199 protein-coding genes and 3 pseudogenes (1 of these 202 running past the window's edge) are annotated in these 230,686 nt (G+C 66.6%); 100 read left to right on the forward strand and 102 right to left on the reverse strand.

Translation table 11 applies throughout. The features are described 5' to 3' along the window. On the reverse strand, positions 1–1,258 hold the 5' portion of the coding sequence (locus tag CFB34_RS11990) for a PLP-dependent aminotransferase family protein (RefSeq protein ID WP_089442298.1). It extends 215 nt beyond the left edge of the window; the window shows 1,258 of its 1,473 coding nt (coding positions 1–1,258); it begins with the start codon at positions 1,256–1,258; its stop codon lies beyond the left edge, outside the window. 217 nt (positions 1,259–1,475) lie between these two features. On the opposite strand from CFB34_RS11990, the gene CFB34_RS11995 reads away from it, so the two are divergent. Further along, positions 1,476–2,678, forward strand: a complete 1,203-nt coding sequence (locus tag CFB34_RS11995; RefSeq protein WP_089442297.1) for a GNAT family N-acetyltransferase — start codon at positions 1,476–1,478, stop codon at positions 2,676–2,678. A 24-nt stretch (positions 2,679–2,702) separates the two neighbouring features. Here CFB34_RS11995 and CFB34_RS12000 read toward each other — a convergent pair whose 3' ends face one another. After that, the gene (locus tag CFB34_RS12000; protein ID WP_089442296.1) at positions 2,703–3,182 is read right to left on the reverse strand and encodes a DUF3331 domain-containing protein; all 480 of its coding nucleotides are present in this window, start codon (positions 3,180–3,182) and stop codon (positions 2,703–2,705) included. A gap of 38 nt (positions 3,183–3,220) precedes the next feature. Continuing rightward, positions 3,221–4,432 carry an MFS transporter gene (locus CFB34_RS12005; RefSeq protein ID WP_089442295.1) on the reverse strand — a complete coding sequence of 404 codons (1,212 nt, stop codon included), beginning with the start codon at positions 4,430–4,432 and terminating at the stop codon, positions 3,221–3,223. A gap of 475 nt (positions 4,433–4,907) precedes the next feature. Between CFB34_RS12005 and CFB34_RS12010 the strand changes: the two genes are divergently transcribed. The 4 genes from CFB34_RS12010 to CFB34_RS12025 all read left to right on the forward strand — a co-directional run bounded on the left by CFB34_RS12010 (position 4,908) and on the right by CFB34_RS12025 (position 10,104). Next, positions 4,908–5,972 carry a 2,3-butanediol dehydrogenase gene (locus CFB34_RS12010; protein WP_069251765.1) on the forward strand — a complete coding sequence of 355 codons (1,065 nt, stop codon included), beginning with the start codon at positions 4,908–4,910 and terminating at the stop codon, positions 5,970–5,972. 445 nt (positions 5,973–6,417) lie between these two features. Beyond that, the gene (locus tag CFB34_RS12015) at positions 6,418–8,355 is read left to right on the forward strand and encodes a HAMP domain-containing sensor histidine kinase (RefSeq protein WP_089442294.1); all 1,938 of its coding nucleotides are present in this window, start codon (positions 6,418–6,420) and stop codon (positions 8,353–8,355) included. Positions 8,356–8,506: 151 nt separating this feature from the next. Beyond that, positions 8,507–9,163, forward strand: a complete 657-nt coding sequence (locus CFB34_RS12020) for a VC0807 family protein (RefSeq protein ID WP_089442451.1) — start codon at positions 8,507–8,509, stop codon at positions 9,161–9,163. A gap of 74 nt (positions 9,164–9,237) precedes the next feature. After that, positions 9,238–10,104, forward strand: a complete 867-nt coding sequence (locus CFB34_RS12025) for a CPBP family intramembrane glutamic endopeptidase (protein WP_089442293.1) — start codon at positions 9,238–9,240, stop codon at positions 10,102–10,104. A gap of 20 nt (positions 10,105–10,124) precedes the next feature. Here the strand turns inward: CFB34_RS12025 and CFB34_RS12030 are convergent, their stop codons facing one another. The 5 genes from CFB34_RS12030 to CFB34_RS12050 form a co-directional block, all read right to left on the reverse strand. Then, entirely contained in the window at positions 10,125–11,105 is a 981-nt protein-coding gene (locus tag CFB34_RS12030; protein WP_089442292.1) for an aldo/keto reductase, read from the reverse strand. Positions 11,106–11,291: 186 nt separating this feature from the next. Next, complete coding sequence (locus CFB34_RS12035; protein ID WP_069251769.1) at positions 11,292–11,963, reverse strand: MarC family protein; 672 nt, start codon at positions 11,961–11,963, stop codon at positions 11,292–11,294. Between the two features lie 160 nt (positions 11,964–12,123). Further along, a complete protein-coding gene (locus CFB34_RS12040; RefSeq protein ID WP_089442291.1) occupies positions 12,124–12,924 on the reverse strand; it encodes an enoyl-CoA hydratase-related protein in 801 nt (266 codons plus the stop codon). Between the two features lie 38 nt (positions 12,925–12,962). Next, a complete protein-coding gene (gene paaK, locus CFB34_RS12045; RefSeq protein ID WP_089442290.1) occupies positions 12,963–14,285 on the reverse strand; it encodes a phenylacetate--CoA ligase PaaK in 1,323 nt (440 codons plus the stop codon). 58 nt (positions 14,286–14,343) lie between these two features. Beyond that, positions 14,344–15,900 carry a 3-hydroxyacyl-CoA dehydrogenase gene (locus CFB34_RS12050; RefSeq protein ID WP_089442289.1) on the reverse strand — a complete coding sequence of 519 codons (1,557 nt, stop codon included), beginning with the start codon at positions 15,898–15,900 and terminating at the stop codon, positions 14,344–14,346. Between the two features lie 550 nt (positions 15,901–16,450). Between CFB34_RS12050 and CFB34_RS12055 the strand changes: the two genes are divergently transcribed. Further along, a complete protein-coding gene (locus CFB34_RS12055) occupies positions 16,451–17,539 on the forward strand; it encodes an ionic transporter y4hA (RefSeq protein WP_089442288.1) in 1,089 nt (362 codons plus the stop codon). Positions 17,540–17,633: 94 nt separating this feature from the next. Here CFB34_RS12055 and CFB34_RS12060 read toward each other — a convergent pair whose 3' ends face one another. The 8 genes from CFB34_RS12060 to CFB34_RS12095 form a co-directional block, all read right to left on the reverse strand. Beyond that, positions 17,634–18,767 (reverse strand): transporter substrate-binding domain-containing protein, encoded by a 1,134-nt coding sequence (locus CFB34_RS12060; RefSeq protein ID WP_089442287.1) that lies wholly within the window; start codon positions 18,765–18,767, stop codon positions 17,634–17,636. 20 nt (positions 18,768–18,787) lie between these two features. Continuing rightward, complete coding sequence (locus CFB34_RS12065) at positions 18,788–19,561, reverse strand: hypothetical protein (protein WP_046548017.1); 774 nt, start codon at positions 19,559–19,561, stop codon at positions 18,788–18,790. Positions 19,562–20,228: 667 nt separating this feature from the next. Next, complete coding sequence (locus CFB34_RS12070; RefSeq protein WP_089442286.1) at positions 20,229–21,053, reverse strand: amidohydrolase family protein; 825 nt, start codon at positions 21,051–21,053, stop codon at positions 20,229–20,231. Next, positions 21,050–22,072, reverse strand: a complete 1,023-nt coding sequence (locus CFB34_RS12075; RefSeq protein ID WP_089442285.1) for a hydroxyacid dehydrogenase — start codon at positions 22,070–22,072, stop codon at positions 21,050–21,052. The genes CFB34_RS12070 and CFB34_RS12075 overlap by 4 nt, the downstream gene beginning before the upstream one ends. Further along, entirely contained in the window at positions 22,069–23,139 is a 1,071-nt protein-coding gene (locus CFB34_RS12080; RefSeq protein ID WP_089442284.1) for a LacI family DNA-binding transcriptional regulator, read from the reverse strand. The genes CFB34_RS12075 and CFB34_RS12080 overlap by 4 nt, the downstream gene beginning before the upstream one ends. A 22-nt stretch (positions 23,140–23,161) precedes the next feature. After that, a complete protein-coding gene (locus CFB34_RS12085; RefSeq protein ID WP_089442283.1) occupies positions 23,162–25,048 on the reverse strand; it encodes a TRAP transporter large permease subunit in 1,887 nt (628 codons plus the stop codon). A gap of 3 nt (positions 25,049–25,051) precedes the next feature. Continuing rightward, a complete protein-coding gene (locus CFB34_RS12090; protein WP_089442282.1) occupies positions 25,052–26,080 on the reverse strand; it encodes a TRAP transporter substrate-binding protein in 1,029 nt (342 codons plus the stop codon). Between the two features lie 285 nt (positions 26,081–26,365). Next, a complete protein-coding gene (locus CFB34_RS12095; protein WP_089442281.1) occupies positions 26,366–27,274 on the reverse strand; it encodes a LysR substrate-binding domain-containing protein in 909 nt (302 codons plus the stop codon). A gap of 118 nt (positions 27,275–27,392) precedes the next feature. Between CFB34_RS12095 and CFB34_RS12100 the strand changes: the two genes are divergently transcribed. After that, a complete protein-coding gene (locus tag CFB34_RS12100) occupies positions 27,393–28,331 on the forward strand; it encodes a 2-hydroxyacid dehydrogenase (protein WP_089442280.1) in 939 nt (312 codons plus the stop codon). Between the two features lie 73 nt (positions 28,332–28,404). Next, a complete protein-coding gene (locus tag CFB34_RS12105; protein WP_089442279.1) occupies positions 28,405–29,769 on the forward strand; it encodes an MFS transporter in 1,365 nt (454 codons plus the stop codon). Positions 29,770–29,818: 49 nt separating this feature from the next. On the opposite strand, the gene CFB34_RS12110 is transcribed toward CFB34_RS12105, so the two are convergent. Then, positions 29,819–30,787, reverse strand: coding sequence for a LysR family transcriptional regulator (locus CFB34_RS12110; protein WP_089427284.1), 969 nt, complete (start codon positions 30,785–30,787; stop codon positions 29,819–29,821). Between the two features lie 362 nt (positions 30,788–31,149). Between CFB34_RS12110 and CFB34_RS12115 the strand changes: the two genes are divergently transcribed. The 4 genes from CFB34_RS12115 (at position 31,150) to CFB34_RS12130 (ending at position 35,498) form a co-directional block, all read left to right on the forward strand. Then, positions 31,150–32,325, forward strand: a complete 1,176-nt coding sequence (locus CFB34_RS12115; protein ID WP_089442278.1) for an HPP family protein — start codon at positions 31,150–31,152, stop codon at positions 32,323–32,325. Between the two features lie 131 nt (positions 32,326–32,456). Then, complete coding sequence (locus tag CFB34_RS12120; RefSeq protein WP_089442277.1) at positions 32,457–32,870, forward strand: helix-turn-helix domain-containing protein; 414 nt, start codon at positions 32,457–32,459, stop codon at positions 32,868–32,870. A gap of 20 nt (positions 32,871–32,890) precedes the next feature. Beyond that, positions 32,891–34,678, forward strand: a complete 1,788-nt coding sequence (locus CFB34_RS12125) for a chloride channel protein (protein ID WP_089442276.1) — start codon at positions 32,891–32,893, stop codon at positions 34,676–34,678. Positions 34,679–35,162: 484 nt separating this feature from the next. Next, a complete protein-coding gene (locus CFB34_RS12130) occupies positions 35,163–35,498 on the forward strand; it encodes a hypothetical protein (RefSeq protein ID WP_046196524.1) in 336 nt (111 codons plus the stop codon). 90 nt (positions 35,499–35,588) lie between these two features. Here the strand turns inward: CFB34_RS12130 and CFB34_RS12135 are convergent, their stop codons facing one another. Further along, complete coding sequence (locus tag CFB34_RS12135; protein WP_006478890.1) at positions 35,589–35,909, reverse strand: pyrimidine/purine nucleoside phosphorylase; 321 nt, start codon at positions 35,907–35,909, stop codon at positions 35,589–35,591. Positions 35,910–36,118: 209 nt separating this feature from the next. Then, positions 36,119–37,021, reverse strand: a complete 903-nt coding sequence (locus tag CFB34_RS12140) for a LysR substrate-binding domain-containing protein (RefSeq protein WP_089442275.1) — start codon at positions 37,019–37,021, stop codon at positions 36,119–36,121. Positions 37,022–37,203: 182 nt separating this feature from the next. Here CFB34_RS12140 and CFB34_RS12145 point away from each other — a divergent pair, with 182 nt between their 5' ends. The 3 genes from CFB34_RS12145 to CFB34_RS12155 all read left to right on the forward strand — a co-directional run bounded on the left by CFB34_RS12145 (position 37,204) and on the right by CFB34_RS12155 (position 40,524). Beyond that, positions 37,204–38,388 (forward strand): M20 aminoacylase family protein, encoded by a 1,185-nt coding sequence (locus CFB34_RS12145; protein ID WP_089442274.1) that lies wholly within the window; start codon positions 37,204–37,206, stop codon positions 38,386–38,388. A 44-nt stretch (positions 38,389–38,432) separates the two neighbouring features. Then, the gene (locus CFB34_RS12150; RefSeq protein ID WP_089442273.1) at positions 38,433–39,752 is read left to right on the forward strand and encodes an MFS transporter; all 1,320 of its coding nucleotides are present in this window, start codon (positions 38,433–38,435) and stop codon (positions 39,750–39,752) included. A gap of 229 nt (positions 39,753–39,981) precedes the next feature. Continuing rightward, complete coding sequence (locus tag CFB34_RS12155; protein ID WP_089442272.1) at positions 39,982–40,524, forward strand: cysteine hydrolase family protein; 543 nt, start codon at positions 39,982–39,984, stop codon at positions 40,522–40,524. 84 nt (positions 40,525–40,608) lie between these two features. Here the strand turns inward: CFB34_RS12155 and CFB34_RS12160 are convergent, their stop codons facing one another. The 5 genes from CFB34_RS12160 to CFB34_RS12180 all read right to left on the reverse strand — a co-directional run bounded on the left by CFB34_RS12160 (position 40,609) and on the right by CFB34_RS12180 (position 45,789). Continuing rightward, on the reverse strand, positions 40,609–41,715 hold the full coding sequence (locus tag CFB34_RS12160; RefSeq protein ID WP_089442271.1) for a porin: 1,107 nt from the start codon (positions 41,713–41,715) through the stop codon (positions 40,609–40,611). 63 nt (positions 41,716–41,778) lie between these two features. Further along, entirely contained in the window at positions 41,779–42,198 is a 420-nt protein-coding gene (locus tag CFB34_RS12165) for a DoxX family protein (RefSeq protein ID WP_089442270.1), read from the reverse strand. A 185-nt stretch (positions 42,199–42,383) separates the two neighbouring features. Next, complete coding sequence (locus CFB34_RS12170; RefSeq protein WP_089442269.1) at positions 42,384–43,661, reverse strand: cytochrome c; 1,278 nt, start codon at positions 43,659–43,661, stop codon at positions 42,384–42,386. Positions 43,662–43,663: 2 nt separating this feature from the next. After that, positions 43,664–45,283, reverse strand: coding sequence for a GMC family oxidoreductase (locus tag CFB34_RS12175; protein ID WP_089442268.1), 1,620 nt, complete (start codon positions 45,281–45,283; stop codon positions 43,664–43,666). Continuing rightward, positions 45,283–45,789 carry a sugar dehydrogenase complex small subunit gene (locus CFB34_RS12180; protein WP_089442267.1) on the reverse strand — a complete coding sequence of 169 codons (507 nt, stop codon included), beginning with the start codon at positions 45,787–45,789 and terminating at the stop codon, positions 45,283–45,285. The genes CFB34_RS12175 and CFB34_RS12180 overlap by 1 nt, the downstream gene beginning before the upstream one ends. A 304-nt stretch (positions 45,790–46,093) precedes the next feature. Between CFB34_RS12180 and CFB34_RS12185 the strand changes: the two genes are divergently transcribed. Continuing rightward, positions 46,094–52,147 carry an MG2 domain-containing protein gene (locus CFB34_RS12185; RefSeq protein WP_089442266.1) on the forward strand — a complete coding sequence of 2,018 codons (6,054 nt, stop codon included), beginning with the start codon at positions 46,094–46,096 and terminating at the stop codon, positions 52,145–52,147. Positions 52,148–52,157: 10 nt separating this feature from the next. Then, positions 52,158–54,404, forward strand: coding sequence for a penicillin-binding protein 1C (pbpC, locus tag CFB34_RS12190; protein ID WP_089442265.1), 2,247 nt, complete (start codon positions 52,158–52,160; stop codon positions 54,402–54,404). A 31-nt stretch (positions 54,405–54,435) separates the two neighbouring features. On the opposite strand, the gene CFB34_RS12195 is transcribed toward pbpC, so the two are convergent. Both CFB34_RS12195 and CFB34_RS12200 read right to left on the reverse strand, forming a co-directional pair. Beyond that, complete coding sequence (locus CFB34_RS12195; RefSeq protein ID WP_089442264.1) at positions 54,436–55,068, reverse strand: LemA family protein; 633 nt, start codon at positions 55,066–55,068, stop codon at positions 54,436–54,438. A 79-nt stretch (positions 55,069–55,147) separates the two neighbouring features. Next, positions 55,148–56,518, reverse strand: coding sequence for a TPM domain-containing protein (locus CFB34_RS12200; RefSeq protein WP_179243740.1), 1,371 nt, complete (start codon positions 56,516–56,518; stop codon positions 55,148–55,150). A 211-nt stretch (positions 56,519–56,729) separates the two neighbouring features. Here CFB34_RS12200 and CFB34_RS12205 point away from each other — a divergent pair, with 211 nt between their 5' ends. Continuing rightward, entirely contained in the window at positions 56,730–57,422 is a 693-nt protein-coding gene (locus CFB34_RS12205; RefSeq protein WP_089442262.1) for a hypothetical protein, read from the forward strand. Between the two features lie 46 nt (positions 57,423–57,468). On the opposite strand, the gene CFB34_RS12210 is transcribed toward CFB34_RS12205, so the two are convergent. After that, entirely contained in the window at positions 57,469–58,011 is a 543-nt protein-coding gene (locus CFB34_RS12210; RefSeq protein WP_089442261.1) for a GNAT family N-acetyltransferase, read from the reverse strand. Beyond that, on the reverse strand, positions 58,012–59,265 hold the full coding sequence (locus tag CFB34_RS12215) for a multidrug effflux MFS transporter (protein ID WP_089442260.1): 1,254 nt from the start codon (positions 59,263–59,265) through the stop codon (positions 58,012–58,014). A gap of 290 nt (positions 59,266–59,555) precedes the next feature. On the opposite strand from CFB34_RS12215, the gene CFB34_RS12220 reads away from it, so the two are divergent. Beyond that, the gene (locus tag CFB34_RS12220) at positions 59,556–60,095 is read left to right on the forward strand and encodes a hypothetical protein (RefSeq protein WP_089442259.1); all 540 of its coding nucleotides are present in this window, start codon (positions 59,556–59,558) and stop codon (positions 60,093–60,095) included. A gap of 75 nt (positions 60,096–60,170) precedes the next feature. Here CFB34_RS12220 and CFB34_RS12225 read toward each other — a convergent pair whose 3' ends face one another. Beyond that, entirely contained in the window at positions 60,171–61,067 is an 897-nt protein-coding gene (locus CFB34_RS12225) for a glutamate/aspartate ABC transporter substrate-binding protein (protein ID WP_089442258.1), read from the reverse strand. A gap of 422 nt (positions 61,068–61,489) precedes the next feature. Between CFB34_RS12225 and CFB34_RS12230 the strand changes: the two genes are divergently transcribed. The 3 genes from CFB34_RS12230 to CFB34_RS12240 all read left to right on the forward strand — a co-directional run bounded on the left by CFB34_RS12230 (position 61,490) and on the right by CFB34_RS12240 (position 67,445). After that, positions 61,490–63,136: a S8 family peptidase gene (locus CFB34_RS12230; protein WP_089442257.1), complete on the forward strand. Its 1,647-nt coding sequence runs from the start codon at positions 61,490–61,492 to the stop codon at positions 63,134–63,136. Between the two features lie 719 nt (positions 63,137–63,855). Further along, positions 63,856–66,621 (forward strand): magnesium-translocating P-type ATPase, encoded by a 2,766-nt coding sequence (gene mgtA, locus CFB34_RS12235; protein ID WP_089442254.1) that lies wholly within the window; start codon positions 63,856–63,858, stop codon positions 66,619–66,621. Positions 66,622–66,701: 80 nt separating this feature from the next. Beyond that, the gene (locus CFB34_RS12240; protein WP_089442253.1) at positions 66,702–67,445 is read left to right on the forward strand and encodes a transporter; all 744 of its coding nucleotides are present in this window, start codon (positions 66,702–66,704) and stop codon (positions 67,443–67,445) included. 58 nt (positions 67,446–67,503) lie between these two features. On the opposite strand, the gene CFB34_RS12245 is transcribed toward CFB34_RS12240, so the two are convergent. Both CFB34_RS12245 and CFB34_RS12250 read right to left on the reverse strand, forming a co-directional pair. Further along, on the reverse strand, positions 67,504–67,788 hold the full coding sequence (locus CFB34_RS12245; RefSeq protein ID WP_069251804.1) for a transcriptional regulator: 285 nt from the start codon (positions 67,786–67,788) through the stop codon (positions 67,504–67,506). Positions 67,789–67,867: 79 nt separating this feature from the next. Beyond that, positions 67,868–68,743, reverse strand: a complete 876-nt coding sequence (locus CFB34_RS12250) for a LysR substrate-binding domain-containing protein (protein ID WP_089442252.1) — start codon at positions 68,741–68,743, stop codon at positions 67,868–67,870. Between the two features lie 51 nt (positions 68,744–68,794). Here CFB34_RS12250 and CFB34_RS12255 point away from each other — a divergent pair, with 51 nt between their 5' ends. The 6 genes from CFB34_RS12255 to CFB34_RS12280 all read left to right on the forward strand — a co-directional run bounded on the left by CFB34_RS12255 (position 68,795) and on the right by CFB34_RS12280 (position 73,338). Then, positions 68,795–69,112, forward strand: a complete 318-nt coding sequence (locus CFB34_RS12255) for a hypothetical protein (protein WP_089442251.1) — start codon at positions 68,795–68,797, stop codon at positions 69,110–69,112. Between the two features lie 242 nt (positions 69,113–69,354). Continuing rightward, positions 69,355–70,449: a serine hydrolase gene (locus tag CFB34_RS12260; RefSeq protein WP_089442250.1), complete on the forward strand. Its 1,095-nt coding sequence runs from the start codon at positions 69,355–69,357 to the stop codon at positions 70,447–70,449. A 44-nt stretch (positions 70,450–70,493) separates the two neighbouring features. After that, positions 70,494–70,727, forward strand: coding sequence for a hypothetical protein (locus tag CFB34_RS12265; RefSeq protein WP_089442249.1), 234 nt, complete (start codon positions 70,494–70,496; stop codon positions 70,725–70,727). A 73-nt stretch (positions 70,728–70,800) separates the two neighbouring features. Continuing rightward, positions 70,801–71,256 carry a MarR family transcriptional regulator gene (locus CFB34_RS12270; protein WP_089442248.1) on the forward strand — a complete coding sequence of 152 codons (456 nt, stop codon included), beginning with the start codon at positions 70,801–70,803 and terminating at the stop codon, positions 71,254–71,256. Positions 71,257–71,323: 67 nt separating this feature from the next. Further along, entirely contained in the window at positions 71,324–71,887 is a 564-nt protein-coding gene (locus CFB34_RS12275; RefSeq protein ID WP_089442247.1) for an isochorismatase family protein, read from the forward strand. Then, on the forward strand, positions 71,884–73,338 hold the full coding sequence (locus tag CFB34_RS12280; RefSeq protein ID WP_089442246.1) for a DHA2 family efflux MFS transporter permease subunit: 1,455 nt from the start codon (positions 71,884–71,886) through the stop codon (positions 73,336–73,338). Before CFB34_RS12275 ends, CFB34_RS12280 begins: the two co-directional genes overlap by 4 nt. 128 nt (positions 73,339–73,466) lie before the next feature. On the opposite strand, the gene CFB34_RS12285 is transcribed toward CFB34_RS12280, so the two are convergent. After that, the gene (locus CFB34_RS12285; protein ID WP_089442245.1) at positions 73,467–75,185 is read right to left on the reverse strand and encodes a SulP family inorganic anion transporter; all 1,719 of its coding nucleotides are present in this window, start codon (positions 75,183–75,185) and stop codon (positions 73,467–73,469) included. Positions 75,186–75,679: 494 nt separating this feature from the next. On the opposite strand from CFB34_RS12285, the gene CFB34_RS12290 reads away from it, so the two are divergent. Beyond that, positions 75,680–76,930 carry a mechanosensitive ion channel family protein gene (locus CFB34_RS12290; protein WP_089427251.1) on the forward strand — a complete coding sequence of 417 codons (1,251 nt, stop codon included), beginning with the start codon at positions 75,680–75,682 and terminating at the stop codon, positions 76,928–76,930. Positions 76,931–76,984: 54 nt separating this feature from the next. Here the strand turns inward: CFB34_RS12290 and CFB34_RS12295 are convergent, their stop codons facing one another. After that, positions 76,985–78,406, reverse strand: coding sequence for a PLP-dependent aminotransferase family protein (locus CFB34_RS12295; protein ID WP_089442243.1), 1,422 nt, complete (start codon positions 78,404–78,406; stop codon positions 76,985–76,987). 155 nt (positions 78,407–78,561) lie between these two features. Here CFB34_RS12295 and CFB34_RS12300 point away from each other — a divergent pair, with 155 nt between their 5' ends. Beyond that, complete coding sequence (locus CFB34_RS12300) at positions 78,562–80,886, forward strand: FdhF/YdeP family oxidoreductase (RefSeq protein ID WP_089442241.1); 2,325 nt, start codon at positions 78,562–78,564, stop codon at positions 80,884–80,886. Positions 80,887–80,898: 12 nt separating this feature from the next. Further along, complete coding sequence (locus CFB34_RS12305; protein WP_089442240.1) at positions 80,899–81,819, forward strand: bestrophin family ion channel; 921 nt, start codon at positions 80,899–80,901, stop codon at positions 81,817–81,819. A gap of 611 nt (positions 81,820–82,430) precedes the next feature. On the opposite strand, the pseudogene CFB34_RS12310 reads toward CFB34_RS12305, so the two are convergent. Continuing rightward, positions 82,431–82,840: pseudogene (locus tag CFB34_RS12310) on the reverse strand (DMT family transporter); the annotation flags it as partial. 71 nt (positions 82,841–82,911) lie between these two features. Next, positions 82,912–83,346, reverse strand: a complete 435-nt coding sequence (gene merR / locus CFB34_RS12315; protein ID WP_027813560.1) for an Hg(II)-responsive transcriptional regulator — start codon at positions 83,344–83,346, stop codon at positions 82,912–82,914. A 70-nt stretch (positions 83,347–83,416) separates the two neighbouring features. On the opposite strand from merR, the gene merT reads away from it, so the two are divergent. From merT to CFB34_RS12360, 9 genes and pseudogenes are all read left to right on the forward strand, one after another. Next, positions 83,417–83,767, forward strand: a complete 351-nt coding sequence (gene merT / locus CFB34_RS12320; protein WP_027813559.1) for a mercuric ion transporter MerT — start codon at positions 83,417–83,419, stop codon at positions 83,765–83,767. Positions 83,768–83,781: 14 nt separating this feature from the next. Further along, entirely contained in the window at positions 83,782–84,057 is a 276-nt protein-coding gene (merP, locus tag CFB34_RS12325) for a mercury resistance system periplasmic binding protein MerP (RefSeq protein WP_027813558.1), read from the forward strand. Between the two features lie 18 nt (positions 84,058–84,075). Further along, positions 84,076–84,509: pseudogene (gene merC, locus CFB34_RS12330) on the forward strand (organomercurial transporter MerC). Between the two features lie 45 nt (positions 84,510–84,554). Then, on the forward strand, positions 84,555–86,234 hold the full coding sequence (merA, locus tag CFB34_RS12335; protein WP_089460186.1) for a mercury(II) reductase: 1,680 nt from the start codon (positions 84,555–84,557) through the stop codon (positions 86,232–86,234). A gap of 17 nt (positions 86,235–86,251) precedes the next feature. After that, complete coding sequence (merB, locus tag CFB34_RS12340) at positions 86,252–86,833, forward strand: organomercurial lyase MerB (protein WP_080324417.1); 582 nt, start codon at positions 86,252–86,254, stop codon at positions 86,831–86,833. Positions 86,834–86,907: 74 nt separating this feature from the next. Then, entirely contained in the window at positions 86,908–88,590 is a 1,683-nt protein-coding gene (locus tag CFB34_RS12345) for a DDE-type integrase/transposase/recombinase (RefSeq protein ID WP_011875634.1), read from the forward strand. Between the two features lie 2 nt (positions 88,591–88,592). Then, positions 88,593–89,501: a TniB family NTP-binding protein gene (locus CFB34_RS12350; RefSeq protein ID WP_009687862.1), complete on the forward strand. Its 909-nt coding sequence runs from the start codon at positions 88,593–88,595 to the stop codon at positions 89,499–89,501. After that, entirely contained in the window at positions 89,498–90,715 is a 1,218-nt protein-coding gene (locus CFB34_RS12355; protein ID WP_038442277.1) for a TniQ family protein, read from the forward strand. Before CFB34_RS12350 ends, CFB34_RS12355 begins: the two co-directional genes overlap by 4 nt. A 61-nt stretch (positions 90,716–90,776) precedes the next feature. Then, positions 90,777–91,400 carry a recombinase family protein gene (locus CFB34_RS12360; protein WP_003155741.1) on the forward strand — a complete coding sequence of 208 codons (624 nt, stop codon included), beginning with the start codon at positions 90,777–90,779 and terminating at the stop codon, positions 91,398–91,400. 173 nt (positions 91,401–91,573) lie between these two features. Here CFB34_RS12360 and CFB34_RS12365 read toward each other — a convergent pair whose 3' ends face one another. Genes CFB34_RS12365 through phnC form a run of 5 tightly spaced genes read right to left on the reverse strand, consistent with a single transcriptional unit; the run spans position 91,574 to position 95,981 of the window. Next, complete coding sequence (locus CFB34_RS12365; RefSeq protein WP_080324167.1) at positions 91,574–92,458, reverse strand: LysR family transcriptional regulator; 885 nt, start codon at positions 92,456–92,458, stop codon at positions 91,574–91,576. Beyond that, positions 92,455–93,465 (reverse strand): phosphonate dehydrogenase, encoded by a 1,011-nt coding sequence (locus CFB34_RS12370; RefSeq protein ID WP_009238667.1) that lies wholly within the window; start codon positions 93,463–93,465, stop codon positions 92,455–92,457. Before CFB34_RS12370 ends, CFB34_RS12365 begins: the two co-directional genes overlap by 4 nt. Positions 93,466–93,489: 24 nt before the next feature. Continuing rightward, a complete protein-coding gene (gene phnE / locus CFB34_RS12375) occupies positions 93,490–94,287 on the reverse strand; it encodes a phosphonate ABC transporter, permease protein PhnE (RefSeq protein ID WP_024569577.1) in 798 nt (265 codons plus the stop codon). 12 nt (positions 94,288–94,299) lie between these two features. Beyond that, positions 94,300–95,160: a phosphate/phosphite/phosphonate ABC transporter substrate-binding protein gene (phnD, locus tag CFB34_RS12380; protein ID WP_038442281.1), complete on the reverse strand. Its 861-nt coding sequence runs from the start codon at positions 95,158–95,160 to the stop codon at positions 94,300–94,302. A gap of 2 nt (positions 95,161–95,162) precedes the next feature. Continuing rightward, positions 95,163–95,981, reverse strand: a complete 819-nt coding sequence (phnC, locus tag CFB34_RS12385) for a phosphonate ABC transporter ATP-binding protein (protein ID WP_020200553.1) — start codon at positions 95,979–95,981, stop codon at positions 95,163–95,165. 517 nt (positions 95,982–96,498) lie between these two features. On the opposite strand from phnC, the gene merE reads away from it, so the two are divergent. Then, a complete protein-coding gene (gene merE / locus CFB34_RS12390) occupies positions 96,499–96,735 on the forward strand; it encodes a broad-spectrum mercury transporter MerE (protein WP_027813555.1) in 237 nt (78 codons plus the stop codon). Positions 96,736–97,227: 492 nt separating this feature from the next. Here the strand turns inward: merE and CFB34_RS12395 are convergent, their stop codons facing one another. From CFB34_RS12395 to CFB34_RS12405, 3 genes are read right to left on the reverse strand one after another with little or no spacing between them, the layout of a single operon-like run. Then, positions 97,228–97,452: a DUF1289 domain-containing protein gene (locus CFB34_RS12395; RefSeq protein WP_027813965.1), complete on the reverse strand. Its 225-nt coding sequence runs from the start codon at positions 97,450–97,452 to the stop codon at positions 97,228–97,230. Between the two features lie 3 nt (positions 97,453–97,455). Next, on the reverse strand, positions 97,456–98,763 hold the full coding sequence (dmeF, locus tag CFB34_RS12400) for a CDF family Co(II)/Ni(II) efflux transporter DmeF (RefSeq protein ID WP_027813554.1): 1,308 nt from the start codon (positions 98,761–98,763) through the stop codon (positions 97,456–97,458). A 9-nt stretch (positions 98,764–98,772) separates the two neighbouring features. Beyond that, positions 98,773–99,045 (reverse strand): metal/formaldehyde-sensitive transcriptional repressor, encoded by a 273-nt coding sequence (locus tag CFB34_RS12405; protein WP_027813553.1) that lies wholly within the window; start codon positions 99,043–99,045, stop codon positions 98,773–98,775. Positions 99,046–99,753: 708 nt separating this feature from the next. Between CFB34_RS12405 and CFB34_RS12410 the strand changes: the two genes are divergently transcribed. The 3 genes from CFB34_RS12410 to CFB34_RS12420 all read left to right on the forward strand — a co-directional run bounded on the left by CFB34_RS12410 (position 99,754) and on the right by CFB34_RS12420 (position 102,086). Beyond that, a complete protein-coding gene (locus tag CFB34_RS12410; protein ID WP_164531308.1) occupies positions 99,754–99,894 on the forward strand; it encodes a hypothetical protein in 141 nt (46 codons plus the stop codon). A gap of 113 nt (positions 99,895–100,007) precedes the next feature. Then, positions 100,008–101,666: an NRAMP family divalent metal transporter gene (locus CFB34_RS12415; protein WP_027813552.1), complete on the forward strand. Its 1,659-nt coding sequence runs from the start codon at positions 100,008–100,010 to the stop codon at positions 101,664–101,666. A 198-nt stretch (positions 101,667–101,864) separates the two neighbouring features. Beyond that, on the forward strand, positions 101,865–102,086 hold the full coding sequence (locus tag CFB34_RS12420; RefSeq protein WP_027813551.1) for a hypothetical protein: 222 nt from the start codon (positions 101,865–101,867) through the stop codon (positions 102,084–102,086). A gap of 566 nt (positions 102,087–102,652) precedes the next feature. Here the strand turns inward: CFB34_RS12420 and CFB34_RS12425 are convergent. The 9 genes from CFB34_RS12425 to CFB34_RS12465 all read right to left on the reverse strand — a co-directional run bounded on the left by CFB34_RS12425 (position 102,653) and on the right by CFB34_RS12465 (position 113,356). Continuing rightward, positions 102,653–103,255, reverse strand: coding sequence for an undecaprenyl-diphosphatase (locus CFB34_RS12425; protein ID WP_027813550.1), 603 nt, complete (start codon positions 103,253–103,255; stop codon positions 102,653–102,655). A 31-nt stretch (positions 103,256–103,286) separates the two neighbouring features. Continuing rightward, positions 103,287–104,492, reverse strand: coding sequence for an MFS transporter (locus CFB34_RS12430; protein ID WP_046196988.1), 1,206 nt, complete (start codon positions 104,490–104,492; stop codon positions 103,287–103,289). A 108-nt stretch (positions 104,493–104,600) separates the two neighbouring features. Next, entirely contained in the window at positions 104,601–105,101 is a 501-nt protein-coding gene (locus CFB34_RS12435) for a DUF2127 domain-containing protein (protein ID WP_034176083.1), read from the reverse strand. 63 nt (positions 105,102–105,164) lie between these two features. Further along, entirely contained in the window at positions 105,165–108,302 is a 3,138-nt protein-coding gene (locus CFB34_RS12440; RefSeq protein ID WP_027813547.1) for an efflux RND transporter permease subunit, read from the reverse strand. Positions 108,303–108,367: 65 nt separating this feature from the next. Beyond that, positions 108,368–109,435 carry a metal transporter gene (locus tag CFB34_RS12445; protein WP_027813546.1) on the reverse strand — a complete coding sequence of 356 codons (1,068 nt, stop codon included), beginning with the start codon at positions 109,433–109,435 and terminating at the stop codon, positions 108,368–108,370. Continuing rightward, the gene (locus CFB34_RS12450) at positions 109,435–110,829 is read right to left on the reverse strand and encodes a TolC family protein (RefSeq protein WP_027813545.1); all 1,395 of its coding nucleotides are present in this window, start codon (positions 110,827–110,829) and stop codon (positions 109,435–109,437) included. Before CFB34_RS12450 ends, CFB34_RS12445 begins: the two co-directional genes overlap by 1 nt. Before the next feature lie 161 nt (positions 110,830–110,990). Then, the gene (locus tag CFB34_RS12455) at positions 110,991–111,272 is read right to left on the reverse strand and encodes a DUF4148 domain-containing protein (protein ID WP_046543880.1); all 282 of its coding nucleotides are present in this window, start codon (positions 111,270–111,272) and stop codon (positions 110,991–110,993) included. A 124-nt stretch (positions 111,273–111,396) separates the two neighbouring features. Continuing rightward, complete coding sequence (locus tag CFB34_RS12460) at positions 111,397–112,677, reverse strand: HAMP domain-containing sensor histidine kinase (RefSeq protein WP_027813544.1); 1,281 nt, start codon at positions 112,675–112,677, stop codon at positions 111,397–111,399. Continuing rightward, entirely contained in the window at positions 112,667–113,356 is a 690-nt protein-coding gene (locus CFB34_RS12465) for a response regulator transcription factor (protein ID WP_027813543.1), read from the reverse strand. The genes CFB34_RS12460 and CFB34_RS12465 overlap by 11 nt, the downstream gene beginning before the upstream one ends. Before the next feature lie 253 nt (positions 113,357–113,609). On the opposite strand from CFB34_RS12465, the gene CFB34_RS12470 reads away from it, so the two are divergent. From CFB34_RS12470 to CFB34_RS12505, 8 genes and pseudogenes are all read left to right on the forward strand, one after another. Beyond that, a complete protein-coding gene (locus CFB34_RS12470; protein WP_027813542.1) occupies positions 113,610–114,590 on the forward strand; it encodes a chromate resistance protein ChrB domain-containing protein in 981 nt (326 codons plus the stop codon). Continuing rightward, positions 114,587–115,771, forward strand: a complete 1,185-nt coding sequence (locus CFB34_RS12475) for a chromate transporter (protein WP_027813541.1) — start codon at positions 114,587–114,589, stop codon at positions 115,769–115,771. The genes CFB34_RS12470 and CFB34_RS12475 overlap by 4 nt, the downstream gene beginning before the upstream one ends. A 34-nt stretch (positions 115,772–115,805) precedes the next feature. After that, on the forward strand, positions 115,806–116,270 hold the full coding sequence (locus CFB34_RS12480) for a hypothetical protein (protein WP_269150517.1): 465 nt from the start codon (positions 115,806–115,808) through the stop codon (positions 116,268–116,270). A 203-nt stretch (positions 116,271–116,473) separates the two neighbouring features. After that, on the forward strand, positions 116,474–118,030 hold the full coding sequence (gene istA, locus CFB34_RS12485) for an IS21-like element IS408 family transposase (protein ID WP_011875599.1): 1,557 nt from the start codon (positions 116,474–116,476) through the stop codon (positions 118,028–118,030). Positions 118,031–118,046: 16 nt separating this feature from the next. Beyond that, positions 118,047–118,796, forward strand: coding sequence for an IS21-like element IS408 family helper ATPase IstB (gene istB, locus CFB34_RS12490; protein WP_006397350.1), 750 nt, complete (start codon positions 118,047–118,049; stop codon positions 118,794–118,796). A 73-nt stretch (positions 118,797–118,869) separates the two neighbouring features. Next, the gene (locus CFB34_RS12495; RefSeq protein WP_226233923.1) at positions 118,870–119,232 is read left to right on the forward strand and encodes a Fe-Mn family superoxide dismutase; all 363 of its coding nucleotides are present in this window, start codon (positions 118,870–118,872) and stop codon (positions 119,230–119,232) included. Between the two features lie 49 nt (positions 119,233–119,281). Continuing rightward, positions 119,282–120,523: an MFS transporter gene (locus tag CFB34_RS12500; RefSeq protein WP_046196987.1), complete on the forward strand. Its 1,242-nt coding sequence runs from the start codon at positions 119,282–119,284 to the stop codon at positions 120,521–120,523. Between the two features lie 44 nt (positions 120,524–120,567). Then, positions 120,568–121,562: pseudogene (locus CFB34_RS12505) on the forward strand (YncE family protein). A gap of 161 nt (positions 121,563–121,723) precedes the next feature. Here the strand turns inward: CFB34_RS12505 and CFB34_RS12510 are convergent. The 7 genes from CFB34_RS12510 to CFB34_RS12540 all read right to left on the reverse strand — a co-directional run bounded on the left by CFB34_RS12510 (position 121,724) and on the right by CFB34_RS12540 (position 131,171). Continuing rightward, the gene (locus tag CFB34_RS12510) at positions 121,724–122,833 is read right to left on the reverse strand and encodes a hypothetical protein (RefSeq protein ID WP_242808601.1); all 1,110 of its coding nucleotides are present in this window, start codon (positions 122,831–122,833) and stop codon (positions 121,724–121,726) included. Between the two features lie 143 nt (positions 122,834–122,976). After that, positions 122,977–123,408: a TniQ family protein gene (locus CFB34_RS12515; protein WP_242808602.1), complete on the reverse strand. Its 432-nt coding sequence runs from the start codon at positions 123,406–123,408 to the stop codon at positions 122,977–122,979. Between the two features lie 5 nt (positions 123,409–123,413). Then, on the reverse strand, positions 123,414–124,904 hold the full coding sequence (locus CFB34_RS12520) for an ATP-binding protein (RefSeq protein WP_046196986.1): 1,491 nt from the start codon (positions 124,902–124,904) through the stop codon (positions 123,414–123,416). After that, on the reverse strand, positions 124,901–127,105 hold the full coding sequence (locus tag CFB34_RS12525) for a Mu transposase C-terminal domain-containing protein (protein WP_027813535.1): 2,205 nt from the start codon (positions 127,103–127,105) through the stop codon (positions 124,901–124,903). The genes CFB34_RS12520 and CFB34_RS12525 overlap by 4 nt, the downstream gene beginning before the upstream one ends. A 1-nt stretch (position 127,106) precedes the next feature. Beyond that, complete coding sequence (locus CFB34_RS12530) at positions 127,107–127,910, reverse strand: TnsA endonuclease N-terminal domain-containing protein (protein WP_226124231.1); 804 nt, start codon at positions 127,908–127,910, stop codon at positions 127,107–127,109. Between the two features lie 153 nt (positions 127,911–128,063). Then, entirely contained in the window at positions 128,064–128,828 is a 765-nt protein-coding gene (locus CFB34_RS12535) for a hypothetical protein (protein ID WP_089442216.1), read from the reverse strand. A gap of 312 nt (positions 128,829–129,140) precedes the next feature. After that, positions 129,141–131,171, reverse strand: coding sequence for an FUSC family protein (locus CFB34_RS12540; RefSeq protein WP_089442215.1), 2,031 nt, complete (start codon positions 131,169–131,171; stop codon positions 129,141–129,143). Between the two features lie 145 nt (positions 131,172–131,316). Between CFB34_RS12540 and CFB34_RS12545 the strand changes: the two genes are divergently transcribed. From CFB34_RS12545 to CFB34_RS12570, 6 genes are all read left to right on the forward strand, one after another. After that, positions 131,317–132,219, forward strand: a complete 903-nt coding sequence (locus CFB34_RS12545; protein WP_089427243.1) for a LysR family transcriptional regulator — start codon at positions 131,317–131,319, stop codon at positions 132,217–132,219. 412 nt (positions 132,220–132,631) lie between these two features. Next, a complete protein-coding gene (locus CFB34_RS12550; RefSeq protein ID WP_089442214.1) occupies positions 132,632–134,191 on the forward strand; it encodes a DHA2 family efflux MFS transporter permease subunit in 1,560 nt (519 codons plus the stop codon). Between the two features lie 174 nt (positions 134,192–134,365). Then, entirely contained in the window at positions 134,366–134,695 is a 330-nt protein-coding gene (locus tag CFB34_RS12555; protein WP_089442213.1) for a hypothetical protein, read from the forward strand. Between the two features lie 257 nt (positions 134,696–134,952). Further along, positions 134,953–135,294: a sugar ABC transporter ATPase gene (locus CFB34_RS12560; protein ID WP_089442212.1), complete on the forward strand. Its 342-nt coding sequence runs from the start codon at positions 134,953–134,955 to the stop codon at positions 135,292–135,294. A gap of 136 nt (positions 135,295–135,430) precedes the next feature. Beyond that, positions 135,431–137,020, forward strand: a complete 1,590-nt coding sequence (locus CFB34_RS12565; RefSeq protein WP_089442211.1) for an ABC transporter substrate-binding protein — start codon at positions 135,431–135,433, stop codon at positions 137,018–137,020. Positions 137,021–137,288: 268 nt separating this feature from the next. Further along, a complete protein-coding gene (locus CFB34_RS12570) occupies positions 137,289–138,542 on the forward strand; it encodes a hypothetical protein (protein ID WP_089442210.1) in 1,254 nt (417 codons plus the stop codon). A gap of 19 nt (positions 138,543–138,561) precedes the next feature. Here CFB34_RS12570 and CFB34_RS12575 read toward each other — a convergent pair whose 3' ends face one another. From CFB34_RS12575 to CFB34_RS12590, 4 genes are all read right to left on the reverse strand, one after another. Further along, a complete protein-coding gene (locus CFB34_RS12575; protein WP_089442209.1) occupies positions 138,562–139,869 on the reverse strand; it encodes an Nramp family divalent metal transporter in 1,308 nt (435 codons plus the stop codon). A gap of 84 nt (positions 139,870–139,953) precedes the next feature. Continuing rightward, positions 139,954–141,210, reverse strand: a complete 1,257-nt coding sequence (locus CFB34_RS12580; protein ID WP_089442208.1) for an oxalate decarboxylase family bicupin — start codon at positions 141,208–141,210, stop codon at positions 139,954–139,956. A 414-nt stretch (positions 141,211–141,624) separates the two neighbouring features. Next, on the reverse strand, positions 141,625–142,959 hold the full coding sequence (locus CFB34_RS12585) for a type II toxin-antitoxin system HipA family toxin (RefSeq protein WP_089442207.1): 1,335 nt from the start codon (positions 142,957–142,959) through the stop codon (positions 141,625–141,627). A 3-nt stretch (positions 142,960–142,962) separates the two neighbouring features. After that, positions 142,963–143,211: a helix-turn-helix transcriptional regulator gene (locus tag CFB34_RS12590; protein WP_089442206.1), complete on the reverse strand. Its 249-nt coding sequence runs from the start codon at positions 143,209–143,211 to the stop codon at positions 142,963–142,965. A 238-nt stretch (positions 143,212–143,449) separates the two neighbouring features. On the opposite strand from CFB34_RS12590, the gene CFB34_RS12595 reads away from it, so the two are divergent. The 9 genes from CFB34_RS12595 (at position 143,450) to CFB34_RS12635 (ending at position 151,416) form a co-directional block, all read left to right on the forward strand. Further along, positions 143,450–144,331, forward strand: a complete 882-nt coding sequence (locus CFB34_RS12595) for a MurR/RpiR family transcriptional regulator (RefSeq protein ID WP_089442205.1) — start codon at positions 143,450–143,452, stop codon at positions 144,329–144,331. Between the two features lie 24 nt (positions 144,332–144,355). Beyond that, positions 144,356–144,919 (forward strand): D-alanyl-D-alanine dipeptidase, encoded by a 564-nt coding sequence (ddpX, locus tag CFB34_RS12600; protein WP_089442239.1) that lies wholly within the window; start codon positions 144,356–144,358, stop codon positions 144,917–144,919. 46 nt (positions 144,920–144,965) lie between these two features. After that, entirely contained in the window at positions 144,966–146,567 is a 1,602-nt protein-coding gene (locus CFB34_RS12605) for an ABC transporter substrate-binding protein (RefSeq protein ID WP_089442204.1), read from the forward strand. 10 nt (positions 146,568–146,577) lie between these two features. Further along, positions 146,578–147,648 (forward strand): ABC transporter permease, encoded by a 1,071-nt coding sequence (locus tag CFB34_RS12610; RefSeq protein WP_089432870.1) that lies wholly within the window; start codon positions 146,578–146,580, stop codon positions 147,646–147,648. 66 nt (positions 147,649–147,714) lie between these two features. Beyond that, positions 147,715–148,629 (forward strand): nickel transporter permease, encoded by a 915-nt coding sequence (nikC, locus tag CFB34_RS12615; RefSeq protein WP_089442203.1) that lies wholly within the window; start codon positions 147,715–147,717, stop codon positions 148,627–148,629. 1 nt (position 148,630) lies between these two features. Continuing rightward, entirely contained in the window at positions 148,631–149,545 is a 915-nt protein-coding gene (locus CFB34_RS12620) for an ABC transporter ATP-binding protein (RefSeq protein WP_089442202.1), read from the forward strand. Further along, entirely contained in the window at positions 149,542–150,318 is a 777-nt protein-coding gene (locus tag CFB34_RS12625; RefSeq protein ID WP_089442201.1) for an ABC transporter ATP-binding protein, read from the forward strand. Before CFB34_RS12620 ends, CFB34_RS12625 begins: the two co-directional genes overlap by 4 nt. A gap of 128 nt (positions 150,319–150,446) precedes the next feature. Beyond that, positions 150,447–150,701 carry a GlsB/YeaQ/YmgE family stress response membrane protein gene (locus CFB34_RS12630; RefSeq protein WP_089442200.1) on the forward strand — a complete coding sequence of 85 codons (255 nt, stop codon included), beginning with the start codon at positions 150,447–150,449 and terminating at the stop codon, positions 150,699–150,701. 379 nt (positions 150,702–151,080) lie between these two features. Further along, a complete protein-coding gene (locus CFB34_RS12635) occupies positions 151,081–151,416 on the forward strand; it encodes a type 1 fimbrial protein (RefSeq protein WP_089442199.1) in 336 nt (111 codons plus the stop codon). Between the two features lie 67 nt (positions 151,417–151,483). Here CFB34_RS12635 and CFB34_RS12640 read toward each other — a convergent pair whose 3' ends face one another. From CFB34_RS12640 to CFB34_RS12650, 3 genes are all read right to left on the reverse strand, one after another. Continuing rightward, entirely contained in the window at positions 151,484–152,356 is an 873-nt protein-coding gene (locus CFB34_RS12640) for a LysR substrate-binding domain-containing protein (RefSeq protein WP_089442238.1), read from the reverse strand. Between the two features lie 106 nt (positions 152,357–152,462). Beyond that, a complete protein-coding gene (gene bla / locus CFB34_RS12645; protein WP_089442198.1) occupies positions 152,463–153,362 on the reverse strand; it encodes a class A beta-lactamase in 900 nt (299 codons plus the stop codon). A gap of 210 nt (positions 153,363–153,572) precedes the next feature. Beyond that, complete coding sequence (locus tag CFB34_RS12650; protein ID WP_089442197.1) at positions 153,573–154,433, reverse strand: peptidoglycan DD-metalloendopeptidase family protein; 861 nt, start codon at positions 154,431–154,433, stop codon at positions 153,573–153,575. A 511-nt stretch (positions 154,434–154,944) separates the two neighbouring features. Here CFB34_RS12650 and CFB34_RS12655 point away from each other — a divergent pair. From CFB34_RS12655 to CFB34_RS12665, 3 genes are all read left to right on the forward strand, one after another. Continuing rightward, positions 154,945–155,841, forward strand: a complete 897-nt coding sequence (locus CFB34_RS12655; protein WP_089442196.1) for a LysR substrate-binding domain-containing protein — start codon at positions 154,945–154,947, stop codon at positions 155,839–155,841. A 46-nt stretch (positions 155,842–155,887) separates the two neighbouring features. Further along, positions 155,888–156,274: an ester cyclase gene (locus CFB34_RS12660; protein WP_089442195.1), complete on the forward strand. Its 387-nt coding sequence runs from the start codon at positions 155,888–155,890 to the stop codon at positions 156,272–156,274. Between the two features lie 496 nt (positions 156,275–156,770). After that, a complete protein-coding gene (locus CFB34_RS12665; protein WP_089442194.1) occupies positions 156,771–158,945 on the forward strand; it encodes a hypothetical protein in 2,175 nt (724 codons plus the stop codon). 112 nt (positions 158,946–159,057) lie between these two features. Here CFB34_RS12665 and CFB34_RS12670 read toward each other — a convergent pair whose 3' ends face one another. Continuing rightward, on the reverse strand, positions 159,058–159,798 hold the full coding sequence (locus tag CFB34_RS12670; RefSeq protein WP_179243741.1) for a sulfite exporter TauE/SafE family protein: 741 nt from the start codon (positions 159,796–159,798) through the stop codon (positions 159,058–159,060). A 207-nt stretch (positions 159,799–160,005) separates the two neighbouring features. Beyond that, positions 160,006–161,022: an aldo/keto reductase gene (locus tag CFB34_RS12675; RefSeq protein ID WP_089442192.1), complete on the reverse strand. Its 1,017-nt coding sequence runs from the start codon at positions 161,020–161,022 to the stop codon at positions 160,006–160,008. A gap of 138 nt (positions 161,023–161,160) precedes the next feature. On the opposite strand from CFB34_RS12675, the gene CFB34_RS12680 reads away from it, so the two are divergent. Next, a complete protein-coding gene (locus CFB34_RS12680) occupies positions 161,161–162,072 on the forward strand; it encodes a LysR family transcriptional regulator (protein ID WP_089442191.1) in 912 nt (303 codons plus the stop codon). 49 nt (positions 162,073–162,121) lie between these two features. Here CFB34_RS12680 and CFB34_RS12685 read toward each other — a convergent pair whose 3' ends face one another. Continuing rightward, entirely contained in the window at positions 162,122–163,276 is a 1,155-nt protein-coding gene (locus CFB34_RS12685) for a porin (protein ID WP_089442190.1), read from the reverse strand. Between the two features lie 382 nt (positions 163,277–163,658). Between CFB34_RS12685 and CFB34_RS12690 the strand changes: the two genes are divergently transcribed. Together CFB34_RS12690 and CFB34_RS12695 are read left to right on the forward strand one after the other, a co-directional pair. Beyond that, positions 163,659–164,756, forward strand: coding sequence for an OpgC domain-containing protein (locus CFB34_RS12690; protein WP_046548090.1), 1,098 nt, complete (start codon positions 163,659–163,661; stop codon positions 164,754–164,756). A 61-nt stretch (positions 164,757–164,817) separates the two neighbouring features. Continuing rightward, the gene (locus CFB34_RS12695; RefSeq protein WP_089442189.1) at positions 164,818–165,750 is read left to right on the forward strand and encodes an alpha/beta hydrolase-fold protein; all 933 of its coding nucleotides are present in this window, start codon (positions 164,818–164,820) and stop codon (positions 165,748–165,750) included. Between the two features lie 167 nt (positions 165,751–165,917). Here CFB34_RS12695 and CFB34_RS12700 read toward each other — a convergent pair whose 3' ends face one another. Continuing rightward, a complete protein-coding gene (locus CFB34_RS12700) occupies positions 165,918–167,132 on the reverse strand; it encodes an FAD-dependent monooxygenase (RefSeq protein WP_089442237.1) in 1,215 nt (404 codons plus the stop codon). A gap of 166 nt (positions 167,133–167,298) precedes the next feature. On the opposite strand from CFB34_RS12700, the gene CFB34_RS12705 reads away from it, so the two are divergent. The 3 genes from CFB34_RS12705 to CFB34_RS39035 all read left to right on the forward strand — a co-directional run bounded on the left by CFB34_RS12705 (position 167,299) and on the right by CFB34_RS39035 (position 169,408). Next, a complete protein-coding gene (locus CFB34_RS12705; protein WP_089442188.1) occupies positions 167,299–168,243 on the forward strand; it encodes a LysR family transcriptional regulator in 945 nt (314 codons plus the stop codon). 140 nt (positions 168,244–168,383) lie between these two features. Continuing rightward, entirely contained in the window at positions 168,384–169,142 is a 759-nt protein-coding gene (locus CFB34_RS12710; protein ID WP_089442187.1) for an SDR family oxidoreductase, read from the forward strand. Positions 169,143–169,282: 140 nt separating this feature from the next. After that, complete coding sequence (locus CFB34_RS39035; RefSeq protein WP_256979877.1) at positions 169,283–169,408, forward strand: hypothetical protein; 126 nt, start codon at positions 169,283–169,285, stop codon at positions 169,406–169,408. A 14-nt stretch (positions 169,409–169,422) separates the two neighbouring features. On the opposite strand, the gene CFB34_RS12715 is transcribed toward CFB34_RS39035, so the two are convergent. Then, positions 169,423–169,758 carry an H-NS histone family protein gene (locus tag CFB34_RS12715; RefSeq protein ID WP_089442185.1) on the reverse strand — a complete coding sequence of 112 codons (336 nt, stop codon included), beginning with the start codon at positions 169,756–169,758 and terminating at the stop codon, positions 169,423–169,425. A 332-nt stretch (positions 169,759–170,090) separates the two neighbouring features. On the opposite strand from CFB34_RS12715, the gene CFB34_RS12720 reads away from it, so the two are divergent. Then, positions 170,091–170,717 carry a TetR/AcrR family transcriptional regulator gene (locus CFB34_RS12720; protein ID WP_089442184.1) on the forward strand — a complete coding sequence of 209 codons (627 nt, stop codon included), beginning with the start codon at positions 170,091–170,093 and terminating at the stop codon, positions 170,715–170,717. A gap of 328 nt (positions 170,718–171,045) precedes the next feature. On the opposite strand, the gene CFB34_RS12725 is transcribed toward CFB34_RS12720, so the two are convergent. Beyond that, positions 171,046–172,140 (reverse strand): potassium channel protein, encoded by a 1,095-nt coding sequence (locus CFB34_RS12725; RefSeq protein ID WP_089442183.1) that lies wholly within the window; start codon positions 172,138–172,140, stop codon positions 171,046–171,048. 90 nt (positions 172,141–172,230) lie between these two features. After that, complete coding sequence (locus tag CFB34_RS12730; protein WP_089442182.1) at positions 172,231–173,565, reverse strand: FAD-binding oxidoreductase; 1,335 nt, start codon at positions 173,563–173,565, stop codon at positions 172,231–172,233. A 224-nt stretch (positions 173,566–173,789) separates the two neighbouring features. Here CFB34_RS12730 and CFB34_RS12735 point away from each other — a divergent pair, with 224 nt between their 5' ends. Beyond that, entirely contained in the window at positions 173,790–174,644 is an 855-nt protein-coding gene (locus CFB34_RS12735) for a helix-turn-helix domain-containing protein (protein WP_006485970.1), read from the forward strand. 126 nt (positions 174,645–174,770) lie between these two features. Continuing rightward, positions 174,771–176,438, forward strand: a complete 1,668-nt coding sequence (locus CFB34_RS12740) for an ATP-dependent helicase (RefSeq protein ID WP_089442181.1) — start codon at positions 174,771–174,773, stop codon at positions 176,436–176,438. Between the two features lie 55 nt (positions 176,439–176,493). Here CFB34_RS12740 and CFB34_RS12745 read toward each other — a convergent pair whose 3' ends face one another. After that, positions 176,494–178,053 (reverse strand): methyl-accepting chemotaxis protein, encoded by a 1,560-nt coding sequence (locus CFB34_RS12745; protein ID WP_089427209.1) that lies wholly within the window; start codon positions 178,051–178,053, stop codon positions 176,494–176,496. A 230-nt stretch (positions 178,054–178,283) separates the two neighbouring features. On the opposite strand from CFB34_RS12745, the gene CFB34_RS12750 reads away from it, so the two are divergent. Then, positions 178,284–179,798, forward strand: coding sequence for an MDR family MFS transporter (locus CFB34_RS12750; RefSeq protein WP_089442180.1), 1,515 nt, complete (start codon positions 178,284–178,286; stop codon positions 179,796–179,798). A gap of 58 nt (positions 179,799–179,856) precedes the next feature. Here the strand turns inward: CFB34_RS12750 and CFB34_RS12755 are convergent, their stop codons facing one another. Next, entirely contained in the window at positions 179,857–180,855 is a 999-nt protein-coding gene (locus tag CFB34_RS12755; RefSeq protein ID WP_089442179.1) for a quinone oxidoreductase, read from the reverse strand. Between the two features lie 131 nt (positions 180,856–180,986). On the opposite strand from CFB34_RS12755, the gene CFB34_RS12760 reads away from it, so the two are divergent. The 6 genes from CFB34_RS12760 to CFB34_RS12785 all read left to right on the forward strand — a co-directional run bounded on the left by CFB34_RS12760 (position 180,987) and on the right by CFB34_RS12785 (position 185,574). Continuing rightward, positions 180,987–181,859, forward strand: a complete 873-nt coding sequence (locus CFB34_RS12760) for a LysR family transcriptional regulator (protein WP_089442236.1) — start codon at positions 180,987–180,989, stop codon at positions 181,857–181,859. A 79-nt stretch (positions 181,860–181,938) separates the two neighbouring features. After that, positions 181,939–182,499: a GNAT family N-acetyltransferase gene (locus tag CFB34_RS12765; RefSeq protein ID WP_089442178.1), complete on the forward strand. Its 561-nt coding sequence runs from the start codon at positions 181,939–181,941 to the stop codon at positions 182,497–182,499. 9 nt (positions 182,500–182,508) lie between these two features. Beyond that, positions 182,509–183,348, forward strand: a complete 840-nt coding sequence (locus tag CFB34_RS12770; RefSeq protein WP_089442177.1) for a MerR family transcriptional regulator — start codon at positions 182,509–182,511, stop codon at positions 183,346–183,348. A gap of 123 nt (positions 183,349–183,471) precedes the next feature. Next, on the forward strand, positions 183,472–184,455 hold the full coding sequence (locus CFB34_RS12775; RefSeq protein ID WP_089442176.1) for a sulfonate ABC transporter substrate-binding protein: 984 nt from the start codon (positions 183,472–183,474) through the stop codon (positions 184,453–184,455). 415 nt (positions 184,456–184,870) lie between these two features. Next, positions 184,871–185,074: a cold-shock protein gene (locus CFB34_RS12780; protein ID WP_006485974.1), complete on the forward strand. Its 204-nt coding sequence runs from the start codon at positions 184,871–184,873 to the stop codon at positions 185,072–185,074. 275 nt (positions 185,075–185,349) lie between these two features. After that, a complete protein-coding gene (locus CFB34_RS12785; protein WP_089427204.1) occupies positions 185,350–185,574 on the forward strand; it encodes a hypothetical protein in 225 nt (74 codons plus the stop codon). 313 nt (positions 185,575–185,887) lie between these two features. Here the strand turns inward: CFB34_RS12785 and CFB34_RS12790 are convergent, their stop codons facing one another. Continuing rightward, complete coding sequence (locus CFB34_RS12790) at positions 185,888–187,321, reverse strand: CoA transferase (protein ID WP_089442175.1); 1,434 nt, start codon at positions 187,319–187,321, stop codon at positions 185,888–185,890. 102 nt (positions 187,322–187,423) lie between these two features. On the opposite strand from CFB34_RS12790, the gene CFB34_RS12795 reads away from it, so the two are divergent. Continuing rightward, positions 187,424–188,719, forward strand: coding sequence for a citrate synthase family protein (locus tag CFB34_RS12795; protein ID WP_089442174.1), 1,296 nt, complete (start codon positions 187,424–187,426; stop codon positions 188,717–188,719). 227 nt (positions 188,720–188,946) lie between these two features. Here the strand turns inward: CFB34_RS12795 and speB are convergent, their stop codons facing one another. Continuing rightward, positions 188,947–189,915, reverse strand: a complete 969-nt coding sequence (gene speB, locus CFB34_RS12800) for an agmatinase (protein ID WP_089442173.1) — start codon at positions 189,913–189,915, stop codon at positions 188,947–188,949. A gap of 436 nt (positions 189,916–190,351) precedes the next feature. Here speB and CFB34_RS12805 point away from each other — a divergent pair, with 436 nt between their 5' ends. From CFB34_RS12805 to CFB34_RS12825, 5 genes are all read left to right on the forward strand, one after another. Further along, the gene (locus CFB34_RS12805; protein WP_089442235.1) at positions 190,352–191,023 is read left to right on the forward strand and encodes a lysoplasmalogenase; all 672 of its coding nucleotides are present in this window, start codon (positions 190,352–190,354) and stop codon (positions 191,021–191,023) included. Positions 191,024–191,269: 246 nt separating this feature from the next. Then, the gene (locus tag CFB34_RS12810; protein ID WP_089442171.1) at positions 191,270–192,859 is read left to right on the forward strand and encodes an NAD(P)/FAD-dependent oxidoreductase; all 1,590 of its coding nucleotides are present in this window, start codon (positions 191,270–191,272) and stop codon (positions 192,857–192,859) included. 21 nt (positions 192,860–192,880) lie between these two features. After that, positions 192,881–193,813, forward strand: a complete 933-nt coding sequence (locus CFB34_RS12815; protein ID WP_089442170.1) for an SDR family oxidoreductase — start codon at positions 192,881–192,883, stop codon at positions 193,811–193,813. Continuing rightward, positions 193,810–194,715: a metal-dependent hydrolase gene (locus tag CFB34_RS12820; protein ID WP_039344147.1), complete on the forward strand. Its 906-nt coding sequence runs from the start codon at positions 193,810–193,812 to the stop codon at positions 194,713–194,715. The genes CFB34_RS12815 and CFB34_RS12820 overlap by 4 nt, the downstream gene beginning before the upstream one ends. Before the next feature lie 4 nt (positions 194,716–194,719). Further along, positions 194,720–195,643: an alpha/beta fold hydrolase gene (locus CFB34_RS12825; RefSeq protein WP_089442169.1), complete on the forward strand. Its 924-nt coding sequence runs from the start codon at positions 194,720–194,722 to the stop codon at positions 195,641–195,643. Here CFB34_RS12825 and CFB34_RS12830 read toward each other — a convergent pair. After that, positions 195,592–196,158, reverse strand: coding sequence for a putative glycolipid-binding domain-containing protein (locus tag CFB34_RS12830; RefSeq protein WP_089442168.1), 567 nt, complete (start codon positions 196,156–196,158; stop codon positions 195,592–195,594). The genes CFB34_RS12825 and CFB34_RS12830 overlap by 52 nt on opposite strands. Before the next feature lie 255 nt (positions 196,159–196,413). Here CFB34_RS12830 and CFB34_RS12835 point away from each other — a divergent pair, with 255 nt between their 5' ends. From CFB34_RS12835 to CFB34_RS12850, 4 genes are all read left to right on the forward strand, one after another. Continuing rightward, positions 196,414–197,307 carry an urea transporter gene (locus tag CFB34_RS12835; protein WP_089442167.1) on the forward strand — a complete coding sequence of 298 codons (894 nt, stop codon included), beginning with the start codon at positions 196,414–196,416 and terminating at the stop codon, positions 197,305–197,307. After that, positions 197,282–198,058: a class II aldolase/adducin family protein gene (locus CFB34_RS12840; protein ID WP_089442166.1), complete on the forward strand. Its 777-nt coding sequence runs from the start codon at positions 197,282–197,284 to the stop codon at positions 198,056–198,058. Before CFB34_RS12835 ends, CFB34_RS12840 begins: the two co-directional genes overlap by 26 nt. Positions 198,059–198,110: 52 nt before the next feature. Further along, the gene (locus tag CFB34_RS12845) at positions 198,111–198,299 is read left to right on the forward strand and encodes a 4-oxalocrotonate tautomerase (protein WP_039344138.1); all 189 of its coding nucleotides are present in this window, start codon (positions 198,111–198,113) and stop codon (positions 198,297–198,299) included. Positions 198,300–198,491: 192 nt separating this feature from the next. Beyond that, complete coding sequence (locus CFB34_RS12850) at positions 198,492–203,333, forward strand: NAD-glutamate dehydrogenase (protein WP_089442165.1); 4,842 nt, start codon at positions 198,492–198,494, stop codon at positions 203,331–203,333. 31 nt (positions 203,334–203,364) lie between these two features. Here CFB34_RS12850 and CFB34_RS12855 read toward each other — a convergent pair whose 3' ends face one another. The 6 genes from CFB34_RS12855 to CFB34_RS12880 form a co-directional block, all read right to left on the reverse strand. Further along, entirely contained in the window at positions 203,365–204,225 is an 861-nt protein-coding gene (locus tag CFB34_RS12855) for a class I SAM-dependent methyltransferase (protein ID WP_089442164.1), read from the reverse strand. 7 nt (positions 204,226–204,232) lie between these two features. Further along, positions 204,233–204,583, reverse strand: coding sequence for a glyoxalase (locus CFB34_RS12860; protein ID WP_089442163.1), 351 nt, complete (start codon positions 204,581–204,583; stop codon positions 204,233–204,235). A gap of 1 nt (position 204,584) precedes the next feature. After that, on the reverse strand, positions 204,585–204,761 hold the full coding sequence (locus tag CFB34_RS12865) for a ribbon-helix-helix domain-containing protein (protein WP_089442162.1): 177 nt from the start codon (positions 204,759–204,761) through the stop codon (positions 204,585–204,587). Positions 204,762–204,851: 90 nt separating this feature from the next. Then, entirely contained in the window at positions 204,852–205,682 is an 831-nt protein-coding gene (locus CFB34_RS12870; RefSeq protein WP_089442161.1) for an arylamine N-acetyltransferase, read from the reverse strand. A gap of 130 nt (positions 205,683–205,812) precedes the next feature. Then, complete coding sequence (locus tag CFB34_RS12875; RefSeq protein ID WP_089442160.1) at positions 205,813–206,499, reverse strand: hypothetical protein; 687 nt, start codon at positions 206,497–206,499, stop codon at positions 205,813–205,815. 322 nt (positions 206,500–206,821) lie between these two features. Then, positions 206,822–208,306, reverse strand: a complete 1,485-nt coding sequence (locus CFB34_RS12880; protein ID WP_089442159.1) for an amidase — start codon at positions 208,304–208,306, stop codon at positions 206,822–206,824. A gap of 368 nt (positions 208,307–208,674) precedes the next feature. On the opposite strand from CFB34_RS12880, the gene CFB34_RS12885 reads away from it, so the two are divergent. Both CFB34_RS12885 and CFB34_RS12890 read left to right on the forward strand, forming a co-directional pair. Further along, on the forward strand, positions 208,675–209,109 hold the full coding sequence (locus CFB34_RS12885; protein ID WP_089442158.1) for a universal stress protein: 435 nt from the start codon (positions 208,675–208,677) through the stop codon (positions 209,107–209,109). Between the two features lie 628 nt (positions 209,110–209,737). After that, positions 209,738–209,986 (forward strand): hypothetical protein, encoded by a 249-nt coding sequence (locus CFB34_RS12890; protein ID WP_039344123.1) that lies wholly within the window; start codon positions 209,738–209,740, stop codon positions 209,984–209,986. Between the two features lie 68 nt (positions 209,987–210,054). Here CFB34_RS12890 and CFB34_RS12895 read toward each other — a convergent pair whose 3' ends face one another. After that, entirely contained in the window at positions 210,055–211,437 is a 1,383-nt protein-coding gene (locus CFB34_RS12895) for a lysozyme inhibitor LprI family protein (RefSeq protein WP_089442157.1), read from the reverse strand. 224 nt (positions 211,438–211,661) lie between these two features. Between CFB34_RS12895 and CFB34_RS12900 the strand changes: the two genes are divergently transcribed. Together CFB34_RS12900 and acnB are read left to right on the forward strand one after the other, a co-directional pair. After that, a complete protein-coding gene (locus CFB34_RS12900; RefSeq protein WP_089442156.1) occupies positions 211,662–212,135 on the forward strand; it encodes a nuclear transport factor 2 family protein in 474 nt (157 codons plus the stop codon). Positions 212,136–212,683: 548 nt separating this feature from the next. Next, entirely contained in the window at positions 212,684–215,269 is a 2,586-nt protein-coding gene (gene acnB, locus CFB34_RS12905) for a bifunctional aconitate hydratase 2/2-methylisocitrate dehydratase (protein ID WP_089442155.1), read from the forward strand. A gap of 117 nt (positions 215,270–215,386) precedes the next feature. On the opposite strand, the gene CFB34_RS12910 is transcribed toward acnB, so the two are convergent. The 17 genes from CFB34_RS12910 to CFB34_RS12990 all read right to left on the reverse strand — a co-directional run bounded on the left by CFB34_RS12910 (position 215,387) and on the right by CFB34_RS12990 (position 230,526). Continuing rightward, the gene (locus CFB34_RS12910; protein WP_089442154.1) at positions 215,387–215,896 is read right to left on the reverse strand and encodes a DUF4274 domain-containing protein; all 510 of its coding nucleotides are present in this window, start codon (positions 215,894–215,896) and stop codon (positions 215,387–215,389) included. 76 nt (positions 215,897–215,972) lie between these two features. Beyond that, the gene (locus tag CFB34_RS12915; RefSeq protein ID WP_089442153.1) at positions 215,973–216,386 is read right to left on the reverse strand and encodes a PPC domain-containing DNA-binding protein; all 414 of its coding nucleotides are present in this window, start codon (positions 216,384–216,386) and stop codon (positions 215,973–215,975) included. Positions 216,387–216,452: 66 nt separating this feature from the next. Beyond that, on the reverse strand, positions 216,453–217,004 hold the full coding sequence (locus CFB34_RS12920; protein WP_089442152.1) for a GNAT family N-acetyltransferase: 552 nt from the start codon (positions 217,002–217,004) through the stop codon (positions 216,453–216,455). Positions 217,005–217,174: 170 nt separating this feature from the next. After that, entirely contained in the window at positions 217,175–218,575 is a 1,401-nt protein-coding gene (locus tag CFB34_RS12925) for an MFS transporter (RefSeq protein WP_089442151.1), read from the reverse strand. 29 nt (positions 218,576–218,604) lie between these two features. Next, positions 218,605–219,849 (reverse strand): FAD-dependent oxidoreductase, encoded by a 1,245-nt coding sequence (locus CFB34_RS12930; RefSeq protein ID WP_089442150.1) that lies wholly within the window; start codon positions 219,847–219,849, stop codon positions 218,605–218,607. Continuing rightward, on the reverse strand, positions 219,846–220,808 hold the full coding sequence (locus CFB34_RS12935) for a VOC family protein (protein ID WP_089442149.1): 963 nt from the start codon (positions 220,806–220,808) through the stop codon (positions 219,846–219,848). Before CFB34_RS12935 ends, CFB34_RS12930 begins: the two co-directional genes overlap by 4 nt. Positions 220,809–220,826: 18 nt before the next feature. Further along, positions 220,827–222,317: an aldehyde dehydrogenase gene (locus tag CFB34_RS12940; RefSeq protein ID WP_089442148.1), complete on the reverse strand. Its 1,491-nt coding sequence runs from the start codon at positions 222,315–222,317 to the stop codon at positions 220,827–220,829. Between the two features lie 72 nt (positions 222,318–222,389). Then, positions 222,390–223,217: an aspartate dehydrogenase gene (locus CFB34_RS12945; protein WP_089442147.1), complete on the reverse strand. Its 828-nt coding sequence runs from the start codon at positions 223,215–223,217 to the stop codon at positions 222,390–222,392. Further along, on the reverse strand, positions 223,210–224,877 hold the full coding sequence (locus CFB34_RS12950) for a thiamine pyrophosphate-binding protein (RefSeq protein WP_089442146.1): 1,668 nt from the start codon (positions 224,875–224,877) through the stop codon (positions 223,210–223,212). Before CFB34_RS12950 ends, CFB34_RS12945 begins: the two co-directional genes overlap by 8 nt. After that, the gene (locus CFB34_RS12955) at positions 224,870–225,667 is read right to left on the reverse strand and encodes an SDR family oxidoreductase (RefSeq protein WP_089442145.1); all 798 of its coding nucleotides are present in this window, start codon (positions 225,665–225,667) and stop codon (positions 224,870–224,872) included. The genes CFB34_RS12950 and CFB34_RS12955 overlap by 8 nt, the downstream gene beginning before the upstream one ends. Further along, positions 225,664–226,521, reverse strand: coding sequence for an IclR family transcriptional regulator (locus CFB34_RS12960; RefSeq protein WP_089442144.1), 858 nt, complete (start codon positions 226,519–226,521; stop codon positions 225,664–225,666). Before CFB34_RS12960 ends, CFB34_RS12955 begins: the two co-directional genes overlap by 4 nt. Then, positions 226,518–227,414, reverse strand: a complete 897-nt coding sequence (locus CFB34_RS12965; RefSeq protein ID WP_089442143.1) for an alpha/beta fold hydrolase — start codon at positions 227,412–227,414, stop codon at positions 226,518–226,520. The genes CFB34_RS12960 and CFB34_RS12965 overlap by 4 nt, the downstream gene beginning before the upstream one ends. An 18-nt stretch (positions 227,415–227,432) precedes the next feature. After that, on the reverse strand, positions 227,433–227,960 hold the full coding sequence (locus CFB34_RS12970) for a cupin domain-containing protein (protein ID WP_039344094.1): 528 nt from the start codon (positions 227,958–227,960) through the stop codon (positions 227,433–227,435). 37 nt (positions 227,961–227,997) lie between these two features. Further along, the gene (locus CFB34_RS12975) at positions 227,998–228,768 is read right to left on the reverse strand and encodes an SDR family oxidoreductase (RefSeq protein ID WP_089442142.1); all 771 of its coding nucleotides are present in this window, start codon (positions 228,766–228,768) and stop codon (positions 227,998–228,000) included. After that, positions 228,761–229,843: an aromatic ring-hydroxylating dioxygenase subunit alpha gene (locus tag CFB34_RS12980; protein ID WP_089442141.1), complete on the reverse strand. Its 1,083-nt coding sequence runs from the start codon at positions 229,841–229,843 to the stop codon at positions 228,761–228,763. The genes CFB34_RS12975 and CFB34_RS12980 overlap by 8 nt, the downstream gene beginning before the upstream one ends. A gap of 52 nt (positions 229,844–229,895) precedes the next feature. Further along, positions 229,896–230,207 (reverse strand): recombinase-like helix-turn-helix domain-containing protein, encoded by a 312-nt coding sequence (locus CFB34_RS12985; protein WP_089427169.1) that lies wholly within the window; start codon positions 230,205–230,207, stop codon positions 229,896–229,898. A gap of 1 nt (position 230,208) precedes the next feature. Beyond that, positions 230,209–230,526: a non-heme iron oxygenase ferredoxin subunit gene (locus CFB34_RS12990; protein WP_011354710.1), complete on the reverse strand. Its 318-nt coding sequence runs from the start codon at positions 230,524–230,526 to the stop codon at positions 230,209–230,211. Between the last annotated feature and the right edge of the window lie 160 nt (positions 230,527–230,686).

Genomic DNA, 230,686 nt, shown 5'->3' on the forward strand with positions numbered 1-230,686 from the left:
GATGCAGCCCGCACGGCCCGCCCTCGATCTGATGCGGCACGCTCAGGTTGCCGTCCAGCGCGGCCAGCAGCAAGCGCCGCCGGTCGCGATACAGCCGGCGCATGCGGCCGAGATGGCGGCCGTACTCGCCCGTCTCGATGAAATCGGCCAGCGCGAGCTGCACGTGGCGTGTCCCGCCGCGCAGCATCTCAGGCAGCACCGGCCGCACCGCGGCCAGCAGCGCGTCGGGCAGCACGAGAAACCCGATCCGCAACGCCGGAAACATCGTCTTGCTGAACGAGCCGAGATAGACGACGGGCGAATCGGGCGCGAGCCCGTGCATCGCGCCGATCGGCTCGCCGGTGTGGCGGAATTCGCTGTCGTAGTCGTCCTCGATGATCCACGCGCGATGCCGGCGCGCGGCGTCGATCAGCGCGAGCCGGCGCGAGATCGACAGCACGGCACCGGTCGGAAACTGGTTCGACGGCGTCGTATAGACGAGCCGCGGCGTCCGCTCGCGCCAGTCGTCCTCGTCGGCACGCAGCCCTTCCGCGTCGACCGGCATCGGCACGACGTCGAGGTCGGCGGCCTGCATCGCGGTGCGCGCGCCGCGATAGCCGGGCTCCTCGACCCACACCGTATCGCCCGGGTTCGTCAGCAGCTGCGCGCACAGCGCGATCGCGCCCTGTGCGCCTTCCGTGATCACGATCTGCTCGGGATCGCAGCGCACGCCGCGCGTCACGGCCAGGTGGCGCGCGATCGATTCGCGCAACGCGGGCTCGCCGAGCGGGTCGCCATAGCCGAGCAGGTCACGGCCGGCGCGGCGCAGCGCGCGGTCGATCGCGTGGCGCCATGCGTCCGCCGGGAAATGCGTCAGCGCGGGCACGCCCGGCCGGAAGCCCTCCGATTCACCGGTGCCGATGCGGCTCGGGCGAATCCGGCCGAGCCGCTGCGCGACGGCCGGCGGCGCGGCACGCCGGCGCGGCGGCGCCGGCCGTGACAGCCCGACCACGCGCGTACCGCGGCGGTCCGACTGCAGGAAGCCTTCGGCGACGAGCTGCTCGTAGACGGCCGCCGTCGTGTTGCGCGACACGCCGAGCGTCTCGGCCAGCGCGCGCGTGCCGGGCAGCCGCGTGCCGGCCGGCATCGCGCCGCCGAGGATCGCGTCGCGCACGCGGCGCAGCAACTGGCGCTGCAGCGAAGGCGCGCCCGGCGTGCGCGTCAGCGGCGCGTCGAGCGGCAGCAACGGCGCATCGCCGGAAGGAAGGACAGTCGTCATCGGAACATCGCAACGTGAAAATGTCGGAACGTGGCGCACGGCTAGTGGCGCACGGCGCGAGGCACACGGCAGGTGAACGACGGCTCGCCGGTTCAGCCCCTGAAATCCGTGGCACCATAAATTTGCCGATCGCTGGCGCTTCTCATGGTACCTCGTCGCGACTACGATCGTCTGCATGCCGGCATGTCGCCGGCCGCCAACCGAAGCGAGATCGACCTTGTCCACGCTCACCAACGCTTTCCAGCAACCCATCGGCCACCCCGTTCCCGACTGGTCCGCGCGCCCGCGCCCGGAGCGCATCGTGCTCGAGGGCCGCTACTGCCGGCTCGAACCGCTCGACGCCGAGCGCCACGCGGCCGACCTGCACGCCGCGTACTCGCAGGCGCCGGACGGCAGCGACTGGACCTATCTCGCACACGGCCCGTACGCCGACGAAGCGAGCTACCGCGAGTACGCGCGTACCACGCAGGCGAGCCCGGATCCCCTGCACTACACGGTGATCGACCGCGCCACCGGCCGCGCGGTCGGCACGCTCGCGCTGATGCGCATCGATCCGGCCAACGGTGTAATCGAGGTCGGCTCCGTCACGTTCTCGCCGCTGCTCAAGCGCACGCCCGTTTCGACCGAAGCGCAGTTCCTGCTGATGAAGTACGCATTCGACACGCTCGGCTACCGGCGTTACGAATGGAAGTGCGACGACCTGAACCTCCCGTCGCGCAAGGCCGCCGCACGGCTCGGCTTCCGCTACGAAGGCACGTTCCGGCAGGCAATCATCTACCGCGGCCGCAATCGCGACACCGCGTGGTTCTCGATCATCGACGGCGAATGGCCGGATGTGCGCGCCGCGTTCGACGCGTGGCTCGCGCCGGAGAACTTCGACGCTCAGGGCGAGCAGCGCCGGTCGCTCACCGCGATCCGCCACGCGCAGGCCAGCGCGCGCGATGCGGCCAGCCGCGCGAACGATGCCACCCGCGTCACGGTGCGCCCGCTCGTCGCCGCCGACGAAGCCGCGTGGCGCCCGCTGTGGCAGGGTTATCAGAAGTTCTACGACACCGCGCTGAGCGAGGCGGTGTTCGCGACGACGTGGGCCCGCCTGATGGATCCCGCCGAGCCGATGTTCGTGCTCGGCGCATTCGACGCATCGGGGGCGCTGGTCGGGATCGTGCATGCGATCTACCACCGCTCGTGCTGGACCGAAGGGCCGTACTGCTATCTGCAGGACCTGTACACCGCACCCGACGCACGCGGGCAAGGCGCAGGCGGCGCGCTGATCGAGGCCGTGTATGAACATGCGCGTGAAGCCGGTGCGAGCCGTGTGTACTGGCTCACGCACGAAACCAACACGACGGCACGCGCGCTGTACGACAAGCTCGCGAACAACGCCGGGTTCATCCAGTACCGGCGCGACGTGAAGAAGTAACGCGGCATCGCAGCCGGCCGGCGTTCAACCGGAAACGTCGGCCGGCTCGCGCGCGTCGTCGCCCTCCGGGGCGGCGTCACGTGCCAGGCCGGCCGCCCCCGGCACCGCCGCCGGGCAGATCATCTCGTCGCCGTTGGCCGGCACGGGCCGCCGCACCGGCCGGAACACCGGCTCGCCCGGCTCGATCGGCTGCCCCGAGATCGCGCAGCGGCCCGGCTGCAACGCGACGCGCAAGCGCCAGCGCTGCTCGCCGTAATGGCACCGGCCGCTCTCGACCCAGCGGATCAGCAACGCATGGTCGTCGGCCTCCAGCACCGTGACGAACAGTTGCGGGCGCAACGGCGAGACGGCCGCCGCCGCGTGCTCGGGAACCGGCGCCCGGCCGATCGTCCCAAGCGGATGCGCGACGCCGCCACGTGGCGGCATCGCATCGTCTTCGACCCATGCCGGCGCATCGCACGGCGGGTCTGCTTCGCAAATCAGGCTTTCCATGGTGTTGAGCATGCTTGACGGATTTCCGTGCAGGTTGAACGGCGCCGCGCTCAGCGCCGGCCCATCGGTTCGCGCAGCAGCGACAGGCCGATCGCCGCACCGGTGACGGCAGCCGCGAGCATCAGCCCGATGCCGCCCGACCAGCCGAAGGCGCCGACGATCGAGCCGATCGCCAGCGGCCCGATCACCTGCCCGAGATAGTTGCCTTGCACGACCCAGCCGATGCTGAGCGGCGCGAGAGACGGCGTCGGTGCGGAGCCCGGTGCGCACGCGAGGATCGTCGCGGGCAGCATCCCGGCGATCGCCGAGAACGCAAAACCCAGCGCGACCGCGAGCGGCGCTGGCGTGGCCGTGCTGAAGAGCCCCGCGCCGGCCGCGCCGATCGCGACCGACGTCGCGGCCATCACGATCCCGGGCCGCGCGCCGCGCGACAGCAGCCAGCCGGCCGTCAGGTTGCCGATCACGCATGCGGCGACGATCGCCGCGCTGATCAACCCTGCGGCGCCGACCGCGACACCGAGGCGCTGCATCAGGAACACCGGCAGGAACGTCATCGCCGCGAAGAACTGCACGTTGTAGGTGGCGAACCCCAGCGCCAGCAGCGTGGTCGAGCGCGACGCGAGCACGTCGCGCAGCGCGGGCCCGTTGCGCGGCGCGCCGGCCTGCCGCGACGGCGCATCGGCCGACGTCGTGACGGGCACCGCGGCCGCCGCGACGAGCGTCAGCGCCGCGGCCGCGAGCCAGCCGTTGCGCCAGCCGCCGAGCAGCGGCCCGACCAGCATCGACAACGCCATGCCGGCCGGCATGAACGTGCTCCACAGCCCGAATACGAAATTGCGCCGCTCGGGTGGCGTCACGCGATTCAGCACGGCCGGCGCGGCAACCACCACGATCACGAAACCGAGCCCTTCGACGAAACGCGTCGCCAGCAACAGCGCGAAGCTGCCGGCCCATGCGCCGGCGACACTCGACAGGCCGAGGACGACGAGGCCCGCGATCAGCAGCAACCGGTCGCCCCAGCGTCGCACCAGCAGGCCGGCTGCCATGCCGCCGAACACGCCGACGAACGGAAACACCGACATGATCCCGCTCAGCGACGCGAGCGAGCCGCCGAACTCGTGCTGGAGCGACGGCAACGCGATCGTCGCCTTGCCGACGTGCAGCGCCGACACGATGCTCGCCAGCACGACGTTCGCGACGGCGGCCCGATAGCTGCGCGACGGCAGCGTGGCGGCATCGGCCGCGACAGGCGATTCGGTCATCTCCCCCTCCGTTGAAACCGCCGCGTGCAACGGGATGCGTCACGCGTCCGCGATCGGACTGGCGCACATGATACAAATTGAAGTTAACTTCAAGTAAAGGGGTAATGTACGCAACGATCCGTTCCACCGATCGCGGCAATGGATCGGCGTGGCAGCGCGCGTCTCGCGATTCGTCTCATTGCGCTGAGACGAACGTCCCAGCGTCTCACCCCGCCGGAGCTTTTGCTTTCGCAGCAAATCTCACCGCTCTCCTCCGTCAAATCGTTTCCCGTCAACGAGCCGGCAAATGGTGCATCGCATCGCACCCATCCCGTCCGATCGCCGTCCGGCGCCCCCACTCGAGCTGGCCCCGTTCCTGCATACCGGTCGTTCGCGCACTCGCGCGACGGGCGCACCGGCAGCCACGCCTCGTGCCCGACGACAACCTGATGGAGACAGCAACGTGAGTACACCGGCAACGACCTCAGCTCCCAGCATGAAAGCCGCCGTCTGGCACGGCCGCCACGACATCCGCGTCGAACAGGTTCCCGTTCCCGAGCGCCCGCCGGCAGGCTGGGTGACGATTCGCGTGCATTGGTGCGGGATCTGCGGCTCCGACCTGCACGAATACGTCGCAGGCCCCGTCTTCATCCCGGTCGACGCGCCGCATCCGCTGACGGGCCTGAAGGGCCAGTGCATCCTCGGCCATGAGTTCAGCGGCGAGATCGCCGAACTCGGCGCGGGCGTGACGGGCTACGCGGTCGGCGATCGCGTGACGGCCGACGCCTGCCAGCATTGCGGCACCTGCTGGTATTGCAAGCACGGGCTGTACAACATCTGCGAGAACCTTGCGTTCACCGGGCTGATGAACAACGGCGCATTCGCCGAATACGTGAACGTGCCGGCCGAGTTGCTGTACAAGCTGCCCGACGACTTCCCGACCGAGGCCGGCGCGCTGATCGAACCGCTCGCGGTCGGGCTGCATGCGGTGAAGAAGGCCGGCAACATCGTCGGGCAGACCGTCGTCGTGGTCGGCGCGGGCACGATCGGCCTGTGCACGATCATGTGCGCGAAGGCCGCGGGCGCCGGGCGCGTGATCGCGCTGGAAATGTCGGCCGCGCGCAAGCAGAAGGCGCTGGAGGTCGGCGCGAGCGTGGTCATCGATCCGAAGACGTCCGACGCGATCGCGGAAGTCAAGGCGCTGACCGGCGGCTACGGCGCCGACGTGTCGTTCGAGTGCATCGGCCACACCACCACCGCGAAGCTCGCGATCGACGTGATCCGCAAGGCCGGCAAGTCGGTGATGGTCGGGATCTTCGAGGAGCCGGCGCCGTTCAACTTCTTCGACATCGTGTCGACCGAGAAGGAAGTGATCGGCTCGCTCGCGTACAACGGCGAATTCGCGGACGTGATCCGCTTCATCGCGGACGGCCGCATCGACGTGCAGCCGCTCATCACCGGGCGCATCGCGCTCGGCGACATCGTCTCACACGGCTTCGAGGAACTCGTCAACCACAAGGACCGGAACGTGAAGATCATCGTCCAGCCCGCCATCGCCTGACCGCACGCGCGTGCCGCGGCAGCGATTCGCGCCGCGGCACGCGAGCTGCAAGCGTCACCCTGGCGCGTCGCCCGTGCACGGGCGGTGCGCCTGCCTGTCGCCCCCCTTCCAGCACGCCCTCCTTGCCGCCTTCGTCCGTCGCGACCGTCGTGCCGCGCACCGATCGGACACGACGACCAGAAACATTCGCAATCCAAACCATCCGTCGTAACGCGCCACCGGTCCGATGCACGCTCAGGGTTTCTCCCGATCAATCGCGACTCGTCCGATGTCGACAGGACACTGACGCAAGGTGATCCTGTGCAAGGCACGATCCGGCCTCCCTGCGAGGATCGTTACCGCCCCCTAGAAGGCGGCCCCGCCCCCCACAAAACCTTACGGTGTCGCGGCGCCGACAGGCCGAGAATACGGGCCCACCCGGGATAGCTTGCAAACATGGTGTGTCATGAATCGTTCATTCTCGTTTAGCCGGGAACGCGCATATAACATTCGATCGCTGACGATCCAGCAGAAGACCCATATCGGCTTCGCACTCGTCACCACGCTGCTGGCCTTGCTGTGCGGCACGATCATCTGGGGGAGTGTCCGGCAATACCGGCAGGAGAACGCCGACCTGCAGAGTTTCGAATTCGTCCGCGGCGCGATAAGCGCCGCCAACGTGATCTCGGCCGAACGCGGCCCGACGAACGACCTGCTGGTGCGCCCGCAGGACGACGGCGCCGCCGAGGCCCGCAACCTGCTCGCCGCGCGCGTGCGTTCCGACCAGGCGCTCGAGCGTTTTCGCGGCGGCATTGCGCAGGCGACCGTGCTCGACGATCGCGAACGCAGCACCCTGCTGCATGCCCTCGACTCGGTCCGGATCACGCTCGCCGATGCGCGTACGGAAGTCGACGCACTCGGCAGGCGGCCGCTCGCGACACGCAGCGTTCACGATATCCAGCACGCGCAGGCGCGCCTGTTCCGGATCGTCGACACGCTGTCGCTGCTGATCGACGGCGCCATGACCGACACCGCGATGGGCGACCCGCGCACATCGGGGGCGATCCTGCTCGCGCGGCTCCTCGGCGAACTCCGCGAATACGCGGGCCGCACGGGCTCGCTGCTGATCGCGCCGATGTTCGCGCGGCAGGCGCTCGACCGCACGCAGTTCGCGGACATCATGCGGATGCGCGGCCGCATCGAGCAATTGCGCGCGCTGATCGACGGCTCGATCGGCGCGCAGCTCGACGACCCTGACGTGGCGCGCGAATACGCGCAGCTCAACGACGCCTTCGACGCGCATATCCTGCCGCTCGTCGACGCGGCCGTCGCCGGCGGCAAGAGCGGTGCCTATGCAATGAGTGCGGCCGACTTTTCCCGCGCGATCGTGCCGCATTTCCGGCCGAGCGAGCGGCTGCGCGACCACGTGATCGACCTGGCCCGGCGTCGCGCGATCGGCGACCGGAACACCGCCCGGCTCAAGGTCGCGTTGTCGGCGTTCGCCACGACACTGTGCATCGTGATCCTGGCCTCGCTCGCGCGCGGCGTGCAGCGACTGCTGTCGAAGCCGCTCGATGCGCTCGGCCGCCGGATCGTTGCGCTCAGCGATGGCGATACGTCGCACGTCGCGATGCCGCGCGGCATCGGGCCCGAGATCACGCAGATCCACCACGCGCTGGAAACCTTGCGCCACGCGACCGTCCGCCGCGACATGCTCGAGCGCCAGCGCAACGACATGTTGACGCTGTTCTCGCACGACATGCGCGCCCCGCTGACCTCGCTGATCATCCTGATCGACACGCAGGCGCGACGGGCGGGCGACGGGCAGATGAAGCAGCAGTTCGAGAGAATCGGCAAGCTGGCGCGGCACACGCTGGCGCTGGCCGACGGCTTCGCGCAGCTCTCGCGTGCGGAGGCCAGCGACTACGAACGCGTGCCGGTCAACCTCGCCGACCTGATGAACGAGGCACGCGACGCGGTGTGGCCGCTCGCGCACCGGAAATCCATGTCGATCGACGACGTGCCGCGGCGCGACGACACGATCGTGCAAGGCGACCCGGCGCTGCTGTCGCGCGCACTGATCAACCTGCTCGACAACGCCATCAAGTACAGCGCATCGCTGACGAGCGTCGAATGCAGGGTCGAGCCGGGCGCCGACGGCAAGACCGTGCGCTGCACGATCCGCGACAGCGGGTGCGGGATCAGCAGCGCGGACCAGACTCGGCTGTTCGAGCGCTACCGGCGCTTTCGCACCGCCGGCCAGCCGGAAACCAGCGGCGTCGGGCTCGGCATGGCGTTCGTCAAGGCCGTCGTCGAACGGCACGAAGGCACGATCCACGTGCACAGCGTCATGCTGCAGGGCACCACGGTCACGATCACGCTGCCGGCCGCGGCGCTTCCATGACGATGGCACCGGCGCCGCCGGCGGCAAGCGGCCGACACGGCACCGCAGCACCGCCCGATTCTTCGATATACTCAATCGAACCCTTTTCGGGGCAACCGCGGGCCACCACGCCCTTCGCAGGTTCGCCCCCACCTGCGTGGAATTGCTCACCGTGAAACCGCGAGCCGGACTGATCCTCGAACTCTTCGTCAACCTCGTGCTGCCCTGGGTTGCCTACCGGGCCGCGCAGCCGTCTTTCGGCGAAACCGGCGCGCTGTACGCGTCCGCGGTGCCGCCGATCATCTGGTCGATCGTCGAATTCATCCGCTCGCGCCGCGTCGATGCGGTGGCGGCCATCGTGCTGCTCGGCATCGCGCTGTCGATCCTCGGGATGGCGCTCGGCGGCAGCGCGCGCACGCTGCTGATGCGCGAATCGCTCGCGTCGGGCACGATCGGCGTCGTGTTCCTGCTGTCGCTGTTCCGCGAACGCCCGCTGATCTTCTATCTCGCCCGCGCCACGGTGGCCCGCGAGATGGATGGCGGCGCCGCGCATTTCGAAGCCGTCTGGGAAGCGCAACCGGGGCTGCGGCAGATGCTCCGGCGGATGACCTTCGTGTGGGGCGCGTTCATGACGCTGGAAATGCTGCTGCGCCTCTGGATGGTCGTGACCTGGCCGGTCGAACGCGTGCTGGTCGTGTCGCCGGTCATGGGCTATACCGTGTTCGGCTGTCTGCTGCTGTGGACGTTCTGGTACCGGCGGCGGATGCGCGAGCGCAACAGCGTCCACGTTCCGGGCCGCGACCGCGCCACCGAAACCGCCGGCCGCTGACCGCTCCCCACCGGCATCGCAAGACGGCTGCTGTATGATGCGCGGCGTCTGGTCCGACGAATGCCGCTCCTGTCATGTCCCTTTCGCTCCTCCCTTCCGCCACGATCTGGCTCGCGCTGTTCGCGGCCGCCGCGTTCGCGTGGCATCGCCCGCAGCACGGCCTGAGCGTCGGCCTCGCCGCGCTCGGCTATGCGTGCGCGCTGGCGTTCGGCAAGCTCGGGCCGCTCGCGCTGGCCCCGCTCGCATTGCTGGCCGCGGCCGCGTGGGGGGTGATGCCCGAGCGCCCGCGCGCGGTGCGCATCGCCGCGCACGTCGTCTTTGCCGCCGTCGCGATCGCGCTCAGCCTGCACCTGATTCCCGGCTTCCACAATCCGCGCGTGATCGGCCCGACGCGCTTCACGCCGGATGCCGCGCCGTTCACGATGTACCTGAATCTCGACAAGCCGCTCGTCGGCTTGTGGCTGGTGTGGGTGCTGCCGTGGGTCGCCCCCGACATCCCGCTGTCGCGCGCGCTGCGCACCGGCGCGGTGGCGGCCGTCGCAACGGCGGCCGCGTGCCTGGCCGGCGCGCTCGCGATCGGGATGGTCGGCTGGGCGCCCAAGTGGCCGCCGTCGGGCTGGCTGTGGCTCGCGAACAACCTGCTGCTCGTGACGCTCGCCGAGGAAGCGCTGTTCCGTGGCTACGTGCAGGGCGGTCTGACGCGCGCGCTGCGCGCGTTCGCATGGGGGCCGTGGGCCGCGCTTGCGATCGGCGCGGTGCTGTTCGGCGCCGCGCATGCGGCCGGCGGCTGGCAATGGATCGTGCTCGGCACGGTGGCCGGCATCGGCTACGGCCTCGCGTGGCGGCGCGGCGGGCTGCTCGCGTCCGCGCTCGCGCATGCCGGGCTGAACGTCGTCCACTTCGGCCTGTTCACCTACCCGATGCTCGACGCCGCGCGCTGACGGCCGCGCGGCGCCGCCGCTCAGTTGATCCCGGCGACCGCGTGCGGCACGTACGGGCGTTCGAGCGCGGCGATCTCGTCGTCGGTCAGTTTCAGTTCGAGCGCGGCCAGTGCGTCGTCCAGCTGCTGCGGCTTCGAAATGCCGACGATCGGCGCGGTGACCCCGCGCTTCTGCGCGACCCACGCGAGTGCGACCTGCGCACGCGGCACGTTGCGTGCCGCCGCGATCGTCGCCACGGCATCGACGACCGCCTTGTCCGCCTCCGCCGTCGCATCGTAAAGCCGCTGGGCGACCGCGTCGCTCTGCTGCCGCTCGGTCGACTCGTCCCAGTTGCGCGTGAGGCGGCCGCGCGCGAGCGGGCTCCACGGAATCACCGCGATCCCTTCGTCTTCGCACAGCGGCAGCATTTCCCGCTCCTCTTCCCGATACAGCAGGTTCAGGTGGTTCTGCATGCTGACGAAGCGGGTCCAGCCGTGCTGCTTCGACGTGTGCAGCGCCTTCGCGAACTGCCACGCGAACATCGACGACGCGCCGATATAGCGCGCCTTGCCGGCCTTCACGACGTCGTGCAGCGCCTCGAGCGTCTCCTCGAGCGGCGTGCCGTTGTCCCAGCGGTGAATCTGGTAGAGATCGACATAGTCGGTGCCGAGCCGCTTCAGGCTCTGGTCGATGTCGGTCATGATCGCCTTGCGCGACAGCCCGGCGCCGTTCGGCCCAGGGCGCATCCGGTAGAACACCTTGGTCGCGATCACGATGTCGTCGCGTTTCGCGAAATCGCGCAGCGCGCGGCCGACGATCTCCTCCGACGTGCCGTCGGAATACATGTTCGCGGTATCGAAGAAGTTGATGCCGGCTTCGACCGCCCGCTGGATGATCGGACGGCTCTCCGCTTCCGGCAGCGTCCACGGATGCGAGCCGCGTAACGGTTCGCCGAACGTCATGCAACCCAGCACCAGCTTCGACACCTCCAGCCCTGTCGATCCGAATTTCACGTATTCCATTGCACGCCTCGCCATTGAAGTTGAGCTGACGGCCGGATGCGCGCCGCGCATCCGCCGGACCGTCGCATGGTATCCCGGGCGGCAAAAATGCGTGCGGCGCCGCCGCAAGGTGCGAAGGAAGTGCGCGCGAGCGCGAGAGCGCGCACGGCGCCGGCTGCGCGGGGCGTGCGCAGCGGCGCCGGCCGCTTACTTGACCTGGTCGGCGATCGGCTGCAGGAACGCGGAAAAACCGGTCAGCATGATCTGCACGCCGATGCACAGCAGCAGGAATGCCGACACGCGCTTCGCGACCTTGGTGCCTTCGCTGCCGAGGTAGCGCGACAGCAGCGCGGAGCGGCTGTAGACCTGCCAGATCACGATCGCCACCAGTACCGAGACGGCGATCGACACGATGCTCGACAGTGCAAACTCCGACAGCTTGTGCGTGCGGTTCGCGTTCAGCGCGATCGCAGTCGCGATCGAGCCGGGGCCGACCGTCAGCGGCATGGTCAGCGGGAAGAATGCGCGCGTCATGATCGCGTTCGCGTCGATCGGCTTGACCGGCGTGTCGCCGCCGCCGGGGCCGTCGGGCTCGTTCAGCATCTGCCAGCCGGCCACCGCAACCGCGAAGCCGCCGCCGATCCGCAGCGCTTCCATCGAGATCCCGAAGAAATGCAGCACCGGCGTGCCGGCGAAGAACGCGACCATCAGCACGACGAACGCGTTGAACGCGACCTTCCTCGCAAGCAGATCGCGTTCTTGCTCGGTGAGCGCCTCGGTCCGTTCGAGAAACAGGAACGCGATGCCGATCGGGTTGATGATGCCGATCAGGCCGGTGAAGCCGAACAGGATCTCGGAGATAAGGCGGTTGACGATCATCGGATGAAGAATCGGTCGGGGCTGGGCCGGCAGCGCGCCGGAGGTCACGCATTGTAGAGCAAGCGCCCGCGCCCGAGCCGCAAAATTCGGCCGGGCCTGCCGCACCGCCGAGCGCCGCCGTTTCGCCCTGGTTTCCCCTCGGTTTCCCCTCGGTTTCCCGTTACTCGGCGCCCGCCTCCCAGGCCGGCGGCCGCTTCGCGAAGAACGCGGCGAAGCCTTCCTTCGCTTCCGGCGTCGCCCGCACGCGGGAGATCGTCTGCGCGGTGAACGCCGCGCGCGCGTCCGACGGCGGATACTCGCCGATCGCGTCGAAGAAGCGCTTGATCTCCATCAGCGCGTTCGGACCGTTGCGGCCGAGTTCGGCGAGCGTTCTGTCGAGCGCTTCATCGAGCGCATCGAGCGGCACGGCCTCGTGGATCAGGCCGATCGCGACCGCTTCGCCCGCGGCGAGCTGGGTCGCCGTCAGCGCGAGGCGGCGCGCCTGGCGCTGGCCGGCCACCTCGACCAGATACGGGCCGATCACGGCCGGCAGGATCCCGAAGCGCGCCTCGCTGACCGAGAAGCGCGCGTGATCGCTCGCGATCACGATGTCGCACGCCGCGCACAGGCCGACGCCACCACCGAACGCATGGCCCTGCACGCGCGCCACCGTCGGCTTCGGGCATTGCCGGATCGCGCGCATCATCGCGGCGAACCGCTCCGCGTCGCGCAGGTTCGCGGCCGCGTCGTTCGCGCTCGCGCGCTGCATCCACTGCAGGTCGGCGCCCGCGCAGAACGCGCGGCCCTCCGAACGCAGCACGATCGCGCGCACGTCCTCACGCTGGCCGAGCGCCGTGAACGCGTCGGTCAGTTCGGCGATCATCGTCTCGTCGAATGCGTTGAGCACGTCGCCACGCTGCAGCGCGACGGTTGCGATGCCGCGCGCATCGACCGTGACGGCCAGGGTCTTCAATCCATCCATCGAACAGGTTTCCTCGGGTTGAACGGCAAACAGGAGAATCAGGCGGCCTGGCGGCGGTCGATCACGCGCCGGGCCTTGCCGGTCGCGGTGGCGGGAATGTCGCCCGCCGCCAGCACCGTCACGCCGGACGACACGCCGACCATCGTCTTGATCCGGTGCTGCAGCTCACGCGCAAGCGCCGCGCGATCGCTTTCGCTGACGGACGCGGCCGCTTCGGAGCGCAGTTCGACCGCGAGGTCGAGGCGGTCCATGTGCCCGTCGCGCGACAGCGTGATCTGGAACTGGCCCGACAGCTGCGGCAGCGCGACGACGATCTCCTCGATCTGGCTCGGAAACACGTTCACGCCGCGCACGATCAGCATGTCGTCGGAGCGGCCCGTGATCTTCGCGAGCCGGCGCATTGCGCGCGCGGTCGGCGGCAGCAGCGCGGTGAGGTCGCGCGTGCGGTAGCGGATCACCGGCATCGCCTCCTTCGTCAGCGACGTGAACACCAGCTCGCCCTGGCTGCCGTCGGGCAGCACGTCGCCCGTGACCGGGTCGATGATCTCCGGGTAGAAGTGGTCTTCCCAGATCACCGGGCCGTCCTTCGTCTCGACGCATTCGCACGCGACGCCCGGGCCCATCACCTCCGACAGCCCGTAGATGTCGAGCGCGTCGATGCCCACGCGCGTCTCGACTTCCTCACGCAGTGCCTGCGTCCACGGCTCGGCGCCGAAGATGCCGATCTTCAGCGACGATTCGGCCGGGTCCATCCCCTGCCGCACCATTTCGTCGATCAGGTTCAGCATGTACGACGGCGTGACGAGGATGATCTTCGGCTCGAAATCGCGGATCAGTTGCACCTGCTTCTCGGTCTGCCCGCCCGACATCGGCACGACCATGCAGCCGAGCCGTTCCGCGCCGTAGTGAATCCCGAGGCCGCCGGTGAAGAGCCCGTAGCCGAACGCATTGTGCAGCGTGTCGCCCGGACGGCCGCCGGCCGCGCGGATCGAGCGCGCGGTCACGTTCGCCCACGTGTCGATGTCGCGCGCGGTGTAGCCGACCACCGTCGGCTTGCCCGTCGTGCCGCTCGACGCGTGCACGCGCACGACCTGCTCGCGCGGCACCGCGAACAGCCCGAACGGGTAGTTGTCGCGCAAGTCGCTCTTGGTCGAGAACGGGAATTTCGCAAGATCGGCGAGCGACTTCAGGTCGTCCGGATGGACGCCCGCCGCATCGAACGTGCGCCGATAGTGCGGGACGTTGTCGTACGCGTGGCGCAGCGACCACTTGAGACGCTCGAGCTGCAGCGCCTGCAGTTCGTCGCGGCTGGCGGTCTCGATCGGCTCGAGGGCGGCGGCGGGATGCGTCGGGTGAGTCATCGGGGTGCTCCTCCAATGGAGTGATGTCGTTATCGTGTTCGAGGTGACGGGGCGACGGCTACGACCGGAACGTGCGGCCGGCCGCATGCAGCGCGGCGATGCGGGGCGACACGCGATAGCGGTCCTCGCCGTAGCTCGCCGCCAGGTTCGACAGCACGCGATGCACGCGGCCGATGCCGATCGCATCGGCCCACGCGAGCGGGCCGCACGGGTAGTTCACGCCCTTCTCCATCGCGAGATCGAGATCGGCGGGCGAGCACACGCCCTGGTTCACCGTGTCGGCCGCCTCGTTCGCGAGCATCGCGACGGTGCGCATCGCGACCATGCCCGGCACGTCCGCGACGCCGACGACGCGAAAACCCGCCTGCTGGAACAGGCCGACCGCGTCCGCATAGGCCGCGTCGCTGCACTGGAGCGCGCGCGTCAGCGCGACGAGCCCGGCCTGCGCGTAATCGCGCGCAAGGTCGACCAGCACGAGATCGGCCGCGCCCGTCTGCGCGGCGCGCTCGGTCGCGGTACGGCCGTCGGTCAACGCGATCGATGCGCGGCCGGCCGTCGCGAGCAGGTCGTCGGCATGCGCGCCGGCCTGCCGGGCGCCCGGAAGGCGTTCGGCAAAGCGCGCGTGCAGCGCGGCGGCCGGGCCGTCCTGCGCAAACAATGCAACGTCGGCGGGCGCATCGCGCGGGGCTTCGAGATCGGGTGCAGGCGGCGTCGCGCCGTCCGCATACGAATAGAAGCCGCGGCCCGACTTGCGCCCGAGGAAGCCCGCGTTCACGAGTTCCTGCTGGATCAGCGACGGCGTGTAGCGCGGATCGTTGAAATACGCGCGGAATACCGATTCGGTCACCGCGAAGTTCACGTCGTGGCCGATCAGGTCCATCAGCTCGAACGGCCCCATCCGGAAGCCGCCGGCCTCGCGCATCACCGCGTCGATCGATGCCGGCGCGCCGCCCTGCTCGTTCAGCACGCGCAGCGCCTCCGCGTAATACGGCCGCGCGACGCGGTTCACGATGAAGCCCGGCGTCGATTTCGCCATCACGGGCCGCTTGCCCCACGCGGCGGCGGTTGCATATAGCACCTGCACGACCGCGGGCGCGGTCGCGAGCCCGCTGACCACCTCGACGAGCGCCATCAGCGGCGCCGGGTTGAAGAAATGCAGGCCGGCGACACGCTGCGGCACGCGCAGCCCGGCCGCGATCGATGTGATCGAGATCGATGACGTATTGGTGGCCAGCAGGCACGCGTCGTCGACATGGCGCTCGAGCGTCGCGAAGATCTCGCGCTTCACGTCGAGCCGCTCGGCCGCCGCCTCTACGATCAGCGCGGCGCCCGCGAAATCGGCCAGCTCACGCACCGCGCGAATCCGGGCGCCGGCCGCGTCGGCCTGCGCCGGTTCGAGGCGGCCTTTCTCCGCGAGCCGCGCGAACTGCGCGCGGATGCCGGCCAGCGCCTTGTCGCAGGCGGCTTCGTTCAGGTCGTACAGCAGCACCGCATGGCCGGCCGCCGCCGCGACCTGCGCGATGCCCGCGCCCATCGCGCCGGCGCCGATCACGCCGACGACGGCCGACGGCGCCAGCGCGCCCGAGTTCACCGAATGTGCAGAAGAAACAGCCATCGCTTGCGATCCGTCATGAAGTGGAGGTGCGAGCGATTATAAACCGACCGGTCGGTAGATTTATGTCAGGGCGAGCCCGAATGTGTCGTGCAAGAGACCGTTACGGAAACGGCAAAGACAAAAAAATCGACAGGTCGGGGCACTTTTTGTAAACCGAAAGGTCTATGAAAGCATTCGAATATGAGATAGTGACCCCCGAACGCCTGATAAAATTCGACAAACCACCGGATTTCAGGGGGAAACCGCGTGTCATGTCGCCACCGCCGTCCAATGCCGGCCGCCCTTTCAGGGTCGGAACCGAGCCCCCGGCCCGTGCGTCGTCACACGTGCTCGCCTCGTCGTTCGCGGCCGGCCGCATCGAATCGTTTCATCCCGCGACGGGCTCCGGCCCGCCCGCGCCCCTCGCTGCCTCATGGCGGCGAACCCCGGGCAGCACCGTTGCGTGCCGCCCCCTTCGGTTTCATCATCCTCGTTCGGCGGATAGTACGGCCGGGCTTCGTCAACCCGTGACGGCGCGTCGCGCGCCGCCGCTCGCATAAGGAAACCCTCCATGCCGCTCTCGTCCAACCAGCTCCCGCGCTGGACCCTCGTGGCCCCGCTTGCCGCCTGGCTGGTCCTCGCGCTGTCGCGCGTCGTACCGGCCGAAGGCCTCGTCATCGCGGTGTTCGCCGCCGCCCTCGCCAGCGCCGTGTTCGCCGCCGTCCACCATGCCGAAGTCGTCGCGCACCGCGTCGGCGAACCGTTCGGCACGCTCGTGCTCGCGGTCGCCGTGACCGTCATCGAAGTCGCGCTGATCGTGTCGGTGATGCTCGGCGCGGGCCCCGAGAAATCGGGCCTCGCGCGCGACACCGTGTTCGCCGCCGTGATGATCATCTGCAACGGCATCGTCGGTATCTGCCTGCTGGTCGGCGCGTGGAAGCACGGCGAACAGGACTTCCAGGGGCGTGGCGCCAGCAAGGCGCTCGCGGTGCTGGCGTCGCTGTCGGTACTGTCGCTCGTGATGCCGAACTACCTGAACGCCGCGCCGGGCCCGTTCTTCTCGAAATCGCAGCTCGCGTTTGCCGGCGTGTCGTCGCTCGTGCTGTACGGCGCGTTCGTGTTCGTGCAGACCGTGCGCCACCGCGACTACTTCCTCGCCGAGCACGACAGCGCGAACGAGGCCGTCCACGCGGCAGCGCCGAGCAACCGCACCGCCGTGATCAGCATGCTGCTGCTGTTCGCGAGCCTCGTCGCGGTCGTGCTGCTCGCGAAGCTGCTGTCGCCGGCCGTCGAGCACGCGGTGATGAAGCTCGGCGCGCCCGAAGCCGCGGTCGGTATCGTGATCGCCGCGCTCGTGCTGCTGCCGGAAGGGCTCGCAGCCGTCACCGCCGCGCGCGCGAACCGCCTGCAGACCAGCATGAATCTCGCGCTCGGTTCGGCGCTCGCGAGTATCGGGTTGACGATCCCGACCGTCGCGGCCGTGTTCATCTGGGTCGGCCAGCCGCTCACGCTCGGCATCGGCCCGATGGAAACCGTGCTGCTGGCGCTCACGCTGCTGGTCAGCACGCTGACGCTCAGCCAGGGGCGTACGACGGTGCTGCACGGCGTCGTGCACCTGTCGCTGTTCGCCGCTTACCTGTTCCTGTCGATCACGCATTGACGCAGAAAAGCGCGCGGCCCGGCGGATTACCTCCGCCGGGCCGCGCGCCGTCTTTCACGTCCCTTCAGCTTCCTTCGTTCACGTCACGCCGCCGTCACCGCACCGGAATCACCAGATGCTGGCCCGCCAGGATCAGGTTCGGGTTGGCGAGGTTGTTGCGGCGTTGAATCTCGCGATAGCGCTGGCCGCTGCCGAGCTTGCTCGCGGCGATCATGTTCAGCGTGTCCCCCGCCTTCACCACGTACGTATGCTCGCCCGACGCGGCCGCGGTCGTCACCGCCTGGTCGCTGACGAAGTACTTGCGCAGCAGGTCGAGATACTGCGGCGACTGCTTGAGCTTCGCGATCGCGGCGTTCAGGTAGATCAGCAGATCCTGATCGTCGGCGCGCACGCCGATCTTGTACGCGATGTTCGAGCCGTCGAGCTTGGTCACCGCGAACTTCAGGTCGGTGTCCTTGATCGAGCTGACCGCGAACGGATAGTCGTAGATGAACGCGTCGACCGTATGGCCGTCGATGCTCTTCGCGATGAAGGCCGGATCGGAATCGTCGACTTCGACGAACTTCACGTTCGGGTACTGGCGCGTGACGAACGCACGCACGTCCGGGTCGCCCTTCAGGATGCCGACCGTCTTGCCCGCGAGATCGTCGGTCGAGCGGATCGCGGAGCCCTGCCGCACGATCAGCGAATAGCCGAAATCGTCGACGTACGGCACCGAATAGACGACGCCCGACGGCGTGTTGTCCGGGAACGTCAGCCCGTCCATCGCCACGTCGACCACGTGGTTCCCCTTCGCATCCGTATCGAGCAGCTGCTTCGGCACACCCGGGTACGTGTCGACCTCGCGTCGCGTATCGACGACGACCGGCTTGCCGCCGTGCGAGAACGACGGGTCCGCGAACAGCAGCCGCGCGAATTCGACGTTGAAGCCGTGCGGTGTGCCCTTGTCCTCGCCGAAGAACGGTTCGCTCGGGTTCTGCACGGAGATCCGCACGATGCCGTTTTCGGCAATCGATTTCAGCGTGCTGGCGTGCGGCGTGAAGCCGGCCGGCAGCACGTTGGACGACGGCGACGTCTGCGTGGACGGGCCGCTGTCACCGCCTTGCGCGGACGTCGAGGCCGGGGCCGCGTCATGCGCGGGAATCAGCGTCGACAGGCCGCCCTGATGCACGATCCATACGCCGACGAGCACGACCAGAAATGCGATGGCGCCAAGAAGTTTTTTCATGGTTGCGAGCCTGCAGGAAGTTATTGTTGTTTCGACGGCAGTTGCGCGGGGGTCGTCGCGTCGAGCCCGGGCGCGTGCGGCGCGTTCATCACCGCCTGCTGCTGTGCCTGCTTGACCTCGGGGTTATCCATCAGCGACGTCTCCATTTCGGAAAACGCCTTGTTGACCGAGCGCATCACCGAATCGACGGCCACGTCGGTCTTGATCTGCTCGAACGTGTCGGACGCCTGCCGGCCCGCGAGCTTGTTCATCTGCTGCGCGGCCTGCGACATGTCCCACATCGCCTTCGCGCGGTCGATCGCCGACGCGAAATTCTTCAGTTCGGCCTGCACCTGCTTGTAACGCCCCTCGCGAAACGAGAGCAGCTGCTTCATCGTGTCGAGCTGCTGCCGGAAGCGTGGCGCGTCGTCCGGATACTGCTTCTCGAACAGCTCCGTCTTGTTCTCGAAATTCTTCACCTCGGTGCGGAACGCGGTGATGCTGTCCGCGAACTTCTGGGCCGCCTGGCGCTTCTCCGCGAGCTGGTTGATCAGCGTCTCGATCGGATTCGCCTGCGCCTCCTGGACGATCATCTTCACCTTCTGGTTCGCGAACTTCATCGCAACGACCGGCGCGAAATAGATCGCGCCGAGGCCGATCACGCCCGCCGTGACCAGCGCGATCACCCCCTTCAGGATGAACAACGCCGCCGGTGCCGCGATCGCGACGCCGGCGATGATGATCGCCCACTTGATCAGCTTGACCTTGCCACTCCCCGAACTGCCGTTTGCTTCTTCATTCGAAAGCTGCGACATGAGTTTTTCTCCTTGAACCTCGAACCGAACTGCTTGCGTTTGCTTTTTCAAGCTCAATCGAAATGCTTCGGACTCCGGTGCCGCCGGGCAGTCAGGCAGGCCGGCGGCGCAATACAAGGACGGGCGCGACGGACGTCACGAGACGCCGGTGTAGGCGCCGTTCAGGATGCGATGGTGAGGAGCGGCAGACGACGCTGCGATGCGGCGCGCCCAACGGGCGCCGTTCATCGTCGCGGCTCGCGCGCGGACGGGAAAGTGTACCGATGCACGGTACGAAACGGGATGACGGATACGTGACGCGACGGGCGTCGGGAGAAGCATGGTTCCGGCGGGCCGACAAACGCGGGGCCGGTATTCCGGTACGAGTGCGTAAAGGCTCATCGTTGTTCTTTTGCGTATCGCGGGTGCAGGAACCGCGCGGCCGGCGCGTCCCGCTCCACATGCACGGACGTATCCTGCGCCGACCGGCATGCAGCGTCAAGCAGTTGTCGCAGTGCAGCGAAGCTGCCGCGTTCCTCCGCTGGAACACCGGCAGCGAGATAGCTTTCAGCACGGTAAGGATCGACAGGACTGCGACCTGTCGGGCTCGGTCAGGATTGCTTGGCATCGCTTGCGCAAGCTTCCGGATTGAAAGCTTGTGACGCTCGGCCTCGTCCTGGCGGACGACTCAGAATCCGTAAAGGACGGTCGGGTTGTCGACCAGAATCGCGCGACTGACCGCGTCGTCCGCGGTGCAGTCGTCCAGCCAGCCGAGCAGGCGCAGGTCGTCGGGGACCGGCGACGCGTTCGGGTGCGGCCAGTTGCTGCCCCATACGCATCGCGCCGAATGGTGGCGCGCCAGCACGGCGGCGAGACGCGCGACATCGTCATAGCCGGGCGCGCCCGAGCGCGACGTCTCGTACGGCGCGGACAGCTTCACCCAGGCGTGGCCGCGGTCGAGCAGGCGCCGCAGCGCGAGAAACGCAGGCGCGTCCGGTGCGACGGGCGTCAGGAACTTGCCCGTGTGATCGACCACGACCCGGGCCGGTAGCGAGGTCAGCAACGGCACGACCTCGGGCAGCGTCCGGCCGTCGAGCTGCAGGTCGACGTGCCAGCCAAGCGGCGCGATCCGCGCGGCTACGCTCTCCAATTCGTCCCATCGCGCCAGGCCGCCCGCCAACGTCATGAACCGGACGCCGCGCACGCCTGCCGCGTGCAATCGCGTCAGTTCGGCATCCGGCACGTCGGCCGGCAACGTCGCAACGCCGCGCGCCTGCGGGCCGAATGCGGCCAGCGCGTTGAGCAGGCAACGGTTGTCGACACCATAGCCGGTCGGCTGCACGATCACGACGCGGGCCAGGCCGAGCGTCTGCTGCACCCGGCGATATGCCTCCACCGGCGCGTGCGGCGGACGGAAGGTCGCCGTCGGCGCGAGCGGATACGCGTCGTCATAGATGTGGATGTGGCAATCGCATGCGTCGGCCGGCCGCCCGGTGGGTGTGTCGGGTCTCATCGCGCGCCCGCCCCGGTATCGGCCCCTGCCGTGCGCCAGCGCGCCAGCCGCGACGCGTGCGCCGCGTTGACGGCACCGCGCGGCACGTTTCCGGCGAGCAGCGCGGCAAGCTGATCGACCGTCTCCAGCGCCTGGTGCTCGACCGCGGGCAGCGTCAGGCCGCCGACATGCGGCGTCGCGATCACGCGTGGATGCGCGGCGAGCGCGGGCGTCGGCATCTGGTCCGGCGCGCGCCCGACGTCGATTGCACAGCCCGCGAGCCGGCCGGTGTCGAGCGCATCGAACAGCGCCTGCTCGTCGACGAGTTCGCCGCGCGACGCATTGATGAAATACGCGCCCGGCTTCATGGCCGCGAACGCGCCCGCATCGATCAGGTTCGCGGTGGCCGGCGTCGCCGGCGCGAGGCACACGACGAAATCGGCCGCCTGCAACAGCGCCGCGAAGTCGACCTGTTCAAGCGTCGGCGCATCGACGCGCACGTACGGATCGCTGACGAGCACGCGCATCCCGAGCGCCGTCGCGATCGGCGCCAGGTGGCGCGCGATCTGTCCGTAACCGATCAGGCCGAGCGTGCTGCCGCGCAATTCGCGCCCCATCTGCGGCACGGGCGGCGTCCGTTGGTGGTAGGCCGACGCATAACGGCCGATACCGCGCGCGAGATCGATCATCGTGCCGATCACCCACTCGGCGACCGCCGGCGCGAAGCCGGGGCTCGCCTGCGTGACCAGCACGCCGAACGCGCTCGCCGCGTCGACGTCGACGGTGCGGATATCGACCGCGCAGCGCAGGAACGCCGCCAGCGCGGGCAGCCCGGCGAACAGCGCACGCGGCGCGGGCGTCTGCCGGTACGCGATCATCGCATCGCAACCCTGCGCGGCCGCGATCAGTTCGTCCGTGCCCAGCTCGTGGTCGAGCGGGTTGCACGTGACGTCCGCGATCGCCTGCAGCGCGCGCATGGCCTTCGCGCCGAAATAGCGGTCGAGCATCCCCGACGGATGCGTGACGAAGACGCGCGTCATGCTGCGCCTCCGTGCGAATGGTCCGCTTGCGGCGGCGGCGCGACCGAGGCGCGCTCGATGAGCGTCACGCCGGAGAATACGTGCGGCTCGCGCGCCAGCGGCATGTCGCCGTCCGCCCGCATCACGCGCCGCACCATGTCCTCGGCCATCGCGGTGACGGGCAATTGCACCGTGGTCAGCGCCGGATTGGAAATCGCCGACAGGAAATGACCGTCCATCCCGACGACCGACACGTCGTCCGGCACGCGCAGGCCGCCATCGCGCAACCCGGCCATCAGGCCGAGCGCGAACAGGTCGTTGACCGCGACGATGCCGGTCGGCCGCGCCGGATCGGCGGCAAGCGCGACACCCAGCGCGCGCCCCACGTCGACGATCACGGCGTCGCCGTACTCGTTCGCCGGACCGCCGTCGAGCACCCGCGCGTGTACGTCGACGCCCGCCTCGCGTGCCGTCTCGAGAAAGCCGCGGATCTTGTCGCTGCGGCTCACCGTCATGCCGGCGACCGTCGCGAACGCGAGCCGCCGGTGTCCCGCATCGACCAGGCAACGCGTCGCGAGCCGCGCGGCGGCCTCGTTGTCGGCCGTGACGTGTTCGACCTTCGACCGTTCGCCGGGCGTCGCGCGCCGGTCGTAGCTCACTACCGTCATCCCGCGCTCGGCCGCGCGCTCGAGGTGGCTTTCGTCGGCCAGCGACGAAATCACGATCACGCGCCGCACGCCATGCGCGAACAGGTCGTCGAAGAACGATGCTTCCTTCTTCGCATCGCGATACGTATTGCCGATCAGCACGCGATGGCCGTACCGCTCCTGCGCGCAGGCCTCGACCTCGCGCGCGATATAGCCGTACATCGGGTTCGCCATCGACGGCACCAGCAGCCCGACGAGCGGCGTCTGCCCGGTCTTGAGCTGGCGCGCGAGCGTGCTGGGCCGGTACTGCAGCGCTTCCATCGCGGCCTTCACGCGTTCGAGCGTTTCCTGCTTCATCTGGTCGGTGCGGCCGTTGAGCACGTTCGAAACCGTGCTGACCGAAACGGCTGCATGACGGGCCACGTCCTGAATCGTACTCATGTCGTCTTGCTGTAAAAGGCGGCTACAGGCCGAAATGGGCCGGCAGCCACAACGAAAACGCCGGCACGAGAATCAGCGCCACGAGGGCGGCGACCAGCACCAGCAGATATTTCACCATCGGCCGCGCGACGTGCCGGACCTCGGTGCCCGTGATCGCGCAGGTCGTGAACAGACCGAGTCCGACCGGCGGCGCGAACAGGCCGAGCCCCATCGCCACCACCACGACCGTGCCGAAATGCAGCGGGTTGATGCCGAGCTGCAGCGCGATCGGCGCAAGCAGCGGCCCGAAGATGATCAGCGCCGGCGCCCCCTCGAGCACCGCGCCGAACACGATCATGACCAGCGCCGCGAGCAGCAGGAACATCGTCGCGCCGTACTGATGGGCGAACGCGGTCATTGTGCCCGAGACCAGCGCCGGAATTTGCTCGATCGACAGCGCGAACGACACGCTCGACGCCGCGGCGACGATGAACAGGATGCCGCCGGCCATCGACGCCGCACGCACGAACACGCGCCCGACCGACCGCCAGGTCAGCTCGCGAAACGCGAGCCAGCCCGCCACGAGCGCGTAGACCACCGCGAACGCGGATACCTCGGTCGACGTCGCGATCCCCGACGTCACGCCCTTGCCGATCATCGCGACCATCACCAGCGCGACCAGCGCGCCGCCCGCGAGCGGCAGCCACGCGCGGCGTTCCGTGAACACCGACGCGACGTCGATCCTGCGCCCGGTGATCACCGTGACCACCGCGAGCGATGCGGCCAGCACCGCGGCCGGCACGATGCCCGCGACGAACAGCCCGGCAATCGAGATGTTCGCGACGAAGCCCATGATGATCATGTTCACGCACGGCGGGATGGTCTCGGCCATCACCGCGCTGCACGCGAGCAGCGCGGCCGTTTCGTCGGGATCCTGGCGCGCACGGCGCACCGCCGGCATCACGACGCCGCCGACGGCCGCGATGTCGGCGAGCTTGGAGCCCGACACGCCGGAAAAGCAGGCCGTCGCGAGAATCACGATCAGGCCGAGCCCGCCGCGCACGCGCCCGAAGATCCGCAGCAGCAGCTCGACGAGCCGCGCGGACATGCCGTTCGATTCCATCAGCAGCCCGGCCAGCACGAAGAACGGCACGGCGAGCAGCACGAAGTGATCGGCACCGGCCATGACCTGCTGCGAATAGACGAGCAGCGGCAGGGTCGGGTCGGCGAGGAAATACAGCAGCGCCGAGAACGCGAGCACGAAGCCGATCGGCACGCCCAGCACGAGCCCGCCGACGAAACCGGCCGCCAGCAGCAGGCCCGGCGCGATCGCGTGCGCCGGCACCAGCGCATTCCATCCGTACAGCGCGGCCGCGATTCCTGCGCAGCATGCGAGCGTGCCGATTACCCGGCGGCGCGGCGCGTTAAGCGCGTTCGCCAGCGCGAACACGGTCATGAACAGCGCGCCGAACATCATCGGGTACACGTTGATCCAGCCCGGCAGCCCGCCCGGCGTCAACTGGTCGTACGAATCGGCCAGCAACTGACACGACGACACCAGCAGGTTCAGCGAGACGGCCGCGACGATCCAGTGGCCGATCTGCACGAGCGCGCCCTGCCAGCGCGCGGGGAACGCGCCGCGAAACAGGTCGATGCCGACATGCTGGCTGCGCCCGAGCACCGTCGCCGCACCGAAGAACACCAGCACGATCATCAGCGCACTCGCGACTTCTTCGGTCCAGTCGAGCGGGTCGTGCAGGAAATAACGACACACGACCGACACGAACACGACCAGCACATCGACGGCCAGCACGGCCGCGGACACGTATTCGATCGCGCGCAGCATCGCGTCCAGCACCCGCGCGCCGCGGCGTGCCGGGCGGCCGGCGCCGGGCGCCGCCGCGGCGCCCGAAACGGAACAGGTCTCCATCGTTCAGCCCCGCCCGGCGGCGATCGCCGGAAACAGCGGCGCGGTCGCCGGATACTGCGTGGCGAATGCCGTATAGAGCCGGTCGTGCATCGTCTGCCGCAACGCCGCGCGTTCGGCCGGCGCCATCGGATGGAAGCGCATGCCGTGCTGCTTCAGCGCCTGCTCGGCCTGGTCGGCCTTCTGCGCGGCAATCGCGCGCTGCTGCGCGGTGGCGTCGGCTACCGCGCGATCGAACGCGGGACGCAGGTTCGCCGGAATCCGGTCGAGCGCACGCCGCCCCATCACGACGGTCATCGCCGCAAACACGTGCTGCGATTGCCAGCACGACTTCACCACTTCGTCGAACTTGCTCGCGAGCACCGTGGCCGGATCGTGCTCGAGCCCGTCGACGACACCCGTCTGCACGGCCATGTACAGCTCGCCGAACGGAATCGGTGTCGGCACCGCCCCCACCGCCTTGAAGGTGTCCATGAATGCGGGCGTCGGCAGCACGCGAAGCTTCGTGCCTTTCAGCCCCTGCAGCGCCAGCACGGGCTGCTTCGTGAACACGCAGCGCCCGCCGAAATGCGAGCCCCAGGTCAGCACCGAGCAGCCCGCGCGCTTTTGCAGCAGCGCGTTCAGGCTGGCACCGACCGGGCCGTCGAGCACTTTCGCGACATGCGCATAGCTGTCGAACAGATAGCCGAGATCGAGCATGCCGAGCTCCGGCGCCACCGTCGCCCAGATCGACGAACCCGCGATCATCATGTCGATCGCGCCGATCTTGACCTGCTGCACGACATCGCTCTCCTTGCCGAGCTGGCTGTTCGGAAAGTAGTCGACCCGGATCGCGTCGCCGACACTCGCCTTCAGGTTCGCGGCAAGACGCTCGTACCACACGTAGTGCGCAGCGTTCTGGTCGGCCGGCATCGACGACGAGCAACGCAGCGTCACGACCGGCTGCGCGCGCACGGCTTCCGGCAAGCCGCCTGCGGCCGCGAGCGTCGCGGCGGACACCGTCTGCAGAAAGCGCCGCCGGGTGTAGGTATTCATGGGCCGTCTCCTTTGCGATGGCGTCTCACGACGCACTGTATCGATTTAGTGTATCGATACAGTAATACGACGACCGACGAGATAAAAATGAGGGTTTTCCCGTGACGAGGGTGGAAATCAGGGATATTCGGCGTCTATTTCCGGTCGATTTCTTTGCAAATCAATGGAATTCACGCTGATTCCGAAATGACCCGGAAATGATTCGAGCGGGCACCTCAAATCGTCAGACGACAGACTTTAAACCCGGCAGACAGGCGAGACGCTCGCGCGAGTCGCCCCTCGCCTCTATGCGCCCGCTTCGTCGGCGCTCTCCGTCAGGAACCGCTCGACCATCGCGTTGAACACCGGCAGCGCCGGGTTGTCGTTGTCCGCGCGCCACGCGAGATACAGCTCGGCCGCCACGTCGGCGCCCGCCAGCGGCCGGAACACCACGCCGTCAACATGCAGTTCGCGCGCCGATGCCGGCACGAGCGCGGCACCGAGCCCCGCGCGCACGAGGCCGAGGATCGTATGCGTCTGCCCGACGTAATGCAGGTAGTTCGGCAGCCGCCCCGCGTTCGCGAACAGGCCCGAGATCAGGTCGTGGAAGTATTTCCCCTCGTTCGGCGAATACGCGATGAACGGCTGCCGGTCGAGCTCGTCGGGGCCGATGCGCTCGCACGCGACGAGCGGCGCGCCCTCCGCGACCGCGACCAGCATCGGCTCGCGCTGCACGAGCCGGTATTCGAGCGGCTGGCGCGCGGCGCGCTGACGCACGAAGCCCGCATCGAGCATCCGCGACGCCAGCGCATCGATCTGTACGGTCGACACCATCTCGCGCAATTCGATGTCGACGTCCGGCAGCGCGTGCGCGGCGTGCGCCAGCAGCATCGGGATCATCCGGTACGCGCTGACCGCCGTGAAGCCGAGCGTGACGCGGCCCGCGCCGCCATGTGCGACGCGCTGCGCGGCCTGCTCGGCCCGTGCGGAGAATTCGAGGATGTGCCGCGCGTCGCGCAGAAAGCGCTCGCCGGCCGCGGTCAGGCTGACCTGCCGGCTGCTGCGTTCGAGCAGCGCGATGCCGAGCGCATGCTCGAGCAACTGGATCTGCCGGCTGAGCGGCGGCTGGGTCATGAAGAGCCGCCGCGCAGCGCGACCGAAATGCAGCTCCTCGGCGACCGCGACGAAACAGCGAAGCTGGTGCAGTTCAATCATCCAATTCTTGAATCAATCGATAGTCTTTTGATGTTAGACGCATATCGATGCGATTTCTATACTCGGTTGCACCTGATGCGCGGCACGGCCCGCACCGCGCACGACGACCGAGACCTTCATGACCATCGACATCCTCCTCACCCAGCCGCTCCCCGACGCCATCGACGCCGAACTGTCCGCCCGTTACGCCGTGCACCGGCTGTATGCGGCCGAGCAGCCGGACGCGTTGCTCGACCGCGTCGCCGCACGCATTCGCGGTGTCGTGACCGGCGGCGCGAACGGCCTCGCCGCCGCGCTGATGGACCGGCTGCCCGCGCTCGAGATCGTCGCGATCAGCGGCATCGGCACCGACGCCGTCGATCTCGACCGCGCGCGGGCACGCGGCATCCACGTGACGACGACGCCCGACGTGCTGACCGACGACGTCGCCGACATGGCGATGGGGCTGATCCTGATGACGCTGCGCGACCTCGGCGCCGGCGAGCGCATCGTGCGCGCCGGCCGCTGGGGCAAGACGGCCCAGCCGCTCGCGACGCAGGTGACCGGCAAGCGGCTCGGCATCGTCGGGCTCGGCCGCGTCGGCCGCGCGATCGCACAGCGCGCGCAGGCGTTCCGGATGCCTGTGAGCTACTTCAGCCCGCGCGAGCATCGCGACAGCGGCTATCGCTTCGTGCCCGACCTCGCCGCGCTCGCGCGCGACAGCGACGTGCTCGTGATCGCGGCATCGGCCGATCACGGCAACGTGCTCGTGACCGCCGACGTGCTGGCCGCGCTCGGCCCCAAAGGATTCCTGATCAATGTCGCACGCGGCAAGCTGGTCGACGAAGCCGCGCTGATTCGCGCACTCGCCGACGGCACGATCGGCGGCGCCGGCCTCGACGTATTCACGAACGAGCCGCACGTGCCGGCCGAATTGCTCGAGCTCGACCGTGTCGTCGTGCAGCCGCACCGGGCGAGCGCGACCCGCGAAACCCGCGAAGAGATGGGCCGGATCGTGCTGGCCAACCTCGCCGCGTGCTTCGCGGGCCAGCGCCCGCCGACCAGCGTCACACGTTGATCGCAGCCCACCGCACGGCTGCCCCTCGTTACAACACCGGATGCCTCCGCATGACGGAGGCCAGGAGACACGCATGCCCAATCGATCCAGCGGCGCCGCCCTCGCCGCGTCACCCGCCGCCTCGCGCACGATCGGCCGCGTCCGCTATGCGGTCCTCGCGCTGATTTTCGCGGTCACCGTCATCAACTATGCGGATCGCGCGACGATGTCGATCGCCGGCACCGGCGTCGCGCACGACCTCGGGCTGACGCCCGTGCAGCTCGGCATCGTCTTTTCCGCGTTCGCGTGGGCCTATGCGATCGGGCAGATTCCCGGCGGCTGGCTGCTCGACCGCTTCGGCGCACGACGCGTGTACGGCCTGAGCCTGCTGCTGTGGTCGGTGTTCACGATGCTGCAGGGCACGGTCGGCTGGCTCGCCGTGCAAGGCGCGTCCGCCACGCTCGCGCTGTTCGTCATGCGCTTCATGCTCGGCCTCGTCGAATCGCCGGCGTTCCCGGCCAATTCGAGAATCGTCGCGTGCTGGTTCCCGACCGCAGAACGCGGCACGGCGTCGGCCCTGTTCAATTCCGCGCAGTACATGGCCGTCGTGCTGTTCACGCCCGCGATGGCATGGCTCACGCATGCGCTCGGCTGGGAGCACGTGTTCCTGTGGATGGGGATGCTCGGCATCGCGCTCGCCGCGCTGTGGTTCGCGTGGTATCGCGAACCGCACGGCCACCCGCGCGTGAGCGACGCGGAGCGCGACTACCTGCGCGCGCACGGCGCGCTCGTCGATCTCGAAGCGAACCGCGTGCGCCATCGGCCGCGTGTGTCGTGGCACGACGTGTCGCAACTGTTCCGCCACCGGAACCTGTGGGCGATCTACATCGGCCAGTACTGCATCACGGCACTCACCTACTTCTTCATCACGTGGTTCCCGATCTACCTGATCAAGGGGCGCGGGATGACGATCATGGAGGCCGGCTGGGTCGCCGCGCTGCCGGCGATCTGCGGCTTCACGGGCGGCGTGCTCGGCGGCGTGCTGTCGGACTGGCTGATCCGGCGCGGCATGCACCCGTCGAAGGCGCGCAAGACGCCGTTCGTCGTGGGGATGGCGATGGCGACGCTGCTCGTGCTGGCGAACGGCGCATCGTCGAATGCGGTCGTGATCGCGCTGATGACGATCGCGTTCTTCGGCAAGGGGCTCGCGGCGGTCGGCTGGGCCGTGCTCGCCGATACCGCGCCGGAAGGCATGGTCGGGCTGAGCGGCGGCGTGTTCAATGGCCTCGGCAACATCGCCGGGATCGTCACGCCGCTCGTGATCGGCTATTTCGTCGCCAGCACCGGCTCGTTCGCCGGCGCCTTGTGGTTCGTCGCCGCGCACGGGCTGCTCGGCATTGCCGCCTACGCGTGGCTCGCGGGACGCTTCGAGCGGATTCGCATCGCGCCGCGCGCATGAACTTAACCGCGGCCCGTGCAGTTCGCGCGGCGCACGCCCGCGCGGATCGTCATGCGCGCTTGCGGCCGCCCGGCGTCAGTTCGGTCGTCAGCCGGTCGAGTTCGCGCAGGTCGTTCTCCAGCGCGGGCGTGAGCGTCGTGCGCAGGTGGTCGAGGAACGTGCGGATCTTCGCGTCGAGATAGCGGCGCGTCGCGTAGACGGCATACACGCTCACCGTCTGCAGCCGGTACTCCGGCAGCACGCGGATCAGCCGCCCTTCGCGGATGTCGTCGAGCACCGTATACAGCGCGACGCACGCGATCCCGCGCCCGGCGCGCACCGCGACGCACAGCGCGTCCGGCACGTTGACCTGGAACGGCGCGGGCTGCAGCTCGTAGACGGCCTCCTCGCCGTCGCTGCGCTCGAGCCGCCATTCGCCGGCCGGCGACGCAGGCGTGTCGAGCCGCAGGCACACGTGGTTCGGCAATTCGTCGGGCGACTGCGGCGTGCCGTGGCGCGCCAGGTATTCGCGCGACGCGACGAGCACGCTGCAGCTCGTGCCGCAGGTTTGCGCGACATAGCCCGAATCGGGCAGTTGCGACGCCGTCACGATCGATACGTCATAGCCCTCCTCGACGAGATTCGGCATCCGCTGCGCGAGCGTCAGTTCGACCGACACGTCGGGGTTGTCCTCCTGGTAGCGGACGATCGACGACACGACATGACTCTGCCCGAGCCCCGTCATCGCATGGATGCGCATCTTGCCGCTCGGCCGCAGCAGTGCATTGCGCGCCTCCGCGTTCGCGTAGTCGATCTCCGCGAGGATCGATTTCGCGCGCTCGAAATAGCGTTCGCCGCTTTCGGTGAGGCCGAGGTGGCGCGTCGTGCGATGCAGCAGCCGCGTCTGTACGTGCGCTTCGAGGTTCGATACCGCGCGCGACACCTGCGCGGTGGTCGCGTCGATTTCCTTCGCGACCGCAGTAAAACTGCCGGATTCGACAACGCGCACGAACAGGCGCATGTTTTCGAGCATGTCCATTGAATTGGCTTGGGGGAGTCAGTGGGGAGGCGTCGGCAGCCCTCGCGTCAGGTGGGGAACGGAACGCAGCCGCGAACCACGTCGAATCGATCACCGTGCCGGGAGAAAGGCGGGAGAGCGGGCATCGCGTACGGGGTTCTGGCATGACGGGGGATTCAGTGGCCCGAATTGTACGCCGCTGCAGACAAATTTGCGCGGATCTGCGGCCCGCAAACTCTCATCCGATGAAAGGTTCTTGCAAGCAACGCGCGTCGCGCACGTGCAACGGCCTGATGCAGCGCGACAATTTGTATCACAACACGATATAATTCGCCGCTTGTCGCTGCGCGCCTCCGCGCCGTCACTCTTACCGCTTACCGTCCATGTCGTCAGGCTCCCCTTCGTCGCGCCGCACGTTGCGGCAATGGCTGCACAGCTTCATTCCCCATCCGATGTCGCTGGGCTGGCGCGAGCGCCTGCGTTCGTGCACGGGCGCGCTCGTCGGCATCGCGACGGTCGGCGTGACGATGCGGCTGCTGCCCGGCGTGCCGGGGCTCGTGCCGTTGCTCGTCGCGCCGATGGGCGCGTCGGCCGTGCTGCTGTTCGCGGTGCCGGCGAGCCCGCTCGCGCAACCGTGGTCGATCATCGGCGGCAATCTCGTCGCGGCGACGGTCGGTGTCGCGTGCGCCCAATGGATCGCCGATCCGATCACGGCCGCCGCGGTCGCGATCGCGTGCGCGATCGGCGGCATGTTCGTGCTGCGCTGCGTGCACCCGCCGTCGGGCGCGGTCGCGCTCACGGCCGTGGTCGGCGGCCCCGCGATCCATTCGCTCGGGTTCAGTTTCGTGCTCGAGCCGATCGCGCTGCAATCGGCCATCCTGCTGTCGGCCGCGCTCGCCTATCACGCGCTGACCGGGCACCGCTACCCGCACGGCGGCGTGCGCCCCGACGCGAAACCGCAGGCAGGCGGCGCCGCACCCGCGCGCGGCGGCTTCACGCGCGGCGACCTCGATGCCGTGCTGAAGCGCCGCGGGGAATGGCTCGACGTCGATCCGGACGACCTCGAAGCGCTGCTGCGCGAAACCGAGATGCAGGCTTATACGCGCACCTTCGGCCAACTCTCGTGCGCCGACCTGATGACGAAGCATGCGATCGAAGTCGCGCCGTCGACGTCGGTGACGGCCGCGCTCACGCTGCTCGACCGCCACCGCGTGAAGGCGCTGCCGGTCGTCGACGGCGAAGGCCGCCTGACCGGCATCGTCACGCGCGCCGACCTCACGCGCCAGCTGCGCCGTCCGACCCCGCTGTGGCAGCGCCTGTCGGCACGCCTGCCGCAATCGTTCGGCGGCCAGCCGCCAAGCGTCGCCACCGTGATGACGCGCGACGTCGCGTGCGTGCCGGAAACGATGCCGATCACCGCGCTTGTCCCGCTGTTTACGCATTCGGGCCACCACCACATTCCGGTCGTCGATGCATCGCGGCGGCTCGTCGGGATCATTACGCAGACGGATCTCGTCACGGGCCTCTATCGGCAGACGCAAATGCTCGAGGCCGCGTAGCGCATGCAGCGCACGTAGCACCACTTAACGGCCGACACAACGCGGAGTGCATTTTATTCGCCGCCATTCGACCATTTATATCATGTTGTGATATATTCATCGCTACCGAAACCGACTGACCGACCGCCCCGATGAACGATACCCGACGCGCGCTGACGAAAGGCGATTTCCAGCAACTGTCCGAGTTCCGCTACCAGATGCGCCGCTTCGAGCGCTTCTCCGAACGCGCCGCGCAAAGCGAAGGCGTGACGCCGCTGCAATACCTGCTGCTGCTGCACATCAAGGGCTATCCGCATCGCGAATGGGCGACCATCGGCGAACTCGCGGAACGCCTGCAGGCGCAGCATCACGGCGTCGTCGCGCTGGTCACGCGCTGCGAAGCGCTCGGCCTCGTGAAGCGCAAGACGAGCGAAGCGGATCGCCGCCAGGTCGAGGTCCACCTCGAGCCAGCCGGCGAAACGCTGCTCGCGCGTCTCGCGGCCATGCATCGCGCCGAGCTGAAGTCGCTCAAGGACGCGTTCCAGGTTCCCCAGATCGATTACTGACCCCTGCTCTTTCCACTCCGATGAACGCACCCCACAAACGCGATTTCGCGACCAACGACCGCCTGCCCAGGATCGCGTTGCTCGCCGCCGGGATCGGCCTGCTCAGCACGCTGGCCGCATTCGTGCTGTTGAGCCTGATCCACCTGTTCACGAACCTGTTCTTCTTCCAGCAGTTCTCGTTCGCCGATCGCTCGCCGGCGAACCACGCGCTGGGCGCGTGGGTGATCGTCGTGCCGGTGATCGGCGGGTTGATCGTGGGGTTGATGGCGCGCTTCGGTTCGGAAAAGATCCGCGGCCACGGCATTCCGGAAGCGATCGAGGCGATCCTGTTCGGCAAGAGCCGCATGTCGCCGAAGGTCGCGATCCTCAAGCCGCTGTCGTCGGGCGTCGTGATCGGCAGCGGCGGCCCGTTCGGCGCCGAAGGCCCGATCATCATGACGGGCGGCGCACTCGGCTCGCTGATCGCGCAGTGCGTGCACGTCACCGCCGCCGAGCGCAAGACGCTGCTCGTCGCCGGTGCGGCCGCCGGCATGACGGCCGTGTTCGGCACGCCGGTCGCCGCCGTGCTGCTCGCGGTCGAACTGCTGCTGTTCGAATGGCGCCCGCGCAGTTTCCTGCCGGTCGCGCTCGCCTGCGCGGTGGCCGGTTTCGCCCGCGCCGTGTTCTTCGGCGTCGATCCGCTGTTTCCGTTGACCACGGCCGCACCGACGCCCGTCGCGCTGCTGTCGTGCATCGTGGCGGGCCTGCTGTCGGGCATGCTTGCATGCGGCCTGTCGGCGGCGCTGTATCGCGTCGAGGACACCTTCGCGAAGCTGCCGGTGCACTGGATGTGGTGGCCCGCGCTCGGCGCGATCGTGATCGGCATCGGCGGCTGGCTCGAGCCGCGCGCGCTCGGTGTCGGCTACGACGTGATCGGCGACCTGCTGCATCAGCACATCGCATTGAAGATCGCGCTCGCGCTGCTGATCGTGAAGGCCGCGATGTGGGTGATCGCGCTCGGCTCGGGCACGTCGGGCGGCGTGCTCGCCCCGCTGCTGATGCTCGGCGCCGGCCTCGGCACCGTGCTGTCGCCGATGCTGCCGGGCGGCGACCCGGCGCTGTGGCCGCTGGTGTGCATGGCCGCGACGCTTGGCGCCACGCTCGGTGCCCCGCTGACCGCGATCGTGTTCGCGTTCGGCCTCACGCATGACGCGAATGCATTGCTGCCGCTGCTCGCGGCGACGCTCGTCGCGCACGGCTTCGCGACCGTCGTGATGAAGCGCTCGATCATGACGGAAAAGATCGCACGTCGCGGCTATCACATCTATCGCGAATACGGCGTCGATCCGCTCGAGCGGCACGACATCGGCGAAGTGATGACGTCGGCCGACCGGCTCGTCGCGATCGACGGCGCAGCAACGCTCGAGGCCGTCGAGTCGCAGTACTTCGGCGCGAAGCAGACGCACCGTGCGTACCCGGTCGTACAGAACGGCCGCCTGCTCGGTCTCGTCGATCGCGCGACGCTCGACGCGCAGCGCGCCCAGGCCGCGGCCGACACGCCGATCGCGGGCGCATTCGCCGACCGCGCGCCGGCGGTCGCGCAGGCACACGAAACATGCCGCGTCGTCGCGTCGCGACTCGCGATGCTCGGCCTCGAACGCCTGCCGGTCGTCGACGACGAGCAATCGATGCGCATCACGGGCATCGTGTCGCGCAGCGACCTGATCAAGCCCGCCCTCCAGCACTTCGACGACGAACAGAAGCGCGAACGCTTCCGCCCGATCGTCCCGGCCAACCTGCGCGACATCGGCACGCGCAAGGCCGGCTGACTCACTGCACTGCGCGGCACCCTCGCCGCGCACGCCCTGCTCGCGTCACCGCTTCCGCTCGATGCGGCACGCCCCGCGCGTGCCGCATCGCATTCCGCCGCTTCCCGTGTTTAAAGTTGGTTAACAATTCGACGGGCGAAAGTTTGTCATCATGGTGTTCATGCGACGGGGCCATCCAACTAGCCATTCCACTTCGCGATCCAATAAAGAGTCGCGGCACGGCATGCAGACACATGCCGTTCGCCGCGACCGTCACGTCACCACACGACCGGGCAGCGCGCCGACCATGCAGCGCATGACGTCGTGCCGCACACGATGTATGCCGCGCCGCAGCAACGTGCAGAGCATCGGAGCCGCCATTTGGCAAGCGCGTTAACAACTTGTTTCGGAATAGCCGGAACCGTGCTCCGCCGATGCAATCTCACTTGTACGCAGTCCTGTGCTGCGCATTCCACTCAATCAATCACGACTCGAGGGAGATAACGTGAACGCGAAATACTTACCGCTCATCGCATTGACCGTGGCATTTTCTGCTCATGCAGCCGATTCTGCCCTGCAGAACGTGGGACAAAGCCAGAAACCCGCCGACGAGGTCGCGCAGTGCATCGCGAAGACCTGGGCCGACAAGTCGCAGCAGCAAGTGACGTCGCAGTATGAACTCGCGAACGGCCTCGCCATGGCCGTGTATGCGCCGGGCCAGCAGCCGCCGAATGGCGCTGCCGCCGTCGTGCGCCCGGCCAACGCCGCGAATGCGAAAACCTGGGTGGGTTTCCGCGGCGGCGATGCATCGTCGGCCGGCGACATCAACGCCTGCCTGTAACGAGAACAGGCGCTTCGGATGGCCTGGGCGCCATCCGCTTGCGACACGCCCCGCTTCGGCGGGGCTTTTCTTTTGCAGCGCGGCTGCGTGTTACAGGTAGCTGCAGACGTAATCGAGCGTCTCGAGCACTTCGATGTCGAAGCGGCTCTTGCCCGGCACCGAGAACGATTCGCCCGCGCCGTAGGTCTGCCATTCGCTGCTGCCGTCGAGCTTCACGCGGCACTTGCCGGCCTGCACTTCCATCAATTCGGGGGCGTCCGTGCCGAAGTTGAGCGCGCACGGCAGGATCACGCCGAGCGTCTTGCGCGTGCCGTCCGGGAAGAGCACGGTATGCGACACGCACTTGCCGTCGAAATAGACGTTCGCGCGCTTGACGACCGATACGTTGTCGAATTGGGTTGCACTGGTCATGAAATGCCTCTGATTGCTGGATGCCGGATGGCGATGTGGTTGGAGGCCGGCCGGAGCGGCGGGCCGGCCGCTATGATACCGGCTCGCGCGGCATGCGCCGGAATGGCGTGCCCACTGCGCAAGCCGCATGTCCGTCAAACGACGGCAACGCCGCACGGATAATCGTCAGGATGACGATGCATTGAAGAGCGCCACCCGCGGGCGCCGGCTCACCGCAGCCCCTTGCGCCGCGCGGAATCACGCAGGCAGTCGAGCAGCATCGCCGCTGCCGGCGTCAGCGGGCTGTCGCGACGCGTGATGACCTGCACCGAGACGCCCGGCAGGCGCTCGCGGATCGGCAGCACCGCGAGCTGGTCGCGCGCCCATTCGGCCTGCAACAATTGCTCGGGCATCGACGCGATCAGGTCGCATTCCATCATCAAACTGCGCGCGAGCCCGAAGCTCGGGCACTCGACGACGCGCGCCGGTACCGGCAGCCCGTAGGCGACGAACGAATTGAACAGTACCTGCGTCGAGCTTTCCGGCGACGGGTTCATCAACCAGTCGGCTTCGACGAGATCGGCGAGCGACGTGGCCGACGCGAGCGGATGCCCCTTGCGGGCGACGATCAGCGACCGGCTCGCATAGAGTTCCGCGTGATCGAATTCGGCCGCCAGCAGTTCGGGCACGACGACGGCCACCGCGAAATCGAGCGACCCGTCGTGCAGGCGCGGCAGCGCGACGCCCGGAAACCCTTCGATCAGGTTGACGCGCGCCACCGGGAAGCGGCGCCGGAATGCGCGAAACGCGTCGGGCAGGATCGTCACCGCGGCGGCCGGCGTGATCGCCGCCGCGACGGAGCCCGTCGTCGCGCCCTGCGCCTGCTCGATGTCGTCGCGGGCGCGCTGCATTTCGGCGACGATCAGCCGCGCGCGCACCTGCAACTGCTGGCCGAACGCGGTGAGCTGCACGCCGCGCGCGGTGCGCACGACGAGCGATACGCCGAGCGCGATCTCCAGTTCCTTGACCGCCTTCGTCAACGCCGCCGGCGACACGTTCAGGCGCCGCGCGGCCGCGCGAATGCTCCCCTCTTCCGCGACGGTGACGAACGCTTTCAGCTGATGGTATTTCATGGCGGCGACGCGTGATCCGTGGAAACCCTGTGCTGCGCGGCACACGCCCGCTCAGGGTATTCCCGAGCGGCAACCGGTGGTGAGCACCAAAGCAATTTATCAGCTTCTGGTACACAAAAGAAATTTATATGCTTGCTCGTCATCGGTGCGTCAACCGCCCCACGTGCCCCACAGGAGACACCATGCTGCAAGCCGTGAACCCCGTCATCCCCGGTATCGCCGCGATCGCACCCGAGCTGGTCGAAGTGCGCCGTCGCATTCACGCTCACCCGGAGCTCGCGTTCGAGGAGACGCTCACGAGCGATCTCGTCGCCGAGTTGCTCGCCGGCTGGGGGTATGAAGTGCATCGCGGCATCGGCAAGACGGGGGTGGTCGGCGTGCTGCGCGAAGGGCAAGGCACGCGCACGGTCGGGCTGCGCGCCGACATGGATGCCCTGCCGCTCGCGGAAACCACGGGCCTGCCGTACGCGAGCCGCCACGCGAACAAGATGCATGCGTGCGGCCACGACGGTCACACGGCGATGCTGCTGTGCGCGGCGCGCCACCTCGCGGCCACGCGCCAGTTCTCCGGCACGCTGAACCTGATCTTCCAGCCGGCCGAGGAAAACTTCGGCGGCGCGAAGGCGATGATGGACGACGGCCTGTTCGACCGCTTCCCGTGCGACGCGATCTTCGCGATCCACAACATGCCGGGCCGCGCGGCCGGCGACATGGCCTTCCGCACCGGCGCCGCGATGGCGTCCGCCGATCGCGTGACGATCACGCTGCGCGGTGTCGGCGGCCACGGCGCGATGCCGCATTTCGCGCGCGATCCGATGTCGGCCGCGGGCAGCATCATGGTCGCGCTGCAGACGATCGTCGCACGCGAGGTCGATGCGCAACATGCGGCCGTGATCACGGTCGGCAGCGTGCAGGCCGGCGAGACGTTCAACATCATTCCCGAAACCGTCACGATGAAGCTGTCGGTGCGCGCGCTGAACGCCGACGTGCGCGCGCTGCTCGCACGCCGCATTGAAGCACTCGCGAAAGGCCAGGCGGAAAGCTTCGGCGTCGCGGCGGAAGTCGACTACGACTACGGCTACCCGGTGCTCGTCAATCACGCGGAGCCGACCGCGTTCGCGGCCGACATCGCGCGCCAGATGCTCGGCGCCGAACGCGTCGAAACCGACACCGCGCCGCTGATGGGCAGCGAGGATTTCGCGTTCATGCTCGAAGCGCGCCCCGGCTGCTACGCGTTCATCGGCAACGGGATCGGCAGCAAGGGCGGCTGCATGGTGCACAACCCCGGCTACGACTTCAACGACGACATCCTCGCGATCGGCGCGAGCTACTGGGTTCGCATCGCCGAAGCCTGGCTCGCGGCCTGACGGCCCTTCACCCCATCGTTTCGCGCCCAACCGGGGAGCCCCACATGGAAACGTCCGCCCTTTCGTTCGCCGGCACGCCGGTCGATGCACGCGCCGCCGCGAAGAAACGCCGGCTGATCGCGGCCGCCGCCGTCGGCAACGCGCTCGAGTTCTACGACTTCACGGTCTACAGCTTCTTCGCGATCCTGATCGGCAAGCTGTTCTTTCCCGTGCATTCGCCGTTCGGGCAACTGATGCTCGCGGTCGCGAGCTTCGGCGTCGGCTTCGTCACGCGTCCGCTCGGCGGGCTCGTGATCGGCATGTATGCCGACCGCGCCGGCCGCAAGAAGGCGATGATCCTCACGCTGCTGCTGATGGCGCTCGGCACCGCGACGATCGCGGTCGCGCCGACCTTCGCGCAGATCGGGCTCGCCGCACCGCTGCTGCTCGTGCTCGCGCGCCTGCTGCAGGGGTTCGCGTCGGGCGGCGAAGTCGGCGCGTCGACGACGCTGCTGCTCGAACAGGCGCCGCAGCATCGTCGCGGCTTCTACGCGTCGTTCCAGTTCTCGAGCCAGGGGCTCGCCGCGCTCGCCGGCGCGCTGACCGGCGTCGCGCTGACGTCGACGCTGAATGCCGCGCAGCTCGAAAGCTGGGGCTGGCGCGTGCCGTTCATCATCGGCACGCTGTTCGTGCCGCTCGGCTACTGGCTGCGCCGCACCGTCGAGGAAGTGCCGGCCACCACGCCTGCCGCCGCACACGACGAGCCGGTTGCATCGCTGCCGCTCGCCGACGTGCTGCGCCATCACGGCAAGGCCGTGTTCGCAGGCCTCGGCGTGACGATCGGCGGCACGTCGATCCACTACATCATCGTGTTCTACATGGCGATCTACGGCGTGCAGGTGCTGCACCTGCCGACGTGGCTGTCGATGACGGCCGGCTGCGTCGCGGGCGCGATCCTGATGCTCGTGACGCCGATCGGCGGCTACCTGTCCGACGTCTACGGGCGCAACCGGATCGTCTGGTGGACGCGTATCGTGCTGATGGCCGCGATCTACCCGGCGTTCATCGCGTTGAACCGCTGGCCCGGCGCCGCATCGCTGCTGTCGATCATCGCCGCGCTGTCGATCGTGCATGCGATCAACATCGGCGCGACGGGCGCGATGCTCGGCGAACTGTTCCCGCGTGCGGTGCGCGCCACTGGCGGCGCGCTCGTGTACAGCGTCGGCGTCGCGATCTTCGGCGGCTTCGCGCAATTCTTCGTCACGTGGCTGATCGCGGCGACCGGGAATCCGAATGCACCCGCGTGGTATGCGATCGGCTGTGGCGCGATGACGCTGCTTGCCGTGCGGTGCATGGATGAAAAGGCCGGGAAGGCACTCGACTGACCGGTGGCCGATGCGCGGTGCGCGATTGACGTGGCGCGCGCGTATCGGGCATGATCGCTTCATGCGCCACATCACGACCACCCTCTCGACCACGACGCGCACGACCGCCTTCGGCGGGCTCGTGCGGCGAGTGCGCGCCAGGTCGTAGCGCCATCCCTCACAGGCCCCGCCGGTTCCGGACGGGGTCTTGTCGTTTCTCCGTTCGTATCGGTCACTCAGGAGAAACGCAATGCCAGAAGTCTGTTCCCCGAAACGCGCACTGCTCGTCATCGACATGCAGGTTGGCCTGTTTCACGGCCCCGAGCATCCGTACGACGGCGAACGCGTGCTCGCGAACATCAACCGGTTGATCGGTCGCGCGCATGAAGCCGGTGCGCCGGTGTTCGCCGTGCGCCACACCGGGCCCGCCGGTTCGCCGATTGCACCCGGTTCCCCGCTGACCGCGCTGGTGCCGGAGCTCGCAATCGATATGAAGCGTGACATCGTGTTCGACAAGGCGCAGTCGAGCAGCTTCGCCGGTACACGGCTCGCCGAATGGCTGCGCGAGGCCGGCATCGGCGAGATCGTCATCGCGGGAATGAAGACGCAGTACTGCGTCGACACGGCCTGCCGTGCGGCCGTTGATCACGGCTTTCGCGCGGTGCTCGTGACAGACGCGCACACCTGCATGGACACGCCGGAGCTGCCGGCCGAGCGGATCGTCGCGCATCACAACGCGACGCTTGGGGGGCCGTTTGCGACGCTCGTCACGACCGATGCGTGCGCGTTCTGATCGACACCGTTCACGCACCGTCAACACAACAACGCACGGGCAGCCATCGCCCGTGCGTTGCGTACCGGTCGCGTAACTGCCCGCTCAGAACGTATGCATCATCCCCACATACGCCCCCGTCTGCGACTCGCCCGTCATCGGGCTCGTCCCCGACGTCGCATCGCGCGGCGTCGCGAGCAGCGAGAAATTCGAATTCCCGCCGTTGCGCACATACGCGACCGTGCCATACAGGAACGTGCGCTTCGACAGGTTGTACGTCGTGCCGAGCACATACATCATCGCGTGCCCCGACGGATCGTGTGACGCGTCGCCGCCGCCGTCGCCCACCTTCACGTAATACCCGCCACCGGTCACGGCCCATTGCGGCGTCGCCGAATAGGTCGCGCCGAGCCAGTAGTGATCGGCGCGATCGGCCACGCCGGCCGGACTATCCGGCGCCTGGTAGTGCGTATACGCGCCCTGGATCTTGAACTTCGACACCTTCACGTTCGCGCCGACGAAATACTCGCGCGACGCGGTGAAGATGTTGCTGAACTTGCCGTTGTTGTCGCGCAGTTCGTCGTAGATGCCGCGCACGTCGAGCAACGGCGAGTGGTACGAGATCATGATCCCGTCCGAGCGGCCAAAATCGTCGGCCGCACCGTAGTTGAAGCCGCGCGACTGGTTGCCGAACGCGTATTGCGCCTGCACGTCGAAGCCGCCGATCACCGGGCTGTGATATTCGATGTTGTTGCTGGTCTGCTGCCAGTTGCGGCCGCGCACGAGCGAGGCCGACGAAAACGCCTGCTGCACGAACGGGTCGAATTCCCACACGCCGTCGCTGTCGATGAACAGGTTGCGGCCGGCCTGCAGTTGGCCCCACGTGTCGCTCTTCAGCCCGACGTACGCGCGCCGCGACCACATGCGGCCGCCGCCCGTCTGGCCGTTCATCACCTGGAACGCGGTTTCCAGGTTGAAGACCGTCGACAGCCCGCCGCCGAGATCCTCGATGCCCTTCAGCCCGAACATGCTGGTGCCCCAGTCGCCGCTTTCGGCGCTCCAGCGCGTCCCGCTGCCGCCGTTCGGCTTCGCGATGTGGTTCAGGTATTCAATGCCGCCGTCGACGCGGCCGTACAGCGTAACGCTCGTCTGTGCAAAAGCGGCCGCCGGTGTGGCAGCCGCGATCAGCCATGCGAAATGTTTGAGTCGCAAAATGATGCCCCCTCGGAGTCTCGACCTTCCAGCGCGTGCCCCATGCGCGCGCCCCGGGTCCGTTTATCCGCGATCGATCGAAAAACGACCGGGGCCCGCCGCGCAAAGCGCGAGCAGGCCGCCGGCGATCGCGATGTTCTTGTAGAAATGAATCATGTTGTTGATCTGCTCGCCGCCCGTCATCGTCCAGTAGTGGTGGCCGATGATGCCGGCGCCGATCGTATAGAGCGCCAGCAGCAGCGCGAGCGCCCGCGTCTGGAAACCGACCAGGATCGCGATCCCGACGAACAGCTCCATCACGACGGAAATCGCGGCGGAGATGATCGGCGCGGGCGCGCCTTCGGAACCCATGAACGCGATGGTCCCGGGGAAGTCGACGATCTTCTTCCAGCCGAACATGACGAACAGGATCACGAGCAGGATCCGGGCAAGCAGCAGCAGCACATCGCGCTGGGACGCGAGAAACGGTTGATTCGGTGTCATGGTGTCGATCAACGAAAGCGATGCGCATGGCGAAAACACGCCCGGCGCACCGGATTGCGAATGAACCAGGACGGGCGGCCGCCTGCGCCGCCCGCCCCGCTCTGCAACAACCGGCATCGGGCAACGACCCGATGTGCTGTGCTCCTCCTCTTGTCAGTTATCGCCCTGCTTCGTCGCGCGCCGCATCAACGCAGCTTCGCGACGTCCTGCTCGGTCACCTTCGCGGCCGGATTGCCGAACTGCCCGGTCAGGTAGTTCGTCAGCGCGGCGATCTGCGCATCCGACAGCTCGTGGCGGAACGCCGGCATCCCGACGTCCTCGCTGCCGGCCTTGCGCTGCACGCCGTTCAGGATCACCTGCACGAGGTTGGTCGGATTCGATGCGCCGACCGTCGAGTTGTGGAACAGCGGCGGGTAATAGCCGTCCGGCGTGCCCTTGCCCTGCATCTGGTGGCAGGTTGCGCAGTTGCCGAGATAGAGCCGGGCCGGATCGATGCCCGACGACGCGATCGCGACGCCGCGCAGCGTCAGGCCGTCCTCGGCCGGCTTGCCCCACGACGCGCGCGACTGCTTCGCATCGCCGCTGGCGACGGCCGGCACCGTGCGAATGTACGTCGCGATCGCGCCGATGTCGGCTTCCGTCATCTTCGAGAAGCTGTGCTCGATCGCCTCGGCCATCGGGCCGGCCGCCTGCGCGAGACCCGGCACGCTGCCGGTGCGCAGGTACTGGACGAGCTGCTGCTGGGTCCAGCCGCCGATCCCCGCATTGGCGTCGGACGTGATGTTGTAGCCGTCCCAGCCCGCGAGCACCGAGCCCGACAGGAAGCTGCCGCCCGTCTCGTCGAGCGACTTCTCCTGCATCGCGATGCCGCGCGGCGTGTGGCACGTGCTGCAGTGCGCCAGCCCCTGGACCAGGTACGCGCCGCGGTTCCACTCGGCGCTCTGCGCCGGCTTCGGTGCGTACGCACCCTCCTTCAGGAACAGCCAGTTCCAGATCTTCAGCGGCCAGCGCATGCTCAGCAACGCGGGGATCTCGTTCTTCGGCGGCGCCTGCTTGACCGGCTCGACGCCGTGCATGAAGTACGCGTACAGCGCCTGCACGTCGTCGTCGTTGATCTTCGCGTACGACACGTACGGCATCGCCGGATACAGGTTGTCGCCGTTCTTCGACACCCCGTGGCGCACCGCGCGCTCGAAGTCCTCGGCCGACCAGTTGCCGATGCCCGTGTCGGGATCGGGCGTGATGTTGCTCGTGTAGATCTTGCCGAGCATCGGGACCGGCATGCCGAGACCGCCCGCGAACGGCTTGCCGCCCTTCGCGGTGTGGCACGCCATGCAGTCGCCCGCGACCGCGAGATATTCGCCGCGCTTGACCAGCGCCGGATCGGCCGCATCGGCCGCGCGTACGAGACCCGGCAGCGCGAGGCAGCCGGCGAGGAGGAAGGTGAGAGTAGATTTCCGCACGGTCAGACTTCCTTCTTCAGCGTGTCCGACATCCGCAGCGCCAGCGCCGCGATCGTCAGCGTCACGTTCACCGTACCGACGGTCGGCATCGTCGAGCTGCTCGAGATGAACAGGTTCGGATGGTCGAACGTGCGGCAGTCCTTGTCGACGACCGAGTCGCGTGCATCCGCGCCCATGATCGTCGCGCCCGTGATGTGGTTGTTCGGCGCGAACTCGTCGTTGAAGACGACTTCGGTGCCGCCCAGCACCTTCGCGGCGGTCGCATAGACCTCGCGCGTGTGCACGGCGCCGCGCTTCACGTAGTCGTCGATCGCATACGTGATCTCGGGACGCGGGATGCCGACCGCGTCAGTGGCCGTCTTGCTCGGCACGATGCGGTTCTCGGGTTGCGGCAGGATTTCGTGGAAGCAGTCGAACTGCACGTAGCGCGCGGAACGGTCGCGGATCTGCGCGTCGAGCTCCTCGGGCTTCATCAGCTTGCCGGCCTTGAAGATCTTCTGCGTTTCCTGGTTGATGCGCGACATGTTCGACAGGTGGATCTTCTTCGCGGCTTCGGTCGCGCGGAACGGGCCGTCGCGGAAACCGATCAGCGACGTCATCTCCTGCGGGCCGCGGCCCGGCCACAGCTTCTCGCTCGCGTAGAACGACACGCCGGTGCCCGGGTGGTCCATCAGGTTGCGACCGACCATGTCCGAGCTGTTCGCGACACCGTTCGGGAAATCGCGGTTCGCGGACATCAGCAGGATCTTCGGCGTCTCGATGCCGTTCGCGGCGATCACGAAGTACTTGCCTTCGACGCGATGGTCGGCGCCCGTCTTGTCCTTGTAGACCGCGGCGGTGATGCGCTTGTCCGGCCCGGTCTCGAGCTTGTAGACGACCGCGCTGTCGATCAGCTTCGCGCCGGCCTGCTCGGCCTTCTCGACGTGCACGATGCCGTTGTACATCGCGCCGATCGGGCAGATCGGCATGCAGTTGTTGTTCCCGCAACAGGTCGGCCGGCCGTCGTACGGGCGGCTGTTGCGCGCGACCGGCTCGGTCACCACGTGGAACTTCGGGTCGTAGCCGTTGAGCGCGCTCTTGATCGTCTGCTCGTTGAACGACAACGGCAGCGGCGGCATCGGGTACGGCTCCTTGCGCGGCGAGTACAGGTCTTCCTCGGGGCCGGGGCCCCACACGCCGAGTTCCTCTTCGGCGCGCTGGTAGTAATGCTCGAGGTCGTCGTACTGGATCGGCCAGTCGCGGCCGACGCCGTACACGGTCTTCATCTTGAAGTCGTTCGGGATGAAGCGCCACGCCGACGCGGCCCAGTGCCACGTCGTGCCGCCCACCGCGCGGATGTACTGCGAGTTGAACTTGTGCTCGCCCTTCAGGATCAGGTAGTCGTTCGGCGGGCCGTATTCCGGATGCGGCGCCCACGCGCTCGACGGGTACGGCGCCATGAAATCGGTCTTGTCGACCTGGTTGCGGAAGCGCTCGACGATTTCCCAGCGCGGCATGCGCGGGCCGGCTTCCAGCAGGATCACGGACTTGCCCGCCATCGCGAGCTGGTGCGCAACGATCGCGCCTGCGACACCCGAGCCGACGACGACGACGTCGGCCTTTTGCGTATCGGTATCGGCCATCAGGCTTGCCTCTCGATCGGTTTTTCGGCCCAGAAGCCGGGTTTGTTGGGGCAATACGACGGGATCACGAGCGTATCGGATACGACGCTGAACATTAATGCTTCTTCGTAGGTAATCACGACGTTGTCGACGATGCCGAGATACCACGCTTCAAGAATCTTCAGCGCGAGTGCTTCCTGGTCGGGATTCAGCGAACCGGACGCGAGTGCGCCGGCGAGTTGCGACAGGCTGTCGGCCGTCTTGAACGAACCCTTCTGCAATGCCTGCAGGAAGCGCTGGCCGAGCACGCGGCTCAACCCCTTCTTGCCTGTCACTGCTTCGGAGAGCGTCATGAACGTATCGAGCGGCGCGGTGCCGGGATCGTCGGCCAGGGCCCGCAACGCCAGCGAGCCCGTGAGGCCCGCCGCCGTCAGCGCCAGTGCGCCCTGCAGCCATTGACGCCGTGTGATGCCTGTTACGGCTGCGTCGCCCGAGCGACGCGAGTGGGGAGTGTTGTCGTTGTGCATGTTTCCTTCTCTCGAACACCGGATTCGGGAAAACCACGCTTGATATTTCTCAAACATTGGCGCGGACCTGAAATGTACGCGCACAAATCGGATCGAACAATCTTTTTATAGTCCATTAAATGTTCCGCAATCCGAGACAATCGACATTTCGCTGCATTTTTGTGTCGTTGACGCGACAAATCTGCGGCACGCACCCCAGTGTCGCACGCCGACGACACACTGTGCAGTGCGATGCGCGCGCAGGTCGGTCGGTTAGAATCGCGTGCAATCAAACAGAAAGCTTCCCTCCGAGGGCAATCGAGCGATGAAGCAGCACGACAAACAGAACAAAGCAAAACGAACCGACCACACCACCCGGCTGCTCTGGCGCATCGGCGCCGTCGCGGCGCTCGGCGGCGCCACGGCGCTGTCGCTGCATGCGGGCGCGGCGCGCACGGTGAGCGTGTCGCCGCAAGGCACCGTCACCGAAGTCCGGCAGACGGTCGTCAAGTTCGACGAACCGATGGTCGCGTTCGGCTCGGCCTCCGCGCCGAATCCGGCACGCGTCACCTGCAACGATTCCACCGCGGCGCGCGGCCAGGGACACTGGCTCGACGACAAGACCTGGGTTTACGATTTCGAAAACGACCTGCCGCCCGGTGTGCGCTGCTCGGTCGCGCTCAACGACACGTTGCGCTCGGTCGCCGGCAACGCGGCCAGCGGCCCGCGCCGCTTCACGTTCCAGACGGGCGGCCCGTTCCCGGTGAACGTGCGCCCCGGCTCGCGCGAGATCGAGGAACGGCAGATGTTCGTGCTGAAGCTGAACGGCCCGGCCGAACCGCGTTCGGCGCTCGCGAACATCTGGTGCGAAGCCGCCGGCATCGGCAACCGCATTCCCGTCACGGCCGCCGACGACGATGCGCGCAACGCACTGCTCGATCATTTTGGGCTGAAGAAGGATGCCGCGCGCGTGCTGACGCTGTCGTGCGCGCAGGCGCTGCCGGCGAGCGCGAAGATGCAGCTCGTGTACGGCAAGGGCGTCACGAGCCCGAGCGGGATCCCGAACGAAACGGAGCGCCGCTTCGACTTCACCGTGCGGGCCCCGTTCGCCGCGAGCTTCTCGTGCGAACGCGAGAATGCGAAGGCGCCCTGCACGCCGCTGCGCCCGCTCACGCTGTCGTTCAACGCGCCGATCTCGCGCAAGAACGCCGAGGCGATCAAGCTGCGCGGCCCTGACGGAACGCTCGCGCCAACCTTCGCGGCAGACGACAAGAGCGAGGAAGTCACCACCGTCACGTTCAACCCGCCGCTGCCCGAACAGGCCGCCCTCACGATCGAACTGCCGTCGGGCCTGCGCGACGTGACCGACCGGCCGCTGTCGAACGCCGACCTGTTCCCGCTCGCGACGCGCACCGCGCCGATGCCGCCGCTCGCGAAATTCTCGTCGGGCACCTTCGGGATCGTCGAGCGCTTCGCCGAACCCGATTCGCCCGCGCTCGTGCCCGTCACGCTGCGCAACGTCGAGGCCGACCTGCATATCGACGGCCTCAACACCCAGGGCGCGCAGTTCTCGAACCTGAAGGTCGACGACGACACCGCGATTCGCCAGTGGATGCGCACGGTCGACCGCTTCGACAACTGGTCGATGACGGCCGGCGCGATCGACCGCCAGATTCCCGGCCTGCTCGAACGCAAGGGCCAGCATCCCGTGTACGTGCCGCGCGAAGCCGGCGAAAAGGCGCCCGCGCCGAAGGATCGCCGCATCGACGTGCGCTCGCTGACGCTGCTCAAGGGCCAGCCCGGCGTGCAGGCGCTGACGCTGCCGAAGGCGGACCCGAAGGCGCTGCGCCCGTTCGAAGTCGTCGGCGTGCCGATCGACAAGCACGGCTTCTACGTGCTCGAACTCGCGTCGCCCGCGCTCGGCCGCTCGCTGCTCGCGAAGCCGTCGAGCATGTACGTGCGCACCACGGTGCTCGTCACCAACCTCGGCGTGCACCTGAAACAGGGCCGCGAAAACAATCTCGTGTGGGTCACGACGCTCGACAAGGGCAAGCCCGTGCCGAACGCGCAGATCCGCGTGTCGGACTGCAACGGCGACGAGATCGCGTCCGGCAAGACCGATGCGCAGGGCCTGCTGAAGATCGACGGCGCGTTCGAATCGAAGCGCGCCTGCAGCTCGTCCGACTCGGAGCAACGCTTCGACGACTACTTCGTGTCGGCCCGCGTGAACGATCCGAAGACGGGCCCCGACATGGCGTTCGTCAGCTCGGGCTGGAACCGCGGGATCGAATCGTGGCGCTTCAACGTGCCGACCGACACGGACAGCGCACGCACCGTGCGCGCGCATACGGTCTTCGACCGCACGCTGCTGCGCGCCGGCGAAACCGTGTCGATGAAGCATTTCATCCGCGCCGAGACGCTGCAGAGCCTCGCTTTCCCGTCGCAATACCCGACGCGCGTGACGATCCGCCATCTCGGCACGGGCCAGACCTACAAGCTGCCGCTCACGTGGGCCGCCGATCACAGCGCGGACACGCAGTTCACGCTGCCGGCCGCCGCGAAGCTCGGCGAATACAGCGTCGAGCTCGAAGGCGGCCCGGAAGACGCACCGACCGCCACCTATTACAGCGGCAGCTTCCGAGTCGAGGCGTTCCGCCTGCCGGTGCTGAAGGGCTCGATCGGCGCGCGCGACGCGCAGAAGAGCCCGCTCGTCGCCGTCAAGGAAGCGCCGCTCGCGGTGCAGATCGACTACGTGTCGGGCGGCGGCGCATCGAACCTGCCGGTGCAGGTGTCGGCGCTGATGAAGTGGGCGTCGCCGCCGTTCGCGGATCGCTTCGAGGATTTCAGCTTCACGCCGTATCGCCCCGAAGCGAGCGACGGCAACGCCGACGACGATTCGCAGGACGGCGACAACGCATCGACGTCGAACAACGATCCCGACGCGACCAAGCTGATCGCCGACAAGCTGCCCCTGACGCTCGACCGCAACGGTGCGGGCTCGGTCACGCTCAAGGGTCTGCCCGACGTCGACGCGCCGAAGCGCATCGCGCTGGAAGCGACGTTCGCCGACCCGAACGGAGAAGTGCAGACGATTCGCGGCGACACGATCCTGTGGCCGGCCGCGGTGGTAGCCGGCATCAAGGCAGGCCGCTGGGTATCGGTCGGCCAGCGCGTGCCCGTGCAAGCCCTGGCGGTCGACCTGCAAGGCAAGCCGCGTGCGTCCGTGCCGATCGAGATCAAGGGCATCGCGCGCATCACGACGTCGTCGCGCAAGCGGATGGTCGGCGGCTTCTATGCGTACGACAACAAGAGCGACACGCGCGACCTCGGCGTGCTGTGCTCGGGCAAGACCGACGACAAGGGCCGCATGGCCTGCGACGCGACGCTCGAACAGGCCGGCAACGTGCAGCTGATCGCGATCGCCAAGGACGGCGACGGCCGCACGTCGAACGCGTCGACGTCGGTGTGGGTCACGCGCGAGGACGAACTCTGGTTCGGCGGCGACAACACCGACCGGATCGACGTGATTCCCGAGAAAACCGCGTACGAACCGGGCGAAACCGCCCGCTTCCAGGTACGCATGCCGTTCCGCTACGCGACCGCGCTGGTCGCGGTCGAACGCGGCGGCGTGATGGAAACGCACATCGTCGACCTGAACGGCAAGAACCCGACGGTCGACCTGAAGGTCGGCGAATCGTGGGGGCCGAACGTCTACGTGTCGGTGCTCGCGCTGCGCGGCCGGATTCGCGAGGTGCCGTGGTACTCGTTCTTCACGTGGGGCTGGAAGGCGCCGGTCGAATGGGCGCGCGCGTTCTGGCGCGAGGGCCGTCACTATGAAGCGCCGACCGCGTTCGTCGACCTGTCGAAACCGGCGTTCCGCTACGGTCTCGGCGAAATCAAGGTCGGCACGGGAGTGCACCGTCTCGGCGTGACCGTGACGACCGACGCGACGCGCTACACGGTGCGCAGCAAGGCGCAGGCGCACGTGAAGGTCACGCTGCCGAACGGCCAGCCCGCGCCGGCCGGCACGCAGATCGCGGTCGCGGCCGTCGATGAAGCGCTGCTCGAACTGATGCCGAACAACAGCTGGGACCTGCTCGATGCGATGCTGCGGCGACGCGCGTACGGCGTCGAGACATCGACGGCACAGATGGAAATCGTGGGCCGCCGCCACTTCGGCCGCAAGGCCGTGCCCGCGGGCGGTGGTGGCGGCAGCGCGCCGACGCGCGAGCTGTTCGACACGCTGCTGCTGTGGAATCCGCGCGTGACGCTGGATGCCAATGGCAGCGCGACCGTCGAAGTGCCGCTGAACGACGCGCTTACGCGCTTCCGGATCGTCGCGATCGCGGCGGTCGGCCCCGACCGCTTCGGCACCGGCAGCACGTCGATCCGCAGCACGCAGGATCTGCAGCTGATCTCCGGCCTGCCGCCGCTCGTGCGCGAAGGCGATGCGTTCCGCGCGCAGGTCACGCTGCGCAACACGACCGACCGCGCGATGCAGGTCGTCGTGACGCCGCGCGTGACGGGCCTCGACGTCGCGCCGCAAACCGTCTCGCTCGCGGGCAACACGGCCGCCGAGGTCGCGTGGACGATCACCGTGCCCGAGCAGGCGCTCGACGCGGCCGGTGCGCTGAACTGGCGCATCGAAGCAGCCGAGCAAGGCGGCAAGCGCGCGTCCGACGCGCTGGCGGTCGCGCAGAAGGTCGTGCCCGCGCTGCCGGTCACGGTCCAGCAGGCGACGCTCGCGCAAGTCGACGGCACGCTGACCGTGCCGATCGCCTCCCCGGCCGGCGCTGCGAACAACGCGCAAGGCCTGCCGCGCGGCGGCATCGCCGTGTCGCTGCAGTCGAAGCTCGCCGACGGGCTGCCCGGCGTGAAACGCTGGTTCGAGCGCTATCCGTACCGCTGCCTCGAACAGCAGACGTCGCGCGCGATCGGCCTGCGCGACCCCGCGCAATGGCAGGCGCTGATCGCACGCATGCCCGTCTATCTCGACAGCGACGGGCTCGCGAGCTACTTCCCGCCGTCGTCCGACGACTCGCATGCCGGCAGCGCGACGCTGTCGTCGTACCTGCTCGTGGTCTCCGACGAGGCGAGCCGTCTCGACCCGCGCTTCGCGCTGCCGGAAGACCTGCGCACGCAGCTCGAGGCCGGGCTCGCGCGCTTCGTCGACGGCCGCCTCGAGCGCAACTCGTGGGCGCCGCGCCAGGATCGCGACCTGCGCAAGCTCGCCGCGATCGAAGCGCTGTCGCGCTACGGCGCCGCGCAGGGCCGCATGCTCGGTTCGATCGAGATCGCGCCGAACCAGTGGCCGACTTCCGCGGTGATCGACTATCACGCGATCCTGACGCGCGTGAAGGATATCCCGCAACGCGACGAGAAACGCGCGCAGGTCGAACAGATCCTGCGGGCACGCCTGACGTACCAGGGCACGCAGCTCGTGTTCTCGACCGCCCGCGACGACGACCTGTGGTGGCTGATGACCAGCAACGAGACCAACGCGGCACGGCTCGCGCTGGAATTCGCCGGCGACCCGGCGTGGAAGGACGAGATGCCGCGCGTGACGGCCGGCCTGCTCGCACTGCAGCGCCAGGGCGCATGGCAGACCACGACGTCGAACGCGCTCGGCCTGCTCGCGGTCGAGCGCTTCTCGCGCACCTACGAGAGCACGCCGGTGGCCGGCGCGACCAAGGTCGCGCTCGGCGGCGACGCGCGCACGATCTCGTGGTCGCAGGCGTCGGCCCCCGCGTCCACGCCCGCCGACACGCCGGCGTCGGCCACCCCGGCCACCCGCGCCGCCGCGGCCCGCAGCGTGATGCTGCCGTGGCCGCGTGCGTCGCAAGCGCCGGCCACGCTGTCCGTCACGCAGGACGGCACGGGCCGCCCGTGGGCCACGATCGAAAGCCTCGCGGCGGTGCCGCTGCGTGCGCCGTTCGCGGCCGGCTACCGGATCACGAAGACGGTCACGCCCGTGTCGCCCGCCGTCAAGGGCGTGCTGACGCGCGGCGACGTCGTGCGCGTGCATCTCGACATCGATGCGCAGAGCGACATGACGTGGGTCGTCGTCAACGATCCGGTGCCGGCCGGTTCGACGATCCTCGGTTCGGGCCTCGGCCGCGACTCCGAAGCCGCGACCCAGGGCGAGAAGACGCCGGACGGCGCGTGGCCGGCGTTCATCGAGCGCGACTTCGACGGCTACCGCGCGTACTACGACTATCTGCCGAAGGGCAAATTCTCGGTCGAGTACACGGTGCGGCTGAACAACGTCGGCACGTTCGGGCTGCCGCCGACGCGTGTCGAGGCGCTGTACGCGCCGTCCGTGTACGGCCTGTGGCCGAACCCGCCGATGACCGTGAAAGCGGCCGAAGCGGGCAAGTAACGAGCAAGCGATGATCGATCAGGGTTTGCCGCGGCCGGCGCGTTTCGCCGGCCGCGTATTCGTTGCCATCGTGCTGGCCGCCCCGCTCGTCGCGCATGCGCTGCCGAGCTACGACGACGTGCGCCGCAACTGGCGCAGCTCCGACTGGGTGCTGCTCGCGCGCGACGGCACGCCGCTGCAGCGCACGCGCGTCGACCTCACCGAACGGCGCGGCGACTGGGTGTCGCTCGCCGACGTGTCGCCCGCGTTTCGCGAAGCGATCGTCGTGTCCGAAGACAAGCGCTTTTATGAACACAGTGGCGTCGACTGGCGCGGCATCGCCGGCGCCGCGTGGGGCAACCTGTGGAACGAGCGCACGCGCGGCGCGTCGACCGTCACGATGCAGCTCGCCGGGCTGCTCAGCGATTCGCCGCGCCGCTCGGGCCAGCGCTCGCTGCCGCAGAAAGCGTCGCAGGCGGTCAACGCGCTGCTGCTCGAACGCGGCTGGCGCAAGGACCAGGTGCTCGAGGCATACCTGAACCTCGTGCCGTTCCGCGGCGAGACGATCGGCCTTGCCGCGCTGTCGCAGGTGCTGTTCGGCAAGGCGCCGTCGGGCCTCGACGCACGCGAAGCCGCGATCGCCGCCGCGCTCGTGCGCGCCCCCAATGCAACCTCCGCGAAAGTCGCCGAGCGCGCGTGCCGGATCCTGCGCGACATGCATGCCGAGCAGGCCTGCGCGTCGCTCGACGGCTACGTGCAGCTCGTCATCGCGCGCCCGGCCAGCGCCGCGCGCGACGACGGCGCCGCCCTCGCTCCGCACTTCGCGCGACGCATCGCGGCCGAGGTCCGGCCAACGGCCGGCGCGCAGATACGCACGACCCTCGATGCGCCGCTGCAGCGCTTCGCGCGCGACACGCTGGTGCGCGCGCTGACCGAACTCAACGCGCCCGCGCACCGGCGCAACGTGCAGGACGGCGCGGTCGTCGTGATCGACAACGCGACCGGCGAGATTCGCGCGTGGGTCGGCTCGTCGGGCGCACTGTCGGGCGCACGCGACGTCGATGCCGTGCTCGCGCCGCGCCAGGCCGGCTCGACGCTCAAGCCGTTCCTGTATGCGCAGGCAATCGACGAGAAACGGCTGACGGCCGCGTCGCTGCTCGACGATGCGCCGATCAACCTCGCCGCCGGGGGCGGCCTGTACATTCCGCAGAACTACGACAAGGATTTCAAGGGCTGGGTGAGCGTGCGCAGCGCGCTCGGCGGCTCGCTGAACGTGCCGGCCGTGCGCACGCTCGTGCTCGTCACGCCGCACCGCTTCGCGCGCACGCTGACCGCGCTCGGCCTGCCGCTCGCACAGGAAGGCGATTACTACGGCTTCAGTCTCGCGCTCGGCAGCGCGGACGTCACGCTGCTGTCGCTGACCAACGCGTATCGCGCGCTCGCGAACGGCGGCGTCGCGCGCAAGGTCATCGACGTGCCGGCGCCGGCATCCGGCGCAGCCGGCGCATCGGCCGCGTCACCCGCCCGCGCAGCCGACGGCACGCGCGTGTTCAGCGACGCGGCCAGCTTCGTCGTGACCGACATCCTCTCCGACAACAACGCGCGCGTGCGCACGTTCGGCTTCGACAATCCGCTCGCGACGCGCTTCTTCTCGGCGGTCAAAACCGGCACCAGCAAGGACATGCGCGACAACTGGACCGTCGGCTTCACGTCGCGCTATACGGTCGGCGTGTGGGTCGGCAATGCGGACGGCTCGCCGATGTGGGACGTGTCGGGCGTCACGGGTGCGTCGCCGGTGTGGTCGGCCGTCGTCGGCTACCTGCACCGCGACCAGCCGAGCCGTGCGCCGCGCGCGCCGGCCGGCGTCGAGACGCGCCGCATCACGTTCGAACGCGATATCGAACCGTCGCGCAACGAGTGGTTCGTCGCGGGAACGGCGGTCGACACGATCCGGCTCGCCGCCCCCGTCACGCCGGGCAAGGACGGTGCACGCGCGCCGCTGACGATCGGCACGCCGACCGACGGCACGATCTTCGCGATCGATCCGGACATTCCGCCGAAGAACCAGCGAATCTGGTTCGAGCGCTCGGCCGGACGCGCGACGAAGTTCGCGTGGCGGCTCGACGACAAGGTGATCGGGCATGCCGATCGCGTCGCGTGGATGCCGTGGCCGGGCCGGCACCGGCTCGAGCTCGTCGATGCGCGCGGCAACGTGGCCGATACGATCAGCTTCGAGGTGCGCGGCGCATTCGCGAAGGCGGCTGCGCGCAAGCCCTGAACACGTGAATACGTGAATGCGTGAGCCGGCCTTACTCGCCGGCCACCTTCGCCTTCGGCGACTGCGGCTGCGGCTGCGCGGAGAAATCGAGCGCCGGTGCGGTCGAGATCGCCGCTTCGTTCGCGACGCCGAAATTCGGGCGCGGCTGGTAGCCGAAGATCTTCGCGATCACGACGCCCGGGAACTGACGGATCTGCACGTTGTAATGCTGCACGGTCTTGATGTAGCGGCCGCGCGCGACCGCGATGCGGTTTTCCGTACCTTCGAGCTGCGTCTGCAGATCACGAAACGCTTCGTTCGCCTTCAGTTCCGGGTAGCGTTCGGACACCACCATCAACCGGCTCAGCGCCCCCGACAGCTCGCCCTGTCGCTGGTCGAACGCCGCGAGCGCGGCCGGATCCTTCGCCATCTCCGGCGTCATCTGCATGCTACCCACGCGCGCACGGGCCGACGCCACCTCGGTCAGCACGCGCTCCTCGTGCGACGCGTAGCCCTTCACCGACGCGGCGAGGTTCGGCACGAGATCGGCCCGTCGCTGGTACTGGTTCAGCACTTCGGACCACGCGGCATTGATGTCCTCGTCAGACGACTGGATCGCGTTGTAGCCGCACCCCGCGAGCGGAGCCAGCACGCAGCACACGAGCAGGATTCGAAACCATTTCATCGTCGGTTGTTTCCGGTTGAACGCTCCGGACGGAGCGAAGGGTAAAGAGAATCATTCGCGCGGGTGGGTCGCGTGGCACCTACCAGCGGCCCGATGCGCCACCGCCACCACTCGAACCGCCGCCGCCGCGGAACGAATCGGAGCTCGAGCCCGAGCGCGAGTTCGACGACGGCCACTTGAAGCCTGACGACGAAGACGAGGAAGACGAGCCGCTCCAGCCGAACAGCTTGTCCAGGATGATGCCGATCACCATCAGCACGCAGAAAACCGTCAGCAGTACTTCACCGGGCGAATAGCCCATCGCATGCCCGATCGCGATCAATACCGCCAACGTCCCGCCGATGATCGCCGTGTATTTGCGGATGCGCGCGGAACGAACGACGCCGATGCCGAGCAGGCACGCCCCTGCGCCGATGCTCGTCGGAACGAGCATCAACGCCCCAAGGATCGCTTCCAGGCTGCCCTCGAAGATCGCCCCTACGGGCAGCATCACGATCGGCACGATCGTCGCAACGAGATAGCTGACCGGGACCGTCACCTGCCAGCGCAGCTTGCGCCACTCGGCCGCGACGCCCAGCGCGAGGTTGGCGAGCGCGAGCAGGAGCCAGAACGTGAAGCTGCCGTGATCGATCGGCTCCTTCTCCGGCAGCCCGTTCGACTGCCGCCTTTCCGCACCGCTCGCGTCGAGGTTACCGGCCACGTCATTCTGCTGCGCGGGCGTCTCCGGCGGCGTCATCTCGCGCACCAGTGCGTCGAGCGCATCGCTGACGCCGGCCTCGATGCGGTTCTCGCGGAAAGCCGGCACGATGCGCTCGCGGATAATCCGCCCAGCCACGATGTCCGGCACCGCGCCTTCCAGGCCGTAGCCGACCTCGATCCGCACGGTGCGGTCGTTCAGCGCGGCGACGAGCAGCATGCCGTTGTCGATCTTGCTCTCGCCGAGACGCCATTTGTCGAACACGTCGGTCGCGAACTGCTCGATCGTCGACTGGCCGGTCGAGCCGACCAGCAGGACCGCCATCTGCACGCCGAGGCGGCGCTCGAGATCGGCGAGGCGGTCGGTCAGTTCCGCGGCGCATGCGGCGCTCAGCGCGCCGGCCGTGTCCGTCACGCGCCCTTGTAGCCGCGGTGGTGATTCGGGTTTGGCTGCAATGGGATAGGTCGTTGCGGCGGCCACGTGCGCACATGCCGACGATACTTCGGCGAACGGCACGCTGGCCGTCGATGCATTGGCGGCATCGTCGCCGGTCGGCGCCGCGAAAGCCGCGCCGTGGACGAGCGCGATGCCCGCCAGCACGGCCGCCGCCGCGGATTTCGCGTTGCCGCCAAGGCCGGCCGTACTGCGTGCACGCGCGGGCGGTGCATCGTTTCGGGTCGTGCCAGCCGACGATCCCGGATCGCCCTCGCCATCCGGCGGGCACGGCCGGCCCGTCTGTCGTTTCAGGTTCATGTCGGAAACGGCGCACCGGCTCCATCGGGAACGGCGCGTTCTCTCGTCGTTTTCAATCGTCCCGCAGCATAACCAATTACGAAAGGAACTGAAAGGTTTCCGGAAGGGCCGGCAAACCCGCAAGCAACCCGCAAATCCGGAATCTAGAATGTGAAAAGCGCTGCCTTCCGGGCGCGCACCGGCTGCTCCTTTCTCCTGGACACCCGCCACCATGGACATTCACCCCGGCCGTTTCATCCGCCCCGCGCTGGGCACGCTCTGCGTCGCCACCCTCGCGACGCTCCAGGCATGCAACGGCGACGCCTGCTTCGGCGTCGATGCCTGCTTCAACAACAACAACACGCAGACGGTCGCGCTTTCCGGCACGGCCGCGACGGGCGGCGCGCTCGCCAGCGCGCAGGTAACGGTCAGTTGCGCGGCAGGGTCGGCAACAACGCTGACGGATGGCGGCGGCAACTACAACGTGACGGTCAATGCGGCGCTGCCGTGCGTGATCACGGTGACGTCGGGCGGCACGAGCCTGCATTCGCTCGCATACGCGGGCGGCACGTTCAACACGACACCCGAGACCGAGCTGATGCTGGTCTATCTCGCGGCCCAGCTCGGCACGAACACGGCCACGTTGATCGGCAATTTCCAGGGGAATTCGCGCTACCAGCAGGCGATGAACAGCGCAAACACCGTTCAGGCCGCGCAATCGGCCGTGGTGACGAACCTGCAGCAGCGCTATTCGGTGGCGCTCACCGCGCCGGCGTTCCTGACGACATCGTTCACGGTCGGGCAACCGGGTGTCGACAGCGATCTCGCCGCACTCGCGAAAGCCGGTGCAATCGACTCGAACGGGATGCCGGACGCGGCGGCCGTTTCGCTGCTGACGCAGGCCGGCGCGGCGCATCCGCTATAAGCGGCTGGTGGCGGGAAGACGATCGCCCGGTATTGGATGTCGACCGTCAGGTGCGCGCTTCGGGCTCGCCGTCGGCCAGCAGCGCCCACCGTTCGTGGTCGCGCCATTCGCCGTCGATGCGCAGATAACGCGGCGAAAACCCCTCTTTCGTGAAACCGAGCCGCCGAACCAGCTCAATTGACGCGTGGTTCCCGGGCTGGATGTTCGCTTCGAGCCGATGCAGTCCGAGTTCGCCGAACGCGACACCGATCGCCGCGCGCAGGGCTTCGGTCATCAGCCCCGTACGGCTGAACGCCGCCATCCCGTAGTACCCGAGATACGCGCTCTGGAACACGCCGCCGACGATCTCGTTGAGGTTCACCACACCGACCACCGCCCCGGACGTGCGTTCGCGCGCGACGAGGCCGACGTTCGGCCCCGTCAGGCAGCGGCCGAACCACTGGTCGAAACCCGCCTGGTCGGTGAACGAATCGACCCACGGCAGATGGTGGCTCCGGCTCGCGCGATTGGCGGCGATCAGGTCGGCGGCGTCGGTTCGGGCGACGCGATTCAGCAGGATCGGGCTCGCGGCCCGGTCGACAGGCGGCACTTACGCGGCCTCCCCACGCCCGCACACGACGGGCGCGGCCTGGGCCTGCTGCTGCGACAGGTACCGCAACAGCTTGGTGACCATCCACACGACGATGCACGACAGCACGACGAAGAACACCGCGAGCGGCGTCAGCACGTGAATCGACACGAAGCCGGCCAGCCCCATCATCGCGGACGACACCAGCAGCAGCGCGCATCCGAGGATCGCGCTCGTCAGGCCGGCGATATGCGGAAACAGCGAATTGCCCTTGGCCATCAGCGTCGGATACATCGCGCCCGCGCAGAAGCCCATCACGAGCACGGGCGTCGCGAGCGTCCAGACGCGCAGCCCGACGGTCAGCGCCAGCACCAGCATCGCGACCGACGCGCCGGCCATCACGCGCGCGCCGATGCGCAGCCGTTGCTCGGCGCTCGGCAATCCGTGCCCGTGAATCCGGTTCGACAGGCCGCCGAGGAAATACATCAGCCCGATCCCGAGCGCGAGATAGCCGAAGAAGGTCGGCGGCTTGTGCAGCGTGGTCTGCACCATGAACGGCCCGACGATGTTGAACACGAGCAGGATGCTGTAGCACAGCCCCTGTGCGAGGAAGCAGCTCTGGAACACCGGGCTCGCCAGCACCTTGCCCGCGTTCGCCATCAGCGTGCGCGGCTCGAGATGCACGGGCTTCGGCAAGGTTTCGCGGTAACGCCACAGCAGCGCCCACATCACCAGCGAGTACACGAGCAGGAACACGAGGCACGCGCGCCAGCCGAACCATTCCTGCAGGTGCGCGCCGATCACCGGTGCGACGATCGGCGCGAGCCCCCACGCGATCGACATGTACGTGAACGCGTGCATCAGCGCCTGGCCGGAGAACGAATCGGTGATGATCGCCTTCGCGAGCAGGTTGGTGGTCGCGATCCCGAAGCCCTGCAGGCAGCGCGCGAGCACGAACGTCTCCAGGTTCTGCGCGCCGAGCGACAGGAGGCAGCCGATCGTGTAGATCACGAGCCCGAACGCGAGCACGCGCTTGCGCCCGTAGGCATCGGCCACCGGCCCGAAAATCAGCTGGCCGAGCGCGTAGGCCGCCATATAGCCGGACACGCTCGACTGGATCGCCTGCGGCGTGGTGGCGAACGAACGTGCCATGTCGGGCAGCGCGGGCACGTAGATGTCGATTGCGAGCTGGCCGGCGGACGCGAACAGGCAGATCAGGAACAGCAGGAAACGCGGCGAGTTCGACTCGCGCGCCGGAGTGAGCGTGGCGTTCATGACGACGGGGAAGGAGGTCGGGCAGCAGCGGCGCAGCCGTGCGATGTTCGAATGGCGAACACGCGTGCGCCGTGGCGAATCCCGTATTGTGCCCGTTGTCGCGCCACGCAGCCGGATTCCCCTGGCGAGGACGAGGTTGAATACCGATTGCGCAGCGTCCCGACATGCGCTGACCGGGCGGGCCGTTTTAATGTTGATTTAAGCCGACGGCTGCATTGTCCCGGATGGCTCACGCCGTGAGCCGCACGTCATTGTTGATTCGATCAGCCTCGTTTGATGGAGATACGAAGATGCGATTCCGTTCGTATATGGCGGCGGGCGCGCTGGCGCTGGCGCCCGTGTTCGCCCTGGCCGGGCAGGCCGGCGCGGCGGCCGCCCAACCGATGTTCGTCAACGTCGACGGGCAGGCCGTGCCCGTGAAAGCCGAAACGCGCGTCGTACAAACGGCCGTCGGCCCGATGAAGGTCAGCACGTGGAGCTGGCACAGCCCGCAAGGCGGCGCGAGCTTCGAGATGCAGACGTCGTCGTCGGACGGCCTGCCGCCCGCGGCAGCGTTGCGGCACATGCAGGCCATGCAGTACCGGATGCAGGCGGCCCAGGCGCAGATGGTCGCGATGCAGCAGCAGATGATGGCGCTCCAGCACATCGCGCTCGCCAATGCGTTCGCGATGCCGATGCCGCAGCCCGTCGGCTTCGCGATGGCGCCGTGGGCCATGCCCGAGCCGGTGCTCGTCATCGTGCCGGTGCAGCCGTCGGTGCGTTCGACGGCCCCGGCAACGCCGGCCGCCCCTGCCGCCCCCGCCGCGCGCGGCCCGGAAATCAAGGCCTGACGCGCTTCGCGCCGCTCGTCGCGGCGCGCTCGAACCGCCGGCATACGCCGGCGGTTTTTCATTGCGACGGCCGAATCAATACTGCGCCTGATCCGTCGGATTCCTGAACAGCTGCTTCATCTCCGCCGACAGCGGATAGTTGAGGCTCACGCCCTTGGGCGGAATCGGCTGCGTGAACCACTGGTTGTAGAGCTTCTCGGCCGCGCCCGACGTCTGCATCTTCGCGATCACGCCGTCGACCACGTGCTTGAACGCCGGATCGTCCCTGCGCATCATGCACGCGTAGTTCTCGTGGACGAGCGGCGTGCCCGTCACCGTGTACGCGCCCGGGTTGCGGTCTTTCGCGATCTCGCCGTACAGCAGCGGCTCGTCCATCACGAACGCCACCGCGCGCCCGGTCGTGACGTTCATGAACGCTTCGGCATGATCCTTCGCGCTGATGATCGTCATGTTCATCGCCTTCTCTTCGTTGAGCTTGCGCAGCAGGCGCTCGTCCGACGTGCCGGCCGTCGTCGCGACCGTCTTGCCGGCCAGGTCCGCGAAGTCCTTCACACCGGAATCCTTGCGCGTGCTGAAGCGAATACCGTACAAAAAGATGCTGTTCGAGAACGCGGCCTGCTTCTGCCGTTCGAGCGTGTTCGTCGTCGATCCGCATTCGAAATCGATCGTCCCGTTCTGCAACAGCGGAATCCGGTTCTGCGACGTGATCGGGATTTCCTTCACGACGAGGTTCGGCGCGTTCAGTTCCGTCTTCAACTGGTCGATGATGCGCGATGCGATGTCCCGCGAATAGCCGATGTTCTTCTGCTGGTTGTCCGAATACGAGAACGGCACCGACGATTCGCGAATGCCCAGCGACACCACGCCCGTGTCCTTGATCTTCTTCAGCGTGCCGGTGAGGGCCTGCGCGTGCGCGGCGCCCGCCAGCGCACAGGACAGCGTAACGGCCAGCCAGCGTAAGCGGCGATCCATGCCTTTCTCCTGACGAAACGTTGATCGAATCGCGATCGTACGCCCGACAAAATTCGCGTCGCATCAGGGAAAGCGTAATCAACCTTCCAGCGCGGCCGCGCCGTGAAAGATGTTTTCCGTACCGCGCAAACGAGCCCGCGCCGGATGTGTCGCCCGACCGGCCGCGCACGGACTCGCGCCACCTTCTGTGCCACGCGTTCCAAACACGCGTTCATGCTGCAACGCAGCAACGTAATCGTTTGCGCCCGCTTCGGTTTTTCTCGTGAAACGCACTCAAGAAGCCGCCGCGCTGGCCGTTACCCAGTGCATGGCGCGTCGCAGCAACCTGGCTGCAACCGTCAGACAAAACAAGACAAGGTCCGGGTCAGCCGGACCAGCGCCACCGCCGGCACGACGGTTATCTACGAGGATCGAGTTTCAACATGAGAACCAAGCGTTTCAATCTTGCGCTGGCGCGCTCCGCACATGCGCGCATGCTCGCCGGCATGCTGTCCGCCGCCGCCCTCCTGCCCCTCGCCGGTTGCGGCGGTGGAGGCGGCGGCGACGGCAGCAACCCGTCTTCTTCCAACGCAGCGCCTGCCCCCGCACCGTCGCCCGCGCCCTCCAATCCCACGGCCCCGCCTGCGTCTTCCGGCAGCAATGCGTGCACGACGCAGCAGGCCGCCGTGCAGATGGCCGCGCAAACCGCGCCGACCGAACCGCCGATCGACCACCTGATCGTCAAGCTGAAGACGCTGACGGCCACGCGCGCGATGGCGGCCATCGACAACGGGACGCGGCTCGACGCGGTGATCCAGCGCTCGCTGACGCGCTGGACGGCACCGGTCGCCGGCAGCGCACGTGCGTATGCGAGCACGGTCGGGCAATCGCCGGTGAACGTGCAGGTCGAACGGACGATCTCGAACGGCGCGAGCGTGCTGTCGCTCGGCCAGCGCATGGCCGCCACCGACGCCGCCGCGCTCGCGCAGGCATTCGCAGCCGATTCGGACGTCGACTACGCAGAACCGGATCATCCGATGCAGATCCGCGACACGCCGAGCGACCCGCTCTACAGCCAGCAGTGGTACCTGTCCGACCCGACCGCCGGGATCAACCTGCCGCCCGCGTGGAGCGTGACCAAGGGTTCGCCGACCGTCGTCACGGCCGTGCTCGACACGGGCTACCGGCCGCACGCCGACCTCGTCGGCAACCTGCTGTCGGGCTATAGCTTCATCAGCAACGTCAACACGAGCAACAACGGCCTGACCCGCAGCTCTGACGCAACCGACCCGGGTGACTGGGTCACGCAGCAGGAGCTCGACAACGTCAACGGTCCGTACTATCACTGCGCGAGCCAGCCGAGCGACAGCAGCTGGCACGGCACCCGCGTGATGGGCGTGATCGGCGCGACCGCCAACAACGGCACCGGCATCGCCGGCGTGTCGTGGCTCGGCCAGATCCTGCCGGTGCGCGTGCTCGGCAAGTGCGGCGGCACGACGAGCGACATCGCCGACGGGATGCGCTGGGCCGCCGGCATCGCGGTGAACGGCGTGCCGAACAACCCGCGCCCCGCGAAGGTCATCAACCTGAGCCTCGGTGGTATCGGCGCGTGCAGCACGACGTTCCAGCAGGCCATCGACGACGTGACCGCGAAGGGCGTGACCGTCGTCGTCGCCGCCGGCAACGACGGCCTGTCGACCGGGCTCGACCAGCCCGCGAACTGCCGCGGCGTGATCAGCGTCGGCGCCACCGACGCGACCGGCCGCCGCGCGTCGTTCAGCAACTTCGGCCCCGATGTCTCGCTGAGCGCACCGGGCGTCAACATCCTGTCGACGTCGAATACCGGCACGACGACCCCGGGCTCGGACACCTACGGCCTCGCGAACGGCACCAGCCTCGCCACGCCGCAAGTGACGGGGGTTGCCGCGCTGATGTTGTCGGTGAACGGCAACCTCACGCCCGCGCAGATCCAGCAGAAGCTGCAGGGCGGCACGCGCACGGCCAAGCTCGCGGCCGGCACGTCGTGCACCGCGATGCCGGCGGGCTCGGGCATCCTCGATGCAGGGGCCGCGGTCGCATCGGCCCACTGATACGCCCCCTTTGCCTCGCTCCGGCCGCGCGCATGCCGATCGTGCATGCGCGCGGCCGTTTCATTGGCGTCGATCGACCGCGCGCCGCGCACCCATCGCCCCGATTACATTTCTCGAAATAACGACTGACAAAAGGGTTGACGCTTCGCACAGCGACCCATTACCATCGCTCCCGTCTAATTACATGGAGTGTTCTGTGAACACCGATGCGAGTTGTAGTTGGTCCTCGACCAACTTGACTGCTGCCTGAGGAAAACGCGCAGAGCCTCGTCTTCTGCCGCATCCCGGGAAGCAGGATGCGGCGTCCTTCCGGCCTGACTTGACTGGCCAGATCTCCCGCCGAATTTTCATGGTTGTCGAATGCACGCGATGCGCCGTCGCGCGCGTGCGTTCGTGTTGCGCGCAGCGTCAGCCGCGTGCGTCTTCCATTCGCGTGCCGTCCGGCCGCGCGCCTTCGCGCGTGCGTCGCCGTCGATCGCCCGTGCCGACTATCCGCAACCGACAGGAGTGCTGATGAACTCAGACGACAGTAGTCGATTACCGCTCGCCGGTGCGACGCTGCACACTGCCCCTCCGGCCGCACCGCCCGCGCCGGCGAGCGTTCCCGCCTTCACCGATCCACAGCCGATCGCGCCTGACGCGACGCGGCGGGGAGCGCTCGTGCGTCGATAACGTCACGGTCGCTCCCCGCCCGCCGCCTCGTGCGCAAGGAGCGACTCATGACGACACGACACAACACATCGCACAAGAAACAGCGCGGCTTCATCAAGGCCGGCGGCGCCCAGCAAAACGATCCGCGCATCATGCGCGCCGCGCAGGAAGCGGCCCGCCCACTCGAAGACACGCTGAAGTCGCTGAACACCAGCACGCGCGGCCTCACCTACGACCAAGCCGCCGATCGCCTGCAGCACTACGGCCCGAACGAAATCGCGCACGACAAGCCGCCGCACTGGACCCGCCAGTTGCTGCTCTCGTTCCACAACCCGTTCGTCTACGTGCTGCTGGTACTCGCCGCCATCAGCTTCTTCACCGACGTCTACTTCGCGGCGCCCGACGATCGCGACTACGTCGGCATGACGATCCTGCTGACGATGGTCACGATCAGCGCGCTGCTGCGCTTCGTGCAGGAATTCCGTTCGCTGCGCGCGGCCGAGAAGCTGAAGGCGATGGTCCGCACGACGGCCACCGTGCAGCGTGCCATGACCGACACGTCCGAGCCGACACGCCGCGAGGTGCCGATGCGCGAAGTCGTGGCCGGCGACATCGTGCACCTGTCGGCCGGCGACATGATCCCGGCGGACGTGCGCCTGCTCGCGTCGCGCGACCTGTTCATCAGCCAGGCCGTGCTGACCGGCGAGGCGCTGCCCGTCGAGAAGTACGACACGCTCGGCGCGGTCGCCGGCAAATCCGCCAGCACGCGCGCGGCCGACTCCGCGACCGATACGTCGGCATCGCTGCTCGATCTCGAGAACGTCTGCTTCATGGGCACCAACGTCGTCAGCGGCACGGCGACGGCCGTCGTCGTCGCGACCGGCGAGGACACCTACTTCGGCTCGCTCGCGCGCAACGTCGTGAGCCACAAGCGCATCGAGACGAGCTTCGACCGCGGCGTCGCGAGCGTGAGCTGGCTGCTGATCAAGTTCATGTTCGTGATGGTGCCGATCGTGTTCATGATCAACGGGCTGACCAAGGGCGACTGGCTGAGCGCGCTCACGTTCGCCCTCGCGGTGGCCGTGGGCCTCACGCCCGAGATGCTGCCGATGATCGTCAGCGCGAACCTCGCGCGCGGCGCGGTTGCGATGGCGCGCCGCAAGGTCGTCGTCAAGCGGCTGAACTCGGTGCAGAACTTCGGCGCGATGGACGTGCTGTGCACCGACAAGACCGGCACGCTCACGCAGGACAAGATCATCCTCGAACATCACCTCGACCTGTCGGGCTACAAGGACGAGGAAATCCTGCGGCTCGGCTGGCTGAACAGCTTCCACCAGAGCGGCCAGAAGAACCTGATCGACATCGCGGTCGTCGCGCGTGCCGACGAGATCGGCGAGCGCGTGAAGCCGCAGGGCTACAAGAAGATCGACGAACTGCCGTTCGACTTCGTGCGGCGCCGCCTGTCGGTCGTCGTCGAGGACACGCGCGGCACGCACCTGCTGATCTGCAAGGGCGCGGTCGAGGAAATGCTGGCCGTCTCCACGCACGTGCAGGATGAGGACGGCGTGCGCCCGCTCGACTTCGTCGCGCGCAAGCGGCTGCTCGAACAGGCCAGCGCCTACAACGAGGACGGCTTCCGCGTGCTCGTGCTCGCCACGCGTGCGATCCCGCGCGGCGACGAGCGCCAGCAGTACCGCACCGCCGACGAACGCGACCTCGTCGTGCGCGGCTTCCTGACCTTCCTCGATCCGCCGAAGGAATCGGCCGCGCCGGCGCTCGCCGCGCTGCGCGAAAACGGCGTCGCGGTGAAGGTGCTGACGGGCGACAACCCGATCGTCACGATGAAGGTGTGCCGCCAGGTCGGCCTCGAACCCGGCAAGCCGATGCTCGGCACGGAAATCGAAGCGCTCGACGATGCGACGCTCGCGGAAGTCGTCGAACGCACGACCGTGTTCGCGAAGCTCACGCCGCTGCAGAAGGCGCGCATCGTCAAGGCGCTGCAGGCGAACGGCCACACGGTCGGCTTCCTCGGCGACGGCATCAACGATGCGCCCGCGCTGCGCGATGCCGACGTCGGCATCTCGGTCGACAGCGGCGCCGACATCGCGAAGGAAACCGCCGACATCATCCTGCTCGAAAAGAGCCTGATGGTGCTCGAGGAAGGCGTGATCAAGGGCCGCGAGACGTTCGGCAACATCCTGAAGTACCTGAACATGACCGCCAGCTCGAACTTCGGCAACGTGTTCTCGGTGCTCGTCGCCAGCGCGTTCCTGCCGTGGGAGCCGATGCTCGCGACGCAGCTGCTCGTGCTGAACCTGATCTACGACACGTCGCAGATGCTGCTGCCGTGGGACAAGATGGATCCCGAGTTCCTGAAGAAGCCGCGCAAATGGGAAGCCGGCAACATCAGCCGCTTCATGCTGTGGGTCGGGCCGACGTCGTCGGTGTTCGACATCACGACGTACATCCTGATGTGGACCGTGTTCGGCGCGGGTGCGATGTATCACCTGAACGGCGGCACCGGCGGCCAGATCGTGATGAACTCGGGCTGGTTCATCGAGAGCCTGGTCTCGCAGACGCTCGTCGTGCACCTGCTGCGCACGCAGAAGATCCCGTTCCTGCAGAGCACGGCCGCGCTGCCGGTGCTGCTGTCGACGTTCACCGCGATCGCGATCGGTTGCTGGCTGCCGTTCTCGCCGTTCGCCGAATCGCTCGGCTTCATGCACCTGCCGGGCACCTTCTGGCTGTGGCTCGCCGCGACGATGGTCGGCTACATCCTGCTCGCGCAGATCGTCAAGACGATCTACGTGCGCCGCTACAAGCAGTGGTTCTGAGCGTCCCCGCTTGAAGGCGTCGTGCCGGCCCGCGCCATCCGCGCGGGCCGGCAGGCACGCCACGCACGACAGGTGATCCCATGAAAAGAATGCTTCCGCTCGCAGCCGCGAGCGCCTTCCTCGCGCCGTTCGACGCGTTCGCCACCCACCCGCTCGTCAGCGACGATACGGGCACGCAGGGCAACGCGAACTGGCAGTTCGAGTTCAACGCCGAGGAAACCTCGAAACAGGAAGAAAACGGCCGCCACCAGCTGTGGAACGCGACGCTCACGCGCGGGTTCGGCGAGCACGTCGATCTCTACGTGAACGCGCCTTACACGCATCTGCAAACGCGCACCGATGAAAACGGCGCCGGCGTCGGCGATGTCGAGATCGGCATGAAATGGCGGTTCGTCGAGCGCGGCCCGCTGTCGATCGCGCTGAAGCCGAAACTGACCACGCCGACCGGCAACGACCGGCGCGGGCTCGGCACCGGCCGCGTGGGCGCCGGCGCAACGCTGCTCGCGCAGCTCGACGTCGCGCGGTTTTCGTTCCTCGCGAATGCGGGCATGACGTATCAGCCGAATCGCCAGGGCGACCTGACGTCGATCTGGGCCGTGTCGGGCGCGGCGATCTACAAGGCGACCGACAAGTTGCAGATCGTGGCCGACATCGGCACGTCGCGCCACACGGAAAGCAGCGCAAGCGCGAATCCCGCCTTCGTGATCGCGGGCGCGATCTATTCACCGAAGCCGTGGCTCGATCTCGACCTCGGCTACCGGCGCGGGCTGAACGACCAGACCTACGATCATTCGGTGATGGGCGGCGTGACGGTGCGGTGGTAGCGCATCGACGCCGCGGGTCGAACCGCAAGACGACGGGCCGCTTCCAGCGGCCCGTTTTTCATTGCGCGTCGTTCGCGCCGAACAGTTGCGCGCACACCGCGCGCCCTTCGTCGGTCAGCGCGGCGCTGCCGGTGCCGTCCTCGTTCAAGGTCGTCGCGCTCAGGCCCGCGGCGTCGAGCTGCGTCAGCACGCGGCGCAGCGTGCTCATCGGCAGTTGCGCGCGTTTCGCGATCTTCGGCAGCGACCAGGTCTTGCCGGCCGGATCGCTCGCGGCGTCGTTCAGCGTCGCAAGCGTCGCGACGAGTGCGGGATCGAGCGGGGCGTCGTCGGATTCTGAAGTCATGGATGGCGGTTGATAAGCGAGACTGGGGCTGGCGATCGGGGAACCGCCGCCGGTTGAGGACACTATACCGCTTCGTCCGTCATGCATTCTTGATCGCGGCACGCATGAACGACACGAAGCGTGTGGTGACGGGATCGTCGCGATCCGACAGCCACGCGAGCCCGACACGCCACTTCGCGTCCCGGCCGTCGAGCGGCAATACCGTCGCGTCGCGCAGCAGATATTGCGCACGCGAGGGAATGAACGCGACGCCCGCGCCGGCCGCAACCGACGCGAGCACCGACTGCACGTCCTCGGCCTGCTGCGTCACGTGCGGCACGAAACGGCGCTCGACGCACCACCGGTCGACCTGCGCGGCCAACCCTTGCCCGCGTGCGCGCTGCAACGCGATGAAGCCAATCTCGTTGAGCGTACCGAGATCGGCCGGCACGCGCTTCAGGCCGAGATGCGGCGGCACCGCCAGCGCCAGCGCCTCGTCGATCACCTTGAACGACGACAACCCTTCGTCCGACGGCAGACGCAGAAATCCCGCATCGAGCTTGCCCGCGCGCAACCGGCGCGTCTGCTCCGCGGACGACAGGTCGCTCAACGTCACGGCAATGCCGGGATTCCGGCTGCGAAACTCCGCGACGAGCTTCGGGACGAGCGTCAGCACCGACAGGCAGATGCCCAGCCGCAAATGACCGCGCTGCCCGCTCGACAGTTCGCGCGCGCGGGTGAGAATCTCGTCCGCATCGCGCACCAGCGCCTGCGCATCGGGCAGGAAGCGCTCGCCGAACGCAGTGAGTTCCGCGCCGTGCCGGCCGCGCTCGAACAGCTTGCCGCCGAGGCTCGCCTCGAGCGCGCCGATCTGCTTGCTCAGTGCGGGCTGGCTCATGTGCAGCGCATCGGCCGCGCGGCTGAAATGGCTCAGCTCGGTGACCGTCAGGAAGGTTCGCAGCAGCTTCAATTCCATTCTTAAAAGGAATCGTAACGATCGAAACATTCATTTTACCGATCGAATGCGATGACGTTCAATACGGACATGCCCTTTCAGGAATCGACCGTCATGTCTGTAGATCTCGTCTGTGATTGTCCGCCCGACGACACGTCATGCGCACCGGCCGCCTTCGATGAGCGCGCCGCAACGGCCGATCCGCGCGCGCCGAAGCGTCGTGCCGAACGCGTCGCGCGTACCGAACGCGCCGACGGCCGCGGCCGCCGCTTTCGTTTCGGCGATGCGGTGGATGCGATGAGCGCGACGAACGACGCACCGCCGCGCCCCGTGACCGGCTCGATCGCGATCAGCTTCGCGGTGGTGTCGCGGCGCAACTGGCCGCGTTGAGCATCGTCGCTGTCGACCCACGATCGCGCCGCGTATCGGGTCATACATCGAGCGACCGCAAGCGCGCAGGCCGCTGCCCCCTCCTTGAATCACCGATCAGCGTTTGCCAATTTCACCGAATCGCGCATCTTTTCCCGCCTTCAATCGTCATCGCCCCGCGATCGACCGTATAATTTTCCGCATCCCGCTGACCGCCCACGCATTTCACGCAGCTTCGCCGCGCGTGACAAGGAGACTTTCGCTTGACCGGCCTCATCGCGCGCCTGCCTCTCGCCCGGACCATCCTGCTCGTCGCCCTGTCGATGCTGATGTTCGCCTTCTCGACGAACGCGTCGTCCACGCCACGCAACCCGCCGCCGCGCACCGCGCACGCTCATGCGCCGGCGAAGGCCGTCAAGAAAGCCGTCAAGAAGAAGCCGGCCCAGCGCAACAAGAAGGCCGTCAAGCACCGTCGCCCGCGCGTGAAGCACCAGGCGGTCAAGCGTCACGCGGCACCGGCCCCGCAGCAACGCCGCGCGAAACGTTCGAGTGCGGTACGCCCGCGCCCGGCTGCCAAGCCGCGCCTGATGGCGAGCTGCGGCTACAGCCCGCGCGCGGTCAATGCGCTGCATTCACGCGCCGCCTACGTGCTCGACGTCGACTCCGGCACGCCGCTGCTGGCCCGCAACGCACGCACGGTGCGGCCGATCGCGTCGATCTCGAAGCTGATGACGGCCGTCGTCGCGCGCGACGCGGATCGCCCGCTGAACGGCGTGCTGCGCGTCACCGCGCACGACCGCGACACGATCAAGTTCACCGGGTCGCGCCTGCAGGTCGGCTCGGAACTGTCGCGCCGCGAGATGTTCCATATCGCGCTGATGTCGTCGGAAAACCGCGCGGCCGCCGCGCTGAGCCGCGACTATCCGGGCGGGCGCGCCGCGTTCGTCAAGGCAATGAACCGCGAAGCGCGCCGCCTCGGCATGCGCCACACGCACTTCCGCGAGCCCACCGGCCTGTCGCCGCACAACGTATCGACGGCCGAGGATCTCGCGAAGCTCGTCGGCGCGGCAGCACAGGATCCGCTGATCCGTTATTTCTCGACGGATACGTCGACCACCGTGCGCCCGGGCGACGGCGAACTGCTGTACGTGAATTCCGACCCGCTCGTCCGCTATCGCCGCCTGCCGATCCGGCTGCAGAAGACCGGCTTCATCAACGAGTCGGGGCACGGCGTCGTGATGCGCATGCGTGTGAAGGGCCGCCGCGAAACGGTCGTGCTGCTCGGTGCGCCGACGCGCGCGGGTGTCTCGAGCGATGCGATCAAGATCCACCGCTGGCTGTCCTGCTCGATCCAGTAAGCGCGCACGGGCGGCCGGCGCGTTCACCGTCACGGAGCAATGCCATGCAGGACGAATACCGCTTCAACGCATTTGGCCGGTTACTCGCGGTCGTACGCAAGGACGACCGCTGGATCGTGTTTGCTCTCGGCGCCGAAGGCAAGCGGCGCCCCGCTGACCTGCACATTCCGTCCGAGCTTGCCGCCGACGAACTGGCGCAATACCTCGGCGACCTGCTGCACGAAAGCGCGACCCCGCGATACAGCGAAGTCGTACCGGTCCCGCTCCCCGACGCGTAACCACCCGCCCTGCCGCACCGCGATCCGGCGATCAATTCGACAGTTAAACTTGCAAGTTTAACTGTCGTGTCCTATGATCCGCCGCATGAACCCGCCACGCAAATCCGGCGTTTCCGCCGATATCGTCGCCGCCGATCTGACCCTCGCGGTCGGCCAGTTGATCCGCCGGCTCCGCTCCGAGATCGAATCCGGCGGGCTCGGCATGTCCCAGACGAGCGCGCTCGCGCGGCTCCAGCGACACGGGCCGATGACGACCGCCGACCTCGCGCGCGCCGAAGCGATGAAGCCGCAGTCGATGAAGGCGACGCTTGCCAGCCTCGAGGAAGACGGTCTCGTCGAACGCGAACCGCATCCGACCGACGGCCGCCAGATCCTGTTCCGGCTGACCGCGGCCGGCCTCGACGCACGGCTCAAGCGCAACGCCGCGAAACACAAGTGGCTCGGCGCCGCGATCGCGCAGCTCGATCCCGAAGACATCGCCACCCTCGCCGCCGCGATCCCGCTGATCCGCCGCATCGGCGAGCAATGAATCCGGCCGGCGCGCCCGGCGGCATTCGCGCGCACGGCTTTCTTCGCCCCTTTCACGGAGTCCCATCATGAGCGCAACCCGTCTCGATACGCACACGGCACTCGTCGTCATCGACCTGCAGAAAGGCATCGTCGCCCTCCCCACCGCGCACCCGGTCGAACCGGTGATCGCACACACCCGCACGCTGCTCGACGCATTCCGCAGCCGCGGCCTGCCGGTCGTGCTCGTCAACGTCGCGGGCGGCGCACCGGGGCGCACCGAGCAACCGCCGCGCACGGCACAGCTCCCGGCCGACTGGGCCGAGCTCGTGCCCGAACTGAACCGGCAGCCGGGCGACCACCTCGTCACGAAAAAGACCTGGGGTGCCTTCACCGGCACCGACCTCGACGCGCACCTGAAGGCCGCCGGCGTCACGCAGATCGTGCTGACCGGCGTCGCGACGAGCATCGGCGTCGAATCGACTGCACGGCAGGCGCATGAACTCGGCTACAACGTCACGCTCGCCGTCGACGCGATGACCGACCTCAACGCGGATGCGCATGTGAACAGCATCGAGCGTCTGTTCCCGCGCCTCGGCGAGACGGGCACGACGCAGGACATCGTCGCGCTGCTCGACCGGCGCGGCGCGTGAGCGACCCGCACGCTCGGCCGGCGCGGGACCACGCGGCCGGCCGGCTCGATCCGTCGATCTGGAAGGTCAGCGCGGTCGCGGTGCTGGGCTCGTTGCTGTCGCAACTCGACGCGACGATCGTCAACGTCTCGCTGTCGAGTCTCGCGACCGACTTGCACGCGAACCTCGCGACGATTCAGTGGGTGACGAGCGGCTACCTGCTCGCGCTCACGCTGGTGCTGCCGCTGAACGGCTGGCTCGTCGACCGGATCGGCGCGAAGGCGCTGTACCTGTGGTGCTTCTCGGCGTTCACGCTCACGTCGGCGCTGTGCGGGCTCGCGTGGTCCGCGCCCTCGCTGATCGCCTTCCGCGTGCTGCAAGGCATGAGCGGCGGGCTGCTCGCGCCGATGGCGCAGATGATGATCGCGCGTGTCGCCGGCCAGCAGATGGCGCGCGTGATCGGCTACGCGGCCGTGCCCGTGCTGATCGCGCCGATCCTCGGCCCGGTCGTCGCCGGCGCGATCCTGCAGCACGCGTCGTGGCGCTGGCTGTTTCTCGTGAACCTGCCCGTCGGCGTGCTGGCCCTCGCGCTGGCCGTGCGGTTCCTGCCCGGCGACCGCGACGACACGCAGCCGCGCGAGCTCGACTGGGTCGGCCTCGCGCTGCTGTCGCCGGGGCTCGTGCTGTTCCTGTACGGCATCGAGCGGATCAACGAAGCGCTCGGCATCGCGGCGATCGTCGCGGCCGCGCTGGTGCTCGCGGCGTTCCTGCGGATCGAAGCGCGCAAGGGCGACCGCGCGTTGATCGACCTGGCGCTGTTTCGCCGGAAGGTGTTCGGCGCGGCCGCGTCGACGCAGTTCCTGTCGAATGGCGCGCTGTTCGCGGGCCAGATGCTGATCCCGGTGTTTCTGATCCAGGCGTGCGGCCGCACACCCGGCGAAATGGGCTGGCTGCTCGCGCCGATGGGGCTCGGCATGCTGGTCACCTACCCGTCGATGGGCGCGCTCACGAGCCGGTTCGGCGTGCGCCGGCTGGCCGCCGCAGGCGCCCTGCTCGCGCTGTTCGCGACGCTGCCGTTCGTGTTGCTCGCGCTGACCGGCTACGATCCGATCCTGCTCGTGCCCGCGCTGTTCCTGCGCGGCATGGGCCAGAGCGCGATCGGCGCGCCGTCGATTTCCGCCGCGTATGCGTCGGTCGAGCGCCGCAACCTGCCGATGGCGACGACCTCGCTCAATATCGTGCAGCGTCTCGGTGGGCCGACGTTCACGACGATCTGCTCGCTGTTCCTCGCGTGGCGGCTGCAGGCCGAATCGGTAGCGAGCGGCGGCACGCAGGCAAACGCGTATGCGTGGGCGTTCGGCCTGCTTTGCGTGCTGCACGCGGCGAGCTTCGTCACGACGCTGCGGCTGCCGTTGTGGTCGGCCGGTGCGGGCGGGAAACCTGCCGGCACCGCGCGCGCCGGTTCGCGCTGACTGCGGGTGCGGCGTCACGCTGCGCCGCCCCCCGCGCGGCGTCGCGACGGCAGCCACATCGGCACGATCGACGCTACCCGCACAACGGCTTCGCGCGCGTGCGGGCGGCCGCCTGGCGCTCTATCCCGCTACACGATGCCCGGTTCCTGCGGCACCGGCGTCGTGCCTGCAGCCTCCAGTGCCTGGTGCAGTGTCGGGAAGATGCACGACGCGCCGACGATCTCCGTGATCCGGTGACGATCCATGTCCGCGCGCAGGTAACGGTTGACGCGCCCGAACAGCACGCCGATCCCGCGGGCCTGCAGCATCTTGACGAGATCGGTCAGCGTCCGCGCGGCCGAGTAGTCGATATCGGTGATCGCGCCCGCATCGACGACGAACCAGCGCGTCGGCACCGGCGCCGCATCGACGAGTTCGGTCACTTCGGCGGTGAACAGATGATCGTTCGCGAAGAACAGGTCGGAGCCGAACCGGTAGACGATCAGCCCCGGCGCCGTCATCGCGCCTGGCCGCGTGGGCACCGGCTGCCACCGCCCGTTGCCTTCGACCGGTTCGAGCACCATCGTGTGCGGCTGGTAGCTGTGGCGCACGTGCCGCATCAGCGACAGCGCGACGGCGAGCAGGATGCCGTGCTCGACGCCGACCGTCACGACGGCCAGTGCCGTCACCAGCGCGAGCGTGAACTCGCCGGGGCTTTCCTTGCGGATCGCGGCGAGACTGCGCACGTTGATCAGCCCGAGCGCGATCGTGAACACGATGCCGGCCAGCACCGCGTGCGGCAGGTACTGCAGAGTGGTGCTGAAGAACAGCAGGACCACGGCCACCACGGCCGCGAACGCGAGGTGCCCGATCTGGCTGCGCACGCCCGCGCCGTCGGCCATCGCCGTCTGCGTCGGGCTGCCGTTGACGACGAACGCGCCGCCCACCGCCGCCGCCGCATTCGCGGCCGCGAGGCCGAGGATGTCGGCGTTGGTGTCGACCTCCTCGTCGTACTGCTGCGCGAACACACGTGCGGCGGCCGCGCTCTGCGCGATGATCATCACGAAGCAGGAAGCGGCGACCGGCACGAGATCGAGGCACTGCTGCCACGTGACGGACGGCCAGCGCAACGGCGGCAGCCCGCCGGCGACCGGCCCGAGCACCGCGATGCCGTGCGCGGCGAACCCGAACGCGTAACTTGCGGCGATGCTGCCCACGACCACGATCATCGGCATCGGCACGCGCGGCAGAAACCGCTTGCACGCGAGAATCGCGACGACGACGAGCGCCGCGAGCGCGAACGTCGGCCGGTTCGCGTGGACGAGATGCGTGACGACGTAGTCGAGCTGCGCCAGGCTGCGCGACGCCGGGTACGGCACGGCCAGCCCGAGCATGTCGCCGAGCATCGCGATCGACACCTGCACGCCGACGCCGGCGAGAAAGCCGACCAGCACCGTGCGCGACAGGAAATCGGCGAGAAAGCCGAGCTTGAAGAGGCGCGCGAGCAGCAGCATCGCGGCGGTCAGCAGCGCAACCATGCCGGCCAGCGCCACGTACTCGGCGCTGCCGGCTGCCGCCATCGACGACAGCCGGCTCGCGAAGATCGTCGCGGTCGCGGAATCGGCGGCCACCACCAGATGCCGCGACGCGCCGAAGCATGCGAACGCGACGAGCGGCAGGAACACCGTGTAGAGGCCCGTGACGGCCGGCATGCCGGCGATGCGCGCATAGCCGAGCACCTGCGGGATGTCCATCGACGCGAGCGACAGGCCCGCGAACACGTCGCGGATGGCCCCGCCACGGCGGATCGGGAGGATGCCTTTCAGCAGCCGCACGCCTGACGGGCGGCTTTCGTTGGAATCTTGCATGCGTGGAATGCGTGAATACGGGGTGACGGGGTTCGCGAAGTCGTTCGCGCATCGTGCCCCGGGCAGGCATCGCATGGCAAGTGCGCGAAGGTGGTACGTGTCGCTCACCGTCGGTGATGTGCCGCACGCGAAGGCGAGCGTTACGTGCGCCGACATGGGCGATGCCCGCATGATTGCATGGATCGCCGGTCGCGCGCATCGAAGCGCGAAGGCCCGCTGCAGCGGGCTGCAGCCGATCCCCGGCCCGTGCGCAACGCATCCGGCGACATGCGCGGGCGGCCGCTCGCGGTGATGCGCTCTCGCCATCCACCCTCACCCGATTACAGAGGAAACCTACGCAATGGTGAGGAGATTCGGGAGCCGCGCACCATGCACCCGCAGTAACGTGCCCGGAACCCGATGGCACAATCACGGTCCCTTTCATGTGCCCTTCACCGGGCGCGCGCCGCGCCGCGGCGCCGATTCAACGCACAAGAAGGCCCCTGTTTGCCCCTATGACCCTGAACGAATCCTGGTTTGCGCCGCTCGTCGGCACCCTCATCCTGCTCGCTGCCGCCGGTGCGATCACCGCCGTCGTCCATTTCCTGTTGTTCCGCGTGGTCGCGCGACTCGCGCGGCTGTCCGCCACGCGCGTCGACGACGCGCTGTTCGAGTTCGGCGCATTCAAATGGCTGAACCGCATCGTCCCGTTCGTCGTGATCAAGTTCGGGCTCGGCGCGGTGCCCGGCATCCCCGAGACGGCCGCGGAGGTCGCCGACAAGGTGCTGTTCGCGCTGATCGTGTTCCTCGTGACGATGACCGTCAGCGCGACGCTGTCGGCGCTCGAACACACGCATCGCACGTACCAGCGCGATCAGCGCGGCCAGCCGCACCTGTCGCTGAAAGGCGCGATGCAGCTCGTCAAGCTCGTGATGTTCATCACGGCCGCGCTAGTCGTGATCGGCGACGCGACCGGCAAGCAGATCGGCCTGCTGCTGTCGGGCATCGGCGCGATGTCCGCGGTGCTGATGCTGATCTTCAAGGACACGCTGCTCGGCCTCGTCGCGGGCGTGCAGCTGTCGTCGAACGACATGCTGCGGATCGGCGACTGGATCACGATGCCGTCGGCCGGCGCGGACGGCACCGTGATCGACATCACGCTGAACACCGTCAAGGTCGCGAACTTCGATCACACGATCATCACCGTGCCGACGTGGAAGCTGATCACCGAGAGCTACCAGAACTGGCGCGGAATGACCGAAGCGGGTGGGCGCCGCATCAAGCGCGCGCTGTTCGTCGACGCGACGAGCGTGCGTTTTCTCTCCCACGACGAGATCGAACGGCTCGAACGCCTGACGCTGCTGAAGGACTATCTCGAGGACAAGGTCGACGCGATCGAGCAATGGAACGGCACGCTCGGCGCGGCCGGCGACTGCCCGGCGAACCGCCGCCAGCTGACGAACCTCGGCACGTTCCGCGCGTATGTCGCGAACTACCTGAAGGGCCATCCGCGCATCCGCCGCGACATGACCTGCATGGCGCGGCAACTGCCGCTCACGGCCGAAGGCATTCCGCTCGAATTGTACTGCTTCACCGACACGACGACATGGGTCGACTACGAGGCCATCCAGTCCGACCTGTTCGATCACCTGATCGCGGTGCTGCCGGAGTTCGGGCTGCGTGTGTACCAGCACCCGTCGGGCTTCGACATGCGGCAGATGGTCGGCGCCGCGCAAGCCGGGCTGCAGGCGCCGCACGCGGGGTGAGGCATGCGGCGGCGGCCGATCGTCGCCCGCCGCCTGCCGCGTGGCCCCCTGCACTCAGCGCGCCGCGCACTCCGACGCGAGCCGCCCGAGCACCTTCAACGCATCCTCGATCTGCCGCGACCACGGATAGCTGTAGTTGAGCCGGATGAAATGCCGGTAATCGGTGCTCGCCGAGAACATGTGTCCGGGGCCGACCGTGATCCCTTGCGCGAGCGCGGCCGCATACAGCTTCATCGCATCGACCTGCCGCGGCAGCTCGACCCACAGCACGTACCCGCCCTGCGGCTGCGACAGCCGCGTGCCTTCCGGAAAGAAACGCCGCACCATCGCGCTCATCAGGCTCGCCTGCTGCGCGTACTGCTTGCGCATGCGCCGCAGGTGGAAATCGTAGCCGTCGTATTTCAGGTACTCGGCAATCGCGAGCTGCTCGATCGCGGGCGTGGCCAGCGTGTTCAGGAATTTCAGCTTCTCGACCTGATCGCGGTAGCGGCCCGGCATCGCCCAGCCGATCCGGTAGCGCGGCGACAGGCTCTTCGTGAACGACGCGCAATGCAGCACGAGCCCGTCGCGGTCGAACGACTTCAGCGCGCTCGGCGTCGCGTCGCCGAAGTGCAGCTCGTGATAGACGTCGCTCTCGATCGCCGGCACGCCATGCTTCGCCAGCAATTCGACGAGCGCACGCTTGCGCGTGTCGGGCATCTGGAAACCGAGCGGATTCTGGAAGTTCGGCATCACCATGCACGCGGCGATGCGTTCGCGTTCGAGGACGCGTTCGAGCGCGTCGAGATCGATGCCGTCGACCGGGTGCGTCGCGACTTCCAGCGCGCGCATGCCCATCCGCTCGATCGCGTGCAGCATCGCGTAGAAGGTCGGCGACTCGACGGCGATCGTGTCGCCCGGCTTCGCGACCGCCTGCAGGCACAGGTTGATCGCCTCGGTCGCGCCGATCGTCACCACGATCTCGCCGGGTTCGACCACGATCCCGCGCTCCGCATAGCGCCGCGCGATCTGCCGGATCAGCTCCTGGTTGCCGGGCGGCAGATCGTCGATCACGCCCCAGCGCGTGCGGCGGCGGCCGATCGTCTGCGCATAGCGCGCGAGACGCTGCACCGGAAACTGCGACGCATCGGGATACGGCGAGCCGAGCGGCACCGCGTCGTCGCGCGCGATCGAGCGCAGCGTCGACAGCACGAGCCGGCTCACGTCCACGGCCGACGGCTCGGCGGCCGGCGCCGACATGTGCAGCTCGGCCTCGGCCGGCGCCGACGCGCGCGCACGGACGAAATAGCCCGACTGCGGCCGGCTCTCGATCAGGCCGCGGCTTTCCAGCACGAGGTACGCGCGCAGCACGGTCGTGACGCTGAGCTGCTGCTGCCGGCTCGCCTGCCGCACCGACGGAATCCGCTCGCCGGGCCGGTACACGCCACGCTCGATCTGCGCCTGGAGATCGTCGGCCAGTTGTTCGTAACGCTTCACGCGCCTCCCTTTCAACTTCCCTTCAACAATACAGTTGCGATCCGCACTGTCTGAATGGCCGCAACTGTACTCTTTTTTGAAGTGAACAGGTGTACACACAGCCGGACGGGGGCCGCGCGTACTCTGCACCCATCGACCCCGACACCCGCTGCATCATGAAAAAGAAATCCGCCACCGCGCGCATCGAACCGTACACCCACCCGGCCGCCGGCTGGGGCGCGCTGAAAGCCGTCACGATCAACCTGATCAAGGAAAAGGTCGCCGGCGGCAACTACCGCACGCTGCTGCGCCAGAACCAGCCGGACGGCTTCGACTGCCCGGGCTGCGCGTGGCCCGATCGCCAGCACGCATCGACGTTCGAATTCTGCGAAAACGGCGTGAAAGCGGTGGCCGCGGAAGCGACGAGCAAGCGCGTGACGCCCGACTTCTTCGCCGCGCACACGGTTACCGAGCTGCTCGAACAGTCGGATTTCGAACTCGAGCAGCACGGCCGCCTCACCGACCCGATGGTGTACGACGCGCAGACCGACCGCTACGTGCCGATCGCATGGGACGACGCCTTCGCGCTGATCGCACGCCACCTGCGGGCACTGCCCGACCCGAACCAGGCCGCGTTCTACACGTCCGGCCGCGCCAGCAACGAAGCGGCGTTCCTGTACCAGCTGCTCGTGCGCCTGTACGGCACCAACAACTTCCCCGACTGCTCGAACATGTGCCACGAGGCGACGAGCCGAGGGCTGCCGGCGTCGGTCGGCGTCGGCAAGGGCACCGTCACGCTCGACGATTTCGAACACGCGGACACGCTGCTGATCTTCGGCCAGAACCCGGCCACCAACCACCCGCGGATGATGGGCGAGCTGCGCGAGTGCGCGAAGCGCGGCGCGACGATCGTGTCGATCAACCCGCTGAAGGAGCGCGGCCTCGAACGCTTCGCCGATCCGCAAAGCCCGATCGAGATGCTGACGATGTCGGGCACGAAGATCGCATCGACGTTCATCCAGCCGACGATCGGCGGCGATTTCGCGCTGATCAAGGGGATGGCGAAGCGCGTGCTCGAACTCGACGACGCCGCGCGCGCCGCCGGTGCGCCGCGCGTGCTCGACACCGCATTCATCGGCGAGCACACGACCGGTTTCGACGCATTCGCCGACGACCTGCGCAACGAAAGCTGGTCGGCGCTGACGGCCGAAAGCGGCGTGCCGTACGAACAGATCGACAGCCTCTCGCGGCTCTATGCGCGCAGCGAGCGCGTGATCGCGACGTGGGGCATGGGCATCACGCAACACAAGCATTCGGTCGCGACCGTGCAGATGCTGACGAACCTGATGCTGATGCGCGGCAACATCGGCCGCCCCGGCGCGGGCCTGTGCCCGGTGCGCGGCCACTCGAACGTGCAGGGCAACCGCACGGTCGGCATCGAGGAAAAACCGTCGCAGGCATTCCTCGACCGGCTCGGCCACGTGTTCGACTTCGAACCGCCACGCCACCATGGCTACGACGTCGTCGAGACGATCGAAGGGATGCTCGAGGGCCACGTGAAGGTGCTGATCGGCCTCGGCGGCAACTTCGCGATGGCGACGCCCGACACGCCTCGCACGTGGGAAGGCATGCGCCGCTGCGACCTCTCCGTGCACATCACGACGAAGCTGAACCGCAGCCACCTGATCCACGGCCGCGACGCGCTGATCCTGCCGACGCTCGGCCGCACCGAGATCGACCTGCAGGACAACGTCGCGCAAGGCGTGACGGTCGAGGATTCGATGAGCATGGTCCACGTGTCGTACGGAATGAACAAGCCGGCGTCGCCGAACCTGATGTCGGAGCCCGCGATCGTCGCGCACATCGGCCATGCGCTGTTCGGCAGCGGCAAGATCGACTGGCTCGCGTACAAGGACGACTACGCGAAGATCCGCGACGCGATCGAGGCGACGCTCGACGGCTTCTACGACTACAACACGCGCATCGCGCGGCCGGGCGGCTTCCACCTGCGCGTGGCGTCGCGCGACCGCGAATGGCTCACGCCGACGGGCAAGGCGAACTTCATCGCGCACGCGCTGCCGGCCGACACGCCGATCCAGCGTGCCCGCGCGCTGCACGGCGAGCGCCTGATGACGCTGATGACGACGCGCTCGCACGACCAGTACAACACGACCGTCTACGGGCTCGACGACCGCTATCGCGGCGTGTTCGGCCAGCGCCGCGTGGTGTTCGCCAACCGCGACGATCTCGCGATGCTCGGCCTGAAGGCCGGCGACTGGGTCGACATGGAAACCGTGTGGCACGACGGCATCGAGCGGCGCGCGGCGGGCTTCCTGCTCGTCGAGTACGACATCCCGCGCGGCTGCATCGGCGCGTACTACCCGGAAACCAACCCGCTGGTGCCGCTCGACAGCGTCGGCGACGTGTGCAACACGCCGACGTCGAAGTCGATTCCGGTGCTGCTGCATCGCGCGGCCGCGCCGGCCTCGATTGCCGCCTGACGGAGCGCGGCGATGATCGTTCGTCCGCGCGAGCACTGGCTGCGGATGCTGCTCGTCTGGAACGGCTCGGTGCTGCCGACCATCCTGCCGCAGCTCGTGCTGACGCTCGCGATCAGCCTCGTCGCGGTCTGGGGCGGCGGCCGCGTGCTTGGCGAGAAGGTGCCGCTGAACCCGACGCCGTTCACGCTGATCGGCCTCACGCTCGCGATCTTCGCGGGATTTCGCAACAACGCGAGCTACGAACGCTATCGCGAAGGCCGGCAACTGTGGGGCGGCGTGCTGACCGCCTCGCGCACGCTGGTGTCGCAGGCGCTCTGCTACGGTGCGATCGACCGTGACGACGCATCGCGGCGCGCGTTCGTGCGGACGGTCGTCGCGTACGTTCATGCGCTCAAGCATCAACTGCGCGGCACCGATCCTGCCGCCGACCTGCGCGGGCTGCTCGACGGCGCCGCTTACGATCGCGTTGCCGCTGCGCGCTTTCGCCCGGTCGTCATCGTGCACGCGCTGCGCGAAGCGTTCGCCGCACGCGCCGATGCGGGCCATCTCTCCGACACGCGGCTGTGGATGCTCGATGCGCGCCTCGACGATCTCGTCGCGATGGTGAGCGGCTGCGAGCGGATTGCGTCCACGCCGATCCCGTTTTCATACGACGTGCTGCTGCACCGGACCATCTACGCGTACTGCGTGCTGCTGCCGTTCGGTCTCGTCGATTCGATCGGCGCGGCGACGCCGTTCGTCAGTGTGTTCGTCGCCTATACGCTGATCGCGCTCGACGCAATCGCGCATGCGATCGCCGAGCCGTTCGGCGACGGGCCGAACCATCTCGCACTCGATGCGATGACGCGCCAGATCGAGCGCACGCTGCTCGAGCTGAACCGCGAGCCGCTGCCGGCGGAAGTGACGCCCGGCAAGGCCTATCGGCTCAGTTGATCCGGCCGACTCGACCCGATAGTGGCGCCCGTGACGGCTTCGACACCAACTGACTGACGGCCACAAGTCCTGCATAGCGCACGCGGATGATGCGGCAGTACCCGCGTCAGGCCGGACAAGACTACAGAGAAAAATCTACGCTAAAGCCCACGCCGCCGAATTGACGGAGGCACCTTTCCCTCTCCATGCTTGCAAGGAGTCGGTGTGCCTTCGATCAATGGATCAGAGCCGCTCGAGAAATTCGAGGAAGAGCAATACAACGATGAGGGCGCCAAGCCATCTCACCGTAACATTGAGGTTGGCAAGCTTGAGGCCCAGCTGTGAACGAACAATAGAGTTTGACACAGCGCGCACAATAAAATCAGATGCTTAGCGATCTACTGGGTTAGGCACCGATGAAATAGAGCTTGACACTAACGCAATCCAACACAATTCGCAGAAGCATTTTGCGACAAAAGAGTTTGACACAAGTTGTAATGCCCCAAGGGTACACCGGCGCCGACTGCCGAAGCTTCTAGCCTCTGATCAGAGCGGGAACGGCACCTCGTAATCTTCGTCTTGCCCGTGGCATATCGCCTGCTCGCCGTTCTGCACGCGCTCAGTTCGCGCACCTAATGCTTGTGCCGGTGATGCACATCCGGGAAGTGTGCATGCGAATGGGTGATGGGCAGGTGCACATGCGGATGGGTATGGGGTTCATCGCTATCGAATGGGAAATCGTGCTCGTGCTGGTGATGTTCGTCGTGGCGATGGCGATGCGTGTGTTCGAGAGGCTCGTGCGTATGCTCATGCTCATGTCGTTCACGCACGTGCAGCCAAATGCCCAGCGCCATCATGGCGGTGGCGATCCAGAAAGACACGGACGGCCACTCGGGCCAGATAAGCAACGATAGCGCCACGCCGAAAAGCGGCGCAACCGAGAAGTAGGCGCCGGCCCGGGCTGACCGAGGTGCCGGAGCGCGATCACAAAGAACACCAGACTCACGCCGTAGCCGGCAAGCCCGGTCAGCATCGCAGCAGCGACCGTGATCGCGCCCGGTAACGGGTGCCCTCAAGAAACGGACTTTTGCGTACGTTAATGGCGAATGGCACTTACGCGGCGCCGACGTCACGTGGTTCTTCGCCTCGCTGCAATGAGGCAATCAGCGGACACGACACGTTGCCCTTGCGCGAATGGCACGCGCACACGAGCTGGGTGAGCACGGCTTCCATGCGTTCGAGATCGGCGAGTTTGTCCTGAATGTCGCGGAGCTTGTGCTCCGCGAGGCTGCTCGCCTCGTCGCAATGCGTCCCATCCTCCAGTTTCAACAGGTCCGCTATTTCGTCGAGGCTGAAGCCCAGCCGCTGGGCCGACTTGACGAACCGAACCCTCGTCACATCGCCTTCGCCATAGCGGCGAATGCTGCCATACGGCTTATCCGGTTCCAGCAGCAATCCCTTGCGCTGATAGAACCGGATCGTCTCCACATTGACGCCGGCGGCCTTCGCGAAGGCGCCGATGGTCAGGCTTTCGCTACCGTTATCCATACCGCTTGACTCCGTACATAGGTACGGAAGTAAGGTTACGCTACTCAGTGGATATTCGGAAGGGCAGCGTATGGCGGAACAGCAGAATGGGCGCGGCGCACTTGCCGCCGGCGGACTGGCCGCTATCCTCGCGTCGACCTGCTGCCTCGGGCCACTGGTGCTCGTCGCGCTGGGTGTGAGCGGCGCCTGGATCGGCAATCTGACTTTGCTCGAACCCTGGCGGCCGGCTTTCATCGGCGTGGCACTGGTGGCGTTGTTCTTCGCCGGCCGACGCATCTTTCGGCCCGTTGCGGTGTGCAGGCCCGGCGAGGTGTGCGCGATTCCACAGGTGCGCGCCGCGTACAAGCTCATCTTCTGGATCGTTGTCGCGTTGGTACTGATCGCGGTTGGTTTCCCCTACGTACTGCCCCTGTTCTATTGAACCTGGAGTTCATCATGAAAAAGCTGCTTGCAGCACTCGCGCTCGCCGTTGTTGCCGTCCCGGTCTGGGCCGCGACGCAGACGGTTACGCTGTCTGTGCCCGGCATGACGTGTGCCGCCTGCCCCATTACGGTCAAACACGCGCTGTCCCAAGTTACGGGCGTCGAAAAAACGGATGTCCGTTTCGAGCAGCGCGAAGCCGTCGTGACGTTCGACGATGGCAAGACGAGCGTCCAGGCACTGACCAAGGCTACGGCGGACGCGGGCTATCCGTCGTCGGTCAAGCCCTGAAACTACAGAGGTACTGCAATGTCATTCGTCACGCGCGCGGCCGATAAGGCCGGTTTGCTTGGCAGCATCGTGTCGGCGATGGGCTGTGCGAGCTGCTTCCCGCGATCGCCAGTCTGGGCGCCACCATTGGTCTGGGCTTCCTGAGCCAGTACGAAGGGTTGTTCATCCGCATCCTGCTACCGGCCTTCGCCGGCGTCGCGCTGTTCGCCAATGCGGTCGGCTGGCTCAAGCATCGGCAGTGGCGCCGTACCGTGCCCGGCCTGATCGGGCCGCTGCTGGTGCTGGCAGCCGTGTTTGTGATGCGCGCCTATGGCGAGCGCAGCGGCTGGCTGCTCTATCCCGGTCTCGCCATTATGGTGGCGACATCGCTCTGGGACCTGTTCTCCCCGGCCCAACGCGTCTGTGCCACCGATACGTGTGATTCGTGCACGGGCAGCGTGCGCAAGGGTTGAGTAGTGGCGCATCTAACTAAATCCATGAAAGAACGGAGCAAGGCGATGATGACCTTGAAGATTGACGGGATGACCTGCGCTTCCTGCGCCGAGCATGTCAGGCAGGCGCTGGAAAAGGTGCCCGGCGTGCGCTCGGCAGCGGTCTCCTATTCCAAAGCCCTAGCCGATCTGACGGTCGATGAAGGGGTTAGTCACGACACGCTGACTGCCGCGGTGACGACAGCCGGCTATCACGCCAGGGTGGCTGACGTGCCACCCCACTCAGCAGGCCTGCCCGGCAAGACGCCCGGCTCGGCGGAAACTGGTGGGAAGCGTAGCGGCGGTGATAGCGCGCTGCGGATCGCCGTGATCGGCAGTGGTGGCGCTGCCATGGCGGCTGCGCTAAAGGCTGCCGAAAACGGCGCGCAGGTGACGCTGATCGAGCGCGGCACCATCGGCGGCACCTGCGTGAACGTCGGCTGCGTGCCCTCCAAAATCATGATCCGTGCCGCCCATATCGCGTATCTGCGGCAGACGAGTCCCTTCGACGCGGGCATTACCGCGACGGCACCGGCCATTGACCGGCCGCGCATGCTCGCCCAGCAGCAGGCGCGCGTGGACGAGCTGCGCCACGCCAAATATGAAAACATTCTCGACACGAGCCCGAACATCAACGTCCTGCACGGCGAGGCGCGGTTCACGGGAAGCCATTCGCTCACGATCACGCTGACCGCCGGCGGCGAACGTACGGTGTCGTTCGATCGCTGCCTGATTGCCACAGGTGCAACTGCCGCAGTGCCGCCGATTCCGGGCCTGAAGGACACGCCGTACTGGACCTCGACCGAAGCGCTGGTGAACGACGCGATTCCCGAGCGACTGGCTGTGATCGGCTCGTCGGTAGTCGCACTGGAACTGGCCCAGGCATTTGCACGGCTGGGCAGCCATGTTACGGTCCTGGCCCGTCACACGCTGCTCTACCAGGAGGACCCGGCGATCGGCGAAGCCGTGACGGCCGCCTTTCGCGCCGAGGGCATCGAGGTGCTGGAACAGACCCAGGCAACCCACGTGTCGCACGCCGATGGCAAGTTCGTCGTCACCACGAACCACGGCGAGCTGCGGGCCGACCAGTTGCTGGTGGCAACAGGTCGTGCTCCCAACACCGGTAGTCTGAATGTGGCGGGCGCCGGCGTGCAGCTCGACGAGCGCGGCGCCATCGTGATCGACGGCGGCATGCGCACGAGCGCACCGGATATCTATGCGGCGGGCGACTGCACCAACCAGCCGCAGTTCGTCTATGTCGCGGCGGCTGCCGGTACACGCGCGGCGATCAACATGACCGGAGGTGATGTACGTCTCAATCTCGATACGATGCCGACGGTCGTCTTCACTGAGCCACAGGTTGCGACGGTTGGCTACAGCGAGGCGCAGGCGCACCGGGCGGGCATCGAGACCGACAATCGCACCCTAACGCTCGACAATGTCCCACGTGCGCTGGTGAACTTCGACACGCACGGCTTCATCAAGCTGGTGGCGGAAGCCGGCACCGGCCGGCTCATCGGCGTGCAGGCGGTGGCGCCCGAGGCGGGCGAACTCATCCAGACGGCCGCGATCGCGATCCGCGCAAGGATGACCGTGCAGGACCTCGCCGACCAGCTGTTCCCGTACCTGACAATGGTCGAGGGGCTCAAGCTCGCTGCGCAGACCTTCTCGAAGGATGTGAAGCAGCTCTCATGCTGCGCGGGATAACCTGTGGGGGGACGACGATGAACCTTGCGCGCCATACGGCCGAACTGGTCGAGCGCCTGGCGATGGCCAACCAGTTGGAAGGCTTTGCAGATCTCTTTGTCGTGCTGCTGCGTGAACTCAGCAAGGGGGCGCCGGTTTCTCCGGCCGCATTGGCCCTGGCCTTGGACTGGCCCATCGAGCGGGTGAGCGTGGCACTCGAACAGGCGGTAAGCACGGAGTGGGACGACTATGGCAACGTCGTCGGCTACGGCTTGACGTTGCGTGAGACCCCGCACACTTTCGAGGTCGACGGCCGGCGCCTGTACACGTGGTGTGCCTTCGATACGCTGTTCTTCCCGGCGCTGATCGACCGGACGGCCCACGTGGTCTCGCGATGTGCCGCCACCGGCACACCGGTCTCGCTCACGGTCACGCCCACCGCGATAGAGGACATCGAGCCGACGGGCGCGGCCGTGTCGCTGATCCTCCCGCAGAACACGCCTGACATCCGCGCTGCGTTCTGCTGTCATGTGCATTTCTTTGCCTCTGCCGCTGTCATTTCCAGAAGACGACTGCACCATTCAGCGCGGTTTGAAGCCTCTTGTGCATACGGCTCCTGACAGCCAGATATCAGGACTCCTCTGCACGAAACTCGTCTATGCTCAATACTCGTGTGCACCAAAGCGAGATGAGCATGGCGACCGATACCGCACCGATTACCGAGCACGGCGTGGCCACCCTGCCAGAACAGGCATGGGAGCGTGCGCGTCGTCGCGCGGAGATCATTGGGCCGTTGGCGCAGTCGGAGACGGTTGGGCATGAAGCGGCCGACGCGGCAGCCCAGGCATTGGGGCTGTCCCGGCGGCAGGTCTACGTCCTGATCCGCCGTGCCCGGCTAGGATCGGGGCTGGTCACTGACTTGGCTCTTGGGCAGTCGAGCGGTGGCAAAGGTAAAGGCCGCTTGCCGGAGTCGGTCGAACGAATCATCCGCGAGTTACTGCAAAAGCGCTTCCTGACCAAGCAGAAGCGTAGCTTGGCGGCGTTCCACCGCGAAGTTGTGCGGGCGTGCAAGCTGCAAAAGCTGCGGGTGCCGGCGCGCAACACGGTGGCTCTGCGGATCGCCGGCCTCGATCCGCGCGAGGTCACTCACCGCCGGGAAGGACAAGATGCCGCCCGCGACCTGCAAGGTGTTGGTGGTGTTCCGCCACCCGTCTCCGCGCCGCTGGAGCAGGTGCAGATCGACCACACAGTCATCGACCTGATCGTGGTGGACGAGCGCGACCGGCAACCGATTGGCCGTCCATACCTGACCCTCGCCATCGACGTATTCACCCGCTGCGTGGTTGGCATGGTCGTTACGCTGGAAGCCCCGTCCGCCGTCTCGGTCGGCTTGTGCTTGGTGCATGCCGCCTGCGACAAGCGCCCTTGGTTGGAAGGGTTGAACGTAGAGATGGATTGGCCGATGAGCGGCAAGCCCAGACTGCTCTACTTGGACAACGCGGCTGAGTTCAAGAGCGAGGCGCTGCGCCGTGGCTGCGAGCAGCATGGCATCCGGTTGGACTATCGCCCGCTCGGGCAGCCGCACTACGGCGGTATCGTGGAACGGATCATCGGCACGGCGATGCAGATGATCCACGACGAATTGCCGGGGACGACCTTCTCCAATCCTGACCAGCGCGGGGAATACGCCTCCGAGAAGATGGCCGCCCTGACACTGCGCGAGCTGGAGCGCTGGCTCACATTGGCGGTCGGCACCTATCACGGCTCCGTGCACAACGGCCTGCTCCAACCGCCGGCCGCGCGCTGGGCCGAAGCTATCACGCGGACCGGCGTGCCAACCGTCATCACTCGCGCTACGGCTTTTCTGGTCGATTTTCTGCCCATCATCCGCCGCACGCTGACCCGCACCGGCTTCGTCATCGACCACATCCACTACTACGCCGATGCGCTCAAGCCGTGGATAGCTCGGCGGGACCGCTTGCCTGCGTTCCTGATCCGGCGCGACCCGCGCGACATCAGCCGCATATGGGTGCTGGAACCAGAGGGGCAGCACTACCTGGAAATTCCCTACCGTACCTTGTCGCACCCGGCTGTCACCCTCTGGGAACAACGACAGGCGCTGGCGAAATTGCGGCAGCAAGGGCGCGAACAGGTGGATGAGTCGGCGTTGTTCCGCATGATCGGCCAGATGCGCGAAATCGTTACCACCGCGCAGAAGGCTACGCGCAAGGCGCGGCGCGACGCGGATCGACGCCAGCATCTCAAGGCAACGGCAACGCCTGTCAAAACCACGCCACCACCGGGCGCTGACATGGATGGGCAGCAGGCAGACAACCAGCCGCCGGCCAAACCGTTCGACCAGATTGAGGAGTGGTAGCCGTGGAAGAATATCCCATCATCGACTTGTCCCACCTGCTGCCGGCGGCCCAGGGCTTGGCCCGTCTCCCGGCGGACGAACGCATCCATCGCCTTCGCGCCGACCGCTGGATCGGCTATCCGCGAGCAGTCGAGGCGCTGAACCGGCTGGAAATCCTGTATACGTGGCCAAACAAGCAACGCATGCCCAACCTGCTGCTGGTCGGCCCGACCAACAACGGCAAGTCGATGATCGTCGAGAAGTTCCGGCGCACGCATCCGGCCAGAGCCGATGCCGACCAGGAGCACATTCCGGTACTGGTCGTGCAGATGCCATCCGAACCGTCGGTAATCCGCTTCTACGTCGCGCTGCTCGCGGCGATGGGTGCGCCATTGCGACCGCGCCCACGGCTGCCAGAAATGGAACAACTGGCGCTGGCACTGCTGCGCAAGGTCGGCGTGCGCATGCTGGTGATCGACGAGTTGCACAACGTCCTGGCCGGTAACAGCGTCAATCGCCGGGAATTCCTCAATCTCCTGCGCTTCCTCGGCAATGAACTGCGCATCCCACTGGTCGGGGTCGGCACGCGCGACGCCTACCTGGCCATCCGCTCCGATGACCAGTTGGAAAATCGCTTCGAGCCGATGATGCTGCCGGTATGGGAGGCCAATCACGATTGCTGCTCACTGCTGGCCAGTTTCGCCGCTTCGCTTCCACTGCGGCGACCCTCGTCGATTGCCACGCTGGACATGGCCCGCTACCTGCTCACACGCAGCGAGGGCACCATCGGCGAACTGGCGCACTTGCTGATGGCGGCGGCCATCGTCGCAGTGGAGAGCGGCGAGGAAGCGATCAACCATCGCACGCTGAGCATGGCCGATTACACCGGTCCCAGCGAGCGGCGGCGGCAATTCGAGCGGGAACTGATGTGAAGCCAGCGCCACGCTGGCCACTGCATCCGGCCCCCAGAGAAGGCGAAGCCTTGTCTTCGTGGCTCAACCGCGTGGCCCTTTGCTATCACATGGAGGTGTCCGAGCTGCTGGAGCACGATCTTGGTCACGCTCAGGTTGATGACCTGGATACCGCGCCACCACTGGCGCTGTTGGCGATGCTCTCCCAGCGGAGCGGCATCGAGCCGGACCGGCTGCGTTGCATGAGTTTCGCCGGCTGGGTGCCTTGGCTACTGGACAGCCTTGATGATCAGATTCCAGACGCATTGGAAACCTATGCGTTCCAGCTCTCGGTGCTGCTGCCGAAACTCCGCCGTAGGACGCGATCCATCACGAGCTGGCGTGCCTGGCTGCCCAGCCAGCCGATACATCGCGCCTGTCCTCTCTGTCTGAACGACCCGGCAAACCAAGCCGAACTGCTTGCATGGAAGCTGCCCCTGATGCTGAGCTGCCCGCTGCATGGCTGCTGGCTGGAATCCTATTGGGGCGTGCCTGGGCGGTTTCTCGGCTGGGAGAACGCCGACACTGCGTCGCGCACCGCCAGCGACGCGATTGCAGTGATGGACCGGCGTACCTGGCAGGCACTGACGACCGGCCATGTGGAACTGCCGTGCCGACGCATCCACGCTGGATTGTGGTTTCGACTGCTACGCACGCTGCTCGATGAGCTGAACACCCCGCTTTCGGCGTGCGGAACCTACGCGGGGTATCTCCGCCAAGTCTGGCAAGGCTGCGGGCATCCGCTGCGTGCTGGGCAAAGTCTGTGGCGACCGTATGAAACCCTGAACCCGGCAATACGGTTGCAGATGCTGGAGGCGGCGGCAACGGCAATCAGCTTGATCGAGTTGAGGGATATCAGCCCGCCAGGCGAGCATGCAAAGCTGTTCTCGTCCGAGCCCCAAACCGGGTTCACCAGTGGTCTGCCGGCGAAACCGCCGAAGCCCGAACCCGTCAATCACTGGCAACGGGCGGTCCAAGCTATCAGTGAGGCGATCATTGAAGCCCGGCACGACCCCGAGACGGCACGCTCGCTGTTCGCGTTGGCTTCCTATGGTCGGCGCGATCCCGCTTCCCTGGAACAGTTGCGCGCCACCTTTGCAAAGGAAGGCATTCCCCCGGAATTTCTGTCACATTACGAGGCTGATGGACCCTTTGCATGTCTTAGACAGAATGACGGGTTAAGTGACAAATTTTGACGACCAGAACTTTCCGGTGCACACTGTCACATAATCGAACGTATACGTGACGGGTGAAAAGGTGCTGATCGGCTACATGCGGGTATCGAAGGCGGACGGATCCCAGTCCACCAATTTGCAACGCGATGCGCTCATCGCCGCTGGTGTGAGCCTTGCGCACCTTTACGAGGATCTGGCCTCGGGCAGGCGCGATGATCGCCCAGGGTTGGCTGCTTGCCTGAAGGCGCTTCGTGAAGGGGACACGCTGATCGTGTGGAAGCTCGATCGGCTTGGCCGTGATCTGCGCCACCTGATCAACACCGTGCACGACCTAACTGCGCGTAGCGTGGGCCTGAAGGTCCTGACCGGTCACGGTGCGGCGGTCGACACGACGACTGCCGCCGGCAAGCTTGTGTTCGGTATTTTTGCCGCGCTGGCCGAGTTCGAGCGTGAGTTGATTTCCGAGCGAACAGTCGCTGGACTTATCTCGGCGCGCGCTCGCGGCAGGAAAGGGGGGCGCCCCTTCAAGATGACCGCCGCCAAGCTACGCCTGGCGATGGCCAGCATGGGGCAACCGGAAACCAAGGTGGGCGATCTCTGCGAAGAACTCGGGATTACCCGGCAGACGCTCTACCGGCACGTGTCGCCCAAGGGCGAACTGCGGCCAGACGGCGTAAAGCTGCTCTCCCTCGGTTCAGCCGCATAAATGGAGGCGACCTGGAACGGGGCGCTGTTCAGTGCGGCAACGATCCGATTACCGGTGTCGACCCTCAAGAGCCGCTCAGAATTTCTGGCCCAGCGCCGGCAGTGCAGCGGTTGCGGTCAGTGAGATGCGCGCAGAGAAGGTCAGCTCTCGGCCAGAAGCAGACATTCGTTTTGCTATTTATATTCTATTGAGCCTAAATCCGGAGAATGGAGAATCAAATCTGCAAGGCTTGCCACCGGACCGCTTAACGAAGTTTCTGAGCGATGTACGAGATAAAGATCTTTGTAAACATCTTCTTCAATCGGAATTGCATGTAACCATCCGCTTGCCTGTTCATGCTTGACCGCGCTTTCCATCACAAGCGAGATTCCTAGCCCTGCGTGGACCGCGTGTTTGACCGCCTCGGTGCTACCTAACTGCATACCCACTGTGAACTCTGCCGAGTCGGCACCGGCATATTGTTGTAGTAGGCGCCCAGTTCCGGTAGCCGCTTCGCCTCCAAGCAAGATCTGGGATTTTAACCACTTAAGTGGAATGGTCGACTCGGCAGCCCAAGGATGGCCGGGGCGAACAATGACAACCATCCTCTCGCGCCGCCATACTGTTGAGACGAACCCAGGACGTGAGTCCCACCACTCCATTACCGCTACATCCACTTCAAGCGTTTCCAGCAAAGCGGCAATCTCGATATTTTTGCCGATCCTCACATCGATCTTGTTTGCTAATTTATCTTGGAGCGCCTTGATATAGGGTTGTAAAAGATAAATGCCGATATTGGAGCTTGCACCAACGACCAGGCTTTTATTGTGGAGGGCTGCCGTAGCCTTATGGCTAGTACGGAGCAATTGTTCCGCATAGGGGAAAAAAATCTTTCCCTCCAATGTCAGGCTTTGCGGCATTGTTGCGCGGTCAATCAGCCGGGCCTGCAAAGACTGCTCCAGCCGCTTGATATGCTGCGTTACTGTTGGCTGGGACAATCCAGTTTGCTTCGCCGCTTCGCGAAAGCCCCCGCATTTGACGACGGCAATGAACGTCGCCACACGCTCCAGATCTATCACGCCGCCTTTACTCCCGGATACGGCTGATTAATCGCGCCCATCGGTTTTTCACCAGCGAGTGCCTGGATGATGTTCATCGCTGCCTGCCGCTCGATTTCAAGCCGAACTTCCTTGACCGCCGATCCCAAATGCGGCGTAAAAAACGTTTGTGCCGTATTGTCGAGCAGCGCCTTGGGGATAGCCTGCGGGCGATCAGCGCGTATCCATTCTTCCATCTCGAAGACATCGGCTGCATATCCAGCTAGTTTTCCAGACGCCAGTGCTGCTATCACCGCATTCTCATCCACGACCGAGCCGCGACATGCATTGATCAGGTAGCTACCGGTTTTCATCTTGGCCAACGCGGTGGCATCGATCAGATGCAGTGTCTCTGCGGCCATCGGAACCATCGGCACGACATAATCACATTTTTCGAGCAGTTCATCGAGCGTGACGCGCTGTACGTGCCAAGCCTTTTCTTGTTCGGCATTGAGCGGAATCGGATCGCAATACAAGAGATTCATTTCAAAGCCAGCCAAGCGCTGGGCGATTGCACGGCCGACCGCCCCCATACCAATGATGCCAAGCGTTTTTCCTGTCAAACCAGAGCCATATAGTGTCGGCCGCCAGCCTTGGAAGTGTCCGCTACGGATTTGCCTATCGCCTTCCAGCATATGCCTTGTCAAACCGAGAAGAAGGCCGATAGTCAGTTCAGCGGTCGGGATCGTAAGCAAATCCGGCACAATCGTAAGCCATACACCGTGGCGTGTGCAGGCGTTGACATCGAAGTTATCATAGCCTTTAAGCGCGGCGCCGATGACACGCAGCTTTGGACATTCCTCGAGAAACGCGCTGTCGATGCTGTCCGGCATGAAAGCCATGAGTGCATCCGCATCTTTGGCTCGCGCAATTACCTCAGAACGCGGCAAGGTTTCCCGTGTGGTGTTGGGGATAACATCGGCGCTAGCGGACAACAATTCGATGATTTCCGGGTGCACCCAGTGGGTGAGGACGACTTTGGGCTTCATAAAAACCTTTGTAAGCTTTGGGAGTTATTTGAACTTGCGACGCAGGAAGGAGCTGAAGGCGTCGACGAGGGTAACCATGCCTAAAATAACCAGCAAAATAGCCGAGACATCCTGGTATTGCATGATGCGCAGAGAGCCCATCAGCTCGAACCCGATTCCACCGGCGCCGACCATGCCCATCACGGTCGAAGCACGGAAGTTGTATTCCCATCGATAGATCGCGGTATCGGCCATTTGCGGAAGCACTTGGGGAAAGATCCCATGAAAAATCACCTGCAATGGCGTGCAGCCCGCTGCATGCGCGGCTTCTACCGGTGCCGGATCGGCATGTTCGATCGATTCCGAAAAAAATTTGGCGATCATGCCAACCGAATGTAAGCCTAGGGCTAAAACACCCGGCAATGCGCCGAAGCCAACGGCTGCCACGAACAGGATGCCCATGATCAGTTCGGGTATCGATCGCAAAGCGTTTAACATGCCGCGTGTGGCTTGATACACGAGTGGATGAGGGCTAGTATTCCGCGCGGCGAGCACTCCTAAGGGAATGGATAGCAATACCGCGATTGCCGTGCCGGCGATACTCATGGCCAAGGTATCCAGTACCGGTTTGACCCAGGTGCCAGCCTGCGAGAAGTTCGGTGGGAACATCTCGCCGGCAATTTTTACCAGGCTTGGCATGCCATCCTTCAATCGCTCGGCATCAAATAGGCCGACGTAATACCAGCAACCGATCACAATCGCCAGCACAACGGCAAACTGCAGTATCGTGCGGTTCCATACGCGCTGGCGCTCGGCCAGAATCAAACCAAAATCAGCTTGCATGCTGTCGCTCACTTAGAACTTCGACAGATCGAGCTTGAGCAGTGTGCCAAGGCTGCGCACCACGTCATAGTCTTTGTCGCTGATCGGGCCGAAACCATCGGCTTTGAAAGGTTTCAGGACTTCCGGATCTTTGAGATTCAAGAAGGCTGCACGGATCTTTTCCTTCAGTTCCGGCTTCAGATTGCTGCGCATGGTCCACGGGTATTGCGGATATGGCTTCGATTCGGCAAGAACTTTTACTTTGTTGGGATCGACCAGTCCGCGCTGAACCAGGGATTCAAAAATCGGCTTACTCAAGCCGCCAGCCTGCGCGTGACCGTTTTGCACGGCCATGGCCACCGCGTCATGCGCACCGACAAAGTGTTCGCGATAGTTTTCGCCGGCTTTCAAACCGTTTTCCGCCAATATCGACTTCGGAATCAAATGGCTGGAGGTGGATGCCACATCACCGTAAGCGACATTCTTGTTGACGATATCACTGATTTTGGCGATGCCGGCGCCAGTATTGGCGATCAATACGGACTGGTAGGTAGTGCTACCCTTTTGCTTCATCGCTGCGAATGGCTCGATGTCGCTCTTTTGCTTAGCCAGCACATACGACAAGGGGCCAAAATATGCCATGTCGATACGGCCGTGACGCATGGCTTCGATCATTGACGAGTAATCAGTGGTAACCACCAGCTCAATTTTCTTTCCCAGCTCTTTTTCCAGATAGATTTCGAGCGGCTTGTTGTTTTTAATTACGGTCGATGCGTTTTCGTCCGGCAGTAGCGCAACTTTGAGCGTTTCTGGATCGGGATTGGATGATGCATGGCCAATGCTGCAGACGGCGGCAAGCAAGACAGACATTAATGCGGATGCGAGTTTTTTCATAATCAATCCTTTACGGTAGCAAGTTGCATGGGAAATGAAGTATCGATAAGCCGTTCCTCTCGAGCGTCTTGTGGAACGCTCAAAGAAGAACGGGGTACTTGTTCATACAGCGTGTCGTAACTGGCTTGATCCAAAGTCTGCGGTGCGGCATCAAAAATGACTCGGCCATGGGACAGGCCAATAATACGGTCGGCATAACGTTGAGCGAGGTCTACCTGATGCAGGCTGACGACCGCCGAAATCCCGTCCTCTTTACAAATGCGGTGCAGCAGACTTAGCACTCGCTCTGCAGTAGCAGGATCGAGGCTGGCTACCGGTTCATCAGCCAACACCAGTTTAGGTTGCTGAGCCAGAGCCCGGGCAATACCGATGCGTTGCTGCTGGCCGCCGCTCAATGCGTCGACACGGCTTAAGGCTTTGTGCAATAAGCCGACTCGGTCCAGACTTTGCAGGCATATGGATTGATCCTTCGCCGGGAGGGGGAATAGACTGCGTAATGCCGTGTGGTAGCCCATTCGGCCCATCGAAACGTTTTGCAAAGCCGTCAGTCGGCCAATCAATTGATGCTGTTGAAACACCATGCCAGTCTGTCGGCGATGCATGCGCAATGCACGCGAGTTCGCCAAATTTCCTAAGCCGGCGACAATGGTGGTGCCGCGCTGCGACGCATGCAGCGAATTAATACAGCGAAGTAGCGTGGATTTTCCAGCGCCGGAAGATCCGAGCAATACGGTGAACTGTCCCTGATGGAGTTTGAGAGTGGTGGGATACAGTGCAATCGCATCACCATAACTGACTGAGACATTCTGTAGTTCGATCATGACACCTCCGGCAGATTTGAATTCGTAATCAAAAATGATGACCTGATTACGAATCTGAATTGCAGCGATGGTAATGTCGTGATATGACACCATGATGACTCGTTGATGTCATTTTTGAGACATGGTCGCGGGTGCCTGTGAGGGAAATAAGTTGTGCTATCTATGCCAAATATAGACGCCTGCTATCGGTCGATAGCCGCCGATCCAAGCGCGCAGCACGAGGGGCAGCTCTCAGCCTCAAACTGCCGCTCGGGTTCTCACATCAGTTGGTCGCTCTTGGCCGGCAGCAGCCCGTCGTTGCCTGATGGATCCAACCCCTCCGCTGCTATAGTGCAGTCGGCTTCTGACGTTCAGTGCAGCCGTCTTCTGAAAACGACAGCCGCCGCGGGTCAGCAGTGGGCCGCGACACGCCCCGGCATCGAGGTTGTGAGCGTCCGGGACGCCTTCGCCGTGGGCCGCGAGTGTGCCGAGCGGCTGTTGGGGGCCACCTGCCTGCGAAACGCGGGGAGCACAAACCGTGCGTGATCCAACTGCACCCGGATTAACTCGTAGCGCCCGCTGGCGCGCCTGGCTCTGGGGTGCGCTCGCGGCGCTCACGTGCCCATGCCATTTGCCGATCGTGCTGCTGGCACTGTCCGGCACGGCGGCCGGAGCACTCGTCAGCCAGCATCAGGGCATCGCCGTGGTCGTGCTGCTGGCGTTTTTTGCCTTGTCGCTCACATGGGCGCTGCGCGCGTTCCGGGCGCCCCGGTGATCTGCGCATCGGTGCGCTCAGTCACGCGTCGGGTGTCAGGCTGAGGCATGCTTCAACCTGACGTCAGGCCTGCGACCAAAGCGCGTCACGTTAGGGTTGACTTCCTCATTGGTGGACACACGTTTCTCCGTGTCGAAGACCCTAACCTGACGATCTCGCCGCTAAACGTACGAAAAAGTCCGAATCTTGACGGCACCCCTATGCGGGCGCCGCTTTTTGCGCCGTGACCATCGCGCTGGTTTGGCTCCAGCGGCGGCCTCAGAGAACATAAGGCACGTCAAGCCTGCTGCCGCGGCAGCAACGGCCTGAATTCGCGCAAGCCAGTCCTGGCGCTGCGGAAGCCGCCGGGAGTCGCCGGTCAGGTTGATATGCTCCGGGTCTGACGCCATCTGCTATAGCAACGGGGCGTCGCCGGTAGTGTTAGTGTGGCCGTACAAGGCGGCTGCGGCGCCCTTCAGGCAAGTGTGTTTCACGGCGCTACACCGCACTTCGTCATTCCGGAGTTCCAGAGCCCGTGGCGCCCCGGCCATCGCCGTGCGCCGGCCCTCGTACAAGTTTTGCCTGCTGTCGCGCGCGATCGTTGATGACCTGATGCCGCCGATGGTCCGTCATTGTCTTCCAGTTGCGGATTTCATCGCGTGTGCGCAGGCAGCCGGTGCAGAACCCTGTCCGACCATCCATGACGCACACGTCGATGCACGGTGACCTGACGGCCATCGCTCAGGCTGCGACACGCGTCGGGTTGACTTCCACCGTCACGTGCGACAAGCCCCGGAAGCGTTTGAGTGCTGCGTGATAGAAGCCAGGGCTGCGTTGCGGCTCGGTAGTCGCAACCGACACCACCGCGCCCATGTGACCGGGTCCCAGGCGCCATACGTGCAGGTCGATTACCCGGTCGCCATGGCCCTCGATCGTGCGACGGACATTGTCAGACAGTTTGCGGTCCAGATTCATGTCGAGCAAAATCCCGCCCGTGTCGCGCATCAAACCCCACGACCAGTTCGCGATCACCAGTGCGCCAATCACGCCGGCAAGCGGGTCCATCCACATCCAGCCGAACGTACGCGCCAGCACCAGCCCAATGATGGCCAGCACGGAGACGGCTGCATCCGCGATCACGTGGACGTACGCCGAACGGATATTGTGATCCCGGTTCGCAGCGGTGACTGCGTCGTCATGGTCGTGCTCATGCTCCTCGAAGGCGAGTTCGTGCAAGCCGTCGCTCAACCGGACGACGGCCTTGAACTCGTGCGGCTCCGGAATCTGGTCGGTTGACTCCAGGTAGCCGCCCCGGTCAACGAACGTGAACGCTTGACGTGCGCCGTCCGGGCGTACCGTCGTGACCGAAACCCCGTCTGCGGCCAGGCGCGAATCCTCCGTCGCCGGCGTTATGCGGAAGACGGGCGGCACGCCGTCCTCGAAAACCGAAACCTCGAACACGCCAGACGGAGTGAATATGCGCCGGACCTCATCGTCATGAGCATGGTCGCCGTGATCTTCGTCGCCATGGCCGTGACCGTGACCGTGCCCATGTCCATGCGCATGCCCGTGGCCATGACCGTGATGGTCACCGCTCAGCAGCCAGACGCTCGCCAGGTTGACCAGCAGTCCGACCACCGCGATGGGAATCGCTTCCCCGAAATGGATTGGCACCGGCGAAAAGAAACGGGATACCGCCTCATAGGCGATCAGCAGCGCAATCATCGCCAGCACGATGGCGCTGGTGAACCCCGCCAGATCGCCAAGCTTGCCGGTTCCAAACACGAAGCGCGGATCCGACGCGTGCCGGCGCGCGTAAGTGTAAGCAAGCGCCGCGATCAGCATGGCACCCGCGTGCGTTGACATGTGCAGACCGTCGGCGACCAGCGCCAGTGAGCCGAACAGACTGCCGCCAAGAATCTCGGCCACCATCATCGCACTGCAAAGCGCAATGACTGCCCAGGTCCGCCGCTCGTTCTGCGCGTGTGCCGCGCCGAGATAGATGTGATCGTGTCCGGCGCCAAAGGCTGCGCTCTGGAAATCGCTCATGTTGCCCTCTTACCTGAAATAGCTGTGGATCACTTCGATCAGCTCCTCTGTGCCGCTGACATGCCCGTGCGACGGATCGGCATCGACCAGATGAGTTCGGACATGGTCCTCCAGCACCACTGCCAGAAGACCATTCATCGCGCCACGGCAGCTCGTAATCTGCTGCAGCACCTCGGAGCAACCGCGCTCTTCCTCGAGCGAGCGCTCCACCGCTTCGAGCTGCCCCTTGATGCGGCGCACCCGGTTGAGCAGCTTCTGTTTCTCGCGAATTGTGTGGCTCATGAAAGGCATCTCCGTGAAGACTGGACGGGACTGTAGCACATTTACAAAGATATAGGGGGTATAGGTATATTATTTGGCCGGAAATTCTCCGGCATCATGCCCGTTCGTTGATCGAGTTGGACCCGTGGCGATGACCGCGTCACCCACAAAACCGCCTGAATTGGCGATTCATGGGGCCAGGATCGGCACGCAACACGAATTTTTTGCCCCCAGCTTAGATCCGGTTGACTCAGGATACCCCCACCCCCTACAATCCAACAATCTTCACGGACGGGGCAATTGCCTTGGACACCTGCAGTAGTCGACCTTTGATCCGTTTCGCTGCCTGACTGGCAGGACGTCCCCGCGCTCACCTATCAGCCGCCGTCCTGCCGTCAGGCAGACGGTGCGCGCCGCAGTAACGCAGCCCCGTGCACCCCAGAAAGCGCCATCGACCCGCGTGCTTGCGCGAAGTCAATGGCATCGTGACGCGAGTCCCACTCGCGTGCGCATCTGCTCCCTGTGAGCAGCGCGTGAACCTGTACGGGCGCATCTGGCGCCAGAAAGGAGCCGAAATGCCGGACTGTGACAGTTACCCCATATGCCGCTCATCCCTGCTTTTCATCAGGGCAAACGGGTAGCACGCACCTCACGGCGCCCATGATGCGCCGGTCTCCGTGTCTGCCCGCGCCCCACGTTTCGCGTCCTGCCAGACGCACGGAGAACATCATGAACTTTGGCCTTCTCGTGTCGCAAAACCCGCACATCGACGACTCGCGTGCCTGCTACGACACCATGCTGTCGCTGCAGCCCCGCACACCGAACCGCTTCGCTGCATTCTGGCGCTGCGTCAGCCGACTCATCTCGTAACAGGCCGTAAGCCATTTCGGCATGCGCGACGGACGCGTTTTTCCAGCGACCGGTCCGCTCGCGCATGCTTGACCGCCACAGAGTTGTTCCAGCGCAATCCGGGAACCATAAAAATGTCTACGCCAACTGATCTCTCACCACCCACGCTCGGGCGGGAACGCACCGCAGTCCTCGATTCGGCCCATCTGGGCGACATCAAGGGAGCGCTCGGCACCATTGCCCACCACGACACCGCCCCGCGCACGACATGGTGGGCGCGCTTTCGAACGTTGCTGGCTATTCTGGGCCCGGGCCTGATCGTCATGGTCGGCGACAACGACGCGGGCGCCTTCAGCACCTATACACAGGCTGGCCAGAACTACGGCACGACGCTGCTGTGGACGCTTCTGCTGCTCGTGCCCGTCCTCTTCGTCAACCAGGAAATGGTCCTGCGGCTCGGTGCGGTCACCGGCGTCGGGCATGCGCGGTTGATCTTCGAGCGCTTTGGCAAGTTCTGGGGGGCGTTCAGCGTGATCGATCTCTTCCTGCTCAACGCGCTCACGATCGTCACCGAATTCATTGGCATCACGTTTGTGCTCGACTTCTTCGGCCTCTCCCGTATCGCGGGCGTCTGCATCGCCGCAGCGCTGACGATGGCCGCTGTCAGTACGGGGAATTTCCGGCGCTTCGAGCGCTTCGCCGTCGTGCTGTGTGCGCTGAGCCTGCTCCTTGTTCCCGTGCTGGTGTCGATACATCCGCCGGTTGGCCAGATGACGCGCGACTTCTTCATCCCGAACTGGCCTGCGCACTCGAAGCTTTCGGATGTGATGCTGCTCGTCATTGGTATCGTTGGTACGACGATCGCACCCTGGCAGCTGTTCTTCCAGCAGAGCTATGTGATCGACAAGCGCATTACGCCGCGCTTCATGAAGTACGAGAAAGCCGACCTGTGGATCGGCATCGCACTGGTGCTGATCGGCGCAGTGGCCATGATGGCGTTCAGTGCCGCGCTGTTCTCGGGAAAGCCCGAATTTGGCAATTTTACGGATGCGGGCGGCGTCATCACCGGCCTTGAAAAATACGCCGGCCGTACCTCGGCCGTGCTGTTTGCGATTGCGCTCTTCGATGCGGCGATCATCGGCGCAGCGGCAGTCTCGCTGTCGACCGCCTATGCGATTGGCGACGTGTTCAAGATCCGTCACTCGCTGCATCGGGGCGTGACGGACGCGAAAGGCTTTTACCTTGTGTACTTCGGCATTGTCGCGCTGGCTGCCGTAATCGTACTGATTCCCGGTAGCCCCCTCGGACTGCTGACCGAAGCGGTCCAGACGCTCGCCGGCGTGTTGCTGCCGAGTGCTACGGTGTTCCTGCTGCTCCTGTGCAACGACAAGGCCGTGCTCGGACCATGGGTCAACTCCAGAAAGCTCAACCTGTTCACAGGGGCGGTGATCTGGGTGCTGGTGATGCTGTCGATCATCCTGACCGCGTCGGTGATGTACCCGGATATCAGCGGTGAGACGATTCTCGTAGTACTCGCGGGCGGAACCGTGCTGGCCATCGCTGGCTATGCCGTGACGGCTGCGCTGCGCAGAGGTAGCAGGGACCCCGTGGGCTCAACCCAGGCATGGCCAGAGGGCGCACGCGACACGTGGCGCATGCCGCCGCTGAACGATCTGCCGGCGCCGAACCTGACGCTGGCCAAGCGTGTCTGGATGGGAGTCCTGCGCGGCTACCTGCTGCTGGCCGTGGGGCTCGTCGTGCTCAAGGTCGTGCAGATGACCCTGTTGAAATAGCGCGCTGCATCAGTCGTTTCACGCGTGCAGCTGCACGCAGCTCAGTTCAGGGCGCGTTTGTTGTGACCCGCACCTCAATCCCGCCGGAGCATACAGCGGGACGCCCGGTGGACGCCAGATGCCGGCCGGATGGCCGTTGAGCGGGGCGCGACAGGAAATGGTAACCGCAGTGGCCGATCTTGCTGAGGAGGAATTGTCGTGAAGTACCTGAAAAACCGGGATGCAGCGTGGATCGCGATGCTTCTGGCCGGGTTTGTGGTCCTGGCTTTCATGTTCGCAGCCAGAAACACCGGCGATATCACATTGGGAGACACCTCGAGCGCGGGTGCGAGAGCGCCTGCACCGCATCAGGTTACGACCCACTGCCTGATTTACGGGAAGTACTGCCTCGGCGAGTCGTTACGTGCAAGCCAGGGCTGAGCAGTGGCGAGCCGGGTATGCCCCGGCCTCGCACCTGAACGCAGGGTGCGCGACGCGCCTACGCCTAATTTCCCGGTGCGGGTAATCGTTAATATCTGAAGCTTCGGGTATTAACGAATCACGGCCAACCCTCTAGTTCGGCCCGGCTGATGCCGTGATGAGGATCGGCCGGGATTCGTAAATTTTCGCCAGAAGCGGTTTAACGCATTGGTGAGTAAAAGAAATTCGTTGTCGTCGAAGGAGCGTGGTATCTCGCAATACTGAATTCTGGAGACTGTGCCCCCTTCGGCAAAGACATGCCCGCTCGCTCCAGGGGTTTGAGGAACCTGGCCCCCCAATGAGTTCAGGCATGGCTAACAGTACCAACGGCAACTTGGCGTCCGCGCCCACAGAAATAGCGATCGCGAGAGACGGAGCATCTGATCGCCGAAGTCGATGGCGTCCAAGAAAAGTGAGTTGAGTGATAGGGCAGCGCTGGCCCACCCGCAAAAACCGCTCGCAAGTTCGTCATAGGACTGCTTCAACCAAGGGATGTCGCGGACCTGTTTGCTGCATGTACGGCTCCGTTAAGGTCGCAGCCATCGTCGGCCAATCGGCATAGCCAATACCTTCCTGTACAAGGCAATCGAAGCCCCGGTTACCACCCTGCCCCCGACTCGCCAGAACGGGCTGCCAAGCATGTAGGCGATCCAGGCGACAATTGCCGCCCCGATCATGTCAAACGGAAAGTGCACGCCAACAAACAAGCGGGCCCACGCAACGGCGATATCGACGATCAGTGCAAGCAGTCCAAGTCGTCTTTTTCCTGCGTAGAAGAGTGTGAAAGAGATCGCAGAAAGCAATGTGGCGTGATCGCTCGGAAATGACGAGTCAGGAGCATGCGCGAGGAATGCATGCCCTATTCCGATTGCGAATGGCCGGGGGTGGTACCACACCATTCCGATCAACTGGTTAATGCCGAGTGCCAGGAAGCCAACAAAACATGCACGCAGGGCCATTTCCCGCCTCTCGTCGCCGCCCGCCAACCACAGGCAGACAAGTATGACAGGAGCCGCCCAGATAGCATAGTTGGCGATGATCACTCCCATTCCGATGAGCCAATGCGGCGTCGCTGGCGTGGCGTTGAGCACGAGAAAAATGGTTTGATTGAGCGCTTCGAGCGTTTCCATAAGAGGCTTTTGTCGTGAAGATCAGGATCGGTCAGCGGTTGCGCTTCTCCAGGCGTGGCGCGAAACGGCACATCACCAGTGGGACGACAGCCAGACCGGCTCCGGCAAAGAACGTCGCCGACGCGCCATGGCGATCCCACAGCCAACCGGCGATGACGCTCGCGACCAGCATGCAGACGCCGCTCGCGAGATTGAAAAGGCCGAACGAACTTCCGCGAAGTGTCTGCGGCGCTGTTTCTGCGACCATCGCCGCGAGAATGCCTTGTGTGAAACCCATGTGCAGGCCCCAGAGCGCAACGCCGAGGAGGACGGTGATGATCGACGCGCTCGTGCCCAGCACAAGATCTGCCGCGATCAGGAGCACGAGCCCCCAGGCGAGTAGAAACCGGCGATCGATGCGATCCGAAAGTGCTCCCGCGGGGTAGGCGGAGAGCGAATAGGCGAGACTCATGACCACCATCACGCCGGGAATCCACGCGATATTCAACCCGGTCTGCTGCGCGCGCAAGACAAGGAAGGCCTCGCTGAAGCGCGAAAGCGTGAAGGTGGCACCGATCGCGACCACGAACCAGTAGCGCTCCGGAAATTCACGCCATGCCCGCCAGTGCAGCGGGGACCGGAAGCGACGAGGCGCACCTTCACCGACCGGCTCCTCAATGCCAAACAGGATCAGGCCGACCGCGATGAACGCGGGTACGACCGCGAACCACAGGACAGTGCGAATGTGATCGGAAAACCCGAGCATCAATACGATTGCGGCAAGGGGTCCTGCAAATGCTCCGATCGTGTCCATCGACTGCCTCAGTCCAAAGCAGGCGCCACGAATCTCCGGGGGCGAGACGTCTGCGACGAGGGCGTCACGCGGCGCACCGCGAATCCCTTTGCCCGCGCGATCGACAAGTCGTGCGGCCGCGACAATCCCGGGTGTGCCGGCCAGCGGGAAAAGCGGCTTGGAAAGCGCGGCCAGCCCGTAGCCGAGCAACAACAGCGCCTTGCGTTTGCCAAGCCAATCACTTACGGGCCCCGAAAAGATCTTGACGATCATTGCGGTCGCTTCGGCTGCCCCTTCGAGCACACCCAGCGCGCTCACGCTCATGCCCATCGTGGTGACGAGAAAGATGGGCAGCAACGCATGAACCAGTTCGGACGAAAAGTCCATGAAGAGGCTGACAAACCCCAGCATCCGGACTGCACGGGGAATCGGAATGCGGTCGATGGTAGATGTATCAGGTAGCATCGTTCGTTGTCTGGAATCGGGAGAAAGCTGTTTTCTACCGGGCATCAGGCCGGTGCGGCGCCGCGGACTGTATCAGCTCCGCCCGACACGGGATCCCAGCCAGGCGCTCTACATTACCGCCTTCTGCCCGTTTCGGAGATATCGGTATTCGTGCCAGGTGAGGGCGATAACGACGATGTCCAAGGCCGTGACGAGCAACAACCAGACTGAGTGCGTGAATGTAAATCGATAGACCTGGTAGCCAATGAACAGGCCGAAAACAATCATGGAAATGGGAAAGTACCAAAGTCTCTCGCACAGCAAACCGATGATCAGCCACAGCTTGATCACGCCGTGTCCGAGCAGATAAATCGCCGCGAATTTCTGGGTGTCGACAGAAAGGTGCTGTACGGTATGAAGGAGAAAGTTGGCGACGAGATCATGGGGATCTTCCGCAAACTCATCCTGCGTGACCAAACGCACAAAAGTCAGAAAAAGCCGCTGCGGAACGAAGTATGTGACAACGCCGGCAGCGATTTCTGAAAGCGCGAAAATCGCCTTGAACCACAGGCTCAATTCAAACACCAGATGGAGCTTCTTCCCGTCAAGCAGCTTGTTCAGACCAATCACGGGGATCTCTCCAATGGTTCGCAATGCGGGTCGCGTTCGCTTCGTCTTTACCGTGACACCTCGTCACTGGCCATCGCCCGTTTCTCCTGATACCGCTGCTTGTCCGGGTTCGACCAGTTCCTCGCGCGCGAAACGCCCGTAACGCAGTGCCAAGGTGGGCAGTACGATCAGGTTCAGTGCGGTCGAGGTGAGCAGGCCGCCAAGAATGACAATCGCCATCGGCCCCTCGATTTCGTTACCCGGCGCGCCGCTCGTCACGGCGAGCGGCAGCAGGGCGAGCGCAGTCACCAGTGCAGTCATCAGGATCGGCACCAGCCGTTCCGACGCACCGCGCACCGCCGTATTTATGTCCCAGGCCAGCCGGTCGACGTGCACCAGATGCTCGTAGTGGCTGATCAGCATGATTGAATTGCGCAGCGAGATGCCGAGCAGCGTGACGAATCCCACCATGCTGCCCAGCGACAGGTTCGCGCCGGTCAGCACGACGCTCAGAACCCCGCCCACGAGCGCGAAGGGCAGGTTAATCATGACCAGCAGCACGCCGCGACGGCTCTTCATTGCGAGGAACAGCAGCAGCGCGATGCCCACCAGCGCAATCCCGCCGTATGCGAGCAGGTCGCGTTGCGACTGCGCGCGCGCTTCGCTCTCACCGCTGAAGACGGCATACGTGCCCGGCGGCATCCTGATCGCGTGATTCACACGCGCCTGTGCTTCCTTTACGAAGTCGCTGACGGGCCGGCTGCCGAGATTGACCGATACCGTCTGCACGCGCTGGCCACCGTCATGTGTGATCTGGTAGCGTCCCGCGACCTGACGGATCGTCGCGAGCGAGCCCAGCGGCACGGCAAGGCCGTCGCCATTGCGCACCATGAGCTTGCCAATGTCGCCGACGGTCTGACGCTGGGCCGGGTCGAGCACAACGGCGAGGTCATAGCTGCGGCTACCCTCGTAGATCTGGGATACGGTCACGCCCGCGTAGGCAGCCTGGAGAGCATCGAGCACCTCGACGGGCCGGAAGCCCCAGCGGCTCAGGGCGTCGGGATTCAGCCGCACGTCCAGTTCCGGAATCCCGGGCGGCGAATCCACCCGCACGCTGGCGACGCCGTGGATCGTGCCGATCAGCTGGGCGATCTGCTGCGCCGTGCGATCGATGACGTCGAGATTGTTGCCGAACACATTCACGACCACCGGGGCCGTGGTGCCCGAAATGGTTTCGTCGATCCGTTCCTCGAGAAACGTGTTGACCGAGGTGGAGAGACCCGGAAAGCGCGCCAGCGCCTGGCGAATCCGGTAGAGCGCCCAGCTCTGGCCCGATGCCCCCATCGGCTTGAGGTCGACTTCGAACTCGGAGAGCTGCACGCCGGTGGGGTCGACCACGCCATTCGCGCGGCCCGCACGCTGTGCCACGAGACGCACGCCCGGCACCTGCATCAGCGCGTTCGAGACCTGCGTGCCGATGCGCAGCGATTCGGCGAGCGAGGTGCCCGGTGCGAGCCCCATGTGAACCGTGTAGTGGCCTTCGCGCAGTTGCGGAATAAAACTCCCGCTCATGAATGGCAGTGACGCGAGCGCCGCGGCGCACATCACCGCGACGATCACCATGACCGCCTTCACATGCTGTTCGACTTTCGTCAGCAGCGCGATGTAACGCGTCTTGAGGCGCCCGATCAGGCGCGGCTCCCGCTCGGGCAAGGGTCCCTTCGCCAGCAGTGCGAGTGCCATCGCCGGCGTGAGCGTCAGGGCGACGCCGAGCGACGCGAGCACGGCGAGAATGTAGGCGATACCCAGCGGCGCAAAGAGCCGTCCACCGATACCCGTGAGCGTGAGCACGGGCAGGAAGATCAGCGTTACGATGAAGGTGGCGAACACCACGGCGCTGCGAACTTCGAGCGAAGCACGCAGCACGACCCGGAAAGCGGGCAGCGGCTGGGGCAGCGTGCGGTTCTCGCGCAGGCGCCGGTAGATGTTCTCGACGTCGATGATGGCATCGTCGACCACCTCGCCGAGCGCGATGGCGAGCCCACCCAGGGTCATCGTGTTCAGGCTGACGCCGAACGACGTCAATACGATGATCGCGACCAGCAGCGACAGCGGAATCGCCACCGCGGAAATCACGGCGGTGCGCACGTTGAGCAGGAACAGGAACAGCACCGCGATGACCAGCACGGCGCCGACGATGAGCGCGGTGCGCAGGTGGCCGACGGCGGCCTCGATGAAGTTGGCGGGCCGGAAGACGTTGGTGTTTACGTCCACACCTTGCCGGGCGAGCGCGGGTCCGAGTCCCGCGAGCGTCCTTTCGATGTCGCGCGTCACGGCCATCGTGTTGGTCCCGTACTGGCTTTCCATCACCACCATCACGCCGGGCTTGCCCATGATCGATGCTGCGCCAACAGCAGGTGCACTGCCCCAGGTCACGTTGGCGACGTCACCCACACGAACCGCCGCGCCGTTGCTGGAACGCAGCACGACACTGGCCAGTTTTTGCGGTGTCGCGATCTGGCCATCGGCGTTGACGGCGATGCGCTGGTTGCTGTTCTCGATGAACCCGGCGCCGCGCACGCCGGTGGCCTGGCGCGCCGCGGCAATCACGTCCGGGATCGACAGGCCGTGGCGCATCAGCTTCGCGGGGTCGACCTGGATCTGCAGCTGGCGCGTCTCACCGCCGAACACAATCACGTCGGCCACGCCGGGAGTGCCGAGCAGCTGCGGTTTGACCGTCCACTGGGCGATGTCGTAGAGGTCCGCGAGCGAGCGCGTCGTCGACGTCAGGCCAATGGTGCGCACGACGCTCGTTGTCGTGGTGAGCGGCAGGAGTTGGGGTGCGGTGACGCCCACTGGTAGCGAGCCCGCAAGCCCGCCGATGCGCTCGGTGACGAGCTGCCTGACCTGCATCACGTTGGCGTGGTCATCGAACACAAGCGTGACCGAGGAGAGGCCCTGCATGGACCGCGAGCGAATCGACTTCAGGCCCGTCATGCCGCCGAGGGCATTTTCAACCGGCTGGGTGACGAGGCTCTCCACCTGTTCGCTGGTCATGCCCGGAGCGGCCGTCTGCACGATGCTCATCGGCGGCGCAAATTCGGGAAAAACGTCGAGCTTGGCGCGCGTCAGCGTAAAGAGCCCGTAGCCGGCCGCCATCACGGCCAGCGAGAAGATGACGCCGCGAAAGCGCAGCGAAAAGCGGATGATCGCGTCAAGCATGGGGCGTGGAATGGGACGTGGAGTCGCGTTGTTCTGGGCAGGTCATGCACGGTACGGTCGCAGGATCAGTCATCACATTCGGGCGGATCCTTGCACGCGGTGGCGATGCCCTGAGGCTTGAGCTCTTCGGAGAGCAGCAGTTGCGCACCCTGCGTCACGATCTGGTCGCCGGCGTGAAAGCCCGACGTGACCATGAAGCCGCGGTCGTCCTCGTTGCCGGCCGGCACGTAGCGTCGCGTAAAGCGCTCGGGGGCCGTGCGCACCCAGGCCCACGTCTGGCCGCCGTACCACACCACCGCCTGCGCCGGGATCAGCAGCCCCGATACGGCCTCGCTTGACGTCGGCACGCGTGCACTCGTGCGCAGATTGGCGGGCAGCGTGGCGTCGGCGACGTAGAGCCAGGGGCTCCCCTGCACGGCCGGATCAACGAGTGGCGAGGCGGAAAGCCGTTGGGCCGGCACCACGCGGCCGTCAGCCGTATCGACGGCGATGCGCTCGGGTGGCGCCATACCAAAACTTGTGGGCAACGTGACGCGCAGCACGACAGCCTGGCCCGACTGAAGGAGCTGGAACAGCCTCGAGGCCGGTGCGGCCGCGGCATTCGCGAGCACGTCGCCGAACTGCTGCCGCATCGCGCCGTCCAGCCCGTTCAGCGTGACCCGGGCAGACTGCAGTTTCGCTTCGTCGCCCTGCATCGTCGACTGTGCAGCCTGCAGGCTCTTCTGCGAAACATTGCGGTCGTCGGCAAACAGTGTGCGGCTGCCCTGGTACTGCGTCCTCGAACTGGCCGCCTGCGCGGTGAAGGTGTCAACGTCCGCGCGCGCGCTCGCGAGCCGGTTGCGCAGATCGAAGAGCGGCTGCAGATCGATGACCATCGCGTCGGCGCTGATGCCGGACTGGCTCATGACGGCGGCAAGCGGCGCCACCTCGATGTGGCTGGCCCGTTGGGCCTCGGGGCTCACGACCACGACCGTTTCACCGTTGACCGTCTGTACGGCGGGCGTCGGAGCCGACCGGGCTGCCGTGGCGGTCGATGCACTGGCGTCGTCAAACGCCTGGTTCAGGATGTACCAGCCTGCACCGGCAGCGAGGGCCAGCGAAATGACGGAAAGTAGGATCAGCCGGAGTTTCATTATGGTGTCTCTTCACTGAGGGTATCGCTCACCGCCTCATGACCCAGGGGTTGCTGCATCGCATCTTCGAGCGCGCCAGCGGCCTGCTGGACCGCGACTACGGCGTCGAGGTGGGCGCTCTTGCTGGTCTGGTAGTCAGCTTTCGCCTGCGTGAAGGTCAGCCGGTCCGCATTGCCGCTGGCGAAAGCCGCCGCCTGGCTTTCGAGTTGCCGGCGGGCACTTGCCAGATGGGCGTCGGACAGCTGCAGCGCTTCGAGGCTCGCCCGGTAGCGTGCCAGCGCGTGCGCAAGATCGCCGAGAATCCTGTCCTGCAACGCGCCGGTACGCGTGGCAGCTTCCTTGCGCTTCGCCTCGGCTTCCCTGATGCCGCCCTGGTTCTGATCGAAGATCGGCAACGTAATGCCGGCGAGCCCGAAGCCAATCTTGTTGGTGCCCGTGTCGTACGTGTAGCCGGAGCCGAGGTGGATGTCCGGATACTGTTTCGCGACCTCGAGCTGAAGCGCCGATTCGGCCGCGGCGTAATCGGCCAGCGAGGCGCGCAGATCGGCGCGATGGAAGATCGCCGCGCGCTGCGCATCCGTTGCGGGCGGCGCAGGCGGAACCGTATCGAAGGCGCTCAGGTCGAGCGTGACGCGGTCGAGCACGGTGACCGGCACGCCGATGGCGGCAGCCAGTTGTGCGAGCGCGTCCTGTTCGGCGCTTCGCGCGGCGGCCAGCTCGCTCTGGGCCTGGGTGTCGGCAAGGACGGCAGCGTCGACGTCGGGCTGCGAGTACTGGCCGACAGCGAGGCGGTGGCGGCTCATCACGGTGATCTGCCGCTCGGCGTCGGCCTTGGCGGACAGGAAGGCCATGCGTTCGCGGGCGGCGTAGAGGGCGAGCATGGCATCCCGGACCTGAGCGCGAACGCTCCACGCTGCGTTGACGATGTTCAGCCGGGCCGCTTCCGAGAGGTGGTTCGCCTGATCGACGCGATAGCCGCGCTTGTGCGCGGTCTCGATCGGAATATCGAGCGACGGCCCCCAGGTGAAGGGCGCTCCCGGCCCCGGGTTAGGCGTGTTGTACTGGAACGGCAACTGCAGGACCGGGTTGGGAATCGCGTTGGCGACGTCGATACCGGCGTTGGCCGTGCTCCATTGCGCACGGGCAAGGTCGAGGGCGGGGCTGTAGTAGAAGGCCGCCAGGGTGAGCATCTCACGATTCCAGACTGCAGGCGGCCAGGGCGTGACGTCGTGACCGGTCTCGCGCGCCACGTAGGCCTGCAGCGCCTCGCTCGCCAGCGTGCGCTCCTCGAATTGCCGGGCAAGCTGGGCGGGGGCGATCGGCTCGGGATGGTAGGTCGTGCAACCGGCCATCCCGGCGAAGGCGATAAAGACAAACGATAATGTGCGGCGCATTCTTGCATCCCATCGGATGGTGTGCCGCCCACCCGGGCAGCGTCCGGGGCGGATGCTACGCCACCGGTTGTGAAGTTTTCGTCAAGAAGGAACGGCCAGGACGCCGCCGGGGCGGGCATGCGGTATTGACGCCAGCTCTGTCAACGCCACATGTGCCGCTCTCAGTGGTGCCTGAACAGGGTCGGGTTCGATTGCTGCCACGTTGGCGCGCCCGCCTGGGCGTTCCCGTTCATGGATGCCCCGGAACCGGAGGTGTCGCAGTTCATTTCGGACATCTTGTCGGGGTAGCTATTTCTGGGTAGACGCATCAATCCTGACTGCTCCGCACACGCCAACTGGGCACGGACCGCGGCGCGCGTCGGGCCGGGGGTTGGCTGGGCAAATGCAAGTAAGGGGGCAATCGCAGAGGATGCGACGAAGAGTGCAGCGATTAGCGATTTCATGAGCGACTCCTTCACAATCTGGTCAATATCTGTTCCGGTAACTTACGGAACAGCCCATAAGCCCATGCTACGCAGGGGTTTGTGAAGTTTTCGTCAAGAACGCATCAGCAAGCGTGCAGTCGACTCAGGTCCGGCTCGTCGCCGGCAGGCGCAGCGAGACGCAGGTGCCAACGCCTGGCTCGCTGTCGATCCGGATCGACCATCCATAGCGATCGCAGACCTTTTTGACGATCGACAGGCCGATTCCGACGCCAGGCGTCGCAGTGCGCGGCGACCCGGCCTGGTAGAACCGGTCAAAGACATGGGGGAGTGCGTGTGCCGGAATGCCTGGCCCGGTGTCTTCGATGTGCAACCAGCCGTCTGCGTAGCGAAACTGAAGGCGTCCGTGTTCGGTATGCCGGACGGCGTTGTCGATGAGGTTGGACAGCACGATCGCGAGCGCCGACCGGTTTGCCAGCACACAAACACCGCGTTCCACAGCATTGACGACCGCCAGGTCCTTTCGGGCAAAACGGTCGGCGAAACGCGTCAGCGACGTTTCAATCAGGTTCGCGAGCGCCATCGGCTCGACCTCGCGTGCCGAATCCTCTCTCGCGAGCGTCAGCAGCGCGTTGCCGAGTTCGCGCATGTTGTCGGCCGCACGCTCGATCTGCTGCAGACGTGTGCGCGACTTGCCGCTGATCGCCGGATCCTGTTCAAGCAGTTCACAGCTCGTCTTGATTGCCGTAAGCGGCGTTCGCAGTTCGTGGCTCACATTCCCCGTGAACTCCTTCTCGCGAGCAATCATGTCGGCAATGCGCCGGTGGTAGTCGTTGAAAGCCTCCACGAGCCCGACGAGTTCCGTCTCATCGTACCTGCCGGGCTGGATCGGTACCGCCCCGCCGAGCCGCAGTTCCTTGACCTGCCGCGCGAGACCGGCAACCTGCCGCACCAACAGACCCGACAGGCCGAAGGACAGCCAGATCGTGAGCAATGCAAAGACACCTGTGCCTGCCATCAGGGCATTGATGACTTCCTTGAAATGCTTTTCGTAAATACTGAAGTTGTAAACGCGGTACAGCCGCGCCGCGCCGAGCGGCTCGATCGCGACGTGGATCTCCCGTCCGTCAATGATGATTTCGTGCGTGCCGGCAGGCAGACTCCCGATCGTCACCGGCAGCGTAATGGTCCGGCTGTCCGCGCCCGAAACATAGCCATTCATTCGGACATCGAAGGGCGGCAGCAGGGACGGGTTGGCTTCGTAACTCTTGAGCACATTCGTCATGTCGTCATGGATGAGTGCCGTGATCAGCCGCTCTTCCTGTGCCTCGGCCAGTGTCCTCACGCCGAGCGCCTGGGCGACCAGCAACGCGATGGTCAGCACCGAGAAGAAAAGCGCGACCTTGAAGCGCAGGCTATTTCGCATCTTGATCAGGTGCAACGAGCCGGTAGCCGACGCCATGGATGGTCTCGACAAGGTCGGCCTCGCCCTGCTCGCTGAGCGCCCTGCGCAGGGTGTAGATGTGCGTGCGCAGTGTGTCGCTGTCGGGCAGCTCCTCACCCCAGACTTCAGATTCAAGCTCGGCGCGAGTGAACATGCGCGCAGGCGACTGCAGCAGGATGCGCAGCAACTGAAGACATTTTGGGGGAAGCTTGACCGGATGCCCGGCCCGTTCGACGGTCATCGTCGACAGATCCAGTCTTACGTCGGCGAATAGAAGATCCATGGTGGCGACCTGCCCGCGATAGCGCTTGATCAGGGCCCCAAGACGTGCACCGACCTCCTTCAGCGAGAACGGCTTGACCAGATAGTCATCGGCACCGTGCACGAAGCCCTCCAGCTTGTCGTCCAGTGCGTCCCTGGCCGTGAGCATCAGCACCGGTGTGTCCCGCCGCGCCTCTTCGCGCAACCTGCGGCAGAGCGTGAGTCCGTCCATGCCGGGCAGCGCCAGATCGAGCAGGATGGCGTCCCACGAGTCGGCGATCGCCATCCGCAGTCCTGCCTTGCCATTGGAAGCAATGTCGACCTCATAGCCGTTACCTTCGAGATAGTCGTAGAGGTTCGCTGCGATCGCGGAATCGTCTTCGACAATAAGAACCTTCATGGACTTGCGTTCGTCACGTCTCGGCTGGAAGAGAGCTTGATGCTACCGCAGACTGCGTGTACTGGAGTCGGGAAAGCCGGATAGACGATGGGCACATCCCTATTGTGGCAGCGCTGGGGCATCCGTGGCCTGTGGTTCATCAGTGTAACGAGCGGACTGGCGCGGCCGGATGACATCGCATCTGGTCAGTCTTCTGCATCACGCCCACAAAGTTAACTTGTAGATATCGCTACATAAACGTAGCATTGTCTACATGAATACGTTGATGACCTGGTCCGTCCTTGTCCTGACGCTACCCACCGGGAATGCGACAGCCCGCATGCGCTTCTGGCGCGCCCTGAAGGGGAAAGGCTGCGCGGTGTTGCGCGACGGCATCTATCTGCTTCCTTACAGTCCTGAAGGGGAAAACATGCTGCGCGAGCTGGTCGCGGCGATCGGCGAGAGCGGTGGCGCAGCGCACCTTCTGCGCGCCCCCAGTCTCGATGCTTCGCAGGACGCGGAATTCCGCGGACTCTTCGACCTGGCCGATGAGTACGATGGCTTCATCCGGACACTGGCCGAAGCGCGCAAGACCGTGTCCGGGCAGTCCGCCACCGAACTGACGAAACTGCAGCGACGCCTGCGCAAGGACTACGAGACCATTGTCGCGATCGACTTCTTCCCTGGGGAAGCGACTACGCGCGCGGAGGTGGCGTGGCAGGATTTCGTGGCCCACGTCGATACGGTGCTCTCGCCTGGCGAGCCCCACTCGGCGGACCGCGCAATCCGCCTGCTGTCCGTCCTGGACTACCAGGGGCGCACGTGGGCAACCCGCCGACGGCTGTGGGTGGATCGCGTGGCAAGCGCCTGGCTGATCCGCCGGTTTATCGACGTGCAGGCCCGCTTCGTCTGGCTGCCCTCGCCGGACGATTGCCCGAAGGACGCGCTCGGCTTCGATTTCGACGGCGCGGTCTTCACGCATGTGGGAGAACGTGTGACGTTCGAAGTGCTGCTGGCGAGCTTCGGACTCGAAGGTGATCCGGCGCTCATGCGGCTTAGCTCAATGGTGCATGCGCTCGACGTGGGCGGCACGCCGGTGCCGGAGGCCATCGGCTTCGAAGCGATCATTGCGGGCACGCGCGAGCGTGCAGCTGACGACGACCAGTTGCTCAGTGACATGAGTCCCGTCCTCGACTCGATGTACACACACTTCGCCGCGGTCGAAAAAGCGCGCGACACGGGAAAACGTTCATGAGCACAACCACCGCACACGCGCCCGGATACAGCCTGGGCCAGATGGCGCTCTACATGCTCAAACTCGGCACGATCGGATTCGGTGGCCCGGTCGCGCTGGTCGGCTACATGCGCCGCGATCTGGTCGAACAGCGTGGCTGGATTACCGAGGGAGACTATCGCGAAGGGCTGGCCCTCGCGCAGATGATGCCGGGCCCGCTTGCGGCGCAACTCGGCATCTATCTCGGCTTCGTGCACTACCGGCTGCTGGGCGCGACCATCGCCGGTCTCGCCTTCGTGCTGCCGTCGTTCCTGATGGTGGTGGTGCTGGGCTGGGCCTACGCGCATTTCGGCGGACTGTCGTGGATGCAGGCCGTTTTCTACGGCGTCGGCGCGGCGGTCGTCGGCATCATTGCGATGAGCGCATACAAGCTCACGACGAAGACGCTCGGAAAGGACCGGCTGCTCTGGGCGGTCTTCCTGATCCTCGCGGCAGTGACCGTCGTGACCGAGTCTGAAATCGCCTGGCTTTTTATCGCCGGTGGCATCGTCAACTGGCTACGCCGCGCGCCGCCTCAATGGCTGGGCAAAGGCGGGATCAACGCGCTGGCCGCGACACAGGCACCGGCCCTTGCCGGGCCGCTGAGCGGTCTGGACCTTCCGCTGCTCGGTCAGATTGCGCTTTTCTTCACGAAGGCGGGCGCGTTCGTGTTCGGCTCAGGCCTCGCGATCGTGCCTTTCCTCTACGGCGGTGTCGTGACGGAACACCACTGGCTGAACGAGAAACAGTTTGTCGATGCGGTGGCCGTTGCGATGATCACGCCGGGGCCGGTCGTCATTACCGTGGGCTTCATTGGGTATCTCGTCGCCGGGCTGGCTGGCGCCTGCATCGCTGCCCTAGGGACGTTCATCCCGTGCTACCTGTTCACGGTGCTGCCTGCGCCGTACTTCAAGAAATATGGGCGGCTCCCCGCCGTCAAGGCGTTTGTCGACGGCATTACCGCCGCAGCCGTGGGGGCGATTACCGGCTCGGTCATTGTGATCGCAAAGCGCTCGGTCATCGACTGGCCGACCGCGCTCATCGCGCTCGCGACCGCGTTGCTGCTCTGGCGTGTGAAGAAGCTTCCGGAACCCGCAATCGTGGTTGCCGCGGCCCTGACGGGTCTCGCCCTCTATCCGCTTGTCCATCTGCACGCCCATTAATCGGGTGCGTTCACGAAAACTGTGAGGATTGCAAATGAAGACACGTCGCACGTTTCTGCATGATTCCGCCACAGTGGGGGCAGGCATGATGCTGGCCCAGGCGCAGCTGGTTCACGCGGCTAGTGCGTCGGGCTTTACCGACAGACTGGTCAACGCGGACGGCAACTACGCGGCGGCACCGCTGCCGTTTGCGTACGATGCGCTCGAACCGGTAATCGACGCCCACACGGTGGAACTCCACTACAACTTCCATCACAAGCCCGCCGCCGCTGCGGCGAACAAGGCGGAAGAAGGCTTGGCCCGGGCACGGGAAACCGGCGACTTTGCGCTGGTGAAATTCCACGAGAAAGAACTGGCGTTCCAGCTTTCCAGCCATATCCTGCATACGATCTACTGGACGAGCATTTCTGGCAAGGTTGGTGAGCCGGGAGGCGAGCTTGCGTATTCCGGCGAACGTGATCACGCATTTCGGCGGATCGTGATCATGGATTCCGAATGATCGTGATCACCCGTTTCGGTTGATCGTGATCGCTGATCACAGGTTTCCGAAACGCGTGATCACGATGCCGGAATGAGCGATCACGGGACCGAAACGGGTGATCACGTAACCGGAACGTAATCCGGGTTTGAGTCTGGCGGTGGCGTTGCGCATGTATTCACCGACGGCGTTAGCCTGCTCCCTTTTTTGCGGGAGAAGTGCCGATGCCGACACCTCGGATGAGCATGCGCAAATTGAAGGAAGTCCTGCGACTAAAGTGGGCGTGTGGCCTGACGCATCGGCAGATCAGCCGGGCTATCGGCATCAGCGTCGGTGCCGTCTCGAAGTTCGCGGCCCAAGCCAGCCAGGCGGGACTCGATTGGGCGGCAGCCGAAGCAATGTCCGACGACGAACTGGACGCGCGCCTGAGGCCTGCGGCAACCAATGCCGCGGCGACGACGACGCGACGCATCGAGCCCGACTACACGGCATTGCATCGCGAGCTGCGCCGCAAGGGCGTGACGCTGCAACTGCTGTGGGAAGAATACGCTGAAGCGAACCCCGGCCAGCGGACGTACCGCTACACGCAGTTCTGCCAGAAGTACAAGGACTGGGCGAAGTCGATCAAGCGCTCGATGCGTCAGCAGCACCGCGCCGGCGAGAAGCTGTTCGCGGACTTCGCGGGTCCCACCGTGCCGGTCCTGGCGAGCGATGGCGGCGTCGAGTTCGAGGCGCACGTGTTCGTTGCCGTGCTCGGCGCATCCAACTACACGTTCGCGTGCGCGACGCGCACCGAGACGATGGCGGACTGGATCGGCAGCCTGTGCGATGCGCTAGAGTTCATTGGCGGCGTGCCCGAGCTGCTCGTGCCCGACAACCCGAAGGCGCTGATCGCGCGACCCGACCGTTACGAACCCGGACTCGGCACGACCACGCAGGACTTCGTGAACCACTACGGCACCGCGATGCTGCCGGCGCGTCCGCGCAAACCGCAGGACAAGGCCAAGGTCGAAGTCGGCGTGCAGATCGTCGAGCGCTGGGTGCTGGCCCGACTGCGCCACTATCGCTTCTACAGTCTGGCTGAACTCAACAAGGCGATTGCAGAACTGATCGCCGACCTAAACCAGCGCCCGTTCAAGCGGCTCGAAGGCAACCGGCGTGAATGGTTCGAACGGCTGGACCAACCCGTCCTGCGCCCGTTGCCCGTGCGTCGCTACGAGATCGCCACCTTCCAGAAGTGCCGTGTGAACATCGATTACCACGTCGATGTCGGCGGCCACTATTACAGCGTCCCGCATAGCCTCGCACGGCAGGAGGTCTGGGCGCGTATCACACGCCACGGCGTAGAGATCCTGCATGGCGGCAAGCGTGTCGCTGCGCACGCTCGCTCGCGCCTCAAAGGCAAACACACGACCATCGCCGAACACATGCCGGCTGCGCATCGCGCGCACATGGAATGGACGCCTGGGCGCCTGCTCAACTGGGGCGCATCCGTCGGCCCCGGCGCCGAGGCTGTCGTGCGGCATCTGCTGACCAACAAACCTCACCCCGAGATGGGCTATCGCGCCTGTCTCGGTCTTCTCTCGCTCGCGCGCAAGTACGGCAAACACCGCCTCGAGGCCGCATGCCAGCGTGCATTGAAGATCGGCTCGCCCACGCGTCGCTCCGTGCTGTCAATCCTGGAAGCGGGACTTGACCTGCAGCCCTCGCTCCCGACCACGCCCGCCGAATGGCGCTCGCCCGAGCACGAGAACGTGCGCGGCCCCGACTACTACCACTGACCCGAAGGAGGTCACGATGTTGATGCAGCACACCCTTACCCAGCTAAAGGCGCTCAAACTGGACGGCATGGCTCGCGCGTTCGAGGAGCAGTCAACGCTCACGGCAAGCACCAGCCTGTCATTCGAGGAACGCGTGGGCATGCTCGTAGATCGCGAGCTGGCCTGGCGTGATACGCGACGACTCGAACGTTTGCTGCGCGCCGCGAAGCTCAAGAACCCACAGGCCTGCGTCGAAGACATTGAATACCGGCAAACCCGTGGGCTGGACCAGCGCATCGTCGCCACGCTCGCCGGCTGCGACTGGGTGCGCAATGCTCAGAACCTGATCCTGACCGGCCCCACCGGCGCGGGCAAGACGTGGCTCGCTTGCGCGTTCGGCCAGCAGGCGTGCCGGCAGGGCTTCTCCGTGTTCTATGTGCGCGTCGCGCGGCTGTTCGAAGAGCTGAAAATCGCGCACGGCGACGGCAGCTTCACACGTCGGCTTGCGCAACTCGCGAAGATTGATGTGCTGATCCTCGACGATTGGGGCTTGCAGGATCTCGACCAGGCGGCGCGCAATGATCTGCTTGAGGTACTTGATGATCGTGTCGGTACGCGCTCGACTGTGATCACCAGCCAGTTGCCGCTCGAACACTGGCACGCGTGGCTGCAGGACCCCACGCTCGCCGATGCGATTCTCGATCGGCTCGTGCATCAGGCCCACAAGCTTCCGGTCAAGGGCGATTCGATGAGAAAGAAAACGAAATCCGAGTCCGCTGACGCCTGATCGTGATCACCGTCGCTATAATCCATTGACCGCGCAACACCACCTTCCAGACTGATCACGTTCGCCGAAACGATTGATCACCATCGCCGAAATCCGCAGCGAGCTCGCCAGAACGATCGACCGCCATTTCGGCTCGTATGCGAAATTCAAGGCGCAACTCGTCGCTGCGACCATTGCCACCGAGGCCTCGGGCTGGGGTGTCGTCGGCTATCTGCCGGCGACCGGCAAGCTCATGATCCTGCAGTGCGAGAACCACCAGAAACTCACCGCGTGGGGCATCCAGCCGATTCTGGTGCTCGACGTGTTCGAGCATGCCTACTACCTGAAGTACCAGAACCGCCGCAACGAATACGTCAACCAGCTGTTCAGCATCCTCAACTGGGACAACGCAGCGTTGAGACTGCAGGCCGCAATGCAGTCGCACGCCCTGGCCTGACAAGGGGGGCGGTACAAGGCCGCATGCAGGCCCGAATGTGGAGACATTGATGCCCCCTGTCCGTGCACCCCTGTCGGACCTGCTGTGGCCGCCGGGCATCGATCGCAGCGCGCGGCTGTTGCTCGCGGCGCGAGGTTTGCGCGGAGTCTGTGATGGTTTCGTTGCGGTACTGCTGCCCGCGTATCTTCTCGCCCTCGGCTTCGAGCAACTCACGGTCGGCCTGATTGGCACGGCCACATTGCTGGGATCAGCTCTCGCCACGATCCTGGTCGGCGTGACCAGCGTCCGCTACCCGCACCGCCCGCTGCTGCTGTTCGCCGCGGCCTTGATGGGCGCGACAGGGCTTGCGTTCGGCTGCCTCTCAACCCTGTGGCCGTTGCTCGTGGTGGCCTTTATCGGCACCCTCAATCCCAGTTCAGGGGACGTCAGTCTTTTTCTGCCGCTGGAACACGCACGCCTCGCCGAAGCGTCGCACCCCGATTCCCGGACAGCGCTGTTCGCGCGTTACAGCCTCGTGGGCGGGCTGTCGGCGGCGCTCGGCTCGCTGCTCGCAGCTTTGCCGCAATGGTTCGCGGTGCGCTCCGGCATGTCCGGACTGTTCGCCATGCGCGCGATGTTCGTCGTCTACGCGCTGACGGGCAGCGTGGTCTTCCTGCTGTATCTGGGTTTGCCAAAGGAGACAGTGCACGCCGCGAAGGCGCACGTGCCACTGGGTCCATCGCGCGCGATTGTGACGCGTCTGGCGCTCCTGTTCAGCGTCGATGCGTTCGCCGGCGGCCTGCTTGTCAACTCGCTGCTGACGCTGTGGCTGATCCAGCGCTTCGGACTTTCGCTGGCTGCGGCCGGGCAGTTTTTCTTCTGGTCGGGGCTGCTCAGTGCCGGCTCGCTGCTTGCCGCGGCGCCGATCGCGCGCAGGATCGGGTTACTCAACACGATGGTGTTCACCCACATCCCGTCGAGCGTGTGCCTGATTGCCGCGGCATTGACGGCATCCCTGCCGCTGACCCTGACGTTGCTGCTCCTGCGCAGTGCACTTTCCCGGCTGGATGTGCCGACGCGTAGCGCCTACGTGATGGCCGTCGTGACGCCCGCTGAGCGGCCTGCTGCCGCGAGCTTCACGGCTGTGCCGCGCAGCCTTGCCGCGGCCGTGGCGCCGTCGATTGCCGCAGCGATGCTCGCAGCCGGATGGCTTGCTGCGCCGCTGATCGCGTGCGGGACGCTCAAGATTGCCTACGATCTCGCCGTGCTTGCCGCCTTCCGCCATATCCGGCCGGATGGAGGCGCGCCATGATTCGCGGCAGTTCATTGTGTGGGCAACTTGCGGCGAGGGTCGCCATGGTCGTCTGGTTCGCGGTGATCGCCGGGGGCGGCACAGGGTGCGTCGCGCACGGTTCGGATGACCCGGCCATCGATACCCTGCCACTGAAGCTGATCGGCGATGTGCCACTACCCGGCTGCGCGTCGCGGTTCGACTACGAGAGCTACGACCCGCAGCGGCACCTGCTGTTCATCGCTCATCTGGGCGACGGCGAAGTCGTCGTTTTCGACACGCTCGCTTCGCGCGTTGTCGCGCGCATTCCGGGTGTGTCCGCCGTACATGGTGTGCTGGCTGTTCCGGCGCTGTCCCGTGTCTACGCCTCGGCCACCGGCACGAACAAGATCGTCGCGATCGACGCGGACACGCTGAAGATTGTCGCGAGGACGCCCGGTGGCGTCTATCCCGATGGGATGGCCTGGGTGCCTGACGTTCAGAAGCTTTACGTATCGGACGAAACCGGCGAGACAGAGACCGTGATCGACGGCTCGACGAACCGGCGCGTCGCGACCGTGTCCCTCGGCGGTGAAGTGGGGAACACGCAGTACGATCCAGTATCGCGGCACGTTTTCGTCAATGTGCAGTCGCGACGCCAACTGGTGGAGATCGATCCCCGCACCGACACCGTGGTCGCCCGCACTGAGCTGCCTGGCGCGCGGGCAATCACGGTCTGCTGATCGTGCCGGAATTCCGTCTGGCATTGATTGCCTGCGAGGACAACGATCGTCTGCTAGTGCTCGACATGCGCACAATGAAGGAGATCGCGGCGTTCGATGTCGGCGGCACGCCGGACGTGCTGGCGTACGATCCGGCGCTGCGCACGGTCTATGTCGCGGGCGAGGCGGGCGTGGTGTCCATGTTCCACGTGGACACTTCGCACGTGGTGAAAATCGGGGATGGCCGTGTGGGACCGGATGCCCACGTCGTCAGTGTCGACGCAGCATCACACGATGCCTGGTTTGCGCTCAAGGACGTCGATGGACATCCCGTGTTACGGATCATGGCGCCGCGATGAGGGACAGGCGCGGAGCGCAGTTTAGATTGCCGCATGAGGCGCATCGCGATCGAGTTTTGCCTGGCGCAGGAACCTTTCGTTGAGGATCTGGGTGGCGACGGTAGCCGCCCCCGCCAGCCAAGGATCACCAGACGCCGAGCTTGATTTTCTCTCGAATCGCCTTACGGCCGACGTTGATAGGCACGCCCTCCAATGGCTCGGCCTTGCCACGCGGGCGGCCCCTCCCATTTCGGCGTAATTCCCGCTTCAGACAGCTTCGCCAGCGCATCAAACTTCGCAGCAAGTGGCAACACAGGTTCCCATCCGCAATGTTCAATGATTGCCTGGGCCGCGTAATGGCCAACGCCAGACAAGATCACGGCTTCTCTCGCCGGCGCGGCGTCGCCCCGTGCGCTCATCAGTGCGTATGCCCACCACAGTCGCCGCGCCCTGAAGTGCCACGTGGATTCCCGGTTATCCGTGACCCGCGTTAGCGTGTCGGGATATCGCTCGCGTTGCCGGGGCGTGTCGGCAATGCGCACCGGAAGAACCGCGAGTAATCGCTCCTTTGTCACCTGTTGCGGCTTTCCCGGCCTAGCGAGCATCGCAACGGCGGCCTCGTCGACGAGTGCGGCGAAGCGCTCGTCGTCCGGAGATACGGTTTTCGCTGCGGACTGACCACCGCCCACTCTATCTGCTGCCGAAATCGAGAGGGTCTCCTGTATCCACTCCCGGTCATGCTCGTAGAGCCACGAGGTGACACGATATACCTTGCGCCACAGATCCTGGATGGTCGTTTGCGGGTTTCTTCTCAGCTCGTCCCGTATTCGACGCCGGTGCGCTATACGCGGCATCGACACCGCCGCCCCCTCAAGTGTCGGGCCTTCCTCAACTGTCCTGGTGCGTCTAATCGCAGTCTCTTCCTGGGACACACGCTGCAGGCTCAATGCAAGTTCGTCCCGCGTACCAAACAGATACATCGCGAGCAACAGGTGCCGCGTAATCGGCATATCGCATACCGTGCTGTTGCCCGGTGCAAAGCGTATCCAGAAGCTCATCCGCTTCGCGGCGAACGCCGGATCCACTGCAGAGAGGAACGTTTCGCCCAGTTCTTCAATCAGGTGTTCCTGGAACGCTTTCGCCTGTAGCCTTGCCCCCCATTTGAAGCCTAGCTCTCGAATGCGGTTCTGGTACGCCACGCGCAGGCGAAAGGGGTCCACCCGGCCCAGGGGACGGTTAAGCAGATCGCGAGCAAAGCGCGCGTATTGCAGCGGGATCGGTGAGCCTGCCATGCCATCATCTTCCGCCGCAGTCACCTGCCAGCCACAGCGGCAAGCTAGCCACGGTTGGCGTAGTAGTCGCTGGCGAAACTGGAAAGGCCGGTGGCACTGCGGGCAACTCGAAAGCAGGCGCGCGCCATGCCGCCAACACATGCTCACGCCCGGGACGTGGTGCGCCCGGTGCCAGTACCCATCCCGAACGCATGAATGTCCTCTTCAACGCAGGCCGGGCAGAGATGCGCTTCGCCGTAGAGGCCGACAACACGACGTGGTAACCGGCTCATCATCGCTCCAACGTCAGCCGTCAGCGGCTGCAACACGCCGTCCAGAAACGGCTCGAAAAGCGGCCACAGGGTGTTGCCTGCCAGAAGCGTTTGCAGGGCTGCCTGCGAGCCGTCGTTCACACGATCCGCAAGCCGCATGAGGGATGGCGGTACGATTTGCTCGAGCGAAAACGGCGCACTGTCGAACAGGTCAAGAAAGGTGTCGCTCTCCACCCGGTTGCCCGACAGCACATGATGTCGGGCAACGCGCGACTGGATGGTCTCGTCAGGTAAAGACGGGACAAAGAACAGCAGATTCCGCATCGGCACTAGCAATCGGCATATGCCGTGGAGAATTCCAGCGCGTCTGCCTGCAGCCATCCGGCATCGCGCAGGGCGACAAACGGTGCATCGCATTCAACGAGGCGCCGGGCTTCGGAAGGAACCGGAACTCCCGATTGCTTTACACCGGTCGATGGAATTCCGCTCGTTACCGCGATGGGGGACAAGGATGCCTCAGCGTTTCCGGCGGGAGGACGCCGCATGTCCTGAAGCATCGCCAGGCGCGACGAAACGCGCGCATCCCCATCGATCGCTCCCATCATCGCGGCAATCTGGCTGTCGGGTGGAAGCAGATCCTCGAACTTCGACATGCGCTTCGTGTCACCGCTTCGCAACGCGTCGAGCGCCGGCTTAAGCAACTGCATCCTGGTGTCGGCAATCGTACGCAACAGCTTGAGCGTCAGCCGCTCTTCACCCGTGTGAATCGCGTGTCGCTGGGCGAGCACGAGCAGTTTGATCAGAAAGTCCGTCACCCCTTGAGTTAGATCGTACAGCACCTTCCGAAGCTCGTCCGTCAGGGGTTCGACATGACGAACCCACTGGTATTGCCACGCGGCATCGACTAGCAGTGCCCACGCCGGATCATCGCGCTTCGGTTGCCGGAAGTCGCTCAGCCCCAGACCTGTGGCGCGTCGCGCATTACGCATCACGTCGGAGAATAGTTCGATCATGGAATTGGTCCCCACAAACACGACCGGAATGCCGATGCTGTTGATGAGGTTGACGAAGAAATTAAGCATGTTCTCCTTGCCGCCCGTCTTTGCAACCCGCAGATGCTGCAATTCGTCGATGATCAACACGCCGACGAAATGGGTACTCGCGATCTGCTCGATCTGATGGACGAGTTGGACAATGCCCCGGATCGAACGATAGCGTCTGGCATACCGTTCCTCTCCGATGGCCCGGTCGAGAGCGCGAAAGAACGCGTGGCATAACCCGGTAAGCGAACCGTCGAATGGACATTCGATCTTCAGCCACGGGATCTGGACCTGAACCAGTTCCTGCCTCCGGTATTGCCGGTGGCGAATCGCCTGCGGGTAGAGTCGCAGGATGGACTCCAGTGCCGTCGATTTGCCGATCCCGCTCAAGCCCACGACACTCAGCGTGGAAGCCGTCGAACGGAAGCCGCTTTCTTTTGCCTGACCGAGGGCAAGCGAATACACGTGCCGCCACGTCGACTGCGACAGGGGATTGCGGCCGACATAGCCGCTGCGTATCAAAGCGGACAACGCCGACTCAAGTTCCAGATGAATCGGGAGTGGCTGAACCAGGTGCAGCAACCGGTCGATACAGTGCAGGCGGACTTCCTTCGACAGCCCGGTTTCGCCGCCGGGCTCATCGGGAAACAGCGCCATGCAAGCCGCGGCGTCCGCTTCCGAGCGGATCGGCGGCAATGCCTCAATGAGGGGATTGCCCTGATATTGCGCAATGGGCGAATCGGCATATTCGGCGGCAACGAGTATTCCGGCAGGCGTCATGACCTCGTCCCCTTGTCGCGTAGTCGTCCAAGCAGGCTTAACACTTCGCCGCCGCGCTCGCCAGCATAAGCCTCGGCCACACTCGACGAAGCCGGCGTGGTTACGGGCACATCCACCGCATGCTGATCGGGGCCCGGCAACGTCACCGGGCGTTGCCGCTCGGCTGCCTTTTCGAACGCCCGATGCCTTTTGATGTCCGCTGCCTGGTTGCTGACCGGCACTGGCGCGACCGGCTGCGCCGCTCGCTTGTCCATCTGGGCCTGTCCAACTACCGCACCAATATGCGCGTCCAGGCGGATCCTGTCGTTGAGCGCCGCATATGTGCTTTCGCCTGTCGGCGATCCAGTCATTTTGAGCATGTCCAGCACTTCCTCCAGCCGGCGTTGTGCGACCCGCTCCTCCGAAGCGAGCAGGTCACAGCGCACAAAGTTGCGCTTGCTGTCCTGGAGCCACACGTGCGTCGTATCATTCGGGTCGTACCAGACGGTTACGGTGCGGCGCCCGTCTCTGCGCGCCCTCGCAAACCAGTTTTGCTCAATCGCGTAGGCGCACGTGTAGTACATGCCCTTGAAGCAGATCCCACCGCGCTGGATCGAGGCGCTTTCGCGTGGCAGCAGATGCAGATACACGAGGTCATGAGGTTGCGTATTGGGAGTTGCCAGCCCATTTTCCATCCCCCAACGCCACAGATTGATGGGCGATGGTTCGAGTTCCTCGTGAATCATGTCCGTTGTGAGCCGGTCCGGTCGGCGGCTGTGGTGGTTGTAATGCAGCACGCTGCTGATCATGATGTTGGTGAACTCCGCCAGATCGAGGACGGCATCCAGGCGGTAATCGCGCTGGCCGCGCTCGGCAATCCGCTCCCTGACTGCGCCCGGGATCCAGTGGATCTGCGACGTCTTGTTCAGCAGGCGAAACCGGCTCTCCACGATCGCCTTCCAGTCGGGCCGGAACGGTGGCGCGATCGCTATATCAATGCCCAGCCCAGCCACAAGGCCCTCGGCCGCCTGCCCGAGCATTTCGCCCCGGTCGGCCATCAGTTCGTGCGGAAGATGGTGCGAGGGCCACGCGGACGACTCAATCTCGATGCCGTACGTGCGGCAAAACGCGACCTTGTCGGTGAACGCGTTAAACAGCGCGTGACGGGCGCCGTTCCAGCCCGGTCCTTCCAGGCCAACAAAGATACCGACGATCATGGTCGAAAACACGTCGACGACGACGTAAATCACAGGACGACCGATCACCCAGTTCCGGTTGTACCGGCTCACGAGATAAATGTCGGCGATCGTCGCATCGATTTCGAAGCGGTGACAGGGGCCATACACCCCGTCGCCAGCGCGTCCCGTCAGCCCGCGATGATCTTTCTGCCAGCGCCGCTCGCCCGCACGCGAGCGCTGGACGGTCAGATCGTCAAACGCCTTTTTCCCCCAGTAGCTGAACTGCCGCAGACTCGGCAACTGGTCTAGCGGCTTGAGCGTGAGATCGTCCGTCGATGTGCCGGGTACAACGTGTTCCTCGACGTAGAATCGTCTCAAGGTGCGATGGTAAGCGTCCGTCACGGACGCCACTTCGTTGTTCTTGAAGAGGGAGTACCCGATCCTGATAAAGCTCTTGTCGTCCTCGCCAAGAATCTTTCCGCAATGTGCGCCGCGCGTCGCGGAATGCCTCGGCGGACGCCCGGGGCGCTTGCCGGCAGCGAACACGCGAGCCTTACCAGGTGCTCCGACGTTCTCGTAGTTCGGCAACAATGCATTGCGAATTTGCCCGAACGTCCAGTATCGATAGAGAAGGCGGTACAGGGTCTTGCGTTGCGCCCCTGTCGCTTCGGCATGCAGCGCGACGAGCGCGCCCATCGCGCGTCCCTCGAAAATTTCACCCGGTACTGCCGTGTCGACCAGACGAGCAATGCGCTCCCAGTTGCGATCCCGTATTTCCCGTTCGCCCTTCGGGATATCCTCTTCAACCTGAAGCATATAGGCCGGCAACCGGAACTGACTGGGCCGGACGTCGCCGCGCCGGAACCACATGCGAACATCCTCACTCGCGACGACCCACGGCTTCCTTGGCGTCTCCGCTATCGTAATCAACGTGGTCTTTGCAGCCGCTTCGTCGATCCAGAGAATACGGGCGATCCCTTCAAACGGTAGCTGATCAGACAGTGCTTCGATAACCGTATTGGGCAATGCAATCGTATTGGCCATGTCACGCCGCCCGCTTTATGGGCGCCGCACCACTCGCCATGACCTGAATCTTAGGTGCTTGCGATGTCAACAACATCGGCGTCCTGAGATCAACCAGGAGTACCTTGTGCCAGATCAGATACTTGAAAAGCTTGACGGCATCCGGATAAGGCATGCGCAGCCGATAGCTGACCGTGCGCAGAAGCGACGACAGGGTCCGGTCATGGCTTCCGGCATCCCCAATGCCCTCAACGAACCGGGCGCGTAGCTCATCACTTTGCATGTCTCGCTCGATCTGCGCGCTGCCGCGAAGCCAGATGAGATTTCTGGCGAGCACGGGATCCACGCTCTGCTCGGTGACGATCTGCCAGTCAACCCCGCGCTGCAACCACCAGGCTCTCTCGAGCTCGAGCTTTTCCAGAGTGCGCAGGAGCCTGTTCCCTGACGACAGTTCGTCCGCGTATTTCACGGTACGAGCGTATTCACGCGCCAAACCGTCGTCTGTCCTGACGGTGACGACGAAATCGGTCGTCATCACGAACGGCACCGTTGTTTGAGCATAACGCGGATATCGAATGCCACGCTGCGTCGCGACATCCTGGATCGGCGAAACTGGGAGCAACGGGAACTGCTCCCGGATATCGATCACGCGCTCGGAGAATTCGAGTACCACAAGGTACGCGTATTCGAGATCGGAGAGCACGTGGTGGACGCGCCCAGTCTTGAGGCCCTTAACCTTTCGAGAACGGCCACGCGATGGCACGTCCTGTACGCGAAGCCACGGCTTGTAGTCCACACCGGAACCCTGTCCGTAGCCTTGCGCCACGTACCTGTCGATGTCGTTCTGCGTCTTGAAACGTCGCCCTCGCATATCCGCCCGGTCGAACAAAATCGTGCAGTATAGCGAGGCATTCGTTTGTGTCAAACTCTATTGTTTTGTGTCAAGAACTATTGTCTTGTGTCGAGCTCTATTGTCGGTTCACACCAGCGAAGCCATGGAATCCGCGACGACTTTCGTCGCACCGTTGTTTTCCTGGTCTACGCCCTGCTCGGTGCCACGCAATGATGTTGTCGCAAAGTCGATCCGAAGGCCGGTGACATAGCCCGTTGCAATAGTCGGCCATTCGATCGTGTCGTCGCTGTCGTTGGGTTTGAGAAAAAGTCGGGGCTGCCGTACGGGGGCAGCGGTCGGGCGTTCGGCCAAATACAGATGCCGCATGGTCAATCCCAGCTCTACCGCGCCAAGCTGGCCATCCGAGCTTGCCTTCGCAAGCACCTGCAGGCAGGCGTCGGGAATATGGCAGGCGAGCCACCATCGATCGGGCTCGTCGACTTCGTCGTCGGCACGATTGAAGCCTAGTCGGGCACTGCCGAGCGCGACGTCGGACAACGAGGTACCCAGCTCGTCTTCCAACGCACGCAGACCCAGCCGGTCGGCCGTGGTGACGTCGCGCGCCTCGAAAGTCACCTGAAGCGTGCGCGTCGAGCCGTGCGGGTCGCCCAAGATCGACAACTCCTGCCCCTCGATACTCGCCACGCCGTGTAGCGACGTGGAAAGGGTCGGCTGCTTGCCCATGTCCAGCGGCTCGACGAGCTGTTGCACGATCTGAAGCTGCTCCAGCTTCAACCACATGGACGTCGCCGCGTAGTACGTCTGTTTCTGGTTGTCGGACCCGACATGTTCAACGATGTGAGCCCGCTGCCCAATGGGACTCACCGCAACCCCTTTTTCCAGAAAATCCATGACGTGCCCCCGCTGCCACCTATTACATCAAACCCCTCGCCGGCGAAAAAAGACGCGAGTGTTATCCGTCTGACCACGTGATTGGATCATCCGTGGTTTCATGGCGCTTCGCATTAGGGGAATACGTGGCGTTTTTCTCGCCCCCCGCCTTCGCCAACCGTGTACTGAATTGGCACGATTTTGAGGCTGGCCCAATGTCCGTCCCAGTCCTAGTTGGAAAATTCCGGCTCTTCGGGGTGGGCCGAATCGGCCCGATCGGTGCACAGGCGGGCGAAGCACGCCGGCCACGACAGCCGCACGTCGAACCCTCCGTCAATCCTCGCGGCCTCGCAGGAAGCCATCGTGCGCGGCTGCCGTCTCCGCGATCGTTCTCAGCAGCACCGCACCGCGCAGCAGCGCGCGACCGTCGTCGCTATCAACCTCCGTCACGCGCCGCAGCAGCACACGGGCCGCCGCGTTGCCGGCCCGCGCCAGCCGCGCAAAATCCGCGCGCCCGACCCGCCCCCGCACCAACACGACCGCACGCCGCGCCGCCGGCTCGCGCGCGGCCAGCTCGGCGAGCGCCAACAGGCTGTCGCCGATCGTCCAGGCCGCGAGCAGATCGCGCAGGTCGCGCTCGATGAGCGTGGGCGACAAACGGCCCGCGAAACCGAGTTCGCGTCCGAGACGGTCGGCCGTGCGGCTCAGCCACGCACTCGCCCGCCACGCGCGTGGATTGCGTGCGATGCGCACCAGATCGTCGCGCACCGCGCGATGCAGGCGCCGTCGGCTCGTGCCGGGATCGCCGGGAAACACGAGCGCGAACACCAGCGCCCCGAACGCGATGCCGAGCAGCGTGGCGAGCGCCGAATTGAGAAACGCGGCATCGCCGATGCGCGCCGTATTGTCCGGCGACGTGAAATTCCAGAAGAAGATCGAGAAGCCGCTGCCGATGCCGGCCGTGCGCGGATTGCGCATCGCGATGCCCGTGCCGATCATGAACACGCCGAGGATGTACGCGAGCATCTCGAAGCCCGACACCGCCGGCAGCAGCACGAAATTGCAGAGGGCGCCCGCGACCGCCGCGCAGGCCGCCCCTTTCAGGAAGCCGACGGTGGCGCCGACCGAGTTCGGGCGCGTCGAGAACAGCGCGCAGACCACGCCCGTGATCGCGACGAACCCGGCGCCCGACGGCCACGCGGTGACGATCCAGAGCGCCGACGCGACCAGCACGGCGACGAACGCGCGAATCCCGTTGTGCCATGCGAGCACCGGATCATGGTGGAACGCATAGCGCACGCGCGACGCCGGCGGATTCGGCCGGTCCATCTGCGCCTTGCCCGCAAAGGCGGCGTCGAACCCGGCCAGCAGCGCCGCCAGCCGGTCGAGCGTGAGCAGGCGCGACGGATCCGAGCCGGCCGGCTCCGCGGCCTCGGCACGCACCGCGTCGTCCACGCGCGCACGCAACGCGGTCAACTCGGATCCCGCTTCGCCCGACGCGGCCACGCCGTCGAGCACCCGCGCGGCATCGGCGACCAGCGGGTCCGGCGTGCCGCCGCTGCGCGTCGCGTGCTCGTGCAGCGCCTGCCCGGCGGCCTGCGCGGACAGCACGCCCAGCACCGCCGCACGCAGATGCCCGATCGCGTTGCGCATCGGCGGCGCGCCGGCCGCCGCATATTCGGCCGCCGTGTCGAGTTCGAGCGCATCCGCGAACAGGCGGTGCACGGCCGCGCCGTTCGGCTCGCGACGCAGCGCGCCCGCACCGACGGCCACCGCGCGGTCGAGATAGCGCGCGAGCCGCGTGCGGACGTCGGCCAGCGGCGAACCGGGCGCGAACACCGTCTCGAACGCCGCGCCGCACAGGATGCCGACCACCACGTACAGGAAGCGCGCGGTCGCGATATCGAATGCGTGCAGCGGCGCGGAAACGGCGTCCATCGCGATGATCGCCGCCGTATAGCCCGCGAGCACCGCCGCATACGCGCGGAAATTGCGCAGGAAGGTCGCGACGCCCGCGCACAGGCCGATCCACGCGGCGAGCGCCGGCAGGAACAGCTCGGGCGTCTGCGCGAAGGCGCCGGTCAGCACCAGCGCGACGGCCGCGCCGATCGCGGTGCCGAGAATCCGGTACTGGCTCTTCGACAAGCCCATCCCGCGGCTGCCCTGCGCGACGATCCACACCGTCGACGCGGCCCATTTCGGGTCGTCGAGATTCATCCGGAAGGCAATATAGAGCGCGAGGAGCGACGCGGCCGTGTTGCGCAACGCGAAGCCGAGGGCGCCTGGCGGCAGCGTGGGCCGGGCGTCGCGCAGCGCGGTGCGCACGGCCGCGAGCGGCGGCAGAGAGGGCAAGGCGAATTTCATGCGGCGAGCATACGGTGGCGCGCCGCCGCCACTAAGAGGCGCGGACAGGATGCGTTATTGCACCGGGCAGGATAATCGCCGCCGCGCGAAGCAATTCGGCCGGCACAGGTAAGATGCGCGCAGGTCGAACACTGAAGCACCTCGTATGGACTTCGAAAGCATCCGGATATTCCTGCGCGTGGTCGAACGCGGCAACTTCACCGCCGCCGCCACGCACCTCGACATGCCGCTCAGCCGCGTAAGCCGCAAGGTCAAGCAGCTCGAGGACGATCTCGGCGTCCAGTTGCTGTACCGGACCACGCGTCGTGTGTCCGTCACCGAAGCCGGACGCGACTACTACGAGCGCTGCCTGCGCGCCGAGGACATCCTGCTCGACGCCGATCGCCAGGCCCGCGCGCTGCGCACGGCGCCGGAGGGCATGCTGCGCGTGCTGGTGCCCTACTCGATCGGCCTGTTCGAACTGGAGCCGGCGCTCGCGGAGTTTCGGCGGCGCTATCCGCTGGTCCAGCTCGTGCTGATCTACGACAACAACCCGCTCGATCTGGTCGAGCACGGTTTCGACGTGGCGCTGCGCGCAGGCGTGCTGACCGACTCCAGCTACATCGCGCGCTCGCTCGGCTGGTCGCAGGCGAAGCTCGCCGCGAGCCCCGCGTATCTCGACCGCGTCGGCCGGCCCGCCACGCCGCAGGATCTCGCGCAGCACGACCTGCTGCTCGTCGGCCGCGACGCGCCCGGCTTGACACTGCGACTCACCAATGCGGCCGGCGAAGTGGCCGACGTGCCGGTGCGGCCGGTGCTGATCACCAACGAATCGGTGACGGTGCTGCGCCAGGCCGCGAGCGGCGGCGGCATCGCGCTGGTCTCGACGCACTACACGGCCCGCCGGCTCGAGCGGAACGAGCTCGAAATCGTGCTGCCCGACTGGCACCGAACCGACGACGTCGAGCTGCACGTGCTGTATCCGCGGCGCGCGACGCTCGACAGCAAGGTGCGCGCATTCGTCGAATTCCTCGCGGAAGTGTTCGACGATTGGCGCACCGCGCCGTAACCGGCACGGTTCGCCCGGCGATTATTGCAGCAAGCGAAATCGATTAATGAGCCGGCCCGTGTTGATGGCGGCTCGCCACATCGTTAGCCTGTCGCGATGCAAAATCATTCCACACGCGACGGCAGCCGCCTGACCGCTGCCCGCAGGCGCGTCACGCGCGTCCCGCCTTCCTGACCGGCAGCATTCCGCCTTCCGAAGCCCGCCTCGGCTTCGTGCATTCGATCGAGCAGCACGTCGCACGCATCGGCCCCCTCTACCGGGCCGCGTCGCGCGCGCCGTGCTTCCTTCCGTTCAGCCGCCGCGCCGTCCGTGCGTCGCTTTCGCGCGCGCGTGCGCGGCCGCGCGTGCCCGCCGCAACGGGTCGCCTCCGTTCCGCACCTTACGCTCCTTACGTCCCTTACGCAGGAAACCCATGTCCTCTCCGTCCACTCCAGCCCCGCTATCCGGTGCCCGCCTCGCGATCGGCACGATCGCGGTATCGCTCGCGATGTTCATGAACGTGCTCGACTCGTCGATCGCGAACGTCGCCATTCCGACGATCTCGGGCGACCTCGGCGTGTCGGTCGACGAAGGCACGTGGGTGATCACGATCTTCGCGGCCGCGAACGCGGTGTCGATTCCGTTGACCGGCTGGCTCACGCAGCGCTTCGGCCAGGTGCGCCTGTTCGTCACGTCGATCCTGCTGTTCGTGTTCGCGTCGTGGCTGTGCGGGATCGCGCCGAACCTGCCGACGCTGCTCGCCGCGCGGATCCTGCAGGGCGCGGTCGCCGGGCCGCTCGCGCCGCTGTCGCAGGCGCTGCTGCTCGGCGCGTGGCCGCGACAGAAATCGTCGAGCGCGCTGGCGCTGTGGTCGATGACGGCGCTCGTCGGGCCGATCGCGGGGCCGTCGCTCGGCGGCTGGATCACGTACGACTACAACTGGTCGTGGATCTTCTACATCAACATCCCGGTCGGCTTCTTCGCGGCCGCCGTCACGTGGATCGTGTTCCGCGACCGCGAATCGGCCACGAAGCGCATGCCGATCGATACGATCGGCCTGTTGCTGCTCGTGCTGTGGGTCGCCTCGCTGCAGATCATGCTCGACAAGGGCAAGGATCTCGACTGGTTCAACTCGCCCGTCGTGGTCGCGCTCGGCATCGTCGCGCTGATCGGCTTCGCGTTCTTCCTCGTGTGGGAGCTTCACGAGGCAAACCCGATCGTCGACCTGCGGCTGTTCACGCAGCGCAATTTCGCGGGCGGCACGATCGCGATCTCGGTCGCGTACGGGATGTTCTTCGGCACGCTGGTGCTGCTGCCGCAGTGGATGCAGGGCTATCTCGGCTACCGCGCGGTCGATTCCGGGCTCGCCACCGCGCCGCTCGGCGTGTTCGCGATCCTGCTTACGCCCGTCATGGGACGCCTGCTGCCGCGCACCGATCCGCGCTACATCGCGACGCTCGCGTTCGTCGGCTTCGCGGTCGTGTTCATGATGCGCACGACCTTCTACACCGACGTGTCGCGCTGGGATCTCGTGCTGCCGACGCTGCTGCAGGGCATCCCGATGGCGATGTTCTTCGTCCCGCTGACGTCGATCATCCTGTCCGGGCTGCCGCCGGAGAAGATCCCCGCCGCCGCCGGCCTGTCGAATTTCGGCCGCACGTTCTGCGGCGCGGTGGGCACGTCGCTGATCAGCAACGCATGGAACGACCGCACGATCCTGCATCACGTGCGGCTCACCGAACAGGCGAGCGTCACCAATCCGGTCTTCACGCAGCAGGTCGACGCGACGCGCTCGCTGCTGCATCTCGGCCCCGATTCGGCGCTCGCGTTCTTCAACGCGTCAGTCGATTCGCAGGCGGCCGTGATGGGGTTGAACGACATCTTCTACGTGTCGGCGATCATCTTCATCGCGATCATTCCGCTGATCTGGATCACGAAACCAAAGCGCTCGGGCGGCGGCGATGCCGATGCGGCGGCGGCCGGCGCGCATTGATCCGCGTGCGCGACAGTCGAGCCCCGTCCTGCACGCACCGGGGCTCACGCCGCCACGCGCCGACGTAATAAAGACTTGCAATCGATACAGGCCGAAACGTCAACAGCCGGTGCCCGCTCCGCGTTTTTTGGACAAGCGCCCACGTTCCGGAGCGCAACGACTGGAGAACACACGATGCGAGCCCTTACCCGCCATCTCGCGATTGCCGCGACCCTGATGTCGGTGCTGACCGGTACCGCGTTCGCCGACACGCCGTGGCAACAGGCGCACCCGCGCCGCGAAGAAGTCAACCAGCGCCTCGCCAACCAGAATCGCCGGATCCATCACGAAGTGAAGGAAGGCGAGATGTCGCACGCCGAGGCCGCGCGCCTGCACCGTGACGACCGCAAGATCCGCCGGGAAGAGCGGGACATGGCTGCGCAGGATCACAGCCACATCACGAAGAGCGAAAAGCACGTGCTGAACCAGCAGGAAAATGCGGTCAGCCACCAGATCGGCCAATAAGATCGACAACACCGGCAAGTGCCCATTCGCCATCACCTGAAACGCCCGCTGCCGCGATGCGGTAGCGGGTGCTTGTTGTGTATCGAATCGTTTCAACGCGCCGACGGCTTCAAACGCTGCGGGTATACTCCGTCGTCAGCCGCCTGTCGCATCGTCATCCGTCAAAAACGGCCCGATTCCGGGCGGTTTCGTCGCGAAGCTTCGCGTTTCGCCTACCCCGCGCCCCAGCCTCGATACGAGACCCACGACGACCCATCATGAAACGATTTTTGCTGCTCCTTCCCGCCGCCCTGCTCGCCGCCTGCGGTTCCGCGCCCTCGTCCGACCCGGGCTCCGCCTCCGCCTCCGGGGCAGCGCCGATGATCTACGTGTCGTCGCAACGTCCGGCCTACGCGGTCGCCAACTGCCTCGACAGCCGCCTGTCGGGCACCGAGCAATCGCAGCACAACGGCGTGACCGACATCGCGGTCGGCTCGAACTCCTACTTCGTCACGCTGACGCCGTCGGGCAACGGTTCGGTCATCAAGGTCGTACGCGGCTCTGGCAACGAGCCGGCCGAGGAAGCGATGCGCTTCGCGGTCGCGCGCTGCGCGATCTGATTCGCACCCGCCGACGCCGGGCGCCCACCCGGCTCGCGGCTGCGCGCCACCCCGCCGGCGCGCACGCCGAATATTTTCATCCGGGCAGCCGTCGATGAGAGAATCGCACCCACGAATCCCTTTCAACGGAGCCCGCATGAAGCACCTGCTGTCCCGGCTGTTCGTCAGCGCCGCGCTCGTCGCGCTTGTTCCGGCATGGCCGGCGCAGGCGGCCACGCCGCCCGGCATCTTCGTCGTCGCCACGCAACTCGGCGAATTCACGACCCTCGACCCGAGCGGGATCTACGAGCTGGTGCCGTCCGAATACGTCGCGAACACCTACGAACGCCTGGTGCGCGTCGACCTGAAGGACCCGACGCGCTTCGACGGGCAGATCGCGCAATCGTGGACGGTCGGCGCCGACGGCGTGACCTACACGTTCAAGCTGCGCCCCGGCCTCACGTTCCACTCCGGCAACCCGGTGACCGCCGACGACGTCGCGTGGTCGCTGCAGCGCACCATCCTGCTCGACAAGGGGCCGGCCGGCGTGCTCGCCGATCTCGGCCTCACGAAAGCCAACGTGATGCAGAAGGTGCGCGTGGTCGATCCGCAGACCGTCGTGCTCGAAACCGACCGCAAGTACGCGCCGAGCTTCGTGCTCAACGTGCTGAGCGCGTGCCCGGCCTCGGTCTTCGACAAGAAGCTGCTGCTGTCGCATCAGCAAGGCAACGATTTCGGCAGTGCCTGGCTGCGGACCAACGACGCGGGCTCGGGCCCGTACCAGCTCGTCAAGTGGACGCCCAACGAGACCATCGTGCTGCAGCGCTTCGAGAAATACCGCACGCCGTACCCGATGAAGCGCGTCGTGCTGCGTCACGTGCCGGAAGCCTCCGCGCAACGGCTGCTGCTGGAGAACGGCGACGCCGACGCCGCGCGCAACCTGAGCCCCGACAGCCTCGCCGCGCTGACGAAGGCCGGCAAGATCAAGGTCACGTCGTGGCCGGTGTCCGCGCTGCTGTACCTGAGCCTGAACACGAAGAACCCGAACCTCGCGAAACCCGAGGTGCAGCAGGCGATGAAATGGCTCGTCGACTACGACGGCATCCAGCGCAACATCGTCAGCACGACCTACAAGGTGCATGAAACCTTCCTGCCCGAAGGCTTTCTCGGTGCGTCGAACGCGCGGCCGTACAAGCAGGACGTCGCGAAGGCGAAGGCGCTGCTCGCCAAGGCCGGCTTGCCGAACGGCTTCGACGTGACGATGGACATGCCGAACGACTATCCGTACCTCGAGATCGCGCAGGCGCTGCAGGCGAACTTCGCGCAGGGCGGCATCCGCGTGAAGCTGATTCCGGGTGATGCGAAGCAGGCGATCGGCAAGTATCGCGCGCGCCAGCACGACATCTTCATCGGCGAATGGTCGCCCGACTACATGGACCCGAACAGCAATGCGCGCGGCTTCGCGTGGAATCCGGACAACTCCGACCAGTCGCCGACCAAGATGCTCGCATGGCGCAACAGCTGGGACATTCCGCAACTGACGAAGGACACCGAGGCCGCGCTCGTCGAGCCGTCGCCCGCGAAGCGCGCGCAGCGTTACGAAGCGCTGCAGAAGGCCGTGCTCGCGAACTCGCCGTTCATCATCATGTTCGAGAAGGTCGTGCAGGTCGCGACGCGCCCCGGCGTGACCGGGCCGGAAATCGGGCCGATCAACGACCTCGTGTCATACCGCACGCTCGCGAAGTAATCGGGACTGCCCGCGCGGCCGGCCCTGCCGGTGCGCGGGTAATCGCCGCCCCCGCCGCGCCGGCGCTAGGGCGGGTGGCGGCCGGCGATCTACAATGGCCGGCACCGCGGGGGCCGGCGGATCCCGGCGATGGCATCAGGCCGTGTTCCGGTGGCGGTGGGGCAACAAGCCGTTTCATATTGCGTATCACGACAGCCGCGGCTGCGGCGCGGCCATCTGCGGGCGCCACGTCGGCGGCTGAGCCGGGCGCGCACATCGGGGAAAGAACATGCATTCGAGCGAGCACGCGGTCTGCGTGGCGATCAACGACAACAACCGCGCGTGGTACGAAATGCTCGTACCGTTCCTGCTGTCGCTGCGGCACACCGGCTACGACGGCCGGATCGCGGTGATCGGCTACGGCCTCTCCGAACGCAAGCGGCAGATCCTGGCGAGCCAGGCGGTCGACGTGATCGAAGCATCGGGCGCGTATGCGCTGCCGGTCGGCCGCTTCATCGAGGCCGCCGAGTATTGCGCCCGCCACCCGCAGATCCGCAAGCTCGCGCTGTACGACGCCGACATCTGGTTCTGCGCGCCGGGGTTCGACCTGTTCTCGCAGATCGGCGACGACCGGATCCACGCGTGCCCCGACCCGCTGTTCTGCACGTTCGTCGTCACGCCGCTGATCGGCGAGCGGCGCGACCATCACTGGCGTCTCGTCGTCGACGAAGTGTCCGCGCGCCACGGCGGCGCGTTGCAGGCCGGGCTCGTGGCCGGGACCGCCGATGCCTGGGCACGCTACGCCAGCCACCTGCGCGACTGCATGGCCCGCATCGGCACCGATTTCCAGGAATGCTTCGGAATCGATACGACCTTCCTGCACCTGTGGAGCGCGCAGGGTGAAACGGCGCTGCTCGATCCGGTCCAGAACTTCGTCAGCAAGTACGGCATTCACGAAGCGTTCGATGCGAGCACCGGCACGACGACGCTCCGGTATCACGGCGAGCCGATCCGCGCGCTGCACATGACCGGCGATATCCGCTTCCTCGACCGCTGGCGCTACTACGCGAACCACACCGACGCCGCGCTGCGCGACGGCATGCCGTTCGCGCTGTCGGACGGCACGCCGGCGCAATCCGATACGGTTGCCGCGCGCATCGCGGCGACCGACTACGTGCAATCGGCCGGGCTGACCGTTGCGTCCGCCGCGATCGAGGAAAGCGCGGGCGCCTACCTGCAGGCGATCGACGAACCCGGCGGCACGATGCTGATCGGCAGCGGAAACCACGAAATCGTGCTCATCGCGACCCGCGACATCGCGCGGTTGAACGTCTACGTCACGCATCCATCCGGCTCGCCGTCGCCGCTGCTGTGCGAGGTGCTGGTCGACGGGCAGCCCCAGCGCAAGGGCACCGAGCTGATGGCGCATTTCTGGTATCAGGTCGTGGCCGGCACCGTCATCACGCTGCGCTCGACGAGCCTCGGCGGCCAGCAATGCAACGTGATCTGGCGGCTTCGCGAGGCGCCCGACATGCAGCAGTAGGCTGCCGGCCCGCAGCCGTTCAATTGAAGGCCGCCCACACCAGGTACGCATTCAACCCGACGATCACGACCGTCGCCGCACCGGCGACGATCCGCAGCGGCGGCCGCATCGCGTAGGCACCCATCACGTCCGCACGCGCCGACAGCAACAGCAGCGCGATCATCGGCAGCGGCAGCACGAAACTCAGCACGACCTGGCTCGCGACCATCGCGCGCGTGACGTCGCAGCCGAGCGCGACCACCGCAAACGCCGGCACGACCGTCACCGCGCGCCGCACCCAGACCGGCACGCGGCGGTGGATGAAGCCCTGCATCACGACCTGCCCGGCCATCGTGCCGACCACCGAACTCGATACGCCCGACGTCAGCAGCGCGACGAGAAACAGCGCGCCGGCCGCCGGCCCGAGCACCGGGATCAGCGTGTGATACGCGTCGCCGATGTCGGTCATGCCCGGCGCGCTCGCGTGAAACGCCGACGACGCCATCATCACCATCGCGAGATTCACGAACCCGGCCAGCCCGAGCGCGACGACGACCTCGCGGTTCGAGAAACGCACGAGCCGCCGCCGCTCGGCGTCGTCGCGCGGCGCGGTGCGGTCCTGCGTGAGACCCGAATGCAGATACAGCGTGTGCGGCATGATCGTCGCGCCGATGATCCCGACCGCGATCGTCAACGCCGCGTGATCCGGAATCTGCGGGACGACCAGATGGAACGCGGCCGCACGCCAGTCCTGCGGCGCGATCAGCAGCTCGCCGAGATAGCACGCGCCGATCACGCCGACCAGCGCCGCGATCGCGGCTTCCAGCGGCCGGAAGCCGCGCTTTTCGAGCGCGAGGATCGCGCCGGTCACGAGCGCCGTCGCGATCATCCCCGCGAACAGCGACAGGTGGCACAACAGTCCGAATGCGAGCGCGCCGCCGAGGAATTCGGCGAGGTCGGTCGCCATCGCGGCGATCTCGGACGCGATCCACATGCCCCACACGAGCGGCGCGGGAAAGCGGTCGCGGCACAGCTCCGCGAGATTGCGGCCGGTCACGATGCCCAGCTTCGCGGACATCGCCTGGAACAGCATCGCGATCGCGTTCGCGGCCAGCACGACCCACAGCAGCCGGTAGCCGTACGCGGCGCCGGCCTGGATGTTGGTCGCGAAGTTGCCGGGATCCATGTAGCCGATCGACGCGATCACGGCCGGGCCGACGAACGGCAGCAGCGCGGCGACGCCGGTGCGGCGCCCTTCCAGCGCGGCGCGCGCCGCGCCGTCGGGGTGCCCGGTGGACAGCTCCGGCAGCGCGAAGCCGCCGGCACGTTTGCTCGTGACGGGAATCATGATGAGGTTCCGTTCGAATGAGGAAGGATTCCTGAAGTTCGGGCGCCGTGGCCGGCATGCCGCCTGCCGGCCGAGGCGGCGGCGTTACAGCGGCACGACGTCGGGACGGTTGCGCGGAAACTGCGCGATCACGTCCGGCGCGACGTTCAGGTGCGCTTCGACGAGCTGCGGCGGCGTATGCGCGAGCCAGTCGGACAGCGACACTTCCGCATAGCGGTCGGTCTTGAAGATCTCGAGGAACACCAGATCGGTGCTGCCGGTGTTCTGCACGTAGTGCCCCAGGCTCTTCTTTACGTAGCCGACGTCGCCCGCGCGGAAGTCGGCCGTCTGCGCCTTTGGCCCCGTGTCGAACACGGTCATCCGTGCGTCGCCCTGCAGGTAGTACTGCCATTCGTCCGCGTTGGGGTGCCAGTGCAGCTCGCGCATGCCGCCCGGATGCACGGTGACGAGCGCCGCCGCGACCGTGGTCGACACGGTGAAGTTCGTGCTGTCCGCGATCCGCACTTCGCCGCCGCGGGTCTTCCTGACCGGCTTCATGTCGCCGAGCGAGAAGATGAACGGATGCGGCGGCGCCCCGGCCGACGACGCCGACGCGCGCTGCGCTTGCGCGAGCGGGCCCGGTTCGTCGCCCTGGAAGATCCACAGGTTGTCGAGCGGAATATTCCTGAACGCGTCGGCCGGCACGCCGAAGTTGAGCGCAAGCACGTCGGGCGGCGTGTGCGCGATCCAGTCGGTCAGCAGCAGCGTGTTGAATTCGGACGCACGGCCGTTATCGAACGCGAGCAGGAATTCGGCGCCGTCGGTGCCGAGGCCCTGCAGCGAATGCGGCAGGCCGGGCGGGAAATACCAGAGATCGCCGGTCTTCACGTCCTGCACCGATGGCCTGCCGAGTTCGTCGAGTACCGTGATCCGGCAGCGGCCGTCGAGCATGATGGCCCACTCGGCCTGCTGGTGCCAGTGCATCTCGCGAATGCCGCCGCGTGTGAGGCGCATGTTGACGCCGGAAATGGTTTCGGAAATCGCAAAATCGTCCTGCGTGACTTCACGTGCCCATCCGCCATTTTGAATGCGTTTATGGGCGTTATTGAATGACGCCCAGAATAATGGCATCCCGTTGATATCGGTAGCCGGCGGGTCCTGAAAGGACGGGAATTGATTGGCGATTGCCGGGTTCTGGGGCCCCGGGTCGGTCAGGCTCTGGCGGTTGCGTGCATTCACCGCGCCTTCCGGCGGGCGGTCCGGATTACCGAACGAGGCCGCCTTGGCCGATACGGCGATACCCGCCGCGGCAATGGCGCCGGCCGTTCCTGCCAGCATCTTGCGTCGAGAAAGATTCGTCATGGTTTCCTCTTCATGCCTGCGATTGAGCGAATTTCAATTGACGGAACACATGCCGTTTTTCGGATTATCGAAAATCGAACATCCCGTGACGCAAGTTAAATCCATATTCATCTAAAAATTAAATGAATTATTAACCTGAATTAATGAATTAATCTGATTCGCTTTAACTTTGTAATGATTGAGGCACGACGAGGTTCGGGGTGCAGGCGGCCAATGCCGATGAATCGGTCGTGTCAGGTGAAGGTGGAAATGCGACCAGGTGCGGCGGCGACGCGTGGAATGGCGACAGGAGGAGGATGAAAAGTGTCACGTACGATCGCGATGCAGCGCAATCGCCATGCATCACTGATCATCTGGACGAAAGCGTACGAATGCGAATACGACGAACGCCGGGTAACCCGTCCGGGTTGCGTTTCATTCCCGCGGCATTTCGTCGAGCCGTTGCGCGGCGAACTGCAGTCCGCCCAGAATACGTTCCGCGACCCGCGTCTGAAAACCGGCAGGCAGCGCCGCACCGACCGATTCGATCACCTGCGGCGTCATGGCGATGAGCCGCTCGACGATCGGCGTCGCGATATCACCGAGCAGACAGTGTTCTGCCATCGCGCTGAAGTGCCGCCGCGTAATGTCGCGCATCGCGTAGTGCTTGCGTTTGCCGTGCACGGCCATCGCCAGTTTCGCCTTGTGCCATGACCACTGGTTCGCGCCGTCGCCTTCGACCGGCCAGATCGACATCACATCGTAGAGGGGCGTCAGGCGAAAGCGGCCGCCCGGCAGCAGGCGCAGACTGAAATTCTTCGCATGCCCGTCCGGCGCCGCGAGCATCCAGAACACAATCAGCGCCGCGAACAGTGTGTCGAGGTCCTCCCGCGCCGTTTCCGAATGGCGCAGGAGACTTGCCAGGTCGGGCACGCCGGGGCCGCCGTGCGACTCGTACTTCAGGTGAGGCGGTACGCCGAGCGCCTGGCAGAAGTCCTCCTGCGGCAACCGTAACAGCCACCCGCCGTCGCGATGCAACGCGCGATCGAAACGCTCGACCGACAGTACCTTGTACGCGCCGAATTGCACGATTTCCGCATTGGCGGCCGGCAGGCCGAAAGCGCGCAGGATCGCAAGACACAGCCACTCGTTCTCGACTGAAGCCGTGAGGTCGGCCCGCTTGTTGCCAACCAGGCCGAGCGGCAACTTGAGAATGTGCGTCGTCGGCGTCGCGCCATGCGGGCGCATCCATCGCCCGTCGTGAAACAGCAGCGCGGTCTTTTCCTGTGCACCGGCCAGCGACAGCCGGAAATCGTCGTCGTCTCCGGCCGCTGCCACCACGCCGCTGGCCTGGTCGAGCACACGTGCAACATCGTCGTCCGACAACGGCGTGCCGTCGATACGATCCAGGCCGGTCGGCACGTCGTCTTCGCCGAGCAATTGCACCGCCCCAACGCAGTCACGGCCGAGCGCGGCGAGAAGATCGAACGGCTCGGTCGTCGCTACGCCGAACCTTGCGGCCAAGCGGCGCCGAATGACGTCGCTGTCCGGAAGCAGGTTGTCGAAGTAGTGATTGATGCGTTCACCGCGCAGCGGCGCGTCGCCGACACCAAACGGCAACGACAACGACAATGGGCGGCCGACGGTCGACTGCTTCCAGCCTGCGTCGTACAGCAGTTCCATGTCGCCGCGCGCGGGAATCCGCCAGGTGCCGACCCTCTGGCCATTCGCCCAGATCGACAATGCGCGAGTATGCGATTTGCGTCCCATCGCTTACCACTCGACGTCGGCGGAGCCGCGCCCGTCCTTCGTGCGGATGCTGAGCTCGAGACCGTACAACGCAGTCAGTTCGAGCAACTGGCTAAGCGACAGGCTTTCGGTACGCGTGGATTCGAGCAACGACAGGCGCGACTGGCCCACGCCGATCCGCATCGCTGCTTCGGCCTGCGTGAGGCCCTTGGCCTGACGCGCGGACGACAGAATCTCGCCCAGTTGCGCCGGCGTGTTGACGATGAAGTTCACGGTGTGGATTCCTGGAGACAATAAACGCAGTATATTCCTGTCAGACATAAATGCAAATTATTCCTGACAGGCATAAACGCAAAATATGCCTATCAGGAATAATCCACCGCCCCGCTCACGCCCCCTTCCGCTCCTATCGCCTATCCTCACACCATAGTTTTTATCCGATGGCGCGGATGATTTTGGCTTTGTTAGATGTATGACATTCGATCACCCGACGACAACGATCTAACAGCCGATGACCTGCGCGTTTGCCCGTACCGTCGAATCCCGCTATGCCGAGCTGACGCCGACCGCCAAGCGCATCGCGAGCTACATGCTCGCGAACCTCGATCGGCTCGGGCTCGAGACGGCCGACCAGATCGCGCAGCAGGCCGGCACGAGCGGCATCTCGGTCGGGCGGTTCCTGCGCAGCGTCGGCTACCGCAACCTCGACGACCTGAAGCGCGAACTGCGCGGCGGCGGCGACCGCCCGTGGATGATCACCGACCGGCTCGACGAATACCGTCGCATCGCCGGCACGCAATCGGCCGAACCCGACGGCAACCGCCGCGAGGGCCCGCTCGCGTCGTCGCTCGAGCGCGAGCTCGATGCGATCCGCCACGTGTACCGGCTTGCCGAAGGCCCGGTGTTCGCGCAGGTGGCCGACCGGATCGCGCAGGCGGACGCCGTGTTCATCCTCGGCATCCAGTCGACGCGCGGGATCAGCAACGCGTTCAGCAGCTACCTCGAGTACCTGCGCCCGCGCGTGTTCTATTCGGACGGCCAGTCGGGCTCGTACGTCGATTCGCTGAACTCGGAATTCGAGCGGCCGTACTGCATCGTCACCGATACACGCGCGTATTCGCGCAGCGCGCGCCGCTATTGCCAGGCGGCCGCCGAGCGCGGGCAGCCGTTCGCGCTGGTCACCGATCTCTCGTGCCCGTGGGCGCGCGACTGGCCGGCCGACCTGCTGCAGGTGAAGACCGACGTCGGCCAGTTCTGGGATTCGCTCGCGCCGCTCACCTGCCTGTTCAACCTGCTGATCACGGCCGTGGTCGACCGCCTCGGCCCCGCGATCGACCGGCGCGTCGCGCGCAACCGCGAACTGCAGCGCACGTTCGATCAATTCGAATCCTGAATGCGCGTGCCTTCCGAACCGCCGATGAACGCTCACCGCCTCGTTGAAATCACGTCCGCCACGCATCGCGTCGACATCGACCTCGTCTACGCGACCGACCGCAACCTGACCGGCAAGCCGATCTACCGCCGCGCGCACTGCCTGCTGCTGGCGCCGGCCGAAGCCGCGCTGCGCCGCGCGGTGAACATCGCGGCGCAAGCCGGCTTCACGCTGCGCATCTACGACGCGTACCGGCCGCCGCAGGCGCAGCAGGTGCTGTGGGATTTCCTGCCCGATCCGAACTTCATCGCCGATCTCGGCCGCGGCTCGAATCACAGCCGCGGCACCGCACTCGACCTGACGCTCGTCGGCGCGGATGGCGCGCCGCTCGACATGGGCACCGGCTTCGACGAGATGGTCGCCGCCTCCGGTCACTTCCACGCGGGGCTGCCCGAAGCGGTGCAACGCAACCGCCTGCTGCTGCTCGGCGTGATGCACGCGGCCGGCTTCGCGCACATCGACAGCGAGTGGTGGCACTACGAATTGCCCGGCTCGCGCGCGCTGCCGCAGATCGACAATGCCGACAGCGGCCCGTGGCACCTGATGTGATGCACGTCCCCCTTCCCGTTCACGTTCGACAACCGATGGAGCGCACATGAAATTGCTGACATCCCGGCTCGTCGCGGCGCTGGCCGCCGCGTCCGTTCTCGCCGCCGTTCCGCTTTCCGCCGCGCGTGCGGAAACGCCGAAAGACATGTTCGTGATGGCGACGCTGCTCGACGAATTCACGACGCTGGATCCGGGCGAGATCTACGAGCTGGTGCCGGAGGAATACGTCGCGAACACGTACGACCGCCTGGTGCGCGTCGACCTGCGCGACCCGTCGAAATTCAACGGCGACGTCGCCCAGTCGTGGACGGTGAGCACCGACGGGCTGACCTACACGTTCAAGCTGCGCCCCGGCCTCAAGTTCCACTCGGGCAACCCGCTGACGGCCGACGACGTCGCGTGGTCGATCCAGCGCGCGGTGCTGCTCGACAAGGGGCCGGCCGCCGTGCTGACCGGCATCGGGCTCACGAAGGCGAACGTCGTCGCCAACGTGAAGAAGCTCGACGACCTGACGGTATCGGTCACGACCGACCAGAAGTATGCCCCGACCTTCGTGCTGAACGTGCTCGGCTCGTGGCCCGCCTCGGTGGTCGACAAGAAGCTGCTGCTGTCGCACCAGCAGGGCAATGACTTCGGCAACGCCTGGCTGAAGACCAACGAAGCCGGCTCCGGCGGCTACAAGCTCGTGAAATGGACGGCCGGCGACAGCGTCGTGCTGCAGCGCTTCGATGGCTACCGTCTGCCGCTCGCGATGAAGCGCATCGTGCTGCGCCACGTGCCCGAAGCCGCCAGCCAGCGCCTGTTGCTGGAAAACGGCGACGTCGACGCGGCGCGCGACCTGAGCCCCGACGATCTGGCGTCGGTCGTGAAATCCGGCAAGGCGAAGGTGTCGGCCTCGCCGCAGGCGACGCTGCTGTATCTCGGCCTGAACACGAAGAACCCGACGCTCGCGAAACCGGAGGTACAGGAAGCACTGAAGTGGCTGGTCGACTATGCGGGCATCCAGGGCAACGTGGTGAAGACGACCTACAAGGTGCACCAGACCTTCCTGCCCGAAGGCTTCCTCGGCACGCTGAACGCGAACCCGTACAAGCTCGACGTCGCGAAGGCGAAGGCGCTGCTCGCGAAGGCCGGCGTGCCGAACGGTTTTTCGGTGACGATGGACGTGCGCAACGACTATCCGTACACCGAAATCGCGCAGGCCGTGCAGGCCAACTTCGCGCAGGCCGGCATCAAGGTGCAGCTGATCCCCGGCGACAACAAGCAGACGCTCGCGAAATACCGCGCGCGCCAGCATGACATCTACATCGGCGAATGGTCGGCCGACTACATCGACCCGCACAGCAACGCGCAGGGTTTTGCATGGAACCCGGACAATTCCGACAAGTCGAGCTATAAAATGCTGGCCTGGCGCAACAGCTGGGACATCCCGCAACTGACGAAGGAAACCGACGCCGCGCTCGCCGAACCGACCGCCGCGAAACGCGCGCAACGGTATCAGGCGATGCAGAAGGACATGCTCGCGCATTCGCCGTTCGTGATCATGTTCGAGAAAGTCGCGCAGGTCGCGACGCGGCCCGGCGTGAGCGGGCTCGACGTCGGGCCGATCAACGATCTCGTGTCGTACCGCAACCTGAAGAAGCAATAAGATTCGCCGCATGTCGACTCCCGCCTCCTCCCTCGAAGCACTGCGCACGCTGCCCGCGCGACGCCCGGCCGTGCGCTGGGCGCTGCGCGTGCTGCGCTGGGCGCTCACGCTCGCCGTCACGTTCGCGGGGCTGCTCGCGCTGACGTTCGTGATCGGCCGCAAGGTGCCGATCGATCCCGTGCTCGCGATCCTCGGCGATCGCGCGTCGGCCGACGCATACGCGGCCGAACGCATCGCGCTCGGCCTCGACAAGCCGCTCGCCACGCAATTCCTGATCTATGCGCGCGACGTGCTGCACGGCAATCTCGGCATGTCGCTGCTGACCGCGAACCCCGTGCTCGACGACATCAGGCGCGTGTTCCCGGCCACGCTCGAACTGGCGACGATCGCGACGCTGATCGGCATCGCGATCGGCGTGCCGCTCGGCGTCGCGGCCGCCGTGAAGCACAACCGGCCGATCGACCACGTCGCGCGCTTCGTCGGGTTGATCGGCAATTCGGTGCCGGTGTTCTGGCTCGGGCTGATGGGGCTGCTGCTGTTCTACGCGCGACTGCACTGGGTCGGCGGGCCCGGCCGGCTCGATCCCGTGTACGACGGGATGGTCGACACGCGCACGGGCAGCCTGCTGATCGACGCGGCGCTCGCGGGCGAGTGGGACGTGTTCCGCAACGCGGTGTCGCACATCGCGCTGCCGGCCGCGATCCTCGGCTACTACTCGGTCGCGTACCTGAGCCGGATGACGCGCTCGTTCATGCTCGACCAGTTGAGCCAGGAATACATCGTCACCGCACGCGCGAAGGGCTTGTCGGAACGGCGCGTGATCTGGCGGCATGCATTCGGCAACATCATGGTGCCGCTGCTCACCGTGATCGCGCTCACGTACAGCAACCTGCTCGAAGGCTCGGTGCTGACCGAGATCGTGTTCGCGTGGCCCGGGCTCGGCTCCTACCTGACCGGCGCGCTGCTGAACGCCGACATGAACGCGGTGCTCGGCGCGACGCTCGTGATCGGCGCGATGTTCATCACCGTCAACCTGCTGACCGACGCGCTGTACCGCGTGTTCGATCCGCGTGCGCGCTGAGGGCCGACCCGACATGACCGCTTCCCCCCTGCTTCTCTCATCGCCCATGCCGAAGGTCGTCCAGTCATGAATGCCGAGCGTCTCACCCTGCGTACGTGGCTGCTCTCCGACGCGCCCGCATCGCGCTCGCAGGCCGCACTCGGCCTCGCGTACCGGCGCTGGCGTCGTTTCGCCGCGAATCCGCTCAACCTGTTCGGGCTCGCGATTCTCGTCGCGCTGATCGTCGTCGCGATCGTCGGCCCGCTGATCATGCCGCACGACCCGCTGCGCCAGGTGCTGTCCGACCGGCTGCTGCCGCCCGGCTCGCCGTCGCACTGGCTCGGCACCGACCAGCTCGGCCGCGACATCCTTTCGCGGCTGATCGCCGGTTCGCGCCTCACGCTCGGCATCGCCATCCTCGTCGTCGTGATCGTCGTGCCGATCGGCCTCCTGATCGGCACGACGGCCGGCTACTGCGGCGGCTTCGTCGACAGCGTGCTGATGCGCATCACCGACATCGCGCTCGCGTTCCCGAAGATCGTGCTCGCGCTCGCGTTCGCCGCCGCGCTCGGGCCGGGCGTGATCAACGCGGTCGTCGCGATCTCGATCACCGCGTGGCCCGCGTATGCGCGGCTCGCGCGCGCCGAGACGATCCGCATCGCGCAGGCCGACTTCATCCACGCCGCGCGCCTGCAGGGTGCGTCGGGCCCGCGCATCCTGCTGCGCTACATCATGCCGCTGTGCATGTCGTCGGTGATCGTGCGCGCGACGCTCGACATGGCCGGCATCATCCTGACCGTCGCGGGCCTCGGCTTCCTCGGCCTCGGCGCGCAGCCGCCGAGCCCCGAATGGGGCTTCATGGTCGCGTCGGGCCGCAACGTGCTGCTCGACGCGTGGTGGGTCGCGACGCTGCCCGGCTGCGCGATCCTGCTCGTGAGCCTTGCGTTCAACCTGCTCGGCGACGGGCTGCGCGACGTCTTCGATCCCCGCCATGGAGCATGACATGCCGATGAATCCCGCCCCCGCGCCCGCGCCGCTCTGCGAGATCGACGGCCTGAAGATCGGCTTTCGCGGCCATGACGGCACCGTCACCGACGCCGTGCGCGACCTGTCGCTGACGCTCGCGCCAGGCGAACGGCTCGGCATCGTCGGCGAATCGGGCTCCGGCAAGTCGCTGACGGGCCGCGCACTGCTCGGCCTGCTGCCCGACGCCGCACGCTGGTCGGCCCGCACGATGCGCTTCGCGGGCCACGACCTGCTCGCGATGCCGCCGGGCGAGCGCCGGCGGCTGTGCGGCAGCCAGATGGGCATGATCCTGCAGGATCCGAAATATTCGCTGAACCCGGTGATGACGGTCGCGAAGCAGATGGGCGAGGCGTTCCGGCTGCACGAGCCGGGCCTGCGCGGCCGCGCGCTGCGCGAACGGATCGTGGACGCGCTTGCGGCCGTGCAGATCCGCGACCCCGCACGCGTCGCCGATGCGTATCCGCACGAGCTGTCGGGCGGCATGGGCCAGCGCGTGATGATCGCGATGATGGTGTCGACCGGCCCGCGCCTGCTGATCGCCGACGAGCCGACTTCCGCGCTCGACGTCGCCGTGTCGATGCAGGTGCTCGCGGTGCTCGACGCGATGATCGCGCGACACGACACGGGCCTGATGTTCATCAGCCACGACCTGCCGCTCGTGATGTCGTTCTGCGATCGCGTCGCGGTGATGTACGCGGGCCGCGTGGTCGAAACCTGCGCCGCGCGCGACTTGCGCGACGCATCCCATCCCTATACGCGCGGGCTGCTCGCGGCGAACCCGCCGCTCGCGAACCCGCCGGACGAACTGCCCGTGCTGCAGCGCGATCCGGCGTGGCTCGAGCCCACGCCGCACGCCGGCACGCCCGCCGATCGACAGGAGGCCGCACGATGATCGACGTCGATCACGCATCGATTCGTTTCCCGACCCGCACGGGTCACGTCGACGCCGTGCGCGACGCGAGCTTCGCGGTGCGCGACGGCGAGGTGTTCGGGCTCGTCGGCGAATCGGGTTCCGGCAAGTCGACGCTGCTGCGCGCGCTGACGGGCCTCGTGCCGCTCGCATCCGGCAGCCTGTCGATCGACGGACGGCCGGTGGGCGGCACGCCCGATCGCGCCTTTCGCCGTCACGTGCAGATGGTGTTCCAGGATCCGTACGCGTCGCTGCATCCGCGCTTCACGGTCGACCAGACGCTGCGCGAGCCGCTGTCGATCCATGGCATCGGCGACACCGATGCGCGCATCGCCCGCGCGCTGTCCGAGGTCGGCCTCGGCCCCGCATTCCGGTTCCGCTATCCGCACCAGCTGTCGGGCGGCCAGCGACAGCGCGTCGCGATCGCGCGCGCGCTGATCGTCGAGCCGCGCGTGCTGCTGCTCGACGAGCCGACGTCGGCGCTCGACGTGTCGGTGCAGGCGGAGATCCTGAACCTGCTGCGGCGCCTGCATCGCGAACGCAACCTGACGATGATCCTCGTCAGCCACAACCTCGCGGTGATCGGCTTCCTGTGCCAGCGCGTCGCGGTGATGCAGCATGGCGAGATCGTCGAACAGCTGCGGGTCGAGGACGTACGCGCCGGGCGGGTGGCGCGCGACTACACACGCACGCTGCTGAACGCGACCGAAGGCTACCGCCGTCTCGACCCGGTGGCGGGCGCGCCGGCGGCCTGACATCTGCGCGCCGCGCCGGCGTGCGATACTCCGCACGCCACGCGCCGCCCTGCCGCGCATGGAACCCTTGTGCGCCGCACGGGTCAACTTCCTTTCGTCAACAGCTCAACCGCAATAGGGAGGCGTTCATGCTGCAATTCATCGAAACCCTGGTCGTCGGGCTCATCGTCGGCCTCCTCGCCCGCGCGCTCAAGCCCGGCGACGACAAGATGGGCATCCTGATGACCATCGTGCTCGGCATCGTCGGCTCGCTGCTCGCCGGCTACGTCGGCCGCGCCGCCGGCTGGTACGCACCGGGCCAGGGCGCGGGCTGGATCGCGTCGATCATCGGCGCGATCGTGCTGCTCGTGGTCGTCGGCGCGGTACGCAAGCGCACGGCCTGAACGGCGCATCTTCGGCTTCAACGCAAAACGGCCGCTCGGAAACGAGCGGCCGTTTTCTTTTGCATCGCCGATATTCACCTGCGCATCATTTCCACGATTCGTAAACTCGTTGACTTCGCAACGACCTGTCGCGACGACCCGCATCGGACGTCCGCTTTCCAGTCGAGCGTACAGCACCGGCATTACCCTGATTTGATATCTCGCAAATCAGGCATAGATTGAATTCAGCAATACGAAATCGTTTGCTGTTATCCCAAATTCGCAATTTTCCACTCAAGAGTTTCGATGGTTTTGCCGTTTACGCATACAGCATCGCAGCGTTAGACGGACTGCCACCCGAGCGGCCCCGCTGCGACGCGCTTCCTCTCTGGAGCCTGTCATGAAGCATCGCCCTATCGCCGCCTCGTTCGTCCTGGCTGCTTCGCTTCTGGCCACTTCCTCGTCCTTCGCCGCCGGCGCGTCCGGCACCATCTATTTTTCCGGCATGATCGTCGAGCCGCCCTGCTCGTTCGCGGTCGATACGGCCGATGTCGCTCGCGGGCAGGTCCGTCCTGACTGTCCGCGCCCGGCCTCCGGCGAGATCGCGTTCGTCGACGCGGCGAGCCAGCAGGCCATCAAGACCACGACCTTTACTCAGGCCTCGCGCGCAATCGTTTTACCGAACCGTCCGGGCAACAACCAGGCGCCGATGATCGCCGTCGTGACGTACCAGTAAAGCCGTCCGCCGGCGCGGGATCCAACGGATTCCGCGCACCGGTTCGGCGTACCTGCGTGGTCGCCGGTCAATCGCGATGGCGCGCGATCCAGTCGCTGAACGCGCGGATCTTCTGCTGGTTGCCGAGGTTCTCGGGATAGACGAAGAAATAGCGCGCGCCCGTCTCGAGCACGATGTCGAACGGGCGCTCCAGCCGGCGCGCGCTGACGTCGTCGTCGACGAGCGTCACGTCGCCGATCGCGACGCCGAAGCCCTGCATCGCCGCGTTCGTCGCGAGATCGAGCGTGTCGAACGTCGGCCCGCGCGCGGGGTCGACGCCGCGCTCGCCGGCGTGATCGAGCCACGCGCGCCAGTCGCGGTGGTCACGCGTCGGATGCAGCAACGTATGGCGCGCGAGATCGCCGACCGCGTCGAGCGGCGACGTCTGCCGCAATTCGGGCGCGCAGACGGGCGTCAGCCGCTCGTCGAACAGCGGCAGCGCGAACACGCCGGCGCCCGGCGACGTGCCGTAGACGACGGCCGCATCGAACGGCTCGGTCGAGAAATCGACAACGTGCTGCCACGCGGTCGTGATCTGCACGTGGAGATCGGGATGCTCGCCCTGGAAGCGCATGATGCGCGGCAGCATCCAGCGCATCACGCAGGTCGGCACCTTCAGCGCGAGATCGGTGCGCTGCCGCGTGAGCCGCATCGAAATATCCTCGATCCGCGCGAAGCTCTCGTTGACCACCGGCAGCAACTGCTCGCCCTCCGCCGTCAGCGTGAGGCCCTTCGCATGCCGCTTGAACAACGGGAAACCGTAATGCGCCTCGAGCGTCTGGATCTGCCGGCTTACCGCGCCCTGCGTGATGCACAGCTGCTCGGCCGCGCGCGTGAAGCTGCGGTGGCGGGCCACCGTCGAGAAGATCTGCAGCGCGTGCAGGGGCGGAAGTCGGCGCATGAAGAAGGCAAACGGAAAAACGGCGCGGAAGGACCGCGCGCCGACCCCGGCGCGCACTGTCCGACACGATAAGCCAAACGCCGGCTTTGCGCGAGGCGCGGGACGCTCAGGCCGTCGCGGTGAGCGCGCCCGCCACGATGCGCGCCGCCGACGCGACGACGTCCGCGCGAGCCGCCGCGGCGGCCTGCGGCTGCGTGAACGACACGGCCATCACGATCGGCGCACGCGACGGCGGCCACAGCACCGCGACGTCGGTCGTCGTGCCGTAGCCGCCCGTGCCGGCCTTGTCGGCGATGCGCCAGCCGGGCGGCACGCCTGCCGCGATGCCGGTCGCGCCGCGCGCGCCGCCGACCATCCATTCCGTCAGTCGCGCGCGCTGCGGCTCCTGCAGCGTGTCGCCGAGCAGCAGCCGCTGCAGCGTGTCGACCATCTCGACCGGCGTGGATGTATCGCGTTCGTCGCCGGGCGCGGCGTTGTTCAGTTCGGGTTCCCAGTGATCGAGGCGGAACGACATGTCGCCGCTTGTGCGCGCGAACGCCGTGACGGCCTGCGGGCCGCCGAGCACGCCCATCAGCAGGTTGCCGGCGCCCTTGTCGCCCGACTGCAGCATCGCCGCGCACAGCTGCTCGATCGTCATGCCCGTGTCGACGTGGCTTTCCGTGATCGGCGAGCCCGCAACGATTTCGTAGCGGCGGTACAGGATGCGGCGCGGCAGCAGCGACGCGTCGAGCGAGCCGCGCGCGAGCATCGCGGCCGCCGCGGCGACCGCATACGTGCCGCACAGCGGGAAGCGCTCGCGCGCATGGTGCGCGATGCGCACGCCGTTCGACGTATCGAGCGCGGCGACGCCGAGCCGGCCATTCGAGGCCTTCTCGAGCGCGGTCAATTCAGCCTGGGCGGTGTGGGCGCGCCCCTGGTCGGCGACCGGCGCGGACGTGCACGCGGCAACGAACGGCGCGGCAACGGCGGCAAGCAACAGCGAGCGGCGTGTCGGAGAGTGTTCCATGAATGTCGTGAGTTCTGTCGGTATCGGTGGCACGAAGCAGCTCGGGCACGCGTCGAAGCAGCGTGCCCGTTCACGCCGGCGGCCGGCCCGCGACGGCCTACGCCGCGCATCCCCGAAAGACGACCGCCGGCCCCGCGAAGCGCGGGACTTGCATGAACAGACCCTAGCGTAGCAGCGACCGCCGCGCCGTTCCAGCGAAACGGCCCGGCGTCACCCTTGCGACGAAGGCAGATACGGCATCGGATTGACCGGCTTGCCGTCGCGTCGCACTTCGAACAGCAGCGCGACACGCGAGTTGTCGAGGTCGCCCATCTCGGCGATCGCGTCGCCCTGGCGCACGATGTCGCCCGTCTTCACGAGCAGCTTGCGGTTGTGCGCATAGGCGGTCAGGAAATCCGCGTTGTGCTGGACGATGATCAGGCTGCCGTAGTCGTTCAGGCCGGTGCCCGCGTACATCACGCGGCCGTCGGCCGCGGCGCGGACCGGGTCGCCCGGCCGGCCGGCGATCTGGATGCCGCGGTTCTGCCCCGGCCGGAAGCCGTCGACGATCTTGCCGCTCGCGGGCCACTTGAGCGCGACGCCGCCCGCATGCCGCTTCGTTTCCTTGACGACCTGACGGTCGCTCGCGTTCGACGCGATGGTCTGCGCGGCGGCCGGGTTGCTCGCCGCGCCATTGCCCGACGCGGACGATGCGGCCACCTGCGTGCCGGCCGCGCCCGGCGCCGGTAACGGCTGCTGCTTGACGATGCGCAACACCTGCCCCATGCGCAGCCTGCCGTTTGCGCCCAGCTTGTTCCAGGTGCGCAGGTCGGTAACGCTGCAGCCGTTCGCGGACGCGATGCCCGTCAGCGTGTCGCCGCGCTTCACGACGTACTTCTGCGCGACGAGAATCGGCGCCGGCGGCGGTGTATTGGCCGACGGCGCAGCGGCGGGCTGGCCCGACGGCGAAGGCTGTCCCGCCAGCGTGTCGCTCGGCGGAACAGACTGCGTGCTTGCACAACCGGCCATGACGAGCACGGCGGCCAAGCCTGGCAGCCACGCCGCGTTGCGGTGAATCTCGCGCGTTTTCATGGACGATCCGACTCCGGTTTGACAATCTTTCAAGCATCTCAAAAACGGAACGGCCGACGTGTAACCGGATGCAAACAATGATGACAAACGATCACGAACCGGATGCCGGCCGGCATTCGCTACCGGTAATACGGTCCGATTCAGGAAAACTTGATGGTCTTTTTGCAGGAAAGCGGAAGAATTTTCGTCTCGGAGCACTATGACGAATTTGTTTCAATAGGCTCGAGGCAGCCATCGCCGCGACGTTCAACGCAACCACGCGGCCAATTCGGAACACGCCCACGCAATGCCGATGCACAGGAACAGCACGTGCAACGCGATCTTGAACGACACGCCCCACGACGGATCGATCTGCATGACAGGCTCCCCGGTTGATGTGCGGCCATGATCTGCGATCGATCGCGCCCCGAAAATGCGGAACCGGCGAATCGGTCCTCAAGCTGCGCCTGAGACCCCGGCCGCGGTTCCCTGCTAACTTATCGGCCATTCCAATACGATTGCCCCACCCATCATGCGCTTCGACCTGACCGACCTGCGGCTTTTCCTGAACATCTGCGAGGCCGGCACGATCACGAGCGGCGCCGAGCGGACCCACATCACGCTGCAGGCCGCGAGCGAGCGCATTCGCGGCATGGAGGACGAGCTCGGCGTGCCGCTGCTGCACCGGACCAAGTCGGGCGCTCAGGCCACCGATGCGGGCCGCGCGCTCGAACACCACGCGCGCACCGTGCTGCAGCAGATCGACCACATGCGCGGCGAACTGCAGCAATACGGCCAGGGGCTGCGCGGGCATATCCGGCTGCTGTGCAACACGGCGTCGCTGAGCGAATACCTGCCCGACGCGCTGGCCGACTACCTGCCGCATCATCCGAAGCTGTCGATCAGCGTCGAGGAGCGCTCGAGCCAGGAGATCGTGCATGCGATCCGCAACAAGACGGCCGAAGTCGGCATCGTCGCCGATTCCGTCGGGCTCGGCGGCCTCGAACAGAAGCCGTTCCGCGAGGACTGGCTGATCGTCGTCGTGCCGGCCGCGCATCCGCTCGCGTCGCAGGACAAGGTCGCATTCGACTCGATCGTCGATGCCGATTTCATCGGCCTCACCGACGGCAGCGCACTGCAGGTGCATCTCGCCGACCAGGCGCGCGTGCTCGGCAAGCGGATCCGCTATCGTGTGCAGTTGAAGAGCTTCGATGCGATCTGCCGCGTGATCGCGAGCGGCGTGGGCATCGGCATCGTGTCGCGCCATGCGGCCGAGCGCGCGATGCAGACGATGGACGTGCGGCTCGTCGAGCTGTCCGATGCGTGGAGCCATCGTCGGCTGAAGCTGTGCGCGCGGTCGTTCGATACGCTGCCGAAGTACACGCGGGAGTTCGTCGCGTTCTTGTCCGGCGAAACCACGCCGGGGTGACACGCGCCGCATCCGACTCATCTCGTCGACACAAGGAGGCACGGCCATGACCGACACCGATCTCGCAACCCGCTACCGCGCATACATCAACTGCCTGAACCGGCAGGACTGGCCGGCGCTCGGCGAATATGTCGCCGACCACGTGATCCACAACGACCGGCCGCTCGGCCTCGCCGGTTACCGCGCGATGCTGGAACAGGACTTCCGCGACATTCCCGATCTCCGTTTCGACATCCGGCTGCTCGTATGCGAGCCGCCGCGCATCGCCTGCCGGCTGCGCTTTGCCTGCTCGCCGAGCGGGACATTCCTGGGGCTCGCCGTCGACGGCCGGAAGGTCACGTTCTGCGAGAACGTGTTCTACGAGTTTCACGACGGCAAGATCCGCCAGGTCTGGTCGGTGATCGACAAGACGGCGATCGAGGCACAGCTTTAGGCTCGACGGAACGGTGTGGCAGCCGGTCGCCGTCGCGCCCCGATGGCCGTCGAATTCATCCCGATCCTTATGGATAACGTTTTCTTTCAAAATTCAGCGAACCCGCATCGGCGCGCATTCCTTCTGGTCGTCGTTTCCGCATCGGCATCCTTCGCCGCATCCAGCCTAACCAAGAAAAAATACCGGTAAATCCTGCAACATTTCGTTTTCCTCCGTCACTCCCGCCTTCCCACCATCCGGGTTTTTCCCGCCCCGCCAGACGTGAAAGTTCATTGACATCACGCGGATCGCTGCATAAATTAGGAAAACGTTTTCCATCACATCAGCGCGACGCTCATCACGGCCCGTGCAGGGAGAACGCTCGCCCGCTCGATAAGTGATTCAGGCCGTCCGTCTTCAGGGATCAGGGTTGCAAGACGGCGGCCGGGTACGGGCATCGAGCGCGGCAACGGCGACACCCGCCCGTCCTTCATCACTATTCAAAACTGGAGACACAATGCATCCGCGCAGCAGATTCGCGCTCGGCGCCGCGCTCAGCGCCCTTTCCGTCCTGTTCGTCAGCGCCTGCGGCGGCAACGACGTGACCGACACGCCGCCCCCGTCGTCATCTTCGCCGCCACCGTCCACGACACCGACGCTCGCGCCGAACTCGCTGCAGGCGCTCGTCTACGGCGCGCCCGACACCAGCGTGCCGGCCGGCGCGAACATTCCGGCCACGATGATGGGCCAGATGCGCGCACTGTTCGACCTGATCCGGAAATCGCCCGACTTCACGCAGGTCGTGATGGATCTCGGCGACGGCACGCCGGTCCACGTGCTCGACACGAACACCGGCGACAAATTCCTGCCGGGCAAGCTCGCGCTCGGCCTGTCGTACATCCTGATCGACATGAAGTCGAAGAACGATCCGCAGTACGCCAGCTACCTCGCGACGTACCAGACGATCACGACCGCGATGATGGCGCAGTCGGGCGGCAACTACACGTATGCGAATACGTCCTGGGGCGAGTACTACTACCTCGTCGCGCTGAACAACCTGAAGGCGCACGGGATGCTCAACGAAGTCTTCAGCGATGCGATGCTCGCGACGCTGCAGCAACGCCTCACCTTCTGCGACATGTTCGGCCCCGATGCGAGCGGCAAGACCGACACGTGCCCCGCGGCCGGCACGCCGATCGACATCGCATCGCTCAACACCGCGCAGAACTACTATGCGGTGTCCTACGGAATTGCCGGGCTGCGCCAGAAGCTCGGCTGGAGCAGCCCGTCGTTTGCATCGAAGACCGATCCGTCGGTCGCGACGATGGGTGCGCGCGACGCGCTGCTGTACACGCTCACGAACCATATCCGCAACGACTCGTCGGGCGGGTTCTCGGACGAAGCGTCGAACACGCACACGACCTACTACGACCAGGCGCGCTTCGACCGCTACAGCACGCTGCTGATCGGTGAAGTGACCGAGCGCACGTTCGAGATGGGCAACGAGGCGAACCTCACGCCCGAGCTGAAGGGCTACCTGCGCAAGTCGGTCGACCTGATCCTGCCGCAGCTGAACGCGAACGGCCAGGGCTTCAACTACGGCCGCTCGATCGGCCCGTACGGCGATTCGGCGTTCATGGAAGTGCTGACCGCCGCGGCCAATGCCGGCGTGCTGACCGACCAGGAAAAGCAGGTTGCCTACAAGTTCATCTACCAGGCCGCGCAGCGTTTCGACACGTACTGGTACGACCCGTCGCTGCCGACGCCGTCGGTGAACATGTGGGTCAAGGGCCGCGGCACGGACGCGTATCGCGGCAAGCCGCGCGTGATGGGCGAGAACTTCAGCCTGCTGCACCAGTACCTGTACGTGAACGCGTGGTGGAACAAGCTCGGCTTCGGCGGCAAGGCGCCGATGGCCGATACGGACTACAACGCGTGGCTCGACGCGCTGCCGCACTACACGCTCACCTGGTACAACCAGCCGGGCGACACCGCGCATCCGTACAGCGCGGCGCTCGTCACCGTGCGCGACGGCCGGCGCGTGATCAACCTGAACCTCAGCCAGGCGCCCGACTACAACTCGTACACGCCGTACTACCCGGTGCCGTTCTCCGACAAGCTGATCTACGGCACGACCGATCTCGGCTACGCGCTGCTGGTGCCGCAGGTGTCGTACAACGGGAAGACCTACATTCCCGTCACGTACTACAAGAACCTGAACGTCCAGCAAGGCAACGGGCAGGTGATCGTGTCGTTCGATACCGCGAAGTTCCGGCTCGCGTCGAAGAATGCGGCATACACGACGGATCTCGACCTGCAGGTGCATACGGTGCTGACGTTCGCGCACGGCTCGGTCGCCCGCAGCGATACGCTGAGCACGGGCTCGCTCACCGGCAACCTGTCGGTCGAGACGGACTTCACGTCGTTCGCGGATTTCGCGTCGACGCAGGCGAACGGCGACGGCGTGTCGGTGACCTACGCGAACAGCGCCGCGACCGGCTATGCGGCGTCCGGGTTCGACACCTGCGCGCTGTCCGCCTTCGACACGGCGAACGGCACGACGAATCCGCTGTCGACGACGCCGATCGGCCAGCTGCATTCGAACTTCGCGTGTACGACGAAGCCGTTTGCCCTCGGCGCGGGCGCGACCCGCACGTTCGGTTGGACGCTGAAGTACGCCGACCCGGCCTGAGCGAAGTGACCTGCGCCTGGTGAACGCGCCTGAAGCCGGCTGATGTCGAAACCGGCTTCGGGCGCGTCACGGACAGTGGACCGCGGGCATCGCGCTCGTCAGCGAGGCCCGCTTACAGCCACCCCGAAGCCGCCATATACGCGCCGAGCGCGATCAGCCCGACGAAGAAGCAGCGCTTGAACGCCTTCTCGCTCATCACACGCCGTGCATATTGCCCGCCGGCCATGCCCGCCAGCGCCGGCACGAGTGCGAGCGCCGATACGCCGAGATCGACCGTCTCCAGTGCGCCCGTCACACGCAACTGCAGGCCGAGCACGATCGTCGATGCGGTAAACGACAGCCCGAGCGCCTGGATCAGGTCGTCCTTCGACAGCCGCAGCGCCTGCAGGTACGGCACGGCCGGCACGACGAACACGCCGGTCGCGGCCGTCACGACACCCGTCAGGTAGCCGACCACGGCCGACAGCCATGTTTCATGGCGACCCGGCGCGGGCAGCCGCGCGGCGGCCAGCCCCCACAGCCCGTACAGGATCAGCACCACGCCGAGCGCCGCATGCGTCCAGGTGCTGCCGGCCGCGAGCGCGGGCAACCCGCCTGTCAGCGTGCCGATCGTCAGGCCGGCGAGCAGCGGCCACAGCCGGCGCAGCAACGGCCCGAACGACGGGCCGAGCCACAACTGCCACACGTTGGTGACGAACGACGGCACGAGCAGCAGGTTCGCGGCGGCCGACGGCGGCATCGCGAGCGTCAGCAGCCCCATCGCGATCGTCGGCAGCCCGAGCCCGATCATCCCCTTGACCGCGCCGGCCAGCAGGAAGACCACCGCGATGATCGTCAGCGTATGAACTTGCATGAAAGGCATTCCGTCCGGTTGAGTACGGCGCCGATGGTGAACCCCGATCGCGCCGCTCGCCATCTGGTTTTGCCTGAGGCTGGCTAGGGCTTGCCGGATGGGGCGGCGGCGCGGTTGTGGCGATGGGCCCAACCCAGCCCCAGCCCCAGCCCTCAGATTCGAGCCGAATACGGAGCCTGTTCCGAAACCATTGCCGATCCGCCCCGATCAGTCCCCGTGAGATGCCCCCCGCCCCTGCTCGCTGTCGAGGTGCGCCATCTGTGCGGCCGGATAACGCTCACCGGCAGCCGCCCCGGCGGGAACCGCCGCTTCGATGCGAGCGATGTCATTGACCGTTAGTTGCATTTCAGACGCCAGCAACGCATCCTGAAGTTGCGTGCGCTTGCGCGCGCCGATCAGCGGCACGATATCGCCGCCGCGCGACAGCACCCACGCGATCGCGACCTGCGCCGGATTGCTGCCCTTCTCGTCGGCGACTGCACGCAGCGCGTCGACGAGCGCGAGGTTGTGCGCGAGGTTCTCGCCCTGGAAGCGCGGGCTCGCCGCGCGGAAATCGCGCTCGCCTTCCCGCGCGGTGCTCCAGCGTCCGCCCAGCAGCCCGCGCGACAACACGCCGTAGGCCGTCACGCCGATCCCGAGTTCGCGGCACGCGGGCAGGATCCCGGCCTCGATGCCGCGCGACAACAGCGAATACTCGATCTGCAGGTCGGAGATCGGTGCGACGGCGGCCGCGCGGCGGATCGTGTCGACGCCGGCTTCCGACAGGCCGATATGGCGCACGTACCCGGCCTTCACGAGATCGGCGATCGCACCGATCGTCTCCTCGATCGGCACGGCCGGATCGACGCGCGCGGGCCGGTAGATGTCGATGTAGTCGGTGCCGAGCCGTTTCAGCGAGTACGCGACGAAGTTGCGGATCGCCACCGGCCGCGCGTCGTAGCCGGCAAACCCGCCGGCCGGATCGCGCAGCGCACCGAATTTCACGCTGATCAGCACCTGGTCGCGTGCCCGGCCACGCAGCGCGTCGCGGATCAGCATCTCGTTGTCGCCCATCCCGTAGAAATCGCCGGTGTCGAGCATCGTGATGCCGTGGTCGAGGGCCGCGTGCAGCGTCGCGATGCTTTCGGCGCGGTCGGCCGGGCCGTAGAAGTCCGACATCCCCATGCAGCCGAGCGCAATTGCCGACACCCGCGGGCCGGTCCGGCCCAGTTCACGCGTTTCCATATCCGTTTCCTCGAGTGATGAATGAACAGGCCGGATTCTGGGCGCATCGCGGCGCGCGATAAACGCGAAAACACTCAACCAAACCATTCGACGCTGATTAACAATGGAGCCTGCTCTCCACCCACGCACCCGCCCCGCATGGATCATCTGCAAGCAATGCGCATCTTCGCGCGCGTCGCCCATCTCGGCAGCTTCACGAAAGCGGCCGAACAGCTGCACCTGCCGCGCCCGACGGTCAGCAACGCCGTCCAGTATCTGGAGAAGCACCTGAAGGTCCGCCTGCTGCAGCGCACGACGCGGCGCGTCGCGTTGACGGCCGAAGGCGCGACCTACTACGAGCGCTGCATGCGGCTGCTGGCCGATCTGGACGACGCGGAAACGCTGTTCGAGGACGCCGGCACGACGCCGCGCGGCGCGATCCGCGTCGACCTGCCCGAACGCTTCGCGCTGAACCAGGTGATTCCCGCGCTACCGGGTTTCCATGCGCGCTACCCCGACCTGCGCGTCGTGATCGGCACGACCGACCGCTTCGTCGATCTCGTCGCCGACGGCATCGACTGCGCGGTACGGGTCGGCGCGATGTCCGATACGTCGCTCGTCGCACGGCGCATCGGCGAACTGGCGCAGATCAACTGCGCGGCGCCCGCGTATCTCGAGCGGCACGGCATGCCGCGCTCGCCGGACGAGCTGCCGGACCACGTCGCGGTCGGCTATTTCTCGAGCCGCACGGGCCGCGAGCTGGACTGGGAATATGCGGATATGGATTCGGGCGAGCTGCACGCGGTCAAGATGCGCAGCGTCGTGTCGGTCAACAGCTCGCAGGCGTATCTCGCATGCTGCCTCGCGGGCCTCGGGCTGATCCAGGCGCCGCGCGAAGGGCTCGGGCCGCTGCTCGCCGACGGCTCGCTGGTCGAGGTGCTGCCGGAATGGAATGCCAGGCCGCTGCCCGTGTCGGTGGTGTTTCCGACCGGCCGGCATCTCGCGCCGCGCGTGCGGATTTTCGTCGACTGGCTCGCGGATACGCTCGGGAGCAACCCGCGGGCAGACTGACGGCAGCGGGCGGCGAGGCGCTCGGCCTCGGCACTGCCCGCCCACCCGATCAGAACTTGTGGCGGATCGCCGCGCGCACCGCGAACTGGTTCGACGACGCCGACGGGCCGTCCGTGCCGACCACGTAGCCGCCGTCGGCCGCCGTGCCGGTCTTGTCGCCGCCCACCTTCTGCCAGGCGCCCTGCAGGTACACATCGGTGCGCTTCGACAGGCTGTAGTCGGCCATCAGGCCGACCGTGTGGTATTTCGGCTTGAACGTTCCGGCCGCGGCATCGTACTTGCCGTCCGTGTACACGTACTGCGCGCCGAGATAGAAATCGGGCGTGAGCTGGTACTTGCCGTTGATCTCGAAGTTCTGGAACTTCGTCGCGGTCAGCCCGAGGCCGGCGAACGTCGACGCCGGCAGGTACACGGTCGACACCGGGTTCTTCACGTCCGTCTTCGTGTAGACGAAGCCGAGCGTGGCCGGCCCGAACGTGTAGTTGACGCCGCCGCCGAAGATCCGCAGGCGATCGGCGACGAAGTTGGCGTCATCCGCCGAGATCGCGCCCGCGCTGCCGATACCCGGGTTGTTCGCCTGCAGGTACGCCGCCGCCACCTGCAGCCCCGCCAGCGAATACTGCGCGCCGAGGCTGTACTGACGGTTGTTCGAGAAGCCGGTGCTGTTGCTGAAGCTGTACGTGCCGCCGAACGTCAGGCCGTTCCAGTCGGCGCTCGCATACTTGACCGTGTTGTTGACGCGGAACGAATTGTCCGTGTTGTCGTTGTCGAACGGGTGCGAGAACAGCGTGCCGCCCCAGTTGCCGTTCGCCGTGAGCGGCGCGAGATAGTCGACGACAGAATCGTACTGACGGCCGAAGGTCAGCGTGCCGAAGCGCGGCGCGCTCAGCCCGACGAACGCCTGGCGGCCGAACATGCGGCCGCCCTGGCCGAGCCGGCCGTTGTTCACGTCAAAGCCGTTTTCCAGCGTGAAGATCGCCTTCAGCCCGCCGCCGAGATCCTCGCTGCCCTTCAGGCCCCAGCGGCTGCCCTGCGCATAGCCGCTCGCCAGCTGGTAATTCGTTTTTCCGCCCCCATTGACGTTGACGTTGTTCGTGTAATTGAAGCCTTCATCGATCACACCGTACAGCGTCACGCTGTTCTGGGCGAAGACCGGCGCGGCGAAAGCGGCTAGCGCGGCGGTAAAAATGATGTGCTTCTTCATGACGGTTCTCCGGAGCCGGGGGCCGGACAGGGTCGAGTGCCCGGCGAATGTTTGGTCTGTTTTAGGTGTGGCCCGCAGGGCGGACGACGCGGTGTGCGGCCGCGTGAGGTCAAAATGGTGTCACGTCGCAAACCGTCCGTCCATCGGGGTAGATGAACCCTGCGCAAACCGTTGCGCTCGTCCAACTGCCCCGTTGCGTGGACTGCCTGACCCGGCTTATCGGCAGCAGCCCGACAGCCGACCATTCGCGTAAACCCGATGTGCTCCGCATCGGTGGCACAATGCGCATCCGTTCGTCATTTCTTCACGAAGTCATGCTTCCCCCCGATTCATGCGCGGCGCGTGCCGGCCGCGCCCGCGGCCCGCGCCGGGAGGCGGTCCGATGACCGCACCGGCCCGGGCCGGCCGCTACGCCGAGCTCGATTTCTTCCGCGGCCTCGTGCTGCTCGTCATCGTCGTCGACCACATCGGCGGCAGCATCCTGTCGCGCGTGACGCTGCACGCTTACGCGCTGTGCGACGCGGCCGAAGTCTTCGTGTTCCTCGGCGGCTTCGCCACCGCGATCGCGTACAACTCGCTCGCCGAACGGCACGACGAAGCCGCCGCGCGCCAGCGCTTCATCCGGCGCGCGTTCGAGATCTACCGCGCGTTCCTCGTGACGGCCGGCCTGATGTTGCTGATCACGGCCGCGCTGAACGCGTTCGCGATCGACGGCCCGAACATGCCGACCAACGATCTCGACGGCCTGCTCCACAAGCCGCTCGCCGCGCTGCGCGACATCCTGCTGTTCCGCCGCCAGCCGTACCTCGCGTCGGTGCTGCCGATGTACGCGTTCTTCGCGCTGCTCGTGCCGCTCACGCTGCCGCTCGCGCGCACGCAGCCGTGGCTGTTGCTCGCGTTCAGCGGATCGCTGTGGTACGCCGCGCCGCACGTCGCGCGCTTTTTGCCGACCGTCGAAGGCGCGCCGTGGGACTTCAATCCGTTCGCATGGCAATTCCTGTTCGTGCTCGGCGTGATCGCGCGCTGCCAGCCCGTCTACCAGACGCTCGCGCCGAAGCCGCAGGGCTGGCTGCTGACGGCCGCGGCGCTCGCGATCGTCGCGGCCGGCGCGTACTACCGGCTGCGCATCGAGCCGTTCCCGACCGATCCGTCGATCAAGCAGAACCTCGGTGCGCTGCGGCTCGCGAACTTCCTCGCGATCGCGTGGCTCGCGGCCAAGCTGGTCCACCTCGGCTGGATGAAGAAGGTTGCGCACGCGATGCCGTGGATCGGCACGATCGGCCGGCAGGGCCTGCTGTGCTTCGTCGCGGGCACCGCCATCTCGCTCGCGGTCGATTCGGTGCTCTACCAGGCGACCGAAGGCTATCTCGACGTGAAGCTCGGCCTGATTGCCGACGTCGTCGCGATGGGCCTGCTGTATCTCGTCGCCAAGCTCTACGGGCCGCTCGTCGCGCGGCTGCCGTTCCGTTCGCGGCGATGACGCGCCGCGCCGTCATGCGCCGCTGCTACGATAGCCGGCGCCTCTCCTGAAACGATTCGACATGCGCCGACTCGCCCTTGCGTTCGCCCCCGCCCTGATCGCCGGCTCCATCGCCACCGCCCGCGCCACGCCGCCCACGCCGGCGGCAGCGCCCGCGCCGCCGCCGGCCGTCCAGACCGCGACGACCCCGTCGGCCGCCCAGGAGAGCGCGCTCAATCCGGGCAGCAGCGTCGTGCTGCGCACGTTCCGGTCGGCGTCGCTGAAGCGCGACTGGTCGTACACGGTCTACCTGCCGCCCGGCTACAACCCGGAAGGCGCGCGCTACCCGGTGATGTACCTGCTGCACGGCAACGCCGGCAACGCGAACGACTGGGTCACGCAGGGCCGGCTGCAGGCCACCGCCGACACGCTGATCGAGCGCCGCGAGATCCCGCCGGTCGTGATCGTGATGCCGCAGGGCGGCACCGACTGGTACGTCGACCGCAAGGAGAAGATGCAGAGCGCGTTCCTCAACGACCTGCTGCCCGAGGTCGAAGCGCACTTCGCGGTGTCGAACCAGCGCGCGGGCCGCGCGATCGGCGGCGTGTCGATGGGCGGCTTCGGCGCGCTGCGCTTCTCGCTGCTCGAACCCGGCCTGTTCTGCGGCGCGATGCTGCTGAGCCCCGCGATCTACGCGAACGAGCCGCCGCTCAATTCCGCCGCGCGCTACGTCGGCGTGTTCGGCGACCGGCAGTTCGACCCGCGCGTGTGGCACGAGCTCAACTACCCGGCGCTGATGCGCGGCTATTTCGCGCGCAGCTGGCGGATCCCGATGTTCATCGCGGCCGGCGACGACGACCTGACCATCCAGGCCGAATCGAGCGTGCTGTACACGCAGCTGCGCCGTGCGCAGAACCCGGCAGAGTTGCGCATCGTCGACGGCGGGCATACGTGGGATGTATGGCGCGGGCTGCTCGGGCAGGGATTGAAGTACGCGCTCGAATGCGTGAAGTGACGGCGGGCGGGCGTTGCCCCGCCCGTTTTCGTCAGGCTGGCCGGTGACCGGCGGGCCGCAGGCCGTCGCCCCCTGTCATGCCCGGCGCATGCAATCCCGGCGAGCCTGTCGCGCCTGAGGGCGCACGCGTGGCGCTGGCCGCCGCGCCCCTGATCCCGACGGCAGGCTCAAAGCCAGGTGCCGCCCTGCCGCTCGCTCGGCTCCTGCGCCAGCGCATCGAAATCGTGAATCCAGTCCAGGTGATGCAGCACGCTGTCGCGCTCGGCCAGACGCGCATTGCGCGCCTGCGCGGCCGGCCCGTCCGGCAGGTGCAGTACATCGGCCACGGAGATCGACGCGTACTGCACCTTGCGCGTGCGGCCGCGACGCAGCCGCTCATACGCTTCCTGCGCTTCGCGCCAGCTGCCCGGCCCGGCCTGCGCCAGTTGCGCGGCCAGCACCACCGCATCCTCGATCGACTGGTTCGCGCCCTGCCCGTGGTGCGGCACCAGCGCATGCGCGGCGTCGCCGATCAGCGTCACGCGCCCGCGGCTCCAGCGGCCGAGCGGCGGCCGGTGGAACAGCCCCCAGCGCTGGCTGATCGGCACGGCGGTGATCATCTGCACCACCGCCGGATGCCAGTCCCTGAACACGCGCAGTTGCTCGCCCTCTTCCGACGGCATCACCCAGTCGCGCGACGGCCACGGTGACGGATGACGCTCGACCAGCAGGAAATTCTGGTCGCCGTCGTCGCCGATCGGATAGTGCAGCAGGTGCCCGTGCGGCCCGATCCAGTACTGCAGCGTCTCGGGATCGGGCAGCAGGCTCAGCCGCGCAGCCGGCACCACGCCGCGAAACCCCGAACACCCGGAATACAGCGCATCGTCGTAGCCGAGCATCCAGCGCCGCGTGATCGAGCGTGCGCCGTCCGCGCCGATCACGAGATCGGCGTCGACGCGCACACCGTTGTCGAACGACAGCGTGACGCGATCGGGATGCTGCGCGAGGTCGGTCAGCCGATGGCCGAGATGGATGGACTCGAGGCCGACCGCCTTCGACAGCACGGCCTGAAGATCCGCGCGATGCACGCCCCAGTACGCGCCGCCGAATTGCCGGCGATAGTCGGGGACGCCGCGATGATGGCCGATCACCGCGCCGCTGCGGCCGTCGCGATAGACGAGCCCCGGAATGTCCGCGCACACCGCATCGAAGGCCGCCCGCAATCCCATCCGTTCGTAGAAGCGCGTCGCATTGGCCGACAGCGCGACGGCCGCGCCGACTTCGCGCAGCACCTCCGTCTGTTCGTAGAGCTGCGCGTCGATGCCGTGCTCGCGCAGCGCAAGCGCGAGCGTCAGGCCGCCGATCCCGGCGCCGACGATCGCAATCTTCAGGTTCGTCTGCATGATGAAGGTGTCTCCGATGTTCCGATGTGGGGTCTGCGGCATGCGCAGCGGTCATGTCGAATGCATGGGCCGTATCGGTATTCTCGGGAGCGGACTTTCATCCCGCAATAAAATGACCGGAATCTGCTTCATCACTGGATGCAATGAACCCGGCGAGGCCACACCGATGGAACTGAGCGATATCGACCTCAACCTGCTGCTGCTTTTCCAGCGGCTGATGCAGGAACGGCGCGTGTCGAGCGTCGCCGAGCAGATGAACATGAGTCAGCCGGGCGTGAGCAATGCGCTCGCGAAGCTGCGCCGCCGGCTCGGCGATCCGCTGTTCGTGCGCGGGCCCGGTGGCGTGGTGCCGACGCCGTTCGCGCTGCGCCTCGCGGAACCCGTGTCGCACGCGCTCGCGACGCTGCACGCCGCGCTCAATCCCGAGACCGGTTTCGATCCGCAGCGCGCCACGCGCACGCTGACGATCGGCATGACCGATATCGGCGAGGTCGTGTTCCTGCCCGCGCTGCTCGAACACCTGTCGCAAACGGCGCCGGGCCTCGCGCTCAATACCGTGCGCGACACGAGCGTCAACCTCGGCGACGCAATGGCCGACGGCCGCGTCGATCTCGCGATCGGCCTGCTGCCGCAGCTCAAGGGCGGCTTCTATCAGCGCCGGCTGTTCGATCAGCGCTATGTGTGCCTGTTCCGGCGCGGGCATCCGCTCGAGGACGCGCCGCTGACGGTCGACGCGTGGCGCAATGCCGAGCACCTGGTCGTGGTGTCGGCCGGCACCGGTCACGGGCAGGTGGACGAATGGCTGAAGCGCCGCCGCGTGGCGCGCCAGGTGCGGCTCACGGTGCCGCACTTCATGAGCGTCGGCTACATCCTGCAGCGTACCGACCTGATCGCGACGGTGCCCGAGCATCTTGCGCAGCAGCTTGCCGCGCCGTTTTCGCTGGGCTGGCGCGCGTTGCCCGTCACGGTGCCGGGCGCGCCGATTCACATGCTCTGGCATACGCGGGTCAATCAGGACGAAGGGAACAAGTGGCTGCGCGACGTGGTGGTCGATCTGTTTGCGGAGACGGGCACGCGGGCGCGGAAGGCCGTACCTGGCCCGAAGAAGTAGCCGAGATCATCACGCCATCGAGCGTGCCCGACGATGCCACTTGAACATGTACGCCGCGCATTTCGACTACATTGCCGAAGTGGCGACGATTCCGGTCGTCGGCCACGTCGCCCCTCTTTCAACCCGCAGGAAATCAAGCCATGTCTGTCTCGAAGAAATTCGCAGCCGTCACCGGCGCCGGCTCCGGCATCGGTCGCGCGGCGGCCATCGCGCTCGCCCAGGCCGGTTACACCGTCGCGCTGCTCGGACGTACCGAGGCATCGTTGCGCGACACGCAGGACGCGATCCGCACCGCGGGCGGCGACGCGCACGTGTTTCCTGCGGACGTCACCGACGAAGCATCGGTCGACCACGCGTTCGCCCGGATCGCGCAGCAGTTCGGCCGGCTCGACGTGCTGTTCAACAATGCCGGCCGCAACGCGCCGCCGGTTTCCCTCGACGAATACGAATTCGACGTGTGGAACAGCGTCGTCGCGACCAACCTGACCGGCGTCTTCCTGTGCGCGCGGGCCGCGTGGCGCCTGATGAAAACGCAGACGCCGCAGGGCGGCCGGATCATCAACAACGGCTCGATCTCGGCCCATGCGCCGCGCCCCGACACGATCGCGTACACGGCTACCAAGCATGCGGTGACCGGGATCACCAAGTCGCTGGCGCTCGACGGCCGCCGGTACAACATCGCGTGCGGCCAGATCGATATCGGGAACGCCGCGACGTCGCTCACGGAACGGATGACACAAGGCGTCCCGCAGGCCGACGGCAGCCTCGCGCCCGAGGCGCGCATGGACGTCACGCATGTCGCGAACGCGATCGTCCAGATGGCGAACCTGCCGCTGGACACGAACATCCTGAACATGACGATCATGGCGACGGCCATGCCGTTCGTCGGCCGGGGATAAACGAAGCGCACGCGACGCCCGATTTCGTCCGGCACGCATCGCGCGACATCACCCGCGCCATGATTGCGGACGATGCCACGTGCTGTCGGGCGAACGCGAGTTGCACGTCGAGCACGGCGAGCCGACGCGGTTGCGCGCCGGTGAGCGCGCGCGCTTCTCTTCGCATCGACGCGCATGCGTACGTGGCGCCGTCGCCGGAAGGCGCGACGCTGCGCGTGGTGCTCACGCCGCCCGGTCAGGCATCGGCAAAGCCGCTGTCGCCGTAGCCCGACGCCCGCGGTCAGTTGCGCCTGCTTTTCTTGCCGGTGGACGGCGGCTTGACGATGACGAACTGACGACGATCCTTGCCCCTGATCCAGAGCGGCGCATTGCCGCGCCCGCTCCACTCCTTTCCGCTCACCGGATCGCGATAGCGCGCCGGCAGCACTTTCACGACATACGCCCCCCGGCTGCCGTTGCGGCCGACCAGGTCGCGGTGCTTGATCGCGTAGGTATCCATCAGCGAGTGAACCTCCGCGATCGCATCGACGCGTTCGCGCGCGCGTGCGCGCTCGATTTCCTCGTCCAGTTCGGCCAGCTCGACGACGAGCTGTGCATAGGTCTTGCTCGCGTTCATCTTCTGCTTCCTGCCCCCGCATCCGCATCTGCATGCGAACCGGCATGATTCGCATGACTAACCGACTATTTCACGACGTTCCGTGACGGCCACATTCACTCGATCGGCAAGCCGCTCGCGCCGGCGCAACGAAGCACGCGACACGAGAACAGCGACACGCCGCCACACACCGGCACACCGTGCGCGCCCCCGCGTCGACCCGATCGCCCGCCCGGGGCCCCGCTGCAGACGTTCGGCGACACAATCGCGCCCGGCATTTCAAATATCGAGTGATATCTGGAATGCGATCGTAATGGTATCCATCTCAAATATCAACTGATATCCTGCCGGCCATGAACATGGTTCCCCCTCCCCCGCGGCTGAGCCGCGAAGAAAGCCGACAGCAGACCCGCGCGCATTTGCTCGCCGCGGCGAAGCGGCTGTTCGTCGACCGCGGGTTCGGCGGCACGTCGCTCAGGGATATCGCGGCCGAGGCCGGCTATACGCAAGGCGCGTTCTATTCGAATTTCGCGAGCAAGGAGGCATTGTTCGTCGAGCTGATGCGGGAGCGCTCGCAGACGCAAGTGGCCGACATCGCCCGGGTGCTGAGCGACCCCGCGGCGTCCGGGGAGGACATCCTGAATGCGCTGGAGGTCTGGTCGCGGACCGTCGATGCCGAGCCCGAGTGGTCGGTGCTGGGTGTCGAATTCAAGCTTCAGGGGCGGCGCAACCCCGCTTTCGCCATGGCGTCGCAGGCGTTGCTGGACGCCCACCGCGATGGCCTCGCCTATTGCATCGAACAGATTTTCGCGCGGCTGAAGAAGGTACCGCCCGAACCGCCGGCCGTCCTGGCCGTTGCGTTCATGGGGCTCTCGCAGGGCCTGTCGCTGCAGCAGTCGATCCTGTCCGAGGTGCCGATCGGGCACATGATCATGGTGTTCCTGCGTAGCCTGCTGGCCACGGCCGAGCCGGTGCGTTGACCAGGGAAGATCGCCCCGTTCGCAGCGACGACGATCCGGCGTAAGGGTGGCTGCGGGCGGCAGATCGCGGAGCTTGCGCAGGACATCGCGCCGTGGCGCTCGACCGCCCCTGGCGTAGGCCAATCACCCAACCGATGCACGCCATGCGTGCGTGAACGGCAGCGATTTCCGCGCGCCATCCTGTCGGACGATCAAGTGTGCACGGCCCGTCACATTCGGTTGACGCTGATCGCCTGCATTGCGCCTACACGACGAGGAGCACATCGACACTCGCGCGGCAAGACATCGTCAAGCGTTTGGAAACGCGCCTTCACTTGATACCGAATGCTTAGACATCCGGATCCGGAATCCGCGCCGACTGGATCACGACCAGCGTGTCCCCTTTCTCGATCCGGCACGGCGGGTCTTCATAGAACGAAAAGATCTTCCCGCAGCGATCGAGCCCGACGACGATCGCGCCCGGCACCACGTTCGTCATGCAGCCGACCTCCTGCGGCATCGCCTCGCGCTCCAGCAACGTCGCGCGGCCGCGCGTCGACAGCATGTCGTTCACGAACGGCACGATGTAGCGGCTATGCACGGCGTCCGCGAGCAGCAGCGCACCGATCTTCGTCGACGACACGATCACGTCGGCGCCCGCCTGCCGCAGTTGCCGCTGGTACAGGTTCTCCTGGATCCGCACGACGATCTTCGTATCGGGCGCGATGCTGCGCACCGACAACGTGAGCAGGATCGCGGTCGGATCATCGGTCACCGAAATGATCACGGCCTTCGCTTCGCGCACCTGTGCCTGCTGCAGCAGATCCTCGTGCGCGGGATCGCCGAGCAATCCCGCCACGCCGAGCGACGTCGCGGCCTCGATCGCCTGCTGCTGCGAATCGATCACGATGAGCGTCGCCGGATCGACGCCGCTCTCGAGCAGTTCGCGCACGGCGATCGAGCCGGACAGGCCATAACCGCAGACGACGATGTGATCGGACAACTGCTTCTGCAGGCGTTTCATGCGGAATTCCTCGATGACGCGCTGGATCACGAACTGATATGCCGTGCCCAGGAAAATGAACCAGATGACGATGCGGATCGGCACGATGAAGAACGCATCGATCAGGCGCGCCCGTGCGGTGACCGGCACGATGTCGCCATAGCCGACCGTCGCGACCGTGACCATCGTGAAGTACACGAGATCGGCGACGGTCATCGGCGTGCTCTTGGTCGAATCGCGCAACCCGTCGCGATCGAGATACAGCACGAGGAACGCGAGCATGCACAGCAGCACGACCGCGCCGACACGGAACAGCAGCGTGCGCCGCGGCGACGTCGCGGGACGCGTGAACAGCGTGCGTGCACGCGGCGCCTGCCACGGATTGCGGGCGCGACGCAGGCGTGAGCGCAACGAGCGGCGCTGGGCGGAGGGCGAAGCCAACGGGGGATCTCCTGAAGGATGCGGGCTCGATTCTACGATGGGTCGGCCGCGGCCGGCCGACGTCATCGCGTCATCGCGTCGATGCGTCGGTTACAGCATGCTGCGCGGCCGCACCATCGTGCCGTCGACGAAGCGCTGCGCACGAAACGCCGACAGGTCGAGCGACGGCGCGCCCGTGTCGATCCATTCGGCCAGCAGCCGCCCGACGATCGGCCCCATCGCGAAACCGTGTCCGCAGAACCCCGTCGCGATCGCGAGCCCGGACGGCGTGCCCGGCGCATCGATCACCGGAATGCCGTCGGGCAGCACGTCGATCAGGCCGGCCCAGGCCTCGACGATCTGCGCGTCCTTCAGCGCGGGAAAGATCGACTTGAGTTTCGCAAGCGCGCGCGGCGCGTGCGCGCGATTCGGCTGCGGCTGCGGATCGCGCGGCTCGATCGGTCCGGTCGCCCCGTTGATGCGTGCCAGCGCATCGCGCCACGCGGCCCCGTTCACGTGCAGCCGGAATTTGTCGCGCTGCGACCAGAACTCAGGCCAGAACAGGCTCAACCCGCGCAGGTGGCCAAGCGTCAGGTCGACGTCGACCTGCATGTCGTCGGCAAGATTGATCGCACCGTTCTTGCGCTGCCGGATACCGAGGCCGTGGCCCCACACCGTCGACGCCGATACCGGCGGCACCACATTGGTGCGCATGCAGGTGCCGCGCACGGCCTGTTGCGGGAGCCGGATGCCGACGCCATCGAGCAGCCGGAAGCTGGTCGCGCCGGCCGCGCAGATCACGCGCCGCGTGCGGATCGTGCCGCGCTCGGTCACGACGCCGACCACCGCACCGCCGGCCGTCTCGATCGCGGTCACGCCGCAGCCTTCGAAGAAGCGCGCGCCCGCCTCGGCGGCACGCGCGGCGAACGCGGCAGCCACGCGACGCGGCTCGGCCTGCCCGTCGGTCGCGGTGTACAGCCCGCCGAGCGTGCGTGCGTCCGGCGAAAGGCCGCTGACGCGCTCGTCGATCTGCGCGCGCGTCAGCGTACGTGTGTCGAGCCCGTGCTCGCGCGCGACGGCGAGCCACGCGTTGAACGACGCCCAGTCCGTTTCGTTGTCCGCAATATAAAGACAGCCGCCCTGCCGCCATTCGAGATCGAAACCGAGGGTTTCCTCTAACCCCTCCCAGATCTTGATGCCGGCCATCATCAGCGGCACCTCGGCCGCTTCGCGCCCCTGCTGCCGCACGAAGCCCCACGCACGGGTCGACTGCTGTCCGGCGATGCGCGACTTGTCGAGCACGACGACCTTCAGGCCGCGCAGGCCCAGGTAATACGCAGCTGCGCAGCCCATGATGCCGGCGCCGGCGATCACGACGTCGGCGTCGGGCGGGAATGGCGTGTCGGCGAGGGTCAGGGAATCATGCAGCGGATAGGTTGTCGTCATTGTTTCCTGTCAGGCGTTAATGCATTCGAATGTGGGCGGCGGTGGTAACGTCGTGACACACCTTTCACACAAACGCACCTTTCGCCACGCTGAATAACGACCATTTTGCGGTAAAGTTATCTTTTCCGCGCGTGGCCGGTCGGCTCGCCCCTGGACGTCATGAAGACTGTCCGTCGAGACTGCCGCAAGGCGTCGTTCTGAACGTCACGATCCGTTCCCGTAGCATGACCACTGAAGCAATCACCACGGATTCCCTCGCGGTTGCCGAGCGCGTGCGCGAGCTGATGACCCGCAACGGCATCGGCAAGCGCCAGCAGACCACCGAGCTGTGCCGCATCCTCGACCTGAGTTTCTCGCAAGGCCACCGCAAGCTGCGCGGCAGCAGCCCCTGGACGCTCGCGCAGATCAAGAAAGTCGCCGAAGCGTACGGCGAACCCGCCGCGCAGCTGTTCGGCGCGCAAACGCTCGACCCCGGCATGGTCGGCGCCTATTCGCAGGAGGCCGTCCTTTACGCGGGCGTCGCCGAGATTCCATGCACCGCCTGGATCGGCGCGCCGCTCGAAGCCGGCGCGCGCCCCGAATTCGTCGCGTACGAACAAAACGGCCGCTGGCGCGTGCTGCGCCACACCGGCGTGCTGTACCAGAACGCGTACGACGTGCACAAGATCGAGATCTATCCGCGCCGCGCGGAGAGCGACAAGCTCGTCGTCGCGGTGATCGACCCCGATCGCGTCAGCGCGACCGAGCTGTGCCGCTATCTCGAACGCCAGGGTTTCGCAACCGCCGCATTCGACGGCCTCGCGCCGTTCGTCGACGCGCTGCAGGGCCAGGCGTTCGACGCGGTCCTGACCGAATGGCTGTTCGACGACAGCACGGCCGCCACCGCGATCAAGGCCGTGCGCACGTCCGACAACCCGGGCGCACCGATCTTCGTGCTGACCGGCGACCTGCTCACCGGCCGCGCGAGCGAGGCCGACATCAGCGAAGTGATCCGCGCGTTCGACGTCGTCTGCTACGAAAAGCCCGCGCGCATGGCGATCCTCAGCGCCGATCTCGCGAAACGGCTCGCCCGCGGGTAACGTCCGCGGGCCGTTCTTCCTCCTGACGGCCAACGTCCGCGCGGCACGGCGGTCGTGAACCGGTGCATAGCTCAGTACAATAGCCGCACCCGTTCACGCCCACGCCGGCTTCCGCCGCCCGACGCCATGGCCCGCCTCATCCCCGACGACTGGAAAAGCCTCGCCGCGACCGGCGCGGCCGAACGCGAGCGCGAAACGCTCGCCGCGCTCGAACACGCGCTACCCGACAGCTACACCGTGTATCACGGCGTGCACTGGACCCGCGCCGACCAGGCGTTCTCGGTATTCGGCGAGGCCGCGTTCGTCGTCGTGAGCCCGGCCGGCCGCGTGCTGCTGATCGAGCAGAAGGCCGGCTTCCTGCGCGAAACGCCGAAGGGGCTCGTGAAGGTCTATCTGCAGAAGGAACGCAATGTCCCGATCCAGCTCGCACGCACGCAGGAAACGCTGCATCGGCGCCTGACGGCCGCGCTCGGTGCGGGTGTCTACGGCGTCGAGGCGCTCCTGTACTGCCCCGACTACTCGATCCGCGACGCGTCGATCGCCGGCGTCGCGGCCGACCGCATCGTCGATGCGTCGCGCAAGGCGCAGCTCGCGCAGGTGATCCTGCAGATCCTGCCGGAAGACGACGAACCCTTCCCGAACGCGCCGAAACTGCACCACTTCCTCGCGGACGAACTCGCGCTCACGCCCGACACGAGCGCGCTCGTCGGGCAGGCCGGCACACTCGTCACGCGGCTGTCGGGCGGGCTCGCCGCGTGGGCGCGCCAGCTCGAATTCACGCCGTTCCGGCTGCGCGTCACCGGCACGGCCGGCTCAGGCAAGACCCAGCTCGCCGTGCAGGCGATGCGCGATGCGGTCGCCGCCGGCAAGCGCGTGCTCTACGTGTGTTTCAACCGGCCGCTCGCCGACTACATCGCGCGCATCGCGCCGCCCGGCGCGAAGATCGCGAACTACCACCAGCTGTGCGACTGGGTCGCGCGCGACGGCGGCTACACGCCCGACTTCCAGGTACCCGGCGAGTTCGAACGGCTCGAGGCGCGCTTCGCGGCAACGCCGATTCCCGCGCACTGGCGCTTCGACGTGCTGGTCGTCGACGAAGGACAGGATTTCCATGCGCCGTGGGCGGCCGCCCTGGCGCGCTTGCTGGCGCCGGAAGGCGCATGGTGGTGGCTGGAAGATCCGCTGCAGAACCTGTACATGCGCGAGCCCGTCGCGCTGCCGGGCTGGGTCACGCTGAAGGCGCTCACGAACTACCGCAGCCCGCGCGATCTGCTCGAATTCGTGCGCGACATCGTCGGCCGGGTCGAGCCGCTGGCGGCCGAGCTGCGCTCGGGCAGCCCGTTCGACGGTTCGGATCCGTCGGTGTCGTCGTACGGGGAAGAAGGCGCGTCGGCAGACGCACTGGCCGACGCCTGCATCGACGCGACCAAGCGGGCGATCACGCACGCGCTGTCGCTCGGCTTCCGCAAGCAGGACATCGCGGTGCTGTCGTATCGCGGCCGCGAAGGCTCGGTGCTCGCGCCGCTCGACCAGCTCGGCCCGCACCGGCTCAAGAGCTTTACCGGCAAGTACGACCTGTTCGGCAACCCGGAGTATCGCGAAGGCGACGTGCTGCTCGATTCGATCTACCGCTTCAAGGGCCAGTCAGCGCCGTGCGTGATCCTCACCGAGGTCGACTTCGACACGCTCGACGCGCGTGCCGCGCGCAAGCTGTTCGTCGGCGCAACGCGGGCGACGATGAAGCTGCTGATCGTCGCGTCGTCGCGCGCGGCCGCGCAACTCTCGGCCGTGTGATGTAACGGGCGGACGGACGGCGGGCCAGCGCCCGCCCGTCGCCGGCCGCCGTCGATCAGGCGACGCGGAACGCGCCGACCGCGCGGCGCAGCCCGTCGGCCTGCTCTTCCAGCGACGCGGCCGCGGCCGCGGCCTGCTCGACGAGCGCCGCGTTCTGCTGCGACACCTGGTCCATCTGCGACACCGCGCGGTTCACCTGCTCGATCCCGTCGCGCTGCTCGTTCGACGCAGCCGCGATCTCGGTCATGATGCCCGTCACGCGGCCGATCGCCTGCTGGATGTCCTGCATCGTCGCGCCGGCCGTGCCGACGAGCCGCGAGCCGGTCGCGACGCGTTCCACCGATTCGCCGATCAGCGTGCGGATTTCCTTCGCTGCCGACGCCGAGCGTTGCGCAAGCGTGCGCACCTCGCCCGCGACCACGGCGAAACCGCGGCCCTGCTCGCCGGCGCGCGCGGCTTCGACCGCCGCATTCAGCGCGAGGATGTTGGTCTGGAACGCGATGCCCTCGATCGTCCCGATGATGTCGGCGACCTTCTGCGAGCTCTGGTCGATCTCGTTCATCGTGCCGATCACTTCGCCGACCACCGTCGCGCCGCGCGTGGCGATCTCGCTCGCGGTATCCGCGCAGGCTTGCGCCTGCATCGCATTGTCCGCGTTCTGCTTCACGGTCGCGGTGAGCTGTTCCATGCTCGCGGCCGTTTCCTGCAGCGCGGACGCCTGTTCCTCGGTGCGCTGCGACAGGTCGGTGTTGCCGGCCGCGATCTGGTGCGTCGCCGTCGAAATCGCTTCGGAACCCTGGCTGACCTGGCGGACCGTATCCGCGAGGCTGCGCTGCATGCCGGTCACGCCCTTGACCAGCTCGGCCATCTCGTCACGCGACGACCAGCGCACTTCCGACGTCAGGTCGCCTTCCGACAGGCGGCGGAAATGCGACAGCAGCCGGTTCACCGGCTGGGTGATCGCGTAATGCAGGCCGATCGCGCAGCCGAGGCACGCGGCCAGGCCGAACGCGATACCGGCAATCGCGCCCGCGCGCATCCAGCCGTAATAAGTCTGCGCGGTGTCGTACACGTCCTTGCCGCGTGCGACCTGGTACGCGTCGAGCGCATCGGTCGCCTGCGTGAGCGCGACCGACAGCGGCGGCGCAACCGACATCAGCAGCCGGTCGGCCTCGTCGCGACGGCCGTCGCGGACCGCGTCGATCATCGGCTTCAGCGCCTGCCCGATCAGCGCCTGGCGCGCGGCGTCGAGGCGGCTCGCGAGCGGGCCTTCGTCGCCGTCGTGCGGCATCGACGCGTAGCCGCGCCAGGCGGTGTCGGCCTTCGCGAGATAGCTCTCGGCCTTCTTGACGAGATCGGGCACTTCCGGCGCTTCCGGATGCAGCATCGCGCGGTCGAGCGTCGTGCGCACGATCGTCAGGTTCAGGCTGGCCGCCGACAGCGCGGTCTTCGCAGCCAGTTGCTGCGTATAAGCCTCGTCGAGCGCGCGGTTCGAGCTCTGCATGCCGGCGAGGCCGATCAGCCCCGATACGACGAGCAGCGCGGCAACGAGGCCGAGCGTGGAGAAAATCCGCGTACGGATCGAGAAACGGGAAAACAGGGCGTTCAGGTTCATGACGGGACGTGAGCGGTGAAAAGTGCCGCGGCAATCGGTCCGCAGCACGCTGTATTACGGTTTGCCTGCAAAAAACTTGAGTCCGTCCCCGCTTTCCCCTGATCCCGGTCAATTTTCCGGGCCGGCAATCTCCTGTTACGGTTGCAACACATCGAGGCTGGGCAGAAATTGACCAGTCAACTATCTGTCGCTATAGTTCGACACAATTCCCTGCCCTGGCAGATATCTCGATGACAACCCACACCCTCCTCACTCCGCCGGCCGCCGAAACGGCCCGCCGCGACGCGCCGACCGGGCTGATCGTCGCCGCGCTGCTGCTCGTCATGCTGCTGTCCGCACTCGACCAGACGATCGTGTCGACCGCGCTGCCGACGATCGTCGGCGAGCTCGGCGGGCTCGACCAGTTGTCGTGGGTCGTCACCGCGTACCTGCTCTCCTCCACCGTCGTGCTGCCGCTGTACGGCAAGCTCGGCGACCTGTACGGCCGCAAGATCGTGCTGCAGGCCGCGATCGTGCTGTTCCTCGCGGGCTCCGCGCTGTGCGGCGTCGCGCAGGACATGACGCAGCTGATCGTGCTGCGCACGCTGCAGGGGCTGGGTGGCGGCGGCCTGATGGTCGTCACGATGGCCGCGATCGGCGATCTGGTGCCGCCCGATCGCCGCGCGCGCTACCAGGGGATGTTCGGCGGCGTGTACGGCCTCGCGACCATCATCGGCCCGCTGCTCGGCGGCTTCCTGGTCGAGCACCTGTCGTGGCGGTGGATCTTCACGATCAACCTGCCGCTCGGCTTTCTCGCGCTCGCGGTGATCGGCGTCGCGTTCCGGCCGCATACCGCGCACGTGAAGCACCGGATCGACTACATGGGCGCCGCGTTCCTCGCCACCGCCCTCACCTGCGTGATCCTGTTCACGAGCGAAGGCGGCTCGCTGCTGCCGTGGACGTCGCCGCAACTGTGGATGACGCTCGTGCTCGGCGTCGTCGCGATCGGCGGCTTCATCTATGAAGAGCGGCTCGCGGCCGAGCCGATCATGCCGCTCGAGCTGTTCCGCCATCGCACCTTCGTGCTGGTCAGCCTGATCGGCTTCGTCGTCGGCATCGCGCTGTTCGGCTCGGTCACGTTCATCCCGCTCTACCTGCAGGTCGTGAAGGGCTCGACGCCGTCGCAGGCCGGGATGCAGCTGCTGCCGATGATGGGCGGGATGCTCGTGACGTCGATCGTCAGCGGCCGGCTGATCTCACGGCTCGGCTCGTACCGGATGTTCCCGGTCCTGGGCACGCTGACCGGCGGCATCGCGATGGCGCTGCTGTCGACACTGACGCTCGATACGCCGCTGCACACGATGTACGCGTACATGGCGCTGCTCGGGATCGGCCTCGGCATGGTGATGCCCGTGCTGACGCTCGCCGTGCAGAACACGGTCGAATTCCGGCACATGGGCGTCGCGACGTCGGGCGCGACGCTGTTCCGCTCGATCGGCGGTTCGCTCGGGGTCGCGGCGTTCGGCGCGCTGTTCTCGCACGGGCTGCAGTCGCGGGTAATGGCGGCGCTGCCGGCCGGCACGGAGCTGCCGCCCGCGCTCGGCCCGGCCGCCGTCCACCAGTTGCCGGAGGCCGTGCGCGACGCGTACCTGCACGCGTTCGCCGGTTCGCTGCATGTCGTGTACCTGGCCGCGGCGACGGTCATCGCGATCGCCTTCGTGCTCGCGTGGTTCGTCGAGGATGCGCCGCTGCGCAAACACCACTGAGCCTCCCGTGGATCGCGACGCAAGCGTCGAGCCGCCTCGCGATCCCCATCCCCAGCCATCACGGCACCAGCACCACCCCGCCCGTCGTCGCACGCGACTCCAGCAACCGGTGCGCATCGGCCGCCTGTTCCAGCGGCAGCCGTGCGCCGATCTCCACATGCATGCCGCCCGCGAGCCGTTCGAGCGTCGCGCGCGCAGCCGCCCGATATCCGTCGACGTCACGCGCGATGAAGCCCAGCACGCTCGGGCGTGCCAGCGCGATCGACCGCGCCGGCCCCAGTTCGTCGAGATCGAACGTCTGCCGCGCACCGATCGCGGCCACCTGCCCGATGCTCGCGACCATCCCGAACGGACGAACCGCGCCGAGCGTGCGCGTCAGCACGTCGCCGCCGATCCCGTCGATCGCATAATCGACCCCTGCACCGCCGCCGAACGCGCGGGCCGCCGCGACGAAATCCTCCTCCCGGTAATCGACGACCGCGTCGGCACCGTGCGTGCGAACAAGCGCGGCTTTCGCGGCCGACCCGACCGTGCCGATCACCCGCGCGCCGAGCGCACGCGCCCATTGCGTCGCCAGCAAGCCAACGCCGCCGGCCGCCGCATGCACGAGCACCGTGTCGCCGGCGCCGACCTGGCGCACGCGATGCAGCAGCATGTAAACGGTGATCCCTTTCAGCAGCCCGGCCGCGACGGCTTCGTCGCTCAGGCCGTCGGGAATCGGCAGCACACGCTCGGCCGGCATCGTACGCAGGCTCGCATAGCTGCCGGTCGGCATGCCCGCATACGCGACGCGCTGGCCGGGAACGAGATCCGTCACGCCCGGCCCGACCGCGTCGATCACGCCGGCCGCTTCGACACCGAGCGCATCCGGCAGCGCCGGCAATGCGTGCGCGCCCGACCTGAAATAGATGTCGACGAAATTCACGCCGATCGCAGTCTGGCGAATCCGTACTTCGCCGGCACCGGGCGGCGCGACGGGCGCATCGACGCGGCGCAGTACGCCGGCGTCGCCGTAACGGTCGATCCCGATCCGGATGGCAGTGGCAGTCTGGGTCATGACATTCCTCGTAATCGAATGAAGTGACACGATCATCCCATCGTGCATAATCGAACGGAATTCCCGCCAATCGCCCATCTACTGTGCAAAATTCGACCGATCTGGATCCCGGTTCCGCGTCCGCGCTACCGATGAGTTGGGACGACATCCGTTATTTCCTCGCGGTGATGCGGGGCGGCAGCCTATCGGCCGCCGCGCGGGCGCTGCAGGTTCAGCACTCGACGGTCGCGCGGCGCATCGACGCGCTGGAATCCGCACTCGGCATCCGGCTGTTCGACCGGCTGCCGCGCGGCTGGCCGCCGACCGACGAAGGGCTGCACCTGGCCGAGCACGCGGCACGCATCGAAACCGACGCGCATGCGTTCGCGCGCGCCGCCCAGGGCGCGGCGGCGCTCGACGGCGTGGTGCGCGTATCGGCGTCGCCGGTGTTCGCCAGCCACTTCCTCGCGCCGCGGCTCGCCCGCGCGCAGCGCGCATGGCCGGCGCTGCGCATCGACCTGCTGGGCGAGATGCACGCGGCGAACCTGTACGCGCGCGAAGCCGATCTCGCGGTGCGGCTGTCGCGGCCGACCGAGCCGGGGCTCGCCGCGCGCCGGCTCGGCACGATGCGCTTCGCGCTGTGCGCGTCGCCGGAGTGGGCAGATGCACCGCCCGAGACCTGGCCGTTCGTCGGCTACGACGACGCGCTCGCGCAAACGCCGCAGCATCAGTGGCTCGCCCGCTTCGCGGCCGGTCGCCGTTTCGCGTTCGTCACCAACGATCTGGCCGCGCAGCATCGCGCGTGCGCGGCCGGCGCCGGCGTCGCGCTGCTGCCGCGGTTTCTCGTCGACGATCCGGCGGCGCATGCGGGCGCGCCGCTCGTCGAGCTGACGGCCGCACCGCGTTGCGACATCGAGCGCGAGATCTGGCTCGTGGTCCACCCGGACGTGCGCCGGTCGCCGCGCGTGCAGCGCGTCGCCGACGCGATCGCCGAAGCCGTTCACGCGGCGGATGGGCGGCTGTAGGCGACCGCCGCCGAACAAGGCTTTGCCATGCGCGCCAGCGACCGGCATAGTGGCGCTTTGCCTTCACCGGACTGCCGCCATGCCTACCACCCCCGCCTGTGTCGTTCGCGACGCAACCGACGCCGACCTCGATGCGATCCGCGCGATCTATGCGCACCACGTGCACCACAGCGTCGCGTCGTTCGAGGAAACGCCGCCCGATGTCGCCGAACTGCGCGCGCGCCGCGACGCGGTGCTACGCGACGGGCTGCCGTATCTCGTCGCCGAATGCGACGGCCGCGTGGCCGGCTACGCGTACGCGACGCCGTATCGCACCCGCCGTGCGTACCGCTTCACGATCGAGGACTCGATCTACATCGACGAGGCGCAGCGCGGGCGCGGAATCGGCCGCGCACTGCTCGCCGCGCTGATCGAACGCTGCGAGGCCGGCCCGTGGCGGCAGATGATCGCGGTGATCGCCGACGGCGGTACCGGCGGCTCGACGTCGCTGCATCGCGCGTTCGGTTTCGAGCCGGCCGGCGTGCTGAAGGCGGTCGGTTTCAAGCACGGCCGCTGGATCGATACGGCACTGCTGCAGCGCCCGCTCGGCGACGCCGCGCGCACGCTCCCCGTCTCGCCGGAGCCTCCCACGTCGCGCTAGAATGGCCGCATGTCAAAACAGACTCATTCCACTCCCGACGAGGCGGCGCCGGACGCCCGCAACGAGTACACGGTCGACGAACTTGCACGCGTGTCCGACACGACCGTGCGCAACGTCCGCGCGTACCAGGATCGCGGTTTGCTCGCGCCGCCGGAAAAGCGCGGCCGCGTCGGCATCTACGACGACACGCACGTCGCACGCCTGAAGCTGATCAACCACCTGCTCGCGCGCGGCTACACGCTGTCGAACATCCAGGACCTGATCAAGGCGATCGACGAAGGCCACGACTTGCGCTCGATCCTCGGTCTCGAAAACGCGATCGGCGGCCGCTGGTCGCACGAACTGCCCAAGACCTATTCGCTCGCCGCGCTCGCGCAGATGTTCGGCCCGCAGGCCACCACGCAGCTGTCGCGCGTGACCGAACTCGGCCTGCTCGAACGGCGCGGCCTGTCGTTCGTCGCCAAGAGCCCCGCGCTGCTCGAAGCGGCCGCCGCGATGACGAAGGAAGGCATTCCGCCGCGCGAGCTGCTCGACGTGATCAGCCTCGCACGGCCGCATTTCGACGCGATCGCGCGACTGCTCGTCGATCTCGTCGTGAAGCGGCTCGACCGCTACGACGCGGGCACGCTGCCGCCCGCCACCGACGTGCCCGAACTGGTCGACGCGATCTGGCGCCTGCGCCCGCTCGCGGCCGTGTTCGTCGAAGGCGAGACGAACCGCGCACTGGAGACCGCGGCAAGCGCGTATCTCGGCGGCCGCGTCGCGACGATCCTCGACAAGAAGCTCAGCGACGAGGCCGCGCGGCAGTCCGGCACACCTTCACCGGAACACGGCAGCGACGAAGCATAGGCGCGCCGCCGTCATATTGATATCGACAATGCTTCGTTTGCGGGCGTGATCGCCCATGCGACGATTCTTCCAACTGAGCGGCACCGCCGCTCGCCCGAAGACGTTCTGCATGGAGTCCGTTCGATGATTCGTTTCACCCGCTGGATCGCCCGCACCGCCGCCGTCACCACGCTCGTCGCGCTGTCCGCCGCGTCGGCGTTCGCGCAAGGCAGCGCCGACAAGGTCGTGCGCATCGGCTACCAGAAGGCCGGCCTGCTGTCGGTCATCAAGGCGCAAGGTTCGCTCGAAGCACGGCTCAAGCCGCTCGGCTATGGCGTGCAGTGGTTCGAATTCCCGGCCGGCCCGCAACTGCTCGAAGCGCTGAACGCGAACAGCATCGACTTCGGCTACACGGGCGCGCCGCCGCCCGTGTTCGCCCAGGCGGCCGGCGTGCACTTCGTCTATGTCGGCGCGGAACCGCCGGCGCCGCACAACGAAGCCGTGCTCGTGAAGGCCGATTCGCCGATCCGTTCGGTCGCCGGCCTGCGCGGCAAAAAGATCGCACTGCAGAAGGGCTCCAGCGCGAACTACCTGCTGCTCGAAGCGTTGAAGCAGGCCGGCGTGCGCTACGACGAAATCCGCCCCGTGTATCTTCCGCCCGCCGACGCGCGCGCCGCATTCGAGAGCGGTAACGTCGATGCGTGGGTCGTCTGGGATCCGTACTATGCAGCCGCGCAAAACACGCTGAAGGTGCGTACGCTGTCCGACTACACGGGCCTCACTGCAACCAACAACTTCTACGAAGCCACGCGGGACTTTGCGCAGCAGCATCCCGACGTGGTCGGCGCGATCCTGAAGCAGGCACGCGAGACGGGCCAGTGGGTCAACACGCATCCGGCCGACACGGCCGCGCTGATCGCACCGAAGGTCGGCCTGCCGCAACCGCTCGTCGAGACGTGGCTCAAGCGTGTCCCGTTCGGCGCGGTGCCGATCGACGAAAAGATCGTCGCGACCCAGCAAGGCGTCGCCGATGCGTTTTATGCGGCGAAGCTGATTCCGCAGAAGCTGAACGTGGCCGACAACGCATGGGTCGACCAAGGCGCGCAGCGTGCGCTCGCGGCGAAGTAGCGGGAACGTCGCGCGCAACTTGTCGAAGGCCGCCGGGCATACGACTCGTCGGCCTTTCTTGTTCTTGTCGAATGTTCGGGGAAACGCGGGACGCACTGTCGGCGTTCGCGCCAGCGCGCCCGTCTCGCGTGTGCGTTTATCGTGGACGCCCCTGCATGCCATGCCGCGTAGCACGCTCCGCCACGCAGGGCCACATCGCTTCATCCCGCAAAACGGGCCGCGAAGTGAAACAGTTACAAGTTAATGATTGACGCCACCGCTGCCCAGCGGTTAATGTCTCGATCGAAGTTCAAGAAGTCCGATTGCTGTTCATCAATTGATCGCTCCTCAGCGGTATTCGTTGTCCTCTCCCTCCTTGACGCTTCCAGCGCTCTATTCAGAGCAAATCTTCATATTTTTTTCTCAAGGAATCTTCATGGATACCGGTATCGTCAAGTGGTTCAACGACAGCAAAGGCTTTGGCTTCATCACGCCCGACAACGGCGGCGACGATCTCTTCGCTCACTTCTCCGAAATTCGCGCCGACGGCTTCAAGACGCTGGCTGAAAACCAGAAAGTGAGCTTCGAAACGAAGCAAGGCCCGAAGGGTCTGCAAGCGGCCAACATCAAGCCGCTGTAAAGTTTGAAGAACCCGGCGCCCCCTATCGGGCGCCGGGTTGCAGCGACATCCTCGCGGAGCCTGGTCTCCCAAAGTTGGCGCGATTGCTCTTGGCTGCATCGGTTCATTGAGCAGCTCGCCGCGCGCCACACGCCTCGTTGCACTTCATTCCCCTCTGGCTGCCAAGCCCTTTTTCGCTTTACGACTGCGTCAGATTCAGCTCGCAATGGCTTTGAATCGGCATACCCGTGCACATCCGCACGGCACGCGCGCACTCGAACATGATTAAAATTAAAATGCATAACGAACAAATTCATCAATACAACGGCTATGCCGTCCAACCCTCGGCGCATCGTTTGCCCGACGGTAGTTTTTCGTCCAACCTGCTGCTTGAACGCGCCGGCAGCCCTCGCACCGAAGGCCGCTACCAGTTCTATTCGCTCGATTACTTCACGAGCGAGGAGCAGGCGTTGCAGCATTCGGCCCGTTGGGCACGCAACTGGGTCGACACGCGCGGTTAACCACAACGCCCAGCCCTCGATCCAGCGACGCGCAACGCGCCGGCGGTCTTCGCCGGCCGACTGGCTTCACTAGCCTGCCCCCTCTCCGCCGAACGCGTTCCGTCCGATCAGGCACATCCTGATCGGCGACCAGGGCGCGGTGGGGGGACATCCGGGAAATACGCCGCCGATCACGTCGGCCCCGTGTTCCATCACGTTCGCGCTGTCCGATGATGACGACGCGCGCATTGCGCTGAGCAAAATGCATCGCCGTGGCCAGTTCGATTCCCGCCCCGTCGCCACTCACCGACACCAGCCGACTCATCGCATCGCGTCACAGATCGTCGTTCGACGGCAACCATTGGGGCTCGTACGCACCCAGCGCGCGCGCCGGATAAAACCATCGGAGCGGCGCATCGTCGATCCGCACGGGCGGAACGAGCCGGGATGCCGGCCCCCACGACGTCGATTCGACGTGTTCCGCACGATCACGCTGATCGTCGGCAACCAGTTCGACCACCTCGCTCATCGGCTCCGAGCGCAACTTCAACTCGGCCGCCGTGCGCGCCAGCGAAGCGCGCACCTCGGTACCGACACCCTCTTTCATTCGCGTCGTCAGCCCGCGTATCGCGGCGGTCGCCATCAGGTAACCCGTCGCATGGTCGATCGCCTGAACGGGCAAGTTCACCGGCTCATCACGGCCCATCACGCGCATACCCGCCTCGGCGATTCCCGTGCTCATTTGAATGAGGCTGTCGAAGCCGCGCCGGAAACGCCATTCACCACTCCAGCCATAAGCGTCGAGCGACACGTCGATGAGCGCGGGATTCAGTTCGCGCCGATGCGCGGCATCGAGCCCGAGGCGCGCGAGTGCATCGGCCCGGTAACCGTGCACGACGATATCCGCGCTGCCGAGCAACCGCTTGAGCGTATCGAGATCCGCGGCATCCTTCAGGTTCAGCCGCGCACACCGCTTGCCGAGGACGACCTCCGGCACCGTGCCCGGCTCTTCCCAGCCGTACGGATCGATGCGCAGCACGTCGGCGCCCAGGCCCGCAAGAAACCGTGTCGCCACGGGGCCGGCGAGAATGCGCGTCAGGTCGAGCACGCGAATGCCGCGCAACGGCCGGTCCTTCGAAGGCCGCCAGTCGTGCGCGACGGCATCGGTCGCGGCACGGGCATGCAGCAACGGCTCGGTTGCGACTGCGTTGCCCTGCGGATGCCCGGCCCACTCCTGCGCCGAGTGCATCGCCGCGGCACAACCGCCGCGCTCGACGATCGCCTCTTCGAGCGCGGCGGCATCCCAGCGATTCACCGCTTGCGCGACCGACTGCGCATCGGCGGCGCAGCCGAGCACCGACAACGCGGCCAGCCGATGATGCGGCGCGTTCGTGTGCAACCGGATCCAGCGATCGCGTGCCCGATAGTTGCCGGCCACCGGATCCCATTGCGGCGGCATGGACCAGCCATGCGGACGCAGCGACGTGCCGAACCATAGCGACGCCATCCGCCGGTCGATCCGAACCGCCGGCAACGTCCCGGTCGATGCATGCAGCAATTCGGCAACGGACGCTCCTGCCGCGCCGATCGCCGCCGTGGCCAGGTCGGTTACGCGAAACGCCGAAACCAGTTCGCCCGACCCGCTGAAGCTGCACGACTCGAGAAAAGCCTGAGACCCACCCGCTGCGCGCCAGAACGCCCGTAGATGACGCGACACCCGCTCGTCATCGGCTGCGGCCCGTTCTCTCGACATTTGATCGACACCCATGTTCGCCTCGCATGAATTGGTGAGGCAAAGATCGTCTCGCTCGCATTTGCTGTCAACGTTGATTATCCTGATCAACCTGTCGAACGATTCCCCCTGCGCACGATGTCGAACTACCTGAATTCGACCGCAGCCGCGGCAAGGCTCGGTGTCTCGCGGCAAACCCTCTATGCGTACGTCAGCCGCGGCCTGCTTCGCGCGGAACCGGGCAACAGTCACCGTGAAAGCCGCTACCTCGCGGCCGATGTCGAGCGCCTCGCGGATCAACGCGCACGCGGCCGCAAGCCGAAGGAAGTGGCGAAGGCCGCGTTGAACTGGGGGTCGCCCGTGCTCGAATCGAGCATCACGTTGATCGATGGCGGCCGGCTTTTCTATCGCGGCGTGGATGCACTCGATCTCGCTGCCCGAGCGAGTCTCGAGGAAGTCGCGGCGCTGCTGTGGCGATGCGACGAGCAGACCGCCTTCGGCCGTCACGTCCCCACGACACCGTCAGTACTGCGAACGCTCTTCAGACACTACGCCGGTCAACGCACCGAGCAAGCACTGCTGCCGCTCTTCACCGTTGCAAGCGAGGACGCGCCCACGGCGATCTGGCATCAGTCGGCCGATCGTCAGGCGCAGGGCTGCGGCGATCTCGTACGGATTCTGGCGGCGTGCCTGCTGCGCACCCGGATCGATACTGCCCCGATCCACGCGCAATGCGCGCGGGCATGGGGCGTCGGGCCGGCGGGCGCCGAGCTGATCAGGATGGCGCTCGTGCTGTGCGCGGATCACGAACTGAACGCGTCGAGCTTCACGGGGCGGTGCATCGCGTCGACGAACGCGAGCTTGCGCGCCGTCGTGGTCGGCGGCCTGGCCGGCTTGTCGGGCGAGCGGCACGGCGCCACCACCGCGCGTGGCGAAGCACTGTGGGACGAACTGGGCAAAAGAGACGTCGAGCAAAAAATGGTCACGCGTCTCGCCCGGGGAGACGGCTTGCCGGGCTTCGGACATGCGCTCTATCCCGATGGCGACGTGCGCGCGACGTATCTGTTGTCGCGGATCCTGCCGCGTCATCCTCAGTGGAAAAGGATGATCGATACCGGGAGCGCGCTCGTCGGCCAGAAGCCCTCGCTCGATCTCGCGCTGGTGGCGTTACGCAGACATTTGCGGCTTCCCGTCGGCGCGGCATTCGGCCTGTTCGCGCTCGGCCGCTCGATCGGCTGGATCGCGCACGGGCTGGAGCAGCGCGAGCAATCCGATCTCATCCGGCCGCGTGCGGTTTATACGGGGGCCTGGCCAGATGGCGCCGGCGCCGGGGCGGATCACGCTCGTTCTCGCGGACGGTCGGGAAAACAGCAAACAACGCAACCGGCAGCGCCGAAAGACGACATGCTTGCGGCTTTCTTCAGGCGCAAATAGGTTTTTGCTTGATGAAGTCGCGGCATGTCATCGGGGATACGCTAACGCCCCCTTAGTGAACGGAAGCAACTAGCCGCTAACCTTTCGCGGATGTCGCCGACGGGTCGGCAAGGCCCTTCCACGAAAATCCGCGAGGCCTTCTTTCGCCGGCTACGTGACAGGCAAACTGCCCACGGCACCTCGATCCGGCAATGCGCGCACCGCCCCTGCGGCACGCGCATGCCGACTTACTTCAGCGCCCCCGCCATCTTCTTCTGCCGCCACAGACACAGCAGGTCACACGCGACATGCGCGGCCGCAATCGCCGTGATGTCCGCGTGGTCGTACGCGGGCGCAACCTCGACCACATCCGCGCCGATCAGGTTCACCGCGCCGAGCGCACGCACGATCGCGAGCGCCTGCGCCGACGACAGTCCGCCCGCGACCGGCGTGCCGGTGCCGGGCGCGAACGCCGGATCGAGACAATCGATATCGAACGTCAGGTACGCCGGCCGCGCGCCGACGATATCGACGATCCGCTCGACCGCCGCACGCGCGCCGTGGTCATGCACCCACGCCGCATCGAGCCGCTCGATCCCGAGAAAGTCGTCGTTCCACGTGCGAATCCCGACCTGCACCGACGTCGCCGGATCGATCAGCCCTTCCTTCACGGCCTTGTAGAACATCGTCCCGTGATTGAGGCTGTCCGGATCGTCGTCGGCCCACGTATCGCAGTGCGCATCGAAATGGATCAGCGACAGCGGCTTGCCGTAGCGCTCCGCATGCGCGACCAGCAGCGGGTACGTGATGTAGTGATCGCCGCCGAGCGTCAGCATCTTCGCGCCGGAACCGAGGATCGTGCGCGCATGCTCGACGATCGCGGGCTTGATCGACAGCGGGTTGTGCGCGTCGAACCAGCAGTCGCCGTAGTCGACCGCCGCGAGATCGTCGAACGGGTTGAAGCCCCACGGATACGGATGAAGCTCCGCGAGCTGCACGCTCGCCGCGCGAATCGCCGCCGGGCCGAGCCGCGCGCCGGAGCGGTAGGTCGTCGCGAGGTCGAGCGGCACGCCGGAGATCGCGACGTCGACGCCGTCGAGCGCGCGCGAATAGTTGCGGCGCATGAACGACAGCACGCCCGCATAGGTGTTTTCAATCGACGAGCCGTACGGCGTCGTGCGACGGATCGCGCCGTCGCCGTGGAGAAGTTCGGTCATGGTCGGACCTGTTTTCGTGGGGAAGGCCAGCCCGCCCCGGTTCGCATCAGCGCACGGGCCGGGCACGGCCGGGATTCATCGGGCCCGCTCCGGCTGGCGCATCCAGTTGCGCGGCCGGGCGGAAACAACGACAACGACGGCAACAACCACATCGACAACGGCGATACCGCGGCGATCATAGCAAGCCGAATTGAAGTCGTTGCCCCGGTTCGGCCGGGGCAACGCGCGGAGAAATCCGGCGGCCGCGCCCATACATCGGCGCCCGGCATCGCCGGATTGCTGCGCCGGCGGGCAATCCTCGTGCATCGCGATCCCGGTCGTTTCCTAGAAGGATTCGCCGGTTTTGGCACGCCCGTTCTTCCGGATAATGGCCGACAGCCGCGCCCTCGACCGCGCGCCGCCCACCGCAGACAACAACAAACCGGAGACACCCGCCTTGATCGCCACGCTTCCCGCCCCCTACCGCCGGCTCTGGCCGCTCGCCGTCGTCGCCGCGCTGCTATATGGACTGTCGCTCGCCGCCGCGCCCTATCCCGGCCAGGCCGCCGCGAAAGCCGCGATGGGCCTCCTGTTGCTCGCGGCGGGCAGCACCTGCGCCGCACCGCGCGAACGCGCGTGGCTGTGCGCGGCGCTCGTGACGGCCGTGCTCGGCGACGTACTGCTCGCGCTGCCCGACTGGCCGCTGTCGTTCGTGCTCGGCCTCGGCGCGTTCCTGCTCACGCACCTGTGCTACTGCGCGATCTTCATGCGCTGGCGCGCGCGGCCGCACGGCTGGCGCATCGTCGCGCTCGTCGGGCTGTGGATCGCCGCGCCGGCGTTCTACGCGGCGTTCTTCCCGCACCTCGGCGAGCTGATGGCGCCGGTCGCCGTCTACATGCTCGTGCTGTGCGCGATGGCGAGCTTCGCGCTCGCCGCCCGCACGCGTGGCCCGCTGGTGGCCATCGGCAGCCTGATTTTCGTCGGCTCCGATACGCTGATCGGCGTCGGCCGCTTCCTTGGCGGTTTTCCGGGCATCGATTACCTGATCTGGGGCCTCTACGCGCTCGCGCAGGTCACGATCGTGGCCGGGGTTTTCCATGAGACAGTCGCTCGGCCGATCCGTCCCTGATACCGTTTCAAACAGGCCGCCGCGCGCCGGCGGTCTCGCCCGCACCCTCTCACGCCCTGTCGACGGCCCTTTCCGCGTATCCCGCATTGCGGAAACCGGCCCGTTCCAAACCCCGCTCAGCCTTTTCCCGTCTGGCTTCCGGCCCTTAGAGCGCTGCTTCTAGCCTCTTGCGATTTCCGGGTTCACCCACTATCGTTACATCAAACAATGTAACATTCGAAAATGAGCCAAATCGGAGACACCCGGATGAATGCTCGCACGTTGCCTTTCGGTCCGCCCGGCCACGACAGCCTGGACGAAACCATCGACATCGCCATCATCGGCACCGGCTTCGCCGGCCTCGGGATGGCGATCCGCCTGCGTCAGACAGGCGTGACCGACTTCGTCGTCCTCGAGAAGGCCGCGTCGGTGGGCGGCACGTGGCGCGACAATCACTACCCCGGGTGTGCCTGCGACGTGCAATCGCACGTCTATTCGTTCTCGTTCGCGCCGAACCCGCGCTGGACGCGCATGTTCGCGCCGCAGCCGGAAATCCGCGCCTATCTGGAAGACTGCGTGCAGCGCTTCGGCGTCGGCCCGCACCTGCGCCTGAACCACGAACTGCAGCGCGCCGAGTACGACGAGGCCGCGCAACGCTGGCGCCTCACGTTCGCGAACGGCAAGCGGCTGTCCGCACGCGTGCTGGTGTCGGGGATGGGCGGGTTGTCGCGCGCCGCGCTGCCGTCGATTCCCGGCGTCGAGACCTTCAAGGGCCGCGCGTTCCACTCGCAGCAGTGGGATCACGACTATCCGCTCGAAGGCAAGCGCGTCGCGGTGATCGGCACCGGTGCGAGCGCGATCCAGTTCGTGCCGCAGATCGCGCCGCGCGTGAAGGCGCTCGCGCTGTTCCAGCGCACGCCGCCGTGGATCATGCCGAAGCCCGATCGCAACCTGACCGGGTTCGAGAAGTGGCTGTTCCGCACGCTGCCGTTCACGCAGAAGGCCGTGCGCAGCGGCATCTACTGGATGCTCGAATCGCGCGTGCTCGGCTTCGCGATCCATCCGTCGCTGATGAAGAACGTGCAGAAGCTCGCGCTGCGCCACATCCGCAAGCAGATTCCCGATCCGGAGCTGCGCAAGACCGTCACGCCGAACTACACGCTCGGCTGCAAGCGCGTGCTGATCTCGAACGACTACTACCCGGCGCTGTCGCGCAAGAACGTCGACGTGATCACGACCGGCATCGACCACATCGAAGCCGACGCGGTCGTGACGACCGACGGCAAGCGTCATGAAGTCGACTGCCTGATCTACGGCACCGGCTTCCAGGTGGCCGATCCGTATCCGCGCGGCGCGATCATCGGCCGCGGCGGGCTCGACATCGTCGACGCCTGGCGCGACGGCGCGCACGCGTATCTCGGCTCGACGCTGCCCGGCTACCCGAACTTCTTCATGATCGTCGGCCCGAACACGGGCCTCGGCCACAACTCGATGGTGTTCATGATCGAGTCGCAGATCGAGTACATCCTCGGCGCACTGCAGGCGATGCGCCGCGAACGGGCGGACGCGATCGAGGTGCGCCCGCTCGTCGAGGCGCAGTTCAACAGCGACCTGCAAGGCAAGCTCAAGAAGGCGATCTGGTCGACGGGCGGCTGCAAGAGCTGGTACCTCGATCCGCGCACCGGCAAGAACACGACGCTGTGGCCGGGTTTCACGTGGCGTTTCCGCCAGGCGACCGCGCACTTCTCGATCGCCGACTACCACGCGTATCGCGCGCCGCAACACGACACGGCCGCGCGGCCCGCCGCCGCGCCCGCCGCTTCCGCCTCGACTTCCCCGTCCGCCGAAGCGGCTTGAGCCAGACAAGGAGCCACCGACATGAGAGATTTCGCCAACAAGGTCGCCGCGATCACGGGTGCCGGCTCGGGCATGGGCCGCGCGCTCGCGATCCAGCTCGCGCAGGCCGGCTGCCACGTATCGCTCGCCGACAAGAACGGCGTGGGCCTCGCCGAAACCGAACGGATCGTCCGCGCGATCGCGCCGAACGTGCGCGTGTCGACGCGCGTGCTGGACGTCGGCGACCGCGACGCGATGTTCGCGTGGGCCGACGACACCGCGAAGGAACACGGCAAGGTCAACCTGATCTTCAACAACGCGGGCGTCGCCCTGTCGAGCACGATCGAAGGAATGGAATACAGCGATCTCGAGTGGATCGTGAACATCAACTTCTGGGGCGTCGTGCACGGCACGAAGGCGTTCCTGCCGCACCTGAAAGCCTCGGGCGACGGCCACGTGATCAACACGTCGAGCATCTTCGGGATCTTCGCGCAGCCGGGCATGAGCGGCTACAACGCGACCAAGTTCGCGGTGCGCGGCTTCACCGAATCGCTGCGCCAGGAACTCGACATGATGAAGTGCGGCGTGTCGGCGACCTGCGTGCATCCGGGCGGCATCCGCACGAACATCGCGCAATCGAGCCGCGTCGCGAAGAACATGGTCGGCTTCATCGTCGAGAGCGAACAGCAAGGCAAGGACAGCTTCGAGAAGTTCTTCATCACGACCGCCGACGATGCCGCGCGCACGATCCTCGCCGGCGTGCGCAAGAACAAGCGCCGCGTGCTGATCGGCCGCGACGCGAAGGGCGCGGACTGGATGGCACGCATCCTGCCCGCCGCGTACCAGGCGCTCGTCGTGCTGGCGACGCGCCGCGAGGCCGCGAAGGCCCGCCGCGCCGCGCGCGGCACGCCGGCGGCCGCACCGCTGCACGCCACCTACAACAATGCAGGCAACCAGGGAGGAGAACAATCATGACCACCCCGAACATGATGCCCGTGCGGCGCGACATCCGTTTCGCGCTGCCCCCCGAACGCGCACGCGACTGGCACGTGCAGGGCGTACCCGTCACGCACTTCATGAACGCGCTGTCGCTGCTGTTCCCGGCCGGCGAACGCTTCTTCATGGATTCGGTGCGCAACTATCGCGACCAGATCGAGGATCCGGAACTGAAGAAGCAGGTGCTCGGCTTCATCGGCCAGGAAGCGATGCACACGCGCGAGCACATCGAATACAACGACCTGCTGCAAGCGTCCGGCCTGCCCGCGCACAAGCTCGACAAGCGCCTGTGGACGATCCTCGGCTGGTTCAAGAAGGTGCTGCCGCATTCGATGCAGCTCGCGATCACGATCGCGCTCGAGCACTACACGGCGATCCTCGCGAACCAGCTGCTGTCGGGCCACGAGCACCGCATCGACGGCTCGGTCGAAGGCTACCAGCAGATGTGGATGTGGCACGCGATGGAGGAAACCGAGCACAAGGCGGTGTCCTACGACGTGTGGCGCACCGTGATGAAGCCGGGCCTCGGCAGCTACCTGCTGCGCACCGGCACGATGCTGACGACCACCGTGTTCTTCTGGGCCATCGTATTCGACTTCCACGTGCGCCTGATGCGCGCGCACCGTCGCGAGCACGGCAAGTTCGGCGGCATGTGGCGCCTCGTGAAGTACCTGTACAGCCCGAAGCACGGCGTGTTCCCGAGCATCGCACGCGAATGGCTCGACTACTTCCGCCCGGGCTTCCACCCGTGGGACCACGACAACCATCAGTACCTGCAGGAGCTCGACACGCTGCTCGAGAACATCGACGCGACCAACGCGCGCTACGCCGCGCAAGCCGCCCCGCGCCGCGTGCCGCTGCACTCGGTGGCGCAGGCATGACGCCATGGCGCGCGCCCACGAGATGCTGACCGTCCAGTCCGGCGACGTGAAACTCGCCGTCTACGTGAGCGGGTCGCGTCGCGCCCCGCCGCTGATCCTCGTACACGGCTACCCGGATTCGGCGGCCGTGTGGGCGCCGATCCGCGCGCGGCTCGCGAAGCGCTACCGCGTGATCGCGTACGACGTGCGCGGCGCCGGTGCGTCCGATGCGCCGCGCCGCCGGACCGACTATACGCTCGAGCGGCTCGCCGCCGACCTGAGGGCGGTGGCCGACGCAACCTGCGGCGGCCGGCCGTTCCATCTCGTCGGCCACGACTGGGGGTCGATCCAGTGCTGGGAGGCCGTGACCGACCCCACGTTCCGCGGCCGGATCGCGTCGTACACGTCGATCTCGGGCCCGTGCCTCGATCACGTGTTTCGCGCGAAGATGCGGCTCAAGCAGAGCCTGAAGTCGTGGTACATCGCGTTCTTCCACCTGCCGCTCGTGCCGTCGCTGGTATGGCGGCTCGGCGGCGCCGCGCTGTGGCCGCGCTGGCTGCAGCTCACCGAGCGCGTGCGGGCGGAACGCGATCCCGTGCAACTGAAGAACGCGCTGAACGGGCTGCAGCTGTACCGCGCGAACTTCATCGCACGGGCCCGCAAGCCGCGCGAGCGGTACGCGCAGGCGCCCGTGCAGATCCTGGTGCCGGTGCGCGACCGCTACGTGACGCCCGAGATGTCGGTCGACCTCGACCGCTGGCTCGGCGACCACGTGCGCGAGGAAATCGACGGCACGCACTGGATCGTGCTGCGCCACCCCGACGTGATCGCGTCGCGGATCGACCGCTTCGCGTCCGCGCAGGAGCGGCCGGCGCTCGCCCCGGTCGCGGCCCGGGTTCAGCGCGCCGCGGGCGCCGGCGCCGGCAGGCGTCTGAACAGCGTCTCGTAATCGACGACGAGCCCGTCGTCGTCGATCTCCATCTCGGCCGTGAAGTCGCGGAAAATCCCTTCGTAGCGATAGCGCCGGCCCGGCTCGAGGCACGCATAGGCCTGCTTGACCGGCGTGACCTTCAGGTCCGGCGTCGAGATGTACGCGACGTCGATCGGCCGCCGCTCGCCGCGCGCGAGGCCCAGGCGGCCGATCGGCAGCGAATTCGTGAACGGTGTCGCCGCGATGTCGATGTCGATGCAACCATCGAGTTCCGGCAGTGCGCGGCCCGAGCCGTCGCGCCAGTGGCCCGCGCCGTCGCCGCGCAGTTCGAGCGTGCCGCCGCCCATCACCTTGAGCACCGCATAGGTCACGCGCCAGTGCGCATCGCACTCGACGCGATACGCGAGCCCGTACGCCCGGCCATACCGCTGGCCGACCACCGCGCTTTCGACGACGATCCCGCCGCCGCTCCGGTCGAACGTCAGATGTTCGACTCCGTCGCCTTCGAGCGACGCCCAACGCACTTCGCGCATCTTTCCGTCTCCCGGTAATCCCGATGCGAGGCATCGTCGCACGAATCGCGCGGCGAAAGTGCCGGCCAGCGCACGGATTCGAGTTCCGAACGGGCCATCCGCCGAAAGCGCCCGCGGCGCGGCGTTCGGGCACGAATCGACCGCCGGATTCACCGTTTCGGGGCATCGACCACAAATCCTGACTATCCAGAATTCCCTATTCCGGTGCATCGGATTGTGTCCTATGCTCGCGGCTCGTCCTGTTCCGCCGCCATCATGCCAACCGCCCGCCCCGTCCCGCCGTCGATCGACCTGCGTATCCTGCTGCGCGGCATCGGGCAGATCGTGCTGCAGGCGAATGCGCTCACCGGCGCGCTGCTGCTCGCCGCACTGGCGCTGACCGACCTGCGGCTCGCGAGCGCGGCGCTGGTCGGCTCGGCCGCCGCCAGCATGGCGGCGGTGCTGACGGGCGCCGAGCGCCACGACGTCGAACAGGGGCTGCACGGCTTCAACGGCGCGCTCGCCGCGCTGATCGCCGTGCTGTTCGCGCCCCATCAACTTGCCGCCATCGTGCTGGTGCCGCTGGCCTCGATCGGCGCGGCGCTCGTGCAGCACGCGATGCGCGTGCCGCTCGCACGCTGGCGGCAATGCCCGTATTCGAGCCCGTGCCTCGCCGTCACCGCGCTGTGGTTTCCGTTTGTCGCATTGCAGCAGGCAGGCGGCGCGACGGCCGGCCCGGCGCTGACGTTTTCATCCGCGGCCGATGCACTGCTCTCGGGCGTCGCGCAGACCACTTTCGCGCAAGGCGCATGGGCCGGCGCGCTGATCGTCGTCGGCCTCGCCGCGGCATCGCGCCGCGCGGCCGCATTCGCACTCGGCGGCGCGCTGGTGTCGACCGTGCTGCTGGTCGCGCTCGGCGCGAGCGGCGCATCGTTCGCCGACGGCCTGCTCGGCTTCAACGGCGCGCTCGCCGCACTCGCGCTGATGGCGCGCGGCCCGCGCGCGGCGCTCGCGGCCGCCGCACTCGCCGCGCTGATCCAGTGGCTCGCGACGCACGCCGGCATTCCCGCGTTCACGGCCCCGTTCGCGCTCGCGTCGTGGGTCACGGTGATCGTCGCGCGCCGCTTCACCTTCGGAGAACCCGATGTCGTCATTCGCACACCGTCCTGATGCCGTGAAACCCGGCGGCCCGATCTCGGACGCCGAACGCCGGATGCGCGTCGACCTCGCCGCCGCGTACCGGCTCGTCGCGCTGAACGGCTGGGACGACCTGATCTACACGCACCTGTCCGCGACCGTGCCCGGCGAGCCCGGCCACTTCCTGATCAACCCGTTCGGCCTCACGTTCGACGAAGTCCGCGCGTCGAATCTCGTGAAGATCGACCTGGCCGGCAACCGGATCGGCGACAGCGAGCATGCGGTCAACGTGACGGGCTTCGCGCTGCACGCAGCCGTGCATGCCGCCCGCGCCGACGCGGTATGCGTGATGCATCTGCACAATACGGCCGGCATCGCCGTGTCGATCCAGCGCGACGGGCTGCTGCCCGCGTCGCAGCACGCGCTGCGGTTTCATGGCGACCTCGCGTACCACGACTACGAGGCGCTCGCGTTCTCGCCGGCCGAAGGTGCGCGGCTGACCGCGAGCCTCGGCGCGAAATCCGCGATGCTGCTGCGCAACCACGGCACGCTGACGGTCGGCCGCACCGTGGCCGAAGCCTATGTGCTGATGGATACGCTGATCAAGGCGTGCGATATCCAGGTGCGCGCGCAGGCCGGCGGCGGGCCGCTCGTGCTGCCCGACCCGGCCGTCGCCGACCGAACCGCCGAACAGCTGCGCGACGGCGGCGCGATCGAGGGCGAACTGGAATGGCCGGCGCTGCTGCGACGGCTCGACCGGATCGATCCGACGTATCGCGACTGACGCCGCCGGCGCCCAACGCCTCATTCACCCCAACCAATCGGAGCACTCCGTCATGCCGACTTTCAATATCCAGCTCTTCGAAGGCCGCACCGTCGACCAGAAGCGCGCATTCGTCGAAGCCATCACGCGCGTCACGTGCGAGACGCTCGGCTGCGAGCCAGGCTCGGTCGACATCATCCTGACCGACGTGAAGAAGGAGAACTGGGCGACGGCCGGCAAGCTGTGGAGCGACGAGCGCTGAGCGTCAACGGCGGTAGCGCTTCGGCGCTGCCGGCCCTGCACTGACACTCACGCTGCAGCGCCCGCCACGGGCGCTGCACGCGGCCTCCTCCAGCCAGTTCTCGTTGTGCGCCCGCACATCGCTTTGTCACGCAATCGGCGCATAATGCCGGACAGACGCAGCAGCCGATGGCCACCCGACGAGGAGACCGCCATGGAAGCGAAGAACGAGGAAGTCGTCGCACACCTGCTCTCGGACGTCGTCGAATTCGCGCGCGGGCGCCTGCCCGAAGCCACGTTCCGGATCGTCGAACCGTTCCTGCGTCATTACTACGATTTCGTCGATGCCGACGATCTGCAAAGCCGCAGCATCGCCGATCTCTACGGCGCCGCGATGGCGCACTGGCAGACCGCCCAGAAATTCGTGCCCGGCAGCGAGCGGCTGCGCGTGTACAACCCGATCCTCGAACAGCACGGCTGGCATTCCGATCACACGGTCATCGAGATCGTCAACGACGACATGCCGTTCCTCGTCGATTCGGTGACGATGGCCGTCAACCGTCTCGGGCTCGCGCTGCATTCGGCGCTGCACCCGGTATTCCGCATCTGGCGCGGCCGCGACGGCGGCATCGAGCGCGTCGACGCGGGCGGCGCGACACCCGGCGACGGCCAGTCGCAGCTCGCGTCGTTCATCCATTTCGAAGTCGACCGCTGCGGCGATGCCGCGCTGCTCAACACGTTGCGCAACGACATCGCGCACGTGCTCGGCGACGTGCGCGCGTCGGTGGAAGACTGGCCGAAGATCGTCGACATCGCGCGCGCGACGATCAAGGAAATGAAGGCGCGCGAATCGACCGCGGAAGACATCGAGGCGCGCGCCTTCCTCGAATGGATGGCCGCCGATCATTTCACGTTCCTCGGCCAGCGCGACTACGCGCTGGTATCGGACGGCACGGGCTTCGGGCTGCGCGGCATCGAAGGCACCGGCTTCGGCATCCTGCGCGAATCGCTGCGCACGTCGGACGCGCCCGACGTCACGCCGCTACCGCCCGCCGCGGCCGACATCATCACCGGCGCGTGGCCGATCTTCCTGACCAAGGCGAATTCGCGCGCAACCGTGCACCGGCCCGGCTATCTCGACTATATCGGCGTGAAACTCGTCGGCCCCGACGGCAAGGTCGCGGGCGAGCGCCGCTTCATCGGGCTCTATACGTCGACGGCCTATTTCGGCTCGTATGCGGATATCCCGATCGTGCGCCGCAAGTGCGCGAACATCGTGCGGCGCGCGGGCTTCCTGCCGAAGGGGCACCTCGGCAAGTCGCTCGTGACGGTGCTCGAAACCTATCCGCGCGACGAGCTGTTCCAGGCCGACGAAGACCAGCTCTACGACATCGCACTCGGCATCCTGCGGCTGCAGGAGCACCAGCGCACGCGCCTGTTCGTGCGCCGGGACCGCTTCGACCGCTTCGTGTCGTGCCTCGTGTTCGTGCCGCGCGACAAGTACAACACCGACCTGCGCCGGCGCATCGCGAAGCTGCTCATCGATGCATACAACGGCGTGAACGTCGAGTTCACGCCGCTGCTGTCGGAATCGGCGATCGCGCGGATTCATTTCGTCGTGCACGCGGAACCGGGCACGATGCCCGACGTCGACACGCGCGAGCTCGAAACGCGGCTCGTGCAGGTCACGCGGCGCTGGCAGGACGATCTCGCCGACGCGCTGCTCGATGCGTTCGGCGAAGAGCAAGGCAACCGCCTGCTGCAGCGCTATGCCGATTCGTTCCCGGCCGGCTATCGCGACGACTACCCGGCGCGCACGGCCGTGCGCGACATCGAACTGATCGAGCGCGTGAAGGACTCGGGGCAGCTCGCGATGAACCTGTACCGGCCGATCGAAGCCGAGGCGCGCGCGTTCCGCTTCAAGGTCTATCGCGCGGGCGACCCGATCGCGCTGTCGCGCAGCCTGCCGATGCTCGAGCATCTCGGCGTGCGCGTCGACGAGGAACGGCCGTACCGGATCCAGACGCAGGACGCCGCGCATGCGTGGGTACACGACTTCGGCCTCGAACTCGCGGACGATACCGAATTCGACATCGAGCGCGTGAAGGGCCTGTTCGAGGATGCGTTCGACCAGATCTGGAGCGGCCGGATCGAGAACGATGACTTCAACCGCCTCGTGCTGCGCGCCCACCTGAGCGCACGCGAAGTGACGATCCTGCGCGCGTATGCGAAGTATCTGCGGCAAGTCGGCTCGACCTTCAGCGACGCGTATATCGAGCGCGCGCTGACCGGCAACCCGGCGATCGCGCGGCAGCTCGTCGAGCTGTTCCTGCTGCGGTTCGACCCGGCCACCGGCGACACGCGCGACGTGCAGGCCGAGCGGCTACTGAAGGCGATCGAAGGCGCGCTCGACCAGGTGCCGAACCTCGACGAGGACCGCATCCTGCGCCAGTTCCTCGGCGTGATCAACGCGACCGAGCGCACGAACTACTTCCTCGCCGATGCGAACGGCGAACCGAAGCCGTACCTGTCGTTCAAGTTCAATCCGGCGAAAGTGCCGGGCCTGCCCGAACCGAAGCCGATGTTCGAGATCTGGGTGTATTCGCCGCGTGTCGAGGGCGTGCACCTGCGCGGCGGGCGCGTCGCGCGCGGCGGCCTGCGCTGGTCGGATCGCCGCGAGGATTTCCGCACCGAAGTGCTCGGGCTGATGAAGGCGCAGATGGTGAAGAACGTCGTGATCGTGCCGGTCGGCTCGAAAGGCGGCTTCGTCGTGAAGAACCCGCCGCCGCCGAGCGATCGCGAAGCGTGGATGCGCGAAGGCATCGCGTGCTACCAGACCTTCCTGCGCGGCCTGCTCGACCTGACCGACAACCTCGTGAGCAACGCGATCGTGCCGCCGCCCGACGTCGTGCGTCACGATCCGGATGACCCGTACCTGGTCGTCGCCGCCGACAAGGGCACGGCCACCTTCTCCGATTACGCGAACGCGATCTCGCACGAATACGGCTTCTGGCTCGACGACGCATTCGCGTCCGGCGGCTCGGTCGGCTACGACCACAAGAAGATGGCGATCACCGCGCGCGGCGCGTGGGAATCGGTGAAGCGGCACTTCCGCGAGATGGGCATCGATACGCAGACCACCGACTTCACGGTGGTCGGCGTCGGCGACATGTCGGGCGACGTGTTCGGCAACGGGATGCTGCTGTCGCCGCATATCCGGCTGGTCGCCGCGTTCGATCACCGGCACATGTTCCTCGACCCGAACCCCGATCCCGCGACGAGCTTCGCCGAGCGCGCGCGCCTGTTCGCGCTCGAACGCTCGAGCTGGGCCGACTACGATCCGGCCGCGATTTCGGCGGGCGGCGGCGTCTACCCGCGCACCGCGAAGACGATCCCGCTGTCGCCGGCCGTGCAGGCCGCTCTCGGCATCGACGCGCACGCGCTGCCGCCGGCCGAGCTGATCCGCGCGATCCTGCAGGCGCCGGTCGACCTGCTGTACAACGGCGGGATCGGCACCTACGTGAAGGCCGCGCGCGAAACCCACCTGCAGGTCGGCGATCGCGCGAACGACGCGGTGCGCGTGAACGGCGCGGACCTGCGCTGCAAGGTGGTCGGCGAAGGCGGCAACCTCGGCTGCACGCAGTTCGGCCGGATCGAGTTCGCGCAACGCGGCGGGCGCATCAACACCGATGCGATCGACAACTCGGCCGGCGTCGATTGTTCGGATCACGAAGTCAACATCAAGATCCTGCTCGGGCTCGTCGTGTCCGACGGCGAGATGACCGAGAAGCAGCGCAACGCGCTGCTCGCGGAAATGACCGACGAAGTCGGGCTGCTCGTGCTGCGCGACAACTATTACCAGACGCAGGCGCTGTCGATCGCCGGCCGCTACGCGGTCGAGCTGCTCGATGCCGAGGCGCGCCTGATGCGCTGGCTCGAACGCGCGGGCCGCCTGAACCGCGTGATCGAATTCCTGCCAACCGACGACGAAGTCGCCGAACGGCAGGCCGCGAAGCTCGGCCTCACGTCGCCGGAACGCGCGGTGCTGCTCGCGTACAGCAAGATGTGGCTGTACGACGCGCTGCTCGAATCCGACGTGCCCGAGGATCCGCTGGTGGCCGCGATGCTCGTCGACTACTTCCCGAAGCCGCTGCAGCAGCGCTTCAGCGAACCGATGCGCCGCCATCCGCTGCGCCGCGAGATCCTCGCGACGCACCTGACCAACGCGCTCGTGAACCGCGTCGGCTGCGCGTTCGTGCACCGGCTGATGGAGGAGACCGACGCGAAGCCCGGCGACATCGTGCGCGCCTGCATCATGGCGCGCGACGTGTTCGACCTCGATGCGGTGTGGCGCGACATCGACGCGCTCGACAACCGCGTCGCCGACGACGTGCAGGCGCGCATGTTCGTCGACGTCGCAAGGTTGCTGGAGCGGGCGGCGCTGTGGTTCCTGCGTCACCTGCAATCCGGCGCGGTGGCCGATGGTGGTGTGACCGAGCTGATCGCGCGCTGCCGCGACGCGGCGGAGCGGCTCGCGCCGCAACTGCCGTCGCTGCTGCCGGCCGACGATCTCGAAGCATTGTCCGAACGGCAGCGCGTGCTGGTCGAAGCCGGTGTCGACAGCGCGCTTGCGGTGCGCGTCGCGAGCGGCGACATCTCGGCCGCGCTGCTCGACATCGCCGAAGTGGCGGCGACCAGCCACCGCAGCCTCGAACTCGTCGCGGGCGTCTATTTCTCGCTCGGCACGCTGCTCAATTACAGCTGGATCGGCGAGCGCGCGGCAACACTGCCGACGCCGACGCACTGGGACATGCTGGCGCGCGCGGCCGCGCTCGCGGAAGTCGCGCGTCTCAAGCGCACGCTGGCGACGAGCGCACTCGCGGAATCGCCGGATTCGACCACGCCGGAGACGATCGTCGGCGCGTGGCGCGCGCGCCGCGAAGCCGCGCTCGTGCGCTACGAGCACCTGCTCGCGGACCTGCGCGCGTCGGGCGGGGCGAGCCTCGCGGTGCTGCTCGTGGTCGTGCGGGAAATGGCCGTGCTCGAACGGGCGTAATGGTCGCTGTGGTCGCTATGATCGCAACAGCTCAGACCGTCGCGACCAGCAGCTCTTCCGCGTTGTTCGGCGGCCGCAGGCCGTCGGTGCGATCGGCGAAGTAACGGCGCGTCAGTTCGGCGGCCGATACGTGCGCGGCCTCTGCGAAACCGGCCTCACGCGCGAGCGCCTGGATCTGCGCCGGCATGAAGAAGCTGATGAACGGCGTGCCGCTGGCGCGCGCGCCCTTCGCGGCCATTTCCAGCCCGGGGCGCACATCCGGATCCGCCTGCTCCAGCGGCAGCAGGAACGTCATCGCGAGCGTCGAGCCCGGCGCGAGCGACGCGACTTCGCGCAACGCGGCCGCATTCGCTTCGTGCGTCAGGTACATGCTGACGCCGGTCGACACCACGACCGCCGGCTTGCCGGCATCGAAGCCCGCGCCGACCAGCGCGGCACGCCACGACTGCTTCGCCTCGAAATCGACCGGCACGAAACGCAGCCAGTCGGGCACGCCGAAACCGAGTTCGACCAGGCGGCGCTGCTTCCAGGCCTGCGGCGCGGGCGGATCGACTTCGAAGACGGTCACGCACGACGCCATGTCGGGCCGACGCTGCACGAAGCTGTCGAGACCCGCGCCGAGGATCACGTACTGGTTCACGCCGCGCGCGGCCTGTTCGACGACGAGATCCTCGATGAAGCGCGCCCGCGCGACGATCGACGCACGGAACGGCCGCGTGAACTGCGGATCCATGTCGCCGCGCTGCTGCCAGCCGGGTTCCGGTGCGAGCAATTGCAGCCCGACTTCATCGGCGAGCACGTGCGGCAGCGCGTCGAGTTCGACGTGCAGTGCGCGCCACAGCGCGACGCGCGCGGCCGTGCTGTCGGGGGCGCTTTCTCGGGGTTCGGTCATGATCGCCTCACGCGCCCTGCTTGCCCGGCGCCTGCAGGCGCCATACGCGGCCGTCCGGGTCGCGCACGGTCATGTCGCGCGTGCCCCAGTGGGTATCTTCGAACGGCGTGACGACGTCGACGATCGGCTGCGGCTGCACCGCCTGCTCATCCGCCACCTTGAGCACCACCTGCATGTCCGGCGCCTCACTCGGCGGCACTTCGGCGATGAACAGAAAGGGGCCGTCGCCGCTGCGCAGCTGGCCAGAGTGGTGATCGGTTTCGAACTCCAGCTTGAAGCCCAGCGCCTGGAAGAACTTCGCCGACTTGCCCCAGTTGTGCGTCGTCAGGTACACGGCTTCGATTCGCTCGGATGACATGTCACTCTCCCTTGGTGGACGGCTCCGCGCCCGGCGGCGGCGCGGCCAGGTACGCGCGCAATGCGTCGGCCACCAGCGCGGACAGTGACTGCTCCGTTTCGATGGCGCGATGCTTGACCTGCCGGATCAGGCTGAGCGGCAGGTACACGTTGAACTGCTTCACTTCTTCATCGGTCATGGTTACTAGTATGCTAGCAATCTAGCAGAAGTCAACCGAACGAGCGGCCCGTGGATGCGGGCCGCCGTTGGCTATCGATCGTGATCCGGGTTATGCGGCGGCGGGCGCCGCCAGTCGCGCAAACAGCGCGTCGAGATCGAATCCCGTCGTGTCGATGCCGATCGTGTCGCGCAGGCACGCGCCCCAGGCGGCCGCATCGTCGAACGTGACGGTACGCCCGACGCCCGCCGCATCCCGGATCGTCAGCGTGGTGTTGCGCAGCGCCGCACGGCCTTCGGGCAGCACGCGGCAGGCGATCAGGTTATGCAGAAAAATCGATTCAGGGTACGTCGACGTGAACCAGTTCGCGGCGTCGTAATCGATCCATTCGACCCGCTTCGGCTGGAAGCGATAGGTGGTCTGCCAGCCGTCGGGCGTCTCGATCTGCATGTCGAACTCACCGTCGACCGGCGCGGCGACGACACGAAACGCGCCATGCGGCGTCAGTTGCCGCTCGTCCGGCACGAAACGCAGCGGCGCGGTGAGCGTCGCGCTGCCGAAGCCGATGTCCGCGAGCCAGGCCGCGCCGTCGAGATCGATGCGCAGCAGCATGTGCGTATGCGCGGTGGCGACTTCCGGCGGCAGCATCCAGCGCACGCGCGCGATCATCGGCGTCACGCGAAAGCCGATCGCCGTGAGCGCGGTATAGAACAGCTTGTTGAGTTCGAAGCAGTAGCCGCCGCGGCGATGCGCGAGCACCTTGTCGACGATCGCCGGCAGGTCGAGCGCGACGGGCGCGCCGGTCAGCGGATTGAGGTTTTCGAACGGAATCGCCTGCGGGTGCAGCAGATGCAGCCGGCGCAGCACGTCGAGCGTCGGCTCGACCGGGCCGTCGTAGCCGATGCGGGAGAAATAGCGCGAGAGGTCAAACGAGTCTGTCATGAACCTGCACCGAAAAAAGGGACACGCCACGATAGCATCGTGCGCCATCCCCATGTTGGGCGGGGCCATCTTCGTGTCACTCGTGTCGCGCGCGATGCCGGCACCGCATCGCGCACGGCCCCGCGCAACGTTACGGCAGCAGCTTCAGCGCGGACGAGGCGACCGACGGCACCGAAATGCCCTGGCGCGTCGCGAACTGCACGGCCTGGCTGAGCGTCGTCGCGAGCGACTGCAACTGGCCCGGCGCGTTTTGCGCGATATACGACGCAGCCTGCATGTTCTGCGGATTCAGGCCCGACTGCAACAGCGACGCCGCGCTCGTCGAACCGAGATTGCCGAGCCCCGACTGCAGTTGCGAATACTGCGTGAGCCCCTGCCCGAGCGACGCGAGGCCGTTGCTGAATGCCTGCTTGTCGATCGGGCCGTGCGTCGCACCGCCGCTCGCGAACGCCTGGCCGAGCGCCTGCGATACCGATTGCTGCGCGCCGCCCATCTGCGACAGTGCGGCCGGCGTCAGCGTATCGCCGCCGGCGAGCTGGCTCGCGGCCTGCTGCGCCTGCCCGGCCGCGCCGGTCAGCCCCATCGCCGACGCGAGCGACGACTGGCCGGTCAGCACCTGCTGGTTCGCACCGACATAGGCCTGCAGCAACTGCGCGACGCCGCCCTGCGCGGGCGCCGCCTGCTGCTGCCCGCCGCCGAGCAGCGATGCGCCGAGCGACTGCAGGTCGAGCTGCGCGTGCGCGGCGCCGCTTGCCAGGATGCCGAACGCAATGCCGGCCGAGGCCAGGTGACGGCCCGTCGCGCGAATCTGCTTCATGTGTTGTCCTCGTGCCCGAATGGTTAAGCCCGATATTGTCGAAGCGCGCCGCGCGCGGCCGCAACGACTGAAACACATCGAAACGAAATCACGCCGCGCGGCCACTTGCAATTGCGCGCGTCACTTCCGTGCTCGACGGGATTCGTCCGCGATTGCGCGCGATTTCGGGCGGGAGCTGGAATTCGTTCGCGAGCCGCATGAATGGCGATGGCAGCAGAGGTTGGCAAAGTGAGGCGGCCGGTGGTCGGCCGCCCGCTTTCGGCTTTCGGCTTTCGGCTTTCGGCTTTCGGCTTTCGGCTATTGGCTTTCGGCCGGCGCCGCGCTACGCAGCCATCCACGCCTGCAACCGCCCGCCGACCCGGTCAGCCGCCTGCTCGTAGCCGCGCGCAAGCTGCAACACGGCGAGATCGGCACGCGGACGCCCGATCAGCTGCATCCCCATCGGCAGCCCCGCGTCGTTGAAGCCGACCGGCACGCTGATCACCGGGCAGCCGGCCAGCGTCCACGGCACGACCGTTTCCATCCAGCGGTGGTAGGTATCCATCGCACGGCCCGCGATCTCCTTCGGCCAGCGCTGGTCGACGTCGAACGGGAACACCTGCGCGGTCGGCGCCGCGATGAAGTCGTAGCGGTCGAAGAAGCTCAGCACGGCCTGATACCACGCGGTGCGCTCGACGCTCGCGTCGAACACGGCCGCGCCCTGCATCGCGAGCAGCCCTTCGACCTCGTAGATCGCCTCGGGCTTCAGCAGCGCGCGCCGCGCCGGGTCGCGATAGTGCGCAAGCAGCCCGCCGCCGGACAGCAGGTGCCGGTGCGTGAGCCACAGGCGCCAGATCCGCTCGGGCGCGAACGCCGGCAGCGCGGCATCGACGTCGCAGCCGATCTCGCGCAGCGTCGCCAGCCCCTGTTCGCACAGCGCGAGCACGCCGGCCTCGGTCGCGAGATAACCGTTCCAGTCGCCGACCCACGCGATGCGCTTGCCGCGCAGGTCGGCGTCGAGCGGCTGCGCGAACACGGCCGGATCGTCCGCGAGCGACAGCGGATCGTTGCGGTCGTAGCCGGCCTGGATCGCGAGCAGTTGCGCGACGTCGCCGACGGTACGGCCCATCGGGCCTTCGATGCCGAGCTGCTGCACGAACACGTCGACGCCCGGCCAGCGCGGCACGCGGCCCTGCGACGGGCGGAAGCCGTAGATGTTGCAGAACGCCGCCGGGTTGCGCAGCGAGCCGCCGAAATCGCTGCCGTCCGCCACCGGCAGCATCCGCGACGCAAGCGCCGCCGCCGTGCCGCCGCTGCTGCCGCCCGCGCTCTTCGTCAGGTCGTACGGGTTGCGTGTCGCGCCGTAGACCTCGTTGAACGTATGCGAGCCGAGCCCGAATTCGGGCGTGTTGGTCTTGCCGATGAAGATCGCGCCGGCCGCGCGCATCCGCGCCACGCCCACGGAATCCGCCTGCGGCACGTTCTCGCGGAAGATCGGCGAGCCGTAGGTCGTCCGCAGCCCCTTCGTCATCGCCAGATCCTTCGGCGCCTGCGGCATCCCGTGAAGCCAGCCGTGGTACTCGCCGCGCGCCAGTGCGGCATCCTTTTCCGCGGCCTCGGCGAGCAGCACGTCGCGATCGCGCAGCGCGACGATCGCATTGACCGCGCCGTTCACGCGCTCGATGTGATCGAGATACGCGCGCATCGTCTCGACGCACGACACGGCCTTGCCGCGGATCGCCGACGCGAGCTCGCCCGCCGACAGGCGCACGATCGGGTCGACGGGGATGGAAGCGGGAGCGAGAAGCTGCGGGGCGCCGTGCGGCATGCGGAGTCTCCTGGAATCGGAATGGAATGACGGGCCGCATGGCGGCAGTCGCGCCCGAACCGGCCGGGAGCGGCCGCGCCGCGGCCGATGCACTACTCTACGCGACGACCGATCGGCGACCTCCGATATTTTCCGCCGCGATTCATTGCGGTTCCGACTGAATCGGAGCGGCCGGCGCCCGTTTCGCACGCGCCGCCCCGGCCGATGAAATCGTTTATGCGCATAAACTTAAATTTCTTATATTTCTATTAGGCGCATCACGAGGCAGCGCGCGTTAACGACATTTTTACGCGATCGTCCGCTCTCTTTAGATTGTTCGGCCCGGCGGCGCGCTACGCTGGAATCATCTCGTTTCCTGGACAACATTCATGCTCAAGCTGCTGGTTCCGGTCGGCCACTCTCCTCGCTCGCTTCAGGCGGTTCGCCACGCGACCTTCCTGTACCGCGAACGGTGCGCGTCGGAAATCGTGCTGATCAACGTCCAGGCGCCGCTCGAATCGACGCGGCTCGAGGCCTACCATCCGCTGTCGCGGCTGCGTTCGATCGAGGAGAAGTTCGCGTCCGACGATCTGGCCATGGCCGAGCGGATCCTGCAGGAAGCCGGCGTCAAGTACAGCGTCGTGATGAAAGTGGGCCCGGTGGCCGATACGATCGCGTCCGTGGCGGCAGAGACGGGCTGCGACGAAATCGTGGTCGTCGCGCCGCGGCACGACCCGTTGCATGCGCTGCTGTCGGTGTTCCGTCGCAGCGTGATGAGCCGGCTGGTGCGGATTTCGAATGTGCCGGTCACGGCCGTGCAATGACGGCGACGATGTGCGACGCTGCGGCAGCGGCCCGTTCGTCGACGGGCCGCGGGTTTGCGACGCGCGGTGCGACACGTGTGCGCGTTGCCGCTCACCCGTGTTGCATCGGCGTTCCCGCAGCGCTTAGTCGATGACCTTGCGCACGAACACGAAATAGGCGGCGGCCGAAGACGCAACGAGCAGGATGGCCCACATCGGGGCGAGGCTGATCAGCACGGAAGAGACGTTAAGCATTTGGATTCCTCACTAATTCGATAGCGATGTTCAACACGCACCTGCTTGCCGGAACCGATGCATGCCTCCGCGATCGCGTTCCGTCAAATCATGCTTTCATGCTATCGCCTTGAGCGGCTGCGCGACCGCCCCCTCCCGTCCGTACCCTGACATTCGTCAAACTCCCGTGAATCGCGCGCCTGTCGCGCGGACGACCGTCGCACGCGTGTGTCGCCGTCCGTCCGGTTGCGCCTGCCACGCGCGTTGACGTCGCGCTCTTCTCCCGCAGGCCAGCCTCGGAAAACAGGACAGGATCACCCGGCACGCCCTCATTTCAGCAGACGTTTACCGGGGGAACCCCCAAGTGCTTCGTCGAACGGGTCCGCGTTACGCTTGAGCCACGAGGAGACGAACCATGAGACGAGCCGTACATATCGCTGTTTTCGCGCTGCTGGCGTATCTCATTGGCGATCGCGCGATCCTGCATGCGCAGGGCCGCGACACCAGCCCGCTCGCGTGCGAACAAGGTGCCGCGCAGGTGAAGGTCGACGCGCTCGGCCGCGGTTTCGGCGAAGCAGCCGCCAGCAGCCAGAGCGAAGCCTTCATGTCGGGCTGCCTGGTGACGGGCCGCGGCAACCAGGACGTCGCACTGGCGAACCGCTAAAGGGTGCCCCGTGGCGCTCCGGTCGCGCTCCGGTCACGACGGCTGAACCGGAGCCGCGCACGCCTGCCTCAATTCCCGCTGTTGACGGTCATTTTCTCGATCGAAGTCGCAACGGATGTCACGGTCCGGATGCCGCTCACGCTGAACGTCTGCTCGCGGCCCGACTCGTCGCCGGGAAGACGCATCGACAACTGCGCGACCAGGCCATCCTTCCGGTAATCGCCGAACCAGTCGATCAACCGGCCGATATAGCATTGGTCGCCGACCTGAACCCCCATGTCACCGACGATCTCGTACGCATAGTGGCCGGGCCCGTAGTTCGCGTATTCGCTGCGATCGTCGCCCTGCACCGAAGGCGGGATCGGGCACAGCGGCGTGTCGGAGCCCGCATCGCGCGCGGTGTTGTCGTTCACGTCGTGCAGCGCTTTTTCGAGCGCTGCATGCAGCTTGCCGTCGAGCACCGTCGAACCACGCTGGCCTTCATTGCGTTGCTCGATCGGTACCGACAGGCGGTAACGGTAATGCACCGTCAGTTTCGGTACCTCGCCGACGACGGTAAACGGCCGCAGCAGGTAAAACTCGTCCATGCCGTAGTGACTGTCGCGATACAACGCATAGACGCGCCCGCGCAAGCGAATCCATTCTCCGGCCTGATTCGCGCCGCGGCCATTCGTCGTGTACAAGCTGCGGTCGAGTGCCTCGTTCGAATCGCCGGATACCTCGAACTTGCCGCCCTTGCGGCGCAACACATCGACCGACGACCACAAGCCGGTTCCGTTCGCCGCCGATTCGACGACCAGATCGCGCTGCCCGTCGCCGTCGAGATCGATCAGCGTGTACGACGCCCCCGTCGCGGTGTCGTCCGCACCGCTCGGAGATGCCTTCAATGCCCGCCACTCGTCAGCCGTCACGCCACCCGGCCGCGCGGTCGGCCATACCGGGCCCAGCCCGTCGCCGGCGTCGCTCGAAAAGCGCGTCACGCCGTTCGTGATCCGCAACCGGTCGATCACTTTCTCGACCGGCGAACTGGAATCCGTGCGGCGCGCCTGGTCGACGAGCGTGCGCAAGTCGTCGAGCGCCGCCTTGTCTTCGGCGTCGGGGCGATAGGCGAGCACTGTGGCGAGCTGCGATTGCAGGTCGCCGATCCGTGTCAGGTAGCGCTGTTCGAGGCAACCGTGATCGGCGCCGCATTGATCGCGGGCCTTCAGCCAGCCGAGCTGCGCGGTGCGCAACGCGGCACGCTGCCCCGGCGGCAATGCATCGGACAGTCTCCGGTAGAAGGCCGACAGCCGGCCGTCGTCCAGATGCAGGTCGTTCGATGCGCAGATGGCTTTTTCCGTCGGGCTGGATGCCTGTACGCAGTCGAGCCCTGCCGCGAAAGCCTGGGGCGCGTGAGCAAGCAGCACGAGCAAGAACGCGCGCCGCAGCGGGATTTCAAGGCGGAATGTCATGAGTGGGTTCCTGGCAGTCGATGCGCGCGCTCGGGTCGAGGCGCGATCGGCCTTCAGCGCCGGATTGTCCGTCAATTGCCCGGCCGGCGGAACAGCCGCGAGGACCGACGCGCGCACCCGCTGCCATGGGCGACAGCCGGTTTGATTTCCGCTACAGTGGCGTGCCCGGCATTCGGCCGCCGCGTCGAGACCCCGCTTCATCGCCAACGACAACACGCCCACAGATGAGCCACCCGCACACCGAATTGATCCAGCGCTTCTACACGGCGTTCCAGCAGCGCGACATCGACGCGATGCTCGCCTGCTATGCCGATGACGTCGTGTTCAGCGATCCCGCATTCGGCGAGTTGCGCGGCGACCTCGCACGCGACATGTGGCGCATGCTGGTGGCGCGTGCACAGGATTTTTCATTGACGTTCGGCGAAGTCGCCGCGGATCAACACACCGGGCGCGCCGAGTGGATCGCCCAGTACCGCTTCACCGCGACCGGCCGGATGGTGGTCAACCGGATCGATGCACGATTCCGGTTCCGCGACGGACGCATCGTCGAGCATCGCGACAGCTTCGACCTGTGGCGCTGGGCGCGTCAGGCGCTGGGGCTGAAAGGCGCCCTGCTCGGCTGGACGCCTTTCGTGCAACGCGCGATCCGCGCGCAGGCGCGCAAGAACCTCGACGCGTATCGCGCCAAGCGGAAATAGCGCACACCGTCATGGCTTCATCGGCATGCGCTCGATCGACTGGATTCAGGGGCTCGCGGTCTTCCACGCTATTCCATGACAGGCGAGCGGCACGCGACGATGCCCGCGCCGTCTTTTGAAATCGAATTGAAAGTCGCGTGAACTAGCGCGCAGGCACGCGAGCGCGGCCTGTGTGTAACGTTTTTTGCATGCTCGTGCAGAGCCATGCGCCGCCGGCATCCAGGCTCCCGAGGCTTCGTTACCGGTAGCGCACCGCACCGCCCGCCGCACCTCCCGCACCACCCCTCCCGCAGCCCTGGCCAGAACCACCCGGAACACCTTGCTCGCATCCGCCCCCCAGCCGAGCCTCCGGAACACGCCCCCCCCCAACACCGCCGCGCCGTGCCACCGACCTTCTCCGCATCTCGTTCGCCAACTCTTATATAAGACATAAGACATTTGACGTTAAAGATCATTGAGATTAGAATCCCGCTGCAAAGCAGTGTCTGGAACAGCCCCGGAGTGCCGGCAAGGCCTTCCCCTCAAACGCAATATCAGCAGGTCTCCCCATGCTTGAAAACTTTCGTGCTCACGTGGCCGCCCGCGCCGCGCTCGGTATTCCTCCCCTGCCGCTGACGGCTCAGCAGACCGCCGAACTGGTGGAACTGCTGACCAACCCGCCCGCCGGCGAAGAGCAGACGCTGCTCGACCTGATCACCCATCGCGTGCCTGCCGGCGTCGACGAAGCCGCCCGCGTGAAGGCCGGCTTCCTGGCCGCCGTGGCCAAGGGCGAGACCGCCTGCCCGCTGATCTCGCGCGAACGCGCGACCGAACTGCTCGGCACGATGCTCGGCGGCTACAACATCCAGCCGCTGATCGAGTTGCTGTCCGATGAAGCCGTCGCTGCCGTGGCCGCCGACGCACTGAAGAAAACCCTGCTGATGTTCGACCAGTTCCATGACGTCAAGGAACTCGCCGACAAGGGCAACGCGCACGCGAAGGCCGTGCTGCAGAGCTGGGCCGACGCCGAATGGTTCACGAGCCGTCCGGAAGTGCCGCAAAGCCTGACCATCACCGTGTTCAAGGTGACGGGCGAAACCAACACCGACGACCTGTCGCCGGCCCCGGACGCCACCACCCGCCCGGACATCCCGATGCACGCGCTGGCGATGCTGAAGAACGCACGCCCGGGCATCACGCCGGAAGAAGACGGCAAGCGCGGCCCGGTCAAGTTCATCGAATCGCTGAAGGAAAAGGGTCACCTGGTCGCCTACGTGGGCGACGTGGTCGGCACCGGCTCCTCGCGCAAGTCGGCCACCAACTCGGTGCTGTGGTTCACCGGCGAAGACATCCCGTTCGTCCCGAACAAGCGCTTCGGCGGCGTGTGCCTCGGCGGCAAGATCGCCCCGATCTTCTACAACACGATGGAAGACGCCGGCGCACTGCCGATCGAGCTCGACGTGTCGCAGATGGAAATGGGCGACGTGGTCGAGCTGCGTCCGTACGAAGGCAAGGCGCTGAAGGACGGCAAGGTCATCGCCGAATTCCAGGTCAAGTCCGACGTGCTGTTCGACGAAGTGCGCGCCGGCGGCCGCATTCCGCTGATCATCGGCCGCGGCCTGACCGCGAAGGCGCGTGAAGCGCTCGGCCTCGCGCCGTCGACGCTGTTCCGCCTGCCGCACCAGCCGGCCGACAGCGGCAAGGGCTTCTCGCTCGCGCAGAAGATGGTCGGCCGCGCCTGCGGTTTGCCGGAAGGCCAGGGCGTGCGCCCGGGCACGTACTGCGAACCGAAGATGACCTCGGTCGGCTCGCAGGACACCACGGGCCCGATGACCCGCGACGAACTGAAGGATCTCGCGTGCCTCGGCTTCTCGGCCGACCTCGTGATGCAATCGTTCTGCCACACCGCCGCTTATCCGAAGCCGGTCGACGTGAAGACGCACCAGACGCTGCCGAACTTCATCAGCACGCGCGGCGGTATCGCGCTGCGCCCGGGCGACGGCGTGATCCACTCGTGGCTGAACCGCATGCTGCTGCCCGACACCGTCGGCACCGGCGGCGATTCGCACACGCGCTTCCCGATCGGCATCAGCTTCCCGGCAGGTTCGGGCCTGGTCGCGTTCGCGGCCGCCACCGGCACGATGCCGCTGGACATGCCGGAATCGGTGCTGGTCCGCTTCAAGGGCAAGATGCAGCCGGGCGTCACGCTGCGTGACCTCGTCAACGCGATTCCGCTGTACGCGATCAAGCAAGGCATGCTGACGGTCGCCAAGCAAGGCAAGAAGAACATCTTCTCGGGCCGCATCCTCGAAATCGAAGGCCTGCCGGACCTGAAGGTCGAGCAAGCGTTCGAGCTGTCGGATGCGTCGGCCGAGCGTTCGGCTGCCGGTTGCTCGGTCCGCCTGAACAAGGAACCGATCATCGAGTACCTGAACAGCAACATCACGCTGCTGAAGTGGATGATCGCGCAGGGCTACCAGGATCCGCGCAGCCTGCAGCGCCGCATCCATGCGATGGAGCAGTGGCTGGCCGACCCGCAACTGCTGTCGCCGGATGCCGACGCCGAGTACGCGGCCGTCATCGAGATCGACCTCGCCGACATCCACGAGCCGATCGTCGCGTGCCCGAACGACCCGGACGACGTGAAGACGCTGTCCGACGTCGCAGGTGCGAAGATCGACGAAGTGTTCATCGGCTCGTGCATGACCAACATCGGTCACTTCCGTGCCGCGTCGAAGCTGCTCGAAGGCAAGCGCGACATCCCGGTCAAGCTGTGGGTCGCGCCGCCGACCAAGATGGACCAGAAGCAGCTGACCGAAGAAGGCCACTACGGCGTGTTCGGCACGGCCGGTGCGCGTACCGAAATGCCGGGCTGCTCGCTGTGCATGGGTAACCAGGCTCAGGTGCGCGAAGGCGCGACGGTCATGTCGACGTCGACCCGCAACTTCCCGAACCGTCTCGGCAAGAACACGAACGTGTATCTCGGCTCGGCGGAACTGGCGGCGATCTGCTCGCGTCTGGGCAAGATCCCGACCAAGGAAGAGTACATGGCCGACATGGGCGTGCTGAACGCGAACGGCGACCAGATCTACAAGTACATGAACTTCGACCAGATCGAAGACTTCAAGGAAGTGGCCGACACCGTGCAGATGTAAGCACGCGGAGCGGGCTGCGGCGGGTGGTCGACGTCGCAGCGCCACGCAATGGCGTCGCAGGCTGAATGCCCGCGGCGCCATTTTTTTATGCGGCGTCGGTTGACCGACCCGGCCCGGTCAGTCGTAAAGCGCGAAAATCCGTTCGGCCACCTCGAACGGCAAGCCTTCGTCGTACCCTTCCTCGTCGAGATCGACATACTCGCGGCCGTCGGTCGGCTTCAGCATCAGCGCAGGAACCGGCCGTGCGACCGGGACATCGGGATAGTCGTTCGGGCCCGCGCCGTCGAAGTCGTGTGGATCGAACCAGATGCCGTGATCGGCGTAGTAGCCTTCCGTGTACCGCTGTTCGACTTCGCGCACCAGCCGGAACGTGTCCAGCTGATACGACGCGTCGCCCAGGTCACTTTCATTCGCATACTGCACGAACCACGCGGCACCGAGATTCCAGTAGATCAGCAGCGCGGTGGCGCGATCGATGTGGCGGTTGTCGAGCAGCCAGCGCAACGCGCGGCCGTTGCCGTCGTAATTGGAGCGCGCGGCGAACCGGTGCCATTGCTCGGGCGTTGCGCCCTCGAGCCAGGTGCGCACGATTTCCCACACCTTGTGTTCGATTTCGGAATCATCCATGGATGGCGGCCTCGCGGAAATGTGAATGGTGGACATGCGTCGAATGACCGGCGATTCTAGCGCCGCCGCGCGACATTCACGCGGCATCGCCACCCGGTTCGCGGCGGATCACCAGTTCGTTGAAGCCGGTATGCGGATCGGGTTCGCGCGCAAAGCGATGCCCGGGCAGCACGGCCAGCAGGATCTCGGCGGTCGTGCGCACCACGCAACCGCTGGCCACATGGCCACCCGTCACGCGGCCGGCCGCATCCGAGATCGACATGTGCAGGTGCGCGCCGTCCGGCGATACCGAGCCGGCCAGCGTCAGGATTTCGAGGTCACCGCGCAGTTCGGTCGGCTGGTCCGCGCCGGCGAAACGCAACTGCGCGACGCTCAGGCTGCCGATGCCCTGGATCACGAAGGCCGCGTGCGATGCGTGCTGACGCAATGCATGCTCGATCGATGCACGCAGGTCGACGCCGGGGGAAAGACGCAGAGGGTGGACTTGCATGGTCGAGCACCTGCCGATGGAAGATGGTGTCGGCCAAGGGTACGTTCGCGCCGTGAATCCGGCAAGTCACGCGCGCCGATCGCTCGCGAGCAACCCGTACAGCGCGCTGTCCGACACTTCGTCGCCGACGATCCAGCGTTCGCGCAGCAGCCCTTCCCGCACGAAGCCCAGCCGTTCGAGCAGCCCCGCAGACGCGACGTTGCGTGGATCGATATCGGCTTCGAGCCGGTTCAGCCGCAGCGTGCCGAATGCGTGATCGATCACGGCCGATGCCGCCTCGCGCATGTAGCCGCCGCTCCAGTACTTTCGCCGCAGGCTGAAGCCGATCTCGGCGCGCCGGCATTGCTCGTTCGCATGGAACAGCGCGCATTCGCCGAGCGCTTCGCCGGTTTCCCGCAATTCGAGCACGCAGGCCAGACTCTCCCCGCTCGCGGACGTCTGCACGTTGCGCGCGACGCGCGCCTCGGCCTGCTCGATATGCGTCATCGGCGAGAACGAGAAATAGCGCATCGCTTCCGCATCCGACCAGATCTCGAAGAAGACATGCGCATCGGCTTCGCGTAGCGGCCGCAAGACGAGGCGGGAAGTATGCAGCGTGACGGGTTCGAACAGGGGCATGGCGACGGTCGGTTGAAAAACGGGATCGTGAATTAGAACATGCACGCCGCAAGTCGGCCATCTCGTGCATCCGCACGCCCCGCCCCTCCGCAGCAATCGGGTCGCCGCCCAACAAAAAGGCCCGGACATCGCCCGGGCCGCTCCACCTCATCCGTTACCGCCGCCAGCGCTTATGCTTCGAGCGCTTCGAGCACCTTGCCCTTCGTCTCGATCCCGACGAAGTGCACGGTCACCGCCGCGATCAACGGCACGATGCCGATCAGGTAGAACGCCGGCGCGAGGTTGCCGCCGATGATCGCGTGCGGCACCACCATCGGCGCGACGAACGACGCGATCTTCAACCATGCGCTGCCGAGCCCGCAGCCCGACGCGCGGATGCTCGTCGGATACTGCTCCGGCGTATAGACGTACGCGGTAATGAACCCCGACGCCATCAACCCGAGCGACAGCGAGCAGAAGATCGACACGACATACACCGACGACGCGTGATAGAAGCCCGCGAACGCCAGCGACAGCGCGCACAGCACGAACGACCACACGATCACCGGCTTGCGGCCGAGCTTGTCGACGAGCAGCGCCGACGCCAGCGACCCGAGCACGCCCATCACCGAGCCGATCACCGCGAGGTTCAGCGCGAGCTGCAACGGCGCGTGATAGAAGTTCTTGTAGATCGTCGGCAGCCACGTCGACAGCCCGTACTGGATGAACCCGCAGGTCGCCCACAACGTCGCCACCGCGAGCGTGCGCTTGCGATACGCGGCGCTGAACAGGTCGCTCATCTTGCGCTTCGGATGCTGGCGCACCATCTCGTCGAACGCCGCTGCCTGCGTGACCGGCGGCAACTCGCCGCGCACCGACGCTTCAAACGCACCGACCGCTCGCCCTGCTTCGGCCAGCCGCCCGCGCGACGCGAGCCAGCGCGGCGATTCCGGTACGAGACGCGTGAGCACCAGCGACAGGATCAGCGGCAGCCCGCCGACGAAGTACATGATTTCCCAGCCGAAGCGCGGCACGAGCCACGCACCGAGCGCCATCGACACGAGCAGGCCGATCGGGAACACGATCTCGTACAGCAGCACGAAACGGCCGCGGCCATGAGCGCGCGTGATCTCGTTGATGTACGTCGCGGCGACCGGCAGCTCGCCGCCCAGCCCCAGGCCCTGCAAAATCCGCAGCAGTACGAAGATCTCGAAGGTCGGCGCGAAGCCGCACGCGATGCTCGTGATGCCGATCACGGCCGAGCTCCACGCGATCGCCTTCACGCGGCCATGCTTCTCCGCCAGCGCGGGAAACAGGAAGGCGCCGATCAGCTGGCCGATCGCGCCGGACGCGATCAGCATGCCGATCTGCGTCGGCGACAGCCCCCATTTGTGAATCAGCAGCGGCAGCGTCGCCGCGATCGTGATCACGTCGAAGCCGTCGAAGAACGTCGCGGTGCCGATCAGCACGCGCGCGCGGATCTGCATCGCGTTGGCGGGAAGCCGCTCGAGCCGCGCGATGATCGCGCCGGGCGTGGAGGCGGCAGCTTCCATCGTGGCGCGACCGGCCACGACATTGTCGAAAGTGCTCATGCGGGGGTCTCCTGTGTCTCGTCGCCCGGTCAGGCCAGTGCCTTGCTCGTGTCTGCCAGCGCTTCCGTATCCACTGCCCGGCCCTGGTTCATCCACTTGCGCGCGAGCTTCAGCTCACGTGCGTTGTTGACGGCGATGACACCTCTCACATGTCCTTCGCCTACGAAAAACAGCGTCGCGCGTCGCGCGGCAAGCTCGCCGCGCACGACGAGCTGCGCATCGGCCGGCAGATCACCGAGGATCTGCAGGTTCACGTCGTACTGATCGGACCAGAACCACGGAATCTCCGCGTACGGGGCACGCACGCCGAGCACGGCCTTCGCCGCCGCGATCGCCTGGTTCTGCGCGTTGGCCCACGACTCGAGCCGCACGCGCCGCTTCAGCCAGCCGTTGTGATGGTTCGCGACGTCGCCGCACGCGAAGATCGCCGGGTCGCTCGTCGCGCCGAATTCGTCGACGACGATGCCGTCGTCGATCGCCAGCCCCGCGTCGCTCGCGAGCGACGCGTTCAGCGCGAGGCCGATGCCGGCCACCGCGAAATCGGCGTCGATCGTCGTACCGTCGGCGAGCGTTGCACGCACCTTCGACGCGTCGTCCGGCTGCGCGTCGAGCGACGCGAGCGCCGCGCCGAGGCGGACGTCGACACCGTTCGCGCGGTGCAGGTCGAGCAGGAAATCCGACACGATCTGCGGCACCGAGCGGCCGCACAGCCGCGGCGCGCCTTCGACGACCACCGCGTCGACGCCAAGCTTGCGCGCGGTCGCCGCGACTTCGAGGCCGATCCAGCCGCCGCCGATCACGAGCACGCGCCGGCTTGCGCGCAGCTTCTCGCCGAGCGCCGCCGCTTCGTCGAGCGTGCGCAGGTAATGCAGGTTCGGGGTCCTCACGAGTGCGTCCGGCAAGCGGCGTGACGTGCCGCCGGTCGCGATCACGAGACGGTCGTATTCGATCTCGCGGCCGCTTTCGGTCGTCACGACGCGGCGCGCACGGTCGATCGATGCGGCACGCTCCGGCTGCCAAGCTTCCACGTTCAGCGCGTCGAATTCGTCCGGACGCACGACGCGCACGGTTTCGATGTCGGCGTCGCCGGCCAGCACGGCCTTCGACAACGGCGGGCGCTCGTACGGCAGATGCGGTTCGTCCGCGATCATCACGAGGCGGCCCGCAAAGCCTTCCGCGCGCAGCGTCTTCAACACCCAGCCGGCGGCCTGGCCGCCGCCGATCACGACGACCGTGCCGGGCGCGGCATGCGCCTGTGCGTTCCCTTCGCTCATGATTTTCGCTCCGTCATGAACTTGCCTTCCGGCGCCTTCGCGTTCTTCTGCCGGCGCGTGTTGCCGTCGAGGCCGCCGTCGACGGCCCATTCGGCGAACACGGTCGGGCCCGGCTCGAACTCGCGCGGCTGCCATTCGGGTGTCAGCACGTCTTCATCCGCGTAGTACTCGATCAGCGCGCCGGCCGGGTTCTGGAAGTACCAGAAGTACGCGGACGACACCGGATGACGCCCCGGGCCGAGTTGCGTTTCCCAGCCGCAGCGGTCGATGTGCATGCCGCCGCCGAACACCTCGTGGATGTCGCGCACGGTGAAGGCGACGTGGTTCAGGCCGCGTTTGCCGTTCGGCAGCGCGAGCAGGAACAGGTCGTGGTGGCCGCCGTGCGGTGCGCAACGCATGAACGCGCCGCGCCCCGGGTAACGGTCGGACGTCTCGAAGCCCAGCAGCTCGTGATAGAACTTTTCCTGCGCGTCGAGGCAGTTCGTGAAGAACACCACGTGCCCGACCTCGACCGGCTCCGCGCGAGCATAGATCGGGCTCGGCTGGTCGACGCGCAGTGTCTGGCCCCACACGTTCGACGGCGAGCCCGTGATGTCGAGTGCGCGCTTGCGCGTGACTTCGATGCGGATCGCCATCCCGTTCGGGTCGATGCAGCCGACCGCGTCGTCCTGCGCGTAATAACCGGGCTGGCCGGCGAGCTTCGTGCGCAGCGCGTCGAGTTCCTGCCGCGTCGCGACGCCCCACGTGACTTCCCGCAGCGTCGGCCCCGCCTCGAACGCGGGCGGCAGCGACGGATCGTCGGCCTTGACGGCCAGCACCGTGCAGCCGTTCAGCGTCTCGAAGCGTGCGCGCGTGTCGTTGTGCGAGACTTCCGTCATCCCCCAGTCGGCGAAAAAGCGCCGGCAGGTCGCGAGGTCGTCGACGCCGTACGTGATCTGCTCGATTCCCAAAATGCTCATTGCGTCATTCCCCTTCGCTCAGTTCGCCCACGGCAGCGGCGCGTCGTTCAAGCCCCAGTAGAGGCTCTTCTGCTGCATGTACTCGCGGATGCCGAGACGCCCCTTCTCGCGCCCCATCCCGCTCTCCTTCCAGCCCGAGAACGGCGTGGAGATCGAGAACAGCTTGTACGTGTTGATCCACACGGTGCCCGTCTCCAGCGCACGCGCGAGGCGCCACGCACGCTTGTAGTCGCGCGTCCAGATACCGGCCGCCAGGCCGAACACGCTGTCGTTCGCCTGCGCGATCAGCGACGCTTCGTCGTCGAACGGCATCGCGACGAGCACGGGCCCGAAGATCTCTTCCTGGCAGATGCGCGCGCTGTTCGGCAGCCCTTCGAGAATCGTCGGCTGATAGAAGAAGCCGTTCTCGCGTCCGTCGCCCGACGGCCGCTCGCCGCCGCACAGCAGGCGGCCGCCTTCCTCGAGGCCGAGCGCCACGTAGCGCTCCACCGATTCGCGATGCTTCGCGGTGATCAACGGCCCCATCTGCGTGTCGGGGCGCGTCGGATCGCCCACGCGCAGCTTGCGTGCACCCGCGACCAGGCGCTTCATGAATTCGTCGTACACCGAACGTTGCACGAACAACCGCGAGCCCGCGATGCACGCTTCGCCCGACGAGCTGAAGATGCCGTACAGCACGCCGTTGACCGCGTGGTCGAGATCGGCGTCGTCGCATACGATGGTCGGCGACTTGCCGCCGAGTTCGAGGGACACGGGCATCAGCTTCTCGGCCGCGATGCGCGCGATGCCGCGGCCCACTTCGGTGCCGCCGGTGAACGACACCTTCTTCACCAGCGGATGGCGCACGAGCACGTCGCCGATCACCGAACCCTTGCCCGGCAGCACGCTCAGCACGCCCTTCGGCACGCCCGCTTCCTCGCAGATGCGCGCCAGCGCGAGCGACACGAGCGGCGTGACTTCGGCCGGCTTCAGCACCACCGCGTTGCCGCCCGCCAGCGCCGGCGCGAGCTTCTGCGCATCGGACGCGACCGGCGAATTCCACGGCGTGATCGCCGCGATCACGCCGATCGGCTCGTACACGCTCATCGTCAGGTAGTCGCCGCGCGACGGCGTCAGTTCCTCGTCGAGCGTTTCGAGGCACGCCGCGAAATAGCGGAACGTGTTCGCAGCGCTCGCCACCAGCACGCGCGTCTCGCCGATCGGCTTGCCGTTGTCGCGGCGCTGCAGGTTCGCGAGCGCCTCGTGGCGCTGCATGATCAGATCGGCGATGCGGTACAGCACCTGCGCGCGCAGATGCGGCTTCAGCCCGGCCCAGTCGGCGCGGCGCCATGCGGCGTCGGCCGCCACGACGGCTTCGGCCGCGTCGTCCGCATTCGCGGTCGACACTTCCATGTTCAGCGACTGGTCGGCCGGATAGATGCTCGCGTAAGGCGCGCCACGGCCGCGCCGCCATTCGCCGCCGATCAGGATGTTGCCGTCGGGTACGAGGCTCGTATCGAAAGGAGTCATGTCACAAGTCCCACAAATCTGTCTCTGCACGCCCGCCCTCGCCGTGGCGCGGGCAGGCATTCAATGGCCCGGTCAGATCACGCAGCGGGCCGCGCGGTTGCGCAGCGCGCGGATCGCGCTGTACGCCGTCAGCGCGGACGTCTTCGGGTTGTCGGGCAGCGGCTTGCCGCTCATTTCCAGCGACATCTCGCCGAATGCGCCGCGCGCGGTGATGCGGTGCACGTTGCGCTCGACCGCCGGATCGGCGATCAGGCGCACGTGTGTCGCGTCGAGGCCGAGGCCCGCGAGCGCGACGGTGGCCGCGACGTTCGCGTTCTTCGGATACAGGCGCGCGGCGTCGCGCGCGCTGCCTTCGAAGATCACCTTTTCCCCAGTCATCGCACACAGGTCGCAAAGTTCCTCCGCGGGCGTGCCGAGCCAGCCGAGCGGCGGCTTGCGTCCCACGTACAGCACTTCGTCGAGGCCGCCCTGCTTCGCGGATGCCAGCGCGTCGATCCCGCCGATCGCGCCGGACAGCAGCGTGACCGTCGCGTCGCCCTCGTCGGCCGCCTGTGCGAGCACGTCGAGCAGCGCGAGATCGGACAGCGCGCCGATCGACGCGACCGCGCAATCGGTGCCGGCCTTCAGCAGCGGCACGACGTGATCGACGAGCGCGCTGTGGCCCGCGCATTCGAGCGCGAACTCGGGGCGGCGGGCCAGTGCGTCGACCGACGACACGACCTCCACCGCACCGCCCAGCACGCCCTGCACCGCCGCGCGCTGGTGTTCCGGCACGATCACGTGCGCGACGCGCAGCGACGCATCGTGCTCGACCGCGTGGTACACGGCCGCGCCGATCGCACCGAAGCCGATCATCGCGACGTCGACGGGTGCATGGGCCCGCTTTTGCCCGTTAAGCATATTGGCGCTCCGACGGCTCTTCCTTCTTCACCGGCGGGCCCGCGAAGTTCGATGCGAACGCGCCGACCGACAGCATGTCGACCTCGACCATCACCGGGCCTGCCTTCGCCATCCCTTCGCGCACGATCGCTTCCGCCTGGTCGAGCGACGTGATCCGGTAGTGCGTGAGGCCGAAGCTCGCGCAGAACTGCGCGAAGTCGGGCTGGTGCAGCTGCACGAAGCAGCGGCGGCCACCGTAGTGCGCGTCCTGGATGTTGCGGATCACGCCGTAGCACTGGTCGTTCATCAGCACGATCATCACGTTCGCGTTTTCCTGCACGGCCGTGACGAGCTCGCCGACGTTGACCATCAACCCGCCGTCGCCGACGAGGCACACCGTCTTCGCGGCCGCATCGGCCAGCGCCGCGCCGATGCCCATCTGGATGCCCTGGCCGATGCCGCCGCCGAGCGCATGCACGCCCGAGCGCGGCTCGAAGATCTTCAGCAGGCGGTTGCCCCACGTGCTGTTCGAGATCGTCACGTCGCGCACCCAGTTGTAGTCGCGGCCGACCGCGCCCTGCAGCGTATCGACGAGCTGCTTGTACGGTCCGAGGCCCTTCGACACGTCGGCCACCGCCTGCTCGCGGGCGGCCGCGAGATCGGACGCGAACTGCGGATCGACCGACAGGCGGCCCTCGAGACGGTCGGCCAGTTCCGCCAGCACACGCTTCGAATCGCCGTGCACGAACAGTTCGTTGCGATAGCCGCGGTTGTCGGCGAGCGCGTCGGCGTCGATGCGGAACAGCGGCTGCGGCAGCGCGAGCTTGTACTTCAGCGTTTCGTTGCCGCGCAGGCGCGAGCCGACCACGACGAGCGCATCGCAGGTCTTGTAGAACGCTTCGACGGACGCGTGCACGTTGAACGCGCCGAGCGTCGCCGGGTGATCTTCGGGCAGCACGCCGCGGCCCTGCACGCTCGTCACGACGCCGAAGCCGAGCTTCACGAGGCGCTCGACTTCCTCGCGCGCATGGCGCGCGCCGCCGCCGAGCCACAGCAGCGGGCGGCGCTTGGCCGCGAGGGCATCGGCGAGCTTCGCGACGCGAGCGGTGTCGTGCTCGCGCACCGCGACGTGTGCCGGCGCGAGGTCTTCCGGCCATTCGATTTCAGCGGCCTGGATGTCGATCGGGATCTCGACCGACACGGGGCCCGTCGGCGCGGTCTGCGCGATGCGCACGGCTTCGCGGATCGTCGGCAGCACGGTTTCGACGGTACGCACGCGGAACGCGGCCTTCGAGATCGAATGCAGCATCGACAGCTGGTCCGGCGCTTCGTGGATGTACGCGAGATCCTGGTCGAGGTACGGCGTCTCGATCTGCCCGGTGACGTGCAGCAGCGCGGTGCCGGCCGTCAGCGCCTCGACCATCGCGCCGGCCGCGTTGCCCGCCGCCGTGCCCGTGCTCGTGAACGCGACGCCGAGGCCGCCCGACACGCGGGCCAGGCCGTCGGCCATGTTCAACGCGCCGGCTTCGCCGCGTGCACCGACATACCGGATGTTGCCGCGCGAATTGATCGCGTCGAGGATCGGCATGTTGTGGATCGAGATGACACCGAATGCGGTCTTCACGCCGCACTGCTCGAGAAAGGCGGCAATCAACTCGCCAACCGTGGTTTTTTTAGACATGGCGTGCAAAGCCTCCAGAAACGTCGATATGGCTGCCCGTCGTGTACGACGACAGATGCGTTGCGAGATAAAAGAGTGCCCAGGCGGCCTCGTCAGGCTTGCCGAAGCGGTTCAGCGGAATGTTCTTCGTGCGGGCGATCGCGCCCGCCCAGTCCTCCCAGCTTTCACCGGACTGCGCCTGCGTTTCGTAACGGCGGCGCCACTGGCCCGACTCGACGATGCCGATCAGGATCGAGTTCACGCGGATGCGCTGCGGCGCGAGTTCGGTCGCGAGCGACTTCACGAGGCTCAGCACGCCCGCGCGCGCCGACGACGTCGCGACCATGTGCGGCTCCGGCTGCAACGCGAGCAGCGAGTTCACGCAGGTGATCGTCGGCGCCTGCGCGTCGCGCAGCAGCGGCAGGAACGCGCGCGTCGGGCGGATGATGCTGAAATACTTCAGTTCGAGTTCTTCGCGCCACGCGTCGTCGGTCGTGTCGGCGAAGGTCGACACGCGGCCCTGGCCGGCGTTGTTGACCAGCATGTCGGCCCGGCCGAAGCGCGCCGATACGGCTTGCGCAAACGCGGCCACATCGGCTTCGTCTAGCACGTTGCAGCGCGCGGCGAGCAGTTGCGCGCCCGGATACTTTTCAACGAGCATCGCTTCGGCGCGTGCGAGGCGCTCGCTGTCGCGGCCGCAAATCGCGACCGACGCGCCCGCCTGCAGGAACCGTTCGGCGGTCGCGAGGCCGATGCCGGACGAACCGCCCGTCACCACCGCCACCTGCCCGGTCAGATTGATCTGAATCATCGAAGTCCTAATGCCTTGAGAAACGTGTGCTCGTCATCCGAGCGGTAATTGAGCCGCCGCGACAGTTCCGCCGCCGCGCGCTGCACCTTGTCGATCAGGCCGTCCGCGATCAGCGCCGCATCGATCTCCGGCCTCGGCACCGTCACGGTGATGCACGCGACGATCTTCTGCGTCTCGTTGCGCACCGGCGCGGTGACCACCGAGATGCCGCGCTCGAACGACGAATTGCTGACGCCGTAGCCGCGCAGCGCATCCTCGCGGATCACTTCGTACAACGCGTCGACCGTTTCCGGCGTCGCGTTCGTCATCCGGTTCAGCGTGCCTTCCGGGTACAGCGCATGCAGCTCCTTCAGCGACAGGTCGCCCATCAGCACGTGGCCGTGCGTCGTTGCATGCGCGGGCAAGCGCGTGCCGACGTTCACGCGGATCGAGCTGAACACCGGCGCCTGGCTCTGCGCCTTCGCGACGAACACGACGTCGCGGCCGTCGCGGATCACGATGTGCGTCGTGAAACCGGTCGCATCGCGCAGGCTCTCGATCACGGGCAGGCCGAGATCGGTCAGCTCCAGCGAGCTCAGGTATTCGAAGCCGAGCCGCAGCACGGCGATGCCGAGCTTGTAGTTGCGATCCTTGTCCGCGCGCTCGAGGAAGCCGAGCGATTCGAGCGTCTGCAGCAGACGGAACACCGTCGTGCGCGGAATGCCGAGCCGCTTCGACAATTCGGGCGCGCCGAGCACGGGCTCGCGCGGCGAGAATTCGGCGAGAATCCGCAGCCCGCGTTCGAGGCCGGGGACCACGTAGCTGGCTTCGGCCTTGCCGTTTTCGGTATCGGGTTGTTGCAGCGGTTCGGTCATGCCAGTCCCCGCTGTGGGTCGCACTGACGGCAGAACGTGTCGATCAGCGCGGAATAGACGGCCGGTGCTTCCACGTAGCCGGCATGGCCTGCTTGCGGAATCACCTGCAGCCCGACGTGCGCGGCCGCGGCGATCCGCTCGCATGCGGCGGGCGGCGTGATCGCGTCGTTCGCGCCGACGGCCACGGCCGTGCGGCCGCGAAAGCCGGCGAGATCGGTGGCGAGATCGGCATTCGCAAGCAGATGCGTGGCCTGCGCGTAGCCGGCCGGCACGATGCGCGCCATGTTCCAGCGCACCCAGGCACGCGCATCCTCGTTCGCGAAACCGGACAGCATGTTGCCGCTGCGCTGCTCGGCGAGCCCGGTCGGGCCGAGTTCGGCGAGCATCGCGAGCCGCGCGTCGCGGCGCGATTCGCGCGTTTCAGTCGGTGCGCTGCCGTAGCCGCCCGCGGGCGACACCAGCAGCAGGCCGGCGATCCGCGCGGGCATCACGCGGACGAGACCGCCCGCGATGATCGCGCCGAGCGAATGACCGACCAGCACGCAGCGTTCGATGCCGAGTGCCTCGAGCCACGCGTTCAGCGATACCGCGTAGTCGGCGGCTGCGGGCGACGCGCCGTGCACCGGCGTCGACACGCCGTAACCGGGCGCATCCCACGCGAGCACGCGCCGCGATGCGCCGAGCGAGTCGAGCTGGCGGACCCACGACGCAGCGCCCGAGCCGATGCCGTGCAGCAGCACGACGGGCAGCGCACGGCCCGCATGCTGCGCGCCGGCCTCGCGATAACCGATCGTGCCCGCCGCGCCGGCCGCGCAACGCTGTTCGGGAAACTGCCCGAGCAGCGCGGCGAACGCCGCGGTGCGGTCGCGTTCACGTTTGTCGATGACACTCATTGCTTCACCTGCTCCGTCTCAGCGCTTGATCTTCGCGAGCGGCGAATCGGGCGGATAGGTCGGCGTGACCGGCTTCGGCGAACCGAGCATCACGCACATCAGCGCGTCTTCCTCGCCGATGTTGATTTCCGTGCGATACACGCCCGGCGGCACCGAGATCAGGTCGCGCTCGCCGAGGATCGCTTCCCACGTCTCGCCGTCACGCTCGCAGATCACCTTCATCTTGCCGCGCAGCACGAAGAAGATTTCCTCGACGTCCATGTGGATGTGGCTCGGGCCGATGTTGCCGGCCGGGATGACCATCGTCGAGAACGTGAAGCCGCCGGCCGGCACCGTGTTGACGTCCTTCGCGACGCCCGTGCCGCCCGTGCCGACGTAGCGCATCTGCGCACGGCGGTACTTCGGGTCGTAGTCGGCCTGGAACTTCAGTGCATCCCAGTCGTAGCGACGGGTTGCGTAGCGCGCCACGCGCCCTTCCATCCAGTCGTTGAAGCTTGCGCCTTCCGGCTGGTCCCACGACTTGCGTTCGAGATCGGCGTCCGCCATCGTCCTCTCCTTCATCAGAGTGAAAACTTCAATTCAATCAATTCATCACGAAGCCGCCGTTCACCGGCAGCAGTTGACCCGTCACGAAGCGCGCACCGTCCGACAGCAGGAACAGCACGGGGCCCGTCACGTCGTCGGGCACCTGCGCACGCGTGAGCGCGCGGCCCTGCAGGTAGAACGCGTGACGCTCGGCCGGCACGTAGGCGGTCGCCTCGACCTCGGTCAGCCCCGGCGCGATCGCGTTGACCGTCACGCCGTGCGCGCCGAACTCGCGTGCCTGCGCATGCGTCATCGCGATCACCGCGCCCTTGCTCGCGACGTACGCGAGCAGCTTCGGCGCGCCCCACAGCGCGGTGTCCGACGCGAGGTTCACGATCGCGCCGCGGCCCGACTGCGCGAGATACGGCAGCGCCGCATTGCTGACGAGCCACACGCCGCGCACGTTCACGTTCATCACGGCGTCCCACGTCGACACGTCGAGCTCGGTCGACAGCTTGCCGCCCGAGTTCGTGATCGCCGCGTTGTTGATCAGCGCGTCGATGCCGCCGAGCGCCGCCGCGCCCTGCGCGACGAACGCGGTGACGCTCGCCGGATCGGCGAGATCGAGCGCGAAGCAATGCGCAACGTGGCCGGCTTCGGCGAGTTGCGCGGCCAGCGCGCGGCCTTCGTCGAGCAGCACGTCGCCGAACGCGACCTGCGCGCCCGCTTCGACGAGCGCCTTCACGAACGCCGCGCCGAGCCCGCGCGCGCCGCCCGTGACGAGCACGCGGCGCCCCGCGAGCGACACGACCGGAGCGCGCTCAGCCATTTGCCGGCTCCGCTGCGGCCTGCGCCTGCGCCTGCGCCGCGCGATGCGCGTCGAGCGCCGCAAGATGCTCCTGCGCACGGGTGCGCAGCATCCGGCGCACGCGCGTCATGCCGACGTCGTGCTGGTACAGGTATTCGTGATCGCGCGCATTCGGCGCGAGGCTTTCGAGGACGTAGCGGTCCTGCTCGAGCACGTCCCAGTGCAGGCCCTCGAGGCGGTTGCGGTACATGAAGCGCCACACGTCGCGCTGCCAGCCGCTGACCTTGCGGGTGCGCCAGAAGTAGACCTGGCAGTTGTCGCCGTCGACCGGCGTCGCGAAGCCGATGATCCCGAAGTTGCCGCCCGGGCCGAACTTCTGCTTGTACGGGATCGCGAGGCGCATCCACAGGCAGCCCGTTTCACCGAGCTCGACCCAGTCGAAGTTCACGTCGCGCTGGCCGATCTTCTCGAACATCAGGCCCGTTTCCGTCTTGCGCACGCGCATCTCGGCCTGCTTGTCGCCTTCGGCCATCGAGTGCGAGGTGGCATGCAGGTACGCGCCGTGCATCGGGTCCATCACGTTGTCGATCGCATACTGGTAATTGCACTTCCAGTTCGACACGCACAGGAAGTGGCCGTACGCATCGTCGACCAGTTCCTCGGGCAGGTTCAGCGGCGCCGGCTCGCCGTGCGCTTCGTCACCGAACCACAGGAAGATCGCGCCGGCCTTCTCCTCGACCGGATACGACTTCACGCACTTCGTGCCTTCGAGCGGACAGTTCGATACGGCCGGCACGCGGTTGACCGTGCCGCCGCCGTCGACTTCGATGCCGTGATACCAGCAGGCGATGTTGCCGCCGAGGTTCCAGCCGAGCGACAGGCGTGCGCCGCGGTGCGGGCAGCGATCCTCGAGCGCGTGGACCTTGCCGTCGTGATCGCGCCACAGCACGATCTGCTCGGACAGGCGCGTGAGCCCGACCGGTGCATTCGACACCTGCCAGCTCGGCGCGACGGGATACCAGTAGTTCTTGATGCCGCGGTCGAGATAGGCACGGACCGGGTCGTGTTGTGCTGCGTGTTGTTCGGGGGACGTCATCAGTGTGCTCCGGATGCGGTTGTCGTCGGGTCGGCGGTCGGCGCTTACGCGGTCATTCCGCGAGCGAGGCCATTTCGGCGCGGAAACGCTCAGGTGTCCAGACCGTGCCGTCCGGCGCGCGGAAGCCGATGCGGTTCAGGCCCGCGACGACCTCGTCCAGCTCGATCGCGCCGGCTTCGAACACGCGTTCGAGCGCATCGCCGAGGTCGTTTTCGTACTGGGTCGGCGCGGCCTTGCGGTTCTGCCAGACCTGGTTCTCGACCTGGCCGGGGATCTCGATCTGCCCCTTGCCCGCGACGTTGTTCGGCTGCGGCGCCACCCACGGCTTCAGGAAGGGGTTGAAATTCACGGTCGCTTCTTTCATGTCACTCCACCTTGATCTGGATTTCCTCGCCGGCGAGCCGCACCGCGTACTGCTTCAGTGCGCGTCCGCCCGGACCCTTCAGGCATTCGCCCGTCTTGATGTCGAACACGGCCTCGTGCAGCGGGCATTCGACCGTGCCTTCGTCGACGAACCCCTGCGTCAGCAGCGCGTACGCATGCGGGCACACGTTCTCGAGCGCATACACGTCGTCGCCGACGCGGTAGATCCCGATTTCGACGCCGTCGGTCCGCTTGAACTCGATCGGCGTGTCTTCCGACAGCGCGCCGGCGTGCCCGGCGCAAACCCATTGTTCAGACATCTCACACCCTTCCTTCTGATCGACTCTCGGTTTGTTCCGATTTGTTCCATACCCGGAACAACAGTTTATGGATGGTGATTATAGGAGCGACTTTCCACGAGTAAAACAAAAAGCTGCTCGCCCTAGGGAAAACACTGACCGCCGGGTCGGCAATCGCGTG

The sequence above is a fragment of the Burkholderia sp. HI4860 genome (assembly GCF_002223045.2).
Taxonomy (GTDB): domain Bacteria; phylum Pseudomonadota; class Gammaproteobacteria; order Burkholderiales; family Burkholderiaceae; genus Burkholderia.

What these genes read in the sequence shown, in the direction of transcription:
- CFB34_RS12000 (WP_089442296.1), bottom strand. Translation starts at nt 3,182, where the DNA reads ATGCTCAACACCATGGAAAGCCTGATTTGCGAAGCAGACCCGCCGTGC.
- CFB34_RS12005 (WP_089442295.1), bottom strand. Translation starts at nt 4,432, where the DNA reads ATGACCGAATCGCCTGTCGCGGCCGATGCCGCCACGCTGCCGTCGCGC.
- CFB34_RS12010 (WP_069251765.1), top strand. Translation starts at nt 4,908, where the DNA reads ATGAAAGCCGCCGTCTGGCACGGCCGCCACGACATCCGCGTCGAACAG.
- CFB34_RS12015 (WP_089442294.1), top strand. Translation starts at nt 6,418, where the DNA reads ATGAATCGTTCATTCTCGTTTAGCCGGGAACGCGCATATAACATTCGA.
- CFB34_RS12025 (WP_089442293.1), top strand. Translation starts at nt 9,238, where the DNA reads ATGTCCCTTTCGCTCCTCCCTTCCGCCACGATCTGGCTCGCGCTGTTC.
- CFB34_RS12030 (WP_089442292.1), bottom strand. Translation starts at nt 11,105, where the DNA reads ATGGAATACGTGAAATTCGGATCGACAGGGCTGGAGGTGTCGAAGCTG.
- CFB34_RS12035 (WP_069251769.1), bottom strand. Translation starts at nt 11,963, where the DNA reads ATGATCGTCAACCGCCTTATCTCCGAGATCCTGTTCGGCTTCACCGGC.
- CFB34_RS12040 (WP_089442291.1), bottom strand. Translation starts at nt 12,924, where the DNA reads ATGGATGGATTGAAGACCCTGGCCGTCACGGTCGATGCGCGCGGCATC.
- paaK (WP_089442290.1), bottom strand. Translation starts at nt 14,285, where the DNA reads ATGACTCACCCGACGCATCCCGCCGCCGCCCTCGAGCCGATCGAGACC.
- CFB34_RS12050 (WP_089442289.1), bottom strand. Translation starts at nt 15,900, where the DNA reads ATGGCTGTTTCTTCTGCACATTCGGTGAACTCGGGCGCGCTGGCGCCG.
- CFB34_RS12055 (WP_089442288.1), top strand. Translation starts at nt 16,451, where the DNA reads ATGCCGCTCTCGTCCAACCAGCTCCCGCGCTGGACCCTCGTGGCCCCG.
- CFB34_RS12060 (WP_089442287.1), bottom strand. Translation starts at nt 18,767, where the DNA reads ATGAAAAAACTTCTTGGCGCCATCGCATTTCTGGTCGTGCTCGTCGGC.
- CFB34_RS12065 (WP_046548017.1), bottom strand. Translation starts at nt 19,561, where the DNA reads ATGTCGCAGCTTTCGAATGAAGAAGCAAACGGCAGTTCGGGGAGTGGC.
- CFB34_RS12070 (WP_089442286.1), bottom strand. Translation starts at nt 21,053, where the DNA reads ATGAGACCCGACACACCCACCGGGCGGCCGGCCGACGCATGCGATTGC.
- CFB34_RS12075 (WP_089442285.1), bottom strand. Translation starts at nt 22,072, where the DNA reads ATGACGCGCGTCTTCGTCACGCATCCGTCGGGGATGCTCGACCGCTAT.
- CFB34_RS12080 (WP_089442284.1), bottom strand. Translation starts at nt 23,139, where the DNA reads ATGAGTACGATTCAGGACGTGGCCCGTCATGCAGCCGTTTCGGTCAGC.
- CFB34_RS12085 (WP_089442283.1), bottom strand. Translation starts at nt 25,048, where the DNA reads ATGGAGACCTGTTCCGTTTCGGGCGCCGCGGCGGCGCCCGGCGCCGGC.
- CFB34_RS12090 (WP_089442282.1), bottom strand. Translation starts at nt 26,080, where the DNA reads ATGAATACCTACACCCGGCGGCGCTTTCTGCAGACGGTGTCCGCCGCG.
- CFB34_RS12095 (WP_089442281.1), bottom strand. Translation starts at nt 27,274, where the DNA reads ATGATTGAACTGCACCAGCTTCGCTGTTTCGTCGCGGTCGCCGAGGAG.
- CFB34_RS12100 (WP_089442280.1), top strand. Translation starts at nt 27,393, where the DNA reads ATGACCATCGACATCCTCCTCACCCAGCCGCTCCCCGACGCCATCGAC.
- CFB34_RS12105 (WP_089442279.1), top strand. Translation starts at nt 28,405, where the DNA reads ATGCCCAATCGATCCAGCGGCGCCGCCCTCGCCGCGTCACCCGCCGCC.
- CFB34_RS12110 (WP_089427284.1), bottom strand. Translation starts at nt 30,787, where the DNA reads ATGGACATGCTCGAAAACATGCGCCTGTTCGTGCGCGTTGTCGAATCC.
- CFB34_RS12115 (WP_089442278.1), top strand. Translation starts at nt 31,150, where the DNA reads ATGTCGTCAGGCTCCCCTTCGTCGCGCCGCACGTTGCGGCAATGGCTG.
- CFB34_RS12120 (WP_089442277.1), top strand. Translation starts at nt 32,457, where the DNA reads ATGAACGATACCCGACGCGCGCTGACGAAAGGCGATTTCCAGCAACTG.
- CFB34_RS12125 (WP_089442276.1), top strand. Translation starts at nt 32,891, where the DNA reads ATGAACGCACCCCACAAACGCGATTTCGCGACCAACGACCGCCTGCCC.
- CFB34_RS12135 (WP_006478890.1), bottom strand. Translation starts at nt 35,909, where the DNA reads ATGACCAGTGCAACCCAATTCGACAACGTATCGGTCGTCAAGCGCGCG.
- CFB34_RS12140 (WP_089442275.1), bottom strand. Translation starts at nt 37,021, where the DNA reads ATGAAATACCATCAGCTGAAAGCGTTCGTCACCGTCGCGGAAGAGGGG.
- CFB34_RS12145 (WP_089442274.1), top strand. Translation starts at nt 37,204, where the DNA reads ATGCTGCAAGCCGTGAACCCCGTCATCCCCGGTATCGCCGCGATCGCA.
- CFB34_RS12150 (WP_089442273.1), top strand. Translation starts at nt 38,433, where the DNA reads ATGGAAACGTCCGCCCTTTCGTTCGCCGGCACGCCGGTCGATGCACGC.
- CFB34_RS12155 (WP_089442272.1), top strand. Translation starts at nt 39,982, where the DNA reads ATGCCAGAAGTCTGTTCCCCGAAACGCGCACTGCTCGTCATCGACATG.
- CFB34_RS12165 (WP_089442270.1), bottom strand. Translation starts at nt 42,198, where the DNA reads ATGACACCGAATCAACCGTTTCTCGCGTCCCAGCGCGATGTGCTGCTG.
- CFB34_RS12175 (WP_089442268.1), bottom strand. Translation starts at nt 45,283, where the DNA reads ATGGCCGATACCGATACGCAAAAGGCCGACGTCGTCGTCGTCGGCTCG.
- CFB34_RS12180 (WP_089442267.1), bottom strand. Translation starts at nt 45,789, where the DNA reads ATGCACAACGACAACACTCCCCACTCGCGTCGCTCGGGCGACGCAGCC.
- CFB34_RS12185 (WP_089442266.1), top strand. Translation starts at nt 46,094, where the DNA reads ATGAAGCAGCACGACAAACAGAACAAAGCAAAACGAACCGACCACACC.
- pbpC (WP_089442265.1), top strand. Translation starts at nt 52,158, where the DNA reads ATGATCGATCAGGGTTTGCCGCGGCCGGCGCGTTTCGCCGGCCGCGTA.
- CFB34_RS12195 (WP_089442264.1), bottom strand. Translation starts at nt 55,068, where the DNA reads ATGAAATGGTTTCGAATCCTGCTCGTGTGCTGCGTGCTGGCTCCGCTC.
- CFB34_RS12200 (WP_179243740.1), bottom strand. Translation starts at nt 56,518, where the DNA reads ATGAACCTGAAACGACAGACGGGCCGGCCGTGCCCGCCGGATGGCGAG.
- CFB34_RS12205 (WP_089442262.1), top strand. Translation starts at nt 56,730, where the DNA reads ATGGACATTCACCCCGGCCGTTTCATCCGCCCCGCGCTGGGCACGCTC.
- CFB34_RS12215 (WP_089442260.1), bottom strand. Translation starts at nt 59,265, where the DNA reads ATGAACGCCACGCTCACTCCGGCGCGCGAGTCGAACTCGCCGCGTTTC.
- CFB34_RS12220 (WP_089442259.1), top strand. Translation starts at nt 59,556, where the DNA reads ATGCGATTCCGTTCGTATATGGCGGCGGGCGCGCTGGCGCTGGCGCCC.
- CFB34_RS12225 (WP_089442258.1), bottom strand. Translation starts at nt 61,067, where the DNA reads ATGGATCGCCGCTTACGCTGGCTGGCCGTTACGCTGTCCTGTGCGCTG.
- CFB34_RS12230 (WP_089442257.1), top strand. Translation starts at nt 61,490, where the DNA reads ATGAGAACCAAGCGTTTCAATCTTGCGCTGGCGCGCTCCGCACATGCG.
- mgtA (WP_089442254.1), top strand. Translation starts at nt 63,856, where the DNA reads ATGACGACACGACACAACACATCGCACAAGAAACAGCGCGGCTTCATC.
- CFB34_RS12240 (WP_089442253.1), top strand. Translation starts at nt 66,702, where the DNA reads ATGAAAAGAATGCTTCCGCTCGCAGCCGCGAGCGCCTTCCTCGCGCCG.
- CFB34_RS12245 (WP_069251804.1), bottom strand. Translation starts at nt 67,788, where the DNA reads ATGACTTCAGAATCCGACGACGCCCCGCTCGATCCCGCACTCGTCGCG.
- CFB34_RS12250 (WP_089442252.1), bottom strand. Translation starts at nt 68,743, where the DNA reads ATGGAATTGAAGCTGCTGCGAACCTTCCTGACGGTCACCGAGCTGAGC.
- CFB34_RS12255 (WP_089442251.1), top strand. Translation starts at nt 68,795, where the DNA reads ATGACGTTCAATACGGACATGCCCTTTCAGGAATCGACCGTCATGTCT.
- CFB34_RS12265 (WP_089442249.1), top strand. Translation starts at nt 70,494, where the DNA reads ATGCAGGACGAATACCGCTTCAACGCATTTGGCCGGTTACTCGCGGTC.
- CFB34_RS12270 (WP_089442248.1), top strand. Translation starts at nt 70,801, where the DNA reads ATGATCCGCCGCATGAACCCGCCACGCAAATCCGGCGTTTCCGCCGAT.
- CFB34_RS12275 (WP_089442247.1), top strand. Translation starts at nt 71,324, where the DNA reads ATGAGCGCAACCCGTCTCGATACGCACACGGCACTCGTCGTCATCGAC.
- CFB34_RS12285 (WP_089442245.1), bottom strand. Translation starts at nt 75,185, where the DNA reads ATGCAAGATTCCAACGAAAGCCGCCCGTCAGGCGTGCGGCTGCTGAAA.
- CFB34_RS12290 (WP_089427251.1), top strand. Translation starts at nt 75,680, where the DNA reads ATGACCCTGAACGAATCCTGGTTTGCGCCGCTCGTCGGCACCCTCATC.
- CFB34_RS12300 (WP_089442241.1), top strand. Translation starts at nt 78,562, where the DNA reads ATGAAAAAGAAATCCGCCACCGCGCGCATCGAACCGTACACCCACCCG.
- CFB34_RS12305 (WP_089442240.1), top strand. Translation starts at nt 80,899, where the DNA reads ATGATCGTTCGTCCGCGCGAGCACTGGCTGCGGATGCTGCTCGTCTGG.
- merR (WP_027813560.1), bottom strand. Translation starts at nt 83,346, where the DNA reads ATGGATAACGGTAGCGAAAGCCTGACCATCGGCGCCTTCGCGAAGGCC.
- merT (WP_027813559.1), top strand. Translation starts at nt 83,417, where the DNA reads ATGGCGGAACAGCAGAATGGGCGCGGCGCACTTGCCGCCGGCGGACTG.
- merP (WP_027813558.1), top strand. Translation starts at nt 83,782, where the DNA reads ATGAAAAAGCTGCTTGCAGCACTCGCGCTCGCCGTTGTTGCCGTCCCG.
- merA (WP_089460186.1), top strand. Translation starts at nt 84,555, where the DNA reads ATGATGACCTTGAAGATTGACGGGATGACCTGCGCTTCCTGCGCCGAG.
- merB (WP_080324417.1), top strand. Translation starts at nt 86,252, where the DNA reads ATGAACCTTGCGCGCCATACGGCCGAACTGGTCGAGCGCCTGGCGATG.
- CFB34_RS12345 (WP_011875634.1), top strand. Translation starts at nt 86,908, where the DNA reads ATGGCGACCGATACCGCACCGATTACCGAGCACGGCGTGGCCACCCTG.
- CFB34_RS12370 (WP_009238667.1), bottom strand. Translation starts at nt 93,465, where the DNA reads ATGAAGCCCAAAGTCGTCCTCACCCACTGGGTGCACCCGGAAATCATC.
- phnE (WP_024569577.1), bottom strand. Translation starts at nt 94,287, where the DNA reads ATGCAAGCTGATTTTGGTTTGATTCTGGCCGAGCGCCAGCGCGTATGG.
- phnD (WP_038442281.1), bottom strand. Translation starts at nt 95,160, where the DNA reads ATGAAAAAACTCGCATCCGCATTAATGTCTGTCTTGCTTGCCGCCGTC.
- phnC (WP_020200553.1), bottom strand. Translation starts at nt 95,981, where the DNA reads ATGATCGAACTACAGAATGTCTCAGTCAGTTATGGTGATGCGATTGCA.
- CFB34_RS12395 (WP_027813965.1), bottom strand. Translation starts at nt 97,452, where the DNA reads ATGGCCGTCAGGTCACCGTGCATCGACGTGTGCGTCATGGATGGTCGG.
- dmeF (WP_027813554.1), bottom strand. Translation starts at nt 98,763, where the DNA reads ATGAGCGATTTCCAGAGCGCAGCCTTTGGCGCCGGACACGATCACATC.
- CFB34_RS12405 (WP_027813553.1), bottom strand. Translation starts at nt 99,045, where the DNA reads ATGAGCCACACAATTCGCGAGAAACAGAAGCTGCTCAACCGGGTGCGC.
- CFB34_RS12410 (WP_164531308.1), top strand. Translation starts at nt 99,754, where the DNA reads ATGAACTTTGGCCTTCTCGTGTCGCAAAACCCGCACATCGACGACTCG.
- CFB34_RS12415 (WP_027813552.1), top strand. Translation starts at nt 100,008, where the DNA reads ATGTCTACGCCAACTGATCTCTCACCACCCACGCTCGGGCGGGAACGC.
- CFB34_RS12425 (WP_027813550.1), bottom strand. Translation starts at nt 103,255, where the DNA reads ATGGAAACGCTCGAAGCGCTCAATCAAACCATTTTTCTCGTGCTCAAC.
- CFB34_RS12430 (WP_046196988.1), bottom strand. Translation starts at nt 104,492, where the DNA reads ATGCTACCTGATACATCTACCATCGACCGCATTCCGATTCCCCGTGCA.
- CFB34_RS12440 (WP_027813547.1), bottom strand. Translation starts at nt 108,302, where the DNA reads ATGCTTGACGCGATCATCCGCTTTTCGCTGCGCTTTCGCGGCGTCATC.
- CFB34_RS12445 (WP_027813546.1), bottom strand. Translation starts at nt 109,435, where the DNA reads ATGAAACTCCGGCTGATCCTACTTTCCGTCATTTCGCTGGCCCTCGCT.
- CFB34_RS12450 (WP_027813545.1), bottom strand. Translation starts at nt 110,829, where the DNA reads ATGCGCCGCACATTATCGTTTGTCTTTATCGCCTTCGCCGGGATGGCC.
- CFB34_RS12455 (WP_046543880.1), bottom strand. Translation starts at nt 111,272, where the DNA reads ATGAAATCGCTAATCGCTGCACTCTTCGTCGCATCCTCTGCGATTGCC.
- CFB34_RS12460 (WP_027813544.1), bottom strand. Translation starts at nt 112,677, where the DNA reads ATGCGAAATAGCCTGCGCTTCAAGGTCGCGCTTTTCTTCTCGGTGCTG.
- CFB34_RS12465 (WP_027813543.1), bottom strand. Translation starts at nt 113,356, where the DNA reads ATGAAGGTTCTTATTGTCGAAGACGATTCCGCGATCGCAGCGAACCTC.
- CFB34_RS12470 (WP_027813542.1), top strand. Translation starts at nt 113,610, where the DNA reads ATGAATACGTTGATGACCTGGTCCGTCCTTGTCCTGACGCTACCCACC.
- CFB34_RS12475 (WP_027813541.1), top strand. Translation starts at nt 114,587, where the DNA reads ATGAGCACAACCACCGCACACGCGCCCGGATACAGCCTGGGCCAGATG.
- CFB34_RS12480 (WP_269150517.1), top strand. Translation starts at nt 115,806, where the DNA reads ATGAAGACACGTCGCACGTTTCTGCATGATTCCGCCACAGTGGGGGCA.
- istA (WP_011875599.1), top strand. Translation starts at nt 116,474, where the DNA reads ATGCCGACACCTCGGATGAGCATGCGCAAATTGAAGGAAGTCCTGCGA.
- istB (WP_006397350.1), top strand. Translation starts at nt 118,047, where the DNA reads ATGTTGATGCAGCACACCCTTACCCAGCTAAAGGCGCTCAAACTGGAC.
- CFB34_RS12500 (WP_046196987.1), top strand. Translation starts at nt 119,282, where the DNA reads ATGCCCCCTGTCCGTGCACCCCTGTCGGACCTGCTGTGGCCGCCGGGC.
- CFB34_RS12510 (WP_242808601.1), bottom strand. Translation starts at nt 122,833, where the DNA reads ATGGCAGGCTCACCGATCCCGCTGCAATACGCGCGCTTTGCTCGCGAT.
- CFB34_RS12515 (WP_242808602.1), bottom strand. Translation starts at nt 123,408, where the DNA reads ATGCGGAATCTGCTGTTCTTTGTCCCGTCTTTACCTGACGAGACCATC.
- CFB34_RS12520 (WP_046196986.1), bottom strand. Translation starts at nt 124,904, where the DNA reads ATGACGCCTGCCGGAATACTCGTTGCCGCCGAATATGCCGATTCGCCC.
- CFB34_RS12525 (WP_027813535.1), bottom strand. Translation starts at nt 127,105, where the DNA reads ATGGCCAATACGATTGCATTGCCCAATACGGTTATCGAAGCACTGTCT.
- CFB34_RS12535 (WP_089442216.1), bottom strand. Translation starts at nt 128,828, where the DNA reads ATGGATTTTCTGGAAAAAGGGGTTGCGGTGAGTCCCATTGGGCAGCGG.
- CFB34_RS12540 (WP_089442215.1), bottom strand. Translation starts at nt 131,171, where the DNA reads ATGAAATTCGCCTTGCCCTCTCTGCCGCCGCTCGCGGCCGTGCGCACC.
- CFB34_RS12545 (WP_089427243.1), top strand. Translation starts at nt 131,317, where the DNA reads ATGGACTTCGAAAGCATCCGGATATTCCTGCGCGTGGTCGAACGCGGC.
- CFB34_RS12550 (WP_089442214.1), top strand. Translation starts at nt 132,632, where the DNA reads ATGTCCTCTCCGTCCACTCCAGCCCCGCTATCCGGTGCCCGCCTCGCG.
- CFB34_RS12555 (WP_089442213.1), top strand. Translation starts at nt 134,366, where the DNA reads ATGCGAGCCCTTACCCGCCATCTCGCGATTGCCGCGACCCTGATGTCG.
- CFB34_RS12560 (WP_089442212.1), top strand. Translation starts at nt 134,953, where the DNA reads ATGAAACGATTTTTGCTGCTCCTTCCCGCCGCCCTGCTCGCCGCCTGC.
- CFB34_RS12565 (WP_089442211.1), top strand. Translation starts at nt 135,431, where the DNA reads ATGAAGCACCTGCTGTCCCGGCTGTTCGTCAGCGCCGCGCTCGTCGCG.
- CFB34_RS12570 (WP_089442210.1), top strand. Translation starts at nt 137,289, where the DNA reads ATGCATTCGAGCGAGCACGCGGTCTGCGTGGCGATCAACGACAACAAC.
- CFB34_RS12575 (WP_089442209.1), bottom strand. Translation starts at nt 139,869, where the DNA reads ATGATTCCCGTCACGAGCAAACGTGCCGGCGGCTTCGCGCTGCCGGAG.
- CFB34_RS12580 (WP_089442208.1), bottom strand. Translation starts at nt 141,210, where the DNA reads ATGACGAATCTTTCTCGACGCAAGATGCTGGCAGGAACGGCCGGCGCC.
- CFB34_RS12585 (WP_089442207.1), bottom strand. Translation starts at nt 142,959, where the DNA reads ATGGGACGCAAATCGCATACTCGCGCATTGTCGATCTGGGCGAATGGC.
- CFB34_RS12595 (WP_089442205.1), top strand. Translation starts at nt 143,450, where the DNA reads ATGACCTGCGCGTTTGCCCGTACCGTCGAATCCCGCTATGCCGAGCTG.
- ddpX (WP_089442239.1), top strand. Translation starts at nt 144,356, where the DNA reads ATGAACGCTCACCGCCTCGTTGAAATCACGTCCGCCACGCATCGCGTC.
- CFB34_RS12605 (WP_089442204.1), top strand. Translation starts at nt 144,966, where the DNA reads ATGAAATTGCTGACATCCCGGCTCGTCGCGGCGCTGGCCGCCGCGTCC.
- CFB34_RS12610 (WP_089432870.1), top strand. Translation starts at nt 146,578, where the DNA reads ATGTCGACTCCCGCCTCCTCCCTCGAAGCACTGCGCACGCTGCCCGCG.
- nikC (WP_089442203.1), top strand. Translation starts at nt 147,715, where the DNA reads ATGAATGCCGAGCGTCTCACCCTGCGTACGTGGCTGCTCTCCGACGCG.
- CFB34_RS12620 (WP_089442202.1), top strand. Translation starts at nt 148,631, where the DNA reads ATGCCGATGAATCCCGCCCCCGCGCCCGCGCCGCTCTGCGAGATCGAC.
- CFB34_RS12625 (WP_089442201.1), top strand. Translation starts at nt 149,542, where the DNA reads ATGATCGACGTCGATCACGCATCGATTCGTTTCCCGACCCGCACGGGT.
- CFB34_RS12630 (WP_089442200.1), top strand. Translation starts at nt 150,447, where the DNA reads ATGCTGCAATTCATCGAAACCCTGGTCGTCGGGCTCATCGTCGGCCTC.
- CFB34_RS12635 (WP_089442199.1), top strand. Translation starts at nt 151,081, where the DNA reads ATGAAGCATCGCCCTATCGCCGCCTCGTTCGTCCTGGCTGCTTCGCTT.
- CFB34_RS12640 (WP_089442238.1), bottom strand. Translation starts at nt 152,356, where the DNA reads ATGCGCCGACTTCCGCCCCTGCACGCGCTGCAGATCTTCTCGACGGTG.
- bla (WP_089442198.1), bottom strand. Translation starts at nt 153,362, where the DNA reads ATGGAACACTCTCCGACACGCCGCTCGCTGTTGCTTGCCGCCGTTGCC.
- CFB34_RS12650 (WP_089442197.1), bottom strand. Translation starts at nt 154,433, where the DNA reads ATGAAAACGCGCGAGATTCACCGCAACGCGGCGTGGCTGCCAGGCTTG.
- CFB34_RS12655 (WP_089442196.1), top strand. Translation starts at nt 154,945, where the DNA reads ATGCGCTTCGACCTGACCGACCTGCGGCTTTTCCTGAACATCTGCGAG.
- CFB34_RS12660 (WP_089442195.1), top strand. Translation starts at nt 155,888, where the DNA reads ATGACCGACACCGATCTCGCAACCCGCTACCGCGCATACATCAACTGC.
- CFB34_RS12665 (WP_089442194.1), top strand. Translation starts at nt 156,771, where the DNA reads ATGCATCCGCGCAGCAGATTCGCGCTCGGCGCCGCGCTCAGCGCCCTT.
- CFB34_RS12670 (WP_179243741.1), bottom strand. Translation starts at nt 159,798, where the DNA reads ATGCAAGTTCATACGCTGACGATCATCGCGGTGGTCTTCCTGCTGGCC.
- CFB34_RS12675 (WP_089442192.1), bottom strand. Translation starts at nt 161,022, where the DNA reads ATGGAAACGCGTGAACTGGGCCGGACCGGCCCGCGGGTGTCGGCAATT.
- CFB34_RS12680 (WP_089442191.1), top strand. Translation starts at nt 161,161, where the DNA reads ATGGATCATCTGCAAGCAATGCGCATCTTCGCGCGCGTCGCCCATCTC.
- CFB34_RS12685 (WP_089442190.1), bottom strand. Translation starts at nt 163,276, where the DNA reads ATGAAGAAGCACATCATTTTTACCGCCGCGCTAGCCGCTTTCGCCGCG.
- CFB34_RS12690 (WP_046548090.1), top strand. Translation starts at nt 163,659, where the DNA reads ATGACCGCACCGGCCCGGGCCGGCCGCTACGCCGAGCTCGATTTCTTC.
- CFB34_RS12695 (WP_089442189.1), top strand. Translation starts at nt 164,818, where the DNA reads ATGCGCCGACTCGCCCTTGCGTTCGCCCCCGCCCTGATCGCCGGCTCC.
- CFB34_RS12700 (WP_089442237.1), bottom strand. Translation starts at nt 167,132, where the DNA reads ATGCAGACGAACCTGAAGATTGCGATCGTCGGCGCCGGGATCGGCGGC.
- CFB34_RS12705 (WP_089442188.1), top strand. Translation starts at nt 167,299, where the DNA reads ATGGAACTGAGCGATATCGACCTCAACCTGCTGCTGCTTTTCCAGCGG.
- CFB34_RS12710 (WP_089442187.1), top strand. Translation starts at nt 168,384, where the DNA reads ATGTCTGTCTCGAAGAAATTCGCAGCCGTCACCGGCGCCGGCTCCGGC.
- CFB34_RS12715 (WP_089442185.1), bottom strand. Translation starts at nt 169,758, where the DNA reads ATGAACGCGAGCAAGACCTATGCACAGCTCGTCGTCGAGCTGGCCGAA.
- CFB34_RS12720 (WP_089442184.1), top strand. Translation starts at nt 170,091, where the DNA reads ATGAACATGGTTCCCCCTCCCCCGCGGCTGAGCCGCGAAGAAAGCCGA.
- CFB34_RS12730 (WP_089442182.1), bottom strand. Translation starts at nt 173,565, where the DNA reads ATGACGACAACCTATCCGCTGCATGATTCCCTGACCCTCGCCGACACG.
- CFB34_RS12735 (WP_006485970.1), top strand. Translation starts at nt 173,790, where the DNA reads ATGACCACTGAAGCAATCACCACGGATTCCCTCGCGGTTGCCGAGCGC.
- CFB34_RS12740 (WP_089442181.1), top strand. Translation starts at nt 174,771, where the DNA reads ATGGCCCGCCTCATCCCCGACGACTGGAAAAGCCTCGCCGCGACCGGC.
- CFB34_RS12745 (WP_089427209.1), bottom strand. Translation starts at nt 178,053, where the DNA reads ATGAACCTGAACGCCCTGTTTTCCCGTTTCTCGATCCGTACGCGGATT.
- CFB34_RS12750 (WP_089442180.1), top strand. Translation starts at nt 178,284, where the DNA reads ATGACAACCCACACCCTCCTCACTCCGCCGGCCGCCGAAACGGCCCGC.
- CFB34_RS12755 (WP_089442179.1), bottom strand. Translation starts at nt 180,855, where the DNA reads ATGACCCAGACTGCCACTGCCATCCGGATCGGGATCGACCGTTACGGC.
- CFB34_RS12760 (WP_089442236.1), top strand. Translation starts at nt 180,987, where the DNA reads ATGAGTTGGGACGACATCCGTTATTTCCTCGCGGTGATGCGGGGCGGC.
- CFB34_RS12765 (WP_089442178.1), top strand. Translation starts at nt 181,939, where the DNA reads ATGCCTACCACCCCCGCCTGTGTCGTTCGCGACGCAACCGACGCCGAC.
- CFB34_RS12770 (WP_089442177.1), top strand. Translation starts at nt 182,509, where the DNA reads ATGTCAAAACAGACTCATTCCACTCCCGACGAGGCGGCGCCGGACGCC.
- CFB34_RS12775 (WP_089442176.1), top strand. Translation starts at nt 183,472, where the DNA reads ATGATTCGTTTCACCCGCTGGATCGCCCGCACCGCCGCCGTCACCACG.
- CFB34_RS12780 (WP_006485974.1), top strand. Translation starts at nt 184,871, where the DNA reads ATGGATACCGGTATCGTCAAGTGGTTCAACGACAGCAAAGGCTTTGGC.
- CFB34_RS12785 (WP_089427204.1), top strand. Translation starts at nt 185,350, where the DNA reads ATGCATAACGAACAAATTCATCAATACAACGGCTATGCCGTCCAACCC.
- CFB34_RS12790 (WP_089442175.1), bottom strand. Translation starts at nt 187,321, where the DNA reads ATGGGTGTCGATCAAATGTCGAGAGAACGGGCCGCAGCCGATGACGAG.
- CFB34_RS12795 (WP_089442174.1), top strand. Translation starts at nt 187,424, where the DNA reads ATGTCGAACTACCTGAATTCGACCGCAGCCGCGGCAAGGCTCGGTGTC.
- speB (WP_089442173.1), bottom strand. Translation starts at nt 189,915, where the DNA reads ATGACCGAACTTCTCCACGGCGACGGCGCGATCCGTCGCACGACGCCG.
- CFB34_RS12810 (WP_089442171.1), top strand. Translation starts at nt 191,270, where the DNA reads ATGAATGCTCGCACGTTGCCTTTCGGTCCGCCCGGCCACGACAGCCTG.
- CFB34_RS12815 (WP_089442170.1), top strand. Translation starts at nt 192,881, where the DNA reads ATGAGAGATTTCGCCAACAAGGTCGCCGCGATCACGGGTGCCGGCTCG.
- CFB34_RS12820 (WP_039344147.1), top strand. Translation starts at nt 193,810, where the DNA reads ATGACCACCCCGAACATGATGCCCGTGCGGCGCGACATCCGTTTCGCG.
- CFB34_RS12825 (WP_089442169.1), top strand. Translation starts at nt 194,720, where the DNA reads ATGGCGCGCGCCCACGAGATGCTGACCGTCCAGTCCGGCGACGTGAAA.
- CFB34_RS12830 (WP_089442168.1), bottom strand. Translation starts at nt 196,158, where the DNA reads ATGCGCGAAGTGCGTTGGGCGTCGCTCGAAGGCGACGGAGTCGAACAT.
- CFB34_RS12835 (WP_089442167.1), top strand. Translation starts at nt 196,414, where the DNA reads ATGCCAACCGCCCGCCCCGTCCCGCCGTCGATCGACCTGCGTATCCTG.
- CFB34_RS12840 (WP_089442166.1), top strand. Translation starts at nt 197,282, where the DNA reads ATGTCGTCATTCGCACACCGTCCTGATGCCGTGAAACCCGGCGGCCCG.
- CFB34_RS12845 (WP_039344138.1), top strand. Translation starts at nt 198,111, where the DNA reads ATGCCGACTTTCAATATCCAGCTCTTCGAAGGCCGCACCGTCGACCAG.
- CFB34_RS12850 (WP_089442165.1), top strand. Translation starts at nt 198,492, where the DNA reads ATGGAAGCGAAGAACGAGGAAGTCGTCGCACACCTGCTCTCGGACGTC.
- CFB34_RS12855 (WP_089442164.1), bottom strand. Translation starts at nt 204,225, where the DNA reads ATGACCGAACCCCGAGAAAGCGCCCCCGACAGCACGGCCGCGCGCGTC.
- CFB34_RS12860 (WP_089442163.1), bottom strand. Translation starts at nt 204,583, where the DNA reads ATGTCATCCGAGCGAATCGAAGCCGTGTACCTGACGACGCACAACTGG.
- CFB34_RS12865 (WP_089442162.1), bottom strand. Translation starts at nt 204,761, where the DNA reads ATGACCGATGAAGAAGTGAAGCAGTTCAACGTGTACCTGCCGCTCAGC.
- CFB34_RS12870 (WP_089442161.1), bottom strand. Translation starts at nt 205,682, where the DNA reads ATGACAGACTCGTTTGACCTCTCGCGCTATTTCTCCCGCATCGGCTAC.
- CFB34_RS12875 (WP_089442160.1), bottom strand. Translation starts at nt 206,499, where the DNA reads ATGAAGCAGATTCGCGCGACGGGCCGTCACCTGGCCTCGGCCGGCATT.
- CFB34_RS12880 (WP_089442159.1), bottom strand. Translation starts at nt 208,306, where the DNA reads ATGCCGCACGGCGCCCCGCAGCTTCTCGCTCCCGCTTCCATCCCCGTC.
- CFB34_RS12885 (WP_089442158.1), top strand. Translation starts at nt 208,675, where the DNA reads ATGCTCAAGCTGCTGGTTCCGGTCGGCCACTCTCCTCGCTCGCTTCAG.
- CFB34_RS12890 (WP_039344123.1), top strand. Translation starts at nt 209,738, where the DNA reads ATGAGACGAGCCGTACATATCGCTGTTTTCGCGCTGCTGGCGTATCTC.
- CFB34_RS12895 (WP_089442157.1), bottom strand. Translation starts at nt 211,437, where the DNA reads ATGACATTCCGCCTTGAAATCCCGCTGCGGCGCGCGTTCTTGCTCGTG.
- CFB34_RS12900 (WP_089442156.1), top strand. Translation starts at nt 211,662, where the DNA reads ATGAGCCACCCGCACACCGAATTGATCCAGCGCTTCTACACGGCGTTC.
- acnB (WP_089442155.1), top strand. Translation starts at nt 212,684, where the DNA reads ATGCTTGAAAACTTTCGTGCTCACGTGGCCGCCCGCGCCGCGCTCGGT.
- CFB34_RS12910 (WP_089442154.1), bottom strand. Translation starts at nt 215,896, where the DNA reads ATGGATGATTCCGAAATCGAACACAAGGTGTGGGAAATCGTGCGCACC.
- CFB34_RS12915 (WP_089442153.1), bottom strand. Translation starts at nt 216,386, where the DNA reads ATGCAAGTCCACCCTCTGCGTCTTTCCCCCGGCGTCGACCTGCGTGCA.
- CFB34_RS12920 (WP_089442152.1), bottom strand. Translation starts at nt 217,004, where the DNA reads ATGCCCCTGTTCGAACCCGTCACGCTGCATACTTCCCGCCTCGTCTTG.
- CFB34_RS12925 (WP_089442151.1), bottom strand. Translation starts at nt 218,575, where the DNA reads ATGAGCACTTTCGACAATGTCGTGGCCGGTCGCGCCACGATGGAAGCT.
- CFB34_RS12930 (WP_089442150.1), bottom strand. Translation starts at nt 219,849, where the DNA reads ATGAGCGAAGGGAACGCACAGGCGCATGCCGCGCCCGGCACGGTCGTC.
- CFB34_RS12935 (WP_089442149.1), bottom strand. Translation starts at nt 220,808, where the DNA reads ATGAGCATTTTGGGAATCGAGCAGATCACGTACGGCGTCGACGACCTC.
- CFB34_RS12940 (WP_089442148.1), bottom strand. Translation starts at nt 222,317, where the DNA reads ATGACTCCTTTCGATACGAGCCTCGTACCCGACGGCAACATCCTGATC.
- CFB34_RS12945 (WP_089442147.1), bottom strand. Translation starts at nt 223,217, where the DNA reads ATGCTTAACGGGCAAAAGCGGGCCCATGCACCCGTCGACGTCGCGATG.
- CFB34_RS12950 (WP_089442146.1), bottom strand. Translation starts at nt 224,877, where the DNA reads ATGTCTAAAAAAACCACGGTTGGCGAGTTGATTGCCGCCTTTCTCGAG.
- CFB34_RS12955 (WP_089442145.1), bottom strand. Translation starts at nt 225,667, where the DNA reads ATGATTCAGATCAATCTGACCGGGCAGGTGGCGGTGGTGACGGGCGGT.
- CFB34_RS12960 (WP_089442144.1), bottom strand. Translation starts at nt 226,521, where the DNA reads ATGACCGAACCGCTGCAACAACCCGATACCGAAAACGGCAAGGCCGAA.
- CFB34_RS12965 (WP_089442143.1), bottom strand. Translation starts at nt 227,414, where the DNA reads ATGAGTGTCATCGACAAACGTGAACGCGACCGCACCGCGGCGTTCGCC.
- CFB34_RS12970 (WP_039344094.1), bottom strand. Translation starts at nt 227,960, where the DNA reads ATGGCGGACGCCGATCTCGAACGCAAGTCGTGGGACCAGCCGGAAGGC.
- CFB34_RS12975 (WP_089442142.1), bottom strand. Translation starts at nt 228,768, where the DNA reads ATGGCTGAGCGCGCTCCGGTCGTGTCGCTCGCGGGGCGCCGCGTGCTC.
- CFB34_RS12980 (WP_089442141.1), bottom strand. Translation starts at nt 229,843, where the DNA reads ATGACGTCCCCCGAACAACACGCAGCACAACACGACCCGGTCCGTGCC.
- CFB34_RS12985 (WP_089427169.1), bottom strand. Translation starts at nt 230,207, where the DNA reads ATGAAAGAAGCGACCGTGAATTTCAACCCCTTCCTGAAGCCGTGGGTG.
- CFB34_RS12990 (WP_011354710.1), bottom strand. Translation starts at nt 230,526, where the DNA reads ATGTCTGAACAATGGGTTTGCGCCGGGCACGCCGGCGCGCTGTCGGAA.